Annotated in this window: 158 protein-coding genes and 2 tRNA genes (1 of these 160 cut by a window edge); 84 read left to right on the top strand and 76 right to left on the bottom strand. The window is 57.9% G+C overall.

The features are described from left to right. On the bottom strand, positions 1–1,911 hold the 5' portion of the coding sequence (locus HDF15_RS05760; protein WP_184253622.1) for a TonB-dependent receptor domain-containing protein. It extends 273 nt beyond the left edge of the window; the window shows 1,911 of its 2,184 coding nt (coding positions 1–1,911); its start codon is at positions 1,909–1,911; the stop codon falls past the left edge of the window. Between the two features lie 345 nt (positions 1,912–2,256). Between HDF15_RS05760 and HDF15_RS05755 the strand changes: the two genes are divergently transcribed. Continuing rightward, entirely contained in the window at positions 2,257–2,670 is a 414-nt protein-coding gene (locus tag HDF15_RS05755; RefSeq protein WP_184253620.1) for a dihydrofolate reductase family protein, read from the top strand. A 168-nt stretch (positions 2,671–2,838) separates the two neighbouring features. Continuing rightward, a complete protein-coding gene (locus tag HDF15_RS05750) occupies positions 2,839–3,411 on the top strand; it encodes a dihydrofolate reductase family protein (RefSeq protein ID WP_184253618.1) in 573 nt (190 codons plus the stop codon). Positions 3,412–3,518: 107 nt separating this feature from the next. Here HDF15_RS05750 and HDF15_RS05745 read toward each other — a convergent pair whose 3' ends face one another. The 4 genes from HDF15_RS05745 to HDF15_RS05730 all read right to left on the bottom strand — a co-directional run bounded on the left by HDF15_RS05745 (position 3,519) and on the right by HDF15_RS05730 (position 6,698). After that, positions 3,519–4,007 (bottom strand): RidA family protein, encoded by a 489-nt coding sequence (locus HDF15_RS05745; RefSeq protein ID WP_184253617.1) that lies wholly within the window; start codon positions 4,005–4,007, stop codon positions 3,519–3,521. After that, positions 4,001–4,723, bottom strand: coding sequence for an SDR family NAD(P)-dependent oxidoreductase (locus HDF15_RS05740; protein ID WP_184253616.1), 723 nt, complete (start codon positions 4,721–4,723; stop codon positions 4,001–4,003). The genes HDF15_RS05745 and HDF15_RS05740 overlap by 7 nt, the downstream gene beginning before the upstream one ends. A gap of 172 nt (positions 4,724–4,895) precedes the next feature. Beyond that, positions 4,896–5,798: a LysR family transcriptional regulator gene (locus tag HDF15_RS05735; protein WP_184253615.1), complete on the bottom strand. Its 903-nt coding sequence runs from the start codon at positions 5,796–5,798 to the stop codon at positions 4,896–4,898. Between the two features lie 90 nt (positions 5,799–5,888). Continuing rightward, positions 5,889–6,698, bottom strand: a complete 810-nt coding sequence (locus HDF15_RS05730) for an alpha/beta fold hydrolase (RefSeq protein WP_184253614.1) — start codon at positions 6,696–6,698, stop codon at positions 5,889–5,891. Between the two features lie 72 nt (positions 6,699–6,770). On the opposite strand from HDF15_RS05730, the gene HDF15_RS05725 reads away from it, so the two are divergent. Then, complete coding sequence (locus tag HDF15_RS05725; protein ID WP_184253613.1) at positions 6,771–7,298, top strand: GNAT family N-acetyltransferase; 528 nt, start codon at positions 6,771–6,773, stop codon at positions 7,296–7,298. A gap of 221 nt (positions 7,299–7,519) precedes the next feature. Further along, the gene (locus tag HDF15_RS05720) at positions 7,520–7,873 is read left to right on the top strand and encodes a nuclear transport factor 2 family protein (protein ID WP_184253612.1); all 354 of its coding nucleotides are present in this window, start codon (positions 7,520–7,522) and stop codon (positions 7,871–7,873) included. A gap of 644 nt (positions 7,874–8,517) precedes the next feature. Here HDF15_RS05720 and HDF15_RS05715 read toward each other — a convergent pair. After that, positions 8,518–11,919 carry a TonB-dependent receptor gene (locus HDF15_RS05715; protein ID WP_184253610.1) on the bottom strand — a complete coding sequence of 1,134 codons (3,402 nt, stop codon included), beginning with the start codon at positions 11,917–11,919 and terminating at the stop codon, positions 8,518–8,520. Positions 11,920–12,417: 498 nt separating this feature from the next. Further along, the gene (locus HDF15_RS05710; RefSeq protein ID WP_184253607.1) at positions 12,418–15,288 is read right to left on the bottom strand and encodes a carboxypeptidase regulatory-like domain-containing protein; all 2,871 of its coding nucleotides are present in this window, start codon (positions 15,286–15,288) and stop codon (positions 12,418–12,420) included. 168 nt (positions 15,289–15,456) lie between these two features. Here HDF15_RS05710 and HDF15_RS05705 point away from each other — a divergent pair, with 168 nt between their 5' ends. Next, positions 15,457–16,998, top strand: a complete 1,542-nt coding sequence (locus tag HDF15_RS05705) for a multicopper oxidase family protein (protein ID WP_311733042.1) — start codon at positions 15,457–15,459, stop codon at positions 16,996–16,998. A 480-nt stretch (positions 16,999–17,478) separates the two neighbouring features. Here HDF15_RS05705 and HDF15_RS05700 read toward each other — a convergent pair whose 3' ends face one another. The 11 genes from HDF15_RS05700 to HDF15_RS05650 form a co-directional block, all read right to left on the bottom strand. After that, positions 17,479–18,783 (bottom strand): glycosyltransferase, encoded by a 1,305-nt coding sequence (locus HDF15_RS05700; protein ID WP_184253604.1) that lies wholly within the window; start codon positions 18,781–18,783, stop codon positions 17,479–17,481. Between the two features lie 78 nt (positions 18,784–18,861). Next, positions 18,862–19,608, bottom strand: a complete 747-nt coding sequence (locus tag HDF15_RS05695) for an ABC transporter permease (RefSeq protein ID WP_014267212.1) — start codon at positions 19,606–19,608, stop codon at positions 18,862–18,864. Next, the gene (locus HDF15_RS05690) at positions 19,605–20,396 is read right to left on the bottom strand and encodes an ABC transporter ATP-binding protein (RefSeq protein ID WP_184253603.1); all 792 of its coding nucleotides are present in this window, start codon (positions 20,394–20,396) and stop codon (positions 19,605–19,607) included. The genes HDF15_RS05695 and HDF15_RS05690 overlap by 4 nt, the downstream gene beginning before the upstream one ends. A 46-nt stretch (positions 20,397–20,442) precedes the next feature. After that, complete coding sequence (locus HDF15_RS05685; RefSeq protein ID WP_184253602.1) at positions 20,443–21,741, bottom strand: condensation domain-containing protein; 1,299 nt, start codon at positions 21,739–21,741, stop codon at positions 20,443–20,445. Further along, positions 21,738–22,724 (bottom strand): hypothetical protein, encoded by a 987-nt coding sequence (locus tag HDF15_RS05680; RefSeq protein WP_184253601.1) that lies wholly within the window; start codon positions 22,722–22,724, stop codon positions 21,738–21,740. Before HDF15_RS05680 ends, HDF15_RS05685 begins: the two co-directional genes overlap by 4 nt. Further along, on the bottom strand, positions 22,721–24,133 hold the full coding sequence (locus HDF15_RS05675) for a condensation domain-containing protein (protein WP_184253600.1): 1,413 nt from the start codon (positions 24,131–24,133) through the stop codon (positions 22,721–22,723). Before HDF15_RS05675 ends, HDF15_RS05680 begins: the two co-directional genes overlap by 4 nt. Further along, positions 24,130–25,476: a condensation domain-containing protein gene (locus HDF15_RS05670; RefSeq protein WP_184253599.1), complete on the bottom strand. Its 1,347-nt coding sequence runs from the start codon at positions 25,474–25,476 to the stop codon at positions 24,130–24,132. Before HDF15_RS05670 ends, HDF15_RS05675 begins: the two co-directional genes overlap by 4 nt. Next, complete coding sequence (locus HDF15_RS05665; RefSeq protein ID WP_184253597.1) at positions 25,476–26,816, bottom strand: glycosyltransferase; 1,341 nt, start codon at positions 26,814–26,816, stop codon at positions 25,476–25,478. Before HDF15_RS05665 ends, HDF15_RS05670 begins: the two co-directional genes overlap by 1 nt. Then, entirely contained in the window at positions 26,809–30,834 is a 4,026-nt protein-coding gene (locus HDF15_RS05660) for a non-ribosomal peptide synthetase (RefSeq protein ID WP_184253595.1), read from the bottom strand. Before HDF15_RS05660 ends, HDF15_RS05665 begins: the two co-directional genes overlap by 8 nt. A gap of 1,244 nt (positions 30,835–32,078) precedes the next feature. Beyond that, positions 32,079–32,171, bottom strand: a tRNA-Ser gene (locus tag HDF15_RS05655). 48 nt (positions 32,172–32,219) lie between these two features. Next, positions 32,220–33,206 (bottom strand): MBL fold metallo-hydrolase, encoded by a 987-nt coding sequence (locus HDF15_RS05650; protein ID WP_184253593.1) that lies wholly within the window; start codon positions 33,204–33,206, stop codon positions 32,220–32,222. Between the two features lie 516 nt (positions 33,207–33,722). Between HDF15_RS05650 and HDF15_RS05645 the strand changes: the two genes are divergently transcribed. Further along, positions 33,723–35,036, top strand: a complete 1,314-nt coding sequence (locus HDF15_RS05645; protein WP_184253591.1) for an APC family permease — start codon at positions 33,723–33,725, stop codon at positions 35,034–35,036. 270 nt (positions 35,037–35,306) lie between these two features. On the opposite strand, the gene HDF15_RS05640 is transcribed toward HDF15_RS05645, so the two are convergent. After that, entirely contained in the window at positions 35,307–35,840 is a 534-nt protein-coding gene (locus tag HDF15_RS05640; protein ID WP_014267202.1) for an inorganic diphosphatase, read from the bottom strand. A gap of 133 nt (positions 35,841–35,973) precedes the next feature. After that, complete coding sequence (locus HDF15_RS05635; RefSeq protein WP_184253589.1) at positions 35,974–36,846, bottom strand: hypothetical protein; 873 nt, start codon at positions 36,844–36,846, stop codon at positions 35,974–35,976. Positions 36,847–37,140: 294 nt separating this feature from the next. Between HDF15_RS05635 and hemE the strand changes: the two genes are divergently transcribed. From hemE to HDF15_RS05605, 6 genes are all read left to right on the top strand, one after another. After that, the gene (gene hemE, locus HDF15_RS05630) at positions 37,141–38,283 is read left to right on the top strand and encodes a uroporphyrinogen decarboxylase (protein WP_221314292.1); all 1,143 of its coding nucleotides are present in this window, start codon (positions 37,141–37,143) and stop codon (positions 38,281–38,283) included. A gap of 303 nt (positions 38,284–38,586) precedes the next feature. Then, complete coding sequence (locus HDF15_RS05625) at positions 38,587–39,117, top strand: RNA polymerase sigma factor (protein WP_260330860.1); 531 nt, start codon at positions 38,587–38,589, stop codon at positions 39,115–39,117. Continuing rightward, a complete protein-coding gene (locus HDF15_RS05620) occupies positions 39,114–39,845 on the top strand; it encodes a hypothetical protein (RefSeq protein ID WP_184253583.1) in 732 nt (243 codons plus the stop codon). Before HDF15_RS05625 ends, HDF15_RS05620 begins: the two co-directional genes overlap by 4 nt. 22 nt (positions 39,846–39,867) lie before the next feature. Beyond that, positions 39,868–40,701: a hypothetical protein gene (locus HDF15_RS05615; protein ID WP_184253581.1), complete on the top strand. Its 834-nt coding sequence runs from the start codon at positions 39,868–39,870 to the stop codon at positions 40,699–40,701. Between the two features lie 523 nt (positions 40,702–41,224). Then, positions 41,225–42,232 (top strand): ferrochelatase, encoded by a 1,008-nt coding sequence (locus HDF15_RS05610; RefSeq protein ID WP_184253579.1) that lies wholly within the window; start codon positions 41,225–41,227, stop codon positions 42,230–42,232. 867 nt (positions 42,233–43,099) lie between these two features. Then, positions 43,100–43,492, top strand: a complete 393-nt coding sequence (locus tag HDF15_RS05605) for a hypothetical protein (RefSeq protein WP_184253577.1) — start codon at positions 43,100–43,102, stop codon at positions 43,490–43,492. Positions 43,493–43,615: 123 nt separating this feature from the next. Here the strand turns inward: HDF15_RS05605 and HDF15_RS05600 are convergent, their stop codons facing one another. The 9 genes from HDF15_RS05600 to HDF15_RS05560 form a co-directional block, all read right to left on the bottom strand. Further along, on the bottom strand, positions 43,616–45,604 hold the full coding sequence (locus HDF15_RS05600; protein WP_184253575.1) for an NHL repeat-containing protein: 1,989 nt from the start codon (positions 45,602–45,604) through the stop codon (positions 43,616–43,618). 383 nt (positions 45,605–45,987) lie between these two features. Next, on the bottom strand, positions 45,988–48,003 hold the full coding sequence (locus tag HDF15_RS05595; protein ID WP_184253573.1) for an NHL repeat-containing protein: 2,016 nt from the start codon (positions 48,001–48,003) through the stop codon (positions 45,988–45,990). Between the two features lie 239 nt (positions 48,004–48,242). Beyond that, entirely contained in the window at positions 48,243–50,228 is a 1,986-nt protein-coding gene (locus HDF15_RS05590; RefSeq protein ID WP_184253571.1) for an NHL repeat-containing protein, read from the bottom strand. An 870-nt stretch (positions 50,229–51,098) separates the two neighbouring features. Next, entirely contained in the window at positions 51,099–53,084 is a 1,986-nt protein-coding gene (locus tag HDF15_RS05585; RefSeq protein ID WP_184253569.1) for an NHL repeat-containing protein, read from the bottom strand. Between the two features lie 267 nt (positions 53,085–53,351). Then, positions 53,352–55,922 carry a TonB-dependent receptor gene (locus tag HDF15_RS05580; protein WP_184253567.1) on the bottom strand — a complete coding sequence of 857 codons (2,571 nt, stop codon included), beginning with the start codon at positions 55,920–55,922 and terminating at the stop codon, positions 53,352–53,354. An 818-nt stretch (positions 55,923–56,740) separates the two neighbouring features. Beyond that, a complete protein-coding gene (locus tag HDF15_RS05575) occupies positions 56,741–58,165 on the bottom strand; it encodes a HAMP domain-containing sensor histidine kinase (RefSeq protein WP_184253566.1) in 1,425 nt (474 codons plus the stop codon). A gap of 9 nt (positions 58,166–58,174) precedes the next feature. After that, on the bottom strand, positions 58,175–58,855 hold the full coding sequence (locus HDF15_RS05570) for a response regulator transcription factor (RefSeq protein ID WP_184253564.1): 681 nt from the start codon (positions 58,853–58,855) through the stop codon (positions 58,175–58,177). 670 nt (positions 58,856–59,525) lie between these two features. Next, entirely contained in the window at positions 59,526–60,965 is a 1,440-nt protein-coding gene (locus HDF15_RS05565) for a HAMP domain-containing sensor histidine kinase (protein WP_184253562.1), read from the bottom strand. Beyond that, positions 60,962–61,669, bottom strand: coding sequence for a response regulator transcription factor (locus HDF15_RS05560; protein ID WP_184253560.1), 708 nt, complete (start codon positions 61,667–61,669; stop codon positions 60,962–60,964). Before HDF15_RS05560 ends, HDF15_RS05565 begins: the two co-directional genes overlap by 4 nt. A 248-nt stretch (positions 61,670–61,917) precedes the next feature. On the opposite strand from HDF15_RS05560, the gene HDF15_RS05555 reads away from it, so the two are divergent. From HDF15_RS05555 to HDF15_RS05520, 8 genes are all read left to right on the top strand, one after another. Then, a complete protein-coding gene (locus HDF15_RS05555; protein WP_184253558.1) occupies positions 61,918–62,709 on the top strand; it encodes a hypothetical protein in 792 nt (263 codons plus the stop codon). A gap of 46 nt (positions 62,710–62,755) precedes the next feature. Beyond that, entirely contained in the window at positions 62,756–63,109 is a 354-nt protein-coding gene (locus HDF15_RS05550) for a DUF190 domain-containing protein (protein WP_184253556.1), read from the top strand. Further along, positions 63,109–64,437, top strand: coding sequence for a TolC family protein (locus HDF15_RS05545; protein WP_184253553.1), 1,329 nt, complete (start codon positions 63,109–63,111; stop codon positions 64,435–64,437). The genes HDF15_RS05550 and HDF15_RS05545 overlap by 1 nt, the downstream gene beginning before the upstream one ends. A 14-nt stretch (positions 64,438–64,451) precedes the next feature. Continuing rightward, entirely contained in the window at positions 64,452–65,675 is a 1,224-nt protein-coding gene (locus HDF15_RS05540; RefSeq protein ID WP_184253551.1) for an efflux RND transporter periplasmic adaptor subunit, read from the top strand. A 61-nt stretch (positions 65,676–65,736) separates the two neighbouring features. After that, positions 65,737–68,895 carry an efflux RND transporter permease subunit gene (locus HDF15_RS05535; protein WP_184253549.1) on the top strand — a complete coding sequence of 1,053 codons (3,159 nt, stop codon included), beginning with the start codon at positions 65,737–65,739 and terminating at the stop codon, positions 68,893–68,895. A 59-nt stretch (positions 68,896–68,954) separates the two neighbouring features. Next, complete coding sequence (locus HDF15_RS05530; protein WP_184253547.1) at positions 68,955–69,995, top strand: DUF4010 domain-containing protein; 1,041 nt, start codon at positions 68,955–68,957, stop codon at positions 69,993–69,995. Positions 69,996–70,052: 57 nt separating this feature from the next. Next, complete coding sequence (locus tag HDF15_RS05525; RefSeq protein ID WP_184253545.1) at positions 70,053–70,238, top strand: hypothetical protein; 186 nt, start codon at positions 70,053–70,055, stop codon at positions 70,236–70,238. A 394-nt stretch (positions 70,239–70,632) separates the two neighbouring features. Then, positions 70,633–74,328 (top strand): alpha-amylase family glycosyl hydrolase, encoded by a 3,696-nt coding sequence (locus HDF15_RS05520; protein ID WP_260330859.1) that lies wholly within the window; start codon positions 70,633–70,635, stop codon positions 74,326–74,328. Between the two features lie 137 nt (positions 74,329–74,465). On the opposite strand, the gene HDF15_RS05515 is transcribed toward HDF15_RS05520, so the two are convergent. Then, positions 74,466–75,545 (bottom strand): hypothetical protein, encoded by a 1,080-nt coding sequence (locus tag HDF15_RS05515; RefSeq protein ID WP_184253540.1) that lies wholly within the window; start codon positions 75,543–75,545, stop codon positions 74,466–74,468. A gap of 81 nt (positions 75,546–75,626) precedes the next feature. Next, positions 75,627–77,789 carry an RICIN domain-containing protein gene (locus HDF15_RS05510; protein ID WP_184253538.1) on the bottom strand — a complete coding sequence of 721 codons (2,163 nt, stop codon included), beginning with the start codon at positions 77,787–77,789 and terminating at the stop codon, positions 75,627–75,629. A 316-nt stretch (positions 77,790–78,105) separates the two neighbouring features. On the opposite strand from HDF15_RS05510, the gene HDF15_RS05505 reads away from it, so the two are divergent. The 5 genes from HDF15_RS05505 to HDF15_RS05485 all read left to right on the top strand — a co-directional run bounded on the left by HDF15_RS05505 (position 78,106) and on the right by HDF15_RS05485 (position 87,797). Next, complete coding sequence (locus HDF15_RS05505; RefSeq protein ID WP_184253536.1) at positions 78,106–79,608, top strand: hypothetical protein; 1,503 nt, start codon at positions 78,106–78,108, stop codon at positions 79,606–79,608. A 446-nt stretch (positions 79,609–80,054) separates the two neighbouring features. Continuing rightward, a complete protein-coding gene (locus HDF15_RS05500) occupies positions 80,055–83,381 on the top strand; it encodes a TonB-dependent receptor (protein WP_221314291.1) in 3,327 nt (1,108 codons plus the stop codon). A 98-nt stretch (positions 83,382–83,479) separates the two neighbouring features. Continuing rightward, positions 83,480–85,048 (top strand): hypothetical protein, encoded by a 1,569-nt coding sequence (locus HDF15_RS05495; RefSeq protein ID WP_184253532.1) that lies wholly within the window; start codon positions 83,480–83,482, stop codon positions 85,046–85,048. Between the two features lie 97 nt (positions 85,049–85,145). Continuing rightward, a complete protein-coding gene (locus HDF15_RS05490; RefSeq protein ID WP_184253530.1) occupies positions 85,146–86,315 on the top strand; it encodes a glycoside hydrolase family 27 protein in 1,170 nt (389 codons plus the stop codon). Between the two features lie 21 nt (positions 86,316–86,336). After that, positions 86,337–87,797, top strand: a complete 1,461-nt coding sequence (locus tag HDF15_RS05485) for a hypothetical protein (RefSeq protein ID WP_184253528.1) — start codon at positions 86,337–86,339, stop codon at positions 87,795–87,797. Positions 87,798–87,830: 33 nt separating this feature from the next. Here the strand turns inward: HDF15_RS05485 and HDF15_RS05480 are convergent, their stop codons facing one another. Continuing rightward, on the bottom strand, positions 87,831–89,051 hold the full coding sequence (locus tag HDF15_RS05480) for a hypothetical protein (RefSeq protein WP_184253526.1): 1,221 nt from the start codon (positions 89,049–89,051) through the stop codon (positions 87,831–87,833). Between the two features lie 595 nt (positions 89,052–89,646). Between HDF15_RS05480 and HDF15_RS05475 the strand changes: the two genes are divergently transcribed. The 4 genes from HDF15_RS05475 (at position 89,647) to HDF15_RS05460 (ending at position 98,584) form a co-directional block, all read left to right on the top strand. Further along, positions 89,647–93,003 carry a TonB-dependent receptor gene (locus HDF15_RS05475; RefSeq protein ID WP_184253524.1) on the top strand — a complete coding sequence of 1,119 codons (3,357 nt, stop codon included), beginning with the start codon at positions 89,647–89,649 and terminating at the stop codon, positions 93,001–93,003. A gap of 163 nt (positions 93,004–93,166) precedes the next feature. Then, positions 93,167–94,633 (top strand): FAD-binding oxidoreductase, encoded by a 1,467-nt coding sequence (locus tag HDF15_RS05470; RefSeq protein ID WP_184253522.1) that lies wholly within the window; start codon positions 93,167–93,169, stop codon positions 94,631–94,633. A 7-nt stretch (positions 94,634–94,640) separates the two neighbouring features. Then, a complete protein-coding gene (locus HDF15_RS05465) occupies positions 94,641–95,687 on the top strand; it encodes a beta-propeller fold lactonase family protein (protein WP_184253520.1) in 1,047 nt (348 codons plus the stop codon). 131 nt (positions 95,688–95,818) lie between these two features. Beyond that, entirely contained in the window at positions 95,819–98,584 is a 2,766-nt protein-coding gene (locus tag HDF15_RS05460) for a TonB-dependent receptor (RefSeq protein WP_184253518.1), read from the top strand. Between the two features lie 446 nt (positions 98,585–99,030). Here HDF15_RS05460 and HDF15_RS05455 read toward each other — a convergent pair whose 3' ends face one another. Further along, a complete protein-coding gene (locus HDF15_RS05455) occupies positions 99,031–99,687 on the bottom strand; it encodes a TetR/AcrR family transcriptional regulator (RefSeq protein ID WP_184253517.1) in 657 nt (218 codons plus the stop codon). Positions 99,688–99,789: 102 nt separating this feature from the next. Between HDF15_RS05455 and HDF15_RS05450 the strand changes: the two genes are divergently transcribed. The 4 genes from HDF15_RS05450 (at position 99,790) to HDF15_RS05435 (ending at position 106,212) form a co-directional block, all read left to right on the top strand. Beyond that, complete coding sequence (locus HDF15_RS05450; protein ID WP_184253515.1) at positions 99,790–101,046, top strand: efflux RND transporter periplasmic adaptor subunit; 1,257 nt, start codon at positions 99,790–99,792, stop codon at positions 101,044–101,046. Between the two features lie 3 nt (positions 101,047–101,049). Continuing rightward, complete coding sequence (locus HDF15_RS05445; protein ID WP_184253513.1) at positions 101,050–104,280, top strand: efflux RND transporter permease subunit; 3,231 nt, start codon at positions 101,050–101,052, stop codon at positions 104,278–104,280. A gap of 11 nt (positions 104,281–104,291) precedes the next feature. Then, positions 104,292–105,734, top strand: a complete 1,443-nt coding sequence (locus HDF15_RS05440; RefSeq protein ID WP_409254861.1) for an efflux transporter outer membrane subunit — start codon at positions 104,292–104,294, stop codon at positions 105,732–105,734. A gap of 217 nt (positions 105,735–105,951) precedes the next feature. After that, positions 105,952–106,212, top strand: coding sequence for a transposase (locus HDF15_RS05435; RefSeq protein WP_184253509.1), 261 nt, complete (start codon positions 105,952–105,954; stop codon positions 106,210–106,212). 540 nt (positions 106,213–106,752) lie between these two features. Here the strand turns inward: HDF15_RS05435 and HDF15_RS05430 are convergent. The 4 genes from HDF15_RS05430 to HDF15_RS05415 all read right to left on the bottom strand — a co-directional run bounded on the left by HDF15_RS05430 (position 106,753) and on the right by HDF15_RS05415 (position 113,955). Continuing rightward, positions 106,753–107,631, bottom strand: a complete 879-nt coding sequence (locus tag HDF15_RS05430) for a DUF3800 domain-containing protein (protein WP_409254864.1) — start codon at positions 107,629–107,631, stop codon at positions 106,753–106,755. Positions 107,632–108,644: 1,013 nt separating this feature from the next. Next, a complete protein-coding gene (locus HDF15_RS05425) occupies positions 108,645–110,822 on the bottom strand; it encodes a phosphocholine-specific phospholipase C (protein WP_184253506.1) in 2,178 nt (725 codons plus the stop codon). 622 nt (positions 110,823–111,444) lie between these two features. Beyond that, a complete protein-coding gene (locus tag HDF15_RS05420; protein ID WP_184253505.1) occupies positions 111,445–112,740 on the bottom strand; it encodes an MFS transporter in 1,296 nt (431 codons plus the stop codon). Positions 112,741–112,773: 33 nt separating this feature from the next. Further along, positions 112,774–113,955, bottom strand: coding sequence for a hypothetical protein (locus HDF15_RS05415; RefSeq protein ID WP_184253504.1), 1,182 nt, complete (start codon positions 113,953–113,955; stop codon positions 112,774–112,776). 352 nt (positions 113,956–114,307) lie between these two features. Between HDF15_RS05415 and HDF15_RS05410 the strand changes: the two genes are divergently transcribed. The 7 genes from HDF15_RS05410 to HDF15_RS05385 all read left to right on the top strand — a co-directional run bounded on the left by HDF15_RS05410 (position 114,308) and on the right by HDF15_RS05385 (position 125,420). Beyond that, positions 114,308–117,901: a TonB-dependent receptor gene (locus HDF15_RS05410; protein WP_184253503.1), complete on the top strand. Its 3,594-nt coding sequence runs from the start codon at positions 114,308–114,310 to the stop codon at positions 117,899–117,901. A 181-nt stretch (positions 117,902–118,082) separates the two neighbouring features. Then, entirely contained in the window at positions 118,083–118,205 is a 123-nt protein-coding gene (locus tag HDF15_RS25765; protein ID WP_260330858.1) for a hypothetical protein, read from the top strand. A gap of 211 nt (positions 118,206–118,416) precedes the next feature. After that, entirely contained in the window at positions 118,417–119,910 is a 1,494-nt protein-coding gene (locus HDF15_RS05405; RefSeq protein WP_184253502.1) for a B12-binding domain-containing radical SAM protein, read from the top strand. Between the two features lie 44 nt (positions 119,911–119,954). Then, entirely contained in the window at positions 119,955–120,920 is a 966-nt protein-coding gene (locus tag HDF15_RS05400; RefSeq protein WP_184253501.1) for a class I SAM-dependent methyltransferase, read from the top strand. Further along, positions 120,917–122,200, top strand: coding sequence for an amidohydrolase family protein (locus HDF15_RS05395; RefSeq protein ID WP_184253500.1), 1,284 nt, complete (start codon positions 120,917–120,919; stop codon positions 122,198–122,200). Before HDF15_RS05400 ends, HDF15_RS05395 begins: the two co-directional genes overlap by 4 nt. Next, the gene (locus HDF15_RS05390; RefSeq protein WP_184253498.1) at positions 122,178–123,233 is read left to right on the top strand and encodes a radical SAM protein; all 1,056 of its coding nucleotides are present in this window, start codon (positions 122,178–122,180) and stop codon (positions 123,231–123,233) included. Before HDF15_RS05395 ends, HDF15_RS05390 begins: the two co-directional genes overlap by 23 nt. Before the next feature lie 60 nt (positions 123,234–123,293). Next, positions 123,294–125,420, top strand: coding sequence for a glycosyltransferase 87 family protein (locus tag HDF15_RS05385; protein ID WP_184253496.1), 2,127 nt, complete (start codon positions 123,294–123,296; stop codon positions 125,418–125,420). Positions 125,421–125,887: 467 nt separating this feature from the next. Here HDF15_RS05385 and HDF15_RS05380 read toward each other — a convergent pair whose 3' ends face one another. Further along, entirely contained in the window at positions 125,888–126,391 is a 504-nt protein-coding gene (locus HDF15_RS05380) for an Lrp/AsnC family transcriptional regulator (RefSeq protein ID WP_184253494.1), read from the bottom strand. A 320-nt stretch (positions 126,392–126,711) separates the two neighbouring features. On the opposite strand from HDF15_RS05380, the gene HDF15_RS05375 reads away from it, so the two are divergent. The 3 genes from HDF15_RS05375 (at position 126,712) to def (ending at position 130,216) form a co-directional block, all read left to right on the top strand. Then, entirely contained in the window at positions 126,712–127,629 is a 918-nt protein-coding gene (locus tag HDF15_RS05375; RefSeq protein ID WP_184253492.1) for a family 2A encapsulin nanocompartment shell protein, read from the top strand. Continuing rightward, positions 127,616–129,493, top strand: coding sequence for a family 2A encapsulin nanocompartment cargo protein cysteine desulfurase (locus tag HDF15_RS05370; RefSeq protein ID WP_184253490.1), 1,878 nt, complete (start codon positions 127,616–127,618; stop codon positions 129,491–129,493). Before HDF15_RS05375 ends, HDF15_RS05370 begins: the two co-directional genes overlap by 14 nt. 132 nt (positions 129,494–129,625) lie before the next feature. Further along, a complete protein-coding gene (gene def, locus HDF15_RS05365; protein ID WP_184253488.1) occupies positions 129,626–130,216 on the top strand; it encodes a peptide deformylase in 591 nt (196 codons plus the stop codon). 27 nt (positions 130,217–130,243) lie between these two features. Here the strand turns inward: def and HDF15_RS05360 are convergent, their stop codons facing one another. Both HDF15_RS05360 and HDF15_RS05355 read right to left on the bottom strand, forming a co-directional pair. After that, complete coding sequence (locus HDF15_RS05360) at positions 130,244–130,939, bottom strand: response regulator transcription factor (protein ID WP_184253486.1); 696 nt, start codon at positions 130,937–130,939, stop codon at positions 130,244–130,246. A 2-nt stretch (positions 130,940–130,941) separates the two neighbouring features. Beyond that, positions 130,942–132,384 carry an ATP-binding protein gene (locus tag HDF15_RS05355; protein ID WP_184253484.1) on the bottom strand — a complete coding sequence of 481 codons (1,443 nt, stop codon included), beginning with the start codon at positions 132,382–132,384 and terminating at the stop codon, positions 130,942–130,944. 131 nt (positions 132,385–132,515) lie between these two features. Here HDF15_RS05355 and HDF15_RS05350 point away from each other — a divergent pair, with 131 nt between their 5' ends. The 3 genes from HDF15_RS05350 (at position 132,516) to HDF15_RS05340 (ending at position 139,872) form a co-directional block, all read left to right on the top strand. Next, entirely contained in the window at positions 132,516–136,019 is a 3,504-nt protein-coding gene (locus HDF15_RS05350) for a carboxypeptidase-like regulatory domain-containing protein (protein ID WP_184253482.1), read from the top strand. 228 nt (positions 136,020–136,247) lie between these two features. Then, on the top strand, positions 136,248–137,387 hold the full coding sequence (locus HDF15_RS05345) for an esterase family protein (RefSeq protein WP_260330857.1): 1,140 nt from the start codon (positions 136,248–136,250) through the stop codon (positions 137,385–137,387). Between the two features lie 319 nt (positions 137,388–137,706). Further along, positions 137,707–139,872, top strand: coding sequence for a TIR domain-containing protein (locus HDF15_RS05340; RefSeq protein WP_184253480.1), 2,166 nt, complete (start codon positions 137,707–137,709; stop codon positions 139,870–139,872). Positions 139,873–140,067: 195 nt separating this feature from the next. On the opposite strand, the gene dcp is transcribed toward HDF15_RS05340, so the two are convergent. Then, positions 140,068–142,203, bottom strand: coding sequence for a peptidyl-dipeptidase Dcp (dcp, locus tag HDF15_RS05335; RefSeq protein ID WP_221314289.1), 2,136 nt, complete (start codon positions 142,201–142,203; stop codon positions 140,068–140,070). A 213-nt stretch (positions 142,204–142,416) separates the two neighbouring features. Between dcp and HDF15_RS05330 the strand changes: the two genes are divergently transcribed. Continuing rightward, positions 142,417–145,122: a glycoside hydrolase family 3 C-terminal domain-containing protein gene (locus HDF15_RS05330; protein WP_184253478.1), complete on the top strand. Its 2,706-nt coding sequence runs from the start codon at positions 142,417–142,419 to the stop codon at positions 145,120–145,122. A gap of 363 nt (positions 145,123–145,485) precedes the next feature. Here the strand turns inward: HDF15_RS05330 and HDF15_RS05325 are convergent, their stop codons facing one another. Both HDF15_RS05325 and HDF15_RS05320 read right to left on the bottom strand, forming a co-directional pair. Then, entirely contained in the window at positions 145,486–148,668 is a 3,183-nt protein-coding gene (locus HDF15_RS05325; RefSeq protein WP_184253476.1) for an efflux RND transporter permease subunit, read from the bottom strand. Positions 148,669–148,767: 99 nt separating this feature from the next. Next, on the bottom strand, positions 148,768–149,877 hold the full coding sequence (locus tag HDF15_RS05320; protein WP_184253474.1) for an efflux RND transporter periplasmic adaptor subunit: 1,110 nt from the start codon (positions 149,875–149,877) through the stop codon (positions 148,768–148,770). 579 nt (positions 149,878–150,456) lie between these two features. Between HDF15_RS05320 and HDF15_RS05315 the strand changes: the two genes are divergently transcribed. From HDF15_RS05315 to HDF15_RS26195, 6 genes are read left to right on the top strand one after another with little or no spacing between them, the layout of a single operon-like run. After that, the gene (locus tag HDF15_RS05315; RefSeq protein WP_184253472.1) at positions 150,457–151,338 is read left to right on the top strand and encodes an STAS domain-containing protein; all 882 of its coding nucleotides are present in this window, start codon (positions 150,457–150,459) and stop codon (positions 151,336–151,338) included. Beyond that, the gene (locus HDF15_RS05310) at positions 151,338–151,733 is read left to right on the top strand and encodes an STAS domain-containing protein (protein ID WP_014267128.1); all 396 of its coding nucleotides are present in this window, start codon (positions 151,338–151,340) and stop codon (positions 151,731–151,733) included. The genes HDF15_RS05315 and HDF15_RS05310 overlap by 1 nt, the downstream gene beginning before the upstream one ends. Further along, entirely contained in the window at positions 151,726–152,124 is a 399-nt protein-coding gene (locus tag HDF15_RS05305) for an anti-sigma regulatory factor (RefSeq protein WP_311733041.1), read from the top strand. Before HDF15_RS05310 ends, HDF15_RS05305 begins: the two co-directional genes overlap by 8 nt. A gap of 2 nt (positions 152,125–152,126) precedes the next feature. Beyond that, on the top strand, positions 152,127–153,134 hold the full coding sequence (locus HDF15_RS05300) for an ATP-binding SpoIIE family protein phosphatase (protein WP_260330856.1): 1,008 nt from the start codon (positions 152,127–152,129) through the stop codon (positions 153,132–153,134). 3 nt (positions 153,135–153,137) lie between these two features. Continuing rightward, positions 153,138–155,267, top strand: coding sequence for an ATP-binding protein (locus HDF15_RS05295; protein WP_184253466.1), 2,130 nt, complete (start codon positions 153,138–153,140; stop codon positions 155,265–155,267). Beyond that, positions 155,264–156,691, top strand: coding sequence for an ATP-binding protein (locus HDF15_RS26195; RefSeq protein ID WP_184253464.1), 1,428 nt, complete (start codon positions 155,264–155,266; stop codon positions 156,689–156,691). The genes HDF15_RS05295 and HDF15_RS26195 overlap by 4 nt, the downstream gene beginning before the upstream one ends. Before the next feature lie 75 nt (positions 156,692–156,766). Here the strand turns inward: HDF15_RS26195 and HDF15_RS05285 are convergent. Further along, positions 156,767–156,842: transfer RNA gene (locus HDF15_RS05285), tRNA-Cys, on the bottom strand. A 47-nt stretch (positions 156,843–156,889) separates the two neighbouring features. After that, positions 156,890–157,546: a peroxiredoxin gene (locus HDF15_RS05280; protein WP_014267117.1), complete on the bottom strand. Its 657-nt coding sequence runs from the start codon at positions 157,544–157,546 to the stop codon at positions 156,890–156,892. A 398-nt stretch (positions 157,547–157,944) separates the two neighbouring features. On the opposite strand from HDF15_RS05280, the gene HDF15_RS05275 reads away from it, so the two are divergent. The 3 genes from HDF15_RS05275 (at position 157,945) to HDF15_RS05265 (ending at position 160,383) form a co-directional block, all read left to right on the top strand. Beyond that, positions 157,945–158,853 (top strand): PhzF family phenazine biosynthesis protein, encoded by a 909-nt coding sequence (locus HDF15_RS05275; RefSeq protein WP_184253462.1) that lies wholly within the window; start codon positions 157,945–157,947, stop codon positions 158,851–158,853. Positions 158,854–159,506: 653 nt separating this feature from the next. Further along, positions 159,507–159,941 (top strand): response regulator, encoded by a 435-nt coding sequence (locus HDF15_RS05270; RefSeq protein ID WP_014267115.1) that lies wholly within the window; start codon positions 159,507–159,509, stop codon positions 159,939–159,941. 34 nt (positions 159,942–159,975) lie between these two features. Further along, positions 159,976–160,383: a four helix bundle protein gene (locus HDF15_RS05265; RefSeq protein ID WP_311733040.1), complete on the top strand. Its 408-nt coding sequence runs from the start codon at positions 159,976–159,978 to the stop codon at positions 160,381–160,383. 28 nt (positions 160,384–160,411) lie between these two features. Here the strand turns inward: HDF15_RS05265 and recG are convergent, their stop codons facing one another. After that, a complete protein-coding gene (gene recG, locus HDF15_RS05260) occupies positions 160,412–162,856 on the bottom strand; it encodes an ATP-dependent DNA helicase RecG (RefSeq protein ID WP_260330855.1) in 2,445 nt (814 codons plus the stop codon). Positions 162,857–163,037: 181 nt separating this feature from the next. On the opposite strand from recG, the gene mreC reads away from it, so the two are divergent. After that, entirely contained in the window at positions 163,038–164,189 is a 1,152-nt protein-coding gene (mreC, locus tag HDF15_RS05255) for a rod shape-determining protein MreC (RefSeq protein WP_184253459.1), read from the top strand. Between the two features lie 10 nt (positions 164,190–164,199). Here the strand turns inward: mreC and HDF15_RS05250 are convergent, their stop codons facing one another. Next, on the bottom strand, positions 164,200–164,817 hold the full coding sequence (locus tag HDF15_RS05250) for a GNAT family N-acetyltransferase (RefSeq protein WP_184253457.1): 618 nt from the start codon (positions 164,815–164,817) through the stop codon (positions 164,200–164,202). A gap of 59 nt (positions 164,818–164,876) precedes the next feature. Here HDF15_RS05250 and HDF15_RS05245 point away from each other — a divergent pair, with 59 nt between their 5' ends. Next, positions 164,877–165,641, top strand: coding sequence for an SDR family oxidoreductase (locus HDF15_RS05245; RefSeq protein ID WP_184253455.1), 765 nt, complete (start codon positions 164,877–164,879; stop codon positions 165,639–165,641). Between the two features lie 193 nt (positions 165,642–165,834). On the opposite strand, the gene HDF15_RS05240 is transcribed toward HDF15_RS05245, so the two are convergent. Further along, entirely contained in the window at positions 165,835–166,473 is a 639-nt protein-coding gene (locus tag HDF15_RS05240; protein WP_184253453.1) for a TetR/AcrR family transcriptional regulator, read from the bottom strand. A gap of 92 nt (positions 166,474–166,565) precedes the next feature. Between HDF15_RS05240 and HDF15_RS05235 the strand changes: the two genes are divergently transcribed. Next, a complete protein-coding gene (locus tag HDF15_RS05235) occupies positions 166,566–167,375 on the top strand; it encodes an SDR family oxidoreductase (protein WP_184253451.1) in 810 nt (269 codons plus the stop codon). Positions 167,376–167,567: 192 nt separating this feature from the next. Here the strand turns inward: HDF15_RS05235 and HDF15_RS05230 are convergent, their stop codons facing one another. From HDF15_RS05230 to HDF15_RS05195, 8 genes are all read right to left on the bottom strand, one after another. Next, positions 167,568–169,073: a cytochrome c3 family protein gene (locus HDF15_RS05230; protein ID WP_184253449.1), complete on the bottom strand. Its 1,506-nt coding sequence runs from the start codon at positions 169,071–169,073 to the stop codon at positions 167,568–167,570. Between the two features lie 279 nt (positions 169,074–169,352). Further along, on the bottom strand, positions 169,353–170,165 hold the full coding sequence (locus HDF15_RS05225; protein ID WP_184253447.1) for a hypothetical protein: 813 nt from the start codon (positions 170,163–170,165) through the stop codon (positions 169,353–169,355). After that, positions 170,158–171,540, bottom strand: a complete 1,383-nt coding sequence (locus tag HDF15_RS05220; protein ID WP_184253445.1) for a multicopper oxidase family protein — start codon at positions 171,538–171,540, stop codon at positions 170,158–170,160. The genes HDF15_RS05225 and HDF15_RS05220 overlap by 8 nt, the downstream gene beginning before the upstream one ends. Positions 171,541–171,584: 44 nt before the next feature. Next, positions 171,585–172,148 carry a YceI family protein gene (locus HDF15_RS05215; protein ID WP_184253442.1) on the bottom strand — a complete coding sequence of 188 codons (564 nt, stop codon included), beginning with the start codon at positions 172,146–172,148 and terminating at the stop codon, positions 171,585–171,587. Positions 172,149–172,202: 54 nt separating this feature from the next. Then, entirely contained in the window at positions 172,203–173,333 is a 1,131-nt protein-coding gene (locus HDF15_RS05210) for an NAD(P)/FAD-dependent oxidoreductase (RefSeq protein ID WP_184253440.1), read from the bottom strand. A 158-nt stretch (positions 173,334–173,491) separates the two neighbouring features. Continuing rightward, on the bottom strand, positions 173,492–174,127 hold the full coding sequence (locus HDF15_RS05205; RefSeq protein WP_184253438.1) for a DUF2306 domain-containing protein: 636 nt from the start codon (positions 174,125–174,127) through the stop codon (positions 173,492–173,494). 198 nt (positions 174,128–174,325) lie between these two features. After that, a complete protein-coding gene (locus HDF15_RS05200) occupies positions 174,326–175,051 on the bottom strand; it encodes a methyltransferase domain-containing protein (RefSeq protein WP_184253436.1) in 726 nt (241 codons plus the stop codon). Then, entirely contained in the window at positions 175,041–176,090 is a 1,050-nt protein-coding gene (locus HDF15_RS05195) for a type III polyketide synthase (RefSeq protein WP_184253434.1), read from the bottom strand. The genes HDF15_RS05200 and HDF15_RS05195 overlap by 11 nt, the downstream gene beginning before the upstream one ends. A 362-nt stretch (positions 176,091–176,452) precedes the next feature. Between HDF15_RS05195 and HDF15_RS05190 the strand changes: the two genes are divergently transcribed. Together HDF15_RS05190 and HDF15_RS05185 are read left to right on the top strand one after the other, a co-directional pair. After that, entirely contained in the window at positions 176,453–177,130 is a 678-nt protein-coding gene (locus HDF15_RS05190; protein WP_184253432.1) for a response regulator transcription factor, read from the top strand. After that, the gene (locus HDF15_RS05185) at positions 177,111–178,571 is read left to right on the top strand and encodes an ATP-binding protein (RefSeq protein ID WP_184253430.1); all 1,461 of its coding nucleotides are present in this window, start codon (positions 177,111–177,113) and stop codon (positions 178,569–178,571) included. The genes HDF15_RS05190 and HDF15_RS05185 overlap by 20 nt, the downstream gene beginning before the upstream one ends. A 32-nt stretch (positions 178,572–178,603) precedes the next feature. Here HDF15_RS05185 and HDF15_RS05180 read toward each other — a convergent pair whose 3' ends face one another. Genes HDF15_RS05180 through HDF15_RS05170 form a run of 3 tightly spaced genes read right to left on the bottom strand, consistent with a single transcriptional unit; the run spans position 178,604 to position 180,390 of the window. Next, positions 178,604–178,927 (bottom strand): hypothetical protein, encoded by a 324-nt coding sequence (locus HDF15_RS05180; RefSeq protein WP_184253428.1) that lies wholly within the window; start codon positions 178,925–178,927, stop codon positions 178,604–178,606. Further along, positions 178,924–179,496 carry a hypothetical protein gene (locus HDF15_RS05175; protein ID WP_184253426.1) on the bottom strand — a complete coding sequence of 191 codons (573 nt, stop codon included), beginning with the start codon at positions 179,494–179,496 and terminating at the stop codon, positions 178,924–178,926. Before HDF15_RS05175 ends, HDF15_RS05180 begins: the two co-directional genes overlap by 4 nt. A 30-nt stretch (positions 179,497–179,526) precedes the next feature. After that, complete coding sequence (locus HDF15_RS05170; protein ID WP_184253424.1) at positions 179,527–180,390, bottom strand: transporter; 864 nt, start codon at positions 180,388–180,390, stop codon at positions 179,527–179,529. Between the two features lie 124 nt (positions 180,391–180,514). Here HDF15_RS05170 and HDF15_RS05165 point away from each other — a divergent pair, with 124 nt between their 5' ends. The 6 genes from HDF15_RS05165 to HDF15_RS05140 all read left to right on the top strand — a co-directional run bounded on the left by HDF15_RS05165 (position 180,515) and on the right by HDF15_RS05140 (position 191,334). Further along, positions 180,515–180,871 carry a PadR family transcriptional regulator gene (locus tag HDF15_RS05165; RefSeq protein ID WP_184253422.1) on the top strand — a complete coding sequence of 119 codons (357 nt, stop codon included), beginning with the start codon at positions 180,515–180,517 and terminating at the stop codon, positions 180,869–180,871. A gap of 97 nt (positions 180,872–180,968) precedes the next feature. Beyond that, positions 180,969–182,159: an acyltransferase gene (locus tag HDF15_RS05160; protein WP_221314288.1), complete on the top strand. Its 1,191-nt coding sequence runs from the start codon at positions 180,969–180,971 to the stop codon at positions 182,157–182,159. A 371-nt stretch (positions 182,160–182,530) separates the two neighbouring features. Beyond that, positions 182,531–183,055: a rod shape-determining protein MreD gene (gene mreD / locus HDF15_RS05155; RefSeq protein WP_184253420.1), complete on the top strand. Its 525-nt coding sequence runs from the start codon at positions 182,531–182,533 to the stop codon at positions 183,053–183,055. A 387-nt stretch (positions 183,056–183,442) separates the two neighbouring features. Continuing rightward, complete coding sequence (mrdA, locus tag HDF15_RS05150; protein ID WP_184253418.1) at positions 183,443–185,344, top strand: penicillin-binding protein 2; 1,902 nt, start codon at positions 183,443–183,445, stop codon at positions 185,342–185,344. A 433-nt stretch (positions 185,345–185,777) separates the two neighbouring features. Further along, on the top strand, positions 185,778–186,881 hold the full coding sequence (gene rodA, locus HDF15_RS05145; protein WP_184253416.1) for a rod shape-determining protein RodA: 1,104 nt from the start codon (positions 185,778–185,780) through the stop codon (positions 186,879–186,881). A gap of 919 nt (positions 186,882–187,800) precedes the next feature. Next, positions 187,801–191,334 (top strand): Rne/Rng family ribonuclease, encoded by a 3,534-nt coding sequence (locus HDF15_RS05140; protein ID WP_184253414.1) that lies wholly within the window; start codon positions 187,801–187,803, stop codon positions 191,332–191,334. Between the two features lie 89 nt (positions 191,335–191,423). Here the strand turns inward: HDF15_RS05140 and trxB are convergent, their stop codons facing one another. Continuing rightward, complete coding sequence (gene trxB, locus HDF15_RS05135; RefSeq protein WP_184253412.1) at positions 191,424–192,380, bottom strand: thioredoxin-disulfide reductase; 957 nt, start codon at positions 192,378–192,380, stop codon at positions 191,424–191,426. 168 nt (positions 192,381–192,548) lie between these two features. Between trxB and HDF15_RS05130 the strand changes: the two genes are divergently transcribed. After that, positions 192,549–192,749 (top strand): hypothetical protein, encoded by a 201-nt coding sequence (locus HDF15_RS05130; protein ID WP_014267079.1) that lies wholly within the window; start codon positions 192,549–192,551, stop codon positions 192,747–192,749. Positions 192,750–192,950: 201 nt separating this feature from the next. On the opposite strand, the gene HDF15_RS05125 is transcribed toward HDF15_RS05130, so the two are convergent. After that, complete coding sequence (locus HDF15_RS05125; RefSeq protein ID WP_184253410.1) at positions 192,951–194,372, bottom strand: sugar MFS transporter; 1,422 nt, start codon at positions 194,370–194,372, stop codon at positions 192,951–192,953. Positions 194,373–194,545: 173 nt separating this feature from the next. On the opposite strand from HDF15_RS05125, the gene HDF15_RS05120 reads away from it, so the two are divergent. Then, entirely contained in the window at positions 194,546–195,490 is a 945-nt protein-coding gene (locus tag HDF15_RS05120) for a type I phosphomannose isomerase catalytic subunit (protein WP_184253408.1), read from the top strand. 370 nt (positions 195,491–195,860) lie between these two features. On the opposite strand, the gene HDF15_RS05115 is transcribed toward HDF15_RS05120, so the two are convergent. Beyond that, complete coding sequence (locus tag HDF15_RS05115; RefSeq protein WP_409254863.1) at positions 195,861–197,912, bottom strand: transglycosylase domain-containing protein; 2,052 nt, start codon at positions 197,910–197,912, stop codon at positions 195,861–195,863. Between HDF15_RS05115 and HDF15_RS26400 the strand changes: the two genes are divergently transcribed. Beyond that, positions 197,893–197,937, top strand: a complete 45-nt coding sequence (locus HDF15_RS26400; protein WP_396248619.1) for a hypothetical protein — start codon at positions 197,893–197,895, stop codon at positions 197,935–197,937. The genes HDF15_RS05115 and HDF15_RS26400 overlap by 20 nt on opposite strands. Positions 197,938–198,686: 749 nt before the next feature. Here HDF15_RS26400 and HDF15_RS05110 read toward each other — a convergent pair. Together HDF15_RS05110 and HDF15_RS05105 are read right to left on the bottom strand one after the other, a co-directional pair. Further along, positions 198,687–200,531, bottom strand: coding sequence for a proline--tRNA ligase (locus tag HDF15_RS05110; protein ID WP_184253404.1), 1,845 nt, complete (start codon positions 200,529–200,531; stop codon positions 198,687–198,689). Positions 200,532–200,862: 331 nt separating this feature from the next. Next, positions 200,863–202,203: an SIS domain-containing protein gene (locus tag HDF15_RS05105; RefSeq protein ID WP_260330854.1), complete on the bottom strand. Its 1,341-nt coding sequence runs from the start codon at positions 202,201–202,203 to the stop codon at positions 200,863–200,865. On the opposite strand from HDF15_RS05105, the gene HDF15_RS05100 reads away from it, so the two are divergent. Further along, positions 202,160–202,759: a TlpA disulfide reductase family protein gene (locus HDF15_RS05100; protein WP_260330853.1), complete on the top strand. Its 600-nt coding sequence runs from the start codon at positions 202,160–202,162 to the stop codon at positions 202,757–202,759. The two genes, HDF15_RS05105 and HDF15_RS05100, sit on opposite strands and share 44 nt — an antisense overlap. Before the next feature lie 56 nt (positions 202,760–202,815). Beyond that, on the top strand, positions 202,816–203,277 hold the full coding sequence (locus HDF15_RS05095; protein ID WP_184253400.1) for a protein-disulfide reductase DsbD domain-containing protein: 462 nt from the start codon (positions 202,816–202,818) through the stop codon (positions 203,275–203,277). A 246-nt stretch (positions 203,278–203,523) separates the two neighbouring features. On the opposite strand, the gene gltX is transcribed toward HDF15_RS05095, so the two are convergent. The 5 genes from gltX to HDF15_RS05070 all read right to left on the bottom strand — a co-directional run bounded on the left by gltX (position 203,524) and on the right by HDF15_RS05070 (position 208,218). Next, positions 203,524–205,044 (bottom strand): glutamate--tRNA ligase, encoded by a 1,521-nt coding sequence (gene gltX, locus HDF15_RS05090; protein ID WP_184253399.1) that lies wholly within the window; start codon positions 205,042–205,044, stop codon positions 203,524–203,526. A gap of 47 nt (positions 205,045–205,091) precedes the next feature. Continuing rightward, positions 205,092–205,412, bottom strand: a complete 321-nt coding sequence (locus HDF15_RS05085; protein WP_184253397.1) for a hypothetical protein — start codon at positions 205,410–205,412, stop codon at positions 205,092–205,094. Between the two features lie 314 nt (positions 205,413–205,726). Continuing rightward, a complete protein-coding gene (gene ispF / locus HDF15_RS05080; protein WP_044177090.1) occupies positions 205,727–206,350 on the bottom strand; it encodes a 2-C-methyl-D-erythritol 2,4-cyclodiphosphate synthase in 624 nt (207 codons plus the stop codon). A gap of 174 nt (positions 206,351–206,524) precedes the next feature. After that, positions 206,525–207,226 carry a 2-C-methyl-D-erythritol 4-phosphate cytidylyltransferase gene (ispD, locus tag HDF15_RS05075; protein WP_014267066.1) on the bottom strand — a complete coding sequence of 234 codons (702 nt, stop codon included), beginning with the start codon at positions 207,224–207,226 and terminating at the stop codon, positions 206,525–206,527. 518 nt (positions 207,227–207,744) lie between these two features. Then, on the bottom strand, positions 207,745–208,218 hold the full coding sequence (locus tag HDF15_RS05070) for a GNAT family N-acetyltransferase (RefSeq protein ID WP_184253838.1): 474 nt from the start codon (positions 208,216–208,218) through the stop codon (positions 207,745–207,747). 311 nt (positions 208,219–208,529) lie between these two features. Between HDF15_RS05070 and HDF15_RS05065 the strand changes: the two genes are divergently transcribed. From HDF15_RS05065 to ftsH, 4 genes are all read left to right on the top strand, one after another. Then, positions 208,530–208,901, top strand: a complete 372-nt coding sequence (locus HDF15_RS05065; protein ID WP_184253395.1) for a hypothetical protein — start codon at positions 208,530–208,532, stop codon at positions 208,899–208,901. A gap of 56 nt (positions 208,902–208,957) precedes the next feature. After that, positions 208,958–209,362, top strand: a complete 405-nt coding sequence (locus tag HDF15_RS05060; protein ID WP_184253393.1) for a hypothetical protein — start codon at positions 208,958–208,960, stop codon at positions 209,360–209,362. Positions 209,363–209,452: 90 nt separating this feature from the next. After that, positions 209,453–210,586, top strand: coding sequence for a tRNA lysidine(34) synthetase TilS (gene tilS / locus HDF15_RS05055; protein ID WP_184253391.1), 1,134 nt, complete (start codon positions 209,453–209,455; stop codon positions 210,584–210,586). Positions 210,587–210,810: 224 nt separating this feature from the next. Then, positions 210,811–212,724, top strand: coding sequence for an ATP-dependent zinc metalloprotease FtsH (gene ftsH / locus HDF15_RS05050; RefSeq protein ID WP_184253389.1), 1,914 nt, complete (start codon positions 210,811–210,813; stop codon positions 212,722–212,724). 86 nt (positions 212,725–212,810) lie between these two features. Here ftsH and HDF15_RS05045 read toward each other — a convergent pair whose 3' ends face one another. After that, positions 212,811–213,422, bottom strand: coding sequence for a DUF4126 domain-containing protein (locus HDF15_RS05045; protein WP_184253387.1), 612 nt, complete (start codon positions 213,420–213,422; stop codon positions 212,811–212,813). A 399-nt stretch (positions 213,423–213,821) separates the two neighbouring features. On the opposite strand from HDF15_RS05045, the gene HDF15_RS05040 reads away from it, so the two are divergent. Continuing rightward, positions 213,822–215,534 carry a M1 family metallopeptidase gene (locus tag HDF15_RS05040; RefSeq protein WP_184253385.1) on the top strand — a complete coding sequence of 571 codons (1,713 nt, stop codon included), beginning with the start codon at positions 213,822–213,824 and terminating at the stop codon, positions 215,532–215,534. Positions 215,535–215,567: 33 nt separating this feature from the next. Here the strand turns inward: HDF15_RS05040 and HDF15_RS05035 are convergent, their stop codons facing one another. Continuing rightward, a complete protein-coding gene (locus tag HDF15_RS05035) occupies positions 215,568–216,011 on the bottom strand; it encodes a GNAT family N-acetyltransferase (protein ID WP_184253383.1) in 444 nt (147 codons plus the stop codon). A gap of 68 nt (positions 216,012–216,079) precedes the next feature. Here HDF15_RS05035 and lptE point away from each other — a divergent pair, with 68 nt between their 5' ends. Beyond that, positions 216,080–216,661: an LPS assembly lipoprotein LptE gene (gene lptE / locus HDF15_RS05030; protein WP_311733039.1), complete on the top strand. Its 582-nt coding sequence runs from the start codon at positions 216,080–216,082 to the stop codon at positions 216,659–216,661. Beyond that, complete coding sequence (gene holA, locus HDF15_RS05025; RefSeq protein WP_184253381.1) at positions 216,658–217,809, top strand: DNA polymerase III subunit delta; 1,152 nt, start codon at positions 216,658–216,660, stop codon at positions 217,807–217,809. Before lptE ends, holA begins: the two co-directional genes overlap by 4 nt. Positions 217,810–218,245: 436 nt before the next feature. Here holA and HDF15_RS05020 read toward each other — a convergent pair whose 3' ends face one another. Then, positions 218,246–219,283, bottom strand: coding sequence for a hypothetical protein (locus HDF15_RS05020; protein ID WP_184253379.1), 1,038 nt, complete (start codon positions 219,281–219,283; stop codon positions 218,246–218,248). 64 nt (positions 219,284–219,347) lie between these two features. On the opposite strand from HDF15_RS05020, the gene HDF15_RS05015 reads away from it, so the two are divergent. Continuing rightward, complete coding sequence (locus HDF15_RS05015) at positions 219,348–221,300, top strand: CocE/NonD family hydrolase (protein ID WP_184253377.1); 1,953 nt, start codon at positions 219,348–219,350, stop codon at positions 221,298–221,300. A 52-nt stretch (positions 221,301–221,352) separates the two neighbouring features. On the opposite strand, the gene HDF15_RS05010 is transcribed toward HDF15_RS05015, so the two are convergent. The 3 genes from HDF15_RS05010 to HDF15_RS05000 are packed head-to-tail and all read right to left on the bottom strand — an operon-like array spanning position 221,353 to position 223,504. After that, positions 221,353–221,940 carry a Fic family protein gene (locus HDF15_RS05010; RefSeq protein ID WP_184253375.1) on the bottom strand — a complete coding sequence of 196 codons (588 nt, stop codon included), beginning with the start codon at positions 221,938–221,940 and terminating at the stop codon, positions 221,353–221,355. A 2-nt stretch (positions 221,941–221,942) separates the two neighbouring features. Then, positions 221,943–222,155, bottom strand: a complete 213-nt coding sequence (locus tag HDF15_RS05005) for an antitoxin VbhA family protein (protein ID WP_184253374.1) — start codon at positions 222,153–222,155, stop codon at positions 221,943–221,945. A 44-nt stretch (positions 222,156–222,199) separates the two neighbouring features. Continuing rightward, positions 222,200–223,504, bottom strand: a complete 1,305-nt coding sequence (locus HDF15_RS05000) for a Xaa-Pro peptidase family protein (RefSeq protein WP_184253372.1) — start codon at positions 223,502–223,504, stop codon at positions 222,200–222,202. A 475-nt stretch (positions 223,505–223,979) separates the two neighbouring features. Between HDF15_RS05000 and fbp the strand changes: the two genes are divergently transcribed. The 3 genes from fbp to priA all read left to right on the top strand — a co-directional run bounded on the left by fbp (position 223,980) and on the right by priA (position 228,887). Then, entirely contained in the window at positions 223,980–224,939 is a 960-nt protein-coding gene (fbp, locus tag HDF15_RS04995; protein WP_184253370.1) for a class 1 fructose-bisphosphatase, read from the top strand. Beyond that, entirely contained in the window at positions 224,939–226,210 is a 1,272-nt protein-coding gene (locus HDF15_RS26190; RefSeq protein WP_184253368.1) for an alanyl-tRNA editing protein, read from the top strand. The genes fbp and HDF15_RS26190 overlap by 1 nt, the downstream gene beginning before the upstream one ends. Positions 226,211–226,343: 133 nt before the next feature. Beyond that, on the top strand, positions 226,344–228,887 hold the full coding sequence (priA, locus tag HDF15_RS04985) for a primosomal protein N' (protein ID WP_184253366.1): 2,544 nt from the start codon (positions 226,344–226,346) through the stop codon (positions 228,885–228,887). Between the two features lie 183 nt (positions 228,888–229,070). On the opposite strand, the gene HDF15_RS04980 is transcribed toward priA, so the two are convergent. Continuing rightward, the gene (locus HDF15_RS04980; protein ID WP_014267048.1) at positions 229,071–229,340 is read right to left on the bottom strand and encodes an HU family DNA-binding protein; all 270 of its coding nucleotides are present in this window, start codon (positions 229,338–229,340) and stop codon (positions 229,071–229,073) included. 362 nt (positions 229,341–229,702) lie between these two features. Between HDF15_RS04980 and dcd the strand changes: the two genes are divergently transcribed. Beyond that, complete coding sequence (dcd, locus tag HDF15_RS04975; RefSeq protein WP_184253364.1) at positions 229,703–230,257, top strand: dCTP deaminase; 555 nt, start codon at positions 229,703–229,705, stop codon at positions 230,255–230,257. Positions 230,258–230,686: the final 429 nt, after the last annotated feature.

The following is a 230,686-nucleotide window of genomic DNA, read 5'->3' as shown; positions in this document are numbered from 1 at the left end:
CGTGAAGGCGGCGGGGTTGAAGTAGAGGCTGCCGTTCTTCATCGTGCGGCCTCCGGGTACATGCGTCGATATACCGGTAACGTCGGGCCGCATCGACGTACCGCCGCCGAAGGAGTTGGAGAAGTTAGGGCTGCTTACGGTGATCGGAGAGCCGTCGTCATAGGTGAAGAACGCGCCCACCGTAAAGCCGCCGACAACCTGGCTGGCCCAGCCCTGATTCACCATCGGCTTACCATGTCCGAAGGGAAGTTCATACTGGCCGCTCAGACGGATGACGTTGGGCAGATCCTGCTGGGAGATCGAACGTTCGCAGGGAATGCAGTTATTGTCCTGCGCCTGTGCGGTGACAAGGTAGTCACCGACATCGTCCAGCATCTTGCTGTGCGTGTAGGTGAACAGCAGTGCGAGTCCCTGCGAGAACCGGTGTTCTACCGAGAGCTGTAGCGCCTGATACGACGACTGGCCGACGCTCGAGGTTGTGGTCATGTTCTGGAACTGCGGATGCGGACGCAGCAACTGGCCATACTGCACGGTCGGTGCGCTGAGCAGCGAGGTGGGATCCGTGATGACGCCGTAGAACGGATTCGGCACAGTGGCGAGCAGCTTCGATCCGAGTGCGAGATCCGCGTCGGGGAGTTGGTTGTAGTTGACCGGCGAGTAGAGGTGCAGGCCGTTGTTACCGACGTAGCCAATCGTAACGACGAAGTTGCCCGGAAGCTGTCGTTGAATATCGAAGGACCACTGCTCGCTGTAGCTGATCTTCTGCTGACGCGGCACACCCGTGATGTTCTGGCCGAGCAGCGTGTCCAGGCCGAGCGAGTTGCCCGTCGGCTGTGTAAGGCCGTTGGGGAAGGGGTTGGCCTGATTGAACTGCGGTGTAACGCCATTGGCCAGTGCGGCATTCGACATAGTAACAGCGGCGAAGCCCGCACTGGAGTTGGCGAGATCGACAGGCGGCGCATGGAAGATGCCGAAGCCGCCGCGCACGACCGTCTGGTCGTTCCAGCGATACGCAAAGCCCAGGCGCGGATCGAAGTTCAGCTTCTGCGTGGTCTGCAGGCGCGAGCCTACACCGTTCGCACCAACGAAGCCGGGGCCTCCGGTGAGGCTGCCCAGCGAAGTGACCTTCGCGTTGAGCGGTGACGAGGAGTTGAGATCGAGGAAGACATACTGGTTCTGGCTCTCCTGATCGGGCAGCTCGAGGTTGTAGCGCAGGCCGTAGGTGAGAGTCAGCTTCGGTGTGAGGTGGTAGTCGTCCTGCGCATAGAAGGCGTAGTACGGATGGCTATAGTGGAAGCCCGGGGAGTAGCCGCTGCTCACGGTGCCGGTGCCGAGCAAAAGATCCGCGATGCCCGAGCCCGAATCACCGCCGGCAGCCTGCGGGTTCGGCCCGCCGGTGAAGTTGCTGTTCGCTGTCACCGTGACCTCCTGCGCGATGTTCAATCCTGTAGGGAAGTAGCGGAAGTCGAACCCGTACTTGAGCGAGTGTTTGCCCTTCAACTGCGAGAGCGCGGCTGCGTATTGAAGGACGGTGCCGAAGTCCGTCTCGAGTCCACCTTCGGGGCCGATGCTGCTGATACGGGTCGCTGCAATCTCAGGAAAGCTGAGCGCGGTGAGGCCTGCGACGACGTTGCCGTTGAAGCCGAGTTTGGTCGGGTTATAGCCGAGCGACTCCGGCACGCGGTTTGACTCCTGGTGGGCATAGGCGAAGTGGTGTTCGAAGACGAGGTTCGGGCTCAGCACCCAGGTGTGCTCGCCCATGATGTTGTATCCCGGGAGCCGTTGGTTGCCGGGCTCATAAGAAAGCCCATTGCCGTAGGGGTCGGGATTGATATTGTTGCGTTGAAACCAGTCGAAGCGGGCGAAGAAGGAGTGTGCATCGTTGATGCGGTGGTCGATGCGCAGGTTCACGTACTCGCCGGGCGTGCACCCGCACGATCGGGTCGCTCTTCGGATCGTAGTCGGTAGCGCGCAGAAAGACCTCGACGGCAATCGTGGTCTCCTTGAGATCGGAAACCTCACCACGCACCGCCCTTCCGACACAGAACTCGAGAAACTGCCTTGACCGCGCGGCACTGGCAAAGATCGACGACTTCAGGATGCGGCCCATCTGAGCGTCAACTTCACCGTTTCGGATCATAACCAGAGGTTAATCATCGGACGTTAACATTCGTTGAAGGGCTTATCCCCGCATGTAACCCCTTCTTACGGGCCGATACGACGCATTTCGCGACGGAAGCTGCCAGATTGAAGGCCATGAGTGCCCACATCTCTCCTTCCATGAAACCGCTGCAGTCCTTCCATCACTCTCGCCCAAGGGTCGCGTCCTTTCTCTTCGGTCTGTGTGTGACCCACAGGCCGGACAGCCTTGAATGGGGCCCGTTCGAGGCCGTTGGACCGGACCTCGTCGAGGGCATTCGCCGCATCAAGTCACAGGCCGGCCCGGACCTTATCCTCTGCGGCAGCTCCACACTGACATCGCCGCTACTCGAACATGGGCTTGTGGACGAAGTTCTGCTGGTCGTCTACCCGGTCCTCCTGGGTACAGGAAAACGCTTCTTTAGAGAAGGAACGCCACCACGCACCTTCGAACTCCTCAGCACAAAAACAACCCGGACCGGCGTCTTCCTCAACCATTACAAGGTCGTCGGCCCTTTGAAGATCGGATAGTTCGACGACGGAACATCCTCTGTGACTGCGGGCGTCTTTGAGGTGCGGATGAGTCCTGTGAAACGCACTTAGCGTCAGCGATCAGTCGGTAAAGGCATTGCGGCGAGTTTAACCTTTATGTAACCTCGCCTCAGAGGTGTTCTGATATCTGGCTTGGAGGTCTGTAGCTTGGCAAAACTCGTCTATGCATTGAACCAGTCGCTGGACGGCTATGTCGACCACGACCACGAGAAATTTGTACCTCGCCCCGCGCTCTTTCGTCACTTCATCGAGGATGTGCGCGGACTTTCGGGCATGGTGTACGGTCGCCGCATGTACCATATCATGCGTTATTGGGATGAAAACCATGCGGACTGGGGCGCGGAAGAACATGAATACGCGGCTGCATGGCGTAGTCAACCAAAGTGGGTTGTGTCGCGCTCGTTGAAGTCGGTCGGGCCCAATGCAACTCTTGTCGCCGATGACATCGACGCGTTGATACGAGGACTGAAGGCACAGCTCGTTGGGGAAATTGAAGCCGGGGGCCCGGACCTGGCTGGAGCCCTCACCGACCTTGGTCTCATTGATGAATATCGACTCTACCTGCACCCTGTCGTGCTTGGTAGCGGCAAGCCATTTTTCTCGGGCCCCCTGCCGTCGCTCCGATTAGTTGCGAACGAACTAATCGCCGAAGACGTGATTCGCTTGACCTACGCTCCTGCTGCGCAAGTGCCGACGGACTACAACACGCTAAATAGGTAACGAGAAACACGCTTCTCAACCTTTGGCCTTACTCGTGCAGAAATCAGTTTCGCTCTCGCTGATCATTTCTACGCAGCGAAGGAGGCGGGAGCTTAGCTCCCGCCTTCTTATGACTCGACCTCGAACATTACCTCAAGCATGACCGGCGTACCGAGAGGCAAGGCGGCCACTCCTAATACGGACCGCACGGACATCTTGTCCTCTCCAAACACATCGCGGAGAATCTCCGATGCGGCGTCCGCAACGATAGGCTGGTTGTAAAAGTCTCCTTCTGTTGCCATGTAGACCTTCACGCTAACAACCCTCGTCACACGGTCCAGCGACCCTACGTGCGCCTTCGCTGCTGAAAGAACATTCAGGGTTGCAGTTCGTAATGCTTCCTGGCCAGCAGATTCGTCGAGCTCTTTCCCTAGCCGCCCGACGAATTGAAGCTTGCCATCCTTGACCGGCAGCATTCCGCTGAGGAAGAGCAGATTGCCAGACTGGACGGCCTCGACGTATGCCCCAAGCGGGTGGGGAGCCTTCGGGAGCACAATCCCAAGGTCCCGCAACCGGCGCTCCGCGCTGGCTGGCTGCGGACTGCTCGGGCTTACCATTTGCCGTTGTGCGCACCGCCGTCCACGTGCAGCACCTCCCCTGTGATCTGGCGCGATTCGGTGAGATAGACGACTGCGCTTGCGATCTCCTCCGAAGTAGCGATTGTGCCCATTGGCGACAAGGTCTTCAGGAAATCCTTCGGGTTGTCCTTGTGAAGAGGCGTGTCGACGCTACCGGGCGCGACCGCATTGAAGCGGATGTGCTCCTTCGAATACTCCGAGGCCAGGTTGCGTGTGATGGCCTCGAGACCGCCCTTCGTGATCATCGGCAGGGATACCGGCAAACTACTGTTGGGATTTTCAACCAGCGATGACGTGATGGCCACGACGCTTCCACCCGACTTCTGAGCGAGCATCTGCTTGACCGCGAGCTGAGTGATATAGATGTAGCCTTCGAGATTCGTCGCGACGAGAGCGCGGAAATCGTCAGCGGTGTAATCGGTGAAAGGCTTTGCGAAGAAGATGCCGGCGTTGTTGACAAGGGCATCAATCGAGCCAAACTTCTGAACCGCGGTGTCGGCCACTTTTTGAGCCGTAGCGGCCTGGCCGATGTCTCCGTCAACCAGCGCGAGGTTCGGAGAGGGGCTTAGTCCAGCCTGGGTAATCTTTCGCGAAGTTGCGACGACGGAATATCCGCGATCCAAAAATCCTTGAACCACAGCAGCTCCGATACCTTGTGAGCCACCCGTTACGATCACTGTTCCTTTGCTTGCCATAATTGCTCCTATCGAAATCAATGCTGCCAGCGCCGCAGCTGCAACATCAGGATGCTTCCTCGATGTTGGCGATGCCGCATGTTGGTGCGGCTACCTGCTGCGTTCAAGCTGCAATATAGATGCGAAAGAAGATGACTATGAGGCCCGATTTATTCTGATACCCGCTATCGTTTTAGTCGATAGCTTGCAATTGCCGATCGAGGATCGCAACGTCCGAGATCTCGCGGCTCATTCTCAGGAAGGCGTTGAGTGCGCTCGTCGGATAATGATCGTGCCGTCTAACAAATACAGTCTCTACCCGCGCCTGATCCGCTGGTAGCTCATGCACCGTGACGGACTGATCTACCCAGAGTCTCTCCACCAACGTCTTCGGTAGCAGCGTGATCCCAACGCCTGCAGTGATGCAGGTAATGATTGCATCGAGAGAGGAAAATTCCATCACCGTATGACGAATATCCAGCCCATCGAGGATAGAGCTGAGTCTCTGACGGTAAGAACAACCCTGTCGAAACACAATGGCTTTGAGATTTTCAACTTTGGCTAGGTCATCGAATTTCCGTATGGATAAAGAGCTTACGAGAACAAGGTCTTCGAAGAAGAGTGGTTCCTCGCTCAGTTCTTGATGATGAATAGGGCCGGCCACAAAAGCACCATCCAACTCGTTTTCCGCCACCTGCTGGATCAGAGATGACGTAGTACCCGTCATGATGGCCAGCTCGACCCTCGGATACTCCTGCGCGTATTGGGCTACGAGTGCGGGTAGCCGCAGTCCAGCCGTGGTCTCCATCATTCCGATACTCAGTTTGCCTTTTGGAGTTCCATCTTCTTTGACCGCTGTGATGGCTTGCTGGAACAGGGAATGTATCTGCTCCCCGTAAGAAAGGAGGCGCAGTCCGGCTTCACTCGGTTCCACGCCGCGGCTATGCCTGACGAATAGTTGAACGCCGAGCTCTTCCTCCAGGAGTCGAACGCGGGCGGTAACATTCGATTGCACCATGTTCAGTTCGGCAGCCGCCCGGTTCATGCTGCCGATTCTTGCCACGGCTTCCACAATCCTCAAATCATCTGCGTCCATGTGCGTGGTGCCTCCACATGCCAGTATAGAGACGAATCTCTTCCGCGATGCCGTCTGCCTCGGCCCCGTCTCGGGGACCGTTCTTATCGGTTAGTCGCCATAGATTTCGTCTAGGAACGCAAGCATCGCCGTATTGAACTGCTCGGGACGCTGCAACGGAGCGAAGTGGCTCACTCCATGGAGAAGGAGAAAGGACGCATCCGGAATGGTGCGGGCCAGGTACTCTGCATGCTCGCGTTGGATGAACTCGTCTCTCTCGCTTTGCACGATCCTAACGGGCACATGGATCTTCGCAAGGTCCTGCGCGGAATAATTCGGTTGTGTCCGCTGCATCAGGCTGACGTCTTCCACAAACTGCTGAAACCGCTCCGGTGTCGCTGAAAGCTGTTTGTAGTCTGCCGTGTGGCGCGAGAAGCAGCGGTCCAGTGCCGGTGTGGGCTCAAACTGTTTCACACCCGTCGGGTCCATGTTGCAGGCGAAAAAGAAGACACCTGCAACGCGCGCAGGATCGTTCGCCGCAAGGATTAACGCGGTGCACGCGCCGTCACTCCAACCCACCAGAACGGCCCGATCCAAATGCAATGCGTTCATCACGGCCAGAACGTCAGAGGCCATTAGTTCATAGGAGTACGGCTGTTCATCGCGAGTGCTGCGGCCGTGGCCACGACTGTCGATCACAATGACACGATAGCCGTTCGCGATCAGAGTGGGGACTTGATATCCCCAATTGCCACTGTGTCCCAGGCCGCCATGCAACAGGACGACAGGTGAGCCGATACCGTAAGCGCTGTACCAGATCCGGGCTCCGTCGTTCTCGATAGAACCTAACTCGTCCGTGGCTGGAAGCGGCGCGGCGCCGCTCGCCTCGAATTTCGTGAGTTCGTCATCGTGAGCTTCCATCAGCCGACTCATAGGCAGTGACCCATTCTAGGCTACACTGCACACAATAAATATCGGATACGAGGTGTGCGTATGGCTCTGATCAGGAATGCCGAAGTAAAAGATGCAGCGGCTATATCGCACGTGCATGTACAAAGCTGGCTTACGACCTATGCCGGACTTGTACCCGCAGAGTACCTCGCCTCTTTGAACGAGGCCGAACGCATTCCCTTATGGCAGGAATGGCTTCAGCGCGATATCTCTGTTTATGTCGCTGAGGTCGAGGGAGTCGTAGTGGGCTTCGCCAGCGGGGGCCCTCTTCGTGAGCCGTTGGGCGACTATCAGGCTGAGATGTATGCGATCTACCTGCTCCAGGCGGCGCAGGGAAAAGGGATCGGTCGAGAGTTAGTCGGCGTACTCGCTGCGTCATTGCTCGCGAAAGACTTCACCAACATGCTCGTGTGGGTGCTTGAACAAAATCCGGCGGTTCACTTCTACGAGAAGGCCGGTGCGCAACGGTTGGAGAGCAAGCAGATTGAGATTGGCGGTGCCTCACTTTGTGAGGTGGCTCTTGGATGGCCAGACCTGAAAAAGATCGTCGATTCGTCAGGCACTACCTAGTCCCCATTCCCAGGCTGCGGGCTGGTCGCCAACTCGAAAGTTGTACACGCAATGATCCATAGAGCATGGTGAGGATGGAAACTGGCGGCTCAAGCCTAAAACTGTAACGTCCCGAAAAGGGTAAGTCTCGGGACACGCGTCAATACGATTACTCGTCCGAAAACCCGGATGATTGGTTCTAAGTTATCGCGTCTGAGATCATGTGTGAACGGGGAGAATCCATGTCGAGAGAACAGAAGGTCGCTGCGGTTGAAGCTTATTTGGATTGTTTTGTAACAAAAGACTTGTCGAAGGTGCCCTTTGCCGAAGACGTAATATTTGAAGGCCCTCGCATGCCAAAGTTGACGGGGCGGCCAACTGTATTTGGATTTCTCACCCATATTCTCCCTATGGTTAAGGGTATTCAGTTAAAGCAGCATATCGTCGAAGGAGATTATGTCGCGACCGTCTTTGACATGGAGACAGTCAACGGGGTGGATCACGTTTGCGACCGAATTCACATCGTAGGCGGACAGATTAAAGCGATACAGGCATTCTATTATCCAGACGAGATACGCCAGGGACAAGCTAGCTAGCACGTGCATCTGTCTATCGCGATATCCCGCAAAGGGTAAGTTCTTGAGACGAAATTAGAAGGCTCTAGATTCAAGGCCTCCAAAGACTTAAAACCCTGTCGCAGAACTGGGTTCATTTCTGCCACTAACGTCTAGCGCATTAGGTAGTGTCTGACGAATCGACAAGTACGCTTTTGCTGTTGTCTCTGAGATAGGTCCGGGCTTTAGCCCGGGTATTACGGGACCAATACGAAGGGGGGCTTCAGCCCCTGGGACAAGCCTTCCTCCCCCTTGGCATTTTTTGCTTGCCGAGAGGAGAGCCTATCCCAGGGGCTGAAGCCCATTTATCGCCTGTCTTGAATGTCCGGGCTGAAGCCCGGACCTATCTCAGAAGCAAAGACAAAAGCAAAAGCCGCTATCTCAGATTCGTCAGACACTACCTAGTACCCATAAGTCGTCTTCTCGTCAGTAATCCGGTCCAGCAAAGTGTCAGGCCCGCGAGTCTTGTAACTCGACTCCTGCCGCGGGATATGGATACAGCGGCGCCGCACTCTGTGACGTGCATCCGACAGAGGATTCTCCATTCCGCTTTTACTCGCATCCAAACGCACAAACGCCCGCGATTTGCGGGCGTTTGTGTGTCGTTCTTTGTAACGTCGAAACAGTTAGAACGCGTAGTGCAGTGCGAACTGTAGCGTCCGCGGCCCGTTCTTGCTGCTGGTGATCTGGCCGAAGTTCGTATTGTTCACACTGCTGGAGGGGTTATCGTAGCTGACGAAGTTGAAGATGTTGAAGGCATCCACACGGAACCCGATCGACTGGGCGTTGGTGATGTGGAAGTCCTTGAAGAGCGAGCTGTCGATCTGCTCGAAGCCCGGAGCCCGCTCCGTACCGACGTGGGCTGTGCCGAAGGTGTTAGGCAGCGCCACGCCGTAAGCGCAGACTCCGTTGTCGGTGGTTTGGCAGGGCGTTGCGGAGGGGTCGGTACCGAACCAATGCGCAACGCTGCGGTTGACGATCTTCAGTGGACGATACTGGTTCGCTCGCGCGCCGGTACCATAGTTGCCGGTATTGCTATTGTCGTTCGCAGTGATCGTGACAGGAAGACCCGAGAAGGCGATTGCCGTCGACGAGAGAGTCCACCCGCCGGCGATCAAATCGAGCGCCCTGTTGGTGTGGGAGCCGAAAATCTCTCCTCTTCCGAAGGGAATCTTGTAGGAGCCATTCGCAGCGAGGTTATGCCGGACATCCAGTTCAGATGGACCGTAATCGCCGTGGATGTTGTAGCCGTCCTGAATGCCATTGGGTCCCGACGAATCTGCCGCTCCGAAATTTCCGTTGGTGTCGGTCAGAGACTTTGCCCAGGTGTAATTAATCGTCGCTTGAAAGCCCTTGCTGACCCGATGGCGCATCGTGATCTGTAGCGCGTTGTAAGTAGCAACGCCTTCGGTATCGAACGTCTCGACCGTGCCATTCTCTCCAACGAGGTTGAAGAGGGGAGCCCGGTCTGCAACGGGGATAGAGGCGGCGGGCGATCCGCTGTTAAGGCCCTGTGCCGTCAGTGAGGCTGCCTGTGCCGGAGTGAGCTGGTTGCCGTTGCGGTAATCGATCAGCCGCTGGCTAAGTTCACCGACGTATCCGAACTGAATGGAGGTGCTGTTGTTCAGTTGAATCTCGTTGTTGAAGTTGAACTCCTGAACGTAGGCCTGACGGTAGTTCTGGTTGTAGGCGGTGTAGCTTGCGTTGTTCGACTGGCCCGGAGCGCCTACCTGGAACCCATTGGTCTCGGCAAAGAAGTTGCCCGGGTTGGTCTGGCTTACAGGAGCGGTAGAGTTGATCGAGAAGGCTGTCGTGAACGGGGCATTGGCTGCGAGACTGCTGCTGCCTTCGAGGAAGCTGGTGGTACCGTAGCCGCCACGAAAGACGATCCGAGGATTCACCTGATAGGCAAAGCCGATTCTTGGTTGAAATTCGGTATACGTCGGCTGGTAGCAAGCGGCGTTGCTGCAGGTGAAGGAACCCGCCGGAGCCCCCGCAGGCACACTGCCTGCGTACTCAACGAGGCCCTGCTGAGGACCGCCCAGGATTACGTTCGCGATCCGGTCATGTACTTCGGTGAACGGAGAGTCGTACTCATACCGTATCCCGAGATTCAGGGTCAGCTTGTCTGTAACCTTCCAGTCGTCCTGGACATAACCCGCGAGGCGAACCTGCCGCTCGCCAAAGAAGCCATTGGAGAGGCTGATGGCCTGGCTGTTCGCACGATCGACGAGCCAGTCCGCAGGCCCATATTGGAGAGATGCACTCGGCAATGAGGTGTTCTGGCCGCTGAAGTTGTAGGTTCCCAACTGGCCACCGCCGCCGAACTGCGTGAAGTTCTGTTGGTAGCGCAGTAGCTGAGCGCCGACGGTGAAGAGGTGGCGGCCACGCTGAATGGTCAGGTCGTCGTGGAGGCTGAAGGTGTTGTCACGCAGCTGTTGCGGCGCAGCCGGATCGCCGACACCGGTAACCTCAGAGGTCCCTTGAAACGTAAACCCGACAAACTGCTGCGGGGCCGGTGTCGGAATGCCGACCACATGGTCTCCCTGCAGGCCGAAGGCGCCGGTCGAGTCGGTGGGAATATTCGAGTCCCACCGGATACGGGTGAAGCCGAACCGCGCTTCGTTCACGATGTTCGGAGAGAAGGTATGCGTCCAGGTGACGCCACCTATTTTGTCAGGATAAGAGTTGGCAATGGGAAAGGTGATCGGCAGCACGGCGACGCTTCCGCCGGTGGCGATACCTTGAGAGTAGAAGGCGGTAATCTGGTCAGTGGCCCGCAGGTTGTACTGTATTTTGACGTCGCCCTGATCGTTGGTCACGAAGTTATTCGTGGGCCCGATAAAGTTATTCTGGTCCAGGCCGTCGGTCGAAGTATGGTTCGGCAGTGGGTAGAACTGTGGGTTGTTGATCAGATACTGCACGACCGGATTGGTGACAGGGATGATGCCTCCCGGAAAGGGCTTGTAGCCATTCTGCGGATCTACGATCTGGTAGCCCAGCCCGGCTGCCGCCGAGAAGTTGCCCTGGCGTTCCGCAGCTGAGAGCACGCTGGCCGCGCCAAAGCCTCCGGAGTGGTTCCGGGTTCCCGTGTAGTCGATGAAGAAGAAGAGCTTGTCCTTGAGGATGGGGCCACCCAGGGTTCCGCCGAAGGTGTTCTGCGTGTAGGGTGTCTTCGCGACGCCCTGGAAGTTGTTGCTCCAGGTGTTCGCCGTGAAGTTCTGGTCCTCAACATAGTCGTACAGGCTGCCGTGGAACTGGTTGGTGCCGCTCTTGAGCACGGAGACGATGTCGCCGCCGTTTACGTTGCCATACTGGGCAGGGGCATTCGCGGAGATGACCCGAACCTCCTGCAGGGCGTCAGGCGAGGGGTTGTAGCCGATCAGGTTGTTCTGGGTCTCGTCGATGCTGATGCCGTCGAGCGTGTAGGTATTGTCCTGGGCGCGATTGCCGTTGATGGTCACCACGCCGCTGTTGAAGGCGTTGCGCTGGATGGCGTTGTTGCCGGTCAGTCCGGTCGGTGCGGTGCTCACCGCGCCAGGCTGGAAGAGAGTGAGCGAGGAGAAGTTGCGCCCGTTGAGCGGGATGGTATTGATCGCGGTTGCGTCGAGCGAAAGTCCCAGCGTCGCATCCGTGGTATCGAGGATGGGGGCAACATCCTCCTGCACTTCAACCGAGGTGCTGGTGCCCAGGTTTACATGGGCATCCAACTTGGCATTCTGATTGATCTCGAGGGTGAACTGCGGAATGCTGAACTTTGCGAAGCCTTTGGCCTGGACTTCGAGGGTGTAGGGGCCGATGGGGAGGAAGCGGATCGCGTACACTCCGTCGGCGTTGCTGGTGGTAGGGGTGTGGACGCCTGTGCCGACATTGATAGCGGTCACACTGGCTCCGGGTACGGCAGCGCCGCTCGGATCGAACACGGTGCCGCTGATCGATCCTGTCACAGTCTGGGCGAAGGCGGCGGGCAGGCCGACGAGCAAAGCCAGGACGCATCCGGCCAAATATTGGAACAACTTCTTCTTCATGCAAAATCCTCACTTGGTACTGGCAAACGGGGAGCTTTCCCCATGCAGGGGAGAGCAAAAGGTGATGTAGCGGGTTCTTTCGGGGAGCTCTATCAGGTAGCTGGCCGAACCCATCTTAGTGGCTGAGGATAGAAATTTGGGAGTACAAATGTCAACCAAAGTTGCAAAATTATGACATAAAGATGTAATTACAATCATTTTTATCCAAAAAGAATCATAAATGAGAATGCCTAACGCGTAGAAGAGGCGAAGGTTAGGATTTCGAGCGGGAAGGCTAGGGAAGGGGCAGGAGAAGGAGCCGCGAAGGCTCCGAGACAGCTTTTCGCCGTCTCGTCCAGCCCCGTCTGCTGATGGTAATTCAGGAGCCGGGCGATGCCTTCCAACAGCGATTCAGCCTTGCTGACGCCGTTAGAGCAGTTTCCCGATAGGCGTAGAGGGGGCTTTCAAGGTATGGGTAATTGGGGGAATAAATACTTTACACCTATGCGGAAAATGCCGTTAGAAGCTGAAGGTGGTAGCGAAGTAGATAAGGCGATTCGCATTCGGGCTGCCGCCGAAGGCGTTATTCAGGGAGAGGCTTTGGCCGAACTGCGGCCCCAGGGTGCCCACCGGCGGCCCGAAGTTGGTGTGATTGAATACGTTGTCCGCTTCGGCGCGGAAGTTTAGGGCATAAGGCTTGGGGGGAGGAGGCGGTGGTGGGGGAAGCTTGCCGTTGGGCCCAGGTTTGGCCGGCGGCGCGGGCGGTGCGGCAGGCGCCTTGCCGAAGTGAAAGCTTTTATCCAGGCGCAACCCGGTATAGACGAAGCGGGGTCCTTTGCCGTAGTTGATAGGAATGATGGTCTCCCCAGGCTGAGGATTGGCATTGAAGGTGCCAAAGGCCGTCTTGTATACGGAAGCTGCCGGGCTGGAGGCGGTAGCGAAGCTGGGACGGTCGTTAAATTGGCTGTCCCCGTTGAGGTCTGTGCCGGTCGTGATATTGAAGGGCTGGCGGTTAAAGTAGGCTGCTAACGCACTGAGGTCGACGCCAAAGGGAAGATTGAAGTTCCCACCGGCGAATACCTGGAAGGTCGGAGAAGCGGCCCGGCCGTAATCGGCGGCAAGATGGTACTGGTTCGTCGGAAAGCTGGTCGCCCCACCTGTGTCGGTGTTCCTTTTGAAGTATCCGGTAAATGCAAAGATATTGATCTTTTTGGTGGGATGCAGCTGTGCATTGCCGAACACCAGATTGTTAACGGTAGAGCCATTGGATGAAAACTGGTAGATGTTCTGTGTTCCGCCCAGCGGACGAACACCGCTATTCGGCTGGCCATAGATAAATGTGCCTGGAAGTGGTGCATTGATGTTCCGCGAGATCCATTGGCGGTCGCTCTGGATGTGCAGGTAGTTGAGGGATACGGAGCCAATCTTTCCGATATCGCGGTCCGCGCTGATGCCGTCGATGACATCGTACTCCGAACGAAGATGAGGATCGATCCTGTAGAGCGTCGGTTGCTGTGCCGCTCCTCCTGCGCAAGACGGCACTGGGTCCGTGATGCAGGCCGACGGCGGATTGTTGAACACATACGATTGCTGCAGAGTGCCGGTTTGCTGGCGAATGGCCGTAAGGATATTGCTGTACTGGAAGCGGTCGTAAAACAGCCCAAACCCCGATCGCAGCGTAACGATCGGTGGCTTTTTATCAGTTTGTCCGATGGCCCAGGCCGCACCCACGCGAGGCGCGGGATCGAAATGGTCCGGAATAGCGGACTGACTCTCGGCGCGGAAGCCGTAGTTGACGGTGATATTCTTACGCACCTTCCACTCGTCTTCGGCGTAGAGCCCAAGGTCTCCCGTGAAGACCACGGCGGAGGGCGTGCCGGTCGTGATATTGAACTGGCTCAGCGTCCCGCTATGGAAGTTATCCAGTGCGGTGATCGTGCTATTGGTGCCCGGTGTGTAGGTGTATTGCCCGTTGTAGCCAGCGTTGCTGTAGTTGGCGTCGCGAATCGTCCGATAGCGTCCACCCAGGCGGATGAAGTGCGCGCCGTGCTGCATGGAGAAGTACTCCTGAAACTCGGTGCGATTGGTGCTGTCCCGGGAAGACTGCGCGGCACTGCCGCCGCCGTTGAAGTAGCCCTGGACCACCAGGGTGGGATCGGTGGAGACCGGGGTCTGGCCGGTGCGTGCCCGGATGTATTGAAAGCGGGTCTCGAGAATCTTGTTCTTGCCGATATTCTGTGTGTCGGAAAGCTGTACGGTCTGCGTGGTGGCTGAACTATTGAAGGCCTGCGTCTGCAGGGTCTGCTGCACGGCAACCGGCGCCGGGGCGTTGAAGTTTGTAAACGGAGCCGTCAGGCCGTTGGTCAGCGCTACATGATTGACCTCGTAGCGGCCGGTGAAGATATTGTTGGCCGTCACCTGCCGGTCCAAACGGATATTGAAGTCGCCATTGACCGTAGGGCTGGCGATGGCGGTCACAAACGGGGAGTCGCTGGTAGGCGTAGCGGCCGCATTAATGACCGAGTTGTTCTGCTGCTTGTTATAGACGCCATTGATGAAAAACGATGTCTTCTTCCCGATAGGGCCGCTCACGTTGCCGCGTAGAGTCAACGTGTAATAGGGAGGCTGGGTGCCGGTGATGGGGTTCCGGGTATTGAACGCATTGTCGGTGGAATAGGCCATGACCTGGCCGTGAATCTTGTCGCTTCCCGGCTTGGTAAAGACCTCCACACGGCCAAACCCGATCTCGCCGTACTGTGCGGAGTAAGGGTTCTGGTTGATACGGATCTCGCGAATGGAATCTTTGGGTGGAATCGCGCCGCCGGAAAATCCGTCCACATACACCGAGGCGGGGAGTGCCGGATTGGATCCTGCCATGGCTTCAATCTGCTGTTGGAAGGTGGCATCGTCGTCCGACATCGTGGCGAGCTCCGCCTCCCCAAACACCATCGCGCTCTTGTTGCCGTCGGCGCTGGTGGAGTTTTGGTTAGCGAACACGCTGACCTGTTCAGACTCGGTGGCAATCACCAACTCGGCATTCAGGTGGGTGACCGAGCCCGCACGGGAGATCGTGACCGCCGAGCGAAACGGTGTAAAGCCGTCAGCCACTACCGTGATGTCGTAGGTGCCCGGCGGGAGCGCAATACTGTAATTGCCCACCGCGTCGGAGATGACGTTTGGAATCTTTGAATCCGTGGACCTGTGCTGCTCCACATGGATCGCCGCCCCGGGAATGACAGCGCCGGTCGGATCGGCAACGGTGCCCGAGAGAGTACCCGTTGTCTTGGAGCTTACGGCCAGACTGGCTGCGACAACCTGTTGAGGAGCCTGCGCAGCTAAAGTAAATGTACCGGAGCAGAAAAGAAGGATGCCGCACAAAATCCGTCGCACGCAGAGTTCCTCAAAGTAATCTTCGGACGCACAGGCAGAGACTTACCTCCATTGGACGCCTGAGCGTCCTTGAAGTTATGCGGAATTGCGCTGGCGTTGTTTTAAACTTGATTCTGCGAGTCATTGGCATTTCTTTTTCAGTAGCGTGGCAAAAAAACTTGCTGGCCAATGCGATTTGATCGCGGAAAGGGTACGATGAAAACGCATTGGCTCAGCCGCCTCCTGCGAACAGCAGGGCTACTCGCATTTGTTTCTACGCTCGGCGTCGAGGTCCTATCGGCTCAGACGACAGTGCCTCCAATTGGAACCCCGTTATCGGAGCCTCCTGAGGCGCGAACACCGCTTGTACTGAGCGCGGTGAACGACCCCACCTCAGGGCGCGGTGCGTTCTCCTTCGAAGGGCGTGAAGTCCCTCCAGTGATTCGGGTATCGCCCGGTCAAAAGCTCCGTATAACGTATTTGAACCGAATGCAGGTTTCGTCGGGGGAAGTTTGTGTAGACGGCCCATGCATGAACATGACCAATCTTCATTTTCACGGCCTGCATGTATCCCCCAAATCTCCGCAGGACGATGTCCTATCGATGATGGCGATGCCCGGCGAATCCCTTCACTACACGGTAGATATACCGCTCGATCAGCCGTCCGGGCTTTATTGGTACCACACTCATCCTCATGGTGAGAGCTACCAGCAGGATCTCGACGGCATGTCGGGGGCCATCGTTGTCGAAGGCATTGAGCGGTATGTCCCCAGGCTTCGCGGACTCAAAGAACAGATACTCATCCTGCGCGACGCTGAGCTTCATCAGGGGGATGAAGCCACGAAACGCCTCGAAGCCTCGGTTGATATTCCACGAACAACTTGTGGGGAGGCGCCCGGCGCGCCCGGAAGAATCTTTACTGTCAATGGGACAGTTCGGCCCAGGATCGCGATCGCACCTGGGGAGAAACAGTTCTGGCGCATTGTCAACCCCTCCCCTGATCTCTATGCAGACCTCGTGATCGACTCGGAAGACATGACCCTGGTGGCACTGGATGGAATGCCTCTTGGCTATCACAATCCCGATCATCCTACGGAGTCTGTCCGGCATGTTCTCCTGGCCCCAGCAGGGCGACTCGAAGCGATCGTGACCGGTCCTGCCTTCGGGGCCAAGGCGTCTCTGCGGAGCCTTTGTGTCAATACTGGTCCGGACGGAGACCCGAACCCGGCGATGGTGATTGCCGATCTGGACCCGGCCGGGCGGCAAGATACATCAACACGCAGCAGACAGAGCGAGGCGGATTCTCAGAAGGCCGTTTATAGACCTCTTTCCTCGCACGCCATCCAGGAATTGGAGAAGCATGATGCCGCTTTTGTCGTGAATTTCACTGAAGACAAGAAGGGTTTCTACATCAATGACAAGAAATACATGCCTTCCGATGATCCGATGGTCACGGTGAAGACGGGCAGTTATGTTCACTGGCGCGTTGTAAACCGTACGCACGAGATCCACCCGTTCCACATTCATCAGGTGCATTTTCTCGTTTACGGAAAGGACGGATCTCTCATCCGTGATCCGAAATGGATGGACACGGTCAATCTCGATCCGGGTCAATCTCTCGACCTCCTCATGGATTTCACGGACCCGATCATCCGGGGCATCTCAGTCTTCCACTGTCATCTTCTCAAGCATGAAGACAAAGGCATGATGGCGAAGATTCGTTTTGAGTGAGAAGCCTATCCTGGGAAGCCTTCGACTGCTGTCTTCCTCTCTGCGAGTCTATCGCTAAGAAGAGAGCCGTTTCCCTATAGGTGTAGAGGGTTTATTTTTCGGATTCCCTACAAAATTGTCATCTCGACCGGAGGCGGCGTTCTTTGCCGCAGGTCTCTCCACTGCGCATGACATAAACAAGCCGTCATGCTTGCACCCCAGAGAACAAAGAACGTTCTCCGGGGACCCCGCACTTCGGTCGAGATGACAAGGTAGCGGGTAACTTTGGGGAAAACTCCATACCTATGGGGAAACCGCTCTAGTCGCACTTTACTCATCCTAAAACGCACAAAAGCCCGCGCTTGGCGGGCTTTTGTGCGTCATCTTTGTAGAGACTCGACACCGCGAGAAACGGATCGAGGATCAAAGGCCAAGCCGCGCCCGCGATCTGAAATGCCGTGCTCGCCGCGTAGAATACAACCCGCAAAGGAAGCGGCTGGTTTAAGCCAGCACCGCAATCTTCGCAGTACGATGAAAGATCTCTTCCACCATGTCGACCGTGCGGCCTCTTACGACTGCTCCCGGCTCGATCCTCTCCTGCGCCAGGCGGCAGGCGTCTTTTACTTCGGGAGAGTGCAGCAGGTATTGCAGCTTCTCCAGCAAAGCGTCGCTGTCCAGCGGATTCTGCTGCACCAGGCCGCAGCCAAGCCGTTCCGCGCGTTGGCCGTTGTCCACCTGATCGGTCCATCCCGGCAGAATCAATTGCGGCACACCGGCGCGCATTGCGAGCGCAATTGTTCCAACACCGCCATGATGCACGAGCACACTCGCTCTTGGCAGCAGCAGATGAAACGGTGGATAGCTTTCGTGCCACACCGTCTCCGGAAGCTCCGGCAGGTGCTCTGTGAGCCGCGTCAGAAAGACACCGCGCACGCCCAACTTCTCGACAATCTTCAACGCAATCTCAAAGAAGGCGCGTGGATTCTGAGTCTCTGTCCCCGGATTGAAGACGATCGGCGCAGGGCCGGCATCCAGAAACTTCGACAATCCGTTCGATAGCTGCTGCGTCTCTTCGTTCGGAAGAAACATCTGGAAGCCTGTCGTCGCCACCTGCTTCGGCCAGTCTGCCGGAGCAGGGCAGAACCAGTCATAAAACAGTGCCAGAACACGCTGCGGAGAGTACCACCACTCACTGATGACGTGGCGCGGTCGCGGTATCTCCAACTGACGGCATGGTTCCTTCAACACCATCCGAAAAAATGGATCGACCACCAGCCGTTCCCCGACGCGAAACACAAGCTTCCGCAACGAATACGGCAGCCAGGTAAACCACTGCAGCGATTTGAATGTAGGTGGTTCTTTGATCGAGTACAGATGAGCCGGTACCAGCACCGTCGAAACATACGGCGTCCCAAAACGTGCATGCAGCAGTCTTGCAATGACGTAAAAAAACGGCGGCGCGATGAGGATGCTCTGCTCATCCAGCCTGCTCGCAACCATGTTGCAGAGCTCCGCTGCCTTGCCGGTCAGAAATCCGGAGTAGCTCTTCAGCTTGGCAATCGTCCCGAGCCTCTCTGTCGAGCGCAGGAAATCCTGCTTCTCGTCTTTGCCTAAAAAGCTCAGCACCTCAAAGCCACACGCACGCGCCACATCGACATAGTCGAACGTAGTGATGAAGGTCACGTGATGTCCACGCTCCATCAGTTCACGGCCGATGCCAAGGTGCGGATGAATCTCGCCGTCCGACCCGGCCGCAAAGATGATCGCTCTCATCCTTACCGAGGTCGTCTGGTGAACGGACTGCATGTTGACCTCCCCGGTCCGGCTTTCAAATTTCTTGGGGATGGCAGAGAAGCATCGCTATTCCCCAAGGAATCGTAAAGATTAGATTTCGATCTTTGAGAAGCAGTAAGCCCCGACGATCAGGAACAGCACGCCGACACAGCCAAGCAGGCCCATATCCTGCACGTAATTGAAGTGCCACTGTCCGACAAGGGTTCCGCGCAGACCATCCACCCCGTACGAAAGTGGATTGATGCGTGTAATCAAGCTCAACGCGAGCGGCAGATGATCCAGCGGATAGAACGCACCCGACAGGAAGACCATCGGCATCACCATGAAGTTCGCCACGACGTTGAAGCTCTGCATATCCTTCAGCGTGGAGCCGATGACCATGCCAAGCGCGGCAAACGTGATCGAGATCATGCCGACGAAGCCGAAGCCCAGCACCACGGCATACCAGTGCTGCGGACGGAAGCCCGTCACCATGCAGAGCAGCAGAATCAGCACGCCCTGCAGCACGCCTACCGTCGCGCCGCCGAGCGTGCGTCCCAGCATGATGTAGATGCGAGGCACCGGGGCAACCAGCGTCTCCTTGAGAGAGCCGAACTGGCGATCCCAAAGAACCGCAACACCGGAGAAGGCCGCGCTGATCAGCACGGTCATGCCGATCATGCCCGGAGCCATGAACTGCATGTAGTTGCCGCGTCCCGCCTGCTCAAAGACCGGATTGAAGCCGAAACCCAGAGCCACCAGAAAAAACGCCGGTTGCGCGAGAGAGCCCACCAACTGTACCGGCGAACGAAGAAAACGCTTCAGTTCGCGCAGCCACAACATATAAATCACTATCATTTGCCGCTCCCTTGCATCTGGGCATACTCGCGTAACTGGTCGGTGGAACTGGATTCTTCATCGCGCAGCGAAGATCCGGTCAGTGCGAGAAACGCATCTTCGAGCGAGGCCGTGTTCGTCTGCTCCTTCAACTCGGCCGCTGTTCCCTGTGCGATTAACCCGCCGTGGTCCATAATGCCGATGCGGTGCGCTACACGCTCCACCTCGTCCATATAGTGTGTCGTCAGAAAGATCGTTGTGTTCTCGATCTCATTCAGCTGCTTCACGTGCGTCCAAAGCTGGTTGCGGCTCTGCGGATCGAGACCCAGGGTTGGCTCATCCAGGAAAAGGATCTTCGGGCTGTGCATCAGGCCACGCGCGATCTCGAGCCTGCGCTTCATGCCGCCGGAGAACTTCTTCACATACTCCTTGCGGCGGTCCCACAGCTCGAAGGTGTTCAGCATGAGCTCGATGCGTTGGACGCGCTCCTTTTTCGGCATGTGATAAAGGACGCCGTGCATCTCCATGTTCTCGTAAGCGCTCTGCTCGACGTCCAGGCTGCTGTCCTGGAAGACGATGCCGAACTTCTTCCGAGCTGCCATCTTGTCTTTCGCAGGGTTCAGCCCATCCAGCTCCACGGTCCCGCTGGTTGGACGAAGAATCGTCGTCAGCATCTTGATCGTGGTTGTCTTGCCCGCGCCGTTCGGCCCGAGGAAGGCGAAGATCTCCCCCGGAGCGACGTGGAAGGAGACTCCCTTCACGGCTGTAAAGTCTTTAAACGTTTTCGTCAGATCGTTTACGCGAATCATCGCTCTCCATCATTAAGTACAGTGTGTAGATTATTTATGCGCGTCATTAGGCCGTCGTACCTGCCATGTGCAGGACTTCTTTCGCAGCTTCCTGCAAGGGTGCGACCTGGCGTTGCAGCTGGTTCATGAACTCGTTTTTCAACGCGTTCGCCTGCTCCACGCTCAGGCACTTCTCATCGCCCACATAGTAGAAGCGCATCTCGCCGTTGAAGGCGTAGGCAACGATGCCCAGCAGCCTGAAGTTGAAGGAGTGCACGTACAGACGAAGGTCCTTCACGCGAAACGGTGCAGTGGCATCGCTGACCGCAACGTTGCCGAGGTTGGAGAGGGCCATACGATTCCAGCTTCCGTTCACCTTCAGCGCATCGCCCAGTTGCACCATTGTCTGTATTCGCCCGTGAGGCACGGGACGAAGCAACTCGTTGAAGGAGTACCGTCCCGGAATAGCCTCCATCTCCTGGTCGATCATACGGCGAATCTCTTCGTGGACGGAGCGCCCTTTCGCCCAGAACTCCTCCTCCGAAGCCTGCCCCGTGCGCATCTTCAAACTGCCCCCGCCAAAGAAAAGCATGTCGCTCTTCAGCGACGCCAGACGTCCGCGCCGTGCATCCATCGGACTCTCGATCCAACCCGGCAGCTTCTTCTCTCCCAGGACCTGGAGCAGGGCACGGTCCAGCGCAATCACCAGCGCCGCATGGATCGAGACACCTTCTGCCTTGCAGCGCTGCTTCAGCGCATCGGTCAATGCCTGGCCGACACCCCACTCCAGCGCGTACTCCTTGTTCTCCAGCGGGCGACGCGAGGCCGGAAGCAGACGCAGCCCGTTATTCAGCAGGCTCGCGATCAGCTTGCGCTTCCACGGCTGCGGCGGCTCGTAGTCGCCGATCATCACCTTGGCTGTGATCGGTTCGTACGGAACGAGTTCTTCATCGCTATGCAACGCGAACAGTACCTCGCGGACGATCGTCAACATGCTCATGCCGTCGCAGATGCGGTGGGAGGTCACCAACAGCAGATCGCTCTCCGTCTCAGCAGGCAGCCACACCGCACGCAGCAGCGACCGATCTTCCACAAAGGCCGTCTCCAACTCTGTCAGGCTCTCGCGCTTGTAGTCGTCCTCGGCGATGCGCGGAACGATACGCAACGGAACCTCCGGCGCGCAGTTCTCCTCGTAGTACAGGCCGTCTTTTTGCTTGCGGAGCACCATGCGCAGCGCCGGATGCTTGCGCTGTACCCGAGCCAGCGCCTCGCGCAGACGGTCTACTAGGAAAGTACCCTCCAGCCGCACCATGTAGACAATATTGCCGTCGATCATGCACTCGATGGCAGACAGTTTTCGCTTCATGCCTGCTCCTCTCGTGCCATGTCTGGCGTGCTGTTATTCGCTAAAACCTTTTGCTGCTTTGAACCGTTACAGAACGTCGCGATGTGCGGATGCCGCTCCTCAAAAGAGCCCAGCCTGCCGAAGATTCCATCTCCGTAGCCGCACAGGAGCGCCGTCACCTTCTTCAGCTTTTGCGGTTCATACTGCAGCACGCGCAGCACCTGTAAAACCATTAACAGCGTGCTCACCCATTGCGGTCCCCAGTACTTGCGATGGATATAGATGCAATGCACGGCATTGCGAGCACTGTAGTAGCGTCGTCCCGCGCCGTGGTTGGTTGTGTATGTTTTGCCATGCCGTTCGATCTTGCCGGTCGTCTGTCGCATCGTCACCGCGGCATTCATGTAAACCGGCACATTCTGGCTCACGGCGCGCAGTCCATACTCGATGTCGATGTACTCGATGAAGTAGTCCTCGCGGAAGGGACCCAGCTTGCGATACGCCGAGGCAGAGAACGCCGAGCCCGACGAGATGACGAACAGGGCAGGGATCATCCCCTTCACCTCGTCATCGATGCGGACACGCTTTGGCATGCCCTTGTTGCCTTCGCGTTGGAAGGCCGGCATGCAACTCTGAAGGTTCACCTCGTAGACCTTCGGCCCGACCAGGAACTCCTCCACGCCAAGAGCGTTGCAGTCCCGCAGCATGTCCTCAAAGAAGGATGCGCCGATGTCCGAGTCCTGATCCAGAAGAAAGACCACCTCGCACTGCTGGTCCAACAGCAGCTCCGTGCCGCGGTTATACGCACCGGCCAGTCCGCCTTCGTTGTGGTTGAAGATGACCTGCATGCCCTGCTCGCGCAGAAGTTGATGCAGATGCAGGTCTGCCTCGGGCGAGTTATCGACGGCCACCAGGTTCTTGCAGACAGTCCGCGCTTTGAAGAGATTCTCCAGAAACTCTTCCGTCGGATGATAGAGCACAAAGATCAGGCCGAAGTTTCTCATGTTGTCACTACCTGCATCGCCGAGGGTTGATGGGCGGCAACTGCAGCGTGCCGTTCCTGTGCGGGAGCCACGGCGCGGAGAATCTGCATCGCCCGTTCCGCAATCGCGGTCGCCTGCGTGTGAGGAAGGGAGTGCTCATCCGAGATGATGGCGAACTCCATCACGCCGCCGAAGCTGGAAAGCACCACCGTATTCGCAGGCGTTGGTGAGACCATCACCAGTGGGCTATAGATTCTCTCCAATCGAAAATCGCCATACTGCTGCGGTAGGTCGATTCGTCCCATGTTGGAGAGCGTGACGTGCCGCGCTACAGCGGCACGCTCGGTGTCGGTAACCATGCTGGCATAGCTGTCATGCATGGCTTCCAGCGTAAGCAGTGTGCTGTAAAGGCCCGCGCCTAGCCGGTCCATCTGCGCCGTCATAGCGGTCTTCACCGAGCGTGCGCGCTGCCAGAAGCTCTCTGCGCCCATCTCCTGCGGCTGCGGCAGATCCTTCATCAGCAGCGGAACCCCGGGCACCAGCCCAAACAAGGCATCGGTGCCAAGCTGCGGCAGAAACCGCCTCGCGTTTACCATCGTGTAGGTCTTGTTCAGCGCCTTAACACCGCGCACATCGCGAAACGCCTGCATGAACGCGATACTTGCTGCTGCAAGTATCGTCGTGTTCTCTGCGCGGCAACGTTCCGTTAAACCCTCTACCGCGGCGCGATCGACACTCCAGCGATGAAAGTAAATCTGCTCCGGCGCGACCTGCGGCGCAGCCGGCTTGTGCGGAAGCAACCGCTTCAACAGGGAGAGCGTGCGGAGGATGAGTACATTGCGCCGTGCCTGGCTGCGCACTTTGCGGTCCCGCAGTCCCTCGGCGGGAACGAGATCCTCCACCGTGCCGAGCGCCTCATACGAGCCCAACTCCTGTTCCGGCTCGTCATATACGCGCAACAGATCGTGAAGAAGATGAATCCCCGAGTGCCCATCGCAGATACAGTGATGCGCGAGCAGTAACAGCTCATGCACTCCATCTCCCCGCAGCCACACCAGTCGCACCAGCGGCTCCTCTTGTGTGAAGGGTTTTGTCCATTCCCATCGCGTCTCAACCTGCCAGTGGTCCTCACTCTGGCGCTCCACCACGCGCAACGGGATCGGTGCCGGCTGGTCTCGCATCACGAAGCAAGGGCCGTTGGTCTTCTCCTCGACGACACAACGCAGCAGCGGATGCTTCGCCTGCACCCGAGCCAGTGCGTTCCGCAGCCGGTTCTCCTGGAGTGTTCCAACCAGATGGAGAGGGAAGACAGCGGTGAACGGCGTGCATCCTTCGCGGTACATCGTTCGTTCCAGCAGCAACAGGCGTCGTGAGCGACAACCTGCCTGCCCGGAGGCTCCGTCTGCATTTTCCCGAGAGTTCTTCTTCACGAGACCTCCGCATGGGTCGCAGAGGGGATGCTGTTCGCGATGGCGAAAGGCTTTTCCACGGGGGCAGCACACTGCAGCAGGGTCTCCATTACCTGCTGCTGAATCTGCTCCGCCTGCGCGCGCGACAGCGACGATTCATCCGAGGAGATAGAGAAGTAGAAGCGGCCGCCGTAGCTGTAGATCACAACCAGGTTTGCGGGCGTGGGGGACATCATCGCCGTGATGTCGCAGATCTCCTGCACACGGAAGTCGCTGAAGCTCTGCGTCATGTCCAGCCTGCCCACATAGCTCAGCGAAACCTGGCGACCGGCGCGCTGGGACTGTGCCTGCGCGAACATTCTGTCGTAGACGTCGTGCAGCTGTTCCATGCCCAGAAACAAGGGATAGATCGACGTCTCCAACCCGTCGATCTTCTTCGTGATGTCCGTCTTCATGGCGCGGGCCAGGGCCCAGAAGCCGGTGCCTTCGGGATCGACGCCGGGCAGCTTGTCCAACGACAACTGGATGGTCGGCGCAACCGCGAACAGACTGTCTTCGCGCAGATTGGGAAGGTAGCGGCGGAAGTCGACTGGAGCCTCGAACTTCTCCATGTATTTCGGCCCGCATACCTTATGAAATGCCTGCAGAATCGCGACGCTTAACGCGGCAAAGACGCTGGCGCCCTCCGCCTTGCAGCGTGTGACGAACATCTGCGAGGCCTGCTCGTCGAGCCTCCACAGGTTGCGGTAGATCGCGCCGTACGTCCATCTCTTCTTGCTGGACCTAGAGAAGCGCATCATGAACTTCAGCAGCGCTACACGCCAACGGATATAGCGTCGCAGCTTGCGGTCGGCCAGCACCTTGGCAGGGAAGACCTCTTCCACGCCATTGAGTGTCGTTGGTGTGCCGATGCTGGCGTCGGGCTGGTCACACAGCAGTAGCAGCTCCTGCAACAACAGCATGAGAGACTTGCCGTCGCAGACCGCGTGGCTGCAGACAAGTAGAAGCTCGTTCTCAAGCTCACTGCGCAACCAGACCAGCCGTGCAAGAGGATAAAGACTGCCATCGAACCGCTGCAGCGAGTCGCTGGTCGATTCATCGAACCAGTCTTCATCGCTCTTGCGTTCAACGATGCGCAACGGAATCGGGGGTGGAGTGGCCTGCTCGACAAAGTAGGGCCGGCCGTTTTCCCGCACCAGCAGGCAACGCAGAATGCCATGCTTGGCCTGAACGCGATCGAGAGCCTGCCGCAGACGCTGCTCGGAGATGCGACCCCAGAGGCGTGCCGTCACCGTCACGTTTACATGGAGGCTGCCTTCCAGGTACATTGCGCGCTCGAACATCGCCATGGGCCGCTTCATCATTACGCGTCTCCAGCGGTGGCCATCAACGGTTCATTCGTAGCCTTCTGTGCTGCTGGCGGTAATAAATTCCACGAACGCAGATACTCGATGGCTGTCTCGATGCCGTCCTCTGCACGCACAGCGCGGCCCAGCGCCGCGGCCTTCTCGATCATCGCGGGCTGTTGTGTTGCGGTCAATGCCGCAGCCAGCTCTTCGGAGGTCATGAGCTTGCGCTTCAAGCCCGGAGGCGCGACGCCAAGGCTGTTCAGTCGGCCCGCCCAGAAGGGCTGATCGCCGAAGAACGGCACGATCACCGAAGGAATTCCCGCACGCACCGCGGCCGCGGTCGTGCCTGCTCCACCGTGATGCACGGCTGCGGACATCAGAGGAAAGAGTCGATCGTGCGGCGCATGGTGAAGAAAGAAGATCTGCTCGTCATGCGGTCCTTCTTTTCCGTCCAGACCGCCCCATCCCGTCGCAAGAACGGCACGCTGCCCGCTCAGCTTCACGGCGTCAAGAATCGTCTTGGTGAAGGCCTCGGCGTTGCTGCTTACCATGCTGCCGAAGCCGATGTAGATAGGCTTCGGTCCTGCCGCGAGAAACTCACGCAGCTCAGCGGAGGGCTGCCATTCGCCCTGATCCAGAAACCAATAGCCGCTAACCTGTGAGTCCTCGGTCCAGTCCGATGGACGCGGCAGCACATGACGGCTGTAGCCGTTGATGACCTTGGACCGATGCAGATCACCGAAGTATGGGCCGTACCACGGATACAGCGGCAGCTTCAGTTGCGGCCGCACCAGCCCGTTGATCGCAGGACGCATCACATCCCACAGCAGCTTGAAGAGCAGATAATGGGCCGCGAGGCTCACGGCGCCGATCTGCTTCTTCTGCGAACTGATCAGCATAATCGGCGGCAGAAACTTCGAGACTGTGCATGGCGTCAGTCTCGCAATCGCAAACGGAATGCCTCGTGCCTCGGAGAGCGCCTTGGCCAGCATGATGCTGTTGCTCACGCCAATCAGCAGCCCGGCGCCCTCGCTGGCAGCCAGCCCTTCCTGCACCCAGTTCACCGCCCAGCTCGAGTAGCGCTCGCGAAAGATACGGATCATGGCGCGGATGTTCATGCCCTTGTCGCCGATGGACCGGTCCGATTCAAGCATCGCCTGAAAGTCTGCCGTCAGCGGGAAGAACTCGAGTCCCGACTGGCGCACTAACTCTGCGAAGTTGCTGCTGGTGGCCATACGTACGGGATAGCCGGCGCGCTGCAAACCCTGGCCTAGAGCCACGCAGGGGCGAATGTCGCCTTGCGTGCCAATGGCAAAGATCACGATAGGTTTAGGGGTGTTGGATGTTTCAGCCATAAGCCGGTGCGATTGACTCCATCGTTTCATGGGCGAGCGAAGAAATTCCAAGGGGGCGCTCCATGCGGAACGCAAGATGCCGCTGTAGCACTCTGCCGATCTGCGCCGCGAATACAGGCTCCAGTACCAGCTCGTGATGGCAGGCCAGTTCGTGGACCTCCATCTTGCGGCCAATGAACGAACGCCACGACGAAGGGTTGCGGTCGAGGATGCCCTCCACGTTGCCGGTCATCTCCGTCGCATGGAAGTACACCAGATCGTGATTCACCATGCCCGGCACATACTGGCGCGCCAGCTTCAGGTTGTTGAGCATCACCGCCGAGATATGGCGGATAAATTCCGGGCTGGTCTTCATGATCTCCGTCGAGAGCCTCATGATGCCCTGCGTCAGCGGGGCCGAGCGTGTGTTGTCAGGATGCAATAACAACTCGCCCAGGTCCTCGAGCGTCGCAGGCAGCTCGCTCTCTTCAAGGTCGATATCGAGGAAGCTTAGTGCGGCGCGCACCTCCTCGGCCTTCGTCAAAGTACGAGAAAGATTGCCTGTGGTGAACAGATGGCTGTCGATCATCGCCAGCAGCTCCACCTGCAGCCCCTGTGACTCAATCTGCTCCGCGATGGCGTGGGCGATCAGGCCGCCGAAGGAGCGGCCCACCAGGCGGTATGGCCCCTCGGGCTGAATGAGGCGAATCTGGGTCAGATAGTCGTTGGCGATCTCTTCGATGCTTGCCGAAAGGCCCGCACCGCCGAGCAGCCCGCGCGACTGTAGTCCATAGACTGGAATTGCCGGATCCAGGTGCCGCAGCAGCCCGGAGAAGCCAAGGCTGATGCCCGAGATGGGATGGATGCAGAACAGCGGACGTTGCGGATTCTTCGTTACCTTACGCAGCGGCAGCACCACGCCCAGCGTGTCGGAGTATTCGTGGCCCAGGCGCTCCACCAGCGTTGCGAGGTGCGCGATGGTGGGAGCCTCGAACAGGCTGCCCAGCGGCAGTTCCATCTCGAACTGCGACGGGAAATGCGCAATCATCTCGGCTGCATTGAGCGAGTCGCCGCCCAGGTCGAAGAAGTCGTCGTGCAGGCCCACGCGATCGACCTTCAGGATCTTCTGCCACAACACGGCCAGCTTCTTCTCAGTCGGTGTAACCGGTTCTGCATAGATATCGCGGCGCGCCTCTTCAATTGCAGGCAGTGCCTTGCGGTCGAGCTTGCCATTCGGCGTCAGCGGCATGGCATCAAGCGCCATGAAGTTCGCGGGAATCATGTAGCCGGGCAGGCGTCCCGTCAGGAACATGCGCAGTGCATCGAGATCAACGGTAGCGTTATGCTGCGCGACAATGTATGCCGCCAGTGAGATGGCGCCCTTACTGTTCTTTTCTGCGATGACCGCGGCCTCTGCGACTGCCGCATTCTGCTGCAGCAGGCTTTCGATCTCTCCCAGCTCCACGCGATGTCCGTTGATCTTCACCTGGTCATCGGCGCGACCGATGAACTGTAGCAGGCCATCGTTGCTCCAACGAACCAGGTCGCCGGTGCGATACATCCTGCCGCCGTCGCCGGAGAAGGGATTCGCGAGGAAGCGCTGTTCCGTCAGCTCCGGGCGACGCAGATATCCCTTGGCCACGCCCGCACCGCCGATGTACAGTTCTCCGATGGCTCCGGTAAACACCGGCTGGCGCTCCTCGTTCAGAACATAGAGTTGCGTGTTGATGATGGGGCGGCCAATGGGCGGCACGCCTGCACCTCCTTGAAGCAACTCGAAGGCCGTCGACCAGATCGTCGTCTCGGTAGGGCCATAGAACTGCGTGACACGCGCGGCCATCATCTTCAACTCGTCTGCCAGATCGGCACTCAGGGCCTCGCCGCCCACCATTACGTGGATACCGTCGAGTTTGATATCGGCGCAGCCCAGCAGGATGCGCCAAAGCGACGGCGTCGCCTGCATATGCGTCGAGCCGCTTTGCCGGATCAGACGTGCCAGCGACGGCGGATTGTGTGCAGCCTCGCCGCTCGCCATCACCACACGCGCCCCCACCATCAGTGGGAGATACAACTCCAGCCCTGCAATATCGAAGATGACCGTGGTGACCGCGAGGAAGCGATCGTTCGGCGTCAGCTTCAACTGGCGCTGCATGCCTTCCAGAAAGTTGGCGAGATTATAGTGCGTAATCTCGACGCCCTTCGGTTTTCCGGTCGAGCCTGAGGTGTACAGCACATAGGCCGTGCCTTCCGGCGTGCTGCGGTCGAAGCTCGGATCGAGCATGCTCAAGGGCACATCGCTATGTTCCGGCTGCACCAGTTTGAAGCTGCCATGCGCGAAGCGCGCATGCATCTGCGGCTGGGCGATCAGCACAACCGGCGCGGCGTCTCCCAGCACAAGCATCGTGCGCTCAATGGGGCTATCCAGGTCGATCGGAAGATAGGCAGCGCCGGTCCGCATGATGGCAAGCAGAGCAACCATAAGCTGCTCGCTACGCGGCAGCGCCACGGCGACGATATCGCCCGGCGCAACGCCCTGTGCGCGAAGCTGGTATGCCTGCCGCAGGCTGCGCTCATGCAGCTCGCGATAGCTGACTGTCGTGTCTTCGAAGATCACCGCCGGAGCGTACGGCGTCCTCTGGGCCCACTCGGCGACGATCGCCGGAAGATTGGTGAAGCTCAGATCGGCAGCCGTGGCGTTCCAGTCCATCAACAGGCGCTGACGCTCCTCGTCGCCCATAACGTCCAACTGCTGCAGTGGCACACCCGGATGAGCCAGCACTTGCTCGACCATGCGGATCAGCCTGCGCCGATGCTCGTTCAGCTCCGTCACGGTGTAGAGTCCCGGGTTGGCGTCGAGGTCAAAGCGCAGACCCGTATCGGTGCCGCGGTCATACACGAAGACCATCAGGTCTTCCGCCGAGCTATTCGACAGGTTATGCAAAATTGCCGGTGCACCATCGAAGTCGATCTTGTAGTCGAAAGGCTCGATATTCACGTTCAGCCACGCGATGTTCTGGTCGCGACCTACCATGCCGAGGTCGCGGCGCAGATCCTCGTAGCGATACTGCTGATGACGCAGCGACTGCCGCACCGCGCGGGAGATCTGCAGGAACAGATCCGTGATCGTCATCTGCGGCGTAAAGCTCGCGCGGATCGGTACGATATTCGCCGAGACCGAGACTGAGCTGCGCAGCGCCGAGTTCAGCCGGCCGGAGACCGGCATGCCGAAGACCAGGTCGCTGACGCCCGTTGCACGCTGATAGTAGGCAGCCACCAGGCTGATCAACACCTGCGGCAAGCTGGCGCCGGCTGTTTTGCCCAGTTCCGTAAGCTGCCGCGCTACCTCTGCCGACAGATGGCCGGTGCTGCGCAGCAGGGCACCGTTCAGCCCATGCCGCTGGCGGCTGCTCGAAAGGGTTACGGCCTCGGGCAGCTGCTCCAGCTGCTGGTGCCAATACTCGCGGTCACGCTCGAAGCGGTTGGAGCTGCGGTAATTAGCCTCAGTCTCCACCAGCGTCTTCACGGTGCAGAACGAGTGTGGCGCAGGCTCATGCCCCTGCGCGTAAGCGGTGTATAGTTCGGCGATACGCCGGGCAACCAAACCTCCGCCGTAACCGTCTTCTACAATATGATGGGCGCGGTGATACCAGAAGTAGCGATCATCGGCAGCCTTCAGCAAAGCGAACGTCCACAAAGCATCCTTGGCAACGTCCACCGGACGAGCCAGTTCTGCCATCATCCAGGTCTGGATCGCGGCACGTGGATCGGCCTCTTGACTCATGTCGAGGTAGGGAAACTCACCTTCAAAGACCGGCTGCACCACCTGTACTGGGCGTCCGTCCTCTTCGGTGATAACAATGCGCAGCTCTTCTGCCTCGGCAACAATCTGGCGAAATGCTTGCTGGAAGATCTCCGGCCGCACAGGACCGCAGATCTCAACGGCTTCCGCAAGATTCATATTCGCCGCAGGCGCAATCTTCTGGCTGAAATAAAGACCACGCTGGGCCGCCGTCAACGGATAGGAAGTACGCTGATTCATCGCCATCCCGTAGCTCTCAAGTGGGTAGTTGTTTCAAAAAAATGGCCATGGTTCGTGCGAGGCAGAAAGCGTCCTGTTGTGGTGGAGGGCGCTCCGTCGCAGGAGAAGAAGCGAACTGTTCGACGAGACCTGGATAATTTGTAGGAGAAAATGGTGCAGAGGCTTTGATTGAGAAGGCAGCCGAAAGAATCGAACCGGCGGAAGTCCCGCCTCGATTGCTCCTATCTGCGAGTATGAGAAACTCGTGCCCCAACATCATCTCCCATAAAAATTCGAAAAGGGACTGTTCAACTGTTCCCTGTGGCCGATTCTTAAACTAAGATCGGCGCGTAGACCGGCTGAGCTAGAACGATCTGCTTCAGAAAGGAGCGAGTACCCTCGATAGAAAGTGCTCGAACTGCAGCAGTCGAATTGGTAAAGTTGATTGTTTAGTTTTAGTAGTGCTCAAATAGATATTGGCATGAATCGGGTAAAGCCGCAATAAAGATTCGTGCATAATGTTCCCTCCGTAACAATTTGTTCCCAATGTAATAAGGCCGCCCGGAAGGCTGAAAAGCTATCCGCCCATCATCCTGAAGCAGCATGCTGCGAGTATTCCTGTTTCGCTAGTGACGCTCGCCGGCTCTGGTTTGGACGCAAGCAAACTGAAGGATTTTGGGCAGAACTTCGTCTGTAATCAGCTCGCGTGCGCACGAGCATTCATGGTCTCGACAGCGCTCTGACACTGGCCGGGGCTCACACCTTTCCACCAATGCCATATAGTACGGTGATTCATTCTTCGGAATGGCATGCTGCCGATTGAGGTTTCGTAAGAGCAATAAGTTCCAGGTAGTGCTGATTTTCGTAAGAGCAATAAATTCCAGATAATGCCGATTCAAAAGCTAAAGTTGTTCATAAAGAGGGAACCTTCCGCCCTTGATCGTTTCTGGATGTTCCAGATGTATGAGATCCCGGGCTTGGATTTCCCTGCATGGCGCATCTCTCCCACGAATCGGCGGTTTTGATAGCCCAGCAGAAGTTGAATCGGGTGCTGGCTTCGCTCGCTTTGGCTCAAATGTGTCAGAAAAGCATTTGAACAAAACTGGCTCAACCCTCAGCTTCTCTCTAAGTAGCCGCAACCTGTGAAACACATCTGGCAGAGAATTCTTCAGTCCGCTTTTACTTACACCCAAACGCACAAAAGCCCGCGATTGGCGGGCTTTTGTGCGTAGTTTCTGTAGAGACTTGATACGGTGAAAACAAACTGGCGGAGAGTGGGGGATTCGAACCCCCGATAGAACTTTTGATCCTATAACGGTTTAGCAAACCGCCGCCTTCAGCCACTCGGCCAACTCTCCTGCGGGGTAGAACTGCTTTTGATTATAGCCTGAGCCTTGGCGTCCCGATCAAGATGCCGGATGCCAGTCGAGCCGTTTTCCCGTCAGGCTCTGGTAGACCATCGCCGTAAAGCCGCCGCCGCCTACACGATCGGTCGCATACTGCCGGTCGAACTCACGCGTCGGATGGCTGGCCAGAATCTCCTCCAGGCTCTTGTTCTGCGCGATCTGGGCCGCTACGCGGTCGCGTATCGTGTGCAGCATGTCGCGATAGGACTTCAACTCCTGTTTTGTCGCGATCGGGCCATGTCCGGGGACGACCTGCGTCTGATCGTCGATCCTCTCCAGTACTTCGTCGATCACCGGGAAATAACCGTCGATCCGTCCCTTCGCACCCAGGTCGATGTACGGGTAAAGATTATTCACGAAGACATCGCCCATATGGATGACATTGGCGTGATGAAAGTACACGATCGCGTCGCCGTCCGTGTGCGCCGGTTGATTGTGAAAGGCCTCAATCTCCTCGCCGTTGAGAAACAGCGTCAGCTTGCGATCGAACGTCAGCGTCGGAAGGCTCTCCGCAGGAGCCGGAGGGGAAGACCTGTTCCAGAACTGGCTGAACTGCGTCTGCATCATGCGAAGGCGGCAGTTCTCCTGCGCGACAATCACCGCGCCATCCTTGTGGAAGGCGGCATTCGCTCCGGTGTGGTCTGAGTGGTAATGCGTGCTCACGATGTACCGCACCGGCCCCGCGCCCAGCTTCTGCAGCGCGGCCGCGAGCTTCGGCGCAACCTGCGCAAACTCACTGTCCACCAGCAAGGTGCCGTCAGGCCCAATCGACGCCACCGTATTGCCTCCGGAACCGTGCAGCAGATACACGTGCGGAGCCAGTTCACGAACATCGATCTTCAGGTTCGCCCAATCGGTAGAAAAGCCATCTGCAACCCTGGGCTGTTGCGCCGCAGCACTGGCAATCGAGCCGGAAGAGAAGATTGCCGCTAAAAGAAGACTTGCGGTAAAAAGAGAGGTTCGCTTGGAGGCCACAGAGAGGTTCAAGGGTCTTCTTCCGAGTTGAATTCAGGGACACTTCGATCCTATAACCTAGGTTGTTTCATCAAACATCGTTCAAGGCATTCGCCGGATTTCTTGTTTTGAAGGGGCGGAGCTTCAGCTCCGCCGTTGGGACAACACCTGAAGCGGCTTCAGCCGCGGAGGGAACGATGTCTATCTAGCCAACGACTCTGTCCAGATGAAGAGCGCAGGCTTGCCCGGGCATCGTTCCCTCCGTGACTAAAGTCACTGCACGTGGCGGCTTCTAATGGCGGGGCTAAAAGCCCCGCCCCTTCAAAACAAATCTGAAGACGGATTCCTTCTGAATTCGAGCACTTGGCGATACAGTAAAAACACATTTCCTTGATAGGAGCTTACGGCTCGAGCAAATCTCTTGTAGGTGTATAACGAAGCCACGACATTTATGGCTGTTTTTCCCCAGAAAAACGGCACTGCAAGCCCGATTCAACTTCCCAGTAACAGGAGATTTGCTCTATCGTCAACATCGCGCGCAAGAACAAGATGCGCTTACTGCCGCTTATCGGCGCAACCTATTTCATGGTTGCGGGTGGCCCCTATGGGCTCGAAGACATTATCGGCAAAGCCGGCTACGGACGCGCGCTGCTGCTGCTCGCCATCATCCCCTTTCTATGGAGCCTGCCGACCTCTCTGATGGTCGGCGAACTAGCCAGCGCAATCCCTGAAGAGGGAGGCTACTACGTCTGGGTGCGCCGGGCGCTGGGCCGCTTCTGGGGCTTTCAGGAGGCGTGGCTCTCGCTTGCTGCCAGTGTCTTCGACATGGCCCTCTACCCCGTGACATTTGTGCTGTATCTCAGCCGGGTCGCTCCGAGTTGGACCGAAGGTTATCGCGGAACACTGTGGGCCCTGGCCGTCATCGTTGGCTGTGCGCTGTGGAACCTCAAGGGAGCAAAGTCCGTCGGCGAGGGCTCGGTGGCGATGTTCTGCCTTCTGCTCTCACCCTTTGTCGTGTTGGTTGCCGTCGCTCTCTGGCGGTGGCATGGGCAGGGCGCCGGAGTCATGCTGCATCCGGTCACCCATGCAGACATGGGGGGAGCGGTCTCGGTGGCGCTCTGGAACTACATGGGCTGGGACAATGCCAGCACCGTCGCGCAGGAGGTCGACAACCCGCAGCGCAACTATCCGCTTGCGATGCTTGGCTCGGTCACGCTGGTAGCGATCACGTACATCCTGCCACTGGCGGCGGTAGGGCTGGCGGGAATCGCCGCAGATCAGTTCTCAACCGGGGCCTGGACCGATGCAGCCCGCACCATCGTTGGCCCGGCGCTGGGACTCGCCGTGGTGCTCGGCGGCATGATCAACGGAGCCGGCATGTTCAATCCGCTGATGATGAGCTACACGCGCGTCCCCTATGCGATGGCCGAAGACGGCCTGCTGCCGCGCCTGTTCCTGCGCGAAAACCGCCGCGGCGCTCCCTGGGTCAGCATTCTGTTCTGTGCCGTGATCTGGGCGCTGGCACTGCGCTTCAGCTTCGAGCGCCTGATCTCGATCGACCTCGTACTCTACGGCGCGGCACTGTTGCTGGAGTTCGTAGCCTTTATTGTGCTGCGCCACCGCGAACCCACGTTGGCACGGCCGTTCTGCCTTCCCGGCGGCATGGCTGGAGCGATTGCTATTGGCATTTGCCCCGCGCTGCTGATCGCGTTTGCTCTATGGACCGCGCGGGGCGAGCAGGTGCTCGGTCTGCCCGCATTGATTTTTGCTGCATTGGTTGGAGTCGCTGGAGCCCTTGTCTATGCTGTCGCGGAGTTCATCCGGCGCAGGGCAAAGACAACGCCCACGCCTGTCATGGGCTAGAGGGACTGAGTCCTTAGTTCGTTGAAGAATGGTGGTTCGTTCCGCACAGCGCGAAGCGCGTTCCCTGGCGCTTCAGCGTCAGGGAGTCGGAGGGAGCCGTAGCCTAAGGCTACGGCTCCCTCCGTCCCGCGACGCTAAAGCGTCACGGTTTGCGCTTCGCGCTATGGGGCAACGTTATGGGTAAGGTAGAACAGAGTCACCCCAGCAAAAACTGGGCGCGTCCCTCTCAATGCATATTGAGAGGGACGCGCCCAGTTTCTTACCAAACCACTACTTCTTGCTGTGCTTGTCGATGTAGTTCTGCTGCGCCTTCAGGATGACGGTGCGTGCGAACGTCGCATCGCGCCAGCCGCGTACTTCTACGTTCTTGCCTTCAAGATCCTTGTAGATCGAGAAGAAGTGAGTGATCTCCTTGAGGATGTGCGGATAGATGTCGGCATACTCATTCACGTCGTTATAGCGCGGATTGCCTTCACCCACGGCGAGAATCTTTTCGTCGCCCTGACCCTGGTCGATCATCTCCAGCACGCCGATGGGGCGTACTTCCTGCACGCATCCCGGAAAGCTCGGTGTATCTACCAGCACCAGCACGTCCAGCGGATCACCGTCGTCTCCCAGCGTGCTGGGGATAAAGCCATAGTCGCCCGGATAATGGACCGGCGAAAAGAGGTTGCGATCGAGCCGGAAGACATGCAGCTCCTTGTCGTATTCGTACTTGCTGATGCCCTCAAGGGGAATCTCGATAACGGCGTTCACCAGCTCAGGCGATTTCGGGCCTATGGGCAGTGTCAGGTAATTCGTCATAGCGTGTGGCTTCTCTTCTCGATGCAAAAGTTTGAAAACTACAGCCACTCAGCGCACAAGGTTTTGCGATCGCACGCGAAAATGGGCCAACAATAGTCTATATTCCCGGATTGTGCACTCCCCTAAAGGCGGCTTATTTTGCGGTTTTATCGTCGCTGGGAGCTGTGAAATACGGCTTTGCGGCCTCGAGATGAAGTTCCTGGTCGAAGCTGCGGACCGGCTTAAGCTGCAGAGAGCCATCCTCCATGAGCTCGGGCTCCGTGGATACCTTTTTTTCGGCTTGTTCGATCAGCTTTGTGCATTCAGGAGAATCCGCCTTCATTTCGTCAGGCAATTCCTGGCGATCCCCGAATTTGGCTCCATCGACGAAAAGAACTCCATCCTTGATCTCGGAGTTAAAATGCAGAGGTGGCTGCACACTCTCGGAATCGAAACCGATCGCGATATCCATCGAAACCAGGCGTGCCGTTGGGTCGTTCAGCTCTGCAGGCGGTTTCACTTCGGGGAGGTGAAACTGCAGTACCCGATACATTCGCGACCGCGTGCGTGGACCTTCAGGGTGTTCTCGATAGGCGATAAAAAAGCTCTTGACTGAATCTGTGACGGGAGGCAACGCGTACTGCCCGCTGAGCTCATTCGCCGTTGCGGTGAACACCGGGCGCATCTCTTTCGGAAGCGTTTCGTCTTCCGAGAACCCAAAGACAAACGTTCCCTGGCCGCCAAGCGATTGTCCATCAAAGAGAAAATTCACACTGACAGGACCGGAACTCTCCTCCTGGCTTTGCCAGTGGGGCACCACTCCAGCGAAGATACCGTTCGATGGCATCTTGACCTCTTCAAGAACGATGCCGTGTTCGGTTGGCTTCCATCGCCCGGCGGTCAGATGATCTTCCGTGCCATCGCTGAGCGCAAAACAGAACTTCCGATCAGGCAGGATCGCAAGGTCCTCCGCTGAGTCGACTTCATCATGATGATAGGCGCCCACAAACGGGCTCTTCTTCGCCACGCTCGTCTGCGCCCTGGCTGATACGCCAGGCAGCCCCACGATGCCCAGCAAAGCAAGGGCAGCGATATTGTGTGGGGACTTCCAGAACTTACATGGATGTATCCGGTCGGTTATCGATTTTCCCAATTCTCTTGATGGTTCCTTCCTCTTCATCATAGGTGCAGCGCATGGCCCCCCGGCAAGCCTGGCCGTACGTAGCGGCAGATGAACTTTTGCTGCCCGGGGCATCCCAACAAGATTGGACGAGGGGAAATCGTCGTTGAAGGTGCTAGCCTTAATACGTTGACTACATTCATGGAAAATCTGCCCGAAAACACACGTAACCATGCTCTAGAGACCGAGACCTCCTTGCCGGAAACCAGCGGAAGCCGCTTCGTTCGCGCCTGTCTGCGCCTGCCCGTCGATCGCACCCCCGTGTGGTTCCTGCGCCAGGCCGGACGCTACATGCCGGAGTACATGGCTGTGCGCAAGCATCACTCGCTGCTCGACATCTGCCGAACTCCGGAGATCGCCTCGGAGGTCACGATTACCGCCGCCGAGCGCCTTGGCGTCGATGCGGCGATCATCTTCGCCGACCTGCTGCTGCCCTTTACTCCCATGGGCCTCGACTTTGAGTTCGTCAACGGCGAAGGCCCCGTCGTCAACACGCCTGTGCGCTCGTTAGAGCACGTGCAGGCGCTGCGCACCGACCGCACGGACGATCTGCGCTACGTCGCCAACGCGATTGAGAAGGTCGCCAAACACTTCAGCGCACCTCGCGCCGATGGAGACACGCTTGGCATCATCGGCTTCTGCGGCGCTCCCTTCACGCTGGCCAGCTACATGATCGAAGGCGGCAGCTCGCGCAACTACGTCGAGACCAAGAAGATCATGTACTCGCACGATGCGACCTGGTCGCTGCTGATGGAGAAGCTCGTCACCGTCCTAGTCGCCTATGCCGAACAACAGGTTGAAGCGGGCGCGGATGTCATCCAGATCTTCGACTCCTGGGCTGGTGCGCTCTCGGTCAGCGACTATCGCCAGTACTGCCTCGCTCCGACGACGGAGCTTGTGCGCCGCGTCAAGGCACTCGGCGTTCCGGTGATCTACTTCGGCGTCGATACCGCTTCGCTGCTGCCCACCATGCGCGAGACCACGGCAGACGTCCTCGGCCTCGACTGGCGCATTCCTCTGGACGAAGGCTGGCGTGCTGCGGGCGCAGGCTGTGCAGTGCAGGGCAACCTCGATCCGATCACCCTCTTCGCTCCGGAAGACGTCCTCCGCGACCGTGTGCAGGAGGTCCTGAACCTCGCGAACGGCCGCCCCGGACACATCTTCAACCTCGGGCACGGCATCGTCCCCGGCACTCCTGTCGACAACGTCATCCGCGTCGTCGAATGGGTCAAGGAGTACGGTGTCATCAAGCCGCACGCGGGCAGGGAAGCCGTCAGCCAGTAGGCTCTTTGCACTTGCTGAACCACACCAGAATTGTCATCTCGACCGAAGCATGATGGCTTTATGCGATGCGCAGTGGAGAGACCCCTGTATTTTGATCGTGCGGGCGATATCGCTCGACGTAAGCGGCATAGGCGACCGATACACCTTCGAAATACAGGGGTCTCTCCACTACGGCGCAAAAGCGCGCCTCCGGTCGAGATGACAATATATCGGTAGAAACTCTGAAAATATTTTCGAGCGATCCCCAAACTCCCGCGTCTGTCCGAATAGAAGGGCAACGTGATTTTGTCAGAGGGATACAGCTTGGACTTGCTGTCTGCGCAGACCGCCGGATCGGAGATCGATCTTGCGGCTCTTGTGGAGGCATATTCGGCGCTGCTTTTTCGTGTCGCTCACTCCGTCCTGCGCAACAAGGCAGAGGCTGAAGACGTGGTGCAGGATGCCTTCGTCCGCGTCCTGGAGCACCGTCGCACGTTGCCTGCGGTGCGCGACATGCGCGTGTGGCTTGTTCGTGTCGCGTGGAATCTCTCCCTCGATCGCCGCCGCCGCATCCGTCCCGAGCAGATGGACGAGATCTTCGCCGAAAGCCTTGTTGCCCATCACATGCCCGCTGACCTCGCTTTAAATGAGGCGCAGCGAATGAAGGCAGTCTTTCGTGAGATCGAGAGATTGCCGAAGCCGGAGCGCCAGGTTCTGCTGCTCTCCGCTCTCGAAGAGCTCGACACAGCCGAGATGGCGCAGGTCGTCTCAAGAAGCGAATCAGCCGTTCGAGCGCTGTTGTTTCGCGCGCGCTCACGCCTTCGCACCCGTCTCGAAAAAGGAGGCAATGCATGAAGAGAACTTCAGAAGAGTTCATCCAGCAAGCCCTCACCGGAATCCGTGAAGCCCAGCCCGATGCTGGCATGGAGCAGCGTCTTCTCGCCGCCTTGCGGCAACGCGCTGCTGTCCCCACTCCCTTGTGGCGTCGCGCCATCAGCCTGCCGTCATGGAACTGGAGGTTTGCCGCGGTCTCGGTGATGCTTGTTGTCGCCATCGCCCACTTCATCACGCATCACCGCGCTACGACGATCGCCACACCCATTGCGTCGCAGCCGCAGCCGCAACTGCCTCGCGTTGTTCCTGAGGACAACACCGCGCACAAAGCGGTCTACGCCAGCAACAATCCGGGAGGCTCCAAATCCTCTGGTCTCCAGAGAGCTCCAAAGTCCACCATGCCGGACACGTCATCGACTCTTGCGGTCGCCGATCGACAGGCGCTGGATGACACCAATGCCCCCAGCCATCCCGCTCCTCCCATGCCTCTCACCCCGCAGGAGCGCCTCCTTCTCTCTGCCGCACGCAAGGGCGATCCCGTCGAAGTCGCCGAGCTTGAACCTGCCTATGCTTCCTCGCTTCGCGCCGCTGCTGAAGACCGCAAAAAAAACGATATCCAGCAGTACGCCAAGCTTCTCCTTGGGCCTCTTGCCCTGTCGGAATCTATGAATCCCACAAGCGCTTCTCCGAAGCCGGATGAGCCTCCACCTTCTCCCGTACCCGATCCTCCTGCACCTTCTTCCAACTAACGCTCGAATGGAGTCCTCTCTTATGACCACAAAGCACATCCACCGCATCGGTTCTAGAGCCCTCCTGGCTCTCGCTCTCACGATCCTTCCGCTGGGCTTCACCGCCCATGCGCAGGACTCCGCGCCCTCACAGGAGAAGTCAGAGCAAGACCAATCCGCTGCCACCCCGAAGCCAAAGAGCAGGGAAGAGTATATGGCTCCCTATCGCATTCCTTCGGTCGAATTCACTCACATGATTTATCTCAATAACGTAACCCAACAGAATGACGCCAATGAGATCCTGGTTGCCTTGCGGAACATGCTCTACCCGGGTATGAAGGTCTATCTGGTTACCTCGCAAAATGCTATCGCTATCGAAGGTCCGCCGGACCAGGTGGCCCTTGCCAGCAAGATCGTCAAAGATCTGGACCTCCCGCACAAGGCCTATCGCCTTACCTACACTTTCACTGAGTCTGACTCGGGTAAGCGCATCGGCGTCGAGCACTTCTCCCTCGTCGCTGTCGACGGCCAGATGACCAGCCTCAAGCAGGGTAGTAAGGTGCCTGTTGCCACCGGCTCGTACGACGACGGCAAAAACGGCATGCAAACGCAGTTCACTTATCTTGATATCGGCATCAACATCAACAGCACGATCAACCAGGTTGCCAACGGACTTCGTCTCAAGTCCAAGGTCGAGCAATCCGGCGTCGGTGAAACCCAGACTATCCAAGGGGTGCAAGAACCTGTTATCCGCCAGTCAGTCCTCGAGGGAAACTTCAATGTCGCCCTCGGTAAGCCCCTAGCTCTCGGCCAGATCGACGTCCCCGGCAGCACCCGCCATCTGGACATAGAAGTCGTCGCCGAACTCATTCCCTAAAGCCTGTCATCAACCTGCTCTTGGTAGAACTGTGCAAACAGTTCATTGAGGCAGGAAACGGAAGGGCCTGGCTTCAGCCAGGCCGCAAAAGGCCTAACCGGGGACCCTACCGCTCTGCCGAAGGCCGGAGTGGAGGCGCAGCCGTAACGATTGAATTGCCTTCTTTGACTGTGGCGAAACAGCTATGCTCGCCACGGATACAGCCTTGGTGAACCCTGCATAGTCTTGGCGACACTGAGGAAGACAATTCAGTCGCTCCGGCTTCGCCTTCGCTTCAGCCTTCGGCAGAGCGGAAGGAATCTTGGCCCTATTTCTTCGGCCCGGCTGAAGCTGTGCCCTTCCGGGTCTTGCCACCGGAAGCTATCTATAAGGCTCAAGCTATATCTCAAATAGCATCGGCCTCTTTGGAACAAAGGGGCCAGGAATAGCTCTATTCCAAGCCATTCCATACGCAAGCCCGCTCATAGTCGGGCTTTCGTAAGGGTCACCCCGACCTCGCGAGAGCGGTACCATAAATAAGACTATGAATCAGACCCCGACAGCCGGTCGCTCGGCCATCCTGCTCCTCGCTCACGGCACTCCAGACCAGCTCGACGAGATGGCCGCCTATCTCGACAAGGTAACCGGCGGCCGTCCCATGCCGCAGCACGTCATCGAAGAGTTGCAGCACCGCTACGCCGAGATCGGCCTGCGTAACGAGCCGCTGCCCGAGGGCCCTCCTCTCACACGCTGGACCCTGCGCCAGGCCGAGATGCTGCAGGAGGCGGTGGACACCAAGGTCTACGTGGGCATGCGCAACTGGCATCCCTATATCGCCGACACCGTCGCACAGATGAAGGCCGATGGCATTACCCACGCCCGCGTGCTGTGCCTCGCGCCGCAAAACTCACGCACCTCCACCGGCCTCTATCGCCGCGCTTTGGAGTCCGCCCTCAACGGCGCGTTCACCTATGACTTCATCGCAGGCTGGGCCGACGAACCGCTGCTCGCGCAGGCCTTCGCGGAGAAGCTCGAGCCAACGTTGGTGGAAGCCCGCGCCGCACTCGGCACGCAGGTTCCCGTGGTATTCACTGCGCACTCGGTTCCTTGCCGCACCATTCTCGCTACTGCTGGAGAAAGCTCCCGGCCCGGCGCCCCTGTCCCCGCCGACGGCATCCAGAACTACGGAGCCACCTCCACGCCTGATCCCTATCCTGTCGAAGCCAAGCAGACCGCTGCGCGTGTTGCCTCGTTCGTCAGTCTTACCGATCCCGATTGGTTCTTTGCCTTTCAGAGTCAGGGCGTCGCTGGAGCTCCATGGATCGGGCCGACCGTAGAAGAGACACTGAAAGCTCTTGCTGAGGAAGGCCACAAGGGTGTCGTGATTCAACCCATCGGCTTCCTCTGCGACCACGTCGAGATTCTCTATGACATCGACATCCACTTCCGCGACGCAGCACGTGGATTGGGCATGCAGCTCTGGCGCCCGGAGAGTCTCAACGACTCGCCAACGCTGGTGCGCGCCATCGAGCAGGTGTTAGCGCGTCCCTGAGGAGATTAGCGCGTCCCAGAGGAGAACTGTTCCATATCTGGAAGCTCTCTTGCTTTGAAGGGGCGGGGTTTCAGCCCCGCCATTGGGTCAACCTCTTAGAGTGCAAGAGTGTTTGATCTTTAGGGCCAAGGGCCCGTTTCATACCAGCCTGGGGTGGAGCGCAGCAGCGAGCGATTTTTAGCTCGCTGCAAGCGTAGCCCCAGGTACAGGGTCAACAAGAGAGCAGAGGGCTGTAAGCCCGATTCATAGTGCCTGCACGATGAGTCGGGCTTACAGCCCTCAACTTCTACTCTTGCGCCTAACCTGGGGCGTCGCTTCCGGGGTCACCACGCTGTCGCGTGCTGACCCCGGGTTCGCTTTGCCTCAGGCTGGTATGAAACGGGCCGTTGGCCCTAAAGGTTAAATACGGACTTTTTCCACCTATAAAGCCACTGCACGTAGCGACTTCTAGAGCATTTTCCCTGTTGCTGGGAATCCGGAAACGGGCGTGCAGCGGCGTTTTCATTGGGGAAAACACCCATAAAGATCGAGGCCCCGCTCTACACCTACAGGGAAAATGCTCTAACGGCGGAACTCAAAGTCCCGCCCCTTTAAAACAAAACCGCGCTTTGACCTCACCCTGGAGCAAAGCCACTCTTGCCCTAAGCTCATAAGCCCTGTGGGAACCTAACATGACCCACTACCTCAAAAATCTGTCCTGACAAAACAGTTAAGTTTGGCTAATAATGCTTGAACGACTGTTTGTCGTGCCGGTTCGGGCGCGACAGGCGTTTCGATCAAAGTCAGTAGGTAATAAACAGAGCAATGCCCACTAGAACTTCCTGCTTGCTTTAGAGGAAAAAGCAGATACATCGAAAGGAGTCGTAAATGAGCAAGACGTATCCGAATACCGCGTTAATCATCAACAAAGCCAGGAACACGATCACGATAGATCGCGACCCGAATTTTGACGACATGATACTTGTCTTCGACGGTGTAGTGGCGCACAGTCCGTTTCAGTTGTCGCCGGAAAAGCAGGTCCATGTCGGCTCTACTTATGACGCTGACGTCTCCACCTCTGGAGGCGATATGGGCCTCTGCTTTACCTATAACAGCGACGAGCGGTATATGGAAGTAGGCTCCGGTCAGGCCGTTGGCCTGAGTTCACCGCAATTTCAAGTCATCAGTGATAGTGAAGATGACGGAGGCGGTCCCCTCGTCTATGTCCCCACGGACGCGACGGATACGTCGATCACACTCACCTTTAAAGACAAGTCCTAAGTGCTGCCACGCCATGCGCGGGTTCGGCTTCCCGCGCATGGCGTGGCAGCGCTCTATTGCCTGATCTCTTCATAAGAACTGCTATAGAAGATTTCTTGCTCTGACCTCACTCCGGAGCAAACGCTACGGACGTGTGCCCAGGTTGCTGCTTCCGTCCGTCGTCGGGATAGCGGGCAGACCGGCAGCGATGGGCGTAATCACGGGGGTACCAATGCCGATCGTCTCGGTCACGGAGCTATTGTTGATATTACTGACCCAGGCGTTGCCCGAGCCATCGATTGCGATCGCATTGGGCTCGTTCAGGCCGCCGCTGGTGTAGCCGTTGGCTCCGGAGAGGATTGCTCCGGTATTGGAGAGTTCGGCCACGGAGTTAGCTTCGAAATTCGTCACCCAGATGTCGCCCGCGCCATCGATCGCGACCGCAAGGGGCTCGGCCATTCCGCCGCCGGTATAGCCGCCGGGCCCGGAGAGGGCTACCCCGGCGTTGGAGAGTTTGGTCATGGAGTTTCCAAAACCATTCGCCGTCCAGACGTTGCCCACGCCGTCGATCGCGATCCCAAAGGGCCCGTTCAGTCCGCCGCCGGTATAGCCGTTGGCTCCGGAGAGGGCAGCTCCGGTATTGGAGAGCTTGGTCACGGAGCTACCGTCGAAATTCGCCGCCCAGGCGTTGCCCGCGCCGTCGATCGCAAGCCCAAAGGGCTCGCTCAGGCCGCCGCCAGTGTAGCCGCTGGGCCCGGAAAGGACTACCCCGGCGCTGGAGAGTTTGGTCACGGAGCTACCTACTAAATTCGTCGCCCAGGCGTTGCCCGCGCCGTCGATCGCGATCGCAAGGGGCTCGTTCAGGCCACCGCCAAAGTATCCGTTGGTTCCGGAGAGGATTGCCCCGGCATTGGAGAGCTCGGTCACGGTGCCCGATGTGAAATTCGCCACCCAGGCGTTGCCCGAATCGTCGATTGTGATCCCATCGGGAGCGTCCAGTCCACCGCCGGTGTAGCCGTTAGCTCCGGAGAGGAATGCCCCGGCGCTGGAGATCTTGGTCACGGAGGCATTTTGTATGTCATTCGCCACCCAGGCGTTGCCTGCGCCGTCGATTGCGACCGCATCGGGCTGGTTCAAGCCGCCGCCGGTGTAGTTGATCGCGAGAGACAAGTCGTTGGCAGCGCTAACGAAGGGCTGGAAGGGACTGGCATTGGTTGCCAGAGCGAGCAGGTTGGAGACGCTGGCTCCCGGGTGCTGCGCGATGTTGATGGCGGCCGTGGCCGTATCGGTGGGCGTCGTGGCGTAGGTCGTGTTGGCGAAGAGCGTGCTGCATCCCGACGAGCTGACGCCGTTGGAGTTGATGCAGGAGGCGAGCATGTCCGCGAGGGTGTTGATCGTAGTCACGGGAACGACGGCGGTGATGTTCAGAGGCAAGGTTGCATTGGGAACTCCGCTGGTCTGGTTCACGAGATTCAACCCGGTACCGAAGGCGTTGGCCAACCCAATGCCGGAGAGTGAATGGCCCGCCACCGCGCTGGGCGCGCCGATGTGCAGCGGGTCGGTGGCAAATCCCGCCAACGCATACGCGGCAGCGACTGTGGTGACCTCGTTCATCGATACGGATGTGACCCCAGGGAAGGCCGAGCCGGTGCAGTCGCCCACTACCGCCAGCAGAGTGGCTGCGGGATTAGGCGTCCCGGCCACTCCTACGCCATTCAACTGCGGATCACCGCCGGTGGAGTAGAGATAGGCCTGCTGGCCGGAAGAGCAGGCGAACGCCCCATTGATACTGAAGTTGCCAAAGGCGTCCGTAGTGACGTAGAAATTCCCGTTCGTGTCCGCCGGATTTCCCGTCGCTGCTGTCAGCAGCGAGGTCGACGCATTGCCGGTTACCCCGGAGGTGGGGGCGATGCCGTTACCACCATAAGCAGCCGTGCTGGCGGCATACATATAGACATGCGCTCCGCTGATCGGCTGCTGGCCGCCATGAACCACGCCTTGAATGTGCACCGCGGTCTGCGCTGAGGTGTTGGAGACATCCCCGAAGTTCGCCGAGCAACCGCTCAGCCCCAGAGCGCAAGCCATGCCCAGTATGCTGGCCACAGACGAGAAGGATAGACGATGGTTTTTCACGAAATTCTCCCACACCGGAACGGTGGTCTTATGCGTAAAACTTATGCAGAACAGGGGCCCGAATGCACCTAGGTTAGCAGCAGCTCAGCCGCACATTAGATAGCAAGGGGGTAAACTTCACCGGAAATCTTAATTCGTGTGTAACGAACAAAGGCGCTCATTCCTGCGCGAAGAACACGCAGGAATGAGCGCCGGGTAGCGAAGAGGCTAGTGTGGAGTCTTTAGTTTGTTGAAGAGCCAGCGTTACCCATAGCGCGAAGCGCAAACCGTGACGCTTTAGCGTCGCGGGCCTAAAGGCCAGACTCTTCCGAGGCTTGAATTCCGTAGCCTAAAGGCTACGGTTCCCTGATGCTGAAGCATCAGGGAACGCGCTTCGCGCCGTTCTACGGCCGTGTGCCCAGGTTGCTGCTTCCGTCCTTCGTTGGGATCACGGGCAAACCGGCAGCGATGGGAGTAATCACGGGGATACCGATGCCGATCATCTCGGTCACGGAGGTAGCTCCGAAATTCACTACCCAGGCGTTGCCCGAGCCATCGATCGCGATTACATTGGGTTCGTTCAAGCCGCCGCTGAGGTAGCCGTTGGCTCCGGAGAGGACTGCCCCGGTATTGGAGAGCTCGGTCACGGAGTTACCGTTGAAATTAGACACCCAGACGTTGCCCGCGCCATCGATCGCAATGCCCTCGGAACTATTCAGTCCACCGCCCGTGTAGCCGCTGGCTCCGGAGAGGAGTGCTCCGGTATTGGAAATCTTGGTCACGGAGGTCTTGGTCGCGGAGTTATCCCCCGCATTCACCACCCAGGCGTTACCCGCGCTGTCGATCGCGATGGTAAAGGGCTCGAGCATGCCACCGCCAGTGTAGCCATTGGTCCCGGAGAGGACTGCCCCGGCATTGGAGAGCTCGGTCACGGAGTTGCCGTTGAAATTAGACACCCAGGCGTTGCCCGCGCCGTCGATCGCGACCCCGCTTGACAGGTTCATGCCACCGCCGGTGTAGCCGTTGGTCCCGGAGAGGGCTGCCCCCACGCTGGAGAGCTCGGTCACGGAATTATTCCCGAAATTATTCACCCAGGCGTTGCCCGCGCCGTCGAACGCGATCGCGATTGGCTCGTTCAAGCCACCGCCGGTGTAGCCGTTGGTCCCGGAGAGGACTGCCCCCACGCTGGAAAACTCGATCACGGAACTATCCCCCTCATTCGCCACCCAGGCGTTGCCCGCGCCGTCGATCGTAATGTTCTGGGGATTGTTCAGTCCACCGCCGGTGTAGCCGTTAGCACCGGAGAGGAATGCCCCGGCGCTGGAGATCTTGATCACGGGGCTACTTGCTATTAAATTCACCACCCAGGCGTTGCCTGCGGCATCGATCGCGATTCCATCGGGAGTGTTCAAGCCGCCGCCAGAATAGTTGATAGCGAGGGATAGATCGTTGAGAGAGCTGATGAATGGCTGGAAGGGACTGGCGTTGGTTGCCAGAACGAGCAGATTGGAGACGCTGGCTCCCGGGTGCTGAGCAAGATTGATCGCAGCGGTTGCGATATCGCCGGGCGCTGTACCGTACGTCGTGTTAGCGAAGAGCGTGCTGCAACCGGACGAGCTGATCCCGTTGGAGTTGACGCAGGCGGCCAGGATATCCGCCACAGTGTTGATCGTGCTCACGGGAACGACGGCGGTGGTGTTCAGAGGCAAGGTTGCATTGGGAACTCCGGTGGCCTGGTTCACGATGTTCAGTGCGGTAGCGAAAGCATTGGCCAGGCCTATCCCGGAGAGCGAATGGCCCGCAACCGTGCTGGGCGCGCCGATGTGCAGCGGGTCGGTGGCAAAGCCCGCCAGGGCATAGGCAGCGGCAACCGTGGTGATCTCGTTCATGTACACGTTCGTAGCGTTCGGGAAAGCGGAGCCGGGCGTCGCACTGGCGCAATCTCCCACCACCGCCATCAGCGTGGCTGCGGAGTTCGGGGTGCTGGGAATACCTACGCCCGTCAACTGCGGATCTCCGCCGCTCGAATACAGATAGACCTGGGTGTTCGGGGTGCAAGCGAACGACCCATTGATATTGAAGTTGCCAAAGGTGTCCGTGGTGACGTAGAAGTTCCCGCTTCCATCCGCCGGATTCCCCGTCGCAGAGGTCAGCAATGAGGTCGACGCATTGCCGGTAGTCCCGGAGGTGGGAGCAATCCCCTGGCCACCATAAGCGGCGGTGCTGGCGGCATACATATAGACATGCGCGCCGCTGATCGGCTGCTGGCCTCCATGAACCACGCCTTGAATGTGCATCGCAGTTTGGGCCGTGGTATTGGAAACATCCCCGAAGTTCGCTGAGCAGCCGCTCAGGCCAAGGACAAAAGCCACACCCAACAGGCTGGGCACGGACGAAAAGGACAACTGTCGATTTTTCAAGATTCTCCGATACCGGAACGGTGATTTCTATGCGTAAAACTATGGAGAAAGCGGGCCGGGTCCAGATGGAGCGAAAGGGGACGAGTCAACCTAGATTAGCAGCAGATCGGCTGCACTTTGGACAGCAGGAGGCAAAACTTCACCGGAAAATGAGCCTGCGCCTGACGAACGAAGGCGCCCACCCCTGCGCGAAGAACGCGTAGGCATGAGCGCCGGGTAGAGTCCCGAAGCCGAAGAGGCTACGGGCGTGTGCCCAGGCTGCTGCTTCCGTCCTTCGTCGGGATCACGGGCAGACCGGCAGAGATCGGAGTAATCACGGGGGCACCGGCACCGACCAGCTCGGTCAGGGAGTTGCCGTTGAAATTTGCCACCCAGACGTTGCCCGAGCCATCGATCGCGATCCCCTCGGGCCCGTTCAGGCCGCCGCCGGTATAGAAGCCGGTCCCGGAGAGGATGGCTCCGGTACTGGAGAACTCGGTCACGGTTTCGCCACTGAAATTCGGCAGCCAGGCGTTGCCCGCACCGTCGATTGCGATTCCAAAGGGCTCGTTCAGGCCGCCGCCGGTGTAGCCGTTCCCGGAGAGGATTACCCCGGCATTGGAGAACTCCGTCACAAGGTCACTTAAGCCATTTGGCGTCCAGGTGTTGCCCGCGCCATCGACCGCGATGCCCTCTGAAAAGCTCAGGCTACCGCCGGTGTGCTCGGAGACTAATGGCCCGGCATTGGAGAACTCGGTCATGGCGGAGCCACCGAAATTGCTCACCCAGGCGTTGCCCGAACCATCGATCGCGATTCCCTCCGGATCGGACAGGCCGCCACCACTGTACCCGTTGGCTCCGGAGAGGAATGCCCCGGCATTGGAGATCTCGGTCACGGAATTACCGTCGGTATTCGCCACCCAGGCGTTGCCCGCGGCGTCGATCGCGATCGCCTTTGGCGCGGCCAGGCCGCCGCCGGTATACCCGTTGGTGCCGGAGAGAACTGTCCCGGTGCTGGAGAGTTTGGTCACGGAATTACTTGAGACATTCCCCACCCAGGCGTTGCCTGCGCCGTCGATCGCGATTGCCTCTGGGGAGCTCAGGCCGCCGCCGGTGTACCCGTTGGCTCCGGAGAGAAAGGTCCCGGCACTGGAGATCTCGGTTACAGAGCCACGTCCGGCATTCGCCGCCCAGACGTTGCCCGCGCCGTCGATCGCGATCGCCTCTGGTTGGTTCAGGCCGCCGCCGGCATAGTTGAGGGTGAGAGACAAGTCATTGGCCGAGCTGAAGAAGGGCTGGAAGGGACTGGCATTGGTGGCCAGAGTGAACAGAGCGCCGATGTGGCCACTCGGGTTCTGCGCGAAGTTAATGGCCGCCGTTGCCGTATCGGTAGGGGCTGTGCCATAAGTCGTATTGGAGAAGAGCGTGCTGCATCCCGACGAGCTGACTCCGTTGGAGTTGACACAGCCAGCCAGGAAGTCCGCCACGGTGTTGATCCTGGTTACAGGAACGGTGACGCTGCTATTGCTTGGGAAGGTCGGATTGGGAACTCCGCTGGCCTGATTCACAATATTCAACGCGGTCCCGAAGGCATTCGCCAGGCCGGTCCCGGAGAGTGCATGGCCCGTCACCGCGCTGGGCGCGCCGACGTGCAGGGGATCGGTGGCAAAGCCCGCCAGGGCAAACGCTGTTACCACTGTGCTGACCTCATTCATCGACACCGACGTAACACCCGGGAAGGCCGCGCTGGCCGTCGCACTGGCGCAGTTGCCCACGACAGCCATCAGCGAAGCTGCAGGATTCGGTGTGCCGGCGACTCCTACGCCGGCCAACTGTGGATCGCCACCGGTCGAGTACAGGTAGACCTGGGTATTCGGAGTGCAGGCAAAGTTCCCATTGATATCGAAGTTGCCAAAGGTGTCTGTAGTGACGTAGAAGTTCCCGTTCGTATCCGCCGGGTTTCCGGTCGCCGCAGTCAGCAGCGAGGTTGATGCATTGCCGGTAGCCCCTGAAGTGGGAGCAATGCCCCGGCCGCCATAAGCGGCTGTGCTGGCGGCATACATATAGACATGCGAGCCGCTGATCGGCTGCTGGCCTCCATGAACCACGCCACGAATATGCATCGCGGTCTGCGCCGCGGTATCGGAAGAGGTTCCGAAGTTCGCCGAGCAGCCGCTCAACCCCAGAGCAAAAGCCACGCCCAGTACGCTGGCCACGGACGAGAAGAATAGACGATGGTTTTTCACGAAGTCTCCCACACCGGAACGGTGGTTTCATGCTGAAACTTACCCAGAACTGTTCTTGAACTCCAGATAGCCTAACAGCAGATAAACAGCACTTTGAATAGCAAGGGGTAAACTTCACCGGAAAATCAGCCTGCGCATCACAAACAAAGGCGCCCACCCCTGCGCAAAGAACACGCGGGAATGAGCGTCGGGTAGCGAAGAGGCTAGTGTGCTGAGTCAACCAGCGTTACCCATAGCGCGAAGCGCCAACCGTGACGCTTTAGCGTCGCGGAACGGAGGGTAAGGGAGGCAATCGCCTTTAGGCTACGGAATAAGGGGCAGGCAAGAATTGGGCTTTAGGTAGTGTCTGACGAATCGGAGCTGCCGGCTTTTGTCCTTGTGGCTGTTTTTTGTTGTCGTCTTTGCCCCGCCGATTGCCTTTGCTTTGAAGGGGCGGGACTTCAGTCCCGCCGTCTATGCACTGTTGTTAGTGTGGCTTTAGCCACGGAGGGAATGCTCGCTTGGCAAAGAGCCTCTCCATGGCTAAAGCCCGGACCTACCTCAGAAGCAAAAACAACGACACAAGCCGGTAGCTCCGATTCGTCAGACACTACCTAGCCCCGGGCCTTTTGTTCGCAGCCGAAAGAAGGCCCGGGCCTAAAGGCCACATCTTTGCCAGCCTCTTATTCCGTAGCCTAAAGGCTACGGCTCCCTCCGACTCCCTGATGCTGAAGCATCAGGGAACGCGCTTCGCGCTGTGCTGAACAGACCATCACCCTTCAATGAACGAATGACTCATCACGCTAGCCTGCGCCTAACGAACGAAGTCGCCCACCCCTGCGCGAAGAACACGCAGGAATGGGCGCCGGGTAGAGCCTGAAGCCGAATAAGCTACGGGCGCGTGCCCAGGTTGCTACTTCCGTCCTTCGTCGGTACAACGGGCAGGCCGGCAACGAGCGGAGTAATCACAGGGGCAGCAACGCCGACTATCTCCGTCACGGAGTTGCCTTGGGAGTTTGTCACCCAGACGTTGCCCGAGCCGTCGGTCGCGATTGCAAAGGGCTCGGACAGGCTACTGTCGGTATAAAAGCCGGTCCCGGAGACGATGGTTCCGGAACTGGAGAGTTCGCTCACGGTGTTATGTCCGGAATTTGCGACCCAGACATTACCCGCGCCGTCGATCGCGATCCCACTTGGCTCACTCAGACCACTGCCAATGTAGCCCCTGGCCCCGGAGAGGACTGCCCCTGTATTGGAGTATTCGGTCACGGTGTTCCCTCCGAAATTTACCACCCAGGCGTTGCCCGAGCTGTCGATTGCCACCGCAAAGGGGTCGAACAGGTTGCCGTCAGTGTAGCCATTGGCTCCGGAGAGGAATACCCCGGTGTTGGAAAGCTCGACTACGGAGTTCTCTCCGAGATTCGCGACCCAGGAGTTGCCCGAGCCGTCAATCGCGACCCCAAAGGCGCCGTTCACGCCGCCGCCAATGTAGCCGTTGGCTCCGGAGAGAACTGTTCCGGTGCTGGATAACTCGGTCATGGAGACGCCCTCGGTATTCGTGACCCAGACGTTGCCCGCGCCGTCGAACGCGATCGGACCGGGCCCGTTCAGGCCGCCACCGGTGTAGCCATTGGCTCCGGAGAGGAATGCTCCGTCATTGGAGAGCTTGGTCAAGGAATTGCTTTGGAAATTACTTGCCCAGACGTTGCCCGCCCCGTCGATCGCAATCCCATCGGGGATGTTGATGCCGCCGCCGGCGTAGCCGTTGGCCCCGGAGAGATAGGTCCCGTTGCTGGAAATCCCGGTCACGGAGTTACCTCCGGAATTTGCGACCCAGGCGTTTCCCGCCCCGTCGATCGCAATTGCCTCTGGCTGGTTCAGGCCGCCGCCGGAGTAGTTGAGCGTGAGAGCCAGGGTTTTGGCACTGGTAGAGAACGGCTGAAAGGGGCTGGCGTTGGTCGCGAGATTGAGCAGAGCGTTGAGGTTGCTGGTTGGATTCTGCGCGAGGTGGATGGCCGCCGTTGCGGTGTCGGTGGGAGCCGTCCCGTTATTCGTGTTGGCGAAGAGCGTGCTGCATCCCGACGAGCTGGCTCCGGTGGAGTTGATACAGGCAGCCAGGAAGTCCGCCGCGGTGTTCATGCTCTCCACTGGAACGGTGACCTGGTTATTGTCCGGGAAAGTCGCATGAGGCGTTCCGCTGGCCTGGTCCACAACATTCAGCGCGGTAGTGAAAGCGTTGGCCAACCCGGTCCCGGAGAGCGCATGCCCAGTTACCGCGCTGGGCGCTCCGATGTGCAGCGGGTCTGTCGCAAAGCCCGCCAGCGTGTAGGCCGCGACCATCGTGGTGATCTCGTTCATGGCTACGGACGTAACCCCCGGGAAGGCCGAGCTGGAGCAATCGCCCACCACCGCCAGCAGCGAGGCCGCGGGATTCGGGGTGCCGGCTACTCCGGTTCCGGCCAACTGCGGATCGCCGCCGGTCGAGTACAGGTAGACCTGCTGCCCGGAAGTGCAGGCAAAGGCTCCATTGATATCGAAGTCGCCAAAGGTATCCGTGGTGACGTAGAAGTTCCCATTCGTATCCGCTGGATTTCCCGTTGCTGCCGTCAGCAGCGAGGTTGACGCATTGCCGGTAGCACCGGAAGTGGGGGCGATGCCGTTCCCGCCATAAGCGGCCGTACTGGCGGCATACATATACACATGCGAGCCGCTGATCGGCTGCTGGCCGCCATGAACCACGCCCTGAATGTGCATCGCGGTCTGCGTCGAGGCCGTGGAGACGTCCCCGAAGTTCGCCGAGCAGCCGCTCAGCCCCAGAGCAAAAGCCACGCTCAGTACGCTGGCCACAGACGAAAAAGATAGAGGATGTTTTTTCACGAGGTCTCCCACACCGGAACGGTGGTTTTATGCGTAAAACATATGCAGAACGGGGCCCGGGAATCCCAGATAGGTTATCAGCAGACCGGCTGCACTTTTATCAAAATTCCACCGGGAAATTGAACCATGGGCGATCGAGACACCGCCTCGCAGAGCGCAAACACTCTGCTGCAAACAAAAACGGAAGGGCAGGGGATCAACCCCTGCCCTTCCGTTTTTGCCCCGACCAGCCGCGATGAAGAGGCTCTTCTTACTGCTGAAGATCGTCTATCGCTTGCCGGTATAGCCGAACGTGACCGTAAGCATCACACTGCGCCCAGGGGTTTGCGTCAACTGATCTCCTCCCGAGATAGCCGTCGTCGCAAGGTAAGGCGACGTGGTTCCATCGGGCAGGATCAAGGGGTTTGGCGATGCCGCCGGAATGACGCCGACGATATCGTGCGCATTCAGCAGGTTATTGAAGCTCAACCCTATCTTGGTGCCGTTGAAGCGCGAATGATTCTTCACCGTGTAGTTCAGGAACAGGTTCACGGTGCTGAAGGAGTCGGTGTAGACCTGGTTGTGATACGAGCCGTTATCGTTCCATTGCGGACCAATACGCTTATCGAAGATTCCAAGATCAATATTTTTATCCTGGTAGGTCAATCCGTATCCTTGCGTATTCGCCGGGGTATTGGTGACCCAGAGTCCCGAAGGCACGCCCGCACCCGTGTAGGTTGCCGAGCCGACAGTTCCATTCGCATAGAAGCTCAGACCCTTCCACAAGGACACGTTGGTCTCGAGCTCGACACCCTTGCTGAAGGAGTCCGGACCTAGGAAATAGAGGGTATCTCCCTGGCCATCGGTTGGGTTGAAGGCGCTATAGGTGTTCTGAAACTTGATGTAGTAGAAATCGCCGTCCAGCATCAGCCGCTTGAGCTTCAACACCGAACCGGTCTGGTAGGTGGAGACTCCCGTTGGCTTCGGCAGGTCCGAGACCTTTCCCGTCGACACATCGAAGACGCTGGTCGGAGGAATGATGCTGCCCTTGGAGAACTGGCCGTAGACCGACCAGTTATTCATGATGCGGTAGTTGGCATCCGCTGACGGCAGGTAGGAGTGGTACCCCGCGACATTGTTGATCGACGCCGCGCCGTTCAGGTTTCCAACTACCTTGCCGTCATCCGCGAACTGCGTGAAGTTCTGGTTGTAGTAGGCGTACTTCAAGCCACCGGTAAGCGTGAGCCTGGGGATAGCGCGGTACTCGTACTCCGCATAAGGCTGATAGATGTTGGTGTAGTACGTCTCATGGAAGTTCGGCAAGGTCTGGTCTAGGCCGGTAAGCGGATCGGAAGGGAACTGGAAGCGGTTGGTGGTCGACCAGTTGTACCAGAGCCCTGTGCGGAAGACGCCGTACTTCGAGGTCTGGCTGATCGTGCTGGTCTCTCCGTACTGGCGATAGCTGTTGAGCTTGTCGATGCCGCACGGCAGCCTGCCGTTGGATTGAATCGTTGCGCAATATCCATTCGGATCGGCGGCGGTCGGCGTATCCGTAAGGGTGGTGATGGAACCGATGTTCGTATAGTGCTGATGGTTGTTGTAGCTGTAGGTGTAGGGCTTTACGTCCAGGCTCCAGCCATGGTCGAACAGTGATTTAACTCCGACATACTCGAAGTCGGTAGGCACATGGTTCTTGTTGTAGTGGTAGTTGGAAGGATCGTTGGGAATATCGTTCAGCAGGAAGTTATATCCGAACTGAGCTACCTGGTCTCGCGTCGGCAGGTTCGCGTCGGGAGTATTCGCATCGAGGATGAGGACGCCGCTGAATCCGGTCAAGACCGTCTTATCCGAGAACTGGTACCGTACCTTGATCTCTCCTGCGTTGCGCTCCTGATGGTTGAAGGTCTCGAAGCCGTCCGAGGTCAGCCGGTGCACATCGAGCGAGAGGCTGGTCTTGCGATTGGCGCCGATGCTGCCCGAGTCGTACTCGCCGTCCAGTAGAAGAGTATTGAACGAGCCGTAGGAGACGGTGCCCCGTACCGCATGTTGTACCGGCACCTCTTTGGAGAGAAGATTCACCGATCCACCGAAGGGGGTAGGCCCGATGGTGGAAGCAGAACCGGGGCTGCGGTCGAAGTCGACTCCGCCGATCCACTGACCCGGAAAGAAGGCCCACGAGTGGTGGCTCGGAGTATTCGTATCCTGGAAGGGAATGCCATCCCAGGTAATGTCGTACTCGCCGTCCTGGAAGCCGCGGAATGAAGTGGTCGCCTGGCCGAGGCCGACTCCGTTGGTATTGATGGTGAAGGTGCCGGGAACGATCTGAATGATCTCGGTATAGTCCGCCACCGGAGACGTGAACTGCTGAATGAACTCGGAGCTGATCTCCGATCGCGCGGAGCGGGCATTCAGGAGGGACTGAACCGGCGAGGTCTGAGCGGCGATGGAGTCCGAGTCGGCCCCGGAGCCGTCGACTGTGACCTGCTGTGACACATTGCCGATGTTCAGCTTGATCGAAATGTCCTGCGACTGGCCTGCCGTGATGAGCAGCCCGGTGCGGTCGGTGATGGCAAAGCCTGGCGCTGCGACTTCAACGGTATATCTGCCCGCAGGCAAATCGACGGAGGAGAAGTGTCCCTGGGCATCGGCAGTGAGCTTGCGAACGGCATTGGTCGATTCATTCTTTACGGTCACGGTAGCGTTCTGTACTGCATTGCCCTGCGGATCCAGGATAATTCCCGTAAGAGTTGTATCCGGTCCCTGTTGTCCCGACATGCGGATGGGGCTTGCCGCGAAAACAATCACGAATACGCTTGCAACTACGATGCAGCGCCAAAGCTTTACCAAATCCTGTTTCAATTTCAAGGTCTCCTCCAAAAACACCAATAAACATCTTGGTTTCGCAAACGTAGCTGCGGAGTATGAACTTGGAGTTACATTCCGTCTGCTGTTACTTTGGCGCGGTGGCAGACCGCAACCGCTCTCTTTTCAAGATCGTGACCGGATCTTGCAGGAGATGCAAAAAAGCCTGATTCCACGGCCCTTTTGCTTCGTGTTGAACAGCAACCTCTTGTCGTTGGTGGCATGAAACGCAGGCGCGGGAAGAGCGTTGCATCCCATCGGCCTTCAGTTTTCCTTCAGATGGATTTCAGCTTTTCTTAAGAAGCAATACGGAGTAATGAAGATCGAACTGTGCAAGCAGTTCATTGAGGCACGGAACGGAAGGGCATGGCTTCACGGGCTGCGGAGAAACTCGATGGAAAGAGAGTCTTGATCTTTAGGGCCAAGGGCCCGTTTCATACCAGCCTGGGGTGGAGCGCAGCAGTGAGCGTTTTTTAGCTCGCTGCAAGCGTAGCCCCAGGTGCAGAATCAACTCGAAAGCAGAGGGCTGTAAGCCCGACTCATAGTGTCTGCACAAAGGATGAGTCGGGCTTACAGCCCTCAACTTCTACTCCTACGCCTAACCTGGGGCGTCGCTCTCCGAGCCACCACGCTATCGCGTGTTACCTCGGGTTCGCTGTGCCCCAGGCTGGTATGAAACGGGCCGTTGGCCCTAAAGATCAAATGGGGGCTTTTTTCGCAGCCTGGCTGAAGCCAGGCCCTTCCGATCCATTCCTCAACAAACTATTTGCACTCTTCGTCTCCATAAGAGAACAGTTTGATGACACTACCTGGACCTAAATCGTCTGCACTCTCGGCATCGCCGCTTGCAATCCCGCCGCTGCCGGAAACCTGATCTGAAAGACAGACCCGTTCAACGGCATGCTCTCGACCGTCAACTCCGCCTGGTGCGCATCGGCGATCCAGCGCGCAATCGCCAGCCCCAGCCCATTGCCTGCCTGCGTCTTTCTCTCGCGTAGGTCCGCCTGGTAATACCGCTCGAAGACGCGCTGTCGCACGTCCTCCGACATGCCGATGCCTGTATCGCGCACCGTCACGACGATCTCGCTTTCGGTTCGCGACACCGCTGCTCCAATCTCTCCGTGAGCCGGGGTGAACTTGATGGCATTGTCCAGCAGGATGCCCAGCAGCCGTTGCAGCAGCAGCTCATCGCCTTCGATATACATCGCTTCATCCGGAAGATGCCAGTCGAGCATGATTCCGGTCGACTCCGCCAGGTCCTCGACGCGCCTGCATCCATTCACCACCAGCTCGCAGATATTGATTCGCTGGAACGCAACCTCATGGCTGAACGTCTCGCTGCGTGCCAGCGAGAGTAGGGCATCGAGCAGCGTGGACGCCGTGCGACACTCCATCACCACCTTGTTCAGGTCATCGCGATACTCTTCTTCCGAGTGGCGCTGATGCAGCGAGAGCTGGGCCGTAGCCAGGATCACCGTGATGGAGGTCCTGAGGTCATGCGACACGTCCGCCGAAAACTTGCTGAGGCGCGAGACCGCCGTCTCGAGCCTGCCCAGCAACTGATTCCACGCCACGGCCAGATGCTGGATCTCGTCCTGCGCCGAGGGCACGGGCAGCCTGGCCGATAGATTGCCGATGCCGATATTCACCGCTGCCCTCGTCATGCGGTCCACCGACTTCAGGGCCTTGCGGCTCAGGAAATACCCGCTGATGGCGGAGAGGCTCAACAGCACAGGCGTCAACAGCAGCAGGGCATTGCGATAGACCTGCAGCATGTAAAACTCTTCATCCAGCGCGCCGCCGATGTAGAGGCGCTCCTGCCGTCCATTCAACAGAGCGAGGTGGCACATCACCATCGCCGGTTTGTTCTCGAGGGTCTGAAAGAAGTAGACCGTCTGCTCGCAGCTGTCACTCCCTGGCGAGATTCTGTCCTCTTTATTGACGTCGAGTGGAAACAGCAGGCTTCCATCCGGGTTGCGAATCTCGAACAGGTTGCCTTCATGCGTCGCGATCGCATACTTCCTGAGCTGCTCGGTCAGAGGCGATGGAGTTCCCTCGACCTTGTTCTCTTTCAGGAACTGGGTCAGTCGCTGCTCGCGTCCCTGCAGATGCGACTTCTTTCCCTGGAATAGCGCAAACCGCAGCGCGCCGTAAGACAGCACACCGAAGAGCAGCAGGCCCGTAAAGGTCACCAGCAGATACCACAGAGTGAGTTGGGCTCGAACGGAAAAATCGCGCATCCTGTTCCTCTACTCCGTCACGAACATATAACCCGTTCCATGAATGGTCCGGATCAGAGGAAGTTTATCGTGCGTCTTGTCTTCAAGCTTGGCCCGCAGTCCGTGGATGTAGACGTCGAGCGTATTTTCCTTTACATCCGCCAGGTATCCCCAACCCGCTTCGATCAACTGGTCTCGCGAGGTCACCAGGCCGCTGCGCCGCATCAGGGCGTCGAGCAGTTCAAACTGCTTGCGTGTAAGGTAGATCTCTTTTCCGCCACGTATCGCGACCCGGCGGCTGCGATCCAGGGTGATTCCTCCGGCTAGCACCACCGGCGGCTCGACCACGGGCTGCATGCGCCGTGCGATGGCGCTTACGCGCGCCAGCAGAATCTCCAGGAGAAACGGTTTGATCAGGTAATCGTCAGCGCCCAGGTCGAAGGCCTGCAGGATCTTCGGGACGGCATCCACGGCGGTCAGCATCAGGATGGGAGTCTTGCAGCGGCGCGCCCGCACCTGCTCCAGAACCTCGAAGCCATCCATGCCGGGCAGATAGATATCGAGCAGGGCGGCGTCGTATCTTCCGTTCAACATCATCTCGGCGCCTTCCTTGCCATTGTGGGAAAGGACGACCTCGTGCCCATTCTCTCGCAGACCGCGCTCGACCAGTCCCGCGATCCTTTTATCGTCTTCAATTACCAGAACATTCATAGGGCTACTGTTAAGCTATGTCACCGGTCAGCGGCAAATATGAAAATCGTGTGAACGGCGTTCAGGGCCTGGGGTATCTCCTCCGCTGCCATGAAGCTGGTGCGGCGCCCCGAGTCTTTAGCCCGTTGAAGGATAACGGCCTGTTCACGACAGCGCGAAGCGCATTCCCCGATGCTTCAGCATCGGGGAGACGGAGGGAGCCGTAGCCTTTAGGCTACGGAATAAGGAACAGGCAAGAATCGGGCTTTAGCCCCGGGCCTTTTGTTCGCAACCGAAAGACTGCTCGGGCCTAACGATGGTGCTGAAAAAGCCACGTTTCGTTAAGGGCATGGCTTCAGCCATGCCGTAGAAACTCAAGCCAAAGGCCCGTACCGCTCTGCCGAAGGCTGGAGTGAAGGCGTAGCCGCAACGACTGAATTGCCTTCTTTAGCTGTGGCGAAACAACCAGCCCCAGCCCACGGATACAGGATTGGTGAGCCCTGTAGAGTCTTAGCGGCATCGAGGAAAGCAATTCAGTCGCTCCGGCTACGCCTTCACTCCAGCCTTCGGCAGAGCAGAAGGAAATTGCGCACATCTTCCACGGCCCGGCTGAAGCCGGGCCCTTCCGGATCTTGCCACAGGAAACGATTTGCACGGCTCAATCTCTGTCTCGAATAGCTGTTGAATGAATCTAAACGCCGCTTCTTTTCGCCGACCGCATGATCGGCAGATCGACACAACAACGCGCCCCGCTAGCAACACCCTCATCGAAGAAGATCTTCCCGCCATTCCGCTCCACCGCAAGCCTCGCGATGGAAAGCCCAAGCCCCGCCCCGCTATTCGGAGACACCTTCTTCGACTTGCCACTAAAGAACCTCTCGAACACTCGTTGATGCTCTCCCGCAGAGATGCCGGGACCGGAATCATGAATGCACACCCGCTCCATCTCGACAGCCGAGGCGTGTACCTGTGAATAGCGAATGCGGAGAGTGGAACCAACACCCGAGAACTTCACCGCGTTATGCAGCACATTCAACAGCGCGACGCGTACCAGGCTGCGGTCCGCAAAGATCACCTGCCTTGCATGCTCATCCTGCTCCTGCTCCACGATCATCTGCTTCTCGTCTGTAACAACCTCCAGCAGCACCAGGATCTCGTTCACAAGATCAGGCAGGAGAAACTCGTCCATCGCTTCAAGCTGCGCGGCTTCGGCTCTCGAAAGCATCAGCAGCCCATCGATCGTCTGATCGAGGCGTACGGTCTCTTCGAGCATGCTGCTGATGGCTTCGCGATAACCTTCTTCGTCTTCAGTCTCCTGAAGTGCAATCTCACCGGCTGCGCGAAGGGAGGCCAGGGGCGTTCTGAGTTCGTGGGCTGCGTCCGCCGTGAACCGTTGCAGTTGAGCGAAGGCCTGTTCCAGCCGTTGCAGCAGGTGGTTGAGGACCCTCGCCATGTGTCCGAGCTCATCGTGCTCGTTCTCGACGACGACGCGTTCCTGCAGGTTGCTGGCCGTGATCTGCTCCGCGCGTGCGGCCATCAGGTCCAGCGGAAGGAACGCACGTTTGGCGATGCTATAGCCCGCGAATCCTGCGATCACCAGGCCGATCGGCATGGCTACCAGCAGGAGAAGGAAGAACTGAAACATCCGGTCGCGCAGAGGCACCAGGCTGTACCCCAGACGGATGAGCACCTGTCTCCCTCCGACAGGATGCAGGTGGCTGATGACGAGCACATGTGTTCCATCGACGAGTTTGATGGCGCGTTCGTCGAACCCATTGCCTCCTTCATTAGGCCGGGAGGGACCGCCGAGCGAAAGGCCGTTCAGGGTATCGGTGCGATAGAGCACGACGCCGGACAGATCGCGGACCTCCATCAGCCTATCTACCAGCAGATGCGAGCGGGGATGGGAGTAGTAGTCCTGTTGCAGGTGGAGCTGCCCCTGCGCATCGAAGAACAGCAGACCCTCCACGGTCTCGACATCCTGGACCTCATCGTGAAACATCTGGTGTTCCAGCAACCCGTACTGAAAGATGAATACGACCGAGATGTAGATGGCGAGAATTGCTGCCAGAAGCGCAACGTACCATACGGTAAGCCGTGTCCGAATAGGGCTGGAGGCCAGGATCTTCATGGCTTGGGCTCCCGCAGAATGAAACCTACACCGCGAATGGTATGCAGGAGCTTGGTCGTGAAGGGGTCATCCACCTTGCGGCGCAGCCGGGTCATTTGCACGTCGATGACGTTGTCGAGCGGCGTAAATCTTGAATTTTCCTTCCACACATCTTTCGCGAGCATCTCTCGCGACACGGCGCGTCCACGATTCTCCGCCAGGTAGAGCAGCAGGTCGAACTCGCGAGTAGTGAGGTCGAGGCGGACCTCCGATCTGCTGGCTGCGCGGCTCTCCGTGTCCAACGCAAGATCGGCGATGCGCAACAGTCCAGCCGATGCGGGCAGCGGCATCCGACGCAGAAGGGAACCGATGCGGGCGAGCAATTCAGGAAAGGAGAAGGGTTTGCCGAGATAGTCGTCCGCGCCTGCATTCAGGCCTGTTACCCGGTCCTCGGGAGTGTTGTTGGACGTAAGAATCAGGATGCGAATATCCAGCGACTGCGCGCGAATCTGCTGCAGGATCTCGAGGCCGTTGCGCTGAGGAAGATGGAGGTCCAGCACCAGGAGATGCGGAAAGAGCTTATGCACCAGGAAGAATCCCTCTTCTCCCGTGCGTGCCACGCTGACGTCATAGCCGGCAGCCTTGATGCCGCTTACCAGTGCATCCGCCATCTTCCTGTCGTCTTCCACTACCAGCACGCGCCGCGTTGTCAGGTCTTTCTCCACTAACTAACCTCTGAACAAGTGTCTGGCTTTGAAGGGGCGGTACTTCAGTACCGCCGTAAAGCTCCTGGAATCGTTGCGGCTTTAGCCGCGGAGGGAATGCTAGCCCCCTTCTTCAAAGCTTCACTCAACGATGATGTCTTACACCTTCCCCAGGAGCAAGTAGATGGCACGAAATGTCAGGGAGTTGTAAGCAGGATGTAAGGGGATTGCGTGGTCAACTCAGGGTGTTGAAAGGACGGAGTTGACCTATGAAACTTCATTTTCTAATCGCAGCCTCCCTTTGCTTCACCCCTTTGTTGACCGCACAGAGCGGACATGCAGCAACAGCGGGAACGTTGTCTCCAAAGACGACGCTGCCCATCGTGTTCAAAAGTGGTCTGGACGCCAACCATGCACATGCAGGCGACGTCGTGCATGCCAGAACGACTCAGAGCGTTGCGCTTTCTGACGGGAAAGTTCTGCCTGCCGGAGCCGAGGTTACAGGGCACGTGGTTGCCGCTAATGCATTTGCTTTAGATAAAACACCCTATGCCGTGCAAAAGCAGTCAAGCCTTTCGATTCGATTCGACACCATCAGCTCAAACTCCGCCACTTTCCCCCTGAATGTGTACGTTCGGGCCATCGCAGACCCTGTCACCTCATGGGGCGCAAGAGAATCGACAGGCACTGACGACACGCTGGCCACCGTCACGCAGATTGGCGGCGACGTATTGACTCCCTCGCAATCAGAGGTCGTCTCGCAGGACGGAGATATCGTTGGCTACAACCGTCGTGGTGGTGTGTATGCCCATCTCATCGCAGCCTCCGGAAACGCTCCGAACGGATGCGACGGCAGTGACACGGAAGTATCGGTGGGAATCTATTCCGCATCCGCCTGCGGTTTGTACGGCTTCACAGGAACCAGACTCCAGCAGACAGGAAAGACGGGAGAGCCTTCGACCCTTGTGCTGACCTCCAACCGTGTCGCGCCCAAAGTCTGGAAGAACAGCACGGCTTTACTGGAGGTCTTGCCGCAAGACCAGGTCGTAGCCACACGCTAAGCAGCCATTGCAAAGAGTGCATTTCAACGAACCTGGAGACCTAAAGATGCCTGTGGCTGGACCTGCGCTGAAAGTAACCGTGCACCTCAATCAGGACACCGGTTCGACGAATGGCTTTCTTCACGATGACATCCTTGCCTTTCTACAAAGCAAGGGAATCGATGGCGCGACGGCCTTCCGAGCGCATGCAGGATTTGGCGTCCATCGCCAGCTTCACACCAGTGGAGCTGGCGACACAGCCGGCGAGCATCTTCCCGTGGTTCTTTACTTTGTCGATACACCGGAGAAGGTTCGGGCAATTCTGCCGGAGCTGCTTTCCATGGTCACGGATGGCCTGGTGGAAGCCCATCCGACAGAGATTCTCAAGAGCATCACCACCGCCGAAAAGGTTCTGTCCTGATGCGTATTGCAAAGTATGGCGGCGCTCTGTTGAGGAGTGCCACCGCAATCTTTCTCTGTTTCCTCCTTGCGATGAGTCACGCGCAGCAGCCGGCGCCTGCGGTTGCTGCTCCACCGCTCACGCTCGCGCAAGCGGAATCGATCGCGCTCGCCAATCAACCTCGCATGCTCGCCGCGCAACTGCGAGCCCGTGCCTCCTCGGAACGGATCCGCGAGGCCCGCTCTGCTCTTCTGCCCACGGTCGGCTTCAACGCCACGGGTGTTCGAGTCGCCGATACAGGCACCTCGACGGCAGCAGGTGCGATCACCACTTCATCGATCTCCGACCGCTTCGCCTATGGTGGAAGCCTCGTCCAACTGATTACGGACTTCGGCAGGACCAGCGCGTTGATTGCCAGCTCGCGATCGTCTGCAGAGGCGCAGCGCGACCTTGCAACGCTGACTACGGCACAGGTGCGGTTGAATGTCCGCGAGGCTTACTTCGAAGTGCTCGGCGCAGAGGCCGTGCTGCATGCAGCGCGCGAGGCGCTCGACAATCGCAAACTGATCTCACGACAGATCGGCGCACTGGCTCAAAGCGAACTTCGTTCGACTCTTGATGTGAACTTTGCGGCTGTCCTCCAAAGTGAAGCGGAGCTGGCCGTCGTGCGGGCTGAAAGCACCGTCGAGCAGCAACGCGCTCATCTCGCAAGTGCGATGGGACAGCAACAGCCTGTCGTTGCCCCGCTGGAAGAGGTAGACCTGCCTGCGTCGCTTGCTCCTGATCCTGCTTCGTTCCTCTCTCTCGCCGACACGCAGCGCGCCGACCTCAATGCGGCGCAAGCACAGCAGCGTTCCGCGGCCCAGTTTGCACTCTCGGAGAAACGGTTGAGCTATCCGACACTCAGCGCCGTGGGAACTGCCGGGGAGGTGCCGTTCCGCGACCATACCCTGCACGATAACTATGCTGCAGCGGGCTTCAATCTCAATATTCCGGTCTTCAATGGAGGCCTCTTCGCGGCTCGCCGCAGCGAGGCCGAGCTCGAGGCCAATGCGCGTGCACGCGATGCCGACGAGGTAAAGCTCGAAGTCAACGAGCAGGTGAGGGACGGCTGGTATCGCGCCAACGAAGCCTTTCGAAGCCTCGATGTCTCCGCACGGCTCGTCGCCCAGAGTAAGGAAGCTCTGCGTTTGGCGCAGGCTCGCTATGGTGCCGGGCTGGGCAGCATCGTGGAACTCAACGAGGCGCAGTTAAACGAAACCTCCGCTGAGATCGATGCGGCTGACGCCAACTACAGCTATCTAGCCCGTCGCGCCGAGTTGGATTACGCGGCTGGCCTCTTGAACTGAAAGGACCTTTCGACATGGCTCTTCGCCGACGACTGCTGGCGCTCGTCACGCTGACTACAGGTGCCGCATGCCTTTTGACCTCCTGCCATCAGGCCACTCCTGTTGCCGCTCTCGATGTGCCAAGCGTCCCCGTCGCCGCTGTCGAGCCGGCGACGCTGACCAATGATCTGGTGCTGACGGCCGAGTTCGTGCCCTATCAGGATGTCGATGTTATGGCTAAGGTGGCTGGCTATGTCAAAAACATTCGCGTCGATATCGGCGACCATGTGCGGCAGGGCGATCTGCTGGCCACGCTTGAGGTCCCTGAACTACAGGATGAAATGGCAAAGGCGAACGCCGGTGTCGCCGCGGCACAGGCGAACGTCGTTACAGCAAGGGGAGCGATTCAGCGCGCTCAGGCTGAGGCGAATATCACGCATCTCTCCTTTCAACGAATTCAAGATGTCCTGACCAAAGAGCCTGGCCTCGTTCCGCGACAGGAGGTTGACGTGGCGCAGTCACGCGACCTGGAGGCGGCCGCGCAGCTTGCCGGTGCGCAGTCAGCTCTCAATGCGGCTTTGCAGACAAAGTCGCAGGCCGAATCCGAGCTCTCTCGCACCAGCGCGATGCTGCAGTATGCGAGCATCCGTGCACCTTTCGCCGGAGTCATCACCAAGCGCTATGCCAACACCGGCTCCATGATCCAGGCAGGCATCTCGTCACAGACTCAAGCCATGCCGGTGGTGCGGCTGGCGGAGAACAGCCTTCTTCGCCTGATGCTGCCTGTGCCGGTGAACGCAGTTGCCGAGATTCATGACGGGCAACCGGTCGATGTGAATGTCGTTACCCTGGGCCGAACCATTGAGGGCAAGATCACACGTTATGCCGACTCCCTGCAGGCTTCAACCCGCACCATGGAGACCGAAGTCGACGTGCCGAATCCGGACGACAAGCTCGTTCCCGGCATGTATGCGGAGGTCCATCTGCATCTTGCCGACCACCCCAACGTGCTGAGCGTTCCTGTAGATGCGATCGATGGCCTTGGCAGCAGCGTGCAGCATGCCTATGTCGTTCGCGGAAATGAGCTGCATCTGGTGAGTGTCACGGTGGGCCTGCAGACACCCACGCGCGTCGAGATACTCTCCGGTCTGAGCAGCGGTGACCAGGTGGTTGTGGGCCGTCACAGCGGACTCTCCGACGGAGAAAAGGTAGACGCGCATCCCGCGAGCTACGAGGCCAACGGCACCAGTCGCAGCTGAGCTCTCCATTCGATTCAGCTCTCCATTCAGTTAACCGATCCAGAGCGAGGAAGCCGGAACTATGTCGGGATTTGCGATAAAGAACCCATATCTGATCGTTGTGCTGTGCCTGGTGGTGATGATCCTCGGCACGGTCAGTACGGGCAGCATGGCGGTGGATATGTTCCCGCCGATCAATCTGCCGGTTGTTGCTGTGGCTACCTTCTACTCCGGCATGCCGCCGCAGCAGATTGAAACCAACATTACCTATCACCTGGAGCGCCAGTTCACGCTTGCCAGCGGCATCGATCACATGGAGTCGCGTTCTCTGCCGGGTGTCAGTCTCGTCAAGGTTTATTTCCGCGCCGGCACCGATCCCGATGCTGCTGCGGCGTCCATCTCTACGCTTGCCATGAGCGATATGAAGGATATGCCGCCCGGCACCTATCCGCCAATCGTTCTCAAGCAGGATGCTTCGAGTCTCCCTGTAGCCCTGGTGACGCTGAGTGGCGCCGGCTTGAACGAGAGCACGCTCAAAGACATTGGGCAGAACTTTGTGCGCAATCAGTTGGCCGGTGTGCCCGGCGCGTCCGTGCCGCAGCCCTTTGGCGGCCGCTGGCGTCAGATCATGCTGTATACCGATCCTTACAAACTGGAGGCGAACCAGCTGAGCCCGATGGATGTCGTGCGGTCGGTCAATGACGCCAATGTGATTCTGCCCGCGGGCGACGTGCAGATCGGACGCTACGACTACAACATCTACACCAACTCCATGCTGAAGGGGCCTGACGACATCGCGCAGGTTCCGATCAAGATGGTTGGCCAATCGCCGGTCCGTGTGGGCGATGTGGCCGTGGCCAAAGACTCGTTCGGTTTGCAATACAACATCGTGCATGTCGATGGCCTGCGTGCCGTCTATCTGCCGATCTTCAAACAAGGCGGAGACTCCAATACGATTGCTATCGTCAACGGTGTACAGACGACGCTCAAGAAGCTCTATGACGTCCCGCCTTCTCTGGAAAGCAAGATCGTCTTCGATCAGTCGCGATTCGTAAAGACCGCCATCGAAACTTTGCTGCATGAGGGAGGGGTTGGCCTTTTTCTCACCTGCCTGATGATCCTTATCTTTTTAGGAAGCCTGCGTGCGACCATCGCCGTGTTCTTCTCTATTCCTCTGTCCCTGCTCACTACTTTTTTCATTCTTCATCTGGCAGGCAGTTCGGTGAACAGCATGATCCTGGGCGGTCTGGCACTGGCGTTGTCGCGCCTCATCGATAACTCCGTTGTCGTCTTGGAAAACATCTTTCGGCATCTTGAAGGCGGCGAGTCCCCGGTGGTCGCCGCCGAAAAAGGCGGAAGGGAAGTCGCCCTGCCGGTACTCGCAGGCACGCTCACTACCGTTGTCGTCTTTTTTCCTGTGACGCTGCTTTATGGGGTCAGCCGCTTTCTTTTTACGGCCCTTGCCCTTGCCGTTGTCATTTCGCTGTTTGCTTCCTACTTCGTGGCTCTCACGGTTGTTCCGCTCTTCTGTGCCCGATTCATTAAGAGCGCTCATGGGGATGCGGTTCACGAATCGGCGGAGACGGAGCGCGCTATACACGCTGATCCGGCGGTGAAGCCTGGCTTTGCCGCTCGCTTCAACGCGCGTTTCAGTGCTGCCTTTGAATCTCTCCTGCATCGCTACGACCGTCTTGTGGAGCGCGTCCTCGATTGGCCACGCGCTACGTTGGTTGGCTTTGGTGTTCTCTTTTTGCTGAGCCTGTTGCTGTTTCCTCTGTTGGGTCTTTCGTTCTTCCCTCGAACGGATGCCGGCCAGTTTGTCATTAACTTCAAAGCCCCTTCCGGAACCAGGCTCGACGATACCGAGCAGGAGACCACGCGCCTCGAAAATCTCATTCGCAGCATCGTTTCAAAACACGATATGGGGATGATCGTCTCCAATATAGGCGTCGATCCTGGGTTCTCGGCACTTTATTCTCCGAACTCGGCCATGCACACCGGTTTCACGCAGGTGGCGCTCAAGCCCGACCATACGATCAGCAGCTTCAAGTACATCGACGAGGTCAAACGCAAGATTGCTGTTCAGATGCCCGAGCTGCAAGCTTTCTTCTCGAGTGGCAGTCTTGTTGATGGTGTTCTCAATATGGGCTCTCCTGCTCCTATCGATGTGCGCGTTGCTGGCAACGACATCAACGCTGATTTCGATGTTGCACAAAAGATCGCTGCGCGCATCCGTGGGGTTCACGGAGTCGCCGACGTCTATATTCCGCAGGATGTCGACTATCCTTCGCTTCGGCTGGCGATCGATCGCACTCGTGCCAGCGAACTGGGCCTTACGGAAAAAGAGGTGGTTTCAAACGTCATTACCGCTCTGACCTCGAACCAGATGATCGCTCCCAGTATCTGGATCGATCCCAACAGCGGTAATAATTACTTCCTGACAGTCATGTACAAGGAAGGCCAGGTCAAATCGATCGATGACCTCAAGGCGATTCCGCTGCATGGCGCCAATGTGACACAGCCCACGCGTCTCGATATGGTGGCTACGATTCAACAGTTCAATGCCCCTACCGAGTTGGATCACACGCAGATCCGGCGGGTGATGGATATCTATGTGCGTCCCGAGCATGAAGACCTTGGCCACATCACGCGAGAGATCCAGCACATCGTCGATACCACTCAGACGCCGCATGGAATGGAGGCAACCCTGACGGGCAGCGTCGAATCCATGAACGCTTCCTTCCGAAGCTTCGCCATCGGTCTTACACTCTCGATCCTTCTGCTGTATCTCATCCTTGTAGCGCAGTTCCGGTCGTTTCTCGATCCCTTCATTATTCTGCTGGCTCTGCCGCCCGGCATCACCGGCGTATTGATTGCGCTTCTTCTCTGGGGAACGACGCTCAATGTCATGTCTCTGATGGGTGTTGTCATGCTGGCAGGCATAGCGCTCTCCAACAGCATCCTGATCGTGGAGTTTGCGCATCATCTGTTGAAAGAGGGAATGGCTGTTCGCGAGGCGATCATTACCTCCTGCCGCGTTCGTTTGCGGCCCATTCTGATGACGTCTCTTGCGACGGTCATCGGTCTTCTTCCCATGGCGCTCAAGCTTGGCGAGGGTAGCGAATCGTATGCCCCGCTGGCACAGGCGTTGATCGGTGGATTGACTCTTTCCGTTCTCTTAACTGTCTTTCTTGTGCCTGCCGGCTTCTTCCTGGTCTATCGGCCCAAGGCACAAGACTGACGGTTTCACTGTCTAAGGCCCTACAATCGGGAAATACTTGTCCGTGACGGGGTGACTGAATGCATTCCTGGATCGAACGGCTGCATGCCAGCTCCGCCGAGTTTCCGCCGTTGGTGACAGCGGTGAAGCTGGGGGTTGCCCTGGCGATCGGGCTCCTGATCGGATTTGAGCGGCAGTGGTCGCACAAGGACTTCGGCGTCCGCACCTTCAGTCTGGCGGCGCTGATCGGCGGCCTGACGGCGATGATGCCGATGCCGGTGCTGATCACCGGTATGGTCGGAGTCCTTATCCTTGCCGCGTTGTTGAACCTCCGGGACATCCTGGCCTCTCAATCGGTCGAAGGCACCACCTCCGCAGCCTTGATCCTCACCTTTGTGTTGGGAGCGCTGAGCGGCGAGGGACACATCTTTACCGCAACCGCCTGTGGCATCGTGACGACCTGGCTGCTCTCCTTGAAACCGCAGTTTCGCGCTTTTGCGGGAGGCGTAAAGCCGGAGGAGATTCGCAGCGCGCTGATGCTGGGGCTCTTCGGGTTTGTCGTCTGGCCATTGCTGCCCAATCGGTACATCGATCCCTGGGAGCTGCTGCAGCCTCGCGACGCCTGGGTAACGATCCTGGTCGTGGCCTGCATCGGATTCGTGAATTACATCCTGCTTCGCGTGTATGGGAAGCGTGGTGTGGCGCTGACAGCCGTGCTGGGCGGCATGGTCAACTCTACGGCGGCGACCGCAGAGTTCGCGGAGACATTGCCTGCTTCAGGTCTGCTGTCGCAGACAGTTGTGGCCGTTCTTCTGACGTCCGTTGCGATGTTCGCGCGCAACCTTCTTCTGCTCGCGATCTTTGCACACGATGCAGTGCCCTTTGCGATGGCTCCCATGCTGACGATGACGGCGATTGCTGGATTCTTTGTGTGGCGCAGGCATCGGCCACGTGACGAAGAGCAGGAGATGGACCTGAACCTGCCCTCTCCGGTCTCCTTCGCGAAGGTCTTTCGAATGGGTGGGCTGTTTATTCTGATTCAGGTAATCGGGACGGCAGCCACACGCTGGCTTGGCAATGCCGGCCTGCTGGCTGTGAGTATGGTCGGCGGCACGGTTTAAAGCGCGAGCACGACGGCTGCTGCTGCCAATCTTGTTGCCCATGGCAAGGCGACCGCGATGCAGGCAGGTCTGGCTACCGTGGTGACTTCGATCGTCAGCACCGCAGTCAACCTGCCTATCCTCTATCGACATACCCATGCCAAACCCATCATCAAAGAGATAACGCTGGCCACGGTCCTCCAGATGGCAGGAGGCATCGCCATGATCGTTCTGCAGACACATTGGCATGGACTATTCCGCTAGGCTGTTGTGCAATGATGGCGGCATAGGCATTTCCGCGATGCCGCCCTTGTGGAAACTTTGTCTTGCACACGGCCTTTCTGAATCCATGCAAACCATGGAGCAGTCCTTGCATCCGTTTGGTTAGGATGGTGACTGCCGGTAAGCTGAGTGGTCCAGCCGGATCGAGTAGAAAGAAGAGACTGCTCATGAGAGCCTCTTTCCGGAAGGAAATGTCTGGGCCCATGTTTTGCATCAAACTATATGTATCGTTGTCCGGAACTCAGATGTCGTCCTATGGCGCGCCTACTTCGCAACCGAACAAGCTCTGAGACGCTCTAACCAGCTAGCAGGCGAAAAGTCGCCAGAAGGGCCATTCTGAATGGAATTTCACATTTCCAAAGAGATCCGAGAACGATTGAATTTAGACGATCTGTTGTTCAGTTTTACCGGGAATGTGGTCTTTGCGAACGTCGCTGTCAGCCGGAAGCTCGCCCACCAGCTGAATGAACTCCAGGGAGCGGAGGCCTCTCCCGAAAAGACCATCAACGCCGGCGCGCTGTTTGCGATGGGCTTGATCGATGAGTTGAGCCATGCGCTCGTTGCCCGCTACCGTCAGGAGAAAGATCCAGCTATTCTTGCCGACGCGATTCGCTGGTTTGGCCAGCAGGTAACCCCTGTTCAATTGGAACGGCTGCTCCTTGCCTTCACGGAGCAGTTTCCGACTGTCGCCGTGTATCGGGGTGAGTTGACTGCCAGCCAATGGCTGCAGGGAAGTACAGAAGGGATGTCCAACCGGGAGGCTGCTTTCGAGGAGATGATGCTCCTCTGGCTGGCAAACAGCAATCCGGCGCTTTCCTCCTTCCGCCTGTTGTTTGAGGACCAGGAACTCAAGCAGCAGACAGCCTATAAAGGTGTCACCACGAATCTTCCGAACTTCTTCGTCACCCGGCCTCCGATTGCTCCCGGCCTGGGAAGCCTGTTGGACGCTTTGCGGGCACCGATGCTTGCCTCGCCCGATTCTCTTACCGGCCAGTTGGATTTCATCCGGGAGAACTGGTCGCAATATCTTGGCGAAGACTTGAAGAGAGTGTTGCTTGCGATCGATATTCTTCGCGAAGAAGAAGTCGCGATTTGGATGAGGTTCCATCCCGCCGGTCCGGACAGGCATCGCCATGGACCCAACGGACGCACAGGTGAAGGCTTCGTCGGAGACGAGTTTATCGGCTTCGACTCGGAGTTCATCACCGATCCGGACGGCACAAAGCGGCGCCGTTATGCGGCAGGCTATCAAGCGCCCCTGAACGAGTACGAGGCTTTCAGCGCCGATCAGGCCTGGATGCCCACCGTTGTTCTGATTGCCAAGAGCACCTATGTCTGGCTGGAGCAGTTGTCCAAAAAATATGGCCGCCACATCCATCGGCTGGATCAGATTCCTGATGAAGAGCTGCATTTGCTGGCTACTCGAGGCATCACCGGCTTGTGGCTGATAGGCCTGTGGGAGCGGAGCTCCGCTTCAAAGACGATCAAGCGGCTTCGGGGTAATAGTGACGCCGTAGCTTCCGCTTATTCGCTGAAGGATTATCGGATCGCTGAAGATCTCGGTGGTGAAGCGGCCTACGAGAATCTGCGCAATCGGGCTGCCAGGGCTGGCCTTCGGCTGGCAAGCGACATGGTTCCCAATCACATGGGGATTGATTCAACGTGGGTGATCGAGCATCCCGAATGGTTCTTGTCGCGTTGGGAGAGCCCATTTCCCGCGTACCATTTTGAGGGGCCGGATCTATCCAACGACAGTCGTGTCGAGATCAAGATCGAAGACCACTACTACGACCAGACGGATGCAGCCGTTGTGTTTCGTCTGCGCCATCATCGCGACGGCAGCACTCGCTACATGTATCACGGTAATGATGGAACGACGTTTGCCTGGAACGATACCGCACAGTTGGATTACTCCAAGGCTGAGGTGCGTGAGCACGTCATTCAGGTCATTCTCGACGTCGCACGTCGCTTTCCGATTATCCGGTTCGATGCGGCGATGGTGCTTGCGAAGCGCCACGTGCAGCGGCTCTGGTTCCCGCTTCCTGGCGCAGGGGGATCGATCCCCTCGAGAGCGGAGAACGCCATGTCGCAAGAGGCGTTCGATGCCCTGATGCCACACGAGTTCTGGCGCGAGGTCGTTGACCGCGTCGCCGTGGAGGTGCCCGGAACCTTGTTGCTCGCCGAAGCCTTCTGGCTGCTGGAGGGCTACTTCGTTCGGACCTTGGGGATGCATCGCGTCTACAACAGTGCGTTCATGAACATGCTGCGCGACGAAGAGAATGCCAAGTACCGGTCGTATCTGAAGAAGACTGTGGAGTTCGATCCGGACATCTTGAAGCGCTATGTGAACTTCATGAGCAATCCGGATGAGCGGACTGCCATCGATCAATTCGGCTCGGGCGATAAGTACTTCGGGGTCTCCGTCCTGCTCGCTACCTTGCCTGGCTTACCCATGTTCGGCCACGGCCAGGTCGAAGGCTACACCGAACGCTATGGCATGGACTTCAAGCAGGCGCGGCTGGATGAGCATCCGAACGAAGACCTGATCGCGCGGCATCAGCATCAGATCGCTCCGCTGCTCAAGAACCGCCAGCTCTTTGCCGAGAGCACTAATTTCGTGCTCTATGACTTCTGGAACAGCCACGGTACGGTAGATGAAAATGTTTTTGCCTATTCGAACCGCTCCGGTGACCAACGCGCGATCATCTTCTACAACAACAGCTACGGATCGACGTACGGTACGATCCATATGTCGGTCGGATTTCTGGATAAGTCCAACGGCTCGCTGCAGCAGAGGAGCCTGAGTGACGGGCTGGCGCTGCCGCACGACGAGAACATCGTCATCGCCTATCGCGATACGGTTCTTGGGCTCGAGTATCTGCGGAGAGCGTCCTCTTTCCGGGATCAGGGTCTTTCTCTGGCTCTGCGGGGATACCAACATGCTGTGCTGTTGAATTGGCGCGGGCTGCAGTCGTCTGCAGTGCAGCCCTGGGATCGCCTGTGCGATGCGCTCAACGGTTCAGGGGTTTACAGCGTGGATGAGGCGCTTTCTCAGCTTCGCCTGCAACCCCTGGTAGATGCTTTACGCCAGACGGTCAGCGTGGCGAATGTGCAGGCGTTCTCGGGAGTGGCCAGGGATCTCATGGTTCAAATCCAGGAGGTCAAGGCGGAGGCTGAACCCAGCATACTTCCGGTCGCGGACGAAGAACAGATCGTAGAGTCTCAGATTGAACCTGTCGTAAACAGCAGCGACATCCTCGATTCAAGACTCGATGATTTCATCGCCAAGGTGCCTGTTTTTGTTCAGACAGCGATGGAGCTCTCGCAGTTGGGAGTGATGGGAGAAAGAGCTGAGGCAAAGGCTGTCACGGAGTCTGCAAAAGCCAAATCAGAAGACTACGTTACGATGGCGCTGGCCTCCGTTCATCTTCCTTACCTGGTCTCAGTCTTTCCTGAGACCTTAGAGATCGCTGTCCGCTCCGTCCTGCCTTGCAGTGACATCAGCATCAACTGCCGAGAGGTATGGGGATCTGTACTTGCATGGATCGCGCTCGGCGCACTTTCTTCGCCGGCCTCCGGACTTGTTCTCTACGATGAACTCCAGTTGCGAAGAGCGCTCGCGGAGATGTCCTCTGCTCTGGGGGTAGAGGGAGAGCAGGCATGGAGAGTAGCGGCTCAAGCACGGGTCCTGCTCAAGATGAACTCCGAGGGCACCTATCTGGCTGCCATCTATTCGGAAGAGTTCTGGCAAGATCCCGATGTTCGCTGGCTCGCCGGAATCAATGAGAATGGGTACTTCAACAAGGAACGCTTCGAGGCGCTCATCTGCTGGCTTCAACTGCCTGCTTTGATCGAGGCAGCCGGAAGCCCGTCGCCCCTGGAGGCCGCCGCCGAGATCGCTTCCATTGTCGAAGAGGTGGCCCGCGCTGCTGGAAGCGTTTCTTATGATGTGAAGCTTTTTCTTAACCTCGTCTCCGTGAAGAAGAGTAAGAAATCGCTGTCCACCCGCTCCTTAGAAAAGAAGTCTTCGTCCGATTTGGCTTCTTTAGAGGTTGCAGGAAAACGCAGCTAAGATGCCAAATTGACGCTATCGTGGATGCCCCTCTATCAAGAGGGGCATCTGATCGAGAACTTCTTCACTAACCTCAACTAGTTTCATGCCATCGCTACTCGTATGGCAAAACGCCTGTCTTCACCGACTTCCGTTTCTCAATGTTTGGTTGTGGGGATGAGCAGGCAAAGATGCGTTGTCCCATTATGAAAGCCTTCTGCCAGTATGTCCCCGTCCGCATTGATCCGATAGGCTGTCATGAGCAGCCAACCTGAATCTTGAGGGATGAACTTATTCAGATTCACGAGATGACCTTTCTCCCATAGAAAGGCCCGCATCTTCCCCTCGGCGACGGGAGAGCCACCGACGATCTGTCCTGCATCGTTTATGCTGAGCGCGCTGCTTGGTTCATCTCCCAGGGAGCCCAGGTCGGTTACCTTGCCGGAGGAGAAAAGTACGGCTCTCGATCCCCCTTCATCGTCATCCGCGAATCCCACGGCCTGGTGCCTGTGATTGACAGCGAGCGCGCTGCTGAAGGAGCCTCCGGAGAGGAGTCCGAGATCATGGACGCTGCCGTTCGTCCAAAGCACCGCGTGGGTCTTGCCGTTGGGAGCCGTGTTCGACTCACCTGCTATATCGCCTGAATCGTTTCCTTCAAAGGCGCGGCTGAAATCCCCGCCCGGCAACGTGCCGAGATCATAGACAGCTCCATGTAACCACGTGGCGGCATGCACGTGCTTATCCGGAGTCTCCGCGTTCCCTGTAATCCGTCCATTGTTCGCGATGGATTTCGCGACCGCGAAACGCCCTCCTAAGGCAGGCAGGATCTGCAGGGCACCTTCTTTGTAATAAAACGCCTGGGTGTGCCGCAGATCATTGGGCGATTCGAGGATGCCTGCCAGTTCGTCTTTGTCATTAATGCCAAAGGCAAAACTGTTGCCCATCTGTGAGGGGTTTCCAATCAACATGGAGCGCTGGCTATCAACCAGCGCCGCTTTCGTATGCGTTTGGAGAATCACCTGCCAGGAAGCCACGTGTTCTTTCTGATTGAGCCCGGGTCTTTCGTCGATCTCGCGCGCCATGAATGCGCCCAGATCTACGACCCTATAGCGTGGCGAGTGGGAGCCCGCGTCCTTGGCCTGGCCTGCCGATGTCCCGCAAGTGGCGCAGATCAGGATGACGCCCGCAAGGAGTGCCTGATAGCGCAGGGATAATTCACGATCTCTGTTCTTCTTCACGCCTTTTATGCTCCGCATCGAAACTGGCAGGATGTCCGCAGCCAATGGACTGCGGACATCCTGGTTGATCGACCTTTCCTGTTAGGGTGCCGGTGCGCCTGCACTGGACGGCGAGAAGCTCCATTGCTGCCAGGCCGATCCTTTATATGGAAATTGATCGAGTTGCGCGCCGGGTGTTGTCGATCCTGCGTCCACATCAAGCGCCTGTCCGCTTTGTACATTTGTAAGTTCATAGGCGCTTCCGCCAAGGGCGGTCACCTGCCACTGCTGCCACGCACTGCCGGCATAGGCGTTCTGGTCGACGAGCGCGCTGTTCGCCTTGGAGCCTCCGGAGACCTCGAGCGCCAGACCGCTGGCCTGGTTGACCAGATAAACCACATTGTTTGCCACATTCGTAAGCGTCCAGCTCTGGTTCTTGCCACCATTGACGGTGTACTGCTGCATCACCGTGCCGGGGGTCGTAGAGAGAGCGGGATCATCGATCGCCAATCCGCTATGAACACTTGTGACGACATAGGTTCCATTCGCAAGCAAATTGGTGGGAGGAACTCCATTTGGCAGCAGGCCATACACATTGAGAGCGCCGGATCCATCCGGCGAATTGAGAGCTCCGAAACTTGGGACAAACACCTTTCCATTGGCCACGGTGGGGGGAACATATTTTGCAAAGTTTCCAATCTCATCGCGCGGCTCGTTCTGCTTGTCGTTCCACAATTCCAGGAGGCTCGACGCATCGAAAGCATGCAGAACGCCCTCTGTCGTGGCTTGCCCGGCATCGCCCTTATAGGGTGTGCTGGCCCAGATGATCCCGTTCGCATTTCCATTGGCTGAGATCGACAGGAAACCACCCGGCATGGCAGCGTTGTTGTTCGTCATAGGAGCCGTCATCGCGCTCATCGCAACCGGCGTCGTATTGATCATCTGCGATGTGGTGTTGAAGGAGAAGGCTCTGAGGAAGTCGTTCTCACCCCACACATAAATGAGGGGACCTGCCGACGGGCTGTTGAAGTAGATTGGCGTGCCGTGAATATGCTGGGTACCATTTCCAAAGATCGCCTGGAACTCTTGCTGCACTTCATCGGAAGCGGCATTGAAGTGCCCCATATTATTGATGTCTACAAGGTAGAGGCGTCCCTGCTTGCCGCCACCTGTTATTAGGGTAGTTCCTGGAATGCTGAGCAGCCCGGAGGCTCCTAGATCCTGGTCGCCACTATTCAGAACGGCGCTATTGGATGGGGTAAAGTAATCGAGCAGCGCTAGAGCGGGAGAGAGCTTCGCGAAGCTGTTTCCGGTCTGAATCACCCCCGTGGGTGATGCGCCGAAGCTTCCGTTACCTGTCGAGACAAGCAGGTTTCCGTTGCTGTCCACCGTGAGCCCTTGTCCGGCCTGCCAGATGCCTCCGAGTGTTCCGGACGTCGTATCGCTGTAGACATGATCCTGGGCGAGGTTGCTCGCTGTATAGGAGATGATCCAACCGTGATACGCACCAAGATCGTCGTGAGACGACCAGGCGATATAGAGATTTCCATTGGACAGAGTCAGAGCAGGCCGTTGATTCTGAAGTTTGGGATCGAAGGTCAGCGTTCCGTCACTTGTGGTGTATGTAGCGTGAATCTGAACAGGACTGCCGAACTTGGGAGCACCGGTAGTAATATCGAGCGCATTAAGCCACTGCGTAAAAGTTCCCTGATTGACTCCGGTCGATTGGGCCGATGAATTCCAATTGCATAGAGTGGGATTGAAGTTGGCTTCATTGCGCGATACGAAGTAGATCGTATTGGTGGAAGGGTCTATCACCGGGGTACCTAAAATCCCGACGCCGGAACCGTGAGTGATATTGTTGTGCCATTCCACATCACAGGGGTGAACCGGAGTTCCAAAGTTCGCCTTCCAGTATTGCTGACCGCTGTCTGCGTCAAGCGCATAGACGCTGTTATTCATGGTTGCGATGTAGACAACATTGTGGGTTCCCTTGTTGGGAATGGCAAGATTCGACACATAGAGGGGCTGCGTGAATACCTGACCGTCGACTGCGACAGAAAATAATTTCCCAAACTGGCTGGAGTTGACATTCTCCGGGGTCAGCACTGTCTCACTCAGGTTCGCACCTGTTCTGGCGTTGTCATTATGCTGGGTCAGTACATTTACAGGACTGGTCGTTTGCGCGTGCAGCGAAACACCGAGAAATGAGCCAAGGACTAAGACCATCAGCTTTCGGGCAGGACAGCGTGCAATGAGTGGCATAGGGCATCCTTTAGGGGCTATGTATCGAATCTGGCATCTTTGGAGCGATTGAACGGAATTTCGGTTAGGGTTTTCGATCTGTAGGGTCGTGCAGAGGTCGCGGTTCCCCTCGGGCGAGGATGTCAAGAATGGCGAAGGAGCATGTTAGCGTGATCGTAAACCAGTGGAGACAGTCGCGTCACATCCGGCGCCAGAGCTCCATCTACGTTAGGCCTGCTTCTGGCCAGGACGGTTTGTCAGGGGATAAGGCGTGTTTGTGTGCCCTATCTGCAAACTGCTAAACTCGTGCTCACATTTGAACTCTGGAGGGCTGGATTTGGGACACGCGGATGCATTAGCAACCACACAGCGTGCTGTTCCTACATCCGAGCAGTGCCAACAACAGGTTCATCGGATTCTCCATTCCGCTACCTTCCGAAATGCCTCGACGTTGCAGCAGCTCTTTCAATTTGTGGCGGATAAAGCTATTGCCGGGACCACGGAAGGGCTTAAAGAGTACACAATCGGCGTTGAGGCCTTTGGCCGCAAACAGGACTTCGATCCCAAGACGGACACGATCGTTCGGGTTCAGATCCATCGCCTGCGGCAGAAGCTGAAAGAGTATTATGATGCCGAAGGCAGTCACGACCCTATCCTGGTCGAGATCCCCAAAGGGCACTACCTGCCGAGCTTCGAAGAGATTGCAGTTCCAGTAGCGGCACACGAGCCCGCTGCTTCCCCTCGGCTGGATACAACCGTCTCCGTCACGACCCGGTTGCTGGAGCACAAGGTGGAGGAGAGTCTCCCCTCAACAGCTACGAAAAGACCTCGCTCGAGCTGGATCTCTTCTGGTCGTGCGTTGGTTGCCGTAGCGTTGCTGGTGGTCTTTGGAGCTGGTTTCTGGATTGGCACCAGGCAGATGCGCTCTGGAGTTGAAACTTTCTCTTCCAATCCAGAAGTAGCTTTGGGGAGATCCGCCGATCCGGTGAAGGCATTTTGGGCCAATCTCCTCGGCAACGACTCCGCTCCAGTCATTGCCTATCCGGATGCTGTGTTTCTTCTGGACGACTCCAACGATCTCTTCCGGTTCCGCCAGGGGGCGAGCGATAGTCGCGGTGCCGCTGTTGATCCGCACCTTGCGCGGCAGTTTGCTTCGAATCCAGCCCTTGTTGCCCAGGCTGGTAAGCTCCACTATGAAAATGGCTATACTGGCACGGGAGAACTTCAGGCCATTGCGATGTTGTCGAATCTCTTTGGACAGATGGGCGTAAAGGCAACGATCAAACCCAGCCGCGATCTGACTCCCGACGATCTGAAGCAACACAATGTCATTTTATTCGGCTCCCCCTTCCAGAATATTGCGGTGGCCCAACTTATCGATACGGGAGATTTTACGTTTGATAATCCCGATTCACGGCATGAGCAATGGAGAGCCCAGATTCTGAATGCGCACCCGCGAGCCAATGAAAGCCCGGCTTACCATACGGAGCGAGACCCGGTTACCCAGATATTGAAGACGGACTACGGCCTTATGTCCATTCAACCCGGTGTAGTTCCAGGGCGATATATTGCCGTCCTGGGAGGACTGGATACGAAGGGGACGGAAGGCGTAGCGATGTTCGCCACTTCGAAGCTGGGGGTGGAGCAGCTATCCAAAATTCTGGCCGACTCCGAAATATCCGCTGCAAAGGGCGAAACACCCTTGTTTCAGGCCCTGATACGTTCTCATCTTGAGAAGGGGTATCAGGTTCTGCAGGCCGACCTGATGGCAGTACACAAGCTCCATGCTCAGCCGCCGAGCGGCGCCGGCGGACCTACCCCTCAAGCCTCAGGTCATTAAGAAGCTTCTAGCCCCAGTCTCGTTACTCGTTAGAAAGTTCGCTTCCTCACCGAAGCGACAGGGTAGAGTTATGCCCGGTCGCTCGATATCACTTGCGAGTTCTTCCTGATAAGACCCTCAAAGTAGGAACCCGTGGAATAACTCCAGATATTTCCTCCATTCTTTATGCCGAAATTCTATGTAACGAGCCATGTAACGTAGATGAAACATCCTCCAAAAGCGCCTGTAACGTGCACGTTGCAGATATTCGTAGCCCTCCGGTAACTAGACTGCCGTAGTTTCGCCCCGCTACCGTTTCGAGCGTTGATGAAGCGGATGTTTTAACTCCGTCAACTGCACGGCTCGCGCAAAAATACCTTTTCTGAAAGATCAGACTGAGTTGCGGATAGCAGGTACGCGTAGAAGCCAGGAAACGAAGGAAGAAAGCCGGAGGAGGCTCTATGCAGATGGAAATATCCACACATAAAAAGACCGCGAAGTATAAGTGGCCGAAAAATCTTGCAGCCAGGTTGCTGATGTTGGTTTGCTTGTTGGCGGTCACGCCTCTGGCCTTTTGCCAGGGCGTAAGTGGGCGCATCGTCGGGACAATCCAGGACGCGACCAATGCGGTCGTTCCGGGGGCTGTCGTCACCATTACCAACCAGGACACCGGCTCCGTTGCGAAGACCAAATCAAACTCGTCCGGTGAATACCGCGTCGACAATCTGCCGCCGGGAAACTATCAGGTCAAGGTGGAAGCGAAGGGCTTTCGCACCGTGATCTCGAGTGGGAATGTGGTGACTGTCGATAATGCCAACCGGGACGACATCAAGCTAGAGGTCGGTATGGCCAACCAGTCCGTCGAAGTAACTGCCGGAAATCCATTGGTAGACACCACCGGCTCCTCGCTCGGTGAGGTGTTGAACGAAAGGGATATTAAAAATCTGCCCCTCAACGGCAGGATCTTTTCGCAGTTAGTGGATACCGTTCCCGGAGCTGTCGCGACAGGTCCATCCAGTGCTCCGGAGGCTGCAGCGGGTGCCGGGGCTCAAACGGCGATTACCGCCAGCGTGAATGGCATGCCCTGGTCAGGAACTACCTATACTCTGGACGGCGTCAGCAACATGGAGTTGCTGAATGCGTTCATGACGGTGACGCCGGCTCTGGACGCTCTCCAGGAGGTGAAGGTTTCGACCGCCAACGCAGATGCCACAGTAGGCACCTATGGAGGCGCCCAGGTCAATGCGCTGATTAAATCCGGAACGAACAAGTTTCATGGTTCGGCCTATGAGTTCTTCCGTAACGATTCCCTGAACGCGACCGCATGGGATTCCACCTCCAAAGCTCCGGACAGATCGAATCAGTTTGGAGGCTCGCTGGGTGGCCCCATGATCAAGAACAAGGCCTTCTTCTTTGTGGACTACCAGGGGCTGCTGCTGGACAACGGTGTCTACTACAACCTGACGGTGCCGACCGATCTAATGAAGCAGGGATTATTCCTCGCCAGCCAATTTCCGGCAATCTATGACCCCACCACGCAAAAGCCCTTTCCTCTAGTTACGACTGTCCAGGGGCAGGCCTATCAGATTCCGGCTGCTCGTTTCGATGCCGTTGCATCACGCATGGTGGGTGCGGCAAATATATGGCCTGAAGCAACGAACCAAAACAGCATTGTGAACAATTACATTGCGAACAACACTCAAACGGATGACACGCACCAATTCGACGTAAAGGTCGACTATCAGCTGCACAATGGAGACCGACTCTTCGGGCGTGAGTCCTATCAGCGGCGCGATCTAACGGCTCCCTCTCCGGGGACGCAGTGGATCAATATCAGCAACGTCAATGCCCAGAACAGAATGCATAATGCTGCGGTCGGATATGATCACACCTTCTCTCCGTCGGCGACGAATGAGCTGCGCTTCGGTTTCAATCGGTTCTACACGAAGGACTTCGGCAACGACTTTGGGACAAATGAAAATACGACCCTTGGCATTCCAAACGGCAATATTGCCGGGTTCCCCGGAGCCTCTGGACTGGCGATCTTCAACCCTGGCAATGTCGCGGCGACAGGGTCGCAGGACTATACAGATGCCCATCGTATTACGAACATCTACCAGATCACGGATAACTTCACCAAGGTATTAGGTAAACATACCCTGACAGTGGGTGAAGACTACAGGCGGCTGCAGGCGTCGTTGACGAACGCCAACGCCAACCAGAGCGGAAGCTTCTCCTTCAACTCGGACTATACGAGCAGTTGTACGAACCAACCCTCCTGCCCCGACTCTATGGGCGGCAACGGCTTTGCAAGCTTTCTGCTGGGGCTTCCCTCGTCGTTATACAGAGGATTTGTGAATACCGATCCAGCTACGCGCGCTAATCTCTGGGGTGTCTATGGACAGGACACGTACATCGTAAACAAGAGTCTGACCTTGAACCTTGCCCTGCGCTGGGACGTTGTTACACAGCCCGTAGATAAGTTCAATCGCCAATCCAACTTCAACCTGACAACGGGATTGCTCGATATCGCGACCTCAGGTAATCGTGCCCCGAACGTCGATAATTACTATGGAAATGTTGCTCCCCGCGTTGGATTTTCATACTCTCCCAACAATGGAAAGACCGCGATTCGCGGTGCGTTTGGCATGACAACGTTCACGGCTAACTATGGCGGTATCGGCGGCAGTCTCGAGCGTAACTTTCCTTTCTTCGAACAGTTCTATCTGAACCAGCAGTTTGCCTATACACCGTGGACGCAGGTGAGCACCGATGGCCTGCCTGGATTTGTTCCGCTTTCAACCGCTGCCCCGGTCACTCCGCAGCCTAACTCGTCGGTAGCGTATATGGCGAAAAACTTCCGGCCCGACAACGCCAATTCGTGGAACATCGGTATACAGCAACAACTCACCGCTCAATCGGCTTTTACACTCACCTATGTCGGGACGAAAGGGACGCACTTATTTAGAGAGAGAAATATCAATACGCCGGAGCCTGGGCCTGGCGATCAGATTACCCGGCGACCGTATTATCAGATCTCCCCTAATGCCTCGTCGATTAACTACTATGGCGCTGATGGAGCCTCCAGCTATAACGCGTTGCAGGCGGAAGTAACGATGAGGTTTTCGCACGATCTGCAAGGACGCGTGGCCTATACCTGGTCCAAAGAGATAGACGACATGAATATCTTCGATCCTATTCCTGGGCAGGATCGTTTGAATCGTGGACTAGGTACAGGACAGGCACCGGACGTTCCGCAGATCTTTGTTGCCAGTCTTACTTATCAGCTTCCTTTCGGCCAAGGACGCCGGTGGCTAACAAGTAGCCCTCGCGCTGTGCAATATATCGCAGGCGGATGGCAGTTGAGCACGATCACTCTATTGCAATCGGGGCAGCCCCTAACCTTCGGAATCTCCTCCGACAATCTGAACAATGGTGTAAGCAATAGGGCTGAACTTACCTGCGCTGCTGTAGGCAAGGTGAAGAAGCCTTCTGAATGGTTCGATACAAGCTGCTTTACAACTCCAGCACAATATCAACTTGGAAATTCAGGAGTGGGTAAGGTGTTCGGGCCGGGATATGAAAACGTCGATCTCTCCTTGTCCAAGTCTGAAAAAATTCATGACGAGATGAACATTAGTGTTCAGGTCGATGCCTTCAATGCCCTTAACAATCCGCACATGGGAAATCCAAACACAACGTGCTGCACCAGCCAGAATCCATTGTTTGGCACCATTACGGGTACGAACGGCCCTCCACGCAATCTTCAGTTGGGCGCCCATCTGACCTTCTAATCACACACTGCATCCGGCACTGCCGGCATCCTCTGCCCAGGAGGAGCCGGCAGGCTATGTTCGACGAGGGAAAGATAACGTGGAAAGGAATCCGCAAGATGGTGGATAGGAGAGAGTTTCTAGCTGCCCTGATGGCAGCGGCTGTTTTGTCTCAGGCAGAGGGGCTTGCAGAAGGTAATACTTCTCTGAAAAAAACAGGAAGTAGCCTGGTGCCAGAGGAGCCTTCCGGCAAGCCGAATTACTGGTGCACCTGGGCCGTGCAGAATTATATGTATGGCCAGCATCTCTCGAAGCTCGATCCTAAAGTGTTAGAAGGTGATTCGGGCAGCAAGCTGGCGCACGATGCTATGACTCAGGATGTTCTCTTCGGGAGGGCAGGATGGGTGTCGGAGTTCTTCCCCAGAATTCGTAAGGATGTGTTGTTTCTTCTCGATGATGGCTGGCAGGCTGGAGGAACTGCAACATTCGAGCTGGACCAGAAAAAGTTTCCTTCTTTTTCCGGCGCTCCTGCCGATCGGCTTAAGAAACTGAATCATGCAATACAAGCGGCAGGATGGCGCGGCACGGCATTGTGGTGCCGTAATACTCCAGGAGGAACTACAGACCTTCATCTTGAAAGCCTCAGTCAGTCCGCTGAGATCAGATATTGGAAGATCGATATCGGTGATCCGGCATTCGAGCTTGTGAAGCTGCGCGATGAGGCCCATATTCCACTTACGCTGGAACACGTACACGGCGAATTGCCGATGAATGGTAGCTGGGAGAAAGATGGACGGTTTGGTCCGCAACCCTGGGGCTCCAACAGGATGGAAATTCTGCGGCACACAGACGTCTATAGGACCTACGATGTTACTTCGATCCTGTCTTTGCCTACGACGCTTGATCGGCTTGCAGAGATGCTGAAGGGGGCTGAAGGGCACCCGGAGATTCAAGCATTGTTGAATGTCGAGGATGAGGTTTACGTAGCCGCAGCTATGGGATGCACGATGGGTATCCTGCGGCATCCTCTGGTTGGAATGAGACCGGGTGGAGATGTGGACCTGTTTTTCAATGGACCCAGGCGAGCGAAACAGCGGATGGATGAAGTTGTGCGGGCGCTTCGCTGGCAGCGAATTGCACCGCCATTCTCTCCGGGACAGAGCTCTGTTAGGCTCAGTGCCGAAATTCTGACCGATAGCTGGCTCTTTGAGCCTGGTCAAACCTGGCAAAACGAGATCATCGGGAAGACTGTGCGACAGGGGGCGCCTGCCTGCCTGGCGCGCAACATAAATCTGCCTGCGGTGAAGGCAACAGGGGAGAAGCCGTTTGTCTTCGCCACAAGATTTCCAAACGGTGCAGTTGCTATCGCAGCGCAGGAGCGCACGAAGGTTGGCAAGGGCTGGTATATGCCCGCATGCGATGTAACTCTATCGATAGCTGACGCGCCAGGGCCGTATGGAGTATTTGGTTATTTCGATAGCCTGACGCTGATCTCGGATCGGCCTCTGCAGGGCAGGCGTATTCTGGCGCAGGACCTGGCTGGAGATGAGGCAATCGATATCTCCAACATGGTGCAGGTCAGAGGTAAGAGTCTTTTGATCCCAGGCCAGGTGATCCGTCGGATCGGCCTCCGTCAGGCGACTCCTGGAGATCTATCCGCACCTGGATTGGCAATTGCCATTCACTGAAGAGAAAGACCTTTCAGCTATGGATATCTGGCATACTTCAATGCGAGACTAAATCGATGTATGGAGCTGCGGCTCAACTGTTCAAGGAGAAAGACTAATGAAGAGCTGGAAGTTGTGTTTGATGGCTGCGTTTTGGGCTCCTTTGGGATTGATTGCACAGAGCATCCCGGTAGCTGCGACCCCGCCTATGGGTTGGAATAGTTGGAACCACTTCGCTGACAAGGTAACCGATGCCGATGTGCGTGCGGCCGCAGATGCCCTCGTTGCCAGTGGCATGCGGGACGCTGGGTATGTGTACGTCAACATCGACGACACATGGGAAGCCAAGCGTGATGCTCATGGCATCATTCAAACGAACGAGAAGTTTCCAGACATGAAGGCTCTTGCGGATTATGTCCATTCGAAGGGGCTCAAGTTGGGAATCTATTCTTCGCCTGGACCTAAGACCTGCGCCGGTTATGAAGGCAGCTATGGTCACGAAGAACAGGATGCGCAGACCTACGCGGCCTGGGGAATCGATTATCTGAAGTATGACCAGTGCAGCTTCGGAGATTTGATTGCCAAGGAGGCTGGAAACGACCTGGACAAAGCCGCAGCTATGCAGCGTGCGGCCTATGAGAAGATGCACGTTGCCATCGTCAAGACAGGCCGTCCTATGGTGTACAGCTTTTGCCAGTATGGACTGTACTCGGTGTGGCAGTGGGCACCGAAGGCGGGCGGAAACCTGTGGCGGACAACGGACGACATCAATGACACGTGGGATCGCATGACCCTGATCGGCTTTCAGCAAGCCGGACTTGAGAGCTTCGCTGGGCCAGGACACTGGAATGATCCAGACATGCTGGAGGTCGGCAATGGCGGGATGAAGAAATCAGAGTATGAAGTGCACATGAGCTTATGGGCAATGTTATCCGCACCTCTGTTGGCGGGTAACGATCTGAGCAAGATGACTCCGGAGACAAAGGCCATCCTGATGAACCGAGAGGTGATCGCTATCGATCAGGATGCCCTTGGGCGTCCCGGCAGAAGAGTCTGGGCCGAAGGTCCCATGGAGATATGGGTGAAGGATTTGTCGGGCGGCAAAAAAGCGATTGCGTTCTTCAATCGTGGCGAGTCCGCAATGATCTTCGATCCTAAGTTGAAGGAGCTTGCTGGCTTTAGAGGCAAGTCTTTGCTGAATCTCTGGACCAGGGAAGAGCTGGTTCTTGGGCCTACTGCATCACTTCGTGTTCCTAAGCATGGTGTCCTCCTGTTGGAGCAACGTTAGTCAGTGGAGGCAGGAGTGGTCGTGAATCGATATCTTCTAGTCGTTGTTCTCTCAACCACTCTTGCTCTCCATGCGCAGACGGCAACGCCGATATCGAACTTGCAGTTCGAGTCGTCGGACCCAAAGCTGGTGCAGGCCTTCCAATGGGCAAAGTTACAGGCATTGGCTTATGCGCATGACCACTCCGATCCTGTAGGGCCATGGTATGAGGCTGCGCTTCCGGGGCGTGATTCGTTTTGTATGCGAGACGTTTCCCATCAAACCACGGGAGCCGCCGCCCTGGGGCTATATCCAGAGAATCGCAATATGTTGAAGCGATTCGCTACCGCGGTTTCTCCTGACAGAGATTGGGCAGGGTATTGGGAGATCGATAAGCTGGGGCAGCCGTCCGCCGCGGACTATCGAAACGACAAGGATTTCTGGTACAACCTGCCGGCAAACTTCGATCTGCTCGACAGCATCGTTCGCATGTGGCGTTGGACGGGGGACGATACTTACATAAGCGACCCATCTTTTCAACGTTTCTTCGATGCGACGGCAACCTCCTATGTGAGCGCCTGGAACCTTCAGCCGGACCTGATTCTCAAGCGGTCCAGGATCATGAACCAGCGCTTACCTGCAGGCCAATTCGTGCAAGCGCGCGGAATTCCAAGCTATTCGGAAGGGGAGGTTGGTTTCAACCTTGGGACAGATTTGCTGGCGGCTGAGTATCGTGGCTTTGAATCTCTTCAACTCGTTGCCATCAGTCAGCACGATTCAAAGCACGCTCAACGGTATGCGGATATCGCAAATAAGATCCTGGAAATCATTGAGAGTAAGGCCTGGTCCGAAAAAGATCACCACTTTATGGGTTTCTTCTCTCAGGATGGCAGCAGGCACGGCTCGGGCGATGCAATGGCCCTTTACTTCGGGGCCGTTAAAGATCCCGCCCACATTCGTGCGGCACTCTCTTATATCGAATCGGAAAAGTATTTAAATGGCATTGGGATTGAAGAGGAGAGCTATCTTGCCCAAACCTTCTATCGCTATGGGGAGAAGCGCGCGGCATATGAACGCATCATGGATCTTACCCGCCCCGATAAAGAGCGGCGCGAGTACCCAGAGGTCTCCTACTCTGTCATTGGAGCTATAGCTACGGGAATGATGGGGATCGAAGTGCTGGGCGATGGAACTTCGGAGCGTCCATTGCTTCATTCCTTCTCGCGAATTCTCCATGAATTCGATAGCGCTACGCTAAAGGGCATTCGTGTCCGGGGAAACGTGGTGGATCTGGAGCACCTTGGAGACAGAAGAAGCACTTTGACCAATCGTTCAGGAGAAACCATTCACTGGCAGGCAGCTTTTCCCGGTACGGTATCGAGCCTTATCAAGAATGGTCATCCCGTTCACGCTCAAACATCCTTCGACGTGGCAGGAGCACCGATGAGCTGGATCATCACCGATGTCCCGGTAGGAGCTACGGTCTCTGTAAGCCGGCCTTGAAGGGCAGGGCCATTGGTGAGGGTGTAGCGTCAACTACCAGAGATAGGTGGCCTCAATGGAGGGAGAGCCTGTCTTGCCGTCGATCACCTTCGTTTTTAGGACGACCTCCAGATTTTTATTCTTCCAATCAGAGGGGAGGCGTTTTTCAAGTCCTTTGAGCAGTTCATTGGAGGCGACGAATTCACCCGCGGCTTCGGTCCCGTTGCGTCCGGCTCCGGCGATCACCATGACTACACCACCGGTTGTCGGGTCATGAAAACGGGCGACGATGGCGCAATCCTGAACAACCGTTAGATGAGAGCCTGGACCAGACACCTTGCTGAGTACGTAGGCCCATTCCTTGAACTGTGGGTTCTGGGAATCTTCGACGTGCAATAGATTCATGGAACTGAAGTGAAAACGAAGTGGCGCCAGCAGTTTTGTCGTCCATAGATTGGAAGGACCGCCGATCAGAATAACGGGGCGGTCTCTCATATCTGTAAGCGTGATGTTGGAGTCCATCTGAATGCGATAGGCCACATCATGTTCCATGAGGGGCTTGGACGCATGAATGATCGCCGAAACATCCTCGGCTGCGATGTCTGGATTGTCTTTGATCCAGGAGGGCAACTCCTCTTTGGTAAGAGGTCCAGCCATAAAGGGGCCATCCAGCGCGGCAGGGGCTGGCGCCTGTGGAAGGCCGATAAGAACCGTTTGTGAAGGGTCGAGAAATCCAGTCCAGAGCTTCTCGAAGGGACTCTTCTGGAGATGGAGTACCAATGCCCAAAGGCCCCCTCCTACGAACAGCACCGAGAGGAGCACTGCCCATATCGGCCATTTGAGACGGGCTCGGCTCGCCTTCGCGACGCCCGGTGCAGTCTCCGTGGAAACACCTGAAACGTTGGGCAGGGAGATCTCTGCGGGTTCTGCGAAGGTGGTTTCCGGATGGAAGGGCGGAGGCTCAGGCTCAAACCGCAACTCCGGTTGATAGGACCCGAGGGAGAGATAGATCCCTACCCCCGTACTGCTAATGGACTCCGCATGATAGAGCGACAGCCTTTTACGGACTTCGCTCGCGGTGTTGCGGACGGTGGGGTCGGAGTTCGTATCGTAGTCCGCGGGGCGGCCGAACACCTCAATCCCAATGAGGCGTTCCTTGATCTCGGAACCTTCGCCTTGAAGAGTCTTTTCTACGATGTAGGAGAGAAACGCCGGATAGCGTTTGCTGTTTCGGAAGTAAGGGCTGGCGACGATTGCTCGAAGCTCCGCCCGCACCAGTTCACATTCTTCTGCTGACAACGGGACCCGAGAAGACTGGTCATAGAGGACTGATGCCCGACCCAAACCTAAAGTTCCTCCGCCCGAATGATACGTGATTCGTTACAGCACTGTACAGGTTCACACCGCCCGCCGGAGTTCTTTGGGGACGTTTCTCCGAACACCGGTTAGCAGCAGAAGGTCTCACATATGTTGAACAAAAATAAAGACTAACCGATGTCTATGACGGCAGGAGACGGGTTGTCTCATACCGTATCGTACTTCCGCTTTCCTGTTCCGCTGTGGATGATGGGGGTTCGTTGAATACGCGAGGCTCACGAGTTGCATGAGCGAGGAGTAGACGTTTATCGGCTGCTCCTCGAACGGTAGAGAGTGAGGAGATTGGCAATGACAAAGGATACGAAGGTTATGGCATGGGGGTATTCAGAAAGACACTCTACTGCTCGTCTCGTACCGGCTTCAAAGTCATAACGGGATTGTCGCAATCCACTAACCCGCCACAGCCCTAAGGCTGGGCAGGCATCTGAGAAGTACCTGGCACACCATCGCAAGCGCCGAACCAGCGCTTGCCGCAACCTTTGGGGGCAATATAATGACTTCAGCAAAAACATCCGTCTGGCGAATGCAGCATCTGCTATTCGTTCTATTCCTGGCCACAGCGACGATCCTGTGTCGCGCCCAGACGATCACCGGGTCTGTTCGCGGCGTGATCACAGATCCTTCGGGGGCCGTGATTCCCGGCGCGACGGTGACGGCAAAGAATGTCGAAACCGGTGTCTCCTCGTCGACTGTGACGAACAGCACGGGTCTCTATTCCATCCAGTTTTTGCAGATCGGCCGTTATACGATCGAGGTCAAGGCGAAGGGATTTGGGGAGGAGCATTCGTCGCCCTTCCAGCTCGAGATCGACCAGCAGGCCACCATTAACGTTCCCATGCACATGGAAGGTTCCAGCACGCAGGTCTCGGTCAACTTCGACACGGCGCCGATCCTGAATACGGAGAATGCCTCTCTCGGCGTCACGATCGACCAGACAGCCATCTCGAATATGCCTCTGAACGGTCGGAGCTTCGTCGCCGCGACGGTTGCGGTTCCCGGTTCGATTCACTCGGGCGGCAACACGAACGAGCAGCCTGCCATCAACGGCAACCGGCAACAGGGGAACAGCATGCTGCTGGACGGCATGGACATATACGACAACATCAACAATGCGGGTGTCCAGTCGCCAACTGCCAACTCCCAGCCCCAAGGCGCTCTCTATGTTCCGAACTCCGATGCCTTGCAGGAGATCCGCGTGATCACCTCGAACGCTCCGGCTGAATTCGGCAACGTGAGTGGCGGCCAGATCGTCGCTGTCACCAAGAGCGGCACCAATCAGTTTCATGGCAACGCGTTCTTTCAGCTGGAGAACTACCAGATGAACGCCAACACCTTTGCCAATAAGTTTACCTCCGGTACTGCGACGGCATTGACGCCTTATACGCAGACATTCTTTGGCGGTACGTTCGGTGGGCCGATCAAGAAGGATAAGCTGTTTTTCTTTGTCGACTACCAGGGATTCCGTTACCACCAAAGTGGAACTGCATTTGCGGGCGTTGCGCCTGCAGCTTTCCGTACAGGAGATCTATCTCTTATACCGACACAACTATACGATTCTCAAAACGGTGGAAAGCCCTTCCCTAAAAATCAGATCCCGATCCTTAACCCTGTCGCACAATTTCTGTTCGCAAATCCTTCGGCATATCCGCTACCGAATAGTCCTGCCACGGACGGTATTGCCCAGAACAACTATCTGGGGTTGAGCAATAGCTTTAATCGTAATAATCAGGGAGATATCAAAATCGATTGGAAGGCATCGGCCCGTGACAATGTAAGCGGTCGATTTACGATGTCTCGTGCGATCAATGGAACTCTCGGTACACCTGTGCCTGTTTCATTCCCCAATGGAGCTAGCCCCACAGCCTATACTTCGTTCGTGGTGAGCGAAGTCCACACCTTCTCTACGAATGCAGTCAACGAACTCCGCGCGGGCTTTGGCCGCAATCAGCAGATCTCCGGATTGCCGACAGATCCCAGCGGTCTATTCGGAACCTCCGGAAATTCGAGGGTCGGGATCAACCTGCCCCAGAACGGTTACGAGGGGTTCTCTCAACAGGTATTCAATCCTCCTTCGGGAGGGTATGACATCAGCAATATCGGATCGTACGATACACCCCAGGATTTCACCGAGAATACCTATTTCTACGGTGACAACTTTACACTGCAGCACGGCCACCACTTGATGAAGATGGGTGTTCAGCTTCTTCGTTACCAACAAAATTACAGCTACTCCGGAAATGCCGGCGTGTTGGGACAGATACAGTACGAGGGGTACTTCACAGGCCTCACAAGCGCTCCGGGAGTTACGGGAAGCCCAGGTGACCCATTCGCTGATTTCCTTTTGAACCACGTTGATACGCAGACAGCAAATAGCCAGACGGGTCGATTCGGACAACGTCAATGGCGTGACGGTGCTTTCTTCCAGGACGACTGGAAAGTCTTGCCCAATCTCACCATTAATCTTGGCGTCCGTTACGATTACTCGCAACCTATCTATGAAGTCCATAACCAGATGACAAATGTGAACCTTGCCACAGGAGCGCTGGAGGCCGCAGGCCAGGATGGCAATAGCAGAGCTCTCTATAATCCGACCTACGACCAGCTACTGCCGCGTCTTGGCTTCGCATACTCTCCCTCGGCAAGAACCGTAGTGCGGGGAGGCTATGGCATCTCGTCCTATTTTGAAGGCATGGGCGTGGGTCTTCGCCTTACCCAGAATCCACCCTATCAAGAGGAATATCAATCGAGAGCAGTCATCCCAACCATTGCTGATCCTGCCGGCACGCCACTCAATGTGGGGCAAGGCCTTTCCACGAATCTTGCGGCAACTGGCACCTATAATGCCTGGAACCCGAGTATCAGGCCCTCCTGGAATCAGGAGTTTAGTCTAACGATGGAATATCAGATCAGTAATAACTCTTCGTTCCAGATAGGCTACGTGGGCCAGACCGCGCAACATCTCGCTATTCCCAGAATGGCGAATCAGCTAACAGCGCCGAATACCCCAGCACCCTTTGCGAATTCACTTGGACAAAATGTTGTGGTCAAGCTGACGGACACGGAGGGAATGATGAACTATAACGCCTTCCAGGCCGTCTTTCGCAAACGTACCAGCAATGGCCTTGATTTCACAGCGAACTATACCTATAGCAAAGCGATGACCAATGCCGGACAGGGATATAACGGCCTCTACGGTACGAATGGTCAGTATTATCAACAAGACGCCTATAACTTGAGGCCGGAGTATGGCCCATCCCCTCTGGATGCGACGCACAATGTGTCCGGATCGTTAGTTTATGAGCTCCCGTTTGGACGTGGTCATCGCTTTGGCCAGAATATGAACCGTATTACCGACCTCGTGGTTGGTGGCTGGAAGATTAGCGGACTTGCGTCGGCCTTCAGCGGGAACCCTCTAACGATTACCTCTAATGCGAATTACACAAGTCTTGTTAATAGTGCTGATGCCAGGGCGAATCACCTGAGGTCTCTTCATGTGACGCAGCGTAGTCTTCATAATTGGTTCGGAACAGATCCATCCGCAGTGCCCTGTATCGCTACCCCCGATAATGGCTTGTGCGCTTACTCCCAGGAATCGGCAACTGCCTTTGGATCGGCCAGCCCCGGTTCCGAGCGTGGTCCCGGTTTCGAAAACATAGACCTCTCCGGCTTCAAGGCATTTCACATCACGACCAGCCAAAGCCTGGAGTTCCGTGCGGATGCCTTCAATGCCTTCAATTTTGCCAGCTATAGCAATCCGGATACCGGCGTCAACGATCCGAACTTCGGCCAAATCACTTCAACCCGGAGTAACCCACGAACTCTGCAACTCGCTTTGAACTACCGCTTCTAGATCGATCGACAGACAAAGAGAGAGGGCCGTCGCTTGCGATAGCCCTCTCTCTTTGTCGTATGTTGTCGAGCAAGGGTTTCAACCTCAGAATCGTCGGGTTTTTCGTGCAACGGATGCTCCCTGAGCGTCATCAACCAGAGTCAGATACTTTGGTTGGAGGCACATGGCAGTCACCGTAACCCGCCGCGATCCCCGTTATCTTGCACTGCGTCGCGGCCATAACTTGAGGTGGCCCGCGCACGATGCCGATGCAGCAGAGCGCATTCTCATCTGTGAGAGCGCAGACGATGCACAGGCGGCTCTGCAGCAGGTGGTTACGGCCGGTTTGCGTCCTACTGTTCGCAGCGGCGGCCACTGCTACGAGGATTTCGTCGCGAATAATCCTGGTGGCGCAATCCTGGATGTTGGCTCCCTTTCTCTGGTCACCCGTGATGCTTCGAGCGGTACGTTCCATGTTGGCTCCGGGGCACAGTTGTGGAATACCTATGAGGCCCTCTACAAGCACTATGGCGTGACTCTGCCGGGAGGAGTTTGTGGCACGGTCGGCGTGGGTGGCCACGTCAGCGGAGGCGGATATGGGCCTCTCTCTCGACTCCACGGGCTCATCTGCGATTGGATGACCGCAGTGCACATCCTCACCGTGGATCGAAACGGAAAGGTGATACCGATCCGTGCCGATGCCAACGAGCACCCAGACCTGTTTCGCGCATGCCGTGGAGCGGGAGGCGGGAGCTTCGGTCTCATTACCGAGTTTGAATTTAATACTTTGCCACCAGCTCCTAGTGAGGTTGCGAAGGCAAGTCTTTCTTTCTCGTGGGAGGGGATGACCCTGCAGAAGTTTACCGACATCCTGGTGACCTTCGGCAAGTACTGGGAGACGCGAGGGCAGGAGCGAGATACATGGGGTATGTATTCAGTTCTGGAACTCGCACATCGATCATCGGGAAAGTTCAGTCTGTCCGTGCAATTCTGCAATCCTGATGGAACTTGCCGCGATCTGCAAGTGCTGCAGGAGTATCTGAATCTATTCGTGAGGTGGCACGAAAAAAATAATACCGCCAAAGCTGCTATCGGCCGGAATGATTGGTTCGATGCCTGTGCCATGTCAGCAGGGGATGCAGCGAACCGGCGAGGGAAGTATAAATCGGCTTATATGCGGAGAGGATTTACTCCGGCTGAAGCGACTGTCATCTATAAATATCTGACAAAGGAGATAGAAGGCACGAGTTTGCATGCGGCGAGCTTCGATGCGCACTCTTATGGTGGCGCAGTGAATCGAAGGGAGATGGCGGAGAAAACTGCCATCACGCAACGTGGCTCTGTCATCAAGCTCCAGCCGCTAACCTATTGGGAAGATCCGGAAGAAGGTGAGGCCCAAACCCAGTGGCTCGCCGAGTTTTACGAGGAGCTTTATTCCGGCCCGGATGCAGATCCACAACACGCGGGGACACCTTACTGGAATCACCAATACCAGGGCTGCTATATCAACTATCCCGATGTAGATATGCTGAAGTACAACTACTGGCCGCAGCTCTACTATGGCGAAGAGAACTACGAGCACCTTCAAACAGTGAAGCGCCGTTACGACCCCAATAATGTCTTTCATCACGCAATGTCCGTTCGTCTGTAGGAGCGCTATGCATCGTCGAGAATTTTTGAAGGTGGCTGCGCTGACGCCCATGGCCTTTCATCTGGGGCAGATGAGGGCGGCGGTTCGTGATGAAAAAATCGCCTACCTCGGGACTCCGCAGGCACTCCACGTCTTCACGATGCGGAGAGGGAGGTGGGCCCTGTTGCAGGAGATTGCCTGCGAAGCTCCGAGTTGCCTTGCACTCCATCCCTCTATGCCGGTGCTGTATGCCACAAATGAGGTTCGAGAATTTCAAGGATTTCCGACTGGATCTGTTACAGCGTTTGAGGTCGGAGCGGATGGGCACCTGACGCAGATCCAACGGACGAAGCTATCGCTTTCCGCCACTCTGCCAAGGTCCATTGCAATCTCTCCTGATGGCACCTATGCCTTGATCACGGCACACGGCGGTGGGTCGTACAATCTCTTTTCCATCAACCACGACGGGGCGCTGGGATACATCCGTGGTGTCGTGAAGGAAATCGGAAGTAGTTTGCACCCGGAGTATCAGGAGACTTCTCATCCGCAGCATGCGTGCTTTGATGGGAAGGGGCACATCCTCGCGACGGATCTTGGAACGGACCGTATCCATGTGCTCTCTCTGGCCGATGGGAGTCTGCGGCTACAAGGGAGACATCAGGTCGCACCCGGTGCTGGGCCTGCCAAGGTCACAGTCCATCCGGCGGGCGCTTTTATTGCGATCTCAAACTCTCTGAACAACTCTGTCTGTGTGTATCGATATGATTCGTTGCGTGGCCTTGTGGGAGAGCAGGTTGTAGCTTTGCCGGGTCGTGCCATGGTTTTGCATTCAGAGCGTTCCATGTTGATCGTCGGCACTGGAAAGAGCCTGGATCTTTACCAGTGGCAGAGCAACACGGGACAGCTCAGGCTGCTTCATTCCGTGGATGTTCGTGGTGCTGTGACCACGATGCACGCTGGCCAGGGTTCTATCCTGTTGGCCTCGGGTAAAGAAGTCGTCCGCATGAGTCTGGACGATCTGAGCATGGAGTGTGCGCCCTTGAATCAACCCGTCCATTGCCTGTTGAGTGCGTGAGAGCGCTCTCCCCGAATCGGATGAACCGCATCCCTTGGCTTTGTTCACTGCATCATTCTCCTCATTCGCTGCAAACCGCTGGAACGCCCACGTCGCCTCCCTGAAGGTAGACGTGGAGGCGAAAATCCGGCATGAACAGAAAGACATGGAGACTGGCGGTTGCAGTCATCGGGACACTGAACTCATCGCTCGTCTTGGCGCAGGCCCCCTGTACTACCGGATTCCGCATTGAGGGGGTTATCGCAGATCCAACCGGTGCCGTCATTCCTGGAGCCCAGGTGCAAGTCTCCGATGGAAAGAGAAGTACGAGCGATGCCGCAGGGCACTATGGGCTATCGTGCGTGCCTATGGGGACAGTCGTTATCACCGTGCAGGCCGAGGGTTTCGATGGAAAGACGGTGCAGGTGAGTGGTCAGCAGGGAAGACTGGTAACGGCCGATGTGCAATTGGAGATCGCAACGGTGCAGGACTCCGTTCAGGTAACCGCCGATACGGTTGCAAGCGACACGGACGAAGGGGGAAGCACCGTCACCCTCGACACGAAGGAAGTGCAGCAACTCGCCGATGACCCCGATGATTTTCTACGTCAGCTGCAAAGTCTGGCAGCTGCTGCAGGAGGTGATCCGACCTCGGCGATCATTCGAGTCGACGGATTTCAAAATGGAACTGTGCTGCCTTCCAAAGGTACGATCGCCTCTATTCGCGTCGCCTCCGATCTCTTTTCGTCTGAATATTCCTTTCCTCCCTTCGGAGGCGGACAGATCGATATCTTCACGAAACCCGGTGCAGACACCTTCCACGGTGCTCTCTTCTTTACCGATAGCGATGGCCGCTTCAACGCGACCGACCCACTTTCTCTTACGGCGACGCCGGCGGGCAAGCGACGCTACGGGTTTGAATTCAGCGGGCCTATGATCCAGAAGAAGAGTGGCTTCTCCCTGGCACTTGAAAAGCGTGACATTGATGAGTTCGGAGTCATCAGCGCGAAGACGCTAAGTGCAAACAATGCCATTGTGCCCTTGCAGCAGACACTCTCAGCCCCGCAGAGACTTTGGATTGCATCCGCTCGTGCAGACTGGCAAGTCACGACGAAGGATGTTGGTGCTCTTTCTTTTTCGTCCAAAGTGAGCAGTCTCGGCAATCAGGGGGCTGGTGGTCTTACGCTTGCTGAAGCTGGATATGACAGCCTGGTGAGCGAGTATGATCTACGGCTGACCAACACGCTGACGTTGAATGCGAACACACTGCATGAGGCGCGAATCGGCTACGCCCGGAAGCGCACACAGCAGACGCCACTGTCTACGGCTCCATCGGTCCAGGTAGCTGGTTACTTTACTGGGGGCGGTGCTATTAGTCAGAATCTGAATGATCGTGAGTACGATCTTGAAGTGGACGACGATATGCTGCTTACGCGCGGCAGGCATGAGCTGAAGATCGGGGCACAGGGTCTCGGCCTGTTTGTGCATGACTATGATCCGAATACTTTCAACGGAGCCTATGTGTTCGGCGGCGGCAGTGCGCCAGTGCTGGATGCAAGCAACAAGCCTACCGGCGAAACCGGAAGCATCACACCGATAGAGCAGTATAGCCGTGCCTTGCAGGGCCTCCCCGGAGGTTCACCGACGACCTACCAACTTACCAGCGGTACGCCGCTGGTGTCTCTCACGCAATGGCGATTGGCACTGTACGCGCAGGACAACCTCAAGCTTGCGCCTCGCCTGAATCTTCTCGCCGGGCTGCGTTACTCTCTTCAAACAGCGCCTATTAGTCTGACCAACTTCGGGCCTCGTCTTGGCATTGCCTGGTCTGCCGACAAGAAGGAGGCCTGGAACTTTCATCTACGAGCAGGATTGTTCAGTGGCCCTAATAACCAGGCCTATGCGATCGAAGTAGAACGACTGAATGGCGTTCACCAGCAGCAGGCGTTGGTCTATTCGCCCAGCTATAAAGATCCTTTGAATCCGGTCCCGGGATCGATACAAGTGAATACCGTGTATCAGTTTCCGCATTCGCTGACACAGCAGGGAACGTTCGTTGCCTACTTCAACGTCGAACATATTTTTCTACACCATACGCATATGCAGGCCAATCTCTATTGGGGTGAGGACTTCAACAATATTCGTATCAGGAACATCAACGCTCCCTTGGTTCCCAGTAGCGTCGGCACAGCTTCTGACCCGACAGCCGCGCTGCTGGCGCCCAGGCCGATTGCATCTGGAGAAAATATTCTCGAATACCAGAACTCAGGCCATCTGGCGGGCGATGTGATGTCCTTCAATGTGGAACAACATAGTTACAAGAGATTCGGATTTTATGCGTATTACGCGCATCTGAACTTCAAGAGCAATGTTGGATACGGTCTTTCTGTCTTTCCCCAGTCGAGTTATAGCGACGCGGGAGAATCGTCACGCGTCGATTGGCTGAGACACAACCGGGTTAACGTGATCGGCAATCTCAATCTTCCTCTCAAGGTTGAACTGATGGCGCAGTTCGACGCGAGCAACGGTCAGCCTTACAACATCACGACCGGCACGGATAACAATGGCGATGGCGAGTTCAACGACCGTCCTTCCTATGCCACGGTTCCTGGTCCTGGTGTCTATTCCACACGCTTCGGGTTGTTGACTACAAATACGGTAAACGGGAATGTTTCACGCAACCTTGGCACGATGCCCAACCTCCTGCACCTAGATGTGAACCTGAGCCGTGCCTTTACTCTTAACAGGAAGGACAAAAATCATCCACGCGTCTTTACCTTCAACGCTCGCAGTGCCAACCTGCTGAACCACACAAATGTGGAGGTAGTGAATACAGTGCTTTCCTCCTTCACGCTGGGACAGCCCATCACTACAGAGACAGCGCGACGTTTGGAACTGGGAGGGCGCTTCAGCTTTTGAGGGCTACCGATGTTGAGGCGCAGATTCGGAAGGGCATGGCTTCAGCCATGCCGCCAAAGCAGCGTTCAGAGGTTCTTTTCTCTCTGCCGAAGGCCGGAGTGAAGGCGTAGCCGCAACGACTGAATTGCCTTCCTTCGTGCGGCCTAGACTGTACGGGAGCAACCTGGATACATTCGTGGCTTTGGCTGCCCGTTTCGCAGCAACCAAAGAAAGCAATTCAGTCGCTGCGGCTGCGCCTTCACTCCGGCCTTCGGCAGAGCGGCACACAGACTGAGGCCAGCTTTTTGTGGCATGGCTGAAACCATGCCCTTCCGTCTCTGCATCCACGAAGAACTGCCAGGGTACGAACAATCAGCAGATTCCCTGCGGGAATGACAACAAGAAAAGCAACAGCAAGAAAACAACAACCCTTCGACTACGCGCCTCGCAAAAGCCAGGTGCTTCCCTCAGGATGGCCCGCCGGGAGCTCTTTCCAGCATCTTGCGCAGGCAGAGTTTCAGATATCGCGCAAGTTCTCGGTCGTCCATCACATCCGGATCGAAGAGGTGGTTGAGGGCGAGTCCATCGATGAGACCGCCTATGGCGAGGGCATCGACCCGCTGTGAGGTAGCATGGTTTCCACCGAGTTGTGGAAGCAGCTGCGTGATCTCCGGGATGGAGTTGCTGATACACATTCGTGTATACAGGTCTGCAAGGCGCTTAAGTTTCTGCGGATGGCGTATGGCGTAGAGCTTGAACTCCAGATCAAGTAGAATTCGCTCACGATCTTTGCTCAGCTCAACCAGATACTCCCCAAAGGCTTCGATGCGCTGGCCTTCGGTTGGCAAACCAAGAAGCAGTGGACCAAGGTGCGCCATGTCACGATCGATGTTTTCTTCAAAGATGGCGTAAAAGACATCCTCTTTATTGCTGAAGTTAGCGTAAAAAGCGCCGCGGGTTTTGCCCGCTTTCGAGGCGATATCTTCAATGCGTGCATGCTCAAACCCGTTGCTGGCGAAGATAGCTCTGGCAGAGCGCAGGAGTTCCTGGCGCGTGAGTAGCGCACGTTTTTGCCGGAGAATGGGGAATTCCGGGGGATCGACAACATTTTTTGAATCGGGCATTCAGATCACCGAGTCTGATCTAAACATACACGCGTGTACCTTTTCGCACGAACCAGTATCGAGAGGCAAAGAATTTCTAGAGCTTCTATGGAGAATAAGTTAATGAATGAGCAGCATAAACATGCGGCAGCGACGATTGTCCTCAACCGAGTGAAGTGCGCTTGCACGGTCAGTGTGCTGCTCCTGAGCGCCGGGATGTTCTCGGGCTGCGACAAAAAAGCAGCCGCACCTGCCGGTCCCCCCCCCGCTATGCCGGTCACCGTGGTCGAGGTTCAGCCTACCGACGTAGCTCTCACCAATGAATGGGTTGGAACTCTGGATGGATTTGTGAATGCCCAGATCCAGCCCCAGGCCAATGGTTACCTGATCAAACAGGACTATAAAGAAGGCTCCCAGGTTTCCAAGGGACAGGTTCTCTTCGAGATCGATCCTCGTCCCTTCCAGGCTGCGCTCGATCAGGCCAGGGGGCAGTTGGAGCAGGCCAAGGGCCAGGTACAGCAGGCACAGGCACAGCTTGGGTTGGCACAGATCAATGTCAATCGCGATACTCCGTTGGCAAAGGCCCGGGCTATCGCTCAGAGCCAGCTCGACAACGACACACAGCAATTCGCCCAGTACGAAGCGAATGTGAAATCGGCGCAGGCTTCGGTGGATGCTGCCGCTGCCGCTGTTGCCACTGCGAAGCTGAATCTTGGCTTTACCCAGGTGCGTTCGCTCATCACCGGTGTTGCGGGCCAGGCGACCACGCAGGTCGGCAGCCTTGTAAACGCTCAGACCGTTCTGACCTCGGTCTCGCAACTCAATCCGATCAAGGCTTACTTTTCGATCGGGGACTCCGAGTACCTCAGCCTCATCAAGGATGCACGCGAGGGCAAGGGCGATCTACTGAAGAGTGCCGCGGCCGTTCCTCTTACGCTCACTCTTTCAAACGGCGAAGAATTTCCGCAGAAGGGGCACATTGCCTTTGTCGATCGCCAGATCAACGCCCAGACCGGTGCGATCCGCATCGCGGCTGCTTTTCCGAACCCCGGCAATATCCTGCGTCCTGGGCAGTTCGGACGCGTGAAGGCTGCTACCGAAATGCGTCACGGAGCCTTGCTCATCCCTCAGGTCGCCATCCAGGAGCTGCAGGGACTGCAGCAGGTTTACGTCGCCGGCTCTGACGGCAAGGCGCACCTTGCCACCGTTGAGCTTGGCCAGCAACTCGGCACTAACTGGGTCGTCAATGGCGGTATTTCGGCGGGCGCGCTGGTGATTGTCGACAATCTGCAGAAGCTCCGCGAAGGAGCTCCCGTCTCTCCACACCGCAGCCCTGCGGCTGCCCCCACCGATGCCAGCAACGACTCGGCGGGGAGGTAATCCATGTCAAAGTATTTTATCCGCCATCCTATCGTCGCGATCGTTATCGCCATCCTTACGGTCATTCTCGGCCTGGTAACGATGGTGAGCCTTCCTACCTCGCAGTTTCCCGATATTGTTCCGCCTGAAATTCTGGTTACCGCTACCTATCCTGGCGCCGATGCCAAGACGCTGACCCAGGCTGTTGCGACTCCGATCGAGCAGCAGATGAACGGCGTCGACAACATGATCTACATGAACTCGGTCAGCGCCAACAACGGCGTGGTTCAGCTCTTCGTCGACTTTGACGTCAAGACTGATCCAAACATCGATCAGGTTCTCGCGCAGCTTCGTGTCGATCAGGCCCAGTCTCAGCTTCCGGCTCAGGTTACGACCGCCGGTCTCACCGTCCAGAAGGCCCTCACTTCGCCGCTTATGCTCGTGGCGGTCAACTCGCCGGGTGGCAAGCTCAGTCAGGACTTCCTCACCAACTACGCCATCATCAACCTTCAGGACCAGATCACACGCGTCAAAGGTGTCTCCCGCGTACAGACGTTCGGTGGCCAGTACGCTCTCCGCATCTGGGTTCAGCCGGACAAGCTGGCGCAGCTCGGCGTTACCGCGCCTGAAGTGATTGCGGCGATCCAAACCCAGAACAACGTCAACCCAGCCGGTCAGATCGGCGCCGAGCCCATTCCCCAGGGCCAGCAGTTTACCTATACCGTTCGTACGCAAGGCCGTCTCGTCACGCCGGAAGAGTTCGGCAACATCATCCTTCGCGCCAACGCCGACGGCTCGATCCTGCACCTCAAAGATGTTGCTCGTGTTGAGCTTGGCGATCAGGCCTACAGCCTTTCTGCTCGATATAACCAGGCGCCCTCCGGCGTTATGGCGATCTATCAACTTCCCGGCTCCAATGCGGTTCAAACCGCTGCTGCCGTCAACGCTCGCATGAAGGAGCTCTCTGCTACCTTCCCTGCGGGCATCAGCTATGACGTTCCCCTGGATACGACCAAGGCTGTGACCGCCGGTATTCGCGAGATCGTCATCACGCTTCTTGAAGCGCTCGCTCTGGTCGTCATCGTAGTCTTCATCTTCCTTCAGGGATGGCGCGCGACGCTCATTCCGCTACTGGCCGTGCCGGTCTCCCTGATCGGAACCTTCGTCATCTTTCCGGCGCTCGGGTTCTCGATCAACACGCTGTCACTGTTCGGACTGGTGCTCGCTATCGGTCTCGTCGTCGACGATGCCATCATCGTCGTCGAAGCTGTCGAGCATCACATCGACGAAGGACTGGACCCTGTAGCTGCTACCGAGAAGGCCATGGAAGAGGTCGGCGGCCCGGTTGTCGCAATCGCCCTCATCCTTGCTGCTGTCTTCATCCCAACAGCCTTTATCCCTGGCATTACCGGTCGCTTGTACCAGCAGTTCGCCGTGACGATCGCGATCTCGGTGCTCATCTCGGCCTTCAACGCTCTTACACTTTCTCCGGCGCTCGCGGCTCTCCTGCTCAAGCCCAAGGATAAAAATGCGGCCAAGAAGCAGACCTTGCTGGCTCGCGGTTTTGGTCTCTTCAACAAGTTCTTTGGCCGCACGACAGATAGCTTCGTCAGCACCTCCAACATCCTTATCCATAAGTCCTCGCTTGCCATGCTCGGCATTGCGGTGATTGGCGTCATCGCCTTCTTCCTTGGCACCAGTCTTCCCACAGGTTTTATTCCAACGGAAGACCAGGGGTATATGTTCCTTGCCCTGCAGTTGCCGGATGGGGCCTCGGCCCAGCGTACAGATGCAGCCGAGCAGAAGATTACCGCTGCCTTGCTCAAGACTCCCGGTATTCAGGGTGTCATCGCGGTCAATAACTTCTCGCTCCTTACCCAGGTTCAGAGCACCAACGCGGGCTTCTTCTTCGTCGCTCTCACGCCGTGGGAGCAACGCAAGAGCAAGGAGGAGCAACTCAATTACATCCAGGGCCATTTGCAGCAACAGCTTTCCCAGGATCCGGACGGCATTGCCTTCGCCTTCCCGCCGCCCTCTATTCCAGGTATCGGAACCTCCGGCGGTGTCACCATGGTTCTCGAAGACCGTTCCGGCTCGGACGACCCCGCTACCCTCACCAAGAATGTCTATGCATTTCTTGGAGCCTTGAAACAACGTCCTGAGATCGGCGCGGCAGTCCCATCGTATGAGCCTGCGGTGCCCCAACTCTACGCCAACGTAGATCAGGAGAAGGTACTCCAGCAACAGGTTCAGTTGTCGGACGTTTACACCACCATGTCCACCTTCATGGGCGGATACCTGGTCAACTACTTCAACCGTTTCGGCCGCCAGTGGCAGACCTACGTCGAAGCGGAAGGAACGTCCCGCACGGATATCAAGAACATCAACCAGTTCTATGTCCGCAGTGCCAACGGTGGACAGGTTCCTCTCTCCTCTCTGGTTACGGTGAAGAAGATCACGGGTCCGGAGTTTATCTACCGCTTCAACGAGTTCAACGCGGCACAGATCAACATTACCGGCGCTCCGGGCTATAGCTCTGGGCAGATCCGCAAAGCTCTGGAGGATACCTTTGCCAAGACGATGCCCGCAGGCAGCGGTTTCGACTACTCCGGCATGTCCTATCAGGAACAGCAGGCTGAAAAGGGTGTGCCCTCCTGGGCTGTCTTCGCGCTCTCTCTGCTCTTCGTCTTCCTGATTCTTGCGGCTCTTTACTCGAGCTGGACTCTGCCCTTCAGCGTCCTTCTCAGTACACCTGTCGCGATTCTCGGCGCGTACATCGCACTCCACGCCCGGCTGCTTGAAAACGACGTCTTCGCGACCATCGGCCTTGTCATGTTGATCGGTCTTTCTGCAAAGAATGCGATTCTTATCGTTGAATTTGCGAAGACCAACTACGAAGCCGGTCAGAGCATCTCCGAGGCTGCTCTCTCTGCTGCCCGGGTGCGCTTCCGGCCCATTGTCATGACGGCGCTGGCCTTCATCGTCGGTTGCCTTCCGCTTTGGACGGCGACAGGAGCAGGAGCCGCTTCCCGTCAGATTCTGGGTACTGTCGTTGTTGGAGGCATGCTCCTCTCAACAGGCTTAGGTCTCATCTTTATCCCCGTAACCTTCTCTGTCGTCGAGTACATCTCCCACCGCTTCAGCAAAGGCGGCAAGAGTACCACGATGGACTCGAAACATGACTTCGATCCTGTTGCTGCCGGTAAAGCTGCTGGAGGCGGACCAGAGACGCCGACCAAGGGAGGTCATGCATGAGGAACTCTTCGATGTGGCTTAAACGTACCAGCGCAATCTCAGCCGGAGCAGTCCTGCTAGGCACTTTAGCAGGCTGCAACGTCGGACCGAAGTACAAGCAGCCTAACTTTCCTGCGCCGCCCGCCTACCGCGGAGCGGACGAAGCGGCTGTCAGCAGCGCGGACTCTCTTGGCGATCAGCAATGGTCTCAAGTCTTCCATGAGCCTGAGCTCCAGGCCCTGATCAAGACCGCACTTGCCAACAACTACGATGTCCGCATCGCTGTGCAGCATATCCTTGAGCAGCAGGCGCAGGTACAGATCACGCGCGCGCAGCAGTTTCCGACCCTCGGGGTGGGTGGTACGGGCATCGGTGCCGGCATCCCCGCGTTGAATAGCATTGGTTCCAACAACTCGGGCTCCAACTCCAATAGCTCACTCTCTCTCAGCAGCCCTCTCGCTGAAGGAGACTTCAGTCTCTCCGCTACCTGGAATCCGGACTTCTGGGGTCTCTATCGCAAGCAGACAGAAGCCGCTCGCGATCAGCTTCTGTCCCAGACATGGGCACAGCGTGCTGTTCGCATGACCCTTGTTCAACAGGTTGCGACGACCTACATTCAGCTCCGTTCGCTCGATCGCCAGCTTGAGATTACGAAGCAGACTCTCGGTGTCCGCCAGGATTCTGTGAAGCTCACCGAGACGCTGGAGAACGGCGGTTCCGTGCCGCTCTCCGATGTTCGTCAGGCCGAGCAACTGCTCTATACCGCGACGTCCGAGATTCCTCAGCTTGAGCAGCAGATCCAGCAGCAGGAGAATGCTCTCACTCTCTTGCTGGGTGCGAATCCCGGACCTGTAGGACACACGGACCCCAACGCGCTCACACCGCCTCCGCAGGACCTTCCGACTGGTCTGACCACGCAACTGATGGCCCGTCGGCCTGACATCCAGCAGGCTGAGGCGCAGCTCAAAGAGGCCAATGCCAATATCGGGGTGGCTCGCGCCCAGTTCTTCCCACAGCTTTCTCTCAGCGCTTCTGCGGGGTTCGGCAGCGATTCTTTCACTAACTTTTTCAATGCCGGCTCCCGGACCATTTACAGCATCGGTTCTCTGACTCAACCCATCTTCGAGGGCGGCAAACTGCGCGGTCAGTTGAACCTCTCCAAGGCGACCGAGCAGGAGATGCTTCTGAGCTATCAGAAGACTGTCACTGGGGCTTTTCACGATGTCTCGAACGCGCTGATTGCTCTCAACAAGCAGCACGCGTTCCGGGTGCAGCAGGAGAAGCTGGTGGATTCGGCACAGGATGCGACCCGTCTTGCGCGGCTTCGCTATCAGGGTGGAGCGACGGCTTATCTTGAAGTGCTGACGACGGACTCTAACCTCTTCACGGCCCAGTTATCTCTTGTGACCGCACAGCAGGGAGAGGCCCTGGCGCTGGTTCAGCTCTATAGCGCTCTTGGGGGTGGCTGGCAGTAAGCCGTTTGCAGTAACAGCTCAGGGTGTTGCCCTGGGTCGGATCAAGATGGAAAAGCAGAGCCCTGAAAGGGCGACCTATCCAAGCACCCGTGATAGATCTCCCCTTCTGGGCTCCGTTGTTGTGGCCATTCCGTAACCCAGGGTTTCACCCTGGGCTATGATGGACCCGCCCCTACGGGATTGAAATTTGTGTCGCTTCTTACTGTTTCTGAACCAGATGAACGAATACGTCAACGGTCGCGTCCATACCCAAGGAATCGAGAACTTTTGGGCTTGCCTCAAACGGTCGCTTGCCGGAACCTACGTCGCCGTAGAGCCGTTCCACATGGACGCATACATTGATGAGCAAGTATTCCGCTACAACACCCGTAAAACCCACTCGGACGAAACCCGCTTGGCGAAGGTTCTCTCTCAGGTCGCAGGACGCCGCCTGACCTATAAGGAACTGACCGGGAAAGAGGTGCAAACGGCTTTCTAAGCTTTTGCTCGGCAAAAGACAGGGACGCGGTAAGCACATGATGAAACCCAAATAGAAAACCTCCAATGAGGATCGGAGGTCATTTGGTTTGCGGCGCACTCAAATCATGCCACGAGGTGCGCCTAAATGCCAAACATCACGTTTAAAGGGAAGCTCCATTGCCCGGACGCTGAAGCTTCTAAAATGCTGCTTCTTTCCATTCCTTCGGAGGAGGAAAGTCTAGAAGAGCCAATCGAGTCTCTTCCTGTAAATAGCGATAGGTTTGATGGCACTGGCCACAACCCCAAGAAAATCCTTCAGGGAACATCTCTCCTATCTCAAGCTGTCCCTCGTACACGCCGTGATACTTGAGCAGATCCACCGTTCGACATTTGGGATTCTTGCAGTCCAGCACGAGATAAACGTACTTTGTCATGGGGCAAAATTATAGGCGTTTGCGCGGCCGCTTTGTGGCTTTCTCTTCCGCAAGCCTGCGCTGCATCTCTGGTTTTGAAACCTTCAAGACTTGCTTCAGTACAGCTTGGAAGTTCTCTTTTTCCATCAGGCTTTTATCCTATCTTGCATATCCATCTTTATTTGCAGTTCGAGCATGGACGCTGCGATTCTGACATCCACATTTTCCGGAATGACACTGTCATTCATTAGCGTTTCCAGCATTGACTCAAGGCTATAAAACTTCAGCAGGGGCTGATGGTAACTATCCTTCTTGTCCGCCAACATCTGTCTTAACGCCCACCTCATACCGTCCTTAGGGCGACGAAGCAGGTTCTCGAAATAATGAGTCAATTCGTAGGCAAACAGATCGGCGGCTTGAAGGGCTTGAATGTTCTTGGGAAAGTCAGATGCGTAGCTTTCCATTGCTGCCGAGAACATGGTATTTTGGCTTTTCATGGCGTGCCATAGTTGTTCTGCGCGTCCCTGGTTGCGAGGAAGCGCACTTCCTGAATTAATCGCACCAAACGTATCTTGATAGGCGTAAACCATCGCTACCTTCTCAGGACTAAATGGGTCTTCAATGTTCAGTCCGCATATAGAACAGCCGTGAGTGGCGTGCTGAAAGGCCATATAATAAGGATCTACAAACCCCTCTTGGAGTTGCGGGGGGAGTGCGTCGAATCCGTCGATAGATACGACACAACCAACATAGCGAATATTCCTGGACACAATCGCATTAACCAATTTTCCAAGAAACTCGCGCCTCTTGGACTCATCCCACCCAACATAGGGGCCAACGCCGGGAACCATCACATAATCCTTCATGTGGAACCATTTGCCGCCGATGTACTCATCTAAAACTGTCTGCCAGTCATCGGTAAAGGATTCCCATACGGCGGATTCTGCGATCAGACCTCCCATTCCCACGAACCTACACTTCTCATCTACAGAGTGCCCAGATTCGTCTAGATAGGCTTTTAGCATAAGTAAGTACCGTTTCTTGCTTTTCGCAGGATGCAATACGTCCGCGAGCGCAGATATTGAACTAAGCCTTTTAAGTCCCCCAATGCTCTCATTAATTTGTGCTTGCACTTAAAAATTCTTTGCCGCCGGATTGGTTTGGGCGCTACCCTGTCACGGCTTACATAGAGTAATCACCTCAAGACTGGTTAGTTAAGTATGTTATTGCCGTTGCATCCCCTTCCAGCCCGCTAATGCAGGCGCACGCTCAGGATGACGATTCTGTGGGGGAATGATGAAGAACAGAGGCGTGCAACTACTTGTTCTTGCGCTAGAGTGGTGAGTCGTTCATTCGTTGAAGAACCAGCATTACCGCATAGCGCGAAGCGCAAACCGTGACGCTTTAGCGTCGCGGGGGCGGAGGGATCCGTAGCCTAAAGGCTACGGCTCCCTCCGTCTCCCTGATGCTGAAGCATCAGGGAACGCGCTTCGCGCTGTGCTGAACAGACCATCCTTCTTTAACAAATTAACGACTCACCACACTAGCGTGGGTTAGCCAACGTATTTATTGCCGAAGCATCATCCTGAGAGGATGCGACTTTTTGAATTGTCTGGGATGGAAGCAGAAGCGGATTGTCCGGCACAAATATCAGCCCCGCAGGGGCGGCTCCATCACAGCCCAGGGTGATGACGCAAAGCGCGATGCAAACGTTTGTGGCGCGCTTTGCGTCTAGGGTGAAACCCTGGGTTAGGGAATCGCCACAAGAGTCGAGCCCTGAAGGGGCGATCTATCGCGGATGCTCCGATAGGTCGCCCTTTCAGGGCTCTGCATCCTCTTAGCACCGTAACCCAGGGTTTCACCCTGGGCTGTAATGGAGCCGCCCCTACGGGGCTAGGATTTGTGTCGCGCATGCGCTTCTGTCTCCATCCCAGACAATTCAAGAAGTCATTCGCTCAGGATGACGATTCTGTGGAGGGATTGAAAAGAACATAGGGGTGCAGCTACTTGATCTCGCTCTACCCCCAAACACCTGACATTATTCACCGGTAAAGATCGCCGGATCGCTCGTGCTGGGGCGACCCGTTTCAACGTGGCCGGCAAAGCGCCGCAAAAACTCTGGTGCTTCTGCGACAGTGACAGACAGGTCGTACCACGCTGAACTGGATTTCAGTACCCAGGGGTCGTCCACACTCTTTCCGGGGTGGAGAGTGTAAGTGTGCGGAGCACCGCCATAGGCGTTGGCGATCGTCAGGCTGCAGGGGGCTGAACCTGTGTTCGCCAGTGACAGCGATACATTGCCTGCCGCGACATCGTAGTTCACCCTGACTTCGGGGTTGGGTTTGCCGTGAGAGGCTGCTTCGGCTGCATTGCCACGAAACCGGCAGAAGTATCCATTGGGGCCATAGACGGAGAGATCGTAGATCCCTTGTGTGTCGGCGGAGAGCCAGTAATCGGAGAAGGAGTCGCCCGTCGAGATCGTATAGCGGCGTGGGTTGTCGTCGGGCCTTCTGCCGTCGTACACATAAAATGCCGCGCCGGAGTCGCCTGTATTGGCGAAGTCAATCCAGACCTTCTCTCCAACGGAGTGCGTCTCCTGATCTCGGAGACGGCAGTGAGCAAATAGCTCGTAGGGGATAGCGCGAGCTCTGCGAGTTCCGGGTTCCTGTTGAGGCATCGATTGCGCGGCCGGCACATGATAGGGCTGGTGCAGAGACGCCAGATGTTTTGGTACTTCAAAGCGAACTACGCCGGTGTCCGGGGTGCCGGAGAAATCGAAGGCCGAGGTCAGGTCGCCGCAGAGAGAGCGTCGCCACGCGCTGATGTTCGGTTCGGGAATGTCGAAGCGGGCTTCGAGGAATCGCAGGACGGACGTGTGATCGAAGAGTTGTGAGCAGACCCATCCGCCGGTAGTCCAGGGGGAGATGATGAGCATCGGGACGCGCGGCCCCAGGCCGATCGGCTGTATCCCCCCGGGATCGGCATTCGGAATCACGGGGCGTTTGTTTTCGGGGTACTTGTCGAGATCCAGGAACTCATCGCCAAGGCTCTCTACAAGGTCTTTCGACACCATGCCTTGTGCGTTGGGCTGGTTTGTCATCGGGGGCATGGGTGGGACGATGTGATCGAATTGGCCGTCGTTCTCGTCGTAGTTGAGGAACAAGACCGTCTTGCTCCAGACCTCGGGATTGGAGGTCAGAGCTTCCATGATCCGGTTGATGTAGTAAGCCCCATCGGTGGGGCAGGCCTCGGGATGCTCGCTGTACTTGTAGGGCGCGACGATCCAGGAGACCTGGGCCAGGCGGTTGTTGACGATGTCTTCGCGGAACTCGACGAGCGTGTGGTCGGAGACGCCCTTGGTCACAAGCGGGCCAGTAGGGGAGGCGCCTTCTTTGACCTGGTATTGCGAGAAGAATTCGAGCGAGTTGTCGGTGTAGTTATCGGTCGGCGTGCCGGGCTCTCCTGAGCCGCCCTGATAGAGCTTCCAGCTAACGTTGTTGGCTTCGAGGCGCTCGGGATAGGTCGTCCAGGTATAGCCGTTGGTGTGGGCGCGTTCGTCCATGCCGGGGCCGTTCGGCTTTTTGCCGTAGGCGTTGCGGGGGTCGATGGTTCCAGACCACAGATAGATCCGGTTGGGTGCGGTGTTGGAGTGGATGGAGCAGTGATAGGAGTCGCAGATGGTAAAGGCATCGGCCAGAGCGTAGTGGAAGCTCACGTCTTTGCGCTTCAGGTAGGCCATCGTGACGACGTCCTGCTTCTGGTTAACCCACTGGTTATGTTTGCCGTGGTTCCAGGCGAGATGGCCGCTGCTCCAGCCATGATCGGTTCCGGGAGAAAATTCCGTCGTAGCCTGTGGGTTCAGATAGAACGGCAGCACATGAGTCGCGTTGTGGCTTAGACCTCGCGAATGGTAGCGGCTGGTATGAACGGTGGCGGGGGGTTGATACCAGATGGGCTTGCCGTTGGGCAGGCGCACGGGGCGCGGGTCATTGAAGCCGCGCACTCCTTTGAGGCTGCCGAAGTAGTGATCGAAGGAGCGGTTCTCCTGCATCAGGATGACGACGTGCTCCACGTCCTTGATCGTGCCGGTGGCGCGATTGGCGGGAATGGCAAGCGCCTTGAGGATGCTGGGCGGCAGCATCGAGGCTCCCGCGGCGGCTCCTGCCGATTTTGCGGCGGTGCGCAGGAAGTCGCGTCTGCTTTTCATATGCTTCATCGGGAACACCTGAGGTCTTTCAAGTTAACGGTCTGGTCAAGGTATAGCGGTTGTTCCGCATCGGCGAAAGGTTCTTAACGGTTCGACAACGTCCTGAGAGGTTGATTCAAGGGCACTTGGAAGAGAAGGTTCGCCTTCGTGTAACGCAATGTAAATCTTAGGGCGTGTCATTCAACTGCATTTAGAGTGCAGTTGAACGGTACAAATAGCCTGCTGTGGCAAGCCCCGGAAGGGCACGGTTTCAACCGTGCCGAACAAGCACGACAAAAACCATACCACTCTGCCGAAGGCTGGAGTGAAGCCCGTAGGGCGCAACGACTGAATTGCCTTCCTTCGTGCGGCTCAGGCTGCATAAGGACCACCGGGGACACATTCGCGGATGTGGCCACCCGTTTCGCCGCAATCAAACGAAAGCAATTCAGTCGCTCCGGCTACGCCTCCGCTTCAGCGTTACCACCCAGCGAGCAAAAAGCTGCTCGCCGGGGCCCGGTTCTTCGGCAGAGTGGAAAGAGGCTTCGCTCAGGCATGTGCGGCACGGTTGAAACCGTGCCCTTCCGATCTGTGTCTCATGGAACTGTTTGCATAGCTCGACTTTTCTCCAGGAGCAGTTTGATGACATGCCTTACGCGAACTCATTTTCCGGCAGCGAGGGAAGGGCATTGCCAGAGCTAAGGTCTGAGTCCAGGTTGCTGTGGTTCCATTTGCGGGCCATGATTCCGGCGGATACGAGGGAGGTGACCAGCAGAAGATTGAACAGGTTGTCCCAACCGTAGTGATGAGCAAAACGCGTCACCAGATAGGGTGAGAACATCTGGCCGATAGAGCCGACCCCATTGACGAACGCGAGCGCCCGCCCTGCCTCACGATGAGGAACGCTTTCCAGCACGGCGGTCGACACGATCAAGGCATCGGGGCCGTAGATCAGGATGCCCATCAGGGAGATGCTGGTCGCGCTTGCCCACCAGCCCATGGTACTCACCAGCGGTTCCATCAATGACATGAAGCCGAGGGCGAAGAGCATGATGGCCGCAACAGGGTACCGGCGCGCCTGGAAGTAGCGATTGGAGATATAGGTGGCCAGTACGGCTCCCACGAAACCGAAGATCTCAAACAGGGAAGAGGTTGAGCCGGCCAGAACGTCCGAGTAATGCACGGTCTGCACAAGATAGAGAGGCAGCCAGAAGAGCAGGGCATAGCGCGTCATCTTAAGGAAGAAGTACATGGCCGCAATGGTCTGGATCTCCGGGCGGCGAATGACGATTCGCCAACTTGATTTGGCGGGGCCCTGATCTTCGACGGACAACGGCGGCAGTCCGGCATCTTCCGGCTCGTCCCGGGTGGTCAGGTAGAAGTAGATCGTCAGCGCGGCGAGCAGTACTGAGGGCAACAGGTAGCTGCGCTTCCATCCAAGGGCGGGGAACAGAAGAGGTGTTGTTGCGCACCATGCCGCGAGGCCGGTTGCGACTACGCCGCCCAGCGAATAACTTGCGCTCCACCATGCCACGACTGTGGAGCGTTCTCTGCGGTCAAACCAGGAGGACAAAAGTTTTGCCAGGGCAGGGAAGCCGCAGCCCTGACCCAGTCCATTGAGCATCTGCAGGATCAGAAGCGACCGATGTGTATGCCCCAGCACCATCGCCGCTGTGCTGACCGCGGAGATGAGGCCTCCGATCAGGGCGGTAATGCGCGAACCTTTCATGTCCGCAAGAATGCCGGCAAAGAACTGTCCGATGGTGTAGGCCAGGCCAAAGACAAAGAGCAGGTTGGCGACCTCGCCAAGACTGGGGTCTGCTCCAGGCAGCATCTGCAGAATCTTCACATCTTTGCGGCAGAGATAGTAGCCCGCGTACAGCAGCCAACTGGACGAGAAGACGCTGGTTCTCCAGTGGCTATAACGGGCTTGTTGCTTGCGGTCCAATTTCTGCTCCTGTCGCTGCTTCAGAGAGATGAGTTACGGTTGGTGCGCATAGATTTCAAGACGTGGGGACAAATCGCCTCTCCATACGGCTTGCACGACCTGTCCCATTTCGGTCTCCTCGGTCAGTTGAGAGGGAAAGTTATTCTTGCCGGAGAGGACCTCGGTCAGCTTGTTGATGGATTCTGCGTCCGTACCGGCGATCCAAAGCACGTCAGGATGGTCGGGAAAGAGGGTGAGAACGGCTGCGTGCTGCGTTGCGGGGAGATCCGATTTTGAACTGGCCCGATCTACCAGGTGCGCTGATCCCGCCTGACCCGCCAGGAGATAACGAAGCCGTTTATCGGCTGCAAACTCTGGGGATGTGGTCTCGGAACTGTGAATAATGACCGCCTCGCTGCTGAGATCAGTCTGCTTGTCATCGCCTTCGGCCTTTTGCGAACTCAGCAACGGTTTGAGATCGTACCTGCCCGCAAGCCAGATCATCGGCAACAGGGCTTGCGCTATCTGATCCGGCAGAGGCGTCTGGGGTGTGGCCTGGTCGGATGCTTTGTCTCCATTCAGGATCAGCATGACGTTTTTCCCCTGCAACCGCGCGTCCCAAAACTGGTGGTAGGGATCGCCGCTTTGCATCTGCTGCCGCAAAAACAACGCGCAGATAAAGAGTGCGATCAATGCCGGACGCATAATGACGACGATATTGAGGGGAAGAACGGTAAGCCGGGGCTCGAGAGGACGGGTGTCCTGAGGTTTGACCGCTATTTCGATAGCGGCGGGGGGCGGCGTCTTTGACGAGTCCGGCTCCGGCACAAATCTTGGACCGTACGATCCAGGCAATAACTCGATGCGGTAACCGCTCTTGGATGACTGCGTCGAGTAGTACGAGCGCAGCCGCTTTCTTACCTCATTGGCCCGGACACGCACGGTAGCGTCGGAGCTCGGATCGTAGGAGACATCGCGGCCGAGAAGATCCAGGCCGATGCTGCGCTCCTTTAAGGAGTCGAGACGGCCGTCGAGGGTGACCTGCACGATGTAGTGCAGGAACTCGCAGCTCTTTTTGCTGGTATGAAAGCTGGGGCTGGCGAGGATCTCTGCAAGCTCCTCCTGTACGGCTGCCCTGAGGCGTGCTGCCTCAACGAAGCTCTCCGGTTCTGGTGGAGCGACCTCTGTCACAGGCAGGCTAAGTGGGTCAGCCTCCTCTAAGGCCTCGATTGCCATTGATATGGATCGTAACCTCGGTTTGTTAATGCTGTTTGAATAAGAACCTCTCTGATTTCAGAACCAAATCTAAAACCAGCGCTATTGGCCGGCCATGAACGTTTCATTACATCTCTGCAAACACGGGTTCCGTAAGCCTTTTAGATTCAGCGGTCAGCGAAGTCGCTAAACCGTTAAGAACCTACCGGTGCCTGGTAAATACCGCTAAGGTCGTGGCTGTTTCACCCATTCAAAAAGGCCGTTCACTCTACCTCGTCCAGAGTCCACTCTGCTCACGACCTCCGAGGAGAGCACGGTACGCCCTTCAACTAATTTTTGCGGCCATTCGCTGCATTCAGGAGCCCGAGACGTTATGAAGCATCCAGACATCTCCATCCGCCAACGCGGGACTGCCACTGTCCGCGTGCCCCTCTTTCTTTTGTTCCTGGTTCTGTTTTTGCTGTCCGGCAATCTGCAGGCGCAGTCGGTTCAGGGCGTGATCCTTGGAACGGTCAAAGATACGAGCGGCGCCCTTGTCCCCGGCGCGACGGTCAACCTGAAGAGCCTTGATGAGGGTACGGTCCGCACGACGCAGTCCAACACCTCCGGCGATTATTCGTTCCTCGATACGAAGGCCGGACACTACACGCTTGAGGTCTCGTTTAACGGGTTCGAGAAGTGGGCGGCAACCGACATCACGCTCGCTGTCCGTCAACAGCTCCGTGTGAATGCCTCGATGGTGGTGGGAAGCATTCAGCAGGAGGTCCAGGTCTCGGGCGATACGGTCAGCACGATCGATACGGACACTCCGACGATCAATGCGGTCTACAACGCGGAGGATGTTGCCAACCTGCCCGTCAACACGCGGGCCAGCGCCAACGGCACCAGCGCGTTGAGCATTGTGGGCACACTTCCTGGTGTGCAGGCTGACCACGGCCAGTTCGCCCTGCAGGGTGGGTTGCCGTTTGAGACGGAAGTCTCCGTCGATGGCATTACCATCAAGGGCGCGACCGGCAACGGTCCTCTTGCCGATGCCTTTCCCTCTTCCGAATCGATCTCTGAGTTGCGCGCAGACGGCGCGATGAACAGCGCTGAGTTTGGCGACCCGGGCGAGATTATTGCGACGACCAAGGCCGGGACCAACAAGATCCACGGTTCCGTGTTCTGGTACCACCAGAATGCCGCCTTCGATGCGATTCCTTATACCGATCCGATCACAACGACCAAACCGAAGCTGATTGGCAATACCTATGGTGCCAGCTTCGGAGGTCCGGTCGTTATTCCTCATGTCTACGACGGGCACAACAAGACCTTTATCTTTGGTGTTTATGAAGGATGGAGACATCCCTCTCAGACGCAGGAATCGTACACCGTTCCCAGCACCCTGATGAAGCAGGGTGACTTTTCGAAGTACATGGTCCTGGGGCCGGATGGAAAGACGTATGTTCCCTTGGCGGGACTCACCAATCCCTTTACCGGCGCCAGCTATGGAACCAAGCTGCCTTCGGTCAATGCGGCTGCGCAACAACTGCTTTCGTTCTATCCCGATCCAAATGTTGGTGATCCAACGTCCTATACCGACAATGGAATCGCTAACTACAACGTCAATAAAGATTCCAGCGGGCGTTCCGACCAATTCGATATTCGTGGCGATCAGTATTTTGGTGCAAACCAAAAGTTTCTTCTCTGGGGCAGGTACACCTGGAAGGATTATCCCATCAACAGCCCTGAGCCTCTGGCGGTTCCATCGGCGCAGAACACGAACTCAAATCGTGTTCTGAAGATCAGTGCCAATTGGACCATCAAGCCGAATCTCATCAATGAGACCGGGTTTGGCTATACCCTCAACACCAGCGGAAAGACCGACAGCTTTGACGGTAAGAGCTTTACACAGGGCCTGGGGCTTAGTGGTCTGCAAAACCTCTTCTACAACGGCATTCCTGAGCTCGACTTCAATCACCTCAGCCATCTGAATGCCGATCGTTTGAGCTCACTCACGAAGTCCAATACCTACGACTACTCGGATACCCTGACCTGGTCGAAGGGCCATCATGAGTTCAAGTTTGGCGGAAGCATCCAGACGGTGGAGGCTATTACGCCCCTTGGTTTCAATGGCTCCGATAACTACGGAACCTTCCAGTTCAATACCAGCGGCAGCGCCGGTTTGTTCACAGGTGTGGACTTCGCCGACTTCCTGACAGGTCTGCCCTATCAGACCTTCTACGACGTAGTGCAGCAGGACAACGACGGAAAATCGACCCACTATCAGTTCTTTGCCCTGGACCAATGGAAGGCCAGCGACAAGCTGACGCTGAGCTACGGCATACGGTATGAATTGCAGCCCGGCTACTTCGATCCGGGCGGAGATATTGGAAACTTCGATCCCAGTGTTCCTTTATCCGGTCGTGCCATCTATCCCGATGGGAAGTCCAGCCTGTTGGCACGGAGCTTCCTGGCCAGCGCCAATGCCTGCGATCCGGATGGCGTAAACAACACCAACTCGGCGACCATCAACGGCGCTCCCTGTATGCCAGTGGAGACCAATACCCAGGCCGGCTTTCCGGCAGGCCTGAAGCATTATCCGCATCTGCGCTTCATGCCACGTTTCGGTTTTGCCTATCGCCCGTTCAACGATGAAAAGACATCGATTCGCGGTGGTTTCGGTCTGTACAACGTCACGTTGCTCGGATCGAACTTCTACTCTCTGACGGGAACCCTGCAGGCGCAGACGTCGAACTATACCAACACCTATAACGCCACAACGCATGCTATTGGCTTCCAATGGCCAGAGATCTTTTCTGGCGCAGGCAATGGCGGTGGCTGCTCAACCTGCTACGGAACGAGCTACTTCGGAACGGCGAACAGCACGAACTGGAAAGATCCTTATACCGAGCAGTGGTCGTTGAGCATCGATCACGACTTTGGTTCCGGCTATGCGGGACACCTGTCGTATATCGGTTCGGAGACGCACCAACTGGTCTGGGCGCCGGATGAAAATACTCTTCCGTTCTCCAGCACCACACCCGCAACGGTCCAGCCATTCAGCGCACGCCTGTTCCCGAACTGGGGACGCATCAATACTCGCGCCACCGGAGCCAACGAAAGTCTTCATTCGCTTCAGGCGGAGTTCAATCATCGTCTCCGCAATGGGCTGGAGTTTGATTCCTCCTGGACTTATTCCAGGGCGCTTGCCGACAACCAGGGGCCTGCCAACGTTGGCTATGCGAGTGAAAGCGGAGGCTCACGCGCCACCTCGATCCTCGATCGCCATGCCGACTTTGGAAACGTCTACGGCACACGCCGCAACCGCTGGAATACGTCGATGGTGTATGACCTTCCCTTTGGACGTGGACGTGAGTTTGGAACGCATATGTCCCGGCTTGCCGATGCGGTTGTGGGCGGATGGAGACTCTCGAATATCTTCCTCTGGCAGACGGGACCCTTCGAGTCGCCCTACTATCCGGACGGACAGGGTGACGCCTCCGGTACGGGTTCTGGTCTAGATGGCACGATCACCGGTTTCGACGGTGGTCATCGTGACCAATACCCAGACCGGGTAGCGGGAGTGAGCTGGAAGCCAGCGCATCAAAGCCGCACACAGTGGGTCAATCCTGCAGCGTTTACCTGCCCCGGATATACGGGATGGACGCCCGGCACGCCTTGCACGACCGGCAGTGGCTCAGGACCTTTCCCCAATCCAATCGGCCGTTTCGGTAATGCAGGCGTTGGTTCTATTGTCGGCCCGGGAACAGTCAATCTCTCTACCGGGCTCAGCAAGGTGTTTTCGATTACCGATCGGGTCAAGCTGAGAGCGGAAGGCACCTTTACCGACATTCTCAACCATGCCAATCTTGGAGATCCGAATATGGATATCAGCTCTCCGAGCTTTGGTCTGGTCACCGGCACGATTCAACAGGATTCGGGTGGCGCGCGTTCGGGCCAGGTCTCCATGCGTATCGATTTCTAAATCGTTTGGCACATAACCAGGAATGGCGTGACCCATAGGGTCACGCCATTCCTGGTTATGTGCGTGGTGGAGGTATTGCGCGGACGCCCGCAGCTTGGCTGTGCGGCAATGAGGCGCGCTTTTGCTCCCTGGTTTGGGCCGGAGAAGAGGCTCGGTAGCGGGGTGGAAGTGCCGCCCAGCGATGCCGAACCATGGATCTCGGAGCATCGCAGCCATGGAGATCCTTGACCGTGGTCTTGCACGTCCACCGGCGATGCTGGGCGACCCTGTTCTTTATCAATTCCGCCATGCGAATGTGCCGTGAGGAATAAACTGGCCAGGCAGGGAGCGCCACCCTGGCTTTTACATGGCAAAGCGATGACATTGAGCTGACAAATTCATGACAACTGGCTGAAGAGGATGCAGCTACTCTACGGTATATAAAACGAAGTATGCCAGTTGCTCCAATCGTCTGGCATACATGCTGCAGAGGCCGCGTGCCGAACCCGCCAGCGCACAAAATTTCGAGGTGAACTTTGGCACAAGTCTTACTGACGCATTCGTATCATCTTCCCTACGACGCGAAGCAACTGCGCAAGATGCAGCCCTATACTCCGATCGGCACGCTCTATGCGGCGACGGCGCTGCGGGAAAGTGATATCTCCGTCGCGGTGTTTGACTCGATGCTCGAAGAGCCATCCTCAACGTTCGCTGCCATGCTGGAGCAGCATCAGCCTAAGATCGTGGCCGTCTATGAAGACGACTTCAATTTTCTCTCGAAGATGTGTCTCACGCGCATGAGGGAAGTGGCGTGGGAGATTGCGAAAGCAGCGCGTGCAGCTGGTGCTGTCGTCATTATGCACGGCTCCGATTCGACAGATAATCCGGCACTCTTTCTGGAAAACGGCTTCGACTATGTGCTCTGCGGAGAAGCAGAGAAGACGCTGGTGCACCTCTGCACTTCCATCCTGAAGATGGAAGCCATCCCGGAGATCGAAGGGATGGCGAGCCTCGATCCATCAGGTTCTCTCGTTCAAAATCCGCAGCGGCTGGCCAAGAACCCCTCATGGTCGGAGCTCTCCCTTCCTTCGCGCGATCTGATCGACCTGGAGCCCTATCGCGCTGCATGGACGAAGGCACATGGGTACTTTTCGACGAACATGGTTTCCAGCCGCGGATGCCCTTACCGCTGCAATTGGTGCGCGAAGCCGATCTCGGGCAATAAGTTCCATCTACGCCCTGCTGCCACTGTTGCCGAAGAGATGAAGCAACTGAAGAGGGAAGCCGGCGTTCAGCATATCTGGTTCGGCGATGATGTCTTTGCTCTGAATCAACACTGGATGCAGGAATTCGCCGAAGAAGTTACGAAAAGAGATGCGGCTGTTCCGTTTAAAGTTCAATCTCGTGCGGATCTGATGAGCGAGCAGACGGTCCAGGCACTGAAGGCCGCAGGCTGCGCTGAAGTATGGATGGGAGTCGAATCAGGATCGCAAACCGTGCTCAACGCGATGGATAAAGGTCTGAGCCTGCCTGCCGTCATTGTGGCCCGCCGCCGCCTGAAAGAGGCAGGCATTCGCGCCTGTTTCTTCCTGCAGCTTGGTTATCCCGGAGAGACCTGGACGGAGTTACAGGAGACGATTGACTTTGTTCGCGAGACGCGCCCTGATGATATTGGAGTCTCCTTTTCGTATCCGCTGCCGGGAACTGTGTTCTATGAGCGTGTGAGGACGCAACTCGGGCAGAAGCGTAACTGGACCGATAGCGATGATCTCTGCATCATGTTCAGGGCCGCCTATACCACCGATTTTTATCGTGTTGTGCGTGATGCCCTGCATGCGGAGGTGGCTTCCTGGCGTGAGTCAGAGGTGTCGAACGAGACAGAGGCTCACATTGATGCGCTGTGGCGCAGGGTCGATGAACTGGAACCCGTGAGCCGCGATGCGGAGGCCTTGTCTCCGGAGGGTATCTCCGATTTTGTTTCCTCTGCTGCAGCACCTGTCGAGCAATTAGTGCAGCTCAGGGGAGCATAGATGCAGACCCCCTGTCTGTCGCTGCATCTGGAGAAGGTGTAGTCATGAGTCTAGTAAAAAAAGACGCTGCCACTGACACCATTGACCCTGTCTTCCACTTCGACATGCACCTGCAGTGCCCTCGCTGCCGGATAGACGTGCGTGGACTGGACTGTGTGTCGTGCGGCTTTCGAATGCAGCTCGAGCACGGAATCGTGCATGCCCTTCCGCCGGAACGAGTCGCGCATTACGCACGCTTCATGGAAGACTACGAGCGCATAAGAGCTGCGGAAGGCAGAGGCAGCACAAAGGAAGACTTCTATCTTGGTCTCCCTTACAAAGACACTACCGGAAGCAACAGCAAGCAATGGGATATCCGAGCACGCAGCTATGACTATCTGACGAAGCATATATTGCAGAGAATCCCCGAGGATAGTGGCGGAAGGGTTCTGGATCTCGGTGCGGGAAATTGTTGGATGAGCTATCGCCTGGCGCTTGCCGGGTATCGCCCGGTTGCGGTCGACTTGCTGGCGAACGATCGCGATGGTCTCGGAGCCGCTGCGCATTATCAAAAATATCTACCTGAACTCTTTCCGCGATTCCAGGCGGAAGCCACAAACTTGCCGTTCCAGGACGAACAGTTTGATGCCGTTATATTCAACGCCTCTTTCCACTATGCCGAAGACTATGTGACTACTCTTCGCGAGACACTCCGGTGTGTCAGAGTGGGTGGCCTGGTCATTGTCAGCGATACACCCTGGTATTCCCGTGACGAGAGTGGCAGGCAGATGGTGTCTGAACGGCATGCTGCCTTTTCCCAGCGTTATGGAACCGCTTCGGACTCTATCAAGAGCCTTGAGTATCTTACAGACGAGCGACTACAGCTTCTCGAAGAGCAGCTGTCCATTCAATGGACGATCCATTCTCCTTACTACGGCTTCAAGTGGGCGATGCGTCCCCTTGTAGCGAAGTTACGCCAGAGGCGCGAGCCTTCCCGGTTTCGTATTTATGCAGCGCGGAAGAATGCATGATGGACCACTTCGCCGGAAGTCAACCGAGACCTGTAGCCGTTCATGGAGGACGCTGCGTGCTGGGGCCGCAGGAAACTACCTACGCCTCCATACAGGTCGCTGACGGACGAGTCACTCGTATCCTGAGCGATTTGTCTTCCTTGTCGATTGCGTCGCCGGACTGCGCCGAGATTGACCTCAGTGGTTTCCTGGTGATGCCTGGCCTTGTTAACGCGCACGACCACCTGGAATTCGCTCTTTATCCCAGGCTGGCAAGACCACCCTATCGGAGTTATATCGATTGGGGAACAGATATTCTTAGCGAGTTTTCCGATGTCATTGCAAAGCATCGGTCTATTCCCAAAGAGGTGCGTCTTTGGTGGGGAGGGATACGCAACCTTCTCTGCGGAGTAACAACGGTAAGCCATCACAACCCTCTCTGGCCTGAGTTGCAGAGAGAGGACTTTCCGGTAAGAGTCGTCGAGCAATATGGTTGGGGACACTCTCTGGCTTTCGGCGGCGACCTTCGCGTGGCCCGTGCGGCTACACCTGAAGGCTGCGCCTTTATTGTGCATGCTTGTGAGGGTGTCGATGAGAAGGCGCGGGAGGAGCTTTGGGAGCTCGATCGGCTCGGCCTTCTGGACGAAAGGGCTGTCCTGGTGCATGGACTGGCAATCGATCGTAGCGGTGTTGAGCTCATGCAGCAGCGCCGGGCCTCGCTCATCGTCTGCCCTTCTTCCAATGACTTTCTTTTTGGAAAGCTTCCAGATCTGTCTTTCCTTGGGGATATCGATAACGTTGCTTTGGGAAATGATTCGCCACTGACCGCAGAAGGTGACCTGTTGGATGAAGTCCGCTTTGCCATGCGCTGCTGCAATCTCTCGTCCCATACTGCCTATCGCATGGTGACAGAAACTCCCGCTGCGATTCTGCGACTGCGAGAGGCGGAGGGAACGATAAGAGTATCCGGTAGAGGAGACCTGATGGCTGTTCGAGATACGAATCGCGACGCAGCCGATAGGCTGCAGATGCTTTCCCTGCATGACGTGGAGTTCGTCATGCTTGGGGGCTGCGTCCAGCTTGCCTCGGAAAAGGTCTACGAACGGTTGCCTCTACCCGTAAAGAAGGGAATGGAGCCCTTGTGGATTGACGGGACCATGCGATGGCTGCGTGCGCCGGTGAAAGAGCTGTTGAGCGCGGCCGAAGAGGTGTTGGGTGTCGATGGGGTCTGCCTGGGGGGTAGATCGATTCGTATTCCAGCAAGGATGGAGGCCGGGCATGTCTACTCAAACAGCCATTGAAAATATCATTCCTGTGCCCGGATCGAACGGCAAAGAATTGTCCGGAAGCAGAATTGTCCGGTTGCCCATTCTTCTGTTGAATGTTCACGAGCACTGCAATTGCCGGTGCGTGATGTGCGATATCTGGCAGCGGAAAGATGGCAAAGAGCTTGACCTGGCAGATTTCGCGCGCCATCGCGAATCGATCCTGCAACTCGGTGTCCAGGAGGTTGTTCTTACTGGCGGAGAAGCCTTGCTCCATCGCAACTTCGAAGGTCTATGCAGTTTTCTTAGAGACTGCGGTGTGCGTATCACCCTGCTTACGACGGGACTATTGCTTGCTAAGAAGGCAGTAGTGATAGCGGAAGGGGTCGATGAGATCATCATCTCCATCGATGGGCCCGAAGAAGTGCATGACCAGGTGAGAAGGGTGAAAGGCGCTTATCGGCTGATCGGCGAAGGCATCCAGGCCGTAAGACGGATAAAGGCCGAGATGCCCATCCACGGCCGCAGCACGGTGCAGAAAGCAAGCCATCTCCTGCTGCGGCAGACCGTGGCAGGGGCCAAGGGGCTGTCGTTGGACTCCATCTCGTTCCTGGCGGCGGACGTGACCTCCCAGGCTTTCAACCGTGAGCTCATATGGCCTGGGGAGAAGCAGAACCAGATTGCACTTACTCGACAGGAGGTGGAGGCATTGGAAGGCGAAGTCGAATCGCTGATTCAGGAAAATGCCGAGGATATCCAGTCGAAATATATTGTCGAATCACAGGGAAAGTTGAGACGCATTGTTCGCCGCTTTAAAGAGCAGCTTGGGGAGATGCTTCCGGTCTCTCCGCAATGCAATGCTCCCTGGGTATCGGCTGTTATGGAAGTGGACGGTTCTGTTCGACCGTGTTTCTTTCACAAGAGTATCGGGAGCACTTTGGATCAGACCCTGGAGCAAGTGATCAATAGCGAAGAAGCACAGCAGTTTCGCGCGTCGTTAAATGTTGAAGAGGACCCCATTTGTCAGCGATGCGTATGTTCGCTGAACTACAAGAGTCCGCGGGCCTGACCTTTTGGGGCCTGAGTTCTCGGTGAAAGCTGTACAACTGTCGACTTAGGTAGGCCACCCTTGACTCTTTCGCAGGACCATCGCACCATCCGCTGGGCTGAGCGCGGCCTTCTATTCCTGCTCGTTCTTTACGTTTGTTCCCACACGCTGCCACGAGCCTGGCGCAGCCTGATTACGGATTTTCCCAACTACTACACGGCGGCCCGGCTGGCGCACGAGGGCTTCGACACCTCGCGTATGTACGAGTGGGACTGGCTGCAGCGCGAGAAGGACCATCGTGCTGTCGATGTTCGTATTATCGGATTGGTTCCCATCACACCCTTTTCGACGTTGGTGATGTGGCCGCTTACGAGGCTTGCGCCTCTTACGGCCAAACATATCTGGATACTTCTGAGTCTGGCGTTCCTGATTCCGCTTTGCTGGCTGCTGCGCTCGATGACCGGGTTGACCTATCAGCGAGCTGCGTTGGCTTTCGCAGTGAGCGTTCCACTGTATCGCAACCTGGAGTTTGGCCAGCTCTACGTGCTCCTGATCCTGTTGATCGTGGCGGCGTGCTGGGCCTACCTGCGCAAGTACTATGCCTGGGCCGGTGCTTTGATAGCGATTGCCGCGGCTTGCAAGATCTTTCCCGTTCTCTTCCTTATTTTCTTCCTGCAGCGCAGATCCTGGCGCGCCCTGATCTCGGGAGTAGTCACCGGGCTGGCCGCCGCTGCTGTATCCGTCGCAGTCTTCGGCTGGAACGTGCATCGCACTTACCTGCATGAGATTCTGCCCTGGACCCTGCACGGCGCGGCACTGCCGCCCTATACGCCAGTGGCTTCTTTCTCCAGCGTTCTGCATTATCTGTTTCTCTCTGAGCCGCAGTGGAACCCGCATCCGTGGCATGATTCTCCGCTGTGCTACGCCCTGTTGCTGCCTGTACTGCAGATGTTGACGCTGGCGCCTGCGGTGCTGCTCATCCGCAAGGGAGACAACACGCGCGATCGAATCTTGCTGGAATGGTCGGCGCTGGTGACCGCGTCTCTGGCTATCTCCACAGTTCCGGCGTCGTACAACTTTGTGCTGATGGTTCTGCCGGTCTGTGTGTTAGCCGCAAAGTTCCTGCGGTGTGGGTGGTATGGGTGGCTGGCTGCTTTACTGGTGGTTTACTTCGGTATCGGATTTCCCATAGCAGCCCCGCACCAGGCGACGGGGTTATTGGTTCTGCTGTATGGGCCGCGGCTTCCGTTGATGCTGGCGTTGCTTGCAGGGATCTATCTGCTGCAGTGGCGTGATCGTCCGGCCAAAGATACAGTGCAGGACTGGAGCCGCTATGCCTGGGGTGCCGCGATGGCTGTGGTCGTAGTCTTCACCGTGTTCTCTACTCTTCATCGGGAGCGCGCCGTGCGGCAGGAGTATGCCTACCGATTGCCGCTGCAGGCGCAGGGGTTCCTCAGTGCAGGCGCGCGGCCTGCGGGTTCGGGAGTACGTTATATCGCATTTACGCCCGGGGGATACCGGCTGGTGACGGAGAACCAGTCTGAGGTGTGGAACGATCCTTCTACCGATTCTCCGGACGACGATCTTTCTTTCACCAGTAGTCTCGGGAATGTCCAGCCCGAGAAAGTTCTGGTGGAGAGGGTACGGAACCGGCGTTCTCAGATCGTCAATGTGCAGGACCCGTCCCGTGTCATCGTTGATGACGCACGCAATCCGATGCTCTCTGCTGACGCGCAGAGTCTTGCCTTTGTGCGTGACGATCGTGGTCGAGGGCAGTTGATGGTGCGAAGGGGTTTTGAGTCGGCTACTGCAGGCGAGTCCACGCTCACTCCCTCTTCATTCAATGTCTACGAAGCTTCTTTCCGTTCGGAAAAGGAGTACGCCTTTTCCGCTGTTGAATCTGGGCGTCCGCCGCAGCTCTATCTCAGCGATGCAACGCACGAGAACATTCCGCTTGCACTTGGGGAGTCGCGCTATCCGGCGCTCTCTCCGGACGGACGATGGATGGCCTATAGCCACTTCGATCAGGGGGTGTGGAACCTGTGGCTTCGCGACCAGGTGACCGGTGCGACGCAGCGCATTGCCGATGAGCCCTGCAACCAGATTCAGCCGGGGTGGGAAGACGATTCAAAGACGCTGCTCTACAGCACGGACTGCGGCCGGAACCTGTGGTTTACCGCTGTTTCACGGCGAAGAGTGATTCCCTAAAGCGCCATGTCGTAAGGGGTTGAACAGGCTGCGGAAAAAGTCATAGGAAACAAGAGAATCCTGATCTTTAGGGCCAAGGGCCCGTTTCATACCAGCCTGGGGCAAAGCGAGACCGGGGCCAGCACGCGACAGCGTGGTGGCTCCGGGAGCGACGCCCCAGGTTACGTGCAGAAATAAAAGTTGAGGGCTGTAAGCCCGATTCATCATCCAGGCACGATGAATCGGGCCTACAGCCCTCTGCTTTCGAGGTGGTCCTGTACCTGGGGCTACGCTGGCAGCGAGCGAAAGATCGCTCGCTGCTACGCTCCACCCCAGGCTGGTATGAAACGGGCCCTTGGCCCTAAAGATCAGGATGCCCTTCTCACCTACGAGTTTTTCCGCAGTCTGTGAAATCGTGTCCTTCCGCTCCGTGCCTCAACAAACTGTTGCACAATTCGATTTCGCCCCAAAGCAGTTTGATGACACGCCTAAGAGTTGCCAGTCTTATGTGGGCGCGGCTTTCGGCCGTAACGGGCTGCCGGCAGGATGCTGTTCCAGGGAACGGGGGAGGCCAGGATCATTGAGGTGTTGGTTGCGACGTAAGGCATCATGGAGTCGATGGCCTCTTCCATGTGAGCCATATCGCGGACAGCTATCTGCACCATGAAGGACTCGGCGCCGGTAACGCGGTGGCATTGCAGCACCTCGGGTAGTTTGCGAACCAGGGCGGAGAACTTGGCGAGCTTGTCGCCGGCCACCGTTACTTTAACGAAGGCACGCACGGGAAGCCCCACCTTGGAGGGGTCGACGAGCGTGCGATAACCAACGATTACCTGCTTTTCTTCAAGCCGGCGAACCCGCTCGATGACCGCCGGGGTCGACAAGCCTACGCGGCGGCCGAGTTCTGCAAACGCAATGCGCGCATTGTCCTGCAGCTCTGCCAGAATCTCGCAATCGATGTCGTCGATGCCCGACGACGGCACTCCAGTCATGCTCGCTCTCCTTCACACGGACGATGATAGCGGTGCGTGTGGCTTCTCTCTCCGGCAGATGTGCTCAAAGGCCATCGTAGGTGGTTCCCTAACATTATGCGGAAAAGGCATAGTCGTCCAGTTCTTTCTAATGCAGAAACCTGGAAATACCATAGATCGCTCATTCCAGCGGTCTGCCGAGCTGGCTATGATCAAGGGCGTGATACAAGAATGCCGCGCTGCCTCAGGGCTCGGGCGTTTCTTATGCGGTCGACAGGACTTTACAGAAGCTGTGGCCGTATTCATCCATTTTGAGCAAGACGAAATCAAGGAGTAAGACCGTGGCCACACATGAGACCCGTCGTACAGTAGGCGATGCAGCAGCACGCCAGCTAGCCAACACAACAAAGACCACTCCCCAGCTAGCGGCGATCACGCCCCGCTGGCTCGTGCAGCTCCTCTCCTGGACACCGGTTGAGTCGGGCACTTACCGCGTGAACCAGGTCAAGAATGATGCAGAGATCGAAGTCGCCTGCGGAACCCGCGACGAGCGGAAGCTGCCCGAGACCTTTGTCGACTACGTTGAGAAGCCGCGCGAGTACACGCTGAGCTCGATCTCGACGATCGTCGACGTGCATACCCGCATCTCCGATCTCTACAGCCATCCTCATGACCAGATCCGCGAACAGCTTCGTTTGACGGTGGAGAAGGTCAAAGAGCGGCAGGAGAGCGAGCTCATCAACAATGCCGACTACGGATTGCTGAACAACGTCGACCCCTCGTTCAAGATCAAGGTCCGCAAGGCTGCGCCCACTCCCGACGATATGGATGAGCTGCTTTCGCTCGTCTGGAAAGAGCCGGCGTTCTTCCTGGCCCATCCGCGTGCCATCGCCGCTTTTGGCCGTGAGTGCACACGCCGCGGCGTTCCTCCTCCGACCGTGACCATGTTCGGCTCGCCGTTCCTCACCTGGCGCGGAATTCCCCTGGTCCCCACGGACAAGCTGGGCATCGATGCTGCCGGCAAGACCAACATCATGCTGATGCGCACCGGAGAGAAGAAGCAGGGCGTGATCGGTCTGTTCCAGCCTGGGCTGCCCGGCGAACAGACTCCCGGTCTTTCGGTGCGCTTCATGGGCATCGATCGCAACTCGATTGCCTCGTACCTGATTTCTCTCTATTGCTCGGCAGCGGTACTGACCCAGGATGCTCTCGGAGTACTCGAAAACGTAGAGGTCGGACACTATCATGAGTACAAGTGAGCGGGACCAGATCGGAAATGCAGGAGACTCTCCCCGCGCAAACGAGATGAACGGTCCGTCCATGGGCGCATTGCCGGATATTTCGGCAATCGCCCAGTTGGCGAACGAGTTCTTTCGTGCGCTGCCGGGGCAGGCGTCTTCTCCTCTTGCGGCCGCGTCTGCGCCGGAGATGCCGGTCGTAGCACCGAGCTTAGGGACGGGGATGCCTCAGTTTGGAGCACCGCTGCCTTCGCTCCCTGCTATGCCCGCCGTAGACAAGCTCCCCAGCGAAGCCGACGCCTCAAGATTGGCGGGGACTTCGTTCGTGTTTCCCAAGAGAGCAAACTCTTCTCCTACAACCGAGCTTCCTCCTATGGGAGAGGCTGGCCAGTACGCTCCGCGGAATATCGCGACGGATACTTTGGTGTCTCCGTTTTCCATGCCTTTGCCTGCGTTCGATACAGCTTTTCTCTCCTTTGAACCACTGTTTCCTGCTTCGTCCGATTCACTAGTAGCGGAGTCTGTTCCCTCTGCTCCTCCATCGGCCAATTCGTTCTACTTTCTGGAGAGTGCCGGTACACAGGCAAAGCCTGTAGAGGCACCTCCGGCGAATCGTTTGCCTGCGCTTCGTTCTGAACCGGCGTTGGATCTCAAGCTGCCACGCCGGCAGTTTGAGATCGGTTCTGTGCGCCGGGACTTTCCCATTCTGCGGGAACGGGTGAACGGCAAGCCGCTCATCTGGCTGGACAATGCTGCGACGACACAGAAGCCGCAGAGCGTGATCGATCGCCTCTCGTACTTTTACGAGCACGAGAACTCCAATATCCATCGTGCTGCCCACGAGCTCGCTGCGCGTGCAACCGATGCCTATGAGGATGCGCGCAATAAAGTGGCCCACTTCCTCAATGCTCCCTCCAGCAAAGAGATCGTCTTCGTTCGCGGTGCGACGGAAGCGATCAACCTGGTGGCGCAGGGTTGGGGTCGCCGTCACATCGAGCAGGGGGATGAGATTGTCATCACCTGGATCGAGCATCATGCCAATATCGTTCCCTGGCAGATGCTGGCTGCGGAGAAGGGTGCGCGCCTGCGCGTAGCACCAGTCGACGACGATGGCCAGATTCTTCTCGACGAGTTTGAGAAGCTGCTTGGGCCCAGAACAAAGCTCGTGTCTCTGACCCAGGTATCGAATGCGCTGGGCACCATTACGCCGGCGCACCAGATGGTGCAGATGGCGCATCGCTACGGAGCACGCGTGCTCGTGGACGGCGCACAGGCTGTGTCGCACATGCCCGTTGACGTGCAATCGCTCGATTGCGATTTTTACGTCTTCTCCGGCCACAAGGTGTTCGCACCGACCGGTATCGGTGTGCTCTACGGCAAGCCGGATGCGTTGGCGGAGATGCAGCCGTGGCAGGGTGGCGGCAACATGATCGTCGACGTTACCTTCGAGAAGACGATCTATCAGCCACCACCGTCGCGTTTTGAAGCCGGCACGGGCAACATCGCCGATGCTGTTGGCCTCGGTGCGGCCATTGATTACCTGGATCAACTGGGTATGGCAAACGTCGCACGCTATGAGCATGAGCTCCTGGTCTATGCGACCCAGGGTCTGCTGACGGTACCAGGGTTGCGGCTCATCGGTACCGCCAAGGAGAAGGCTGGTGTGCTCTCCTTTGTGCTCGATGGGTTTCGTACCGAGGAAGTCGGCGCGGCGCTCAACCGTGAGGGCATTGCGGTACGTTCAGGCCATCATTGTGCACAGCCGACTCTGCGTAGGTTCGGTGTGGAGACGACAGTGCGTCCGTCGCTGGCTCTCTACAACAACGCAGAGGACATCGATGCACTGGTTGCAGGACTGATTCGGTTGAAGAGCCTGGGCCGGTAAGGGCCGAATAGACTTCGGCATCGGACGGGATTTTTACAGTCCGATGCCGAAGCCTGTTCTGCAGGCACAGGGTTGAGTCCAGGAATCCTGGCCCGCGTCAAAGGTATACTCGCGTTGCGAAGGTAACCGAAGATGCGTTTGAAGATTGTGACTGTTGGAGAGCCGGTTCTGCGAGCCACCTCGCAGGTGTTGTCGAAGGAGCAGATCCTGAGCCCTTCGATTCAGAACCTGATTGATTACATGAGGGAGACCGTCCGCGATGCTCCCGGAGTAGGACTCGCCGCTCCGCAGGTGGGAGAGTCGTTGCAACTCGCTGTCATCGAAGACAGAGCCGAGTATCACAAAAATCTTACTGAATCAGAGATGAAGGAACGTGGACGAGCCGCAGTTCCATTCCACGTTCTTGTGAACCCGGTCCTTGAGATTCGTGGAGAATCCACTGCTACTTTCTTTGAGGGTTGTTTGAGCCTGCCTGGTTTTACCGCGCTTGTGCCCAGGGCGAAAGAGGTACGAGTTACAGGTCTCGATCATCGAGGAGAGCCTCGGGTCATCGAAGCCTCAGGATGGTATGCGCGTATTCTGCAGCATGAGATCGACCATCTGCACGGCACGCTTTATATCGACCGAATGCATGCTCGCAGCCTTTCTTCGCTTGAAAATTACACGAGGCACTGGAAAGATCGTTCTATCGAGTATGCGATCTCTAAGGCTATCCAGGATTAGAAGTGGACAGTCATTTATTGCCGTACTTTATTTCTCGCGAAAGCGGTAGCCAATATAGCTTTCGGTCAGGATATAGAGGGGACGTGCGGGATCGTCTTCAATCTTTTTGCGGAGTTGATTGATGATCACTCTCAGGTATTCACGTTCATTGCCATAGGCGGAGCCCCAAACGGCGGTCAAGATTCGTTCATGACGAACGGGGCGTCCGGCATGTTCCATCAAATAGCGAAGAGTCTCGTATTCCTTCGGAGTTAGATGAAGGTCTTCGCCTCTCTTTTCTACTCGGCGGCGATCTGTATCCAGAGTGATCTCTCCGATTACGATAATGATCTCCGGGTTAGCCACGGGGATGTGGCTGCGACGAATGACGGCTCTCAACCTTGCTGTAAGCTCGCGGATCTGAAAGGGCTTCGTGACATAGTCAAAGGCGCCAGCATCCAAAGCCTCAACGATGTCCTCCTCCTCGTCGCGCACGGTGAGCATCACAACAGGAAGATGCGGATAGGTTTGGCAGATTCTGCGGCATGTCTCTTTGCCACCCATTCCAGGCATATTGATGTCGAGTAACACGGCATCGTAGTTGACCATCCGGAGACGCAACAAAGCATCTTCTCCGTTGCTGGCCTCGCCTACTGCAAAACCCAGCGCTCCTAATGTCTCGAACAAGCTCTGCCGGATACCTGCATCGTCCTCTACCACGAGCACTTTACTCTTCTGATCCATGTCTATTCCTCTGCGGCCAGGCTGGGCAGTGTGATGGAGAAGGTTGTTCCATTCTCGATATCACTATCGACCCATACTTTCCCTTGATGTGCTTCGGCAATGCGCCTGACGACGGAGAGCCCAATCCCCGTTCCCGAGATTGTCCGAATCGATCCCGAGCAGCGATAAAAGCGCTGAAAGACCTTTTCTCTCTCTTCCGGTGGAATAAAGGAGCCTTCATTCCTGATGGCAATGATCAGCTCCGGCCCTTCTTCTTCGACTGCAATAAGAACTGGAGAACCAGGCCGCCCATACTTTACGGCATTGTCGAGAATCTGTAGGAGTGCCATCTGAAGCAGCTTTCGGTCTGCGTACACGATTCTGGGGCGCTCTGTTACGCGGACTTCGATCGCATGGCCGTCCAGTTCCTGGGAAGAGGCTTCGATGCTGTTCTCGACGAGTTGGGAAAGGTCGATCTCCTCGCGGTTTACCTTGATATCGCCGCTATCCAGCTTGGCTGTCAGGAGCAAATGATTCGCGAGATCACTCAGATGACTGGCGTGCCGGTCGATTAAGCTGACTAGTTTTTTTTCAGTTCCGGAGAGGGTATTCATCGCAAGCAGTCCCGAGCTTGAAGTGCGGATGGTGGTGAGCGGGCTCTTGAAGGCGTGCGCCATGCCATCCAGTATGGCGGAACGAAGTTGTTCGCTCTGCCGGGCGGCTACGGCATTTGCTTCGGTCGAAAACGAACGGGCTCTTTCTATTGCAACTGAGACGAGCGAAGCTGCCGCATTGACGGAAGTCGTATCCAGCGAATGTCCGCATAAGGCAAGCGCCCCAATGGGGCGTGTCCCTGACCGCAGGACCCGCCGGGAGATGCCTGTACTCGCATCGTCGCTGTCTGTCTCCAGGTGAAAGCTGGAGCGAACCTGATCGTCGTCGAAGTTGCAGGTTCCGCTCTTGTACATATGCAGGTCGTAGCCGTTCCATAGCGCTATCCCTTCGACTTGCAGGCTGGAACGAATGATGTGAACGAGTTGCTGTTCCACGGCTCCTTCGCGGTCGAGGAGCAGAATGTGCTGGCTCAAGGCGTATAGCTTCTGCAGGTGGGCCTGGTGCAGCTCCGATTCATGTGCGTGGCGCTGCATCTGGTTGGAGAGCCTGCTGACGAGAAGCGCTGCGACCTCAAAGGTGGCGAGGGCTATCCAGTCATGGGAGTCCCTTATATAGAACGCAAAGATAGGGTCCGTGAAGTAATAGTCGAGGCAGGCAACCGAGAGGATGGAGACGATGCTGGCTTCGAGAAATCCCCAGCGAAGCGCGATGACTGACATCAGCAGGAAGTGGACCGACGTTGCCGCCGAGAGGTTGAAATGAAGGCGAAAGGCGAGAAACGTGAGCAGCGCTGCTGCAATGCTGCCAGCCGCAATCCTGCGGAGAACAAGGCGAATTGGTCTGGCAAACATTGAGGTATCCCATTTTCGACTATAGGAAGACAGTAATCAGGAAAGCATTAAGAAACTGCTTATGCGTCGAAAATTGCTTCCGCGATTCACTGAAAGTGTCGGTCTTTTTCGACATTATGAGGTGATTCAACGTGAACTTTCTTAGAGGCCTTCTTCCAAATACAACAAGACCCAGCGCAGGGAAGGTGTCCAATGCAGGCGGCTTTTCGCAGGGTCAAGCCCAGGGCAATGCCCGGCAAAAAAACACACGAGGCGGCTTTGCTCCGCAACGCGGGTCTTTCCTGTTTATCCGGATCGTCACCTGCTGTTTGCTCCTGATTGCCACTGTTGCACGGGGGCAGTCGACGTTCGGAAGCGTCAGAGGCACTGTCCAGGACGCGACAGGTGCAGCCATCCCAAATACGCACATCGTATTGCACAGCACCGACGAAAATACGGATCGCGCCATTGAAACCGATGCCTCCGGCGACTTTATCTTTGAAAACGTCAAAGCTGGAAAGTATAGCTTGCGTGCTCATCGCGAAGGATTTGCCGATACGGTGGTATCCGGAATTTCGGTGGAAGCTCGCCAGGATCTGAGGCTTGCGGCCACGCTCAAGGTCGCGGAAGAAGCGACGACCGTGGAAGTATCGGGCGCAGCCGACCAGATCAACACGGAAAATGCGACCATCGGCGACTCGAAGACCAATATCGAGATGACCCAGTTGCCTCTGAACAATCGCGCGACGACCACGAGCCCACTGGGCTCTCTCGCCCTGTCTCCCAATGTGCAGACGGATAGCTCGGGCAATATTGCGCTGGGTGGCGCGAGCTCTTCCATGGTGAACTTCTCTGTCGATGGTATTTCGACTGCTAACGTGCGTCAGAACGGAGCGCTGCAGGATGCCTACCCTTCACAGGAGGGAATTGCCGCGGTCAAGGTAACCGCCTTCAATAACAGCGCAGAGTTTTCCCAAATCGGTGACGTGACATTTACGACAAAGAACGGAACCAACCAGTATCACGGAAGCCTCTTCGAATATCTGCAGAACCAGGCTCTGGATGCCTCTCCTTATGGCTTTAGTGGAAAGGCACCTAAAAAGTTCAATACTTTTGGTGGCTCGTTCAATGGTCCGGTTGTTATCCCGCATTTATACAATGGGCACGATAAGACATTTTTCTTTGCGGACTATGAGGGCAATCGCCGCGACACCGCGGCCCTTCAACAAGCTATAGTGCCGAGCCTAGCCGACAGAAGTGGAAATCTCGCGGATATCAGCGCTAAGAACGTTCCGTCAGCGCTGATCAGTCCGACGGCAAAGGCTTTGCTGACATTCTATCCATTGCCAAACGTGCCCGGAAACGTTCCCCCAGGCAATGTTAACTATGAAAACTTCCAGTCGACTCCGGCACGTACTGACGGAGCTGATATTCGCATCGACCAGACACTCACGTCCAAGCAATCGGCTTACGTACGTTTCAGCCGGAAGAACATTACCTCGGATGCGGCAAATCTATTTCTGCCAAACGATGTGGATTCCATCCATAATCGCAGCCTGTTGATCTCGCACACCTATACGATCACCCCAAAGCTTCTGAATGAGTTTCGCTATGGTTTCACCAATGTCATCACGAGCGTCAACTTTCCCATTCAAGGTTCGACGGCCCTATCTCAACTTGATCTGACCGGCGTAAACATCAGCCAGCATCCGTTGACCGCCGCTTTTCCCACCTTTAATTTCAGTGCGGGTACGAGCTTTAGTCCTATTGGCAGAGATAAGGCCGGAGTCACTCAGTCCAAGACCACACAGTTCAGCGATAACCTCACCTATACGTTCGGTAAACACACCTTAAAGGGCGGAGTCGATATCCGTCGTGTCAGGTATTTCGATCTGGAAAGCTTTGCTCCCGAGTTTGGCTCAGACGATTTCGGAGATTTTGTCTTTCAATCCCAGTCACCTTTTACTGGCAATGCTTTTGGCGACTTCCTTGAAGGCGCACCAACTACGCTCTATTTTGCTGTCTCCAGTCCTGATGTCGGTGGAACGGCGACGCAGTACAGCTTCTTCGGGCAGGATGAGTTCCAGCTAAACAGCCGTGTAACTCTCAGCTATGGCTTGCGCTGGCAGGTTCTTCCCGGTTTCCAGGAGGATGGCGGCAATCTGGCAAATTTCGATCAGCGTAATAATTCGATCGTTGTTCCGGATGCATTGGCTGGGTATCTGAGCAGCCAGAATATCACTGCATCGAATGTCGCCTTTCAGCAGTCGTTCAATGCGTGCAATCTTGGTGATACGGCACTTGCTTGCACGAAATATGTCACCGCAAGCCAGGACGGCCTGCCGCAAAGTCTGAGAAATACCTATAAAGGTAACTTCCAGCCGCGCGTATCGATCGCCTATCGTCCTTTCAACGACACGAAAACCGTTGTTCGCGCAGGCTTCGGTATCTATACGATGACCAACCTCGGACCACTCTCGTTCAACAACAGCGGCAATCCGACTTCCAGTCTTCACGTCTATTCAAACGCTCTTATTCCGGGGACTGATACTCCACAGATTCTTTTCCCAAACACAGCTCCGCCCAATCAGGCTGGTGCTGGTCCGGCGATTGGTGGTGGTGGCCTCGACCAGGGGGTTGATCCTAACTTTCGCGATCCCCAGTCGAACCAGTGGAACGTGACCATAGAACGGCAACTGTCGAACGCGACATCGCTTCGTGCAAGCTATGTCGGGATGCACTCGTACCGGCTGAGCATTACGGAGGATCTCAATCAGATTCCCGCCAGCACAACTCCGTATAACAGTGCTGCAGCTGGGACGGCTGGACCCTTCGTGGATAGTCGTGCTCCCTATCAAAACTGGACGACGCTGTTGAGCACCTTCAATGCGGGTGAGGATAACTACCGCGCGTTCGAACTACAAGCGACCCATCGTATGGAACATGGCCTCTATCTGGACGCGAACTACACGTATGCCAACAACGTTGCCGACAACCAAGGCGATACGCCGACTGCATTTGCGGGAGAGGTCAACTATGGGCTTGCCATCGCCGACCGGTTCCATGTCAAGCAGGACCTTGGGAATGTCGAGGGTACCCGCCGCCATCGCATGTTGCTTACGGGTGTCTATCAGCTTCCGTTTGGCAAGGGGCGGCAGTTTATGGATACAAGCCGCTTGATGGACGCCTTTCTTGGCGGCTGGGATCTGACGACCATCACGCTGCTCGAGACCGGTCCTTGGCTTACGCCAAGTATCAGCAGTTCGTTCGATCAGTCGAACACCAATGTAGCTGGTAGGGGTGTGGGACTTCGTCCCGATGTTGTACCGGCAGGAACAGCGAATGCTGTGACCTATAAGAACCTGTCTTTCCTTGCTACCCCACAAGGAGCAGGCCGCTTCGGCAATGCAGGCGTCGGAATTCTCGAGGGGCCTGGAACGGCCACGGTAAGCCTTGGAGTGGCAAAGCAGTTCCGGATTACTGAGAAACTGCATGCACGCTTCGAGACGACCTTTACGAATGTGCTGAACCACACGAACTTTGCGCCTCCTGCAACGCAAATCGATAATGGTAATTTTGGGGCGTTGACAGCACCGCAAACTGCAGAGAACGCAGGGAACCGCACCGGGCAGGCAGCTCTTCGGCTCGATTTCTAGTGTTGCTGTTGATCATTTCAGGGCGAGGAGATGAACTCTCCTCGCCCTCTTCTTGTGGGATGAGGAAATATCCTGGGAGGGACACGCTTCTGCAATTGCGTAAGTGTTCTCAAACGCTTTCGAGTCCCGGCCAGCGATAACTCCTCTCTACTACAATCGTGGAGTCCGAAGGCAAAGACCTTTTTGCGGTTGAATCAACTTTGCTCACCGAGATCCAAAGGAGTTACCTTGCTTCGTCTTTTGAGTAGCACGTTCCTGATCAGCATGACGCTAGGCGCAGGCCTGGCTATAGCCCAGACACCGCAGGTTGCGGCTCCTCCGGCTCGCCCGACGCCACCCACCCGCGACCCTCATACGCCTGGTTATGTTACGGCTACGGAACTGCCCGATGGCACTCTTCCGCCGGCGAATGCGGATGGAAACTTTATCATCGGCCCTACGCACAACTATGCCTCGGAGATGGCCGAGCAGACAGGCGTGCCGAAGGGAACAGTGTATGAGTTTACAATGAACTCAGCGGATAGCAAGATCTATCCCGGCATAGCGCGTGACGCCAATACCTTCGGCACGGCCGATCCCGCTAACCCCGGCAAGCTCATGGTGACGACCAGCCATCCTGCTCCCTATGTTCGCAAGGTGTCGGTCTATGTTCCCAAACAGTACGTTCCGGGAACGGCCGCTCCGTTCATCGTTGGAGCGGACGGCCCTGACCGGGCCTTGTTTCTGGCCTTGGACAATCTGATCGCTGAGCACAAGGTGCCGGCGATGATCGCCATCTCTATCGGCAATGGTGGTGGTGATGCCCAGGGCAGCGAACGCGGCCTGGAGTACGACACCATGTCCGGCCGGTATGCGGAGTTCGTCGAGAAAGAGGTGCTGCCTCTTGTGGAGAAGCAGTACAACGTGAAGTTGACCAAAGACCCCGAAGGCCGGGCGACGATGGGCGGCAGCTCTGGTGGCTCCTGTGCCCTCATCATGGCGTGGTATCACCCCGAGTTATACCATCGCGTTCTTACTTATTCAGGGACTTATGTGAATCAGCAGTGGCCGTATCATCCCGAGACTCCTCATGGGGCGTGGGAGTTTCACGAGCACTTGATTGCGAAGACTCCGGCTAAGCCGATTCGACTCTGGATGGAAGTGGGGGACAGAGACCTGCTCAATCCGAATGCGATGAGAGACGAGATGCACGACTGGGTTGTTGCTAACGAGAAGATGGCGCGGGTGCTGGCAGCGAAGGGCTACCACTACCAGTTTGTCTTCGCTCGCAACGCGGGGCACACGGATCGTGCGGTGAAGCAGCAGACCTTGTCTGAGGCTCTGGAGTATGTGTGGCAGGGGTATCCCGTTGCAGGAGAGAAGAAGTAGCCCGAAGGGGGTCTGTACCGATAGTGCTCCATGAGCGTTGATGACTAATCAAAGCATCCAAACATGGAAATTGTTCAAAAGCTACTTTTAACACTCTCGCAAGTTGTAAGTGTGGGCAGCTCGATCTGTGTCGTACAAAGGTAGATTCTTGTTCGGTTGATGACGGCAAGTGTGTTTGTTGAGCCTGACGAGCTGCGAATGCCTAGAATGATCTTGTCATTCAGGAACTACGGTTGGAGCAACTACGAACTTTATGTTTGGCCCTGCGAACCTTTAAGGCGTCGTGTCTGCGGTAGCACGTGAGAGGAATCATTTGTCAATGATCATCGACGAAATAGAAAAGTTACCGCCGCAAGTATTCGTGTCCTATTCGTGGGATTCTGTACAGCATCGTAAATGGGTATTGGCATTCGCAACTCGACTTCGTGGAGACGGTATCGACGTGATCTTGGACCAATGGGCTCTCCAGCCTGGGGGAGATAGGACTCAGTTCATGGAGATGTCCGTTACCAATGCGGAACGCGTCCTAATCGTCTGTACTGATCGGTATGCTAAGAAAGCGGGGAGTCGGACAGGTGGTGTGGGCTATGAAGCCATGATCATCACAAGCGAAATAGCCGCACGCATTGACAGTGACAAATTCGTTCCGATCTTGAGAGCGGACGAGTTTGATACTGCTTCTCCCGTATGGCTCCGTACAAAAATTGGAGTGGATTTACGTGGGGACCCCTATTCCGAAGAAGCATACCAGACACTGCTAAGGTCTTTACACAGGCAATCAGTCGCAGCGCCTGCTATTGGCCCAGTGCCTTCGTTCGATTTTGCAGAAAACAATCTAGTCGAGACGAATGATATTCCCTCCCATGGACATATGGAAGACAGCACTGTTGTACGGCCCGAAGCAGCACCAGAAATGGTCGCACCCGTACAAATAGATACTTTTTGTCTTAGTGAGGAGACTCTCGATTCTGCATTCAACGCCATTTTGCATCATGGCTACGGGGATTTTTTCCCAGATCCCCCAGAGTGGGCAGTTGTCGAAAGTGATTGGACCGAACTGCGTACACTTCTTACGAAGGTCGATCTTTATCACTACCAGCCGTTCCGACCAACACGCGCGTTTGCTCCAAAATCTAAAATTTTTCTTCGGCCTGTGACGTTGTTACACCCAGTTGATTTAATTCTCTACACTGCGCTGGTAGCACGGCTTGTGTCAGCTATTAACGATCGCAGAATTTCGGAAAGCGAGGCCCGAGTATTCTCATTCCGTTTTTCTGGCGAAGACAATGAGCTTTATGGAGATGATTCTAGTCACGCAGAATTCGCAGAAGCCAAGGATAGCCGAGCACGGTCCTTCCCCACAGGCTATATGGGTTCCGTTGATATCGCCGACTTCTATTCACAACTCAGGCACCGGCCTGTCCGTGAGGCACTGGACTTCTGTACAGAGGGATTGGGAGATCTGAGCCTTTTCCCTGTTGTGGTAGAGCGCTTTCTCCAGAATCTAACACCTGATGCCGAAACTTACGGAATACCCATAGGTCCCGCAGCATCAAGACCTCTCGCGGAAGCCGCACTGATTCAGATTGATGATGCGCTTCTGGGCGCAGATGTGGACTTTATCCGTTACATTGATGATTTTGTAATTTATGGGGCTACGCGTGAAATCGTTGAGTGGGGGATACGCAAGCTTGGCGAACTCCTCGCCTCCCAAATGGGATTGTCGCTTCATGCCGCAAAGACAAAGCTGCAGCGGTGTTCGGACTACATTTTGGAAACGTCTACGAGCGGAAATTCAGAAGATACTGTTGAGGCGCGTTTTGCTAAGCTGATCGAAGACCATTTCTACGATGAATCCGGTCGACTTCTTGACGAGTTAACAGAGAGTGAACGAGAAGCCTTGGATTCGGTAGACCTTGAGAAAGTCCTTACGGAAGCGTTAGATGAGGATGAGATTGACTACAAGAAAGTCGCATTCATTTTGGACAGGCTATCGTCTCTTGAGCGTGCTGACCTCATCGATATAGTCATGAGCCATCTGGGCCGTTTATATCCTGTTGCCCATGCGCTTCAGTCGTTTTTCCTGACGGGGAAGCATCTTTCGTCCGATGACAAGAAGAACGCTGCAACGGGACTGCTTGCCCCTATCCTTGCTGCGGGCCCGCAACAGGCACCTGAGTTCTATTCGATCTGGATACTTGATTTATTCCGATCTGATGCTGCATGGAATCACGCGATCGAACTTGGTCGTGTCTTCAGAAATAGTGGGTCCCAGGCCATCCGCAGGTATGGAGCACTGGCACTTTCCGTCAGCGGAGGTCGGTCAGAAGCTCAACTGCTCAAAGAGGCTTTTTCGTCATCAGATGATATGACTCGATGCGCGCTTATCTTAGGAATCGGAAAACTCACAGCGGAAGAGAAGAAACGCTGGCTGGAAAGAAATGAGCTTGATTGGTTTGAAGCGTTCCTCGTAAGGCATTCATAGAGGGTTGCCGACAAGGAATAGGTAATCTAATCGACTTAATTGAGCGTGCCTCGTTTCTGTCTCTCTGAGCGCTCTCGACGGAAAGTAACGCCGAGTTTCTGCGGGAGGCTTCTGGCGTACAAGATCGCAGTTATGAGATGAATTAGACAGCAAAAGGGGCAGACTCAAGTCTGCCCCTTTTGGCTATTGCTGCGGTTATTGTGCCGAACTATCTGCGGTCAATCCACGATACTTCAGCATGGGCTTCGCGTTTGGTTCTGCACCGAGCCAGGTTGAGTACATCTTTTCGAGATCTTCCGTGTTGCCGCGTGAGAGCACCATGTTGCGGAAGCGATCACCGTTGGCTCGTGTAAGGCCGCCGTGGTCTTCGAACCACTGGAAGGCGTTATCGTCGAGCATCTCGCTCCAGAGGTAGGCGTAGTAGCCTGCCGCATACCCGTTGCCCCAGATGTGCATGAAGTAGCTGGAGCGATAGCGGGTTGGAACGGTTTCTAATGCGAGGTGCTTACGTACCAGAGCCTCTTGCTCGAACTTGTCCGGCGCCTGGATCGGAGCCGTCGGTGATAGCGTGTGCCACTGCATATCGAGTTCGGCGGCAGCAAGAATTTCCGTGAGAGCGTAGCCCTGGTTGAAGGTCGCAGCCTTCTTGATCTTTGCTACTAACTCCGCAGGCATGGGAGCGCCCGTCTGGTAGTGGCGTGCGAAGTGGTTGAAGACCTGAGGGTAGGTTGCCCAGTGCTCATTGAACTGGGAAGGGAACTCAACGAAGTCGCGCGGGACTGACGTTCCGGAGAGGCTGGGATAAGTCGTGTTGGCGAACATGCCGTGCAGGCCATGGCCGAACTCGTGGAACATGGTGGTGACGTCGTCGAAGCTGATCAGCGCAGGCTGGCCCGGCGCGGGCTTGGCGAAGTTGGCGACGTTGTAGACCACGGGCAGCGTGCCGAGCAGCTTCGACTGGCCGACGAACTCGTCCATCCACGCGCCACCGTTTTTGTTGTCGCGCTTGAAGTAGTCGCAGTAGAAGAGCGCGAGCGGCTTGCCGTTGACGTCCGAGACCTCGAAGACACGCACATCGGGGTTATAGACGGGGATGTCTTTGCGCTCCTTGAAGGAGATGCCATAAAGCTCATGGGCGGCGTAGAAGACGCCATCCTGCAGCACGCGGCTTAGTTCGAAGTAAGGCTTTACCTGTGCCTGGTCGAGATCGAACTTCGCCTTGCGGACCTGTTCGGAGTAGAGATCCCAGTCCGAGGGCTGAAGCTTGAAGCCGCCCTTCTGGGCGTCGATCAGGGCTTGAATATCCTGTGCCTCGCTCTGAGCCTTGGCGGTTGCAGCAGGGACGAGAGCATCCATGAAGTGGAGTGCGGCCTCGGGGTTCTTGGCCATCTGGTCCTGCAGGTTCCAGGCAGCGTAGCTGGGGAAGCCAAGGAGCTGCGCCTTCTGCGCGCGAATCTGTGCGATGCGAGCGATGGTGTCGCGGGTGTCGTTGGCTCCGCCACGCTCGGCCCGTGTCCAGGAGTTCTGGAAGAGGGCCTGCCGCGTGCTGCGGTTGGTCAGTTGGGCGAGATCGGGCTGTTGGGTGGTGTTTTGCAGTGGGATGACGAATCCGTCCTGCTTGCGGTCCTTGGCTGCGAGTGCCGCGGCATCGATCTGGGCGTCGCTTAGTCCAGCGAGGGTGGTTTTGTCGGTGGTGCTGTAGGCGGCGTCCTTGGTGGCCGCGAGCAGCTTGGTGATGAAGGCGTTCGAGAGGATCGACTCCTCTTCATTCAGCTTCTTCAACTTCGTCTTGTCAGCCTCGGAGAGGTTGGCTCCGGCTTTGACGAACTGACGGTAGTCGAACTCCAGCAGGCGCAGTTGCTCGGGCTCCAGCTTGAGCGCGTCGCGCTTTTCGTAGAGAGCCGAGATGCGGGCGAAGAGCTTGCTGTCGAGATTGATGGCGTCCTGGTGCGCGGCCAGCTTGGGGGCTTCGATCTCCTGCACCTTCTGGATATCGGGGTTGGTGTTCGCACCGGCGACTCCGCCGAAGACCCCCATGACGCGGGCCAGCAGTTGCCCGGACCGCTCCATCGCGATGATGGTGTTCTCAAAGGTTGGCGCGGCGGGATCGTTGGCGATGGCATTCATCTCCACGCGCTGCTGGGCCATGCCGGCCTCGATCGCCGGCTGATAGTCGCTATCGTGGATCTTGTCGAAGGGCGGCGCCTGGAAGGGCAAAGTGCTGGGTGCGTAGAAGGGATTCGACGGCCCGAAGGCAGCAGGCTGCTGTGCGGCTGCGCTGTTGCCGAGGGCGAGTGTGCCTGCTGCGAGAATGAGTCCGGTTTGTGCCAAGGCACGAGTCCTCCTGAAAACCTGCATGGTTGCCATATTGTCTTTTGCTCCTGAGGGAATGCGGGGTGCATGTCTCCTGTCTCAGGAAGGATACTTCATCGCAAATACCAAGGTATCGATCCTGTGGGGCGGTCACCGCCAAACCGTGGGCAGAGATATGAGTAAGATGGACTGCGCATTCGATTCCCAATAACAACAGGCAAGGAATAAAGAATGATCGCGAAGAGCTTTGAAAAGATCGGACTGTTTGTTTCCCTCTGTTTTATGGTCGTGGTTCCAATCGCATCGTATGCACAGGCCGTTCCGGCAGAGAGGGCGAATGAGGCCCGCATCGATCGCCTGTTGCACCAGATGACCCTGGAAGAGAAGATGAACCTGATTCGGGGTGGTGTGGAACCCGAGGCAGAGTATCAGGGACAGGCCGGCTATCTGCCTGGGGTGCCCCGTCTGCATATTCCCTCCCTTCGTTTCGCAGATGGACCGCCGGGCCTCCTGACCCGTGTTCCGGCGCAGGCCGAGACTGCGACCATGGGTGTCGCCGCTACGTTCAGCCTTCGCGATGCGGAGCAGAACGGCATCGTCATTGGGCGTGAGGCGAGATCGCTCGGCATCGATGTTGTGCTTCAGCCGTTCATCAATATCGATCGTGACCTTACCTTCGCGCGCGGATACAACACCTTTGGAGAAGACCCGGTGCTGACTGGGAAGATGGGTGCTGCGGAGATTCGGGGAGCCCAGTCTCAGGGCGTGATGGCGCAGGCCAAACACTATGTTGGCTACGATACGGACTCCTACAACGTCTTCATCGATCAGCAGGCACTCCACGAGGTCTATGTCGCTCCCTTTGAAGAGGCTGTGCGTGCGGGTGTCTCGTCCATCATGTGTTCCTACAACAGGCTCAATGGACCGTTCGCCTGTGGCAACGACAACACGCTCAAGACGATTCTCCGCGATCAGATCGGCTTTCGAGGCTTCGTCACGTCCGACTGGGGCGCTGTGCACAGCGTGAAGTTCATCAATCGCGGACTCGACATGGAGATGCCTGGCGAGGTCCCGGCCGACAGTCCCTTCGCGGCATTCATGCATACCTTTTTCCGGACAGTGACTCCAGCGGGCGCTGCGCCCCGCGAGCTGAACGCGGATGACCTGGCCGGCATACTGGGTGGTCCAATTCCGGAAGAGCCACGCAAAGGGGGGCTGGATCTTGGAGCCTTTCCGCGCGATGCCGACCCGAAGACCATGAAGGAGTCTCTTCAGGACGGCTCGATTACAGAGGCCACGATTACACAAGCGGCACGGCGTGTGCTCTATGAGATGGACCGCTTCGGCTACCTTGATGGCAAGCAGAAACACAACGTCACCCCGCAGGACGTTGAGGCAAATGCCGCAGTCATCGAGAAGACCGCAGAGGATGCGGCAGTCCTCTTGAAGAACGACGACCATGTACTTCCTCTCAAGGAAGAAGAGCTCGCCGACCTCGTGCTGATTGGCCCAACCGCTGGGCAGGTTGCTGCCATTGGCACCTTTGGCGAGCGCTCCCCAGGTCTTACGGAGCGTCAGGTCGGCCCACTCGCCGCTCTCCGAAAGCTCGCGCCCAACGCGAAGATTGCTTACGCGGTGGATGACGACATGACAGGCACGCCCATTCCTGCCGGGCTGTTGTCGCACGATGGTCAGCCGGGCTTGCTGCGCGCAGAGAGCAACGGTAAGAAGAGTGTCGATCCGATCCTGGACTTTACGCAGACGAATCACAGCGCTCTCCCTCCGAACAGTGCAATCACGTGGAAGGGAGAACTCTCCGTGCGGGCCGATGGTGAGTACTGGCTCTACCTGCAGGCCATCGGTACACGCGGACGCCTATGGGTCGATGGAAAGGAACTTGGTCGTACCGGTGCAACCAAGGGCACCGTACATGGCGACATCCAGCACGCTTCGCAGGACAACGGGCTCCCCACGACGGATGGATTGGACAATGTTCGCCGTGCGATCCAGTTATCGAAAGGTGCTCATACACTCTCCGTTGAGATCTCAAGCGATACCTCGGGTGCTCCGGTACAGATCAGGCTCAACTGGATGACGCCTGAGATGCGGACGGCTAATCATGCGGCAGCGCTGGCAGCGGCCAAGTCTGCAAGGACTGCGGTTGTATTTCTCTGGACGCGCGACAAACCGAGCTTCGAGCTGCCGGGTGAGCAAAACCGTCTGGTTGAAGAGGTTGCTGCAGTCAATCCGAACACGATCGTTGTGCTCAACACCAGCCAGGCGATCGACATGCCTTGGCTGCCGAAGGTGAAGGCGGTGCTCGAGATGTGGTGGCCAGGCGACGAAGGCGGATGGGCTACCGCGAAGACACTGCTGGGACAAAATAATCCGGCTGGACGGCTGCCGTTCACCTGGGCAAAGCAGTTGACGGACTATCCCGCGACCAATCCGGCGCATCCTGAGCGCTCTGCTAAAGGCGTGGACGGAAAGACCACTTTTTCCGAAGGCGTACTGGTCGGCTATCGCTGGTTTGACGAGCGTAAGATCGATCCGCTCTTCGCCTTTGGCGAGGGACTTTCTTACACGCACTTCGAGTATTCGGATATGAAGGCGACGAGGTCTCCGGATGGAGGTGCCACGGTTTCCATTCGTATCAAAAATACGGGGAGGGTTGCGGGCGATGAAGTGCCTCAGGTTTATCTGGAAGCGCCTAAGGATCGGCCTGCGGGGGTTCAGTTTGCTGAGCGGAAGCTGGTGGCCTTCGATCGTCTGACGCTGCAACCAAACGAGAGCAAAGAAGTCACACTGCGGATTCAGCCACGTCAGTTCCAGTATTGGTCGACGTCAACCAATGCGTGGGTTCTGCCAGCGGGGAGCCGCACCTTGAGAGCAGGCTCGTCCTCGCGTGACCTGAAACTAGAGGCGACGATCCATTGATCGTCGCCTCTGGTAGCTATTTATAAAGCCGTTTCTGAAATGGCGTAGAGGCATATTATCTTGTTTTAGTTTTTGCTTTTCTGGTTGTCATTCCGAGCGCAGCGAGCGAACCTGTTGTCTCCCGTTTTTCGCCAGTGTTGCCACAAACGTTACGCGTTGCCACAAAGCAACCCCTATCCGTTTCAGCTCATATGTCTTTTGGGTGGTACGAGCAAAGAGCGGGAGACAGCAGGTTCGCTCGCTGCGCTCGGAATGACAACCAGAAAAGCAAAGGCAAAAACAAGAGCAACGGCAATTGCCGTTGCTCTTGTTTTTCTACTTTCCACGCAATTTCAAGAACTACTCTAAGTCTTGCCGTGATGGTTATGCTTCGACAACCTTCTTGCCGGGCTTGCTGAAGCGTTCGAGGAACGACTTCAGCAGCACATACAGAACCGGGATGAAGAAGAGGTTCAGCACGGTGGAGAGAATCATGCCGCCGACGATGGCTGTACCGACCGAGTGCCGTCCCAGCTTGCCTGCGCCGGTTGCGAACACCAGTGGCAGAACGCCGAGGATGAAGGCCGAGCTCGTCATGAGAATCGGACGCAGGCGAAGCTCGCCGGCCTGAATCGCAGCCTCCGCGATACTGAGACCCTTCTCGCGAATCTGCTCGGCGAACTCGACGATAAGAATCGAGTTCTTAGCCGAGAGGCCGATCAGCATGACAAGGCCGATCTGCACGTAGACGTCGTCCACGAGCCCTCTCCAGGAGACTAAAGACAGCGCACCGAGCACGGCCATCGGCACCGCAAGAAGGATGATGAACGGAAGCGCGAAGCTCTCATACTGTGCCGAGAGTGCGAGATAAACCACCAACAGACCCAGGGCAAAGATGACGATCGCTTTGCCGCTGGACTCGATCTCTTCGAGCGCGAGTCCGGACCACTCAAAGCTCATGCCTTGCAGCATGTTCTTCTTCGCGACAGACTCCATGGCAGCGAGACCTTCTGAGGAGGACTTGCCTGGAGCGGCAGAGCCGAGGATCTCAGCTGAGCGGAAGAGGTTGTAGTGGCTGATGGTCTGCGGGCCGGAGCTTTCATCGATGGTGACCAGATCGTCGAGCGGCACCATCTGTCCGGAGTTGGTGCGGACGTAGAACTGGCGGATATCTTTCGACGTGCGGCGGAACGGAGCATCGGCCTGCACATACACGCGGTAGGAGCGGTTGTTGAACTCGAAGTCGTTGACGTACTCCGATCCCATGTAGACGCTGAGCGCGTCGCTGATCTGCGAGAAGGGTACGCCGATGGTCTTGGCCTTTTCGCGATCGATGTTGACGAGCAGTTGAGGGTCATTGGAGGTGAAGCTCGTGAACATCCCGGTGAGGCCGGACTTCGGATCGTTACCTGCGGCGGCGATCTGGTGCGCGATGCGATCGATGTCCTGCAAGGTGTTGCGGCCCAGGTCCTGCAGTTCGAATTGGAAGCCTCCGAAGTTACCGAGGCCCTGAATCGCGGGCGGTGGGAAGGCTACGACGATGCCGCCGGGAATGCCTAAGAGTTTTGGAGACACGCGTTCGATGATGTCTGTGTCGGCGTGGCCCTTTTCAAGGCGCTTGTCCTGCGGCTGCAACGGAACGAAGATAAGGCCCTGGTTCGGCGACGTGCCGCTGAATCCGAAGCCCATAACGGAGAAGGTGCCTAGGACATCTTTGTCCTGCGAGAGGATGGCCTGCGCCTGGTCGGCCAGGTGGGTTGTATAGCTGAGTGATGCACCCTGCGGAGCCAGCACCTGCAGAATGAAGTAGCCCTGGTCTTCTCCGGGGACGAAGGCCGTCGGCACATGCTGATACATGTAGCCCGTGGCGGCAAGACCGGCGATGAAGAGCAGCATCATGACCCAGCGGATGCGCAGGATGAAATGGATCGCGCGGCCATACGCGGAGGCGAGGGCCGTGAGCGAGTTGTCGACAAGATGTGCAAAGCCGCGATAGGCACGCTTGAGAAACTCGACGTGTGTCCAATCCAGGAACTTGTACTTATCTTCTTCTCCGCGCAGGAAGAGCGCGGCGAGTGCGGGCGAAAGCGTCAACGCGTTGAACGCCGAGATGGCAATGGCGAACGCAATCGTCAACGAGAACTGCTTGTACAAAATGCCCGTGGTGCCAGGGAAGAAGCTGACGGGCACGAACACGCTGATGAGCACGAGCGAGGTCGCGATGACGGCGCTGGTGACCTCAGCCATAGCCACAGAAGTGGCCTTGTGCGGATCGTGGTCCGAATTATTGGGGTCCGCTTCGGAGAGATGGCGCTGCACATTTTCGATGACGACGATCGCGTCATCGACGACCAGGCCCGTGGCGAGTGTGATGCCGAAGAGCGTAAGCGAGTTAATGGAGAAGCCGAAGATCTTAATGAAGGCAAAGGTCCCGATCAGCGAGACCGGAATTGTAATGGCCGGAATGATGGTTGCGCGCCAATCGAGCAGGAACAGGAAGATGACGGCGATGACGATGACGATTGCTTCCGCGAGGGTGATGACGACCTCGTGGATGGAGTCGCCGATGACGGTTGTGGTGTCGAACGCAACCGTGTAGTGCAGGCCGGGAGGGAAGCTCTTGGAGAGCTCGAGCAGCGCGGCCTTGCCCTTGCGATCGACGTCGAGTGCGTTGGCGGTAGATAGCTGCTGCACGCCAATGCCGACGGCGGTAGCGCCGGAGAAGTTGAGGTTCGTGCCGTAGTCTTCGGCACCGAGCTCGGCACGGCCCACATCGCGAAGCTGGATGATGCCGGTGGGGCCATTCTTGAGGACGATGTTGTTGAACTGCTCCGGTGTGGTGAGGCGGCCGACAGCGCGCACCGAGTATTGGAAGTCCTGAGGGGGAGACATGGGCTGCTGGCCGACGTTACCCGCCGCGATCTCGACGTTTTGCTCCTGGAGTGCACTGATGACATCGGTCGCTGTGAGTTGACGCGCGGCCAGTTTCGTGGGGTCCAACCAGAGGCGCATCGCATATTTGCGAACACCGAAGATCTGCGCGGCGCCCACGCCGGAGATGCGCTCCAGGGGGTCCTTGACGTACAGGTCGATGTAGTTGGAGATGAAATCCTGCGAGTAGCGATTGTTGTCGGAGTAGAAGCCCGCTGCAAAGACGAAGTTGGGGTTCGACTTGGTGATGGTGACGCCGGTGTTCTTGACGGCCTGCGGCAGCAGGCCCTGCGCGCTGGAGACACGATTTTGCACGTCGACGGCCGCGATGTTGATGTCGTAGCCGGTCTGGAACGTAATCGTGATGGTGCTGCTGCCATCGTTGCTGCTCGAGGACGTGATGTAGCGCATGCCCTCCACGCCGTTGATGGACTCTTCAAGCGGTGTTGTGACGTCGTGCTCGACGGTCTGAGAGTTAGCGCCGATGTAGACGCTGCTTACCGTGACCTGTGGCGGTGCGAGATCAGGGTAGAGCGAGATCGGGAGACCGGGGATGACGACAGCTCCAGCGAGCACGATGAGCAGGGCGCAGACGGAGGCGAAGACCGGGCGGCGAATGAAAAAGTCTACGAACAAGGGAGCTTACCTCGGAGGTATTCAAAAGAGCTAAAAGCAGGCCCTGCCCCTTCGACTATGCGCAGGGGCAGGAGGTTGGTTCATACAGTGGAGCTGCGGTTAGCCGAGAGGCTTGACCGGCATGCCTTCCTGAAGAAACTGCAGGCCGGAGAGGATGACCTTGTCTCCGGTGTGAAGTCCGGTAAGGACTGGATAGTTGTTACCCAATGTGTCGCCAAGCGTAACGGCCACCAGATGAGCGGTATAACCATTGGTGCCTGGTGTCGCAACGTAGACAAAGGTCTGTCCGCCGATACGGGTGACTGCAAGCACAGGAACGACAGGCGTGGGGTTGCTCGACCAGGTAATGTGCGCCCTTACCAGTTGCTGCGTGCGCAGCCTCTTCGCGCCGGTGGCCGCGGGTATCTCAGCCTTGGCGAGAATGGTTTGTGTGCCGTTGTCCACCTGCGGCGAGAGGAAGCTGATGGTGGATTTGCTGATGCTGTTGCCGCTGTTGTCCTGCAGATCGACCGGCAAGCCTAGCTTTACCTGTGCGGCGCGCTCGGTAGGGATATAGATGTAGGCTTCGAGGCCGGCGTTCTCGTCGACCGTAGTCAACAGTGTGGTGGGGGAGACGTAGTCGCCCTGGTGGACGGGGATGTCGCCGATGATGCCTGCGAAGGGGGCGCGGATCTGGTAGTAGGCGAGTTGTTGCTGCTGGGTCAGTGTGCCCTGCACGGCCGAGTTGTAGTCGCCGGTGGAGTTGCCGAGCGCCTGCACAGCCTGATCGTAGGCATCGCGGGAGATAACGCCTGCCTCAAAGAGCTGCTTCTGGCGGTTCTCTTCGATCTTGTTGTAGTCGACGACGGCCTTCTTCTGGAACTCCGTGCCTCGCTGCTGCTCGACGGTGGCCTGCTGCTTGAGCGGGTCGATGGTCATGAGCAGTTGGCCGGTTTTGACGGAGTCGCCGGATTTGACCAGGATACGCGTAATGTTGCCATCGATCTGTGGCTGCATGGTGGCCGAGTGGCGGCTCTTGATCGTGGAGACATAGGTGTCGCCTGCCGGCACGGGTGACATGGAGACAGCCGCTACCTGGACGGGCATGGCCTGGGGCCCGCCGGCTGCCTGGGGAGGCGGTGCCTGCTTGCAGCCTGCAAGCGCAATCACTAACGAAGACGCAAACAGCAGTTGAACGGATACGGTGCGGCGAAAAGGCGAACGTTTCATCAGTGCGGAAACTCCTGAAGAGATGCTGTTATCGAGTGTCTCAGTTTCTGGTTATCTATTGATCAGTTTCTGGTTATCTATTGAATGGATGATTTAAGAAATTCAAGGGTGCTAATTCTTTCGCGCCGGGTCCTGTAGTGACCGGTCCAGGGGACAAATTCTGCCTAAACCTGTGGCGTGCTCACGGTTCAGATCGGCGGAGATGGGCAGAATGATTTGCGGACATGATAATACAACGGTATTCGTAGCGGAAATAGGGGATGGCAAGATGTTTCTGCGCATATTGCCTCGATTTTCAGCAACGCCGCTTCGGTCGGGACTCGCTCACGTGAAGACGCGCAAAAAGCTGGCGAGGCGGCCTGCCAACGTGGGCAGGATACCCATCCTACGCTATGTGCGAACCCGACTGAGAAAAGCCGCCCCTGTGACGTAGGATCGTTTGGCGCTCATCGAAAAGCGCGAACTTTATGCTGTGGCTGCGCAGATTTATCCTCGGCAGAATTCCCTGTAAAATCAGACTGTTAAACTGAGCGCGTCCGTGAGTTTATAAAGAGGACGCAAGTGCTCTGGAGTGTGAAAATGGCGAACATATTGGATGCAATCCGGAAGAATCAGGACGGTCTTCTGGAAGAGTGGGTGCAGGGGATTAAGAGTGGCGTTCGCAGACGCGATCTGATCGATGACCGTGAACTAAAGGCACAGTCGGCAGAGGTTCTCGCGGCGATCTGCGATGTCTCCGCCGATACCACCCTGGATAACCTCAATGCGCCGGCATGGCAGCCTTTGAAGGACCTCCTGGCCGGCTTGTCCGCCTCGCGCGCTGTGCAGGGTTTTACGCCCTCCGAGACGGCGATGTTCGTACTGTCCTTGAAATCGCCCCTTTTCAACCTTATTCAGCGCCAGGCCGGCAGTGACGCGAAACATCTCTTCGCTGATATTGCTACGGTTGGCGATTTCGTGGACAAGCTGGCGTTGCATACAACGGACAGCTTTATCCACGGTCGCGATCAGGTCATCATGCGGCAGCAGGAGGAGATGCTCGAGCTCTCGACGCCGGTTGTGACCCTGTGGGACGGCATCGTTGCGTTGCCGCTGATTGGAACGCTTGACAGCGCGCGCACCCAGGTAGTGATGGAGTCGCTGCTGCAGGCCATTGTGAAGACGAACTCGCGCTTCGCCATCATCGACATCACCGGCGTTCCTACGGTTGACACGCTGGTTGCACAGCATCTCTTGAAGACGATCACCGCAGCAAGGCTCATGGGCGCGGAGTGCATCCTGAGCGGCATTCGGCCTCAGATTGCGCAGACCATCGTTCACCTGGGGATCAATCTGGAGGACGTGATTACCAAGGCAAAGCTCTCCGATGCCTTCCGCCTGGCTTTGGAACGCAGCGGCCGGACGGTAACGCGTCTTGAGAAGTCCAAAGGTTCAGCGCTTGCGAGATACGGAGAGCAGTAATGGAAAGAATTCCGATCTTACGGATGGGGAACTTCCTGCTGGTCACCATCCAGGTAGATATGCATGACAAGCTGGCGCTCACGCTCCAGGACGATCTGACGTCGAAGATTGCCGACGTTGGGGCGAAGGGCGTATTGATCGATATCTCCTCGCTTGAGATTGTGGACTCCTTCATCGGACGCACGCTGGCCAATATTGCTTCGATGGCGAGGGTTCTGGATGCGCAGACGGTGGTCGTCGGTATGCAGCCCGCAGTGGCCATTACGCTGGTGGAACTGGGGATGTCTTTGCCGGGGATCAGAACTGCCCTGAACGTCGAGTCGGGTATGCAGTATCTGCACGAGACGGTTACGAGCGATCGCGACAGCGAGGAATATGACGGGGACAGTGACTAAGACTGAGACACTACCCATCAAAGACTCTTCCGATGTGGTGTTTGTGAGGCAACGGGTCCGGGTTTGGGCAACAGAGATGAAGTTGAGCCTGGTCGACCAGACGAAGCTGGTTACGGCCGCAAGCGAGCTCGGCCGCAATACGCTTGAACATGGCGGAGGCGGACAACTCGAAATCTCCGAGGTGGTGAACGGTCTGCGGAAGGGCATCAAGCTGACATTCTCCGATAAAGGGCCCGGCATCCCGGACATCAAACTTGCGCTGACGGACGGATACACTTCCAGACAGGGCATGGGATTGGGTCTTGGAGGCAGCAAGCGGCTGATGAACGAGTTCGAGATCCAGAGCGCTCCAGGGGAAGGTACGACGGTCACCGTCATCCGATGGAAGTAACCTTGCCGGGGAGCGTGGTGGTTCCGATTACCGCGGCGGATGCCAGCCAGACCGGGCATGCACGCCGCAGGGCCCTTGCGCTTGCGAACGCAATCGGATTCAGCGAACTTCGGCAGGGACAGCTCGGCATTATCGTTACGGAGGCGGCGGGGAATATCGCGGCGCATGCCGGACGTGGCGAGCTTATTCTTTGCCCGTGGCGGTTCAAGAATGTCGCGGGCATGGATGTGCTCGCTATCGACAGCGGAACCGGCATTGCAGACGTGGGCCGATCCCTTGAAGATGGTTTCTCGACGGCAGGTACGCTCGGCCAGGGTCTTGGAGCCATCTCGCGGCTTGCGACCGCTTTTCAGATCTATTCCGTGCCAGGCCATGGAACCGTCCTGTTTGCCCGTATTGCCAACGAGTCTCCGTCTGCGGCCAGCATTGCCGCGAACTATGCACTTGGCGTTGTTTGCCTGCCGATTACAGGGGAAATAGCCTGCGGTGACGCATGGGACGCCGCGCATACGCCGGGGCGGAGTATCTATATTGTGGCCGATGGGCTCGGCCATGGTCCTGCGGCTGCGGAGGCCTCACAGGAGGCGATTCGTATCTTCCGGGAGACGTCGCACCTGACGCCGGAGCGAATCCTTGCCGATGCTCACGGAGCCCTGGCCAAGACGCGCGGCGCTGCCGTCTCGATAGCGGAGGTTCTTTACGATAAGGGAGTTGTGAACTTTGCTGGTGTCGGGAACGTTGCCGGATCGATCTATGGCAGCGGACAATCCCGGAGCATGGTGTCGATGAACGGAACTCTGGGGCACTCCATAGGTCGCATTCAGTCTTTTTCCTACCCCTGGGAAAAGAACTCTGCCCTCCTCCTGCACTCGGACGGAATCGCAACTCGCTGGAGTATGGAACAATATCCCGGATTAGCATCTCGTCATCCGGCACTTATCGCGGGAGTTCTTTATCGCGACTATTGCCGTAAGCGTGATGATGCCACCATACTAATCTCACGCATTTAGGCCATGGACGAGACATTTAAATTTCCGCTTCTGACCATTCCACTGCGGCATGACCGTCACGTCGTCCAGGCTCGTCAACGTGCGCGCGATGTAGCGGCGCTGCTTGGTTTCGAGCACCAGGATCAGATACGCCTGGCGACGGCTGCCTCGGAGTTAGCCCGCAACGCCTTCCGCTATGCGGAAAGCGGAGCTGTGGACTTTTCGGTCACCAACGCCGACCCACAAGTCTTCGTCATCTCGGTGACGGATAAAGGCGCAGGCATTCCCAACCTGGCTGAGATTCTCGACGGCCGGTATGTGTCGAAGACGGGACTGGGGATGGGGCTCATCGGCACGAAGCGCCTCATGGATCACTTCCATATCGCTTCGGATTCTATGGGGACTCGAGTTGAGTGCGGCAAAGCCCTGCCTGCAACGGCTCCGGCGGTCAATGCCGCCAGTATCAAGGCCATTTCTGCGAAGCTTGCCGGAGGGACTGCCGCCGACCCCTTCGATGAAATCGAACGGCAGAATCAAGAGCTGCTGAAGACACTGGCGGAGCTCAAAGAGAAGCAGGACCAGCTTGCGGATTTGAACCAGGAGCTGGAAGACACCAATCGCGGGGTGGTGGCTCTCTACGCCGAGCTGGAGCAGCATGCAGATGACCTGCGCAAGGTCTCGGATCTCAAGACGAGTTTTCTCTCCAACCTTTCGCATGAGTTCCGGACTCCGCTGAACTCGATCTCATCCTTGAGCCGGTTGCTCCTGGGACGCACGGATGGAGAGCTCTCCGAGGAGCAAGAGAAGCAGGTTCTCTATATCCAGCACTCGGCCTCTGAACTCTCCGAGCTGGTGAACGATCTTCTCGATCTGGCGAAGGTCGAAGCCGGAAAGATCGATGTGAAGCCGAGACACTTTGAGGTCAACGACTTCTTTGGAGCACTGCGCGGCATGTTGAAGCCATTGCTTGCGGGGAACAGCCTTGAACTGATCTTCGATGCGGCGGCCGATCTTCCAACCTTGTATACCGATGAGGGGAAGGTCTCGCAGATCCTTCGCAACTTGATTGCCAATGCGCTGAAGTTTACCCGCAAGGGGCACATCCGCGTGACCGCGGAGATCGAAGACGGGGGATGGATCGCCTTTCGCGTGGCCGATACAGGCATCGGCATTCTGCCCGAAGATCAGGAACGAATCTTTGAGGAGTTCACCCAGATCGAAGGCGAGATGCAGAGCCAGGTCAAGGGGACGGGGCTTGGGCTTCCTCTATCGCGGCGTCTCGCGGAGCTGCTGGGTGGCAGCCTGAATGTCGAGAGCGAATCCGGTCAGGGATCGACCTTTACGGCAAGGATTCCGGCTCACTTTGGAAAAACTGAGATTGAGCCGCTGGCTCCTCTACTGGACCAGGAGGCGACCGGAGCTCCGATCCTGTTTATCGAGGATAACCGGGAGACAAGCTTTGTCCATCAGTCTTCACTGAAGAACAGCAACTACCGTACCGTCTTTGTCGCAAATATTCCCGAGTCGCGCGCGGCGATGAAGCAGATGAGCCCTTCGCTGGTCGTACTGGACAGGTTGATCGACCAGAAAGACTGCCTCTATTACATCGAGGAGCTTCGGTCGCAAGGATACTCGGGACCTATTCTGGTCGTCAGCGTGGTAGATGATGCGAAATCGGCGATTGAGGCGGGCGCGGACGCCTTTCTTGCAAAACCGGTGCCCCCATTTAACTTGTTGAATGTGGTCCGGGAGTTGATTGAGGGGGCGCCGTCCAAGACCATTCTGCTGGTCGACGATGATGAAGTGACTCGTTACCTGGTGGGCGGTGCGCTCGCAAAGGTTGGATATCGGATACTGGAAGCTCACGGAGGACGCGAAGCCCTTCGGCTGATCAAAGACGAAACTCCCGATGCGGTTGTTCTCGATATCACCATGCCGGACATGAACGGCTTTGAGGTGTTGCGAGAGATGCGAAAGAGTCTGGCATCCAAGACGATTCCGGTCATCGTACATTCTTCGAGGGAACTCTCGAACCAGGATCGCAAACTACTTTTGGATTCGTTTACCTTCTTCTACCCCAAGCAGGCATTCAGCGGCGAAGGGGGCCCAAGAGGTCTACTCCAGGTGCTTGAATCGACGGGGATAGGTTTGTGAGTACAGGCAAAGATATCGTCTTAGTCGTAGATGACCGGCCCGCGAATCGCTATACGATTGTGCACGCACTGAAGCGCGCGGGCTTCGAGACGATGGAGGCCGACACCGGAAAAGAAGCGCTCGATCTGGCGAAACAGGTCCCGGCCGTGATTCTTCTGGATGTGAAGCTGCCCGACATTCTCGGCTATGAGGTCTGCCGAAGACTCAAGTCGAATCCTCGCACCAGCCATATTCCCGTGCTGCAGTTGTCAGCCGCGTTCCTGGACAATGAGAGCAGGGTCTATGCGCTCGAGAGTGGCGCGGATGCCTACCTGACTCAACCCGTAGAGCCGAATGTCCTGATTGCGACGGTCAAGTCTCTGATCAAGGTTCATGAGGCTGAGTCGCTGGCGAAGCTCTCTGCCAAACAGTGGCAGGCCACCTTCGATGCGTTGAGTGAAGGCGTAGCAGTCCTCGATGAAGCCGGCACGATCCAGCGCTGCAACCGCGCGATGTCAGATCTTCTGGAGCGTACGTATTCCGAAATCGAAGGCCGCAGCCTGAGCGAACTGATGCAGGAGTGTTTTGGCATTCAGGTCTCCGAGCTCGGATCGTCGCAGCTTCAGGAGGCCAGTTCCGGCGCGCGATACTTTCAAACACGCCTTGAACCGGTGTTTCTCGACAGCATACAAAGCGGCAGTATCTTCGTGCTGGCCGATATCAGCCAGCAGAAGCTCGCGGAGCACGCTGCACTTCAGAACGAACGGCTGGCTGCAACAGGACGCATGGCGCATACGATTGCGCATGAGATCAACAATCCGCTGGAAGCGATTACGAATCTTCTCTTTCTTCTGAAAAGCGCCACCCCCGGATCGAAAGAGGCCGTTAGCTATCTTGCCTCAGCCGAAGACGAGTTGGTTCGCGTATCGCGCATTGCCCGGCAGATACTGTCGTTTCATCGAGAATCGGACACCCCGATTGAATTGAACTTGCCGGAGCTGATCGAAAATGCACTGGCCCTGAATAATCGCTCGATCCAAGAAAAGAACCTGCAGGTAAGCCGGGAGTGGGATGCTGATCTTAGCGTGCGTGGGTTTCCAGCCCAGATGCGGCAGGTATTTTCGAACCTTCTGCGGAATGCGATTGAGGCTTCCTTCGAAGGCGGCAGAATTCGGATCAAGATCTCTTCCTGTACGATCCATCACTCGGGACCGCAGCGCGCAGTCCGCGTTACTGTGGCCGATTGCGGAGTCGGCATTCCGGAACGAAACCGCGAGAAGATCTTCAATGCTTTCTTTACGACCAAAGAACTCAAAGGTACAGGCATCGGTCTCTGGCTAAGCTCTTCGATTATTCAGGAGCATCGCGGTCGCATCCAGGTCCGAAGCCGTATAGAGCCTGGGCACTCAGGCACCTGTATCTCGATTCTTCTTCCCGCAGAGTAGTAGGTAAATGCGTGCCGATGAATGGCACAGACAACAAAGCGAACCTGAAGCAGGCTCGCTTTGTATTTGAATTTATGGAGCACCGGATGGGGGTCGAACCCATGAATACTGGTTTTGCAGACCAGCGCGTTAGCCACTTCGCCACCGGTGCTCATTTGCTTCCGCCAAAGGGCAGAAGCATGATTCTACATGTTACGACTACTTAGGTTGAGCTGCTGTGCGCAGATACGGCTTCACCGTCTTGTAGCCCGGAAAGATCTTGTCGGCTTCTTCGTTGGAGACAGCACCAGTGATGATGATATCTTCGCCCTGCTTCCAGTTAGCCGGCGTCGCAACCTTGTGCTTCGCGGTGAGCTGCATGGAGTCGAGCACGCGGATGATCTCGTCGAAGTTGCGGCCGGTGGTCATCGGATAGGCGATCTGCAGCTTGATGCGCTTGTCAGGGCCGACAATGAATACCGTGCGTACAGGAGCGTTGTTGGCAGGGGTACGACCTTCGCAGCTATCGCCGTCTTCGGCAGCCAGCATGTCATAGAGCTTGGCGATCTTCAGCTCGGGGTCGCCGATGATCGGATAGTTGACCTTGTGCCCACCTACATCCTCGATGTCCTGCGCCCACTTGCCGTGGCTCTCGACGGGATCGACCGACAGGCCGATGACCTTGGCGCCACGTTGGGCGAACTGGGTCTCCAGGGCGGCAACCGCGCCGAGTTCGGTGGTGCAGACGGGCGTGAAGTCCTTGGGGTGTGAGAAGAGCACCGCCCAGTTATCGCCGATCCATTCGTGAAAGTGGACCGTGCCCTGGGTGGTTTCTGCGGTAAAGTCGGGGGCTACATCGTTGATGCGGAGAGACATCGTGTTTACCTACCTTTGAAAGTGGTTGCAGCTAGTTGGTGAAGGCCGTTTCAGGGTGGCACTAAAGCAGAAGACCCACCCGGCGATGGCCTTGGGTGGGTCTTGATGTTCGTTTCTTGACGTTGTAGCTTAGCGTCTCGATTCGCTCATCGACTCACCCGCGCAGGGCCGCAGCAACAGCAGCGGCAACCACAGCAGCATGTGAGGGACGAGTTCGAGGCGGTGAGATTCATTCGAGTCCAGATCTTGTACCGCCACTGACGACTGGCATCAGTATGGAGCCGTTTGCTCCATGTGCGGTTGTTTTCTAAGTTACGGCGGCAGGGCGGGTGTGTCAAATGTCAAAAACCGTAAATCGTGCATAAGGGGAAGAGCGTGTCTCTCGATAGACTGGTCGTATGATCCGCAAACTCGAATACTCCATTCTGGATGTCTTTGCCGAAAAACCACTGGAAGGCAATCCACTGGCCGTGTTTCACGATGCCCGTTCGTTCTCGGGAGATGAGATGCAGGCTCTGGCGCGGGAGACAAACCTCGCTGAAACGACCTTTGTCCTGCCCAGTGATGACGTAGAGGACGAACGTATTAACGGCGTGCAGGTGAGGATCTTCACCACGGAGGAGGAATTGCCCTTTGCCGGGCATCCTACGCTTGGCACGGCAACCTGGCTGTACTTCAACCATCCAACGCTGCGCGGGGCCGAGAGCATCACTTTGCGCCTCAAGGTGGGGCCGATTACGGTTCGGTTCGAACCTTGCCGCGAGGGAGAGCACGGCGTGCGCGCGACGATGAAGCAGAACGACCCCGTATTCGGGAAGACGCACGATCGCGCCGAGGTGGCAGCGGCTCTGGGACTGCAGGAGGGCGATCTGTCCGCAGAGCATGCGCCGCAGACGGTCTCGACCGGGATGGCGTTCTGTATCGTCCCGCTCCGCTCGATAGAGGTATTGCGGCAGTTGCAGATCTCCCCGCGCGAGGCGTCGGCGTGGCTCGTGAAGAGCGATGCGAAGTTTTTCTACTGCGTCGCCCCCACAGGGCAGGCGGAGGGGCCGCAGTGGCGTGCCCGCATGCAGTTCTACGGAGGCGAAGATCCGGCGACAGGATCGGCTGCCGGTTGTTGCATCTCATGGTTCGTGCGGCACGGACTTGTACAATCAGGAGCGCCGGTTGTGATAGAGCAGGGAATCGAGATTCTCAGGCCCAGCCGGATCACCGCGCGGGCGAACCTCGAGAATGGCGAAGTGCGTTACGTGCATGTTTCGGGGCGCACCATTCCTGTTGCAATTGGCTCGTTTTTCCTGCCTTGAACCACCGGTTTCCCACAGGCGGAGAGCCCCAAACCTCAATAGCAACGCAGGGTTTGATAGCAGTGGTGGATGCGCTATGACGAAGTTGTTGCGTTTTCGCTATAAATTCGCCATTGCCACGGCAGGTTCCCCCCGGTAGAGTCAGCAAATCGCCAAACGGGACTATGTCTCAGCGGCAAGAAACTTTCGCCTGTTTTACTGAAAATTTGTGTTGAAAAAGGCCGGCCCAATTGCCGCCTCAGCACCCCTGCGCCGCCGCTTTTCGCGGCGCTGGGTGCGGGGCGCGGTGAGCCGAGACGGCCTCTTTCACAACTCCGCGATCCGACGGCCTCCTTGTGGCCATCGAGACTCGGGGCACTGCTTCGGGCCATTTTGGCCCCGCGAAGCGGACAGGAGAGCCTCGCGCTTTTCCCCGTCAACGTAAAGAAGCGGACCGTGCCTAGACCTTCACGCCAACAAACGTGACTGTCCGCGCGAATGCCCCAACCTGCGCCTTTTATCAGGCGTGAACGCATGTACGGCTTGATCGAAGCGAAGGAACGAAGTAGCGGCACCCAAGGTAAACACGTCCGGCCCCAGGCTGTGGCGATGAACGAAACAACGGAATGCAAGACACTCGGGCCGGAAACCACCGGCCGGAAGAAGGAACGACAATGCGCCCTCGTAAGACGATTTTGTGTGTGGATGACAATGAACAGGTTCTCTCAGTACGGAAGTTTTTGCTCGAAACGCGCGGCTATCGCGTTCTCGCTATGCGCACAGCAGCCGAAGCCCTGGAATACCTCCAGGTGGCGATGCAGGGATCTGTAGACCTGCTGATGTCGGAAGTGATCCTGTCGCAGATGGATGGCAATGAACTGGTCCGACGGGCCAAGCAACTGCATCCCTGCCTGCCGGCGCTCCTGGTATCAGGAACCGTGTCGAACTTCGACCGAGCGGTCGCCGCAGACGCTTTTCTACCCAAGGGCGCATGTACTCCAGCCGAGATGCTCGACCGTATTCGAATCCTCGTCGCCCGCAAGCGTGGGCCGAAGAAGCAGGTGCAGTCCGTCATGGGCGCACCTGCGCAGATGGCTGTGGCGAGTTGAAGGCGAGTGACAAGTGATAAGTGGCAAGTGATAAGTGGACAGCGAGGAAGCGTTTGTGGATGTGGAGCAGGATGTAAGGTCGTTTCGCGATTTAATTGTTTGGCATCGCTCCATTCAACTGTCTGTTTCCGTGTACGAGTTCACCCGCACCTTTCCAAGTGATGAGTTGTATGGTCTGCGTAGCCAGGTAAGGCGCGCCGCTGTGTCGATTTCAAGCAATATTGCCGAAGGTTCTGGTCGAAGATCGACGGGAGAACTTATTCAGTTTCTAGGCATAGCGCGTGGCTCAAACTACGAGGTGCAAGCGCAATTGCTCATCGCGCGAGAATTGGGTTTTGGGCTTGAGGTGAATTGCACAAAGTGCGAGCAACTATCGCACGAAGTAGAGAAAATGCTGAACGCGCTCATTACATCTGTGGCAAAGCCAAAGCCTTCAAAATAATTACTTACCACTTACCACTTACCACTTATCACGCCTCAACCAATCCATACCTTCGTTGCCATTGCTGTTTCAGGCGGGTCCAGACAGCCTCAATTTCCGCTCGTGGAATGTTGGGATCGGGTGCTTCGACGAAATGTGCGGCCTCTGATTTTGCCAGCTCCAGAAACTCGCGGTCGCGAGCCAGACTGGCAACATGGAACTCGGGAAGACCGGTTTGGCGTGTTCCGAAGAACTCGCCGGGACCGCGTTGCTCCAGATCGAACTCCGCCAGTTCAAAGCCGTTCTGAGTGCGCACCATGGCATCGAGCCGCTGCTCGGCTTCCGGTGAGACACTGCTGCCGGTGAGCAATACGCAGTAGCTCTTGGCAGCTCCGCGCCCGACGCGGCCACGAAGCTGGTGCATCTGCGCGAGGCCGAAGCGCTCAGCGTGTTCGATCACCATGACCGTGGCGTTGGGCACATCGACGCCGACTTCGATCACGGTGGTCGAGATGAGCACGTCGATCTCGCCACGTTTGAAGCGGGCCATCGTCACTTCCTTATCGTCGGCGGACATGCGGCCATGGAGCAGGCCGAGTTTCATGCCGTTGAGCGCGCCGCTGCTGAGCTCGTCGAACATCTCGGTAGCGGAGCGAAGCTTCACACGATCTGCTGACTTGCGCGTGCTACTGGCCTTCTTGCCATTCTTCTGCTTCTTAGGCAAAGCCGCTGGCTCGCTGGCTTGCTGACTCGCTGACTCGCTGCTGTCCTGCGCAAAGTCCAACTCTGGCTGATCGTCTTTCTCGCCTTCAATGACGGGGTAGACGATGTAGGCCTGCCGTCCTGCCACGATCTGTTTGCGAACGAAGTCCCATACCTCGGAGGAGCGTTCTTCCGGCATGCGGCGCGTCACGATGGGGGTGCGGCCGGGCGGCAGCTCGTCGATGATGCTGACTTCAAGGTCGCCGTACACCGTAAGTGCGAGCGTGCGTGGAATGGGGGTCGCGGTCATTACGAGCACATCGGGTTCAGTTGCGACTCCGTTGGCTCCGGGCTTGCGCATCAGCTTGAAGCGCTGCTGCACGCCGAAACGATGCTGCTCATCGACGATGACCAGGCCAAGATTCTCGAAGTCGACCTTCTCTTCGACGAGTGCATGGGTGCCGATGGCGAGATCGGTTTCGCCACGAAAGATGCGGCCTCGCACATCGCGCTTGGCCCGTTCGTCGAGCGATCCGGTGAGCAGGGCGACGCGATACGGGCGGCCTGTGTGCGGTGAGATGGCGTCGGCCAGCAGCTTGCGCGCGGAGAGATAATGCTGCGTTGCCAGGATCTCCGTAGGCGCCATCATCGCTGTCTGGTAGCCGTTTTCGATGGCGACGAGCGCAGCCTGTAATGCGACGATGGTCTTGCCTGAACCGACATCGCCCTGCAGCAGTCGACGCATGGGCCGGCTGGCACGCATGTCGGTGACGATCTCTCCGAGCACGCGCTTCTGTGCGGATGTGGGCTTGAACGGCAGCACCTGCTTGAGTGCCTCGCGGACCTTCTCGTCGGTGAGAAAGGCAGTGCCGGCGCGCGTGCGCAGTTTGCGGCGCTTTAGCTCGAGCCCTAGTTCGAGGTACCAGAACTCCTCAAAGATGAGGCGGCGATGCGCGGGGGTTCGTGCGGACATCAGCTCGGTTATGGGCGTGCCGGCAGGAGGGAAGTGCAGCGCCTGCAGGGCTTCCATGCGGCCCGGTAGAGCTAAGCGCTGGCGCAGTGCCTGCGGCAGCGTCTCATCAGCCCTGGTGTCGGACTCTGTCAGTTCACGGAAGACGGTCCACATCACGCGGCGCAGCCAGCGCGAGGTCAATTTGGCGCCCCAGGGCGTTTTGCCACCGAGCGATTCGTAGACCGGGACGATGCGGCCCATCTCCAGCATGGTGAACTCGGCATCCTCACCCGTAGCGCTGGCGTCGGGGAGGATCTCGAAGGTGGGCTGGATCATCTTGAACTGCGTGGCGCCGGGGACGGCGTTCAGAGCATTGCCGCTGCGCGAACCCTCCAGCTTGCCGTAGAGTGCGATCATCTGCCCAGGCCGGAATTTGTCGCGCAGATAGGTTCCATGGAACCACATGCACTTGACGGTTTCGAGCACGGCGGGCGGTGGCCGCAACAGGCCGGACATGGCGGCCTCGCTGTCAGCAGGCGGGGGCTTGATGCCGACGGTCATCTCAAAGATGGGAGCGGAGCGCGTTCGAAGCAGTACGGTTCCACGCACCTCGCCGACCAGGCTGGCCATGTCGCCGGGGTGGTAGCCGGACAGCGGCTTGGGGTGCAGGCGGTCTTCGTAGCGAAATGGCAGGTGGTAGAGCAGGTCTTCGACGGTTGCAACGCCGCGTTCAGCTAGATTTGCCGCTACTCGATCGCCGATGCGTTTGATGTATTTAACCGGCGTTGTGAGTTCCAGCGGCACGGGTTCGATGGTAGCAGTGGCGGCGATGGATCGCATGGGGAACAGCATTTCCGCCGATTTGGACTCTGGAACCAGCGTGTTTTGGGGCGTTCAGCTACGAGTAACGAGGCTCGAGTTGCGAGGGCTCTGTGGTCGCAACTGGCTGTGGGGAACCTGGCTGCGAAATAGGCGAAGATGTAACAAGCCTCGGCGATGAAATAATGAGGTTGGCCTTCCGATGGATTCCTTCTTCGTACGATTCAAAAACCCGCTGGTGTTGATCGTCATCGTGCTCGCTCAGACGATAGGACTGGCGATCCAGGTGCAGCCTTCCCGAACGGGCGCTGGCCCTGTTGGCTCCGACGGACGGAAGATGTCCCTGCTGCGGTATTGGTCGGTTGCCATCGTTACGCCCTTCGAACGGGTGATTCATGGCTCAAGCCTGAATGTGCGGCATGTCTGGTCGAACTACGTCGACCTGCGGCACACCCGGGAGCAGAACCAGGCGTTACAGCTCGAGATTGCGCGGCTGCGGCAGGAGCAGGCATCGTTTGCTGAAGACGCCGCACAGGGCCGCCGCTTGCAGGCGCTGCTCGCCTTCAAGCAGCAGTACATTACAAGCACCGTGGCTGCCCAGGTGATTGGTACCAGTGGAACGGACCATTCCGGCCTGCTGTATCTGGACAAGGGTTCGGTTGAAGGGCTTAAGCCTGGACAGCCTGTGATTACTCCGGATGGTGTGGTGGGCAAGCTGCGCGACGTGTTTCCACATACGGCGCAGTTGCTTTTGTTGAGTGACCCGACCTCGGGAGCGGGTATTCTCCTGGAATCGACCCGCATTCGCGCTATTCTTCGCGGAACGTCGACCGGCAATGTGCAGATTGATAATCTGATGGCGGATTCTCGTATCAAGCCGGGTGAAAAGATCATCACGTCGGGCGGAGACCAGGTGTTTCCGCGCGGATTGCCGGTTGGAGTGATCGAATCCATCGCGCCCGATCCTCTGCATCAGCCGTATACGGAGATCGTCGTGCATCCGGCGGCAAACCTCCTGCGGTTGGAGGAGGTCCTGATTATTACGGGGACGGCCACCACCATGCCGGCTGCGGCGCAGCAGGATGCAGCCATTGCCGATGCGGTGTCGGAAGAGAATAAGCGTGCGGCGGATATCATCTCCGAGAAGCTGCCCAGCCTGAATGCCGATACACCGGCTGCGAAGCCGGGCGATGCTCCGAAACCGTCCGATCAGATTGGCGGTGTACCGGGTGTTCCTAACTCGGGATTGCCGAGAACGCAGCCTCCGCTGCATCCCGATCGCTTCTCGCCTGGCACGACACCTTCGGCGCAGGAGCTGAAGCCGGGAGCTGCTGCTACGCCGCAACAGCCCTGATTTGTCGAGATTAGCGGAGTTTTGCCAGTTGATGCTCCAGATGGGTACGAACGGTGGGCCACTCGGAGACGAGGATGCTGTAGACGCAGGTATCGCGCAATGTCCCATTTTCTGTGAGGAAATGATTTCTCAGGATGCCATCGAGCTTTGCGCCGAGTCTTTCTATGGCCCGACGGCTCTGTTGATTCATGAAGTGAGTACGGAACTCGACTGCGACGCAACCCAGCGTTTCGAAGGCGTGGGTGAGTAGCAAGAGTTTCGCTTCGGTATTCAGAGCCGTCCGTTGCACTCGCTGCGCATACCAGGTCGATCCAATCTCTACGCGCGGCGTAGCCTGATCGATGTTCATATAGGTGGTCATGCCGACGATATCCCCTGTTGCTCTGTCGATGATGGCAAAGGGGAGCATCGATCCGGCTTCCTGCAAGGCCAGGCGTCGCTGAATCTCTGCGAGCATCCCTTCCGGAGAAGGGATGCTCGTATACCAGAGCTCCCAGAGGTTGCCGTCACGTACCGCTGACTTCAGGCCCTCCTGGTGGTCTACCGAGAGAGGCGTGAGCTGGACGTGGCGGCCTGTGAGCGTGATCGGCTGGAATCTATCCGATGCCTGCGTTGAGGTGAGGGGCATGAACGATAGTTTATGCCCGCGATAAGCGGGGGCAACCTGTCAGGGATAAACTACCTGCCATGACAGAACAAGTGACATCCTCTCTTCCGCTGCTCGGTAAAACCTCCCTCGTGACAGGAGCTTCCCGCGGCATCGGCGCCAGCGTGGCCCGTCAACTGGCGGAACTCGGCGCTGATGTGGCGATCAACTACCGCAGCAAGAGGCCGAGGGCTGAAGAGGTCGCCCAGGCGATCTCGGACCTGGGAAGAAGGACGCTTCTCCTGCAGGCCGACATCACAGAGACGAAGGATATTGAGGCTACCTTTGACCAGATTAAGAAGGCCTGGGGACAACTCGACATCCTCGTTCTGAATGCCAGCGGTGGCCTGGAGACAGACAAGGCCGCGGACTATGCCATGAATCTCAATCTGCATGCCCAGGTCAATCTTGTGCAAGGCGCTCTTGCGCTCATGCGGCCGGGAGGAAAGATCGTGTTCGTAACGAGCCATCTGGCTCATTTCTACGGGACGAAGCCTGTGTATCCGGGGTACGAACCTGTTGCCATCAGCAAGAAGGCGGGAGAGGATGCGCTTCGAGCCATGATTCCCGAGCTGTCCGAAAAGGGAATTCGGCTGGTGATTATCAGCGGCGATCTGATCGAAGGGACCATTACGCCTAAGCTCCTGCAACGGCAGTATCCAGGTCTGATTGCAGGCCGGAAAGAGGAAGCGGGTTCTCTTCCTGATGTGGAGGAGTTTGCTGCTGCAATCGTCGATGGCGCACTCAACGAAAAGCATGAGACCGGTGCCATTGTTTATGTGGGCAGCACCGAGTGGAGTGGGTGAGGACAGATCCTCGCTGGGCAGCGTTGGCTAGCGTGTCCCTTTGGCTTCCTCGGTAGTACGAGCAGCCGCGAAATACAGGGTTTCTCCACTCCCGTTAGTCGGTCGAAAGGACAGACTAACGGGGTAGCTCTGGAAGTAGAACTGCAGTGCTAAGTTGGGGATGTTTCTTCCGCTCAACACGCGACGAACGTCGCTATAGCTTTCGGGACTCGATCAGAATGAGTATCTGCGCTGCTCCGGTCTTGGCATGCTGTAATAACGCTCTTTCTTCCATTGCTGCCGTTCCAAGCAGGACCGACTCGAACCACCCTGAACGCAACAGGCCGGCGAAAGCATTCGCAGCCCCAAGGACGTCCTTGATCTTCCAGCCCTGCGAAGGGCTCCACCGATTCAGGTAGTCCACGATCAGCGCGTTGCGTCCCTCGATCACCTCTTCGGAGTACCGCCGGCCAAGTTCCGGGAACCTTCCGGCATCGCGTAAGACAACCCGATAGAGGGCCAACTGCTCGGTAGACAAGGCATGCCGGAGATACTCGATGGCAGCAAGAGGAAGGCCGACCCGAGGGACCTTCGTGGGCCAGTCGCGGGGCTTGCCCTTGCTTTCGACCGAGCAGGCGGCCTGCATTACCGCAATGAACAAGTCGTCCTTGTTCTCAAAGTGCCGATAGACGGTCTTGATGGAGACGCCGGCACTCTTCGCGATGCTGTCCATGGAGGTGTCCGCGTACCCGCCGGTTAAAAATGCCTCCCGCGCAGCCTGTACGATCAGCGCTCGTTTCCGCTCCATCAAGGAGGCTTTTGGATCGTCTTCCTTCCAGATTTTCAAGGTCACTCCATTCGTAACGTTCCTTGACGCATCATACGACAACGCTTATTGTTGTTAAAGCGACATCGATCGTTGTCGTTTGCGGAGGCCCCAACACCATGACCCAGCAGAAAAGGTTCGACTACAAAGGGAAGTTCACTCTCGTCACGGGAGCTTCGAAGGGGCTGGGCAAAGCCTATGCGGAAGAACTCGCTGCCAGGGGCTCGCATCTGGTCCTTGTGGCGCGGACGAAAGCTGCGTTGGAATCGCTTGCCGTGACGCTGCGGCGCGACCACAAGGTGCGCGTTGAGGTGATAGAAGCAGACCTGGGAGACGTGTCTGCGCCGGAGGCCATCGTGGAAAATCTTGAGCGGATGGGCATTGAGCTCGACTTGCTGCTGAACAATGCTGCTGTCGGCTATAGCGGAAAGTTTTTCAGCAGACCTCTTGAGGAGGAGGTGACTCCAGTTGTTGTGAACGTGCAAAGTCTCGTGGCACTCACGCACATTTTGGGGAAGAAGATGATGGAGCGTGGAAGCGGCGGCATCATCAATGTCGGCTCAAACGGGGCGTTCCAGCCTGTTCCTTACAATGCGACCTATACCGCGACGAAGGCGTTCGTTCTTCTGTTCAGCGAGGCCGTGGCGGAGGAGATCAAGGGTTCCGGCGTGCGCATGATGGTAGCGAACCCTGGACCGACGGCGACGGAGTTTTTTGCGCAGAGTCCTACGACGGTCAAGCTGGAAAAAATGGATACGTCGCAAAGCGTGGCGTGCCGCACGCTGGATGATTTTGTGCGGGGAAAGATCGTATCGTATCCGGGCCGCTTGAGCACTCGTGTGGGAACCTGGATCAGTCGAATCCTTCCACGCGGATTAACGGCCGCAATCGCCGCGCATATATCCAAAAGTATGGGATTCGACCGTTAGCGTGGTTGGGGCAGCTTTTTTCGCCACGGCAAAAGAAGGCAATTCAATCGTTGCGCCCTGCGGGCTTCACTCTGGCCTTCGGCAGAGCGGAAAGAGTTTTTGAATGATGCTTTGGCGGCATGGCTGAAGCCATGCCCTTCCGGTCCTTGCTACAACGGAGTGATTGCACGCTACAGTCATCTAGTGATTTGCTCATGGTGCGACGCGCCAGGGCGATGTCGTCTTCCACGACGACAACTCTTTGCTGGCCCAGGCTGTGGACTTGTCGGTGTGGCAAGACGTGCAGGGGTTCGGCATCTTGTACTTGTCGGTCATGGCCGGCGTGATAAAGCGGAAGGTGTGAGAGCTAACGAACGAGCCGGGGACACCTTGTGTCTCGATCCTGGGCATGTGGCACGCCACACACTGGCTACCGGGACTGCCATCCTTGTGATGAGTATGTTCTTCGAGCGTCGCGGTGTAGGGGCCATTCGGAGAGGTTGGACCATGGCAGTCGAGGCAGAGTTTGTCCGCGGGTTTGCGTAGTTGCGCATCGTTATCCGTCCCGTGAACATCGTGACAGGAGGCGCAGGTCACACCGTGGCGGTACATGACGCTCTGGACAAAATCGTTGCCCTGCATCCGGTTCTTGTGAGCCGTGCCATCAGCGAAGTGCAGAAAATCGGTTTGTCCGAGCGTTCCGTCTTCGAGCTTCCAGAAGTCCGCAAGATGGAGACCCACGCGGTAGCCCACGGGCCAATCGTAGGCTTTGCCTTCGATGAGTCCGTTGCGGGGCTGTCCCTGGGAGTGGCACTGAATGCAGGTGTCGTTGGAGGCTACGGCATCCATCCCGGATGGATTCAGGATGTTGGTGCGTGTCGGGTGCGCGGCATGTTCGCTGCCGGGGCCATGACAGCGCTCGCAGCCGACATTCCATTCTGTGACCTGTTTGGTGTGGATGTCATAGTTGACCGAGTGGCATCCGTCGCAGGTGGGCCCGGTGGGACGCTGCATGTTGTCCGATGGATAGAACGCGGTCCACCAGTCAGCGCCAGTGTCCGGGACGTGGTATTTCATCCACTTCTTATTGCCGATGTCCCATTGTGCCGGAAGCGGGTAGTAGTCGTCACCGATCTTAGTGAAGTAGCGCTGCTTCCATTTGCTGCCATAAACGAAGGCTACCTGATCGACAGTGAACCTGGCGATGTCGTTGGTGTTGAGATCGGGAATAATCGCATCCGGATGCGTCTTCGGGTCGCGCACCACGTTGGCCATCGGGGTCTTCTTCCAGCGCTCGTAGATGGCTGCGTGGCACTTCTGACAAGACTCGGAGCCTACATAGTGCGCCGAACCTGAGGCCTGTTGCCGCACTGCTGCTTCCTGGGTCGCATCCGAACGGAGGCCGGCGACGAGGAGATCCTGATTTGCGCCAATGGGCGTGGTTCCTCTTTCATCTACACCATGACTGGAGGCATCGTGCATCAGAAAGGCGTCGCGGCCCTGCGGCAACGGAATAGGGGCGGCGGCAACGGTATTGACGTGGCGATGTTCCACGTGCGGAATCGCAGAGTCGCGCACTGAGCTCGCTACCGTTGCTGTCCCGAATGCGTTTGGGGTGGAGGAAGCCCGGAAGCCATGCCATTCGATGACCGCTGCGCTGAGGGCACCTGCCGCGAGGCAGGATACACAGGCACTCACCACTACTTTCGTAATCTTCATAGGACAACCTCGAATGCTGATGCCTTGCCAATCTCACGCGATGGACGCATACAAGCCTTCCATCAACTCCATGCCGCGCTGCAAGAGTTCTGGGTCAGCTATGCCACATTTTGCCCAACCCTGCAGGATGCGGCTGCAAACAAAAGGCCCGGGGCTGAAGCCCAATTCTTGCCTAGCTCTAATTCCGTAGCCTAAAGGCTACGGCTCTTCCGCCCCGCGACGCTAAGCGTCACGGTTTACGCTTCGCGTTATGGGGTAATTGCTCTAGCTGGTGCCGGACTACTCGATCTGTGAGTGACGACCCCAGTCGAAGCGTCTGCCGAGGATGCCCTTCACGATAAGGTGGTCTGTCCCTGCGGTGGGTCCAACTCCTACTCCGATATTGATCTCCCACTTGGGCGAAGTATTCAGGTCAGTGACAACGAAGATTTGCTGTTGCTGGTTATGCAAGGAGTCGAACGCTCCGAGACGTCCATAGTCGGCGTAGTATTCGACGCCGCCGCTCACCACGCGTGTGAAGTCATAGCTGACCTTTACGCCCGGAGAAAAGCCCAGCCCTTGTTTTACATCGGGACCGTGGAAGGTGCGTTCCAGTGCCGGATTGACCGCGAAATACCACCGGCCCACGGTCTTATCGATGATGGGCCTTATCTCCCACGTCCAGGTGTCCGGAGAGTAGACGGCACGCTGGTAGCCGATCTCGGTAGAGAGACTGAGACCTACCGGAAGATGCCAGCTATCGGGTGCGCGGACGCGTGGGCGTATGTGATCCCCCACCCACTGCACCCCGTGACCATTCTGCTCGCTGGTAAAGACATAGAAGCCGATCTCCGACCAACTCGTAATGCCTTCGGTGAGTTCGAGCGTCTCATGCTCCTGGTGATTGGTCGGAATGACGCCATCGATGTCGTTCTTCTGACCTTCCGGGGTGAAGTTGGAGTGCAACTCCGTCATCAATGTCTTCGGTGCGACGGTGTCCGCGCCGTAAACCTGGATCTCATAGTTTCCTTGTGCCACGGCGGGTCGTACGCACAAGAGGACCGCGATTGCGAGGACCGTGTTGACGGCCAGCCTGATCGTTGAGTTACGCATAGTCGAACACCATCATGAATCCCCGGTCCATGTGATCCTGCTGGTGACAGTGAAAGAGTGTTTTGCCCGGATTGTCGGCCATAAACTCTACCTCGACGGTTCCGCCGGCATGCACCAGCACCACATCTTTGCGCACACCGGCGATCTCGGGGCTATTCTCGATGCGGCGAATCTCAAACGTGTGCCGGTGTAGATGAACGGGATGGTCATCCATGCTCTTGTTCTTCATGACCAGACGGTATCGCTGTCCGGTCTGCAGATGAGGGGCGTTGGCAGGTGTGGAGTTTTGGGGATAGCTCAGACCGTTGATCAGCCATAGCTCTTCGTTCCCGTGCCCCTGAAACCTGGAGTTAAATGTCAGCTCGATTGTCTTTGCGTCTGGATGTTGTGCGGCATCGCCTGCCGTTGCGAACTGGCGATAGTTCCACACAAGATCCTCCGGCTGCGTCCACACCGGCTTGCCGGTAGAGTTGGCGTATTCGATGACTACACCCATTCCGCTGGCTTGAACATGTTTGCGGACTTCACCCAGAACCCATACGCCGGGATTGTTCATCTCGACGAGGGCAGAGACGCGCTCCGCGGGGGCGAGCCGAAGCATGGAAACTGTCTGAGCCTGGGCTACCGGATTTCCATCGAGCGCCATCACCTTGAAGCTATGCCCCGAGAACGAAATCCAGTGAACCTCGGTCGGGCTGCTGTTGAGGATGTGCATCATGACGCGCTCGCCTTGTTTGACCTTGATGGGGTCTCCCGAGCCGAGCATCTTGCCGTTGATCGTTGCCACGTCGTAGACCGGGTTCATATAGCCGTCGTCGCTGCTCAGGAATTGCCCGTTCCAGTCATGGAGTCCAAGGAAGACCTCCCGATCGTACGCAGCAGGGTTGTCACGCGGTTCGATCAGCAGGAAGCCGTGCAGCCCGCCGTACTGCGCCCTGGTGAGATCCTTCCCCGCGAACGTATGCGTGTGATACCAGCGAAAGCCTGCGGGCCTGGGGGTCATGGTGTAGCGCGTCGACGCACCAGGCGCGATCATCGGCGTGCCTTCTTCCATGGCTCCATCGATATCCGGCGGCAGGTAGAGGCCGTGCCAGTGAACCACCTCCGAATCTTTCGTCAGGTTCCGAATCTCAACAGATTGCGGTTCTCCCTCACGCATCCGAAACAATGGTCCAGGAATCTGGCCGTTGTAAGCTACGGTCCGGATGTGATGCTTCGGCGAAGCTTCCAGGGTGTACGGTGCAATCTCGAGCGTCACGTCCGCCGCCGATGCCGCACGGGCCGCGCCGGACAGAGCGAGTGATCCAACCGCCATTCCAGAGAGTTGAGTGAAACGTCTGCGTGTCAGTGCAGGGGCGGACACGGAATTGCGCATAGTTCTTTGTAGCTCCGATACAGTTTCATGAAAAGCGAGTGCAGTTAGTTAGAAACCTGGCCAACGAGATTGAGATCCATCGCAACGTCATTGTCAGCTTTCCAGATCAGGAAGCTTGGGTTCTTGAGACCCCACTGAACATAGGGAATGACGAATTGTGCCCTCGCCGTTGTCTTCGATCCGTCTCTATGAAGCTGCATCGGAATCGTCAGGTCGTGAGGATTACCGAGCAGGGTGAACACTCCGCTCACCTGAATGGTCGAGTCACCAGAGGGTGCGATTGTTCCGGTGTAGGTTTTGGGAGCAAAGGAGACAGTTGTGTACTGCTCCACCTTGAGAATGTCCTTATTCATCTTCTTGTCGCGGCTGTCGTTCCCGGTCTTGCCGCTGTCGGCCAGAACGGTCACCGTGCCCGACATCTTAGGATTGCTGCGGTCAAACTCGATCGATCCCGATTGGATGTGAAAGGTGCCGTTGACAACTTCGTGGGTTGTTTTGAGCGTCATCCTGACCTCGCTGGCATCGGGATTGACGACGAAGGTCTGATGCTGGGCGAGTGCGGCTGGAGCGAGGATGACAGCAAGGGTTAAAGCTGCGAAGGATTTCATTGCATCTCTCCTGAATACGTTGAAGACTGAGAGTTTTTTGGACATGGCGGGGTTTCAGCCGGCGACGGCTTGAGGAGTAACAGCCGTGTGCTGGGCGACGCGTGTCAGCCTTGCCGTTACGCGCATCACGCCCGGCCAGACCCTGAGGCAAAACGGCAGTACAGCGCGCGCGAGTGGGTTGTTCAAGCCATCGGCGGCGAACTCGGCAAGGCGCATCTGGGCCAGCAGTGCGGAACGCAGATTAGCCTGGAAGAGCGGCGCCGGCTCTGCCGCAAGATAGGCAGCGGCGGCACAGCGGGCAGTATGCAGCGCGATGGATATGCCGTCACCGGTAAACGAGGGGATGACGGCTGCCTGATCCCCGATGCAGTAGAGTCCATCCTCCGTTGTGCGGCGAACGTAACCATACGGGATATGGGTGATAGCGATCGGTTTGGCGAGTAACGGCTCCGCACCGGCAAGCCTCATCGCGAGATGTGGACAATCCTGCTGCATCTTCGCGAGGAAGTTCTCCCAGCGATGGCCCACGCGTGCAAGATGCTTCTGTTGCACCACGCAGCAGAGGTTTGCTACGCCGCCTTCTACCGGCTGGATACCCCCGTAGCCTCCGGGATAGAGCATCAGTTCGGAGGCGTCCGCCAGCTCCGCGGCCTGCGCGGGAGCCAGACGAAAGTACATCTTGAAGGCGACCCACTGCTCCGGGTCCTTCGGGCGCGTGTGGCCGCGGAGATCGTGCTTGCCCGTGGAGAGAAAGACCGTCGGGGCTTCACGGGTCGTGCCGTCATCGAGCGTAGCCTGCCAGACATTGGCTGTCGTACGGTTGAGCGCCTGCACACTGCGACCGAGCTCTACGTGGACTCCAGCCGCGATGGCCTCGGCGATGAGCGCTGTATCGAGCGCCTTGCGCGTGAGCGAGGCTGCGGGGAAAGGTAATGGAGCCTCCGCGGCGCGCCTGGCTGCGGCGAGGCGAACGTAGTCGATAGGCACCGCCCCAAGCGATGCCACGTCGATGCCGAGCGCATGCAGGTCCTCAAGGGCCTCGCCGCTTAGAAACTCCCCGCAGACCTTATGGCGCGAAGTGGGCTCGCGTTCAATCAGCGTGACGCCTCGTCCCTTGCGGGCGAGTGCGATCGCAGCAGCACAGCCTGCTACTCCACCACCGAGGATCAGAACTTCGTCGGGCAAAGCATTGCTCCTAATTCACTGGATGTTCAATCGCTTTTTAGCGGGATCCATCTTTCTAGTAGACGTCCAAAAAGCAGGTTGAAATGTCATTCTGTACAAATCGTCATTTTGGACCCGGTAAGGATGCCCTGAGAATCTGATGGCCGCCTGGACGACGATCAGGCACGGCGGGTGGTGAGCTCGTGCCAGTTGAGGCCGAGTTCGACGATAAGCAGGGAGGCGAGGGTGAAAGCGATGACTCCGACCGCGGCAAAGCTGTCGCCGAGATGGCTCCAGTAGCGGGGCCAGAGGTTGAGCACGCGGCTGGAGACGAAGGTAAAGGTAACGGCATACGAGCGTGCCATCCATTGGCGGTGCGCGGCGATTTGGCGGTTGCGCGCCGTGACGAAAGCGGCGGTGGTGCAGACCATCCAGGCGGCAGCCTGCATGGAGGTTCCGGGAAGCCCAGGGCGGCCGGCTGCGAGAGCGATCCCCGTGTAGGAACCGATAAAGACGGACACGACGTAGATACGGCCGAGGACACGATGGATCTTGAGGTGGCGCTGACGAAATCTTGATGAGAACTGTAAGGGGCCGATGAGGAGAGCCAGCACGCCGGAGAGCGTATGCGGGATGAGGAGATGGCGGTCGGCGATGACCTGCAGACGGTAGGCGTGGTACATCGGATAGTCGGTGATGAGGAGCAGCTCCGAGGTAATGAAGACAAAGAGCACGGTGAGACCAAGCGCGACCCAGAGAATCGTCTTGAATCTGGAGCCGGCGGAGCTGGGTGCTAGCAGTGTGGGAGTTGGCATCGTTCGCCTCTCAGAGGGTTAGACGTGAATGAGTTGAGCAGAAAATATCGAAAGAGTGCGAAATTACTGCGTTACCACTTTCCAGGTACTGAGTTTTTAGCGACAGCGAGAGCCGTTCACCGCCATTGACATCGGCCCGCGCCGGCCACGCCGCAGCAGCAGCCCCAGTTGGCCCGTTGCCAACCACCAAAACCGACTTCACTTCCACCGCCCAACACACAACCGTCCCGGCCTCCAATGCTCGATCGTCACTGCCGCCTGCGGGATTTCAGCCAGCGCCAGCAACCGCACCCAGTCCTCTTCCTGGAAAGCCCGCTGAAAGGACACCGGCCCATCATGCCGTACAAATCGGTGCCATCCCATCACCCCTGCCACGCACTCAAACGCTCGGCACGCCCACTCCGACCGCTCCAAATCGTTGATAAACCAACCTACCTGCGCAGTAGTTTCCATCCACCGCAGCAGCGCGATGATCTCGTCATCCTCCAGATGATGCGCCATCAGCGAGCTCACGACGATATCCATCGGCTTCTTCGGTCGATACTCCAGAGCGTCCTGAGTAGCCCATACGATTCCGAGCTCCTTCGGCGTCGACTCCATTGCCGCACGTGCCGCATAAGGATTCAAGTCGATCCCCGTTAAGTGCACAGCAATGCCACGCCTCCGAGCCCAGCCTGCAATCTGTCGCAATAGATCGCCACCGCCGCTGCCCACATCGACGATATGCACTTGCTCCTGCAGCTCACGCGGCAACCGCTCCAGCCAAGCCAGGGTTGGCCGATATCCCAGCAGCCAGCGGTTGACTTGCTCCAGGCTGCGCAGACAGTCGCGAAAATCCTCATAGCTGCACTTGCCATCCATCAGCTCCGGCAACTCGCGCGGAGAGACCCGGCGACTGAAATCAAACTCGGCACTAGACCGCATGGAAGCGCATCGTCTCTGCTGTGAGGCCCGGTCCAAACGCCATCGCACACCCGTGCTGCCCCGGCAGCGCCTGCTGCATGATCTGCTGCAGCACAAACATCACCGTCGCCGAAGACATGTTGCCGAAGCATGACAACACCTCGCGCGACGCCGCGAGCGTATCGGCCGGCAGCTCCAGTCCCATCTCTACCGCATCCAGGATCGAGCGCCCGCCGGGATGCACAGCCCACAGGTCGATGCCATCGCGCTCGGCCATCAGCTCGCTCTCATGTAGAGCACGGCCCAGCTCGCCCGGCACCTGTCCTGAGAGCAGCATGTCGAACCCGAGATCGCGGATCTTCCACGTAATCAGCTCCCTCGTCCCGGGCACCATCAGCGCCTTGAAGCTGTCCAGTGCAAAGCCCTGCTCGTGCGCGGTAATCAGGCTCGCCGCCGCGCCATCGGCAAAGACCAGGAAGGAGAGCACCTGCTCCAGTTCCTGCGTCTCCTGGAAGTGCAGCGTGCACAGCTCCAGGTTGAGCATCAGAACACCCGCCTTCGGATCTGAGCGCACAATGTGCCGCGCCAGCTTCAGCGCATTGATCGCGGCATAGCACCCCATGAATCCAACCATCGTGCGCTCCACGCCCGCCGAAAGCCCGAGGTGGTCGACGATCTCAAAGTCCAGCCCCGGCGCATAGAGCCCCGTGCAGCAGGTCACCAGCACATGCGTAATACCGGAGCGTTCCTTCTCATTGAGCGCAAGGTTGTCCACGGCTTTTCTCATCAGCACCGGAGCGCTCTTCTCAAACAGCTCCATACGCCGCGCCGTGCTGGGAAAGTTACCTAGCCGATAAAACTCGTTCGCGTCATTCAGCGAACCTTTCTGCGGGTCGAGGAATGAGTAGCGACGCGCGATGTCAGCTCGGCCTGCCATGCGGCGGAAGACCGAACGCAGACGCGGCTCGACAAGCATCTTCTCTGCGAAGACGACGAAGGCGTCATGCACATCGTGCTCTGGTACGGCAGTGGCGATGCGGTTCAGGTATGCCGTAGTCATGTGCAATGGGCCCTCAGCCTGGAATACAGGGAGTAAATGTCGCGTATGTGTCTTAGAGAAGCTGGACCACGAAGAGACGACAATCCGGCGACAGTCGACTACTTGAGAGAACAGGCTCCGTATGCTCAATACAACGGCTACTCTTTAAGACGAGACCGTTGCTCTCTTGATAGCACTTTGCAGGAAGCGAATAGCATGACGATTTGTTCATGGAGGATGCAACGGGCAGCATGATGGGTTGGAAGTATGCGCTGGAGATCGGCCCTGCTCACCCCTGCTGAGAGAGACGCAGATGACACAATCGTCATCTTGCAGCGTCCTGGAGGACGCAACTCGTGAACCAAAATGTCTTACCATGATCTATGCGACTTCTGCTGGTCGAGGATGAACCCGAGATTCAGAGCTTCGTTAAGCAGTCCTTGATGGAGGCGGGATACGAAGTGCATACGGCGGAAGACGGAAGCGCCGCAACCGAGTTAGCGTCCAAACACGTCTACCACGGTCTTATTGTCGACTTAGGACTTCCGGATCAGGATGGTATCGAACTTATCCTGCAATTACGCAGATCCGGCGTCACCAGTCCCGTACTGATCCTTTCGGCGCGGCGGTCGGTAGACGACCGGGTGAAAGGCCTGGAACTCGGTGGCGATGATTACCTCACGAAACCGTTCGCCATTGCAGAATTGCTCGCTCGGATGCGGAACCTCCTGCGACGCAATTCCTCACAGGCTGAAGATGCGATGCGCCTCCGGGTCTGTGACCTGGAGTTGGACATGCTTAAACGCAGGGCCACCCGAGGCGATGAAGTTCTAAACCTGAGTCCGCAGGAGTTTGTGCTTCTTGAGTACCTCTGTCGGCATGCCGGCCGAGTTGTAACCCGTTCCATGCTTCTGAAGGAGGTCTGGGGAATGCGGATTCAACCAGACACGAACGTGGTCGATGTTCACATTTACAGGCTGCGAGGCAAGATCGATACGGCCGGCCGTGAGCCGTTGATCAAGACGCTGCGAGGTATCGGATATGTCCTCAAAGGCACCTAATCCAATTATGCGCAGTGCCGCCTGGCGCATCTCGCTCTGGGCTACACTCGCGTTCGCAATTGGAACCATGCTGGTATTCGCGATGCTCCATCGGTTTGTAGCGAACGATATCCAGCGGCGCAGCGATGCCTGGTTATCCGGCGAAGTGGAGGTCCTTGGTGATGTGGCGCAAAGAACACCGAAAGACCGTCTTTACAGCCGCGTGGTCGGCGAGGTCGCGGAGTTAGCGAGCCGGGAAGTCCCGGATCATCAACGTTCCAGCGGCAACGAAAATGACGCTGTTTTCTTCCTCCAGGCGGGAGACGACGGACCAGCCAAACTTTGGGTTGGTTCAGGAGACGGTTCTGCCAATCTCACAGCGATTAGGTCTACGAAGGTCCTGGCAGACGTTCCTTACGATGTTCAGGTGAAGGGATTCAACGTTCCCTTTCGAGTAGCCGCGGTACGAATTGCGGATGGCAGCCACATCTATCTCGGACTCTCGGAGAGAGATGAACTGCGAGTGCTGCGAAGCTTGAGGGTTCGCTTTCTTACACTCTGGCTGGCTATTGTGCTGCTAGGCTTCGTGATCGTCTTCTACGCAACGCGGAGGATGCTGGGCCACGTCCGTGAGATTACGGAAGCGGCGTCGCGCATCGGACAATCGGATCTGAGCAGTCGCGTCCCCAACGCCAGAGGAAACGACGAAGTCAGCCATTTAGCTCGCACGCTGAATCATATGCTCGACAGGATTGAGAACACCGTTCATCAGTTGCACACGATTACGGATTCGCTCGCGCATGACCTGAGGAGCCCTCTTACTGCGATTCGAGGCAAGTTGGAGACGGCCTTGTCCGACGAGGTGAGAGTCGACCCTATTGTTTCGGCGATCGACGAGCTGGACCGGCTCACTGATTTTCTCAACACTTCGCTTGACGTGGCTGAGGCGAAAGCCGATGCGCTCAGACTGTCACGTACCGAGATCGACCTGGATGAGCTGGTAAGAGGGATGCTTGACCTTTACGAGCCCTGCATGAATGACAAGGGGCTCGAAATTCAGATTCGTAGTGCGGGTTCCATCAAGGTGCTTGCCGATGCAGCACTTCTTCATCGCGTCATTGCTAATCTACTCGACAACGAACTCAAACACCTGCCCGCATCCTGCACCGTTTCTCTGTTGCTCCAGGCCGACGAAGATATGGCGATGTTGACCGTAGAGGATGATGGCCCCGGGTTTGACGCCGACGTGCGCCGCCATCTCTTCGAGCGAAGGGTCAGAGGGCGAGAGTCACGCGGACATGGACTCGGTCTTGCTTTCGTCGAGGCTGTCGTCCGCGTTCATGGAGGCAGCGTTACGGCGGCCAATCGTGACGAAGGGGGCGCTCGACTCTCCATCACGCTCCCATCATGGAAGGCCGCCCCGAAGGCAGGATCCCACAGCCTTGCTCTGGCAAAGGGGTAGTTTTATGACTCAGCGATCAAAGTCCTGCTTCTTCAGAGAAGGTCGACAATGGGTGGAAATGTCAGTAACAAGCTCAGGCCCAGCAGGACCAAAGCAACAGTAATAACACGCGCCGCAGCAACGGTCTTTTTGCCCCAACGCCACTCCAGAACTCCCCAGGCGAAGAGCCAGATCAGGATTGCTGTCGTGGTTACACCGGAGAGAGGTCCCGTCGGTTTATAGAAGACGAGGCTGCTTTTCACCGCGACCGATTTGTCGCCGGCGAAAGCCAGGACTGCCAGAGCAAAGGAACCAATACCCGCCGCAAGAATAGCTGCTGCGCCGGAGCCATTTGGAAGGATGTAAGTTCTGGTCATTTTCCCTCTCCGCGGCCCAGTTGGAGGGTATGTCCGCCCTGGACCGGTGCGTACTTGTTGATCATCGCCCCAAAGAAGCCGGCGATGCCGGCTGCGACAAACGAAACCAGGGTGAAGGAAAGTACCGCGCCGCGCAGTTGTCGATGGTGCCTGAGGTCGCGACCATACCTGATGACGACGAACGCTGCCATCGTGATCGAAATGGGAGCGAACCAGGCAACATGCTCCTTCCACTCCATCCCGAGTGAATGCCAACCGATGGTGCCGGGGCTCGACATCAGCAGACGTTGCGGAAACATGGAAAGATCGGCCGTCTGCGGCGGTGCTGCTGCGCGGTACCAGGGGTAAATCACATACGCTCCCGTCAGCACCGCAGCCCATGCGAGCAGCACCATGGCGAGCATGTATCCCTTGAGAAAACGCTCCTGACCCGGCGTGGGCTCAGCAGGATCCGTGGAGGTCGTGAAGCGGTAGAGCTCCACGAGTGCACCGGAGCATGCCAGCAGATAGAGCGCCCCGAACCCCATGCCGTGGATCAGCGTCCAGACACTCCGCATCGTGATTTCCATTGATTCTCCTTGTGAAAGTTTGAGCGTCGCTCACCGGTTCTCATGCTGCTGCGAAGACACCATCGCGTCGCTGGAGGTTTTCTTGTCTGCCTCTTTGTCTTTGCCCCAGGTTTTATAGAGGCCAAGATAGCCATAGTTCTCTGTCTGCCCTGCGATGGAGTGGCCATACGCGAAGAGCAGTTGGAGTCCGGGAGATTTGAAGTGGTAGTAGCCACCTGCGTCAATCATGGTCGAAGATTGCGTCTGGGCCGCTGCAAATCCTTCTCGCGCGTGGGAAAAGACCTCGGCAGATAGTTCCAGCTTCTTGTTGATCTCGCGCTTAACGAGGTATCCGCCGTAAAGATAGTTGCGATATTGGGTCTGCGGTACGACCGCGTAGCCCAGCCCGCCGCAGAGACTCCAGGGCCCGAATTCCTTCTCAACCCAGATAGGCAGCTTGTACCAGACCTTGCCGACGCCGAGACCTTTGGCATAGCTTCCCGTCGGAATCTCGAACATGGTGAACGACCCAATCTGCGGGCGGTGTTTCGTTTGCTTGATGAAGCCGTACTTCACGCCCAGCTCCATATCCGTCAGCCCATAGGCGCTGGAGCCTGCTCCACCTGGAAGATAGACAGGGTTATTGGACGGCCTGACTGCGCCAAAGGGGAGAATGGCGTGAAGCTGAATGTTGGGAATGGCGCCCCAGTTGAACTCAAACGCCGGCCCGGTCGGATCGATCTCTGCCGGAGTGCCATCCACGGTTCCGAAGATATAAGCCTCATAGTGCCCGAGATCCACCGGCGTTGGGTCGTCGGTCTGGAACGGAGGTCCCGCCTGCGCCACCATTTTTGAAGCTGCCGATAGAAGGACGAGGAGAATCGCCAGCCTTGCGCAATGGATGCTGAGACTCATAGAGATTCCTGCCTTCCAGCGAAACGCTTGCTCACTCTTTGAAGCGAATGGCCGACTCGAACAGCATATATCGAAATTCGATAGCAAGAGGTCTGGTATCGAGTTACAGCGGTATATTTACCTTGTGTTGAAACAACAGCGGGAACTCTTCTTCGGACTCATACGGATTCATGTGCTTGTGCATGCCTCCCATGAGCCAATCTTTGGATTGGCCATGATGGAGGAGCTGAAGCATCATGGATATCGCATTGGTCCTGGAACTCTCTATCCGCTCCTGCATGGCCTGGAGCGGGGCGGCTTGCTGAAGTCTGCACTCAGGAATGTTGGTGGACGCAAGAGGCGGGTTTATAAGATCACCGCAGTCGGCAGGAGAGCCTTAGACAAGGCCAGAGAAAAGGTGGATGAGCTTCATCAGGAACTTCATGAGGACCCTCCGCGGAAGATCTCGCCTCCCGGCGATATCTCTACCGTCAGTCGATGATTCGGAAGACGCAATCCATTTTGAAAAAATGTTATAGGTCTTAACCCTCATGAATAGAGGCAGAGATAAAGTGGCTGATGAGGGGTGGACCACATCCATGGCAACACTGCATAAGGTCGAAAGCCTGCACGCAAACCCAGTCCGAAGCTGGAAGAGAGTAGACGGCATCGATTGTCTCCGGGCCCTCGCGATCTTTTATGTGCTGATGAATCACGTCAACATGCGGCTGCTCTTTGCGCATGTGCCCTATACCAAGGGGCTGCCACACCAACTGACCTCTTCGCTCGTCTGGCAAGGTCAACAGGGAGTGCAGATCTTTTTTGCGGTCTCCGGGTTTTTGATTACGTCCACGACGATCAGGCGATGGGGAACTCTCTCGAAGGTTCGGCTGCGGGACTTCTATCTCATCCGCTTTGCCCGTATCGCTCCCTTGCTGCTTACTCTTCTGGCAGTGCTGAGCCTGCTGCATGTGCTCCACGTGAATCACTTTGTCGTCTCCGCGGAGACGGGTGGGTTGGGGCGCGCGCTGCTGGCGGCGCTTACGTTTCACGTTGGGTGGCTGGAGGCGACGAAAGGCTACCTGCCGGGGAACTGGGATATTCTCTGGTCGCTTTCGGTGGAGGAGATGTTCTACCTCTTCTTCCCGCTGGCCTGTCGTCTCCTGGGACGTGGCAAAGGTCTGGTGTTGCTTCTGGTTACGTTTGTAGTGCTTGGCCCGTTTGGGAGAACGGTTCTTACACATGGCAATGAGGTCTGGCAGGAGTACTCCTATCTCGGGGGCATGGATGCCATTGCGCTGGGCTGCCTGACGGCGCTCGTGGTCTCCGGCCGGTCCTTTCCTCGTCGGGTTCTTTGGACACTTTTCGGGCTTGGTTCGGCCTTGTTGGTGTTCTGTCTTGGATTTTCCATTCAAGTCTGGCGCCTCGGGCTCACAAGGTGCGGTCTGGACATGACCCTGGTTGCGGTGGGGGCCTGCCTGCTGATTGCCGTAGCCGCACAGACGGGATGGCGGGCGGCTGGGATCTTTAGTCCGCTACTCGCTTACGGCAGACGCAGCTATGAGATCTATCTCATCCATATGTTCCTTGTCTTCGCCTGTTTCGATCTGTATTGGAAGGCTGGGAAGCCTTTGCGTTTTGTGCCGATTCTTTTCCTGGTCGTGATTGTTTTGGCAGGGGTGCTGGGGGAACTGGTCGCCAGGTTCTATTCGGAGCCGGCAAATCGCTGGCTGAGGGCCCGTTTTGGGGATAGTCCAAGGGCACTTGGGTCGGTGCTGCAAGCGGATTAGGGCTGAAGTCACGATTGATATTCCCATGGCGTTTGTCTTTATCTCGCCACAAAGACGTCATCCTGAGCGAAGCGTCCCGGCTTTTTGGGACGCGGAGTCGAAGGACCCCGAAGGTTGACCTCTTGCCCATACCCCTAGGACCTTTTCTACTTGGAGCGCTCGAGCCTGGACGTTCGTGCTGGAAAAGGTCCAAACAGCATCGGCGAGATCAAGTTCCTCGGGGTCCTTCGACTGCGCCCCTCGCAAAAGCGCGAGGCGCTTCGCTCAGGATGACGATTCTGTGAGGGGACGGAACAAGAACATAGGGGCATATCCAGCTTGGTTTTGCTCTCAGAGCCCTGTGGGGTATCCTCGAAAATCGAAGCACCTAAATGGCAGAACACAGTTACACCTCCCGACGCGAACTCGACCAGTACGCCTTCCACCCCGCAGTCACGCTGCTAGTGCCGGTGGTGTGCATCCTTCTACAGGTGGTGTTGCCCAAGACGTTTCCCCGGCTCGCCATCCTCGACCTGCCGCTGATTGCGGTGATCTTCTTCTCCGTTGCGCGGCGCAGCCAGATCGCCGGAACGGTGACCGGAACCCTGATTGGACTGTTTCAGGATGGGCTGACGAACCATCCTTTTGGGGTAAATGGCATTGCGAAGGGGATTATCGGCTATATCGCGGCGAGCATCGGGTTCGCGGTCGATGTCGAGAACCTGGTCAACCGGATTGTGCTGAACTTCTGCTTCAGCCTGTTGCAGAGCGGACTCCTGTATCTCATCGCACGGTGGCTGCTGGGCGATGCGACGGTCCGGCTGCTGCCGGTGCATGAGCTGATTCGTGCGGTTTCGAATACGGCCGTGGCGATTCCCCTGTTCTATATGCTCGACCGGTTTCGGGTGCGGGAGTAGGGCGGATTTTGGGGCGATCTATCGTGCTGGTACCGATGGGTCGCCCCTACAGGGCTCTAGCTTCACGGGGCTTGTAACCCAGGGTTGCGGCGACACGGCGAGCAAAGAACGCTCGCCAGCCGCCTCCACCCTGGGCTGGGATATATCGCCCCTTTGGGGCTTGGAGTGGTGCTGGTTCTACCTCTCTGTTCTCCATCGGCACCTCTCCGTCCACGCCTCTCCATCCACACCTCTCCGTCCACGTCCTCTCCGTCCACGTCCCCTTCATCTGAATCTTCTTGCGGTTGGTCCGCCTGTAGGCCTTTCCCGGCCGAAGATTCAAATGCGATTGCCCCGCTATCTGACGGTAGAATTCGGCAGTAGAATTCACTGTGGGGACCCAGGACAATGGAAATCGACAGCATCGAGCGCAATGAGAAGCTCTCTCCCGTCAAGCTGCACATGACGCAGTATCTGGTTGCGGTGGTGTTGGTGATTCTGGGGGTAGGGCTCTGGCGCCTGCAGGTGCTGGGGGCCACAGGCTGGCGCGTTCTGGCCGAACAGAATCGCATTCGCAAGGTCCCGGTGCTTGCGCCGCGAGGGAAGATTCTGGATCGCGAAGGCCGCATCATCGTCGACAATTATCCGTCGGTGACCTGCTACCTGTTGCGGGAGCAGCAGAAGAACCTCGATGCCGATCTCCCGGAGATTGCGAGCGGGCTGCACATGACGGTCGATCAGATCCAGGCCATCATCAAGCACTTTCAACTGGCCGCAAAATATCAGCCCATTCCGCTGAAGCAGGACATCACGCCGGACGAGCAGGCGTTCGTCGAGGCGCATCGCAATGAGCTGCCGGAGCTTGAAACACTCGACGAGCAGCGCCGCCTGTATCCGCGCGACGGCTTTGCGGCGCACCTTATCGGCTACGTCGGTGAGGTCAGCGAGAACGATCTGAACCAGTCGCGCTATGCGGCGTATGCTCCCGGCGATGTTGTGGGCAAGTCGGGTGTCGAAGAGACCTACGACGAGATTCTGCGCGGTGTCGACGGCTCTCGCGACATGGTCGTGAACTCGCACGGCAAAGAGGTTGGCCTGATGGGCCAGGAGCTCGCGCAGCCCGGCCAGGACCTGCGGCTGACGATTGACCTCGATATCCAGATGGCGGCGGAGAAGGCGCTCGAAGGCAAGATCGGAGCCATCGTGGCGATGGATCCGCATACCGGCGAAATCCTCGCGATGGTATCGCGCCCGACCTTCGATCCCAACCAGTTTTCGGTGCGGCTGACCAAGGCTTACTGGCAGTCCATCATGGAAAATCCCGATCATCCGATGATGAACAAGACGATCCAGGCGCAGCTTGCGCCGGGTTCGACCTTCAAGGTCATCATGACGCTCGCGGGTCTCCAGGAAAATGTCGCGCAGGATATGCACGTCCAATGCAACGGTGGGGCAACCTTCTACGGCCACTTCTTTGCCTGTGACCGGCATCACGGGGGGGTCGACATTCACAATGCGCTCCCATACTCCTGCGATACGTTCTATTACACGCTGGCCAACAAGCTGGGTATCGACACGATCGCGCGCTATGCCACCTCGGTCGGCATTGGTTCGAAGACCGGGGTCGATCTGCCTGACGAGGCTGCGGGTGTGATGCCGAGCGAGCAGTGGAAGCTGAAGACGCAGCACGACAAGTGGTATGCGGGTGAGACGATCTCGGTGGGGATCGGGCAGGGCGCCATCGAGGCTACGCCCCTGCAACTGGCGCGTGCGCTTGGCGGCATTGCCTCGGGCGGTGCGCTGCAACGGCCGCATGTGGTCTTTCCTGCTGAGTTGACGAAGGATCAGTTGTCAGCGGTGCAGAGCACCTATCCCGGATCGGGGGAGAAGACAATTCCTCTCACTCCCGATAACTGGCAGATTATTACGGACGATATGGCTGGTGTGACCGGTCCTATCGGCACAGCTGCCGCGGCGCATCTCGAGGGCGTCGACTTTGCGGGCAAGACCGGTACCGCGCAGGTGATGAGCCACACTGCCCTGGCTATGAGCGGCAGAGGTCATAATACCGAGCCCAATGCATGGTTTGTCGGGATAGCGCCGCGCCGCAATCCTGACATTGTGGTCGCCGTGCTGTGGGAGCATGGGGTCTGGGGCAACAACTCCGCCAAGCTGGCTGCTCAAGTGGTCACTGCCTTTGTCAACAAGCAACGGGCGAAGGCTGGGAATCTCCAGAAGGTGGCGGAAAAGCCTGCGGAGACGCCTGCGGGAGCGGGCGGAACGGCACCGGCGGCACCGGCGGGGCAGTAGAAGGCTCTCCACGGAGATGACGGTTCGGTGGGGATTCCATGTGGAGTTGAAAGTGTGATTTATCGAGGCGCGCTCTATTGATCCAAGTGAGCTTTAATCGGACGGCCCTTGGGCTGCAAGGGCGCAGCGTCATCTGAGTTCTGGCGTCGAGGTGCGAGAGGCGAGAGGCGAGAGGCGAGTCGCGAGAGGTGAGGGATGACGCGTATCTCATCGCTCGTATCTCGCGACTCGACGCAAATCTTTGGGAGGCCCCTGAGTTCTGGGGCTGCCCACTCATGCGCAAAGAATGCGCACGAATGGGGTGCCCGAGCACCCGGTTGTCGGGCTACTTCTCCGGTTTTGCGCTCGTTTTGTAGCGACCGAAGATAGATAAGCGGCATGACACTAACCATGCAACAAGCAACCCCGTCACTGCCGCTACACTTGAACGTGAATGATTCGCGCGCGATTCCGTGACTTCGACTGGGTGCTGCTGGGCTTTGTGCTCGTGCTCTCGGTTATCAGTGTGCTCGAAATCCGGTCGGCGACCGCGATGACCAAGTTTCATGGCTTTCAGCAGAAGCAGATCCTCTTCCTGGCGACCGGCCTCGTTCTGATGTTCGCCATCTCGCTGGTCGATTACCATCGGCTGCTCGATATTGCGTATTGGGCCTACGGAGTCGGTGTTTTCTCGCTGGTGGCGGTCCGATTGGTCGGGCAGAAGGTGCTGGGCGGGCGGCGATGGATCAACCTCGGCGGCGGCGTTCACTTTCAGCCGTCGGAGTGGGTCAAGCTGGTACTTATCCTCGCCATGGCGCGATTCTTCTGGGAGCGTGTGGGGGAGGGACGATCTCTGCGCTGGGGAGATATCGGCAAGGCCTTCCTGCTGATCGGCTTTCCGCTGTTCATGGTTTTGAAGCAGCCGGACCTTGGAACGTCGCTGACCTATATCCCGATCCTGGTGGCGGGACTCTTCCTGGGGGGAATCCGCCTGAAACATGCGGCGATCCTGGTGCTGGGGGTTCTGCTGGTGGGCGGTATCGGCTGGAGCACGGGCAAGCTGCTGAAGCCGTACCAGCGGGCGCGTGTTACCGCGTTTATCAATCCGGACAGCGATCCGAAGGGCTCTGGCTACCAGGTTCGCCAGTCGCTGATTGCTGTTGGATCGGGCGGGATATGGGGCAAGGGAACCAACAAGGGAACGCAGACCCAGGGCGACTTCCTGCCGATTCCTTATACGGACTTTATCTTTGCGGCTTTTTGCGAGGAGCATGGGTTTATCGGCGCGATCGGCGTGCTGCTGCTGTACTTCCTCATTCTTGTGAGGCTGATTCAGAACGCCCAGACGGCGCCCGATCCGCCGGGGACGCTCATCATCATGGGGGTGATGGCGGTGACGCTCTTCCAGGTTGGGATCAATATCGGGATGTGCGTCGGGTTCATGCCGGTGACCGGGATTCCGCTGCCGTTGATGAGCTATGGCGGGTCGTCGATTATCTTTACGTTCCTGGCGCTGGGGATCGTGATGAATATCCGGATGCGGCGGTTTGTGAACTAACGACGAAAAACAAGCAACGACAACCGCATACCTTTGCAGGTTGAGGTTGATCCGCGGCTGAACCATTGAACAGGCAGGGTTTAGGTAGTGTCTGACGAATCGGAGCTGCCGGCTTTTGTCGTTGTTTTTTTGCTTCTGAGGTAGGTTCGGGCTTTAGCCGTGGAGAGGCTCTTTGCCAAGCGAGCATTCCCTCCGTGGCTAAAGCCACACGAACAACAGTAGATGGCGGGACTGAAGTCCCGCCCCTTCAAAGCAAAGGCAATTGGCGGGGCAAAGGCGACAACAAAAAGCAGCCACAAGGACAAAAGTCGGTAGCTCCGATTCGTCAGACACTACCTAGTCCGAAAGCGGCAAGCGCGGGCGCACGTTGCCCCACTTTGGTGCATACTAAAGGAAGACGTTCAGCCACAGGGCTGGGCGGGTATAGAACCGCTGCACGGATGCGACTTATTCCCCGGCGCAGCGGCCACACCAAGATTTTTAGAAGGCCGGCCAGGCACGGATCAGCTTCCGATGGCCGGACAGGTTTTGAGAATGAATGTAAACGGACGGTTAACGACCCCGCCTCGGATCGAGGCTGTGTTGGTCACAAACTCCGTTTGCAGCGATTTGCTTCAGGGCAGTTCTGTTCGGCCCGAGGCACGCGGTCTAATACTGGAACAATCCTCTCTCGGCACCAGCCAGCGGTTGCGCTTTTTGCGCAGCTATCCGCAGGCTGGGGGGCGTGCCCGCGTAGCGTGCAGCCTCCGGAAGTTCGACCCAGTCTCCGCAGCTCAGTTCCCGTCCGCATCCAGGGAGGCTGCCACAGTCAACTAAGCATCGAACTTGTTTTAAGCTTAGTTTTCTTTGGCGCGATCTTCGCCTGTTCTGCCAGCCTGATCCACGGCCTTTGAGCCGGGGACGGGCAGAAAGCAGAGCAATGTCGAAGGAAATTTACATCTCAAGCACGCCGCACGAGACGCGGCTCGCCATCGTCGAAAAAGACGAACTCACGGAAATCTACTACGAGCGTGAGAATGAATACACGCTCGCCGGTTCGATCTATAACGGCCGCGTCACCCGCGTTTTGCCGGGCATGCAGTCCAGCTTTGTGGACATCGGCCTGGAGCGCGACGCGTTCCTGTACATCACCGACTTCATGGAAGAGGCTGGCGACTCAGCGGATTTTGAATCCGCCGATAGCCGCTCGGCCCGTGGCGAAAAACGCGGCGAAGGCCGTGGGCGCGGCCGCCGTGACGAAGAGGGCACCGAGGCTTCTCCCGAAGCCGCTGCCGAGGCTCCGGTCCGCGCTGAGGGTGAAGGCCGCCGTGAGCGTGGCAACCGCAATGAGCGTGGTGACCGTAATAAGGGCGATCGTGGGCGTCGTGATGGCCGCGAGGCTCCTGCTGTCCCGGCAGAGTTGGCGCCGCAGGACGAAGTCTTTGCCGCTGCTCCGCGTGAGAGCGATACCGATGAAATCGGCGAAGGTGCTCCCGGAGCTGACGGCAGCCGCCGCTGGCGTGGTCGCCGTGGCCGCCGTCGCGGCCGTGGCGGGAATGACGATCAGCGTGGTCTGGCGCGCTCCAATGACAATGGAGAAGCCGTTTCGACCGAGGCTCCCGAGCCTGAGTTTCAGGCAGAGGCGGCTCCGGAAGAGGTTGTGCCTCGTGAAGAGCGCAGCGGTGGCCGTGAGCGTCGTGGCCGTGGCGAAGATCGTGGCGGACGCCATGACTCGGTACGCGAACGCTTCGCTCCGCGCGGCGACCGTAGCGGCTCTCGCGAAGAGGATGGCTTCGAGGCCAGCGCACCGATCGAACCGATCATCCTGCCGGGCGAGTCGTTGTCGAAGTACCGTCGCGGCGAGGATGCCGATGCTTCAGCCTCGCACAGTTCCTCGAGCTTAGCGCCGAACGTTATTATTCCGAAACCTTCTACCGAAGTTGTTCCTTTGTTGGGCTGGGACGGCGGAGCGACCCTGCCGGGCGAGACGCTTTCGCGGCATCGTGACCGCAGTGCAGAGCCGCGCAACGAGGGTTCTTTTGCGCGCGAGGATCGTGGCGGACGGGAGGGCGGCAATGGCCGTGATCGCCGTCGCGATCGCGATCAGCAGCGCCAGGGTAGCCGTAACGAGGTTCACTCGGAGAGCCCACGCCGGGAGCTTGATCCGGCCGAAGCTGTGCTGCCTGCGGTGACCTCGCAGCATGAGCCTGAAGCGAACGCTATGCCATTCAGCGACGACGCTCCGGCCTATGAGACACAGGCCTTTGAAGTTCAGCAGTACCAGCAGGAGATCGAAGCGGCAGAGGCTCTGGAGCCTGTTTATGAGCCCCAGACCGATGTTGCTCCCCTGGAAGCAGAGGCAGAGAACGCGCCTGTGCTCGAAGCGGTGGAAGAGCTGCACGAGACGGTCGAAGAGTTCCACGAGACCACCGTTGAATACGAGCCGGGTGAGGATGCCTCGGTGACTTACCGTGTCGATCCTGTCAGCCCGAGCGAGTTCCGCCAGAGCGCGCCTGAATCGGTTGAGGCTCTTCCGGAGGAAGCCGAAGGCGCTCCGGTCCACGAGTTCACGACGATTCAGCCAACCGGCGAGATGATCTCGGAGACTCCTCTGGCTGAGGTTGCTCCACAGGATACGGAGAACCTGGCAGCCCCCATTGAGCATGAGCAGGCCGTACAGTCGGTGCATTTGGCACAGGCTGAGACGACGCCGGTCCCCCATGAGGGGGCGCAGATCTTCGCTCCCGGAGACGGAGAGCTCGAAGAAGAACTGCTGGACGACGAGGACAGCGATCTTCCGCACGTCCATGCCGGAGCCTTTGAAGACGACATGGAAGAGGAGACGCTGGAAGGCGCAGCCGATCTCGGGACCATGTTGCGCGAGATGTCGATCGACCAGATCACGCGTCCTGAGCCGATAGAGTTGGACGACGAGGATGACGACTTCGACATCGACGAAGAAGAGATTGAAGAGGACGAGTTCGAGTCGGACGATGAGATCTCCGGCAGCGATGTGAGCGAAGCCGAAGAGGAAGAGTTCGCTGAGGCGGATGCGTTTGAGGACTCTCCTATTGGCGAGGAGGCTGTTGCCTCTGGCGAAGAGGGTGAAGCACGACCGGCGCAGCGTGAGGGCGAGCGGCGTGGACGTCGCGATGGCCGTCGCGGCGGACGTGGGGACCGCAGCGGAGACCGTGGTTCGCGCGACAAGCGCGGCATGGCGAATTCGCGTCCCGGCGGACGTCCGGGCCGGCACTCGGTGCAAGCCACAGACCTGCCCGCGATCAGCGACCTGCTGAAGCCCGGCCAGGAAGTCCTGGTGCAGATTGCCAAGGAGCCGATCGCGAAGAAGGGCGCGCGCATTACGTCGCACATCGCGCTTCCGGGCCGGTTCCTGGTGTTCATGCCGACGGTCAACCATGTCGGCGTCTCGCGCAAGATCGACTCTGACGGCGAACGCCGCCGGTTGAAGGAGATTCTGCTCTCGGAGAAGGGCGACGCGAGCGGCGGCTTCATCGTACGCACGGCGGCGTCCGGCGCGAGCGAAGAGGAGCTGCGCAGCGATCTTCGCTTCCTGCTGAACCTGTGGGCGGACATCAAGCAGCGGTCGGAGTCGTCGAAGAGCCCGGCCCTGATCTACCACGATCTCAACCTCGTCGAGCGCATCCTGCGCGACCAGGTGACGGACAACTTCTCCGCGATCTGGGTGGATACCGAGACCGAGTACGAGCGCGTGCTGCGCTTCCTGCAGCGCTTCCAGCCGAGCCTGATCCGGCGTGTGAAGCTCTACACGAAGGAGACGCCGCTGTTCGAGCAGTTCGGCATCACCGAGGAGATCAACAAGGCGCTGCGCTCGAAGGTGTGGCTCAAGTCCGGCGGATCGATCGTGATCAACCAGACCGAGGCGCTGGTCGCGATCGACATCAACACTGGCAAGTACGTCGGCAAGACGGCACGGCTGGAAGACACGATCGTCAAGACGAACCTCGATGCGATCCCCGAGATCGTTCGCCAGATTCGTCTGCGCGATCTGGGCGGCATCATCATCATCGACTTCATCGACATGGATGAGCGCAAGAATCGTCACAAGGTGATGGCTGCGCTTGAAGAGGAGTTGAAGAAGGACCGCGCACCGTCGAAGGTGCTGCAGTTCAACGACTTCGGCCTCGTCGCGATCACTCGCAAGCGTGTGAAGCAGTCACTGGAGCGTACGCTCTCCACGACCTGCAACATCTGCGCGGGCACGGGTATGGTGAAGTCGCCGATCACGGTGTGCAACGACATCTATATCGAGATGCGGAAGATGCACAAGCATCTCGACAAGGGCGACATCATGCTGCGCGTGAACCCGGAGGTCGTGAAGCAGTTGAAGTCGGGCAGCGGCAAGTGGCTGCAGGAGATGGAAGAGATGTCGGGCAAGACGATCCTGGTGAAGAGCGATCCGAGCCTGCATCCGGAGCAGTTCGACATCCACTAGAAGCAGAGTGCAGAGGATAGAGTGTAGAGCGTAGAGAAAAGCGGCGACCCCAGGGTCGCCGCTTTTCTTGGGAGAGTGATGCTGAGGTTTTAGCGGCCCATCTCTTCCAGGTACTTCTCTACTTCCAGCGCGGCCATGCAGCCGGTTCCGGCGGCGGTGATGGCCTGGCGGTAGCGGCGGTCCTGCACGTCACCGCAGGCGTAGACGCCGTGCAGCTGGATGCCCTGGTTGGTGCAGAAGACGTTGTGTTCGGTCACGATGTAGCCGTCGCCGTCGAGGTCGATCTGGCCCTTGAACATCGACGCATTGGGCACGTGACCGATGCCGAGGAACATGAACGAGACGGGCAGGGTCCAGCGCTCGCCGGTCTTGCGGTTCACCAGCTTCAGGCCCTTGAGGTCCTTCTCTTCGACGCCGAGGCACTCTTCCACCAGCGTGTTGTGCAGGAACTCGATCTGGGGATGAGCGATGGCGCGCTCCAGCATGATTCTGGAGGCACGGAAGTTCTCGCTGCGGTTGATGATCGTGACCTTGGTCGCGAAGCGGGTAAGGAAGAGAGCCTCTTCCATCGCCGAGTCGCCGCCGCCGATAACCGCGATCTCCTTGCCGGAGGCGAAGAAGCCGTCGCAGGTAGCGCAGGAGCTGACGCCGTGGCCGATCAGGGCCTGTTCGCTGGGCAGGCCGAGCCACCGGGCCGAAGCTCCCGAGGCGATGATGAGGGAGCGCGTCTTGATGATGTCCTTGCCTACGGTCAGCTCAAAGGGCGACGTGGTCAGGTCGACCGAGGTGAGGTGGGCCAGGCGCAGCTCGGCGCCGAAGCGGGTGGCCTGCTTCTTCATGTTCTCGATGAGCTCGGGACCCTGCACGCCCTCGGGCCAGCCGGGAAAGTTCTCGACCAGCGTGGTGATGGAGAGCTGTCCGCCGGGCTCGTGGCCTTCGAGGACAAGCGGTTTCAGGTTGGAGCGTGCCGCGTAAATGGCGGCTGTGAGTCCGGCGCAGCCGGAGCCAAGAATGACGGTATCGCGTACTTCGATCTGGTCTGACATATCCGTTTGATTGTACCGGGAGAGGAAAGGGTTCAGGAGGGAAAAGCAGAGTGTAGAGGGTAGAGGATAGAGTGTAGACGGAGTGGGTGGCGGGCCTTCCTTATCGTCAAGGGCGCGTCTCTACACTCTATCCTCTACCCTCTGTTCTTCCGGCGTACGATAGAGGCTATGGCTGACTTAGTTTTGGTTTACGGAATGCGGCTGCTGCCCGCCGATGAGATTGAGAGCGTGCAGGCTGCTCCCATCGCGCTGAAGAACGGGAATGAGGCCCAGGTGACGATGCACATCCTGGAGGGGAGCCGCGAGAGTATCGAGGCCCAGTTGCGGCATAGCCTGGATGCGTTTTTTGATTTTTATCCTGAGCTTTAAGGGTGAGTGGCGGTAGGTTGATTTGTCTTTCGTCGTCATCCTTCGCGTACCGCTCAGGATGACGACGAAAAACAAGCAACGACAAAAGACAAACAACGGCAAGAGCAAAAGCTAACAGCCCAGGGCGATGCCCTGGGCTGTTTTAGCCTCGGCCCTTTTGGAGCCTGAACTCATTGCAAGTTTGAATCCCTGCTGCCCGTCTTACGTGGGATCAACGAGGAGCCCATTGGAGGCTACGGGGCGGCGGATGGCTGCCAGCCCGAAGCAGGCGATGTAGACGTAGCAGATCGCAGGGATGATGAAGGCCGGGTGCAGGCCGCTGTGGTCGGCGAGGATGCCGGTTGCCTTCGGAATCAGCGCGCCGCCGACGATGGCTGCGATCAGCAGGCTCGAGCCCTTGCTGGTGAGCGGACCAAGGTCCTGAATGCCCAGCGTGAAGATCGAGGGGAACATGATCGAGTTGCAGAAGCCGATCGCCAGCATCGAGAACATCGGAACGGACTTCGGAATGTAGAGGGTCCGATGCAAGTGCGGAAGATCGATGGTCTGAATCCAGAGGCCGGAGGTGTAGGTCGTCTTGATGCTGATCACGATGAGCAGCAGGGCACAGAGGCCGGCAGCGCCCAGCACGATGCCTGTCTTCACCTTCTGCAGGACCGCGGAACCGATGAAGCGGCCGACCATCGCGCCGCCCCAATAGACCATGAGGAAGTAGGCGGCGGTGGATTCGCGGAGCCCGGCTATCTGAGGCAATCCCATGTAGTTGACGAGAAGGCTGCCGATGGCGACTTCCGCACCTACGTACACGAAGATGCCGACTGCGCCGAAGAGCAGCCAGGGGTGGTGCCAGATGCTATCCGGGCGCGAGAGGGCTTCCGCGAAGGCTCCGGGACGGAAGTCCTGGGTGTGCTGGGAGACGCCGGTGGTGGTCTTCAGCTTGATCGCGGCGAGGGCCAGGGCCAGCAGCACGAGCGTGAGAGCGATACCGATGTAGGGCAGGCGCACGGTTGAGGCCTGGCTCGCTCGATAGGCCTGTCTTGCGACCTCCGTCATGGAGCGAAGACGATCGGGCGTGATCATCGCCGGTGCGTTGCCGAGGATGAGGACCGACCCAAACAGGGGAGCGATGAAGGTCCCGAAGGAGTTGAAGGCCTGGGCGAGGTTGAGACGGCTGGAAGCTGTGCCTACCGGGCCGATGACCGTGACGTAGGGGTTCACGGCGACCTGCACGATGGTCATGCCGGCGGCCAGGATGATGAGCGCAGCCAGGAAGATGGGGAAGAGCGCAAAGTGGGCTGCGGGGATGAATCCGACTGCCCCGCAGGCCATGACCAGCAGGCCTACGACCATGGTCTTCTTGTAGCCAAACTTGTCGACGAGCGCCCCACCGGGGTAGCTGAAGACAAAGTAGGAGGTGAAGAAGGCGAGCTGCACCGACATGGCCTCGCCGTAGCCCAGAGCAAAGATGCTCTTGAGGTGCGGGATGATGATGTCGTTCAGGCAGGTGAGGAATCCCACCATGAAGAAGAGCGAGGTTGCGACGCTCATAGCGCGCATGTCGGTTTTGATCGGTTGATCGTCGCCGTAACCCGGCGCACTGATGTTTCTAACTGGAACGGCCAAGTGAAGCTCCTTCAAACAGGTGGGTGCGCGGAGGCGCGAAAATCGGTCATCCTAAGAGTAACGCCTCGGGGCGGCAATGGCCCAGCGAATAGATGGCGGGCAGAGTGCCGGGAGCCTTCCGGGAATGGTTGGGGGAGCTTTCCCAAGTTTTCTGTATCCGGTAGTTTGGAAGAATGACGATTCCCAGCCAGCCATCTATCGGGCCATTTATTTTGACTCCGCTTCAAGTAGAACGTATTTGGGGGGCCAGCTCCCTTGAACCATGGTTTGACGTGCCCGAGACCGGGAAGCCCATCGGAGAGGTCTGGCTGACGGCAGCCGAGTGCCTGATCGGAAACGGCCCCCTGCACGGCAAGACTCTTGCTGCCGCAACCGAGAGCTATCCTGCGCTGCTGGCTGACAAAGTCGCCGGTGGTGTCCCCCTGCTGCTGAAAATCCTCTTTCCGCACGAAAAGCTGTCGGTGCAGGTGCATCCCAACGACGAGCAGGCCCGTGCTATCGGCGAACCGAGAGGGAAGAACGAGTGCTGGTACGTCCTTTCGGCCGAGCCCGGAGCTTCGGTGGCGCTCGGGTTCCGCGAGCCGATTACCACGGAGGGCATTCGTGCTGCGATCGAGCAGGGAACGCTCGAAGAGAAGCTGGCGCACGTCCCCGTCAAGGCGGGCGACATGGTCTATGTGGAGGCTGGCACGATCCATGCCATCGGGCCCGGTGTGGTCATCCTGGAGACGCAGCAGTACAGCGATGTGACGTACCGACTGTTCGACTATGGCAGGCCTCGTGAGCTGCATCTGGACAAGGGGCTTGCGGTGACGCGCACCGAGACCGGCGCGGGGCTTGTTCCGCCGGTTACGGAGGGAGCTCGTACGCAGTTGGTGAAGTCGCCTTACTTTACGGTCGACCGTTTCGACGTCAAGGTCGGCCAAACGATCAAGCTCGAAAACTCGGATCGGATGCAGTTGTTGATTGCGCTAGGTGACGGCTGCTTTGTTCAGCCGGTATCGGGGAGCGCGGCGATGGAGCTTCCAAAGGCCTGTGTCGTCGTGCTGCCGGGTGAGGGTATTGCGTATCAGTTGGCGGGTACGGAGAGTGCGCAGGTGGTGCGCGTTACGGCGTAGTTGTTTATAGCGCGAAGTTTAGCGTTGCGGGGCAGGGAAGGCGGGGTCTTTTAAGTCCCGGCTCCCCTGTTCCGCTTTTGCTTTTCTGGTTGTCATTCCGACCCTGAGCGTAGTCGAAGGGGAGCGAACCTGCTGTCTCCCGTTCTTTGCTCGTATCGCCCAAAACATTGGCAGCACCAATTTTGCTGCCGCATAACAGTGGTGGCAATAGAAACGAAAAGCGGGAGGAAGCAGGTTCGCTCGCTGCGCTCGGAATGACAACCAGAAAAGCAAGAACAACAGCAAAAGCAGATTCCCTGCGGGAATGACAACCAGAAAGGCAAAGGCAAAGGCAACTGCAACTGCAACTGCAACTGCAACTGCCCGAGCGCTACTGAGGCGGCGGCGGTGGGGGCTGTTTGTCCTTGTCTTTGCCCAGGCCGAACAGTTTCTGGAAGGGGTTGCGATGCTTGACGGGTTCGCTCGGAGCGGGCTGGTTGTTGCTGGGAACCGGCTGCGGGTTATTGCGGTTCGCTGGGATCGCACCTGTGGGGTTGGGCATGCCGTTGTTGAGGGGCGTGCCGGGTGAGACGTTTCCGTTCCCCGGATTGAGGTTGGCTCCGTTCAGGAGCCTGTCGCCGAGGGCTTGGGTGTCCTCTCCCATGCGTGAGCAGGTTCCCTGCGGGGCTGTTCCGACGAGGAAGGCTGCGTTGAAGCTGTCGCTGGAGCAGGATTCATCGACCGGCATATTCGTGGCCCGGTTGATGCTCAGGGTCTGGACGCCCTCCGGCGGGGTGAAGTTCTTCATGTCGGAGTACTGCGGCAGGCGGATGGCGCGGTTCATGAACTCCGCCCAGATGGGGGCGGCGGCGTCGGCGCCCTGGAGCTTGACGTCGGTGTAGTCGTCGTTGCCGACCCAGATGATGCAGAGCAGGTTGGAAGAGTAGCCGGCGAACCACGCGTCGTGGGAGGTGCCGGTCTTGCCGGCGGCCGGGGCGAGGAAGCCGTGTTTGCGGACGCCGGAAGCGGTGCCGCGCGCGATGACGCCCTCCATCAGCGATTGGGTGAGGTAGGCCACGCGGGGGTCGAGGACCTGCTTGGCTTCAGGGGCGAAGTCGGCGACGATGTCCCCGTTGGGATTGCGGACGCTGGCCAGCAGCCAGGGCTTGAGATGGACGCCGCCGTTCGCAAAGACGGTGTAGGCACCCGCCATGTCGATGGGCGTGGCGCTGTAGGTGCCAATGGCCATCGAAGGTGTTGCCTTGGCGTTGACGATGCCCGCGGAGTGCGCGAGGGTGGCGACGTTGTTGTAGCCGATCATCTGGGCCAGAGCGATCGTGGCGATGTTCAGCGAGTGTTCGATGGCGGTAGCGGCGGTGACCATGCCGGGGTACTCACCTCTTTCGAAGTTGCCCGGTGTGTAGGACTGACCGTTGGTGCCGAAGTCCTGCGGATCGTCGTTGATCTTGGTGAGAGCGGTGAAGACACTGCCGCCCTCAACGGCTGTGCCTTCGAGCGAGGAGTTGTAGGCCGTCGCATAGACGAAGGGCTTGAAGATGGAGCCGGTGGGACGCTCGGCGGTAGCGTGGTCGAGCTGCGAGACGCCGTAGTTGCGTCCGCCGACGAGGGCGAGGATCTGCCCGGTATGCGGATTGAGCGCTACCAGGGCGACCTGCGGATAGGTAATGGCGCTGGTGTCGCCCTTCTTGTGATGCTTGCGGACGAGCTCGTCGACGTTGCGCATACCGACCTCGACGGCCTCCGAGGCGGCGCGCTGCAGGTCGGGATCGAGCGAGGTGTAGATGCGCAGGGAGCCGGAGCGGGCGGTGTCGGAGTCGCCCAGGCGCTGCACGATCTGGTCGTGCACCAGGTCGACGAAGTAGGGCGCTTCGCTGGCGTCGATGTTGGGGGGAGCCAGGTGGAGGGGCTCGGCCTTGGCGCGTTCGGCCTCGGCGGCGGTGATCGAGCCGGTCTCGACCATAGAGTCGAGCACGACGTTGCGGCGCTCGGTGGCGCGGTCGGGATGGCGGTAGGGATTGCGGCGGTTGGGGTTCTGGATGAGACCGGCGATCAGAGCGCACTCATCGAGATTGAGCTGGCGGAGGTCCTTGCCGAAGTAGGCCTGGGCGGCTTCTCCAAAGCCGTTGACGGCGTAGGAACCGCGCTGGCCGATGTTGATCTCATTCGCGTACATCTCGAAGATCTGCTGCTTGCTGAAGCGCGACTCGAGTTGGTAGGTAATCATCAGCTCGGCGATCTTGCGCGAGATGGTTTTTTCAGGCGAGAGGAAGAAGTTCTTGGCGAGCTGCTGGGTGAGTGTGGAGCCGCCGCAGTTCATGCGGCGCGAAAGGGTATCCTGCACGGCGCACTTGATGAGGCGAACGTAGTTCACGCCGCCGTGCTCGAAGAAGCGGCGGTCTTCGATGGCGGTGACGGCCTGCACCATGTGTGGCGGAATCTGGTTGTAGGTGACGAGGCGGCGCTTGACGCGGTTCTTGTCTTCGGAGAGCGCGGTGATGAGCTGGGGTTCGAGCTTGTAGCCGGCCAGGGCAGCGCCGTTCTCCGCGGTGATGGATTGGACCTGTCCGCCGGAGGTATGGATCGTGGCACCATCGGTCGCGAGATAGCTCTGCGGGCCGGGCTTGATGAGGATGTCGTCGCCGCGCAACTGGTAGCTGCCGAGCTGCGTGTTGGAGTTGTATCCGGCCTTGCGCAGCGAGGCGGCAATGCTGTCGGCGCTGAGCTGCTGGCCGGGGCGGACGTCCTGCGGGGCCGCGTAGATCTGTGCGACGGAGGGGAACAGCGGGCCCTTGGCCAGCCACTCCTGCACGACGTTCCTGTAGCGGTAGTAGTAGATGCCGAAGATGATTCCGCCGAAGGCGGCGCCCATGAGCACGAGCACCAGGAGAAAGCGCGCCACGTTCCAGAGGAGAGGGTGGCTGGATTTACCGACTTTTAGTTTTAAGGGCATAGGGAGGGGTGCCGTGGATAGAAGTTCGTGCTGCTTCTATTTTCGCAGTAATCCTGTGATGCAGGCAGCGATAGGTGTTGCCGGTATGTGTTCTTCGCCGTCAGTTATTCTGTGCCGCCTCTCGCAGTCGTTAGCCCAGGTGATCTCCCGCATTCGTGGTGACACGAATGCGGGGGTCCTTCGCCTACGGCTCAGGATGACGACGAAAAACAAACAACGGCGAAAGACAAACAACCGCAACGGCTACTACAGTTTGGACGCAGCGAGCAGCGATTGGATGTGTGCGGTGATGGCATCCAGCGGCAGGTCGGTCGTGGTCTGGGTGAGGCGGTCGACGAGTTCCACCTGGCCTTCGGCAAGTTTCTTGCCAATGTTGATACGGTAGGGAACGCCAATCAGTTCAGCGTCCTTGAATTTGACGCCGGCGCGCTCGTCGCGGTCGTCGAGGAGAACGTCGACCCCCGCGGCTTCGAGATCGGCTGCGATCTTTTCACCGGCGGCCAGCAGATCGGCCTCGCGGACGTTGGTGATGGTCACGATGACCTCAAACGGAGCGATCGCCGCGGGAAGAGCATATTGCTCGCCGGCATTCGCTGCGGCGGAGGATTCAATCGCGGCAGTCAGAATGCGCTCGATGCCGATGCCGTAGCAGCCCATGATCGGCAGGACCTCTTTGCCGTTGGCGTCGAGCACGCGTGCGCCCATCGACTCGGAGTACTTGGTGCCGAGCTTGAAGATGTGGCCGATCTCGACGGCCTTGCCCAGGCGCAACGGCTCGCCGCCGATGGGATCGGGTTCGCCTTCATTGATATTGCGTATATCAGCGACGACCGTCGAGGTGAAGTCGCGGCCCGGCGTCACGTTGCGAAGGTGGTAGTCCAGCTTATTGGCGCCTGCAACGAGATTCGTCCGGCCATCGAGGCCGGGATCGAGGACGATGATCGTTCGCAGTCCCTCTGTGGGATTTTCGCGAAATACACCTTTGAGACGATCAAGAGGCTTACCGGATTTGAGGCCGTTGAGCGAACCACCTGACATCCCCTGCGCTATGCCGACCGGACCGAGATAGCCTGCCGGGCCCCCGATGAAGAGCTCCAGTTCTTCGGGCGTCATGGGGCGCAGTTCTCCTGTGCCGGCCACTGCGTTGAGCTTGGTCTCGTTGACCTGGTGATCTCCCCGCAAAAAAGCGGCGATCGGGCGGAGAGGTTCGCCTTCCGGATGACCGGTGCGGCTACCCATAAAGGCCACACACTTGATGTCCTGCGAGGGAAGAATGTTCAGGAACGCGCAGATATCGGCGATCGCGCCTTGGCCTGGCGTATGGATGAGTTCGGGCAGACCGTCGCCGGTGGGTGCCAGGTCTTCGACCGGTGAAAGTTTGCTGGTGGCTTTTTCAAGATTTGCCGCGTAGCCCGAGGCCGAACTGGCGATCAGGTCTTCGCCGGCGTCGGTGTAGACCATGAACTCCTGTGAGCCGGAGCCGCCCATGGCTCCGGAGTCCGCATCGACAGCGACGAACTCCAGGCCGCAGCGCTTGAAGATGCGGACGTAGGTGTCGTAGTGCTTCCGGTAGCTCTCGTCGAGGCCTGCCTGGTCGACGTCGAAGGAGTACGCGTCCTTCATGGTGAACTGGCGCACGCGCAGCAGACCGGCCTTGGGGCGGGGCTCGTCGCGGAACTTGGTCTGGATCTGATACCAGATCTGCGGAAGCTGTTTGTAGCTGCGCAGCTCGTTGCGCGCGATAGAGGTCATGACCTCCTCGTGCGTCATGGCGAGGCACAGCTCCGCGCCCTTGCGGTCCTGGAGGTGGAAGAGGTTCTGGCCCATGCCGGTCCAGCGGCCGGACTCCTCCCAGAGCTCGCGCGGGTTCAGCGCGGGGAGCAGGAACTCCTGGCCGATCTTGTTCATCTCTTCGCGGACGATGGCGATGATCTTGTTCAGCGAACGCTGCCCGAGCGGCAGGTAGCTGTAGATGCCTGCGCCCAGCTGGCGGATATATCCGGCGCGGAGAAGGAGCTTGTGGCTGGCGACCTCGGCGTCTGTGGGAGCCTCGCGGAGAGTGGGGATGAAGAGTTTTGACCAACGTTGCATGTTGGTTCGATTGTAGCGGAGGCGTATTTGGGCGTGGTGTCTTTGCTTTTTAGGTTGTTGCTTTTCTGGTTGTCATTCCGAGTGAAACGAGCGAACCTGCTTTCTCCCGCTCTTTGGTCGACGTGCCGAAGATGTTGGCAGAGACATCACAATTTTGCTGCCGCGTAATAGTGGTGGCGACATGAACGAAAAACGGGAGACAGCAGGTTCACTCGCTGCGCTCGGAATGACAACAAGAAAAACAAGTGCAAAGGCAAGAGCAAGTGCAAAAGCAGATTCCCTGCGGGAATGACAAACAAGAAAAGCAAAGGCAAAAGCGGTGCTGTGGTGGTTAAAGCCGGCCGTCGTCTCCAGGGGGATCGATGTGTTTGATCTTTGGCGCGGGGGCTTGCGTGGTTTGGGGTGCTACCTCCCACAGATCGTGCAGGTGCAGCACGCCCAGCACGGGGGATGTTGCCGTGCCGTCTTCGGTGACGACGAGGGCGGTGATCTTGTGCTGCTCCATCAGGGCCAGGGCGTCGACGGCGAAGGGTTCGGGCGCGATGAGGCGGGGGTGAGGGTTCATGACCTCGGCGGCTGTCTTGTGGAAGGCTCCGGGGCCGTCGCGCTCCAGCAGGCGTCGCAGGTCGCCGTCGGAGAGGACGCCGAGTAGCTTGCCGTTCTGTTGCACGGTGGTCATGCCCAGCCGCTTGGCCGACATCTCGTGGATGATCTCGGTCATGGGAGTTGTGGGCGAGACCTGCGGTAGCGCGTCGCCGGAGTGCATCAACTGTTTGACGGTGGCGAGGCGGCGGCCAAGTTGGCCTCCGGGGTGTAGTTCGGCGAAGTCGCGGGCCTTGAAGTGGAGGCGACGGCTCACGTCGATGGCGAGCGCGTCGCCCAACGCCAGCATGGCCGTGGTGGAGGCCGTCGGCGCGAGCTGGTGGGTACAGGCTTCGCGGCTCACGCTGACGTCGAGTGTGTGGGCGCTGGCCGTGGCGAGCGTCGAGGTCAGGCAGCCGCAGAAGCTGATGAGGGTCACGCCGAGCCGGGGTAGGACGGGCAGCAGGCGCAGCAGTTCTTCGGTCTCGCCGGAGTAGGACAGGGCGAGGAGGATATCGCCGTGGTTGAGGATGCCGAGGTCGCCGTGCAGGGCCTCGCCCGGATGAAGGAACTGGGCTGGCGTGCCGGTGGAGACCAGGGTTGCGGCGATCTTGCGGGCGATCAGACCGCTCTTGCCCACGCCGGTGACGACGGTCCGATGCCCGTCGCGGGCTTTTTCGGCCAGCAATCCGGCGACGTGGTCAAAGGCCCTGAGTTGCGGGCCGTCGAGCCGGCCGGCGAGTTCGAGGAGGGCCTGGGCTTCGATGCGGACGAGATCGGCGGGGCTTGCAGCGTCGGCGAGTTGGGTGGAGTCGGTCATAGGTGTCGGACTGAATCCTAGCAAATGCAGGGGCAAAAGCTTTAACGCAGGGGGGCGCGGAGGTTTCGCGGAGGCCGCCGCGCATGCCCGTGAGGCTTCTGTGCCGGGAATGACATTAGGATGACAATCCAGGAAGAAGTCGCAGCAGTAGACTATACATGGCGCGGTGTGTGTGGCTCGCGCGGAAGGAAGTACCTGAATGCGTCGATTGGGAGTTTTGGGAGCGATGGTAGTGGTTGTTGCGCTGTTGGTGTGGGCCGGTGTCCACAACCTGCGGCAGCGGCGGCTGGCGATGCAGCAGGCACGGCAGTCACAGATCACGGTGGTGAAGGACGGAGCCACGGGCTCCGCCTCGGGCGACAGCCCCGATGCCCAGGGCGCAAGCCTGCGCGGCAAACCCGCTCCTGCGTTTACGCTGGTCGATCTTTCGGGCAAGAAGGTTTCGCTGGCCGATTACAAGGGCCATGCTGTGGTCGTGAACTTCTGGGCGACCTGGTGCGGGCCCTGCAAGCTGGAGATGCCGTGGTTTGAGGAGTTCTCCGGTAAGTACAAGCCGCAGGGATTGGTTGTGCTCGGCCTCTCGCAGGATCAGGGCGCGTCGAAGGACGACATCGCCGATGCCGCGAAGAAGATCGGTGTGACCTATCAGATCCTGTTGCCTGATGACAATGAGAAGGTGTCGAAGGCTTATGGCGGCGTGGACTACCTGCCGGAGACGTTCTATGTGGACAAGAACGGCAATGTAGTGGAAGAGACCGCGGGCGCTCCCAGCAAGGACGAGATGGAAGCGAATATTCGCAAGACGCTTGCTGTAGGTGGGATGTGAAGAGGCAGGGTCTAGGGCTCAGGGCTCAGGGTTTAGGGTTGGCGCTGGTGTTGGGCGTGAGCCTGATTCCAGGCCGGGCTCAGGATATTCAGTTTGGCGGCGGCGGCGACCGTGCGGCGGCGGCTCATAAAGACCATGTGCGGTTGGCGGACGACGGGATCGTCGTGGATGCGGGCAAGCCCCAGGTGGTGGAGCTGCGTTTCCATGTCGATCCGGGCTTTCATATCAACTCGCATACGCCGAAGGATGAGTTGCTGATTCCTACTGTGCTGAAGCTCGATACGGCGGATGTAAAGGTGGTCTCGGAGGAGTATCCCAAGGGGACGGCTTTTCGGCTGACCGTGGGTGACGGGGAGACGCTGGATGTGTACCAGGGTGAGTTTCGCGTGATGCTGCGGGTGATTGTGCCGCGTGGGGCTTCGACTTTGACCGGGGCGTTGCGGTATCAGGCTTGCGATAATGCGGCGTGCTTTCCGCCGCGGTCGTTGCCGGTGAAGGTGGCTGTGACGGGGAAGTAGGTTGTTTCTGCCAGCACGGTTGTGAAGGGCCAAAGGCCCGTCTCATCCCAGCCTGGGGCGAAGCCCCAGGAATACATGCCACCGAAAATCTGAGGGCTGAAGGCCCGGCTCATCTGTGGTGATACAGATGAGTCAGGCTTTCAGCCCTCTTCCATTTATGCCCTTGGTACCTGGGGCTTTGCCCCAGGCTGGGATGAGGCGGGCCTTTGGCCCTTTAACGCAAGTTACTTTCCCTTTAAATGCAAGCTACTTCCGCTGATTCGCCAGCTTCTTCTGTGTTTCTAGAAAACGCCGCACGCGGTCGAGCGAGCGGGCCTTGCCGAAGACGACCAGGCTCTCCATCAGTGGGGGTGAGGTCAGGCTGCCGCTGAGGATCGCGCGCAGCAGCATGAAGTTTTCCTTCACACTCCACTGTTTTGCTTCGCCGAGTTTCTTGAGCTCGGCCTCGATGGATGCGGCGTCCCAGGTGCTGGCTTCGAGCGCGGTGAGCTGCTCGGCGGCGAAGGCTAGGGTCTCTTCGGGCTGGCGTTTCTTGGGCAGCCAGACGGACTCCGGTGGAAGCACGTTGTCGCTGAAGAGGAAGCCGGTCATATCGCCGAACTGGCCGACGGTCTCGATGCGCTCCTGGACGAGCGGCGCGACGGCGCGGAGGTAGGCGTCGGAGAAGAGGGTCTGGCGCAAGGTCTGGAAGAATTCATCGGGAGACTGGCGACGGATGTACTCGCCGTTGAGCCACTTGAGCTTGACGAGGTCGAAGACCGGGCCGCCGAGGGAGATGCGCTGGAAGTCGAAGCGCTCCTTCATCTCGGCGAGGGAGAAGATGTCGCCCTCTTTGGTGTTGAGGCCCTTGCTGACGATCTCCTGTTCCGTGGGCTGCGCCATGCCGCCGCCCATCAGGCCGAGGAAGTTCAGCATCGCGTTGGGCAGGTAGCCGCTCTCGCGGTAGTAGACCAGCGAGACGGGATTCTTGCGCTTGGAGATCTTCGACTTGTCGACGTTGCGCAGCAGCGGCATGTGCCAGAACTTCGGCAACTCCCATCCGAACGCGTTATAGAGCAGCACGTGCTTGGGCGTCGAGCTGATCCACTCCTCGGCGCGAATGACGTCGGTGATCCGCATCAGGTGGTCGTCGACGACGTTGGCGAGGTGATAGGTGGGGAAGCCGTCGGACTTCATCAGCACCTGGTCGTCGACGTTGTTGTGGTCGAAGGTGATCTCGCCGCGCAGTTCGTCGCGGAAGGTGGTTGAGCCTTCGAGGGGGACTTTGAGCCGAACGACGAAGGGCTTGCCGGCCGCGAGGTTGGCGTCAATCTCCTCCTGCGAGAGGTGGCGGGCTGCGCCGTTGTAGCGGGGCGGCTGCTTGGCGGCCATCTGCTGCTTGCGGACTTCCTCAAGCTCCTCGGCGGTTTCAAAAGAGCGGTAGGCGTGGCCGCTGCGGAGCAGCAGCTCTACGTGCTCGCGGTAGATTTCGGTGCGCTCGGACTGGCGATAGGGGCCGTAGGGGCCGCCGACGTCCGGGCCTTCGTTCCAGGTCAGGCCGATCCACTTCAGGGCGTCGAAGATCATCTGCTCGGAGCTGGCGACGAAGCGGGTGCGGTCGGTGTCTTCGATGCGCAGCACGAACTCGCCGCCGCGCTGGGCAGCGAAGAGGTAGTTCAGCAGACCGATGTAGGCGGTGCCGACGTGAGGGTCGCCTGTTGGAGAGGGGGCGATGCGGACGCGGGTGGGGCGGGAATCAGGCGAAGGGGCGGAGGTCTCAGGAGTCATGGGTCAGACCCAATCTTAACAGAGACGCTCCGCAGCCTCGAACCGGTTTACGCCTGGGGTGGAAAGGTAGAAGGAGGTGTAGTGGACGGAAAGCTGGGCGGCGGCGGATAGTTGGGGGGATAAAGCTGTGCCGCCGGGGCAGGAACGACCTTCCAGTCAGAGAAGGCGAGGATGCAAAGGACGACGATATAGCCGATGCCGGGAAACAGGATCAGCAGGGAAAGCGGTCCGGCCATGCCTGCCTTGGTGAAGATACGCCAAAAGAGAAAGATGCCAAAGGCCAGGGCTGCTACGCCGATGAACATAAATATGCCCATCATGCCTGCGATCATGCCGCCAAATTGCTGCGCTTGCTGCTGGTCCATCATTGCCTCCAAGAGATGCAGCCAATGTACCGGAGAAGAGAAGCGGAGTCCAAAAGAATTTTCCGGCCAGAGAGTGTCTTGACTAGGGAGTGTCATCCAATTGCGCGAAGCGTGTTCCCCGATGCTTTAGCCTCGGGGAGGCTACGGAAATAGGGCTTAGCAAAGATGTGGCCGTTAGGCCCGAGCCTTCTTTCGGCTGCGGACAAGAGGCCCGGGGCTAAAGCCCAATTCTTGCCTGGCCCTTATTCCGTAGCCTAAAGGCTACGGCTCCCTCCGCCTCCGTAACGCTGAAGCGTCACGGAACGCGCTTCGCGCAATTAGGTCAGATCGTCGGTGTCGAAGGTCGGCAGCTTGCGGCCCAGGGCGCTGGTGTCGCGGCCGCCGGTGACGAGGGTGCTGAGTACGCCGTCGATGTCGGCTTCACTGGGAGCTTCGGCCAGGGCTTCCATTTTCTTGGGTTCGCTGGGCAGGTCGATCGACTCCAGCAGCGCGACGACGTGTGCGACGGCGGTGCCGTCCTGGGTGAGGCCTTCGGGGGTCTTGCCCTTGATGCTGACGTTCTTCAGGTCGAGGCCCAGCAGGTCGGCGACGCGGCCGCGCATATCGCCCGCAATCGGCACGATCTTGGGGCGGTGCATGATGAGCACGCAGTCAATGTTCACAATCTTGTAGCCGGCCAGGGCGATCTCTTCGAGCGCCGTTTCGAGGAAGACGGTGGAGTCCGCGCCCTTCCACTTGGGGTCGGTCGGCGGGAAGAAGGTGCCGATGTCTCCGGCGGAGACGGCCCCGAGCAGGGCGTCGGTGATGGCGTGGAGCAGCAGATCGCCGTCGGAGTGCCCGGCGAGGCCCTCGGGGTGGTCGATCTTAAGGCCGCCGATGACCAGGGGGACACCGGGTTTGAAGGCGTGAGAGTCGAAACCGAGGCCGATACGCATGGACATTGTTATGGATGATAAATGGTTTTTGAGGTGGTGGATTTGTGGCGGTGCGGGCGGGAAGCAGGTTCGCTCGCTGCGCTCGGAATGACAACCAGAAAAGCAAAGGCAACAGCAACAGCAGATTCCCTGCGGGAATGACAAGCCAGAACAGCAACAACAAAGGCGACAGCGAGAGCGTTAGCCTGCCAGGTAGAACTCGGCGATCTCGAGGTCGCCGGGCTGCGTGACCTTGAAGTTGCGCGCGTGGCCCTGGACGACGAAGACCGGGATGCCGGCGCGTTCGAGCAGGCTGGCCTCGTCGGTGCCGATGAACTCATCGGCTGCGGCTTCGGAGAAGGCCTGACGCATTAGCGGAACGCGTGCTCCCTGCGGGGTCTGGGCGTGGACGATGAGTTCGCGGGGGATGGTGGCGGTGATCAGGGCCCCGTCGGCGGTGCGCTCGACCTGCTTGATGGTGTCGATGGCGGGTGTGCCGACGATGGCTGCGCCGTGTTTCTGGATGGAGTCGATGGTCCGGCCGATGGTCGTGGGATCGATGAGCGGGCGGACCGCATCATGGACCAGGACGATATCGTTTTCGGCAGTCGACGGCAGGGCCGCGAGAGCCCTGGAGACGGAGTCCTGGCGTGAGTCGCCGCCGGTGACGACGTGGACCTTCTCGCCGAGATTGTGTTCCGCGATCAATGCCGCTACTCGAGCCCGCTCGGACGTGCGTACGGCGACGTAGATGGCCGTGACGCGCGGCACCGCGAGAAAGGCACGCAGCGAATGCAGTAGAAGGGGGATTCCTTTGAGCGTGAGGAACTGCTTGGGCGCGGCCCCGGTGGAGGCCATGCGAGTACCGATACCGGCTGCGGGGAGAATGACGAAGACAGACATGGGAAGGTGAGTATAACGCGAAGAGGAAACAGGAAGTAGGAAACAGGAAATAGGGAACAAGAAACAGCACGTGGTGGGAGGGACAGGTTGCTCATTCAGGGGGGACTACTAGGAAGTCGTTGTCTTCGCCCCAGGGCAATCGCATTTGATTTTTAGTTTCAAAGCAAGCGTTGGGCGTACGCGTCTGGGATTGGCATCCATCTAAGCCCCGAAGGGGCGACGCTATACCAGCCCAGGGCAAAGCCGTGGGTGACAGCCCCTACAATTGCTGAGCCCTGAAGGGGCGATCTATCGTGCTGCCACCGATAGGTCGCCCCTTCAGGGCTCGAATTTCTATCGCCCGGTAACCCAGGGCTTCGCCCTGGGCTGGTATGACGTCGCCCCTTCGGGGCTTAGATTTGTGCTGATCTCTATTTCTATATTCTCCATTTACACCTTCGCCATCTGCATTTTCTTGCCGTAGTAGGTAGTCCTTAGGCTTTTCCCCGTCGAGCATTCAAATGTTGCTTCCCTGTTTCCTACTTGCTGTTTCCTTCTTCTGGCCGGAACATCATCTCGTTGGAGTGCGAGAAGCCGAACTTCTCGTAGATTGGCTTGCCGAACGGCGAGGCGTGCAGGGTGATGACGTCGACGCCACGGGTGCGGCACTCTTCTACGGAGAGCTTGAGCAACTGGTTGGCAAAGCCGCGTCCCCGGGCCTCGGGGGCGGTGTAGAAGTTGAGCAGATAGGCGCGCGTGGGCTGGGGATCCATCCAGTGTGGCGGGAAGTCCTGAAAGAAGATGCCGGCGCCGGCCAGGATGTGGCCGTCTTCTTCGAGGAGCAGGCCGACATAGCGGTCGTCGGCGAGGCGTTCGCGGACCCAGGGTTCAAAGGCGGCGTCCATCTCGGCGAGGCGGGCTTCGCTGGCGAAGTTGTTGTCCTGAAACATGCTGTGACGGTGCGCTGCGATGAGGGCGGCGTCGCCTATGGTGGCGCGGCGTAAGTTCGGCATAGGGGATGATAACAACCGGGACGCGGATATGGGGGATGGGCAGGCTCAAGCGCTTCTGATGGGCAAAGATGTTTCAAGAGATGGAGTCGCTGCCCAGGTAGACATCGTTCCCTCCGCGGCTGAAGCCGCCTTACTTTGTGGGGTATCCCAATGGCGGGCTGAAGCCCCGCCCCTTCAAAGCCAAAAGTATGGCCAAAATTTTAAACAAAGCTTGATGCCGCACCCTAAATATCCGAGGCGATAAAACTGCGGTGGGCTACCCGTTCCAGCCGACCAGCATAAAAGCTAGGACTGTTCCCAGGAGATTGAATATGAACCAAATGACGCGATGGATTGCGAGTGCTGTCTTGTTGGTTTTGATGACCATGCCCTTCGCATCCGCGACGGCCCAGGATCGCAGTGCTTTCTACAATGGAGCGCGAGGCCGGCATCCGTATAACGACAACTATGATCACCGGCACGACGATCGTCGCGACCAGGGCGGCATTGGGCCAGGCAAGGGGGCACTGATCGGCGGTGCTGGCGGCGCTGCGCTGGGTGCTCTGTTTGGCGGAGGCCTGAAGGGCGCATTGATCGGTGGCGCAGCAGGCGCGGGCGTTGGTGCGGTCGCCGGCAAGGTTCACCAGGACAATAAAGATCGCGATTACCGTGAGCGGTATGACCGGCATGGCCATCGGTACTAGAGCTTAGGCGGACAGTTCCAGAAATCATTCGACGAGTTGAAGTGGAGAGGATTGCGATGACAAAGATACGGCAGGGTTTGACTGGGGTAGTGATGGCTGCGGCGCTGTGCTGGCCGGCAATGACAGTAGCGCAGGCACCGGCACAGGATCAGGCGAGCGCATCGGGTAATGCGTCCGCTCTTCCGCTCGATCAACTCCTTACGAAGACGGTGCACGAGGCCTGGGTGGCGAGCGGCCGCAATGAAGACAAGTTCCTCACGATGGTGCAGCAGCTTGCCGAGTTGAGCGCGCAGAACCGTGGGATCACGCTGCCGAACACTCCAGAGGCCGGAGCAAAGTTTGGAGACTGGATCAAAAAGGAGTCTCGCAAGGACCCGGACCAGTTGCTGTATGCCGTGGTGGACCATGCGGTCCGTTACGTGGGCAAGTCGCAGGCGGCTGTTACTCCTGCGGCGAAGTAAATCTTGTGACAGCGATTGCAGGCGGCGCGGATGTTGAATTCCACATCCTGGATTTCATGTCCTGGGCCGCTGCAACTTTATGATGGAGCGATGGCAGGAAATCTGTTAATCGCTCGATCGCTGTTTCGCGCGGGGGACCGGGTCTGTGTCGCCATCTCCGGTGGCGCGGACTCGACGGCGTTGCTGCTGGCGCTGAAAGAAGCCAATGCGGCGAAAGAGTCGCTGGGCGTGGTGGTGAGCGCAGCCCATGTGCACCATGGTCTGCGTGGCGCGGAGGCCGATGCGGATGAGGCCTTCGTTCGGGAGCTATGCGAGCGGCTGGCCGTTCCCTTGACGGTGTTTCATGTCGATACGGCGGCGCGACAGGCGGCGGAGCGCGAAGGGGTTGAGGAAGCTGCCCGTGAGCTACGGTATGAGGCTCTGCGAGGCCTTTTGGCTGAGGGCCAGGTCGATGCCATCGCGACTGCGCATACGCTCGACGACCAGGCGGAGACCGTGATGATGAAGCTTCTGCGCGGGGCCTGGACCGAGGGATTGGGCGGCATTTCGCCTGAGCTGGCAGTTGATTTGCAGGGGGAACGACGTACAAATTCCCGCAATGGCGGCATTTCACCTGAACTGGCCGAGGGTTCAGGGTCCAGGGCCCAGGGCTCAGGGGGCGGTAGGGTCGTGAGGCCTTTGCTGGGGGTGCGGCGGGCGGAGGTGGAGGCGTTTTTGCAGGCTCGGGGGCAGGTTTGGCGTACTGACTCCAGTAATCGCGACCTGGAGTTGACCCGCAACCGCGTGAGGCATGAGTTGATGCCGGTATTGCGTAGCTTCAATCCTTGCGTGGATGAGCTGCTGGCGAATATGGCGGGGATTGCGCGGGACGAGGAGGCGCACTGGGAGACCGAGCTGCGCCGTCTGCTGCCGCAGGTGCTGCTGCCTGGAAAGCCGGTTCGGGGCGGCGGGCGGGCTGTGAGTACGGCTATCGGAGAGGCTGCGTGCTCCCTGGAGATTGAGAGGTTGAAGGCCATGGGTGCCGGATTGCGGCGGCGGGTTGTGCGGGCGGCGGCAAGATCGATGGGCTTCCGGCTCAATTTTGAAGAAACGGCTAAATTGTTGGCGCTGGCAGGATTTGGGGGCTATATCGGCATCCAAGGAAAGATCGGGAGTCGTCTGGAACTGCGTGCGGGGCTGCGTGGAGAGCGCTCAGCCCGGGAGTTGCGGCTCTGGCGGCAGTAACCGGTTACGTTAACTAAAGGATTTTGCACGCTGGAAGCCGCTGGAAGAGTAGAATTTAGCCCAGAGTTCCATGACGATGGGCCGCAGGTGCGACTGTATAAGAGTTGCACCCTATCTCCGTTCACAGCGTCTAAAGCTATTGACGGCGGTTCGACTAAGCGGTAGAGAGCGTTGGGTTCAGCAATGAGTCGGCGTTGTTGTGGAAGAGGAAACGAGGAAGCAGATTGAATTCGACAGTCAAACAATTGTTGATATGGGTCTTTGCAGTTGCCTGCATTTTGGTTGGGTGGCGCTACGTCGCGACTACGATGGGAGCCGACCACAATAAGCTGACCAGCCTTACAGAGCTGCAGAATGACGCGGCCGCCGGAAAGATCTCGGAGGTCACTGTGACGGGGGTCGATGTCACGGGCAAGTACAAGGACGGCAAAGAGTCCTTCCATACGACAATTCCCCAGAACTATCCGGACCTCTACAAGAACCTCACTGACCATGGCGTGAACGTCATCGTCAAGGACCCCAGCGGCGGGATCTGGCTGACCATCCTGTTCCAGGTGGCACCGATCGCTGCGATCGCTCTGTTCCTGCTGTTCATGATGCGGCAGATGCAGTCGGGCGGAAACAAGGCGCTGAGCTTTGGCAAGAACCGCGCCCGCCTGCTCTCGATGCAGCAGAAGAAGATCACCTTCAAGGACGTCGCCGGTGTGGATGAGGCGAAGGAAGAGCTGAAGGAGATCATCGAGTTCCTGCGCGAGGCGCAGAAGTTCCAGCGCCTTGGCGGACGTATTCCCAAGGGCGTACTGATGGTCGGACCTCCGGGCACCGGCAAGACCCTGCTGGCCCGCGCTGTGGCCGGCGAGGCCAATGTTCCGTTCTTCTCGATCTCCGGTTCGGACTTTGTCGAGATGTTCGTCGGCGTCGGTGCGAGCCGCGTACGCGACCTGTTCGAGCAGGGTAAGAAGAATGCTCCCTGCATCATCTTCATCGATGAGATCGACGCTGTAGGACGGCACCGCGGTGCAGGTCTCGGCGGCGGCCACGATGAGCGTGAACAGACGCTGAACCAGCTCCTCGTCGAGATGGACGGCTTCGAGTCGAACGATGGCGTGATCCTGATTGCGGCGACCAATCGCCCTGACGTTCTCGATCCGGCGCTGTTGCGTCCGGGCCGCTTCGACCGTCGCGTGATCGTCGATCGTCCTGACATTCGCGGACGCGAAGAGGTTCTCCGCGTTCACTCGAAGAAGGTTCCTCTGGCCGAGGATGTCGACTTGCCGATTCTGGCACGCGGCACACCGGGCTTCAGCGGTGCGGACCTCGCCAACATGGTGAACGAGGCTGCTCTTACGGCGGCGCGTTTCAATCGCAAGGCTGTCCACATGTACGACTTCGAAGTCGCGAAGGACAAGGTGTTGATGGGCGCTGAGCGCAAGTCGATGCTGCTGTCTGAGGACGACAAGCGCGATACGGCGTACCACGAGGCCGGTCACGTGCTCGTCGCCGCCAAGCGTGACCACTCCGATCCTTTGCACAAGGTGACGATCATTCCGCGCGGCATGGCGCTGGGCGTAACGATGCACCTTCCCGAGGAAGACAAGCACACGGTCACGAAGGACTATCTGAACACGCAGCTCGCCATCCTGATGGGTGGACGCTGCGCTGAAGAGATCTTCATGAACCGGATGACGACCGGAGCGGGCAATGACATCGTTCGCGCTACGGAGCTCGCCCGCAAGATGGTGTGCGAGTACGGCATGAGCGAGCTTGGACCGCTGACCTACGGCAAGAAGGAAGAGCAGATCTTCCTGGGCCGCGAGATCGCACAGGCACGGGATTACTCGGACGATACGGCGAACCAGATCGACAAGGCCGTACGCTCGCTGGTGGACGAAGGCTATCGCTCAGCTCACCAGATCCTCGAAGACAACCGCGACATCATGCACCGCATGGCTGCTGCTTTGCTTGAGCGTGAGACGCTGGATGCTGTTGAGATCCAGTTGCTCATTCAGGGCAAGGAACTGCCGCCGGCAAAGTCTTCTCTGGCCTATGCGGACGGAGATGGCGATGTTCAAAAGGTGTCGAAGCCCGAGAGCGGTCGCAAGACCGGCTTCAACGAAGGCCTGCCGACCACGGCTTAGAAGCAGAGTGTAGAGAATAGAGTGTAGAGAGTAGAGAAAACAGGGGCGGCGCGGAATGAGGTTATTCCGCGCCGCCTTTTTCTTGTCTACACTATGCTTTCTGATCGCAGCCAGTCCGGTCTGCGTGACCATATGCGTTTTAGTTGGCGCACGATCCAGCGGATGCTGAGGATCATCAGTACGAGGAAGACTCCGGCGATGGTGGCGGCGGTGTAGGGGTGGTGCGTTGCGATCCAGGTGAGGCCGATGGCGGCTACGTCTTCGGTGGTGGAGAGCGCGATGTTGGAGGCTGGTTCGGGGCTGGTGGTGACCAGGGTGCGGGCCGCGGTCTTCGAGGTGTGGGCGATGGCAGAGATGATTGCGGCGGCTGCGGCTGCGAGCAACTGCAGCTCTGGTGAGAGCTGAGAGGCTGCTTTGTAGGCAATCAGTGTCGCGACCGGAACGCGGACGAAGGTCTGGGCGGCGTTCCAGATGAGGTCGAAGGCGGGGATCTTGTCGGCGAAGAACTCGATGACAAAGAGCAGGGTGGCGGCTCCCATGACCCAGGGATTCGTCAGGGCGTTCAGGGATGGCGGCAGCATGACCCAATGAAAGTGCGCCAGGATGCCCAGTGTGGCGACCGTGGCGTAGAGGTTGAGTCCGGCGGCGAAGCTGATGGCGACGATCAGAGCGGCGATGGTGGGGGGCGTGAAGGTCATGGGTGGGGACCTGTTTGGTGTATGGAGGGAATCGTATCGTAAATCGAGACGTACGGCTGCAGGTATGCTCCCATTGCGCGAAGCGCAAACTGCGACGCTTCAGCGTTGCGGGGCGGAGGGAGCCGTGGCCTTTAGGCCACGGAATTCAGGCTCAGCAAAGGTGTGGCCTTTAGGCCCGGGCCTTCTTTCGGCTGCGAGCAAGAGGCCCGGGGCTAAAGCCCAATTCTTGCCTGGTTCCTATTCCGTAGCCTAAAGGCTACGGCTCCCTCCGTCTCCATGACGCTGAAGCGTCATGGAACGCGCTTCGCGCAATTGGATGACGACGAAAACAAGCAACGGCGAAAGACGGAGTGACAGAGGTGGATGTTGTCAGCGGTGCCGGTGCGATAGGCTAACTCCATGAAGAAATGTTCGCTGCTGAGTGGTCTTTTTCTGGCGATGGCCGTCGCAAGCTACGCACAAACGCAAACCTCAACCCAGCCATCGGCCCAGAGTGCGACAACGACGCCCGGAGTTACTGTCGGCCATGGGGCGCATCCGCCTGATGAGGTAAAGCCTCCCACCAAAGACGATTTGTTGCGAGGCTCTTATGGCCCGTATCGCGCCAACAACGACCTGCTCTTCTACCATCTGGATATGCGCGTCGATCCCGTGGCGAAGTCCATTGCCGGGACGAACACCATTCGCTTCCGCATGCTGGCGGACGGCAAGCGCATCCAGCTTGAGCTGACGCCGCAGCTCAGTATCGACAGCATCAAGCTCGGTGAAAAAACTCTGCAGTACACCCGCGAAGAGCGTACGGTCTGGATCGACTTTCCGGAGACGCTGCACAAGGGCAATGTCTACGAGGTCGCGTTCGCCTACTCCGGCAAGCCGGTGACGCAGGGCCGCTTCGGGTGCTTCTCTTTTGATAAGGACAAGGAGGGCAAGCCCTGGATTACGACGGCCTGCGAGGAAGAAGGTTCGAGTGTCTGGTGGCCGAACAAGGACCAGTGGCGCGATGAGCCGCAGGACGGTATGGAGATCGATGTCGCCGTGCCGAATGGGTTGATGGATGTGTCGAATGGCCGGTTCGTCAGTAGCAAGGATCTGGGCGACGGCTATACGCAGTGGAAGTGGCTGGTGCACTATCCGATCAACAACTATGACGTGGCGCTGAACATCGGCGAGTATCAGCACTTTTCAGGCAAGCACGGAGCGACCACGCTCGATTTTTATGCTCTGCCGGAAGACCTGGAGAAGGCCAAGGCGCAGTTCGCGCAGGTGCCCGAGATGCTCGACGCCTATGAGCACTACTTTGGCGAATATCCGTTCGATAAGGATGGGTACAAGTTGATCGAGGTGCCGTATGCGGGTATGGAGCACCAGTCGGCGGTGGCCTACGGCAACCACTTTGAGAACGGCTACTATGGCCGCGACTGGACGGGGGTGGGGATCAGCCCGAAGTTCGACTTCATCATCATTCACGAGAGCGGGCATGAGTGGTTTGGCAACTCAGTGACGGCGGCAGACCCGTCGGATATGTGGATTCACGAGGGTTGGACCACTTACCTGGAGGTGCTGTACGTCGAGTACCGCTGGGGCAAGGCCGATGGGCTGCGCTATGTGAATGGGCTGAAGGCGAAGGTGAAGAACGAGCTACCGAGCATCTCGCAGCATGGGATCAACAGGGAGCCGCCGCAGGACCAGTACTTCAAGGGCGCGCTGATGATCAACACCCTGCGCAGCGTGATCGGCGACGATGCAAAGTGGTTTGCCGATATCCATGACTTCTATCAGCGCTTCAAATATCAGAACATCATGACTGAAGACGTCGTGAGCTGGTGGAACGAGCGGACGGGGATGAACCTGACGCCGTTCTTCGACGAGTACCTGCGGCACGCGGCGCTGCCAGTTCTGGAACTACAGCTCGATGAGGCGAAGCACACGATGAGTTATCGCTGGAAGGCGGATGAGGCAGGGTTTGCGATGCCGATCCAGGTGGGCGATCCTCAGCACTGGACGACGGTGACTCCTGTGACGGAGGAGTGGAAGACGATGCCGTGGGCGGGGACGCGTGAGGAATTCAAGGTCGCGACCGATTTGTATTATGTCGGGGTGAAGCAGGAGTAGGTTTCCTTGTAGACCCGTCAACCCACGGTTCTCTTATGGGAACCGTGGGTCGGCTCTCATGTAGAACTTGTACGCATCCTCATGGGTGATTCTGAATCCGTGCCTTGCGTAAAGATGAAGTGCCGGATTGATCTTTACCACGGCTAATGTGATGGTTTTTGACTGGCTTCTGGCTCGCGCCAGAAGCATCTGCAAAACCTGGCTGCCGATGCCTTGCCGCTGCATAGCCGGTATCACATACAGCGAACCAAGATTGATAGACGTACCTTCCAACTGTTCCTGAATCCAGCCGACATCGCGGTTGTCGACGGTAATGATTCGGACCTCATCGAGCCTGAAAAAGCCAATGAAATACGCTTCCTCACGAGCTTGATCCCATCCGAACAAACGCTCGATGATCCAGCGCATCGTTTCGAAGTAGAGGTTACGAGCGAAAGCGAGGTCTTCAGCCTGAGCTTTTCGAAAGCCAATCTCCATGCGTGCCTATGATACCGGAACTGCCAGATCCGGCAATCAGGCGCCAGGGATGTCTTTGTAACGGTGACGTGAGGAATCCGCACCTGCTGTTGTTGGGCGCTATCATTGAAAAGATGCGTGCGCTTTGTCTGCTGTTCCTCCTCCCGATGACTGGCTGTGGTTACCACGGCGTGGGTGCTGCGTCGCACATTCCCGCGAATGTGCGTACGCTTGCTGTGCCGATCTTTCAATCGAAGGTGCAGGCCTTTCGCACCGAAACGGCGTTTACGCAGGCGGTGGTGCGAGAGCTGAACACGCGCACCCAGTATCGTGTGCTGACAGCGAGTGGCGACGGTACGTTTACGGGCAGCGGGACGTCTGCGGATGCGACGCTGCGCGGCACGATCCTGACCGAGACGGTCGCGCCGTTGACGTATGACGCTTCGAGCGGTCAGACCTCGAGCTACCTTGTCACGGTGACGGCCCAGGTGGAGCTGGTGGCGCACGATGGCACTGTTCTGTACAGGAACGATGCTTTCGGCTGGCGCGAGCAGTTTCAATCGACGCAGGATTTGAGTGGCTTTGTGGAAGAGGATGGAGCTGCTGTGCGGCGCATGGCGCATGACTTCTCGGAGGCCCTGGTGAGCGATATGCTGGAGTCTTTTCAATGAGCCCTTCTTCTTCAAAATTGCGCAGCTTTGCGGCGGCGGAGCGGTTTGTCGCGGAGATCGGCGGCGATGCCCGGCGACCGGGGTATGTGCTGCTCGGTGACGAGTCGTTCCTGTACGAGATCTGCCGCCGGGGCGTTCTGCAGACCCTGGTGCCGGGCGAGCTGCGCGACTTCTGCCTGCACGATCTGGACCTTGGGGAGACCTCGATCTTTGAGGCGCTCGATCTGGCGCAGACTCCGTCGCTGATGGCTCCGTTCCAGGTGCTGTTCCTGCGCAATATCCAAAAGCTCTACGGTCGTGGGCAGAAGAAGGAAGAGTTCGCGGCGATCGATGAATACTTTCGCCGGCCCAATCCGCAGGCGCTGCTGGTGTTTGTGGCTGACCACATCAGCCTGCCGCAGGACCTGCGCAAGATGGATATGCAGGACAAGGAGCGGGCCGAGCGCATTCGCGAGACGCTGGGCGACGCCTGCGGTGTCGTTGAGCTGCAGCGTGTGAGCGAAGACGATGCGGTGCTCTGGGTGATGCGCGAGTCCGAGGCCAAGGGCGTTCGCTTCCATGAGGACGCGGCGCGCGAGCTGGTCGATGCGCTGGGCGCGGAGATGCTCACCATTAAGAGCGAGCTGGAAAAGTTGATGCTGTATGCCGGTGCGCGGGGTGAGGCGGCTGGCGATGCAGGGATTGACGTTGCGGATGTAGAGACGATGGTTGCGGCGGCCAAGCAGCGCAGCCTGTACGAGCTGACCGATGCCATTAGCCTGAAGGATGCGCCGCGCGCGTTGGCGCTGCTGCACGGGCTGTTGAATGCCTCGGATGGCGGTGAGGATGCGGCCATTGGGCACATCTTTACGCTGGCGAAGACCTTTCGGCAGATGCTGGTGCTGAATGAGAAACAGGTAAAAGATCAGCGCGCGATGTGGCAGGTGCTGTGGCCTGGTTTTCGTGTGGCTCCGTTTGCTGCCGACGCTTTGATCGCACAGGCCCGGCGATATCGCGACCGTGGTGAGCTGACTCGTGGGCTGCGGTGGATTGCGAAGGCGGACCTGGAGCTGCGCTCGAGTCCTGCGGACAAGCGGCTGGTGTTGGAGCGGCTGGTGATGCGGTTGGCGAGCAAGGCGCGTGTGCCGGAGTTGGAACAGGCGTCGTAGGGCACGTCATTGAACTGTTCTTTTTGTGGAGCCGAAGGTGCCAACCAGTTTGTTGAGGCACAGATCGGAAGGGTATGGCTTCAGCCATGCCGCTAACCCAGCGTTCGACGGTTCTTTCCTCTCTGCCGAAGGCTGGAGTGAAGGCGTAGCCGCAACGACTGAATTGCCTTTTTTGGTTGTGGCGAAACCGCCTACCCGAGCCACAACTCTCTCTGGCGAGCCCTGCACAGCCTTGGCAGCACCGAAAAAAGCAATTCAGTCGCTCCGGCTACGCCTCCGCTTCAGCCTTCGGCAGAGTGGAAGAGATCTGCTCACCTGCTTGTTCGGCCTGGCTGAAGCCAGGCCCTTCCGATCCTAGCCTCAATAAACTGTTTGCACCTTCGGCTCCACAACAAGAACAGTTTGATGTTCCGACATGTGGCCGAAACGATAAACGCTATTGCTGCGGTGGTGCGTGTTTGCCGAAGGGTGGTTTGCGGGAGGGGTCGGAAGGGATTGTTGTGGGGTCTTTGAGGATCGCGGGATCGGGGATCGGGACGGTGAGGCTCGAAGGCCGGATGAAAGCTCGTGTCCCTTCGAGGGTGACTGCGATGCTGTGCATGCCAGGGGTCATGACGCTCGGTCTTGGGAACTCAAGGATGTAACGGCCGCGCAGCAGATCGACGAACCTGCGAAGTGTTTGTGGAAGTTCCTTGTCTGTCGTCCTCAGGATCAACCCTCCGCTGCGCTGGCAGAGAACGCTGAAGGCACGCTCCCAATCATCAAAACTTTCCGGGAAATAATCGAATATCGGATTGCTTACGCCGATGACAGTCACGCCCCCGTCGGTGATCAACGATTCGATATCGTCTCTGCTGATGTTGCTGTGTCCGTCGTAACCATCGGTGAAGGCAAGAATGACGCGGCGGCCAGGCTGTTCGGCAAGCCGTTGAACGATGAAAGAAAACGCGTTCCATAGCGGCACAGCGTTCCCACAGGTCGCGCGGGATTTTCCCCGGTGGACCGTAGTCGATTGAAGTGCCTGGTCGATGGCCTCTTTGATCTTGTTCGAGTCGGCCGGAATGTTATTGGCGGAACGGACCATGTTGCAGTCCAGGGAGTAGATGGAGACATGATCCTGGGGGCGAAGGGCTCCTAGAGCCATGGCGGCCAGGGGCTGGCTTGAAGCCAACGGCAGCTTACTGGCGTTGTTGTCGCTTAGATCGAGCAGAATGGCAAGCGTGATGGGATCGTCCCCCTCCAGCCGGACGTGCGTAGGCTGGAAGCGAGGCCCGGAGTCCAGGCTGACGCGGAACTTCTGAATGTCGACCTGGGGTAGCGTCTTCATGGAGGCGCCGAGGACGAGGGTGGGAACTTGAACGAGGTCGGCATAGACGTGCAAGGTGTAGGGAACCGTCCCCCCTTGCGGGCTCTGTCCGGCCGCGGCCATGCAAAGAAACATCGTGACCGGCAGAATCGCTCTAAAGCGCCTCATTGCAGCAGTATGGCAGAATAAGTGATTGCCTGGTCGGAAAGCGTCTTTGAACAGGGAGAGTGTGATGGGTGTTGCTTTGAAGTCGGCTGTCATGGCCGGTGTTTTCTTGGGTTCGCTAGCCATAGCCTCAGCGCAGACACAGGCTACTGCGCCAACCCCACCGCCTTCGCCACAGCAGCGGATGCGCGAGATGGCGGAGTTCACGAAGACCCATTACACCAAGCACGAGTACCGCATTGCGATGCGCGATGGGGTGAAGCTCTATACCGTCGTGTATACGCCGGTTGCGGGGCAGTTCAGCGATCCGGGACCCTATCCGTTCATGATGTCGCGTACGCCGTATAGCTGCGGCAACTATGGCAACGATGTGATTCAGCCTCGCGTGACGAACAACACCACGCTGCTGAAGAGCGGCTATATCCTCGTCTGCCAGGATGTGCGCGGCCGGTGGGAGAGCGAAGGCAAGTGGGTCGAGATGACACCGTCGAAGGACGGCAAGGGCATCGATGAGTCCACCGATATGTACGACACGGTCGAGTGGCTGCTGAAGAATGTTCCTGCCAATAACGGCAATGTCGGCATCCAGGGCATCAGCTATCCGGGGTTCTATACGGCGGCGAGCATTGTGGACAGCCATCCGGCAATCAAGGCAGCGAGCCCGCAGGCTCCGATCATCGATCTCTGGATGGGAGACGATGCCTATCACGGTGGCGCATTCATGTTGGATGGCAACCACTCGTTCTATGCGCCGTTCTTCGCTCCGCAGAAGAACCCATTGAAGGTTGAGCCGAAGAACGACTTCGACTTCGGGACGAAGGACATGTACGCCTACTACCTGGGCATGCAGACGCTCGCAAACCTGGATACGCCGAAGGGTGGGACGAACGAATACTTCCACGATCAGATCGTGCACACGACCTACGATAGCTATTGGCAGGAGCGTAATCTCGCGCCGCATATGCACGGGGTGAAGACTGCGGTGATGGCTGTGGGTGGTTGGTTCGATGCGGAAGACCTGTCGGGGCCGGTGAAGGTCTTTCATGCGATCGACAAGCTGAGCCCGGAGGCTGCCGCAAACACGCTGGTGGAGGGACCGTGGGTGCATGGCGGATGGGCGCGTGGGCCGGGCTCGTCGCTGGGAGATATCAATTTCGGTTCGGAGGCAGGGACGTTCTATCGCGAGAACATTGAGGCTCCGTTCTTTGCGCACTATCTGAAGAACGTGGACTGGACGCCGCTACCCAAGGCCTACGTGTTCGAGACCGGAAGCAATGTCTGGAAGAAATACGACGCCTGGCCGCCGAAGCAGGCTGTAGCGAAGACGATCTACTTCCAGCCTCATGGCGGGTTGGCGTGGACTGAGCCGCAGGAGCGCGACAGCAAGGACGAGTATGTGAGCGATCCGGCGCATCCGGTGCCGTTCACCGAGTACACGACCGACGACATTCCACAGCGCTACATGGACGACGATCAGCGTTTTGCTGCGCGGCGTCCTGACGTGCTGGTGTACGAGACCGAGCCTCTGACAGAGGACGTGACCGTTGCAGGCCCGGTGAAGCCGAAGCTGAAGATTGCTTCGACCGGTACGGATTCGGACTTTGTTGTGAAGCTGATCGATGTGTATCCGAACGACTACAAGGATGCCAGCGAGGATGAGGCCGAAGGTAAGCATGTGACGGCAGCTCCTCCGGTGTTTCTACAGGGCTACGAGATGATGGTGCGCGGCGAGCCGATGCGCGCGAAGTTCCGCAACTCGTGGGAGAAGCCTGAGCCGCTGGCTCCGGGCAAGGTGACGGAGGTCGAGTTCACCATGCAGGATGTGAATCACACGTTCCTGAAGGGGCACCGCATCATGGTGCAGGTGCAGAGCTCGTGGTTCCCGCTGGTGGACCGCAATCCGCAGACATTCGAGGATATCTTCACGGCTAAGCCGGAGGATTTCAAGAAGGCTACCGAGACGGTGTTTCACCAGGTGGATGCGGCGAGTGGGGTGGAGTTGATGGTGCTGCCGAAGTAGTGGTGCTGAGAGGAAAAGCAAAGGCCGCGAGGAGAATCGCGGCCTTTGCTTTTTAGAGGAGTCGCTTGCGGATGAGGGTGGTGAGAGCAGAACTGTCTCCCGTGGCGTAGCTGATGCGCGAGGCGTGATTGTTCTCGTCTGGAGTGAGGCCTGTCCAGACGAGACGGTGGCCGGCAGTGAGCGCGAGGTTTCGGATGAACTCGCGTTGTGCACGACCGTTGCCTTCGCGGAAGGCGTGTACCGCGTTGATCTCGCCTAGATAGTGACCGGCGCGGAGGGAGAATCGGTCGGAGTCCAGGTGCTTGAGATGGTTCTCGGCTCGCAGGGAGGTGAAGATGTTTTCGAGCGATGGAGCGATGAATTGCGGTGGTGGAAACCCGAAGGAATTCGTGCGCGAAGTCGTGACTTCGCGGAAGTCGCCCGCCCAGGGGAAGATGTCTTGAAAGATGTAGCGGTGGATGGCGCGGAGATGCGGGGTATCGAACTTGCCACGGAGAGGAGTCTCGTTGAGCTCCATCACGCGTATGTAAGAAAGCTGCGCGATGGCTGGTTCTAACTGCGAAGGGTTTGTGAATCCCAGTTTGTTGCGGAGGATTCGGTGCTCGTCATCGAACTGACTATCGTAGATGACACCGCTCAAGGCTAAAGGCCGTACATGGCTCGTACAGACGAACCAAGTTCCTGGAGCGTGATCTCACCGGCTACGTAGCGCTCAGAGAGAGCGAGAACCTCGGGACTGGGAGAAACGCCTTCTGCCAGTGTGGTTCCTAGAGCAGAATCAGCAATTCTGCGGCGCTCTTCCATCTGTGCGATGGGGGCGGCTTTGGGGACAGATACCAAATGCGTGGCAGCCATGGTGATCTCCTCTGTCTATTTTACTAGCGTTTGACCGGCGTTTGTTAGCTTTTTGGCATATTGGCGACGTCGAACGGATGCTCCAGGCTGGGGCTTTGGGGCGTGAATAACTGCGCTCCGTTCTCGGTGATGAACATGTCGTCTTCGAGGCGAACGCCGAACTTGCCGGGGAGATAGATGCCCGGCTCGTCGGAGAAGACCATGTTGGCGGCGAGCTTCTGGGGGTTGCCGCCGACGAGGTAGGGCCACTCGTGCATGTCGAGCCCGATGCCGTGGCCGACCCGGTGCGTGAAGAAGTCGTAGCCGGGGCCGTAATTGGCGTCGGTGATGATCTTGCGAGCGGCGGCGTCGACGGACTGGGCTTCGACGCCGGGCCGGGCTGCGGACAGTGCCGCGGACTGGGCGCGGTGGACGATGTCGAAGACGGTGCGCTGCAGGTCGGTCGGCGTGCCGTAGACGAAGCTGCGTGAGATGTCCGAGGTATAGCCGTCGACCGTGCAGCCGTCATCGATGAGTACGATCTCGTGCTCGCGGATGATCTGCGGCGTTCCGGTGCCGTGGGGCACGGCGGAGTTGGGGCCGGTCTGGCAGGAGGCGTCGCCCTGTACGCCGCAGCGTTCGTAGGCCTTGGCGATGAGGGCGGAGAAGTGGTCGTTGGTGTCGCCGGGGCCGCACGAGAGGTAGACGGCCTTGTAGACGTCGAAGGTGATCTGGTTCGCGAGGCGGAGCAGGGAGAGCTCGACCTGTGATTTGAGCGAGCGGCAGCCTGCCGTGACCGGCGTGGCGGAGACGATCTTCAGCGCGGGACAGGCGTGGGCGATGGCGTTCGAGAAGGCGAACTGCGTGTGCTCTTCCAGACCAAGGGTTCCTGTGGTGATGGAGCTCTCCGCCAGGGCGTGCTGCAGGGTGGCGTAGGGGTCCTGATTTTCCTGCCAGAGGTAGCTGAGCGTCGTGTCGTGCTCGGGGAAGTGCTTCTGCGCCTCATTGAGGCGGTCGCGCTCCAGGTGCGGGCAGATGACGAAGGGCGCGGCGGCCTGGGGAATGATGTAGGCGAAGAGACGTTCCGACTGCCCCCAGCGGATTCCGGTGAAGTACTGCATGGAGGCCCCGGTGGTGATCAGGATGGCGTCCAGACCGTTCTGCTTCATCAGTTCGCGGGCGCGGTCCAGCCGTGCGTTGCGCTCGTTGACGCTGACGGGGGAGATGTCCTTGCGGCGGTCGGTGAGCGCGAGGATGGGCGCGGGGAGGGCAGGTTCGGAGGGTTGCGGGGCGGGTTTCTGCTCGGCGTGGAGGGCGAGCGTGGGGGCCGTGGCTGCGGCGGTGAGGAGAAAGCGGCGGCGAGAGAGCATGGTGGGATTGTAGGTTGAATTTGTGGGGCGGGGCTATATCGCTGCTGTTGTCTTTGCTTTTGCCTTTCTGGTTGTCATTCCGAGCGGAGCGAGCGAACCTGCTTTCTCCCGTTCTTTGTCCTACTACCCGGAACGCGTAGGGCAGAAATTAAACGCATGGGCTGGCTCTTAGCATTTTGGCACCACAAGCGAAAAACGGGAGGAAGCGGGTTCGCTCCCCTTCGACTTCGCTCAGGGTCGGAATGACAACCAGAAAGGCAAGTGCAACAGCAAATGCAAAAGCAGATTCCCTGCGGGAATGACAACCAGAAAGGCAAAGGCAAAAGCGGAGGCAGAAGGTTAGGCAACGGCGAGAGCAAAGGCGTTCTCAAAAGTGAGGGCGGCGGCAAAGTAGCCGCAGGGATGCTCGCAGGTTCGGGCAAGCTCTAAGATGGATGTTAGGTTTGGCTTGATTCGAGAAGGTGGCGGAGACGAGATGACGACGAAGGTAGCGTTAGAGCAGCATGTGGCGGCCGGAAGCCCGGAGTTGCGAGAGGTGTTCGGTGGTGTTGCGGCGGCTGCGCGCGAGATTGCGAAGCAGATTCGGCTGGCGGGCCTGAGCGACGCTCTAGGAGCGTATGGCGCGGTGAATGTGCAAGGGGAACAGCAGCAGAAGCTGGATGTCTTCGCGAACGACGTCATGATCAAGTGGCTTGGTCAGGTGGCGAGTGTCGCAGCCTGCGTGAGTGAAGAGGACGAAGCGCCCGTGGTCTTTGCGAACGCCGGGGCGAAGTACATCGTGATCTTCGATCCGCTGGATGGATCGTCGAATATCGACGTGAATGTGAACGTCGGCACAATCTTCAGCGTGCAGGAGTTGCAGGGGGGCGATCTGAATGCGTCTATTCTGCAGCAGGGGACCAAGCAGGCGGCGGCAGGCTATGTCGTCTATGGCCCTTCGACGGTGATGGTGATGACTACAGGGACGGGTGTGGCTGCGTTCACTCTGGACGATAGCGGCGAGTTTATTCGTAGCAACGATGCGATGCAGATGCCGGAGCAGGGGCCGTACTATTCGACGAATGAAGCCAATGCCGCCTCGTGGCCTGCAGCGTATCGCGAATACCTGGCGATGTTGTTGCGCGGCGATCTGAACGGCAAGACCTATAGCTCGCGCTATATCGGCAGCCTGGTAGCGGACTTTCATCGCACCCTGCTCAAGGGAGGAGTGTTCCTGTATCCGCCGACCGATAAGGCCCCGAAGGGCAAGCTGCGGCTGCTGTATGAGGCGAACCCATTGGCGATGCTCGCCGAGCAGGCAAACGGCGCGGCGGTGAATGGGCCGGAGAGGATTTTGGAGCTGCAGCCGGAGCAGATCCATCAGCGCACTGCACTGATCGTCGGCAGCAAGCGCGAGGTCGAGGCCTTACAGAAGGCCGTGCTGGAGGCTCGTTAGTGGCTGGTTCTGTAGGGGAGAGGCTTTATTACGACTCGCCGGCGCAGGAGTTTACGGCGACGGTGGCGGACATCCGTCTGGACTCGCATGAGAAGAACGAGGCGGGCGAGAAGCAGCAGCTCTGGCAGGTAGCGCTCGATCGTACGGCGTTCTATCCCGAAGGCGGCGGCCAGCCGTGGGATACCGGTGTGCTGATCGCGGTCTCGCGTAGCGGGGCGACGCTGGAGGTTGCGGTCGAACGTGTTGAAGAGGATGAGGCGGGTGAGGTGTGGCATTACGTCCGCAAGCCGCTGGTCGAAGGCACGGAGATTACAGGCCGCGTCGATGCCGCGAGGCGCATGGACCATGTACAGCAGCACTCGGGGCAGCATCTGCTGTCGGCGGTCTTCCTGAGCGAGCTTGAGGCGAAGACGGTTTCGTTCCATTTGGGCGCGGAGACTTCGAGCATCGACCTTGTGCTGCGTGAAGGCTCGGAGCGGCTGTACGAGGACGAGTTGCAGCGGGTAGAGGCTGCGGCGAATCGGTTGATCTTCGAGGATCGTGTGCTGACGCCTCGCTGGGTTTCGCGGGGTGAGGCAGAGGAGATGTATGAGCGCGGCGACCTGCGCAAGCTGCCCGAGCGCGAAGGGCCGATGCGGATCGTCGAGATGCAGGGCGTGGAGTTCAACGCCTGCGGCGGAACGCATGTGGCGTCGACTGGAGCGATTGGTGGGTTGATGCTGCGGCGTATTGAGAAGGTTCGTCAGGGCTGGCGGGTGGAGTTTGTCTGTGGGCGGCGTGCGATCCAGGCGGGGCGTAAGGATTTCAGTCTGTTGGCCGAGGTAGCGGGTTCGTTGAGCGTTGGCGCGGGAGATGTGCCGGGGCGTGTGGCCTCGCTGCTGGAAGATGCGAAGGCTGCGGCGAAGGAGCGGCGCGGGCTCATTGAAGAGCTTGCCCGGGCCGAGGCTGTGGCGCTGGTGGCGGAGGCTGTTGAGGGCTCGGCGGTGCGTGCGGTGTTCGTAGGTAAGGAGATGGAGTTCGCGAAGCAGGTTGCTGCCAAGGTGGCTGGTTTCGGCCGCATGGCGGTTGTGGGCGCGACGAATGGAGCGGAGGGATCGCTTGCGATGGCGCGGCCTGTGGGGTTGCTGGCCGATTATGGCAAGGTGCTTCGCGAGGTTCTGAGTGCTGCAGGGGCTCGCGGTGGGGGCTCGGCGGACCGTGCGCAAGGAGTATGCCGTGCGGAGCAGGTGGAGGCTTTGCTGGGGCAGTTGGTCGAGGCGGTCGCGGGGTGAATTGGGGGCAGGAGATTTATTTAAGAGCTACGAGGGGTTTGAGCTTCGAGCTATGAGCCGGTGATGGGTTGCTGGGGCGGCGAGGTTAGCTGGCTGTGCATTGCTGGGGCCGGGAGACGTTTAGGCTGGAAGGGTGAGCCTGTTTTGCGATGTCGCGTTGCCGGTGCCCCTGGACCGGGCCTTTACCTATGAGCTGAGAGAGCTTGAGGCAGAAGTTGGCGCTCGTGTACTGGTGCCGTTTGGTGGGCAGCAACTGATCGGTGTCGTGGTGGGATTGCATGATGTGCGCCCTGACCCGGAGGTCGAGGTCAAGGCTGTTGCGCGGGTGCTGGATGAGGCGGCGCTGCTCTCCGATGAACTGATGCAGCTTGGCAAGTGGATCGCGCAGTACTACTGCGCGCCGCTGGGCGATGTGCTGCGCGGCATGCTGCCGCTGACGGCGGAGGTGCGGCGGCAGTGGGTCTATCGCATCGGTGAGCAGGGCAGGCGCGTACTGTATGAGGGCGCGGCGAAGGGGTCGTCGCGGCGGTCGAAGCTGAGCGTCGAGGACCAGAATCGCGAGTATGCGGTGCTCAACTACCTGGAATCGGGCGAGACGTCCAAGATCTCGGCGATTCGCAGTGCGACCGGAGCGAACAAAGCCCTGCTGGATGCGATGGCGAAGAAGCGCTGGCTGGTGCGCGAGCCGCTTGCGGAGGTGCGCGATGCGCGGCGGGTTGAATCGGTTGCGGTGCTGGAGGAGCAGGGCGCAGGGCCCAGGGCTCAGGGTTCAGAAGACGAGGCGGCGGGGAAGCGGTTGCCGAAGCTGAATGAGAATCAGCTTGCGGTGATGGCGGAGCTGGCGGGTTGCGGAGGGCGTGAGCTGGTGCGCGAGTTGCGTGCGCGGCTTGGGGCGCGAGGGGTGCCTGATTCGACGCTGGCTACTCTGGTGAAGCGTGGGCTGGTGCGGCTGGAAGAGACTGCCCAGGCGTTTCATGTGAGCGGGCTGGGAAATGGCGGCAAGAAGTTTGCGCATGAGCACGCGCTGAATGAGGCGCAGACCGAGGCGCTGGGTACGCTGGTGGCGGCGATGGAAAAAGGTGGATTTCGCCCGCATCTGCTGTATGGGATTACCGGCTCGGGCAAGACGGCGGTGTATGTTGCCGCGATGCAGCGGGCACTGGCTGCGGGGAAGAGCGCGCTGCTGCTGGTGCCGGAGATTGGGCTTACGCCGGGCATTGCGGCTCAGATGGTTGCTGCTTTCGCGGGTGAGGTGGCGCTGCTGCACTCGCAGCTTACGCCAGATGAGCGCGCGGAGCAGTGGCATCGCATACGTCGTGGAGAGGCTCGGGTGGTTGTCGGCACGCGTTCGGCGGTGTTTGCGCCGATGCCGGACCTGGGGCTGATCCTCGTCGATGAAGAGCATGACGGCAGCTACAAGCAGGAGGAGACTCCTCGCTATCATGGCCGCGACGTGGCGGTGATGCGGGCGAAGCTGCTGGGCTGCACGGTGGTGCTGGGCTCGGCGACGCCTTCGCTGGAGAGCTGGAACAACGCCGAGCGGGGACGCTACGCCAGGGTCGAGATGCGCGAGCGGGTGCAGTCGCGGCCTCTGCCCGCAGTCGAGATGATCGACATGCGCGAGGAGTTTCGCGAGACCGGGCAGGAACAGATGTTCTCGCGCAGGCTTCTCGTCGAGACACAGGCTACGCTCGATCGCGGGGAGCAGGCGATTATTCTTCTCAACCGGCGCGGGTACAGCTTCGTTGTGATGTGCCGAAGCTGCGGCGAGAAGATCGAGTGCGAGAACTGCGCGATCTCGCTGACGTACCACAAGCCCGGCAACGAGCAGGATCTCAACGGGGAGGCTCGCGTGGGGCAGCGGCTGGAATGCCACTACTGCGGCTACAAACGCGGTGTCCCGAAGGCTTGCCCGAAGTGCGCGAGCGAGCATCTGTACTACCTCGGCGCGGGGTCGCAGCAGGGTGAGGAGCGGCTGCAGGAGCTGTTTCCGGGGGCACGTATCGGCCGGATGGACCGCGACACGGTGCGTACGCGCGGCGATATGGAACGGCTGCTGTCGCGCCTGCACTCGGGTGAGATCAACCTGCTGGTGGGCACGCAGATGATTGCGAAGGGGCATGACATTCACGGCGTGACGCTGGTGGGCGTCGTCGGCGCGGACTTTGCGCTGGGGCTGCCGGACTTTCGCGCCGCCGAGCGCGTCTTCCAGCTCATTACGCAGGTGAGCGGGCGTGCGGGACGCGGCGACCTGCCGGGCAAGGTGCTGGTGCAGACCTACCAGCCCGACCACTATGTGAACAAGTTCGCGCGCGAGCATGACTATACCGGCTTCGCAGCGCGGGAGATGTACTTCCGCCGAGGAATGCGCTATCCGCCATTCAGCGTGCTGGCAAACGTGATCGTGCAGAGCGAGCACCTGGAGGAGGTGCTGGACTGGTCGTCGCGACTGGGGCGGTGGTTTGAGCAGCGAAAGCTGGCTGGCGTTCGTGTGCTGGGGCCGGCGGCGGCGCCGTTATCGCGGCTGAAGAGGATCTATCGCTATCACTTCATCCTCAAGGCCGACCGCCGGGATGTGTTGGGGCCTGCGCTGCGGGAGATGCTGGCGGTGATGGATCGCGAGGAGATTCCACGGCGATCCGTAGTGGTGGACGTGGATGCGATGCACCTGATGTAGGGAGTGCCGTACAGTCGAACCGGAAGGGCACGGTTTCAACCGTGCCGAATGAGATCTCTCACAACCCTCTTTTGCTGTTGCGGCGCGTAGCGCCGCAACAGCAAAAGAGAGATAAAACCAGCTGTTTTGCGGCATGGCTGAAGCCATGCCCTTCCGGTTTGTTCCCCGCAAAACATGGACGTTCTAATCCAGCAGGTGGAGCTCTTTTCCGGGTTTGAAGCGGACGGCTTTGCCGGGAGTGATCGTGACTTCGGCGCCGGTGCGCGGGTTGCGGCCTACCCCGGTCTTGCGGGGTTTTACGGTAAATACGCCAAAACCGCGCAATTCAATGCGATCGCTGTTTCCAAGGGCATTCTTCATGGCCTCGAAGATTGCGTCTACAGCCGCTTCCGCCTTGGTACGCGGAAGACCTGTGCGTTCTACTACGCGCTGGATGAGGTCTTGCTTGATCAAGCAGGGTCGCCTTTCTTTTTCCCGAACACAGCAGTGAAAACGGTTTCACAGTTACCAGTTACATCGACTGTGGAACCGCTCAAGGGCGCCGTGCGCGGTTCCGATGTACGCCCGTCTCCGATGGTAGAAAGGGCTATTTCGATTGTCAACGCCGCATAGAAGTTTGCTATGACACGGTTTCCTTGCAGAGATGAGGCCGACTGAGAATAGGATGCCTTTTTTCCTCAGGAAAGATGGCGCAGGAAGATTTATCTGGAGTACATGCAGCGGCGAAATGCTCTAGGCTCAATGCAACAGGATCGAAAAGGCCAGACTAGCATCTGTGGCGGGTCTGTGCACTTCAGGCGGCATCAAGGAGCACGATGGCAATCAAGAGCGATAAGTGGATTCGCCGGCAGGCGAACGAAAACAAGATGATCGAACCGTTCAGCGAGAAACAGGTGCGCGACGGTGTGATCTCCTATGGACTGTCTTCGTACGGCTATGATCTGCGCGTTTCGGACGAATTCAAGATCTTTACCAATGTAAACAGCGCGATCATCGACCCGAAGAACTTCGACGAGCGTTCTTTTGTCTCGGTGCAGGCTCCGAGCGTGATTGTTCCGCCGAACTCGTTCGCGCTGGCGAAATCGATCGAGTACTTCCGCATCCCGCGCGATGTGCTGACAATCTGTGTAGGCAAGAGCACGTATGCGCGCTGCGGCATCATCGTGAACGTAACGCCGTTCGAGCCGGAGTGGGAGGGTTTTGTGACCCTCGAAATCTCGAACACGACGCCTCTGCCGGCGAAGATCTACGCCAATGAGGGCTTGTGCCAGATCCTGTTCTTCCAGAGCGATGAGGCCTGCGAGGTCAGCTATGGCGACCGCAAAGGCAAGTACCAGCACCAGCAGGGAATTGTGCTGCCCAAGCTCTAGGTTGAGATCGATGTGCTTCTGCGTTTTGTTTATGTCCCTCACCACAGAGACGTCATCCTGAGCGGAGCGTCCCGGCCTTTTGGGACGCGGAGTCGAAGGACCCCGAGGGTTGCCATCTTGCCCAAACCTTTGGCACCTTTTCTACCCCGAGAGTTCGAGCCTGAGCTTTCGTGCTGGAAAGGTCCTAACCTCTCCGGGCGAGATAAAAGACCTTCGGGGTCCTTCGACTCCGCAACTCGCAAACTACGCGAGTTGCTTCGCTCAGATGGTATGAAGAGCGGCGTACCTTCCTGGTACGTGCTCGAGGCACAGATAATCCATCCGGAGGAAGATACGCCATGCAGACCCACGTAGGAGTAGATCTACATCAGCGATTTTGCTATTTGACGGCAGTAGATGCAAGAGGGAAGAGGTTGAAGCAGTCGCAGG

The sequence above is a fragment of the Granulicella mallensis genome, from assembly GCF_014203225.1.
Classification (GTDB): domain Bacteria; phylum Acidobacteriota; class Terriglobia; order Terriglobales; family Acidobacteriaceae; genus Granulicella; species Granulicella mallensis_A.
The sequence above is the reverse complement of the archived record's forward strand: the minus strand, read 5'-3'. Positions and strand labels throughout refer to the sequence as shown.

Excerpts from the sequence above, each read along its gene's own strand:
- HDF15_RS05550 (WP_184253556.1), top strand. The coding sequence starts at position 62,756 with ATGCCTGTGGCTGGACCTGCGCTGAAAGTAACCGTGCACCTCAATCAG.
- HDF15_RS05225 (WP_184253447.1), bottom strand. The coding sequence starts at position 170,165 with ATGCGTAACTCAACGATCAGGCTGGCCGTCAACACGGTCCTCGCAATC.
- HDF15_RS05450 (WP_184253515.1), top strand. The coding sequence starts at position 99,790 with ATGAATGAGCAGCATAAACATGCGGCAGCGACGATTGTCCTCAACCGA.
- HDF15_RS05005 (WP_184253374.1), bottom strand. The coding sequence starts at position 222,155 with ATGGCTGCCACGCATTTGGTATCTGTCCCCAAAGCCGCCCCCATCGCA.
- HDF15_RS05315 (WP_184253472.1), top strand. The coding sequence starts at position 150,457 with ATGGCGAACATATTGGATGCAATCCGGAAGAATCAGGACGGTCTTCTG.
- dcd (WP_184253364.1), top strand. The coding sequence starts at position 229,703 with ATGGCAATCAAGAGCGATAAGTGGATTCGCCGGCAGGCGAACGAAAAC.
- HDF15_RS05690 (WP_184253603.1), bottom strand. The coding sequence starts at position 20,396 with ATGATTCGCGTAAACGATCTGACGAAAACGTTTAAAGACTTTACAGCC.
- HDF15_RS05275 (WP_184253462.1), top strand. The coding sequence starts at position 157,945 with ATGATCCGCAAACTCGAATACTCCATTCTGGATGTCTTTGCCGAAAAA.
- HDF15_RS05330 (WP_184253478.1), top strand. The coding sequence starts at position 142,417 with ATGATCGCGAAGAGCTTTGAAAAGATCGGACTGTTTGTTTCCCTCTGT.
- HDF15_RS05200 (WP_184253436.1), bottom strand. The coding sequence starts at position 175,051 with ATGCGGTCTAGTGCCGAGTTTGATTTCAGTCGCCGGGTCTCTCCGCGC.
- gltX (WP_184253399.1), bottom strand. The coding sequence starts at position 205,044 with ATGACTCCTGAGACCTCCGCCCCTTCGCCTGATTCCCGCCCCACCCGC.
- HDF15_RS05570 (WP_184253564.1), bottom strand. The coding sequence starts at position 58,855 with ATGAATGTTCTGGTAATTGAAGACGATAAAAGGATCGCGGGACTGGTC.
- HDF15_RS05540 (WP_184253551.1), top strand. The coding sequence starts at position 64,452 with ATGGCTCTTCGCCGACGACTGCTGGCGCTCGTCACGCTGACTACAGGT.
- HDF15_RS05180 (WP_184253428.1), bottom strand. The coding sequence starts at position 178,927 with ATGACCAGAACTTACATCCTTCCAAATGGCTCCGGCGCAGCAGCTATT.
- HDF15_RS05740 (WP_184253616.1), bottom strand. The coding sequence starts at position 4,723 with ATGGCAAGCAAAGGAACAGTGATCGTAACGGGTGGCTCACAAGGTATC.
- HDF15_RS05665 (WP_184253597.1), bottom strand. The coding sequence starts at position 26,816 with ATGGCTGAAACATCCAACACCCCTAAACCTATCGTGATCTTTGCCATT.
- HDF15_RS05245 (WP_184253455.1), top strand. The coding sequence starts at position 164,877 with ATGACAGAACAAGTGACATCCTCTCTTCCGCTGCTCGGTAAAACCTCC.
- HDF15_RS05250 (WP_184253457.1), bottom strand. The coding sequence starts at position 164,817 with ATGCCCCTCACCTCAACGCAGGCATCGGATAGATTCCAGCCGATCACG.
- HDF15_RS05310 (WP_014267128.1), top strand. The coding sequence starts at position 151,338 with ATGGAAAGAATTCCGATCTTACGGATGGGGAACTTCCTGCTGGTCACC.
- HDF15_RS05530 (WP_184253547.1), top strand. The coding sequence starts at position 68,955 with ATGCATTCCTGGATCGAACGGCTGCATGCCAGCTCCGCCGAGTTTCCG.
- HDF15_RS05525 (WP_184253545.1), top strand. The coding sequence starts at position 70,053 with ATGCAGGCAGGTCTGGCTACCGTGGTGACTTCGATCGTCAGCACCGCA.
- ispD (WP_014267066.1), bottom strand. The coding sequence starts at position 207,226 with ATGTCTGTCTTCGTCATTCTCCCCGCAGCCGGTATCGGTACTCGCATG.
- HDF15_RS05140 (WP_184253414.1), top strand. The coding sequence starts at position 187,801 with ATGTCGAAGGAAATTTACATCTCAAGCACGCCGCACGAGACGCGGCTC.
- HDF15_RS05040 (WP_184253385.1), top strand. The coding sequence starts at position 213,822 with ATGAAGAAATGTTCGCTGCTGAGTGGTCTTTTTCTGGCGATGGCCGTC.
- HDF15_RS25765 (WP_260330858.1), top strand. The coding sequence starts at position 118,083 with ATGCCGAACCATGGATCTCGGAGCATCGCAGCCATGGAGATCCTTGAC.
- HDF15_RS05695 (WP_014267212.1), bottom strand. The coding sequence starts at position 19,608 with ATGATAGTGATTTATATGTTGTGGCTGCGCGAACTGAAGCGTTTTCTT.
- HDF15_RS05730 (WP_184253614.1), bottom strand. The coding sequence starts at position 6,698 with ATGGAAGCTCACGATGACGAACTCACGAAATTCGAGGCGAGCGGCGCC.
- HDF15_RS05170 (WP_184253424.1), bottom strand. The coding sequence starts at position 180,390 with ATGAGTCTCAGCATCCATTGCGCAAGGCTGGCGATTCTCCTCGTCCTT.
- HDF15_RS05085 (WP_184253397.1), bottom strand. The coding sequence starts at position 205,412 with ATGATGGACCAGCAGCAAGCGCAGCAATTTGGCGGCATGATCGCAGGC.
- HDF15_RS05745 (WP_184253617.1), bottom strand. The coding sequence starts at position 4,007 with ATGGTAAGCCCGAGCAGTCCGCAGCCAGCCAGCGCGGAGCGCCGGTTG.
- HDF15_RS05195 (WP_184253434.1), bottom strand. The coding sequence starts at position 176,090 with ATGACTACGGCATACCTGAACCGCATCGCCACTGCCGTACCAGAGCAC.
- HDF15_RS05555 (WP_184253558.1), top strand. The coding sequence starts at position 61,918 with ATGAAACTTCATTTTCTAATCGCAGCCTCCCTTTGCTTCACCCCTTTG.
- HDF15_RS05545 (WP_184253553.1), top strand. The coding sequence starts at position 63,109 with ATGCGTATTGCAAAGTATGGCGGCGCTCTGTTGAGGAGTGCCACCGCA.
- HDF15_RS05680 (WP_184253601.1), bottom strand. The coding sequence starts at position 22,724 with ATGAGAAACTTCGGCCTGATCTTTGTGCTCTATCATCCGACGGAAGAG.
- holA (WP_184253381.1), top strand. The coding sequence starts at position 216,658 with ATGAGCCCTTCTTCTTCAAAATTGCGCAGCTTTGCGGCGGCGGAGCGG.
- tilS (WP_184253391.1), top strand. The coding sequence starts at position 209,453 with ATGGCAGGAAATCTGTTAATCGCTCGATCGCTGTTTCGCGCGGGGGAC.
- HDF15_RS05645 (WP_184253591.1), top strand. The coding sequence starts at position 33,723 with ATGCGCTTACTGCCGCTTATCGGCGCAACCTATTTCATGGTTGCGGGT.
- HDF15_RS05100 (WP_260330853.1), top strand. The coding sequence starts at position 202,160 with ATGGTAGTGGTTGTTGCGCTGTTGGTGTGGGCCGGTGTCCACAACCTG.
- HDF15_RS05535 (WP_184253549.1), top strand. The coding sequence starts at position 65,737 with ATGTCGGGATTTGCGATAAAGAACCCATATCTGATCGTTGTGCTGTGC.
- fbp (WP_184253370.1), top strand. The coding sequence starts at position 223,980 with ATGACGACGAAGGTAGCGTTAGAGCAGCATGTGGCGGCCGGAAGCCCG.
- HDF15_RS05400 (WP_184253501.1), top strand. The coding sequence starts at position 119,955 with ATGAGTCTAGTAAAAAAAGACGCTGCCACTGACACCATTGACCCTGTC.
- HDF15_RS05440 (WP_409254861.1), top strand. The coding sequence starts at position 104,292 with ATGTGGCTTAAACGTACCAGCGCAATCTCAGCCGGAGCAGTCCTGCTA.
- HDF15_RS05435 (WP_184253509.1), top strand. The coding sequence starts at position 105,952 with ATGAACGAATACGTCAACGGTCGCGTCCATACCCAAGGAATCGAGAAC.
- HDF15_RS05045 (WP_184253387.1), bottom strand. The coding sequence starts at position 213,422 with ATGACCTTCACGCCCCCCACCATCGCCGCTCTGATCGTCGCCATCAGC.
- HDF15_RS05320 (WP_184253474.1), bottom strand. The coding sequence starts at position 149,877 with ATGAAACGTTCGCCTTTTCGCCGCACCGTATCCGTTCAACTGCTGTTT.
- HDF15_RS05500 (WP_221314291.1), top strand. The coding sequence starts at position 80,055 with ATGGAAATATCCACACATAAAAAGACCGCGAAGTATAAGTGGCCGAAA.
- HDF15_RS05640 (WP_014267202.1), bottom strand. The coding sequence starts at position 35,840 with ATGACGAATTACCTGACACTGCCCATAGGCCCGAAATCGCCTGAGCTG.
- HDF15_RS05220 (WP_184253445.1), bottom strand. The coding sequence starts at position 171,540 with ATGCGCAATTCCGTGTCCGCCCCTGCACTGACACGCAGACGTTTCACT.
- mreD (WP_184253420.1), top strand. The coding sequence starts at position 182,531 with ATGGCAGAACACAGTTACACCTCCCGACGCGAACTCGACCAGTACGCC.
- HDF15_RS05415 (WP_184253504.1), bottom strand. The coding sequence starts at position 113,955 with ATGGCAATCGAGGCCTTAGAGGAGGCTGACCCACTTAGCCTGCCTGTG.
- recG (WP_260330855.1), bottom strand. The coding sequence starts at position 162,856 with ATGCGATCCATCGCCGCCACTGCTACCATCGAACCCGTGCCGCTGGAA.
- HDF15_RS05370 (WP_184253490.1), top strand. The coding sequence starts at position 127,616 with ATGAGTACAAGTGAGCGGGACCAGATCGGAAATGCAGGAGACTCTCCC.
- HDF15_RS05235 (WP_184253451.1), top strand. The coding sequence starts at position 166,566 with ATGACCCAGCAGAAAAGGTTCGACTACAAAGGGAAGTTCACTCTCGTC.
- HDF15_RS05605 (WP_184253577.1), top strand. The coding sequence starts at position 43,100 with ATGAGCAAGACGTATCCGAATACCGCGTTAATCATCAACAAAGCCAGG.
- HDF15_RS05060 (WP_184253393.1), top strand. The coding sequence starts at position 208,958 with ATGACAAAGATACGGCAGGGTTTGACTGGGGTAGTGATGGCTGCGGCG.
- HDF15_RS05445 (WP_184253513.1), top strand. The coding sequence starts at position 101,050 with ATGTCAAAGTATTTTATCCGCCATCCTATCGTCGCGATCGTTATCGCC.
- HDF15_RS05495 (WP_184253532.1), top strand. The coding sequence starts at position 83,480 with ATGGTGGATAGGAGAGAGTTTCTAGCTGCCCTGATGGCAGCGGCTGTT.
- HDF15_RS05175 (WP_184253426.1), bottom strand. The coding sequence starts at position 179,496 with ATGGAAATCACGATGCGGAGTGTCTGGACGCTGATCCACGGCATGGGG.
- HDF15_RS05705 (WP_311733042.1), top strand. The coding sequence starts at position 15,457 with ATGCGATTTGATCGCGGAAAGGGTACGATGAAAACGCATTGGCTCAGC.
- HDF15_RS05700 (WP_184253604.1), bottom strand. The coding sequence starts at position 18,783 with ATGCAGTCCGTTCACCAGACGACCTCGGTAAGGATGAGAGCGATCATC.
- HDF15_RS05120 (WP_184253408.1), top strand. The coding sequence starts at position 194,546 with ATGACGATTCCCAGCCAGCCATCTATCGGGCCATTTATTTTGACTCCG.
- HDF15_RS05390 (WP_184253498.1), top strand. The coding sequence starts at position 122,178 with ATGTCTACTCAAACAGCCATTGAAAATATCATTCCTGTGCCCGGATCG.
- HDF15_RS05270 (WP_014267115.1), top strand. The coding sequence starts at position 159,507 with ATGCGCCCTCGTAAGACGATTTTGTGTGTGGATGACAATGAACAGGTT.
- ispF (WP_044177090.1), bottom strand. The coding sequence starts at position 206,350 with ATGTCCATGCGTATCGGCCTCGGTTTCGACTCTCACGCCTTCAAACCC.
- mreC (WP_184253459.1), top strand. The coding sequence starts at position 163,038 with ATGGATTCCTTCTTCGTACGATTCAAAAACCCGCTGGTGTTGATCGTC.
- def (WP_184253488.1), top strand. The coding sequence starts at position 129,626 with ATGCGTTTGAAGATTGTGACTGTTGGAGAGCCGGTTCTGCGAGCCACC.
- HDF15_RS05065 (WP_184253395.1), top strand. The coding sequence starts at position 208,530 with ATGAACCAAATGACGCGATGGATTGCGAGTGCTGTCTTGTTGGTTTTG.
- HDF15_RS05410 (WP_184253503.1), top strand. The coding sequence starts at position 114,308 with ATGAAGCATCCAGACATCTCCATCCGCCAACGCGGGACTGCCACTGTC.
- HDF15_RS05035 (WP_184253383.1), bottom strand. The coding sequence starts at position 216,011 with ATGGAGATTGGCTTTCGAAAAGCTCAGGCTGAAGACCTCGCTTTCGCT.
- HDF15_RS05185 (WP_184253430.1), top strand. The coding sequence starts at position 177,111 with ATGTCCTCAAAGGCACCTAATCCAATTATGCGCAGTGCCGCCTGGCGC.
- HDF15_RS05615 (WP_184253581.1), top strand. The coding sequence starts at position 39,868 with ATGACCACAAAGCACATCCACCGCATCGGTTCTAGAGCCCTCCTGGCT.
- HDF15_RS05280 (WP_014267117.1), bottom strand. The coding sequence starts at position 157,546 with ATGTCTCTCCGCATCAACGATGTAGCCCCCGACTTTACCGCAGAAACC.
- HDF15_RS05205 (WP_184253438.1), bottom strand. The coding sequence starts at position 174,127 with ATGCCAACTCCCACACTGCTAGCACCCAGCTCCGCCGGCTCCAGATTC.
- HDF15_RS05130 (WP_014267079.1), top strand. The coding sequence starts at position 192,549 with ATGGCTGACTTAGTTTTGGTTTACGGAATGCGGCTGCTGCCCGCCGAT.
- HDF15_RS05720 (WP_184253612.1), top strand. The coding sequence starts at position 7,520 with ATGTCGAGAGAACAGAAGGTCGCTGCGGTTGAAGCTTATTTGGATTGT.
- HDF15_RS05295 (WP_184253466.1), top strand. The coding sequence starts at position 153,138 with ATGGACGAGACATTTAAATTTCCGCTTCTGACCATTCCACTGCGGCAT.
- HDF15_RS05465 (WP_184253520.1), top strand. The coding sequence starts at position 94,641 with ATGCATCGTCGAGAATTTTTGAAGGTGGCTGCGCTGACGCCCATGGCC.
- HDF15_RS05215 (WP_184253442.1), bottom strand. The coding sequence starts at position 172,148 with ATGAAATCCTTCGCAGCTTTAACCCTTGCTGTCATCCTCGCTCCAGCC.
- HDF15_RS05430 (WP_409254864.1), bottom strand. The coding sequence starts at position 107,631 with ATGCTAAAAGCCTATCTAGACGAATCTGGGCACTCTGTAGATGAGAAG.
- HDF15_RS05470 (WP_184253522.1), top strand. The coding sequence starts at position 93,167 with ATGGCAGTCACCGTAACCCGCCGCGATCCCCGTTATCTTGCACTGCGT.
- HDF15_RS05355 (WP_184253484.1), bottom strand. The coding sequence starts at position 132,384 with ATGTTTGCCAGACCAATTCGCCTTGTTCTCCGCAGGATTGCGGCTGGC.
- HDF15_RS05395 (WP_184253500.1), top strand. The coding sequence starts at position 120,917 with ATGATGGACCACTTCGCCGGAAGTCAACCGAGACCTGTAGCCGTTCAT.
- HDF15_RS05160 (WP_221314288.1), top strand. The coding sequence starts at position 180,969 with ATGGCAACACTGCATAAGGTCGAAAGCCTGCACGCAAACCCAGTCCGA.
- HDF15_RS05575 (WP_184253566.1), bottom strand. The coding sequence starts at position 58,165 with ATGCGCGATTTTTCCGTTCGAGCCCAACTCACTCTGTGGTATCTGCTG.
- HDF15_RS05020 (WP_184253379.1), bottom strand. The coding sequence starts at position 219,283 with ATGAGGCGCTTTAGAGCGATTCTGCCGGTCACGATGTTTCTTTGCATG.
- HDF15_RS05340 (WP_184253480.1), top strand. The coding sequence starts at position 137,707 with ATGATCATCGACGAAATAGAAAAGTTACCGCCGCAAGTATTCGTGTCC.
- HDF15_RS05755 (WP_184253620.1), top strand. The coding sequence starts at position 2,257 with ATGAGTGCCCACATCTCTCCTTCCATGAAACCGCTGCAGTCCTTCCAT.
- HDF15_RS05725 (WP_184253613.1), top strand. The coding sequence starts at position 6,771 with ATGGCTCTGATCAGGAATGCCGAAGTAAAAGATGCAGCGGCTATATCG.
- mrdA (WP_184253418.1), top strand. The coding sequence starts at position 183,443 with ATGGAAATCGACAGCATCGAGCGCAATGAGAAGCTCTCTCCCGTCAAG.
- HDF15_RS05380 (WP_184253494.1), bottom strand. The coding sequence starts at position 126,391 with ATGACTGGAGTGCCGTCGTCGGGCATCGACGACATCGATTGCGAGATT.
- HDF15_RS05670 (WP_184253599.1), bottom strand. The coding sequence starts at position 25,476 with ATGATGAAGCGGCCCATGGCGATGTTCGAGCGCGCAATGTACCTGGAA.
- HDF15_RS05735 (WP_184253615.1), bottom strand. The coding sequence starts at position 5,798 with ATGGACGCAGATGATTTGAGGATTGTGGAAGCCGTGGCAAGAATCGGC.
- HDF15_RS05230 (WP_184253449.1), bottom strand. The coding sequence starts at position 169,073 with ATGAAGATTACGAAAGTAGTGGTGAGTGCCTGTGTATCCTGCCTCGCG.
- HDF15_RS05620 (WP_184253583.1), top strand. The coding sequence starts at position 39,114 with ATGAAGAGAACTTCAGAAGAGTTCATCCAGCAAGCCCTCACCGGAATC.
- HDF15_RS05660 (WP_184253595.1), bottom strand. The coding sequence starts at position 30,834 with ATGAATCAGCGTACTTCCTATCCGTTGACGGCGGCCCAGCGTGGTCTT.
- HDF15_RS05000 (WP_184253372.1), bottom strand. The coding sequence starts at position 223,504 with ATGCTCTCTCGCCGCCGCTTTCTCCTCACCGCCGCAGCCACGGCCCCC.
- HDF15_RS05475 (WP_184253524.1), top strand. The coding sequence starts at position 89,647 with ATGACTTCAGCAAAAACATCCGTCTGGCGAATGCAGCATCTGCTATTC.
- HDF15_RS05685 (WP_184253602.1), bottom strand. The coding sequence starts at position 21,741 with ATGAAGCGAAAACTGTCTGCCATCGAGTGCATGATCGACGGCAATATT.
- HDF15_RS05360 (WP_184253486.1), bottom strand. The coding sequence starts at position 130,939 with ATGGATCAGAAGAGTAAAGTGCTCGTGGTAGAGGACGATGCAGGTATC.
- HDF15_RS05425 (WP_184253506.1), bottom strand. The coding sequence starts at position 110,822 with ATGAAGCATATGAAAAGCAGACGCGACTTCCTGCGCACCGCCGCAAAA.
- HDF15_RS05490 (WP_184253530.1), top strand. The coding sequence starts at position 85,146 with ATGAAGAGCTGGAAGTTGTGTTTGATGGCTGCGTTTTGGGCTCCTTTG.
- hemE (WP_221314292.1), top strand. The coding sequence starts at position 37,141 with ATGGAAAATCTGCCCGAAAACACACGTAACCATGCTCTAGAGACCGAG.
- HDF15_RS05455 (WP_184253517.1), bottom strand. The coding sequence starts at position 99,687 with ATGCCCGATTCAAAAAATGTTGTCGATCCCCCGGAATTCCCCATTCTC.
- HDF15_RS05015 (WP_184253377.1), top strand. The coding sequence starts at position 219,348 with ATGGGTGTTGCTTTGAAGTCGGCTGTCATGGCCGGTGTTTTCTTGGGT.
- HDF15_RS05110 (WP_184253404.1), bottom strand. The coding sequence starts at position 200,531 with ATGCAACGTTGGTCAAAACTCTTCATCCCCACTCTCCGCGAGGCTCCC.
- HDF15_RS05565 (WP_184253562.1), bottom strand. The coding sequence starts at position 60,965 with ATGAAGATCCTGGCCTCCAGCCCTATTCGGACACGGCTTACCGTATGG.
- HDF15_RS05610 (WP_184253579.1), top strand. The coding sequence starts at position 41,225 with ATGAATCAGACCCCGACAGCCGGTCGCTCGGCCATCCTGCTCCTCGCT.
- HDF15_RS05190 (WP_184253432.1), top strand. The coding sequence starts at position 176,453 with ATGCGACTTCTGCTGGTCGAGGATGAACCCGAGATTCAGAGCTTCGTT.
- HDF15_RS05715 (WP_184253610.1), bottom strand. The coding sequence starts at position 11,919 with ATGAAGAAGAAGTTGTTCCAATATTTGGCCGGATGCGTCCTGGCTTTG.
- trxB (WP_184253412.1), bottom strand. The coding sequence starts at position 192,380 with ATGTCAGACCAGATCGAAGTACGCGATACCGTCATTCTTGGCTCCGGC.
- rodA (WP_184253416.1), top strand. The coding sequence starts at position 185,778 with ATGATTCGCGCGCGATTCCGTGACTTCGACTGGGTGCTGCTGGGCTTT.
- HDF15_RS05510 (WP_184253538.1), bottom strand. The coding sequence starts at position 77,789 with ATGCCACTCATTGCACGCTGTCCTGCCCGAAAGCTGATGGTCTTAGTC.
- HDF15_RS05460 (WP_184253518.1), top strand. The coding sequence starts at position 95,819 with ATGAACAGAAAGACATGGAGACTGGCGGTTGCAGTCATCGGGACACTG.
- HDF15_RS05070 (WP_184253838.1), bottom strand. The coding sequence starts at position 208,218 with ATGCCGAACTTACGCCGCGCCACCATAGGCGACGCCGCCCTCATCGCA.